This is a genomic window from Pseudomonas moraviensis (genome assembly GCF_900105805.1).
Classification (GTDB): domain Bacteria; phylum Pseudomonadota; class Gammaproteobacteria; order Pseudomonadales; family Pseudomonadaceae; genus Aquipseudomonas; species Aquipseudomonas moraviensis_A.
The window spans coordinates 2,623,022-2,853,707 of the sequence record NZ_LT629788.1 but is presented as its reverse complement, the minus strand read 5'-3'; the positions used below and the strand labels follow the sequence as shown (position 1 = coordinate 2,853,707).

Genomic DNA, 230,686 nt, shown 5'->3' with positions numbered 1-230,686 from the left:
GAAGGATGGCCAGGGCGTGACCGTGTCCTGCGCCGAAGGCGATACCGGTTACATCTTCGAAGGCGAACTCGGTTTCGACATCAAGAAGAACTCCGTCGATGCCATGCCGGAGCTGCCGTTCAAGATCATGATGAACGTCGGCAACCCGGATCGCGCTTTCGACTTCGCGCAGCTGCCGAACGCCGGCGTCGGTCTGGCGCGTCTGGAATTCATCATCAACCGCATGATCGGCGTGCACCCGAAAGCGCTGTTGAACTACGACGGCCTGCCGCAGGACATCAAGGACAGCGTCGACAAGCGCATCGCCGGTTACAGCGACCCGGTCGACTTCTACGTCGACAAACTGGTGGAAGGCATCAGCACTCTGGCTGCTGCGTTCACGCCGAAAAAAGTCATCGTGCGCTTGTCGGACTTCAAGTCCAATGAGTACGCCAACCTGATCGGCGGCAAGCTCTACGAGCCGGAAGAAGAAAACCCGATGCTCGGCTTCCGTGGCGCTTCGCGTTACATCAGCGAATCGTTCCGCGACTGCTTCGAACTCGAATGCCGCGCGCTGAAGCGGGTGCGCAACGAGATGGGCCTGACCAACGTGGAAATCATGGTGCCGTTCGTCCGGACTCTCGGCGAAGCCAGCCAGGTGGTCGATCTGCTCGCCGAAAACGGCTTGAAGCGCGGCGAGAATGGTCTGCGCGTGATCATGATGTGCGAACTGCCATCCAACGCGATTCTGGCCGAGGAATTCCTCGAATTCTTCGACGGTTTCTCGATCGGCTCCAACGACCTGACCCAACTGACGCTGGGTCTGGACCGCGACTCGGGGATCATCGCTCACTTGTTCGACGAGCGTAATCCGGCGGTGAAGAAGCTGTTGGCCAACGCCATTCAGGCGTGCAACAAGGCCGGCAAGTACATCGGCATCTGCGGTCAGGGTCCTTCCGACCATCCGGATCTGGCCAAGTGGCTGATGGAACAGGGCATCGAAAGCGTGTCGCTGAACCCGGACACCGTGCTGGAAACCTGGTTCTTCCTCGCCGAAGGTCAGGCGCAGGCTTGATCAACATGTGAACGGGCCGCGTCCCTGTAGGAGTGAGCCTGCTCGCGATAGCGTCATGACAGTCAGCAGTGATTCGAATGACACACCGCCATCGCGAGCAGGCTCACTCCTACAAGGGGCCGGGCCTTGAGATTGAAGTAGGGCGGGCTCCATTGGATGCCGCCCTTTTTTGTGCAAGAGCATTATGCAAAGCAGCAGCAACCTGTTTCCTGTCGCGCTGATCAGCGCCGAGCGGCGCGGCGATCTGAGCGAAGACGTCTATCGATTGAAACCCGGCAATAGTCCGGACTGGTCCGTGGAGATCGCTGTCACCCGCCTGGGCATGGCCGATGACTCGGCGCCACGCGGCGTGCCGGTGATTCTCTTGCATGGCAGCTTTTCCAATCGGCGCTTCTGGTTTTCCCCCAAAGGCCTCGGGCTCGGCGCGTATCTGACGCGGCTGGGCTTCGACGTGTGGATCCCGGAAATGCGCGGTCACGGCCTGTCTCAGCGTAACGAAGACTACCGACGCAACCGCGTGGCCGATTATGCCCGCTACGACCTGCCGGCAATTGCCGCGTTTGTTCGCGAGCAGAGCGGTCAGATCCCGCACTGGATCGGCCATTCTCTGGGTGGCATCACTCTGGCGGCCGCACTCGGTGGGGAATACCTGGGCGAACCGGCAGTGGCCTCGGCGGCGTTTTTCGGCACGCAGGTCAGCCGTACCTATTGGCCACTGAAGATTCCACCGGTGGAGTGGGGCGGGCGCTTTATTCTCAAGCGCTTCGCGCAATTGTCCGGTTCACGTCTCAAACGTGGCCCGGAAGATGAGCCGATCGGTCTGGCCATCGAAAGCATGCGCTGGTACGGCTTGTTCGGCCGCTTTGGCGACAAGGACAAGGATTGGTGGGCCGGGCTCGCCGAGGTTCAGGTGCCGGTGCTGGCCGTGACGGCAGCGGGGGATCATCAGGATCCGGCCTGGGCCTGCCGCAAGCTGTTCGAGCAGATCGGCTCCGAGCACAAGCAGTTCATCAACCTGGGCCGTGAGCAAGGCTTCTCGGATAATTTCGGCCACGTCGAAATGCTGGTAAGCAAAGCAGCGCAGGCTGAGGTGTGGCCGCTGGTGGCGCGCTGGCTGAGCGATCAGCAGACACCGTTGCCGGGGCAGGCAGCGAATCTGGCCGCTGCCGTCTGAGGGGCGTTCCGTTCGGCCTGGCTTGCGGCTAAGATATGACGCATTGTGCGGTTCCGGTCATATTTCGTGACTGTTTAGCGATTACGTTTCAGGGTTTGTTCAGGTTGCGTCAGCGACCATGGCATGGACTAAGGTAAACAGCGACCGCCGGAACTCGTCTCATCAGCATGCGGCATCCTTGATCGTCTTCCTTTTTACAGGAGTTTTTCGATGGAACATTACCTTACGCCTGATCTGTGCGACGCCTACCCGGAGCTGGTGCAGGTGCTGGAACCGATGTTCAGCAATTTCGGCGGCCGTGATTCCTTCGGCGGCGAAATCGTGACCATCAAGTGCTTCGAAGACAACTCGCTGGTCAAGGCGCAGGCAGAACTGAGCGGTAAAGGCAAAGTGCTGGTGGTCGATGGCGGCGGTTCGCTGCGCCGCGCCCTGTTGGGCGACATGATTGCTGCCAAGGCCGCGCAGAACGGTTGGGAAGGGCTGGTCATCTACGGTTGCATCCGTGATGTCGACGTCATTGCGCAGACCGATCTCGGCGTGCAGGCGCTGGCCAGCCACCCGATGAAAACCGACAAGCGCGGCATTGGCGACCTCAACGTCCCGGTGACATTCGCCGGCGTGACGTTTCACCCGGGCCAGTACATTTATGCGGACAACAACGGCGTGATCGTTTCGCCGAGCCCGCTGAAAATGCCTGAATAAGATTTTCGACAAGGGATGCGGATGTTCGAGGAAGAAAACGCGCAGTGGGGGCTGGTGCATGCCCTGGTGCTGGATGGCAAGGGCGGTGCGCGTTCGATAGCCCGGACTGAACTCGACGATTTGCAACTGCAGGCCCATGAAAGCCTGTGGCTGCACTGGGATCGCAGCCATCCGCAGACCCGGACCTGGCTGCGCAAATCCAGCGGGCTCAATGAATTCACCTGTGATCTGCTGCTGGAAGAGAACACCCGGCCGCGGCTTTTGCCATTGCCGGACTCCGAGCTGCTGCTGTTTCTGCGCGGGGTCAATCTCAACCCGGGCGCCGAGCCGGAAGACATGGTCTCGGTGCGGATTTTTGCCTCCGCTCAGCGCGTGATTTCCCTGCGCTTGCGTCCGTTGCGCGCTACAGATGAGTTGCTGGCGCTGCTGGGGGAGGGCAAAGGGCCGAAAACCTCTTCTGAATTGATGCTGTATCTGGCGCAGTTCCTCACCAATAAAGTGCAGGATCTGGTCACGTGCCTGTCGGAAGTGGTCGATGAAGAGGAAGAAAAACTCGACGCCGACGAACGGTACACTCCCGAGCATGGCGCCATTTTGCACATCCGTCGCAGAGCGGCCGGGCTGAAGCGTTTTCTCGCGCCGCAGCGGGATATTTTCGGACAGCTGACGCGGATAAAACTGCCGTGGTTCGTCGAAGACGATGCCGACTACTGGAACGAATTGAACAACAGTCTGACCCGCTATCTCGAGGAGCTCGAACTGACCCGAGAGCGCGTGGGGCTTGTGCTGGAGGCCGAAGACCGGCGTTTGAGCGTGCACATGAATCGCACCATGTACCGCTTCGGCATCATTACCTGCATCTTTTTGCCGATGAGTTTCATCACCGGTCTGCTGGGTATCAATGTCGGCGGTATTCCGTTCGCCGAAAGCCCTTATGGTTTCCTGATTGCCTGCCTGACGGTGCTCGCCCTGGCGTTCGGCCAGTGGTGGTTGTTCCGCCGTTTGCGCTGGGTGTGAACATGGCGCATGTGACCCGAGCAAATCTGCCCGCGTCTTTCACAGACATCACGAGAGGTGCGTATGCACGATCCGTTTGAACAGTCTCTACGCGACATGCTCAACGCTTCGCCGTCCAGCCGCGACGACGATGCGTGCCTGGGCCGCGTACTCAAAACCGCCAACCGCCAGGTCGGCGCCGGTGATCTGTTCAGCCTGCTGGGCCGCTGGCTGCCCGCGCTGATGATCGCCCTGAACAATGGCTCGGCGCATGTCTCGCCGGTTTCCCGTCTTCGTAAAACCACTGCCCGCACTGCTGATAAGGCTGATTGAATATGGAACTTGATCTCTGGACTCAGAGCCTCGTCACTGCAATGACTGCGTTGTGGACCAAAGTCGCTAATTTCATTCCGAACCTGTTCGGCGCACTGGTCGTGCTGCTGCTGGGTTTCGTCGTGGCCAAACTGCTCGACACCTTGCTCTCGAAATTGCTCGCCAAACTGGGCCTCGATCGCCTGATGGGCGGCACCGGGTTGACCAAATTGATGTCGCGCGCCGGGCTGCAGGTGCCAATCTCGACATTGATCGGTAAAATCGTCTACTGGTTCGTTCTGCTGATTTTTCTGGTTTCCGCGGCAGAATCCCTTGGCCTTGAGCGAGTTTCAGCTACGCTGGACATGCTGGCGTTGTATCTGCCGAAGGTTTTCGGCGCCGCGCTGGTGCTGCTGGTCGGTGTCCTGCTGGCGCAATTGGCCAACGGACTGGTGCGCGGGGCGGCAGAAGGCGTAGGCCTGGACTACGCTTCCGGGCTGGGACGCATTGCGCAGGGGCTGGTGATCATCATCAGTATCTCGGTTGCGATCAGTCAGCTTGAGGTCAAGACTGACCTGCTGAACCATGTCATTGTCATCGTATTGATTACCGTTGGTCTGGCAGTTGCGCTGGCCATGGGATTGGGAAGCCGGGAAATCGCCGGTCAGATTCTTGCGGGAATCTATGTGCGTGAGCTGTACGAGGTTGGGCAACAAGTGCGTGTTGGCGAGGTCGAAGGCCAGATCGAAGAGATCGGCACGGTTAAAACCACATTGCTGACCGATGAGGGTGAGCTAGTCTCTCTCTCCAATCGGATCCTGCTGGAACAGCATGTGAGTAGCCGCTAAACCGGCAAACCCTGCTAATGTATGCCGCCGCAAAATGCCAGCCGAGGCTGGTTGTGGCGGACATTGACCTGACTGTCGGCACGACTTGTTTTGAATAAAGCCCAACCGCTATCCACGCGCTACGACCCCCGCGAGCTCTCTGATGAGGAGTTGGTCGCGCGCTCGCATACCGAGCTGTTTCACGTAACGCGCGCCTACGAAGAGTTGATGCGGCGTTACCAGCGAACATTATTTAACGTCTGCGCGAGATATCTTGGGAACGATCGCGACGCAGACGATGTCTGTCAGGAAGTGATGCTGAAGGTGCTGTACGGCCTGAAGAACTTCGAGGGGAAATCGAAGTTCAAAACCTGGCTTTACAGCATCACTTACAACGAATGCATCACGCAGTATCGGAAGGAACGGCGTAAGCGTCGCTTGATGGACGCTCTCAGTCTGGACCCTCTTGAAGAAGCGTCTGAAGAAAAGGCGCCGAAGCCGGAGGAGAAGGGTGGGCTTGATCGCTGGCTGGTGTATGTGAATCCGATTGACCGCGAAATTCTGGTGCTACGATTTGTCGCAGAGCTGGAGTTTCAGGAGATCGCAGACATCATGCACATGGGTTTGAGTGCGACAAAAATGCGTTACAAACGCGCTCTAGATAAATTGCGTGAGAAATTTGCAGGCATTGCTGAAACTTAGTTCAGCGCAAATATCTCTTACGTGTAGGCAAGTTCTGATAGACTTGCCGCCGAGTTGTCCCCCGGTTTGCGGGACTGCTTCACAATCACCAGATGGGGATTTAACGGATGAAACTGAAAAACACCTTGGGCTTGGCCATTGGTTCTCTGATTGCCGCCACTTCGTTCGGCGCTCTGGCACAAGGCCAAGGCGCAGTTGAAATCGAAGGCTTCGCTAAGAAAGAACAATTCGACAGCGCTCGTAACTTCAAGAACAACGGCAACCTGTTCGGCGGTTCGATCGGTTACTTCCTGACCGACGACGTTGAACTGCGTCTGGGCTACGACGAAGTGCACAACGTACGTGCCGACGATGGCAAGAACGTCAAAGGCGCTAACACCGCTCTGGACGCTCTGTACCACTTCAACAACCCAGGCGACATGATTCGTCCATACGTTTCGGCCGGTTTCTCTGACCAGAGCATCGACCAGAACGGTTCGAACGGTCGTAACCGTTCCACCTTCGCCAACGTTGGCGGCGGTGCCAAGCTGTACTTCACCGAGAACTTCTACGCCCGTGCCGGCGTTGAAGCTCAGTACAACATCGACCAGGGCGACACCGAGTGGGCTCCTAGCGTCGGTATCGGTGTGAACTTCGGTGGCGGCTCCAAACCAGCTGCTGCTCCAGTTCCAGCACCTGCTGAAGTCTGCTCCGACAGCGACAACGATGGCGTTTGCGACAACGTTGACAAGTGCCCGGACACCCCAGCCAACGTAACCGTTGACGCTGATGGCTGCCCAGCAGTTGCTGAAGTTGTTCGTGTTGAGCTGGACGTGAAATTCGACTTCGACAAGTCGGTAGTCAAGCCTAACAGCTACGGCGACATCAAAAACCTGGCTGACTTCATGAAGCAGTACCCATCCACCACCACTACTGTTGAAGGTCACACTGACTCCGTCGGTCCTGACGCTTACAACCAGAAACTGTCCGAGCGTCGTGCAAACGCCGTTAAGCAGGTTCTGACCAACCAGTACGGTGTTGAATCGTCCCGCGTTCAGTCTGTTGGCTACGGCGAATCCCGCCCAGTTGCTGACAACAAAACTGACGCTGGCCGCGCTGTAAACCGTCGCGTAGAAGCGCAGGTTGAAGCTCAAGCTAAGTAATTAGCTGCCGCTCATGGAAAAGCCCGGCTCAGGCCGGGCTTTTCTTTGTCCGCGATTTGGCTTGGACGATTGCGCCGTACGCCGTGTAGGAGCTGCCGCAGGCTGCGATCTTTTGCTCTTCAACAACTGCCGCAACAGCCGCCACCGCACCAATCACCAGAATCGCCGGGCTCTTCAACTCGAACGCTGAAGCATCCTCAGCCATCGCGCTCAGATCACTGCGACACTCCCGCTGATGCGCCAACGAGGCATTTTCGATCATCGCCACCGGCGTATCCGCCGCCATCCCTCCCGCCAACAGCTGGTCGCGAATCTCGCCCAGTTTGGCCACCCCCATATAGATCACCAGCGTCGTCGCGCCTTGCGCCAACGCCTGCCAGTTCAACTGGCTGTCATCCTGGGTGTGCGCGGTCACCAACGTCACCCCGCGCGCCACGCCCCGCAACGTCAGCGGAATATCGCACTGTGTCGCCCCGGCCAGCCCGGCGGTGATGCCGTTGACCAGTTCCACTTCAACACCGCGCTCGCGCAACCACTGCGCTTCTTCACCACCCCGCCCGAAAATGCACGGGTCGCCGCCCTTGAGCCGCACCACGCATTTACCCTGATGGGCATAACGCAGCATCAACCGATGGATAAATGCCTGCGGTGTCGAGCGGCAGCCGCCGCGTTTGCCGACGGCAATGACCCGTGCATCGGGGCAGTGCTCCAGTACCGCGTCATTGACCAGATCATCGATCATCACCACATCGGCTTCGCGCAGCGCGCGCACTGCCTTGAGCGTCAGCAATTCCGGATCGCCAGGGCCAGCGCCCACCAGCCAGACTTTCGCATTCATGGTGTTGTCCTCATTGAATGACCGCGACCGGCCGCGCTTCGGCAGCCAGCAGACGCTTGATTTCCGGCACGCAGGAACCGCATTGCGTACCGCATCGGAGAGTTTTTTTCAGGCCTTGCAGATCCAGGCCCTGGCGGATGCCGGCGCAGACTGCGTTGAGGCTGACGTTTTCGCAATTGCACAGCGTCTTGTCAGTCGCGATGGCGCCGACAGCGCCCGGCGGTGCGCTCATTGGCGCGAGGAGCCAGCGCCGCAGTTGCTGGTCGGCGCGGCCCTCCAGCCAAAGGCTCTGCAGCCAGTGCTGCGCAAGGGTTTCGCCGGCCAGGCGAATGGCGGTGATACGGCCATTTTCGATGCGCACCCGCTTGCCTATAGCGCGACGCGGATCGTCGTAAGCCAGAACCGGGCCATCCAGCAGCGACAGGCACCGGTCGATCTCGCCCAGCAACAGTGGATCGGGCGCCTCGGCGTGTGCCGCGCGTATCAGCAACGCCGGCCGCTCCCGACCGACAAGGCTGAGGCTGACGTAGGAAAACGCCTCGCACAGCGGTCGTAGCGTCTCGAAATGCCGTTGAACATCACCCTCGATCAGAGCGAACAGTTGCCATGGCAGGTTGACTGCCTCCAGACGCACGCCGCTGTGCTTGAGCTCGGGTTGCTTGGACAGCGGATCGAATGCCGGCTGGGTCAGGTTGTTAACGCCGCCCTTGAGATAACGGTCACCCCAATGCATCGGCAAAAATGCCTGGCCCGGACGCACGCTGTCATCGCTGCCGACCGCGACAACCACGGCACCACGACGGCTTTTCAGATTGATCAGATCGCCGGGCTGCAAACGATGCCGGCGCATCTCGTCCGGGTGCAGGCTCAGCACGGCTTCGCTGACGTGACCGAACAACTGCGCCGCGGTGCCAGTGCGGCTCATGCCGTGCCACTGGTCGCGCAGGCGCCCGGTGATCAGGGTCAGCGGGAAGCGCGCATCGCGTTGTTCCCTGGCGGCGCGATACGGCTCGGCAATGAACTGCGCGCGGCCATTGGCAGTGGGAAAAATGCCGTCGCCGTACAAGCGTGGCGTGCCTTGGCGGGCGCCGGCGGGGAAGGGCCATTGCTGCGGGCCGATCTCGTCGATCAACGCATGACTGATGCCGGAAAGGTCCAGGTCGCGGCCCTGGGTCAGCCATTTGAATTCATCGAACAACTGCGAAGGCTGGTCGAAGGCGAACAGGCTCGGCTGCTGAGGACGCAGACGTTTCTCCAGACGCCGTGCGAAATCCACGGTAATTGCCCAGTCCGGCCGCGCTTCGCCCGGTGCGACAACCGCTTTGCGTACGTGGGAAATGCGCCGCTCGGAGTTGGTCACCGAGCCTTCCTTCTCGCCCCAACTGGCGGCGGGCAATAAAAGGTCGGCGAACGCGGCGGTCTCGGTGGTGCGAAAGGCTTCCTGCAATACCACAAAGGGACAGGCCTCAAGCGCTGCGCGAACTGCGCTCTGATCCGGCATCGATTGCGCCGGGTTGGTACAGGCAATCCACAGCGCCTTGATCTTGCCGCTGCGCAGGTTTTCGAACAGTTCGATGGCGCTCAGCCCCGGCGCCTCAGGCAAGCTTTCCACGCCCCAATATGCCGCCACCTCGGCGCGATGTTCGGGGTTGGCGGCGTCGCGATGGCCCGGTAGCAGGTTGGACAGACTGCCGGTTTCCCGCCCACCCATGGCGTTTGGCTGACCGGTGAGGGAGAAAGGTCCTGCACCGGGACGGCCGATTTGCCCGGTGGCCAGGTGCAGGTTGATCAGCGCGCTGTTTTTCGCGCTGCCGGCGCTGGACTGGTTCAGGCCCATGCACCACAGCGACAGGAAGCTCGGCGCGGTGCCGACCCATTCCGCGCATTGCTGCAACTGCTCGATGCTGATGCCGCACAGCTGCGAAACCATCTGCGGGGTGTAGTCGCGCACCAGCGTTTTAAGTTCGCCGAGGCCTTCGGTGTGCGCCTTGATGAAATCGCGATCGACCCAGTCTTCCCACAGCAGCAGATGCAAAATCCCATGAAACAAAGCGACATCGGTGCCCGGAAGAATCGCCAGATGCAGGTCAGCCAAATCGCATGTGTCGGTGCGACGCGGGTCAATGACGATGACTTTCATCTGCGGACGACGGGATTTGGCTTCTTCCAGTCGACGGAAAAGTACCGGATGGGCGTAGGCCATGTTACTGCCGACGATCATCACGCAGTCGCTCAGTTCCAGATCTTCGTAACTGCATGGCGGTGCGTCAGCGCCGAGGCTGCGTTTGTAGCCGACCACCGCCGAGGACATGCACAGCCGCGAATTGCTGTCGATATTGTTGGTGCCGACCAGCGCCCGCGCGAGTTTGTTGAAGGCGTAGTAGTCCTCGGTGAGCAACTGCCCGGAAATGTAGAACGCTACGCTGTCCGGGCCGTGTGCGGTGATGGTTTCGGCAAACACGTTGGCGGCGTGTTCCAGTGCGCTGTCCCAGTCAGTACGGCTGCGCGCCAGGCCTTTGCCCAGACGCAGTTCCGGGTACAAGGCGCGGGCGGCGAGGTCGCCGGTCAGGTGCAGCGTCGAGCCTTTGCTGCACAGTTTGCCGAAGTTGGCCGGGTGCGCCGGATCGCCGCTGACGCCGAGGATGCGCTCGCCGTCATGCTCGATCAGCACGCCGCAGCCGACCCCGCAGTAACAGCAGGTCGAGGCGGTCGTCTGGCGGTTCATCAGATGGCGTCCCGCAGGGCCAGTTGCACCCGACCGTTCTCGACTCGCGCCGGATGGTGGTGGGCACAGCCGATATCCGGTGCCTGGGCTTCGCCGGTTTCGAGGTCGATCTGCCAGTTGTGCAGCGGGCACGCCACACGTTTGCCGTAGATCAGGCCTTGCGACAGCGGCCCGCCCTTGTGCGGGCAACGGTCATCAAGGGCGAAAACCTCATCGTCGCTTGTACGAAAAATCGCGATGTCACCTTTCGGCCCGGCAATGATCCGCGATCCGAGGGCGTTGATCTCTTCTAGCGCGCAGATATCGAGCCAGTTCATGCCGGCACCTCCAGGTTTTTCACAGGGATCACGTCGAATTCTTTCTTCAGTTGCGGCTGCGCCAGGCGTTCTTTCCATGGGTCCTGTTCGAACGACAGGGAGAATTGCAGGCGCTCGTTCAAGGCCTTGCGCCGCTCGGCGTCTTCGAGCACGTTGTTCTTGATGTGCTCCATGCCGACCCGTTGCAGGTAGTGCACGGTGCGCTCGAGGTAGAAGGCTTCTTCGCGGTAGAGCTGCAGGAACGCGCCGTTGTATTCGCGGACTTCTTCGGCGGTTTTCAGTTTGACGAAGAACTCGGCGACTTCGGTCTTGATCCCGCCGTTGCCACCGATGTACATCTCCCAGCCGGAGTCGACGCCGATAATTCCTACGTCCTTGATGCCCGCTTCCGAGCAGTTGCGAGGGCAACCGGACACAGCCAGCTTCACTTTGTGCGGCGACCACATGTTGAACAGGTCGTGCTCGAGCTCGATGCCCAGTTGCGTCGAGTTCTGTGTACCGAAGCGGCAGAATTCGCTGCCGACGCAGGTTTTCACCGTGCGGATGGATTTGCCGTAGGCGTGGCCGGACGGCATGTCGAGGTCTTTCCAGACGCCGGGCAGGTCCTGCTTCTTGATCCCCAGCAAGTCAATGCGCTGACCGCCGGTGACCTTGACCATCGGCACGTTGTACTTATCGGCCACATCAGCGATGCGCCGCAGTTCCGACGGGTTGGTCACGCCGCCCCACATCCGTGGCACCACCGAATAGGTGCCGTCCTTCTGGATGTTGGCGTGGGCGCGTTCGTTGATCAGGCGCGATTGCGGATCGTCCTTGGCTTCGCCGGGCCAGGTGGAAATCAGGTAATAGTTGAGCGCCGGGCGGCAGGTCGCGCAGCCGTTCGGCGTGCGCCAGTTGAGGTAGCTCATGGTCTCGGCGATGGTCACCAGATGTTCCTGGCGGATCGCCTGGCGAATCTGCCCGTGGTTGAGATCGCTGCAACCGCAGATGGCTTTTTCGCTTTTCGGTTTGACGTCCGCCGCGCCACCCACGGTATTGATCAGGATCTGCTCGACCAGCCCGGCGCAGGAACCGCAGGAGCTGGCGGCCTTGGTGTGTTTTTTCACTTCATCGACGCTGAACAGACCGTGTTCCTGAATGGCCTTGACGATGGTGCCCTTGCACACACCATTGCAGCCGCAGACTTCGGCGCTGTCCGCCATGACCATGGCTTTGTCCTGGCCCTGATGTCCTACGTCGCCTAAAGCGTTTTCGCCGAACATCAAGTGATCGCGGATCTCACCGATGGCGTGATTCTCACGAATCTGCCGGAAATACCAACCGCCATCTGCCGTATCGCCGTACAGACAAGCGCCGACCAGCACGTCATCCTTGATCACCAGTTTTTTGTACACGCCGCCGATCGGGTCCGAGAGGGTGATGGTCTCGGTGCCTTCGCCGCCCATGAAGTCGCCGGCGGAAAACAGGTCGATACCGGTGACTTTCAATTTGGTCGAAGTCACCGAACCTTGATAGCGAGCGAAGCCGAGTTGAGCGAGGTGGTTGGCGCAGACCTTGGCCTGTTCGAACAACGGCGCAACCAGGCCGTAGGCGATGCCGCGATGGCTGGCGCATTCGCCGATCGCGTAGATGCGCGGGTCGTAGGTTTGCAGGGTGTCGTTGACCAGAATCCCGCGATTGCACGGGATGCCGGCCTTTTCCGCCAGTTCCGTGTTGGGGCGGATGCCAGCGGCCATCACCACCAGATCCGCAGGGATGATGTCGCCGTTCTTGAACTGCACCGAGCCGACCCGGCCATTGCCGGCGTCGTGCAGGGCCTGGGTCTGTTCGCACAGGCGGAAATGCAGGCCACGGGATTCCAGCGCTGATTGCAGCAACTGGCCGCTGGTCTTGTCCAGTTGCCGCTCCAGCAGCCATTCCCCGAGGTGCACCACGGTGACGTGCATGCCGCGCAGCATCAGGCCGTTGGCCGCTTCGAGGCCGAGCAGACCGCCGCCGATGACCACGGCGTGTTTGTGGGTCCTGGCGGTGTCGATCATGGCCTGGGTGTCGGCAATGTCGCGGTAGCCGATCACGCCCTGCAAAGTGTTGCCGGGGATTGGCAGAATGAACGGGGTCGAGCCGGTGGCGATCAGCAGGCGATCGTATTCGGCCTCGGTGCCGTCCTCGGCGATTACCCGGCGTTTGACCCGGTCGATCTCCACGACTTTGCGGTTGAGCAGCAACTTGATGTTGTTTTCCAGGTACCAGTCGAGGTCGTTGAGGACGATCTCTTCGAATGTCTGCTCACCGGCCAGCACCGGCGACAGCAGGATGCGGTTGTAGTTGGTGTGCGGTTCGGCGCCGAAGACGGTGATGTCGTAGAGTTCGTCGCTCAGCTTGAGCAGTTCTTCCAGGGTACGCACCCCGGCCATGCCGTTGCCGATCATCACCAGTTTGAGTTTTTTCATCAGGTTCTCCGGGAGCTGCGGCTGGCCTCTGGGGGCCGTCGGGCCTTGCTCGACAAATTTCGCGCAAACAAAAAAAGGCGTCCCGCTAGTTGCCTAGCGAGGACGCCTTTGTCCTGGTCCCGTTCTCTCGGGAAGCGCAGCCTTCGTCGTTGAAGGTTGGGCTTTATGTGTGGTGATTGGGGTAATGCAGTGGTTGTGCCAACTTGGGGATGCGCGGATTTATTGGGCTTTTCCTACAGCTCACGTACGTTTTCTGCACCGAATCGAGGCGTGTTGCTCGTTCGTGGCGCTTTATCTACGGAGGGTTTGCGCTGCCAGGTCTGGCGCCATCGCGAGCAGGCTCACTCCTACAGGGGAACGCATTCCAAATTGTAGGAGTGAGCCTGCTCGCGATCGCCGCAACACGGTCTCAGCCATGAAACAACAAAACCAGCAGCACGATATTCCCCAGCAACGCCACCAAGGCCATGCTCCGCCAGACCTTCAATGGCTCCCGCTCCAGTAAAGGCCGGGGTCGCACGCTCAGGCTGCGGCGCTCACCCTGTTCCAGCACCAGCAACCACTCTTCAGCGGTTTCAAAGCGTTGCTGCGGATCGGCTGCGACGCCGCGTTCCAGGCTCTGCGCCAGCCATTCCGGCAAGTCCGGTCGATAGCGACTGGCACTGACCGGCACGCCAAACCGGGGCCGCTGGAAAGCTTCGATCTCGCCGTAGGGAAAATGCCCGGTGAGCAGGTAATAAAGGGTGACGCCAACTGAATACAAATCCTGCTGTGAATTCGGTGGTTCGCCGCGAAACGCTTCCGGAGCAATGAAGCTTGGCGTTCCCGGCAATGTCGCCGGCGCGTCTTCCGACAAGCCCGGGCAATAAGCCAGCCCGAAATCCAGCAAGCGCAGCTCGCCATCATCACCCAGCAGGAGATTTTCCGGTTTGATATCGCGGTGCAGAATTTGCCGCCGATGCAACAGCCCCACCGCGCGCAGCAGGCGCTCGGCGATGTCCTGCCATTGCGCCAATGGCAGCGGGCCGCCGTGTTGAAACGCTACGGCCAACGTCGTCCCGGCATATTCGCGCATCACGTAGTACAAATGCTGACGCTGGGTGCAGGCATGGATTTGCGGAAAATGCCGGCCTGCCACGCGCTTGAGGAACCATTCCTCGGACAGCAGCGCTTGCCCGGCCTGTGGATCGTCGGCCAGGCGCGTCGGCAAGGTCTTCAACAGCCACGGCTGGCCATGACCATCGAGCACGCGATACAGCAGCGATTGCTGGCTCTGGCCGACGATGCTCTGCACCTGCCAGCCTTCGAAAGCTTGTCCGGGTTTCAGCGCTGGCGGCAGCGGCCATTGCTGCAGTTGCACCAGCGCATCGCCGATGTTCGATTCGCCCAGCGCATCGACGCGCACCAGCAGGGCACTGGCGTTGTCCTGACTGCCGGCCAGATGCGCGGCGTTGACCAGAGTGTGCGCCGCGCTGTGCAGATCCGGCTGATCACGCAGAACCGCCGCGATTGCGGTATCGCCCAAGGTCGACCAGACGCCGTCGCTGAGCAGCACGAAGCTTTCGCCCTCACGCAGTTCGCCGTCGAGGAAGTCCAGCACCAGATGCTGATCGAGCCCGAGCGCACGTTTGAGCACATGCTGCATGCCCGGTTGCTCCCAGACGTGATCCTCGCTGATGCGCTGCAACCGCTCGGCATGCCAGCGATAGACCCGGCAATCGCCGACATGCGCGAGGGTGAAGCGCCGACCGCGCATCACCAGCGCGCTGACCGTGGTCAGCAGCGGTTGCCCGCCGCCATTGGCCTGCAGCCAGCGGTTTTGCGCGAGCAGCAATCGATCCAGCGCCTGGGCCACGCTCCAGGTTTCCGGCGTGGCGTAGTAGTCCAGTGCCAGCGCCTGCAAGGTCGAACGCGCGGCGAGGCCGCCGTCGGCGCATTGACTGACGCCGTCGGCGATGGCGAACAGAAAGCCCTTGCTCAGCGCCAAGGCCGGCGCCGGTGTCACCGAACGCAGGGCGTCCTGATTCTCCGCGCGCGGGCCGGTGGCGCTGGCTTCGGCGAAACTCAGTTGCAGGGCCATTGAAGCCTCAGACTCGCGCCGCCGTTACTGCCGCCGAACCCCAAGTGGTTCTCCAGCGACGTTTGACGCCGTGCAGGCCAAACCACGCCAACACACCGAGGCTGGCGAACAACCACAGCGCCAGTTGATAGCTGCCGGTGCTTTGCTTGATCGCGCCCATGCCCGCCGCCAGGGCGAAGCCGCCGATACCGCCGGCCATGCCGATCAGCCCGGTCATCACGCCGATCTCCAGACGAAAACGCTGCGGCACCAGTTGGAAAACCGCACCGTTGCCCGCGCCTAATCCGAGCATGGTGCAGACGAAAAGCGCCAGCGCCGCGTAGGAACTTGGCAGGTTGAAGCCGACGGCGGCGATGCAGATGGCGGCAACGGTGTACATCGCCAGCAAGGTGCGGATGCCACCGAATCGATCGGCCAGCGCACCACCCAACGGCCGCATCAGGCTGCCGCCGAACACGCAGGCCGCGGTGTAGTAGCCGGCGGTCACCGGGCTCAGACCGTATTGATCGTTGAAGTAACCGGGCAGGGCGCTGGCCAGGCCGATGAAGCCGCCGAAGGTGACGCTGTAGAAAAACATGAACCACCAGCTGTCGCGATCACCGAGGGCCTTGAAGTAGTCGGCCATGGCTTTCGCTTTCGGCCGTTGCGGTGCGTTTTTCGCCAGCCAGGCAAACAGCACCAGAGTCAGGACCAGCGGGATCAGGGCAAATCCGAAAACGTTGCTCCAGCCGAACGCTGCAGCAATTACCGGCGCGAGCAGTGCGGCGAACACAGTGCCGGAGTTGCCCGCGCCGGCGATGCCCATGGCTTTGCCCTGATGTTCTGGCGGGTACCATTGCGACGCCAGAGGCAGGGCCACGGCAAACGACGCACCGGCCATGCCGAGGAACAGACCGAGGATCAGCGCCTGTTCATAACTGTGGATACCCAGTTTCCATGCGCCGAACAGTGCGCAGATGACGATGACCTGGCCGATCAGCCCTGCGGTCTTCGGCGACAGGCGATCGGCGAGCATGCCCATGGCAAAGCGCAACACCGCCCCCGCCAGAATCGGCGTGGCGACGACGAGGCCGCGTTGCTGGGTGGTCAGGTGCAGGTCGGCGGCAATTTGCACGGCCAGCGGGCCGAGCAGGTACCAGACCATGAAGCTCAGGTCGAAATACAGGAAGGCCGCGAACAGGGTCGGGGTATGGCCGGATTTCCAGAAGCTTGAATTCATCGCGCACCTCGGCTGAAAAGAGTCTCGAAAGGAGTCATGCACAGCAGGTGGAGCGCCTCACGGCCGCACCACCGGCCCCGTTCTCTGGGGCCAAAACGCAAAAACGCCGCTACCTGATTCGCCGGGGGCGAACGGGGTGAGCGACGTCTTTGTCGTAGGTGGGGCAACCGCCGTTGGTTACCTGTGCGGATTACATAGCGAGATTTGTGCCAAAAGCTGAAAAGCGAAAGCCCCTCACCCTAGCCCTCTCCCAGAGGGAGAGGGGACTGACCATGTTGTTCCAACGAATACAGCGACCTGAACGACCGAGTCGATTATGGATTCACAAAAGAAATTGCAGGTCGGCGTATTTCCCGAGCATCCCCCAATCGGTTCCCTCTCCCTCCGGGAGAGGGCTAGGGTGAGGGGCTCTTCAGCGGTGAGAACGCCTCAGCCCAGCAACTCACTCATCGCAATAATCTGCTCCGCCACTTGAATCAGTTTCTGCTGGCGGCTCATGGCCTGGCGGCGCATCAGGGTGTAGGCCTCTTCTTCGTTGCAGTCCTTCATTTTCATCAGCAGACCCTTGGCAAGTTCGATGCGCTTGCGTTCGGCCAGTTGCTGGTCACGGGCCTGCAATTGCGCGCGCAAGGCCTGGTCACTCTCGAAGCGTGCCATCGCCACATCGAGAATCGGCTGCAGACGTTGGGCGTGGATGCCTTCGACGATGTAGGCGCTGACCCCGGACTTGATCGCCTGACGCATCACGCCCGGGTCATGTTCATCGGTAAACATCACGATCGGCCGTGGCTGGTCGCGGCTGACCAGCACCACTTGCTCCATGACATCACGGCTCGGTGACTCGGTATCGATCAGGATCACGTCCGGGCGCACCGTTTCGACGCGCGCCGGCAGATCGATGGTCAGCCCTGACTCGTCGATCACCTCGAAGCCGGCCTCGGTCAGCGCCGCTTTCAGGCGGCCGACTTTTTTCGCGGTGTCGTTGATCAGCAGAATGCGCAACATGTTGGCGTCTCCTGTCAGCGCTGGGCGAGAAGGGGGGCGGCGTCGTTCAGGGCATGCAGTTTGAAACTGCGTGCATAGCCCGCCGGATCGCTGCCGTCCCAGACCTTGCCGTCGAGCAACTGGCTGCTGCGCAGGTCTGCATGGGCAGCTGCCACACCGACAGCGCTGGCGGCCTCGCGGTACAGATCCAGACGCTGAACCTTCCGGGCGACGGCCAGATAATCCGGATCCTCGCGCAGCAGACCCCAGCGGCGGAACTGGGTCATGAACCACATGCCGTCGGAGAGATAGGGCAGATTGACCTCGCCTGCGCCATGAAAGCGCAGCGCGTGCGGGTCCTGCCAGCGATTGCCGAGGCCGTCGGCGTAGTCACCCATGAAGCGCGGCTCGATGCACGCGGCCGGGGTGTCGAGGTATTCGGCGGCACTGAGCAATTGCGCGGTGCTGCGGCGATTCTCCGGGCTTTGTTCGATAAAGCGGCTGGCCTCAAGAATGGCCATGACCAGCGCCCGCGCGGTGTTCGGATATTGCTCGACGAATTCACGGGTGCAGCCGAGGACTTTTTCCGGGTGGTCGGGCCAGATGCTCTGGCTGGTGGCTAAAGTGAAACCCAGATCCTGCTGCACCGCGCTGGCTGCCCACGGTTCGCCGACGCAAAAACCGTCGATGCGCCCGGCTTGCAGGTGCGCGACCATTTGCGGTGGCGGCACCACCACGCTGTCGACATCCTGCAACGGGTGAATGCCCTGGCTCGCCAGCCAGTAATAAAGCCACATCGCGTGGGTGCCGGTGGGGAAGGTCTGGGCGAAGGTCAGTTTTGCGCGGCTTTGGTGCACATGCCGATCCAGCGCTTCAGGACTGTTCACGCCAGCCTGCTGTAGACCATGCGAGAGGTTGAGGCTCTGGCCATTCTGGTTCAGGCCCATCAGCACTGCCATGTCGGTCGGGGCGATCCCACCGATGCCCAGGTGCACCGCATAAATCAGCCCGTACAGGCTGTGGGCGGCATCCAGTTCGCCGCTGACCAGTTGGTCGCGCAGGTTGGCCCACGACGCCTGCCGCTTGAGGTTCAGCGTCAGCCCGTAGGGCTGGGCGAAGCCCTGGGTGGCGGCGACCACCACCGAGGCGCAGTCGCTCAGTGCCATGAAGCCGAGATTGATCGCGCTCTTTTCCGGCGCATCGCTGCCATTGACCCAGGCCAGAGGCCCCATGGACGTTTCGTTCATACGCTACCTCAAAAAAAACGTCGTCCCGGATTCTGCGCAGGCAAAACCCGAGGACGACGCCATTGTCCTGGTCTGCGCGCCGTCATTGGTCGGCAGACTGATGAACAGGGCGGTGCAAGGCATATGCCAGTCACCTGATTCGTGCAGGCGCCTCGCGCCGGGGGACGATGCCCGGCTATAATCGCCGCCTCTTTTCGCCGCCCGAGTCATTGCCGCCCATGTACACCCTGGCCCGTCAGCTGTTGTTCAAACTTTCCCCGGAAACCTCCCACGATCTGTCGCTGGATCTGATCGGCGCGGGCGGACGTTTGGGTCTCAACGGCTTGCTGAGCAAGGCACCGGCGAAGATGCCGGTGACCGTCATGGGGCTCGAGTTCCCGAACCCGGTGGGGTTGGCGGCAGGTCTGGACAAGAATGGCGCGGCCATCGATGGCTTTGCGCAACTGGGTTTCGGTTTCGTCGAAATCGGCACCGTGACCCCGCGTCCGCAGCCGGGTAATCCGAAACCGCGGATCTTCCGCCTGCCGGAAGCCCAGGCGATCATCAACCGCATGGGTTTCAACAACCTCGGTGTGGACAACCTGCTGGCGCGGGTCGCTGCGGCGAAATACCAGGGCGTGCTGGGGATCAACATCGGCAAGAACTTCGACACCCCGGTCGAGCGTGCGGTCGACGACTACCTGATCTGCCTGGACAAGGTCTACGCCCACGCCAGCTACGTCACCGTCAACGTCAGCTCGCCGAACACTCCGGGCCTGCGCAGCCTGCAGTTCGGTGACTCGCTCAAGCAATTACTTGCGGATCTGGCCACGCGCCGTGCCGAACTGGCGTTGCGTCACGGCAAGCATGTGCCGCTGGCGATCAAGATTGCGCCTGACATGACCGACGAAGAAACCGCGCAGGTGGCCCAGGCGCTGCTCGAAACCGGGATGGACGCGGTGATTGCCACCAACACCACCCTGAGCCGTGTCGGCGTCGAAGGCATGGAACATGGCGACGAGGCGGGCGGTCTGTCGGGGGCGCCGGTGCGTGAGAAGAGCACCCACACCGTGAAAGTGCTGGCGGGCGAGTTGGCCGGGCGTTTGCCGATCATTGCCGCGGGCGGGATTACCGAAGGCAAGCACGCGGCGGAGAAAATCACTGCCGGCGCGAGCCTGGTGCAGATCTATTCGGGCTTCATCTATAAAGGTCCGGCGCTGATTCGTGAATCGGTGGATGCGATCGCCGCATTGCGCAGATAACACCGGTCCCCGTAGGAGCTGCCGAAGGCTGCGATCTTTTGATCTTGATCTTGATCTTGATCTTGATTTGAAAAGACAAGATCAAAAGATCGCAGCCTTCGGCAGCTCCTACAGGTTCTGTGTGCGGCACAAAATCTTCAGGCAATAAAAAGGGCTCCTCGAAGGAGCCCCTGGGCCGTAGCCCGCCGTCCGGGAGGGACGTGCGTGGTTAATTCAGTGCAGATTCAGATTGTCGTGTCGGAATAAATGCCCTGTGTCAGCCGACGGCGTGAAGTTCGTTGAGTCTGTGGATTCCCGCAGTGCCGGTCATACCGTCCCAGTTGTCGCCGCGTCCTTCTCGCCAGCCGTTGATCCAGGCTTGGCGTACCGACGGTAGAGTAAATGGGCAAAGCTCACGGGATTTGCCACCAACGCCATATTGATATCCGCGCAAAAATGCTCTTTCCAACGGATCACGCTTAAGTCTTCTCATAGGGTGTTTCCCTCACTTGTTGACTGTAGTGTCGCGTTGACCTCAATTGAGGTCTGGCAGAAAAAACCTGCCATCGTTCGGCTCGCTGCCGGCGTGGCGAGCCAAGGTGTTGACGCCGTTGCGACGTCAACCTGTGCTCAGTTCTAACCAATGAGTCACATCGAGGGAATGATCGTTTTGTCATAAGCACGTAACGGAAAGGATGCTATGGCGATAAGTAACCGCGTATTTATTCAACGATCATTGCGCAAACCCCGGTATGATCGGCGCCCCGCTGACCCAGCGGGTTAATCTTCAAGTGAGAATGACCCACGTTTGCGCTTGGGTACTATTCGACGAAGGGTCGCTTTCAGTCTTTTTGTTTCACCAACTTTTTTATCTGTCCCGGCATCTAAGCTCTTTTAACCCGAGCAGCGGGGATGGAACGGCACACCTTCGTGCCACGCGGGCGCTCTTTCAGAAAAGCGCCTGATTGAAAACCGGGTCGGCAATGCGTTGCCGGCCCACTAGCCAAAGGCTCTGGAATTACCATGTCCGATCGTTTCGAACTCTTCCTCACTTGCCCCAAAGGCCTCGAAGGCCTGCTCATCGAGGAAGCCGTCGGGCTTGGCCTTGAAGAAGCGCGCGAGCACACCTCCGCCGTGCGTGGCATGGCAACCATGGAAACCGCCTACCGCCTGTGCCTCTGGTCGCGCTTGGCCAACCGTGTGTTGCTGGTGCTCAAGCGTTTCCCGATGAAGGACGCCGAAGACCTCTACCACGGCGTGCTCGACATCGACTGGCAGGATCACATGCTCAGCGACGGCACCCTGGCCGTCGAATTCAGCGGCCACGGCTCGGGCATCGACAACACCCACTTCGGCGCGCTGAAAGTCAAAGACGCCATCGTCGACAAACTGCGCACCCCGCAGGGCGACCGTCCGTCGATCGACAAACTCAACCCGGACTTGCGCATCCACCTGCGCCTGGATCGCGGCGAAGCGATTCTCTCCCTCGACCTCTCCGGCCACAGCCTGCACCAGCGCGGCTACCGCTTGCAGCAGGGCGCGGCGCCGCTGAAGGAAAACCTCGCCGCCGCTATTCTGATTCGTTCCGGCTGGCCGCGTATTGCCGCCGAGGGTGGCGCGCTGGCTGACCCGATGTGCGGTGTCGGTACGTTTCTCGTTGAAGCCGGGATGATCGCCGCCGACATGGCGCCGAACCTGCGCCGCGAGCAGTGGGGCTTTACCGCGTGGCTCGGCCACGTGCCGGCGCTGTGGAAAAAACTTCACGAAGAAGCCGTCGAGCGCGCCGCTGCCGGTCTGGCCAAGCCACCGTTGTGGATTCGGGGTTATGAAGCCGATCCGCGACTGATTCAGCCGGGCCGCAACAACGTCGAGCGCGCAGGCTTGAGCGAGTGGATCAAGATCTATCAGGGAGAAGTGGCGACGTTCGAGCCGCGCCCGGACCAGAACCAGAAAGGTCTGGTGATCTGCAACCCGCCATACGGCGAGCGTCTCGGTGACGAAGCCAGCCTGCTGTATCTCTACCAGAACCTCGGCGAGCGTCTGCGTCAGGCCTGCCTTAACTGGGAAGCGGCGGTGTTCACCGGCGCGCCGGATCTGGGCAAGCGCATGGGCATTCGCAGCCACAAACAGTATTCGTTCTGGAACGGCGCGCTGCCGTGCAAGCTGTTGCTGATCAAGGTCCTGCCGGATCAGTTCGTCACTGGCGAGCGGCGCACCCCGGAACAGCGTCAGGCCGAGCGCGAGCAAGCGGCCTACGACCAGACCCCGGACGAGCCGCAGGAACGCAAGTTCAACAAGAACGGCAACCCGATCAAGCCGACGCCAGCCCCGGCGCCGGTGATCGAGCAACCGCGCCTGAGCGAAGGCGGGCAGATGTTTGCCAACCGTCTGCAAAAGAATCTCAAGGCGATGGGCAAGTGGGTCAAGCGCGAAGGCATCGATTGCTACCGCGTTTACGATGCCGATATGCCGGAGTACGCGATGGCCATCGACCTGTACCACGACTGGGTGCACGTTCAGGAATACGCCGCGCCGAAATCCATCGACCCGGAAAAAGCCTCGGCGCGTATGTTCGATGCGCTGGCGGCCATTCCGCAGGCGTTGAACGTCGACAAGAATCGCGTAGTGGTCAAGCGCCGCGAGCGGCAGAGCGGCACCAAGCAGTACGAGCGTCAGGCCGCCCAGGGCAAGTTCGTCGAGGTCAATGAAGGCGGCGTGAAGTTGCTGGTCAATCTCACCGACTACCTCGACACCGGCCTGTTCCTCGATCACCGTCCGATGCGCATGCGCATTCAGAAAGAGGCCGCCGGCAAGCGCTTTCTCAATCTGTTCTGCTACACCGCGACCGCCAGCGTGCACGCGGCCAAGGGCGGTGCGCGCAGCACCACCAGCGTCGATCTGTCGAAAACCTATCTGGACTGGGCGCGTCGCAACCTGTCGCTGAACGGTTTTTCGGACAAGAACCGCCTGGAGCAGGGCGATGTAATGGCCTGGCTGGAAAGCAGCCGCGACGAATACGACCTGATCTTCATCGACCCGCCAACGTTCTCCAACTCCAAGCGCATGGAGGGCATCTTCGACGTCCAGCGCGATCAGGTGCAGCTGATCGACCTGGCGATGGCGCGTCTGGCGCCGGGTGGCGTGCTGTATTTCTCCAACAACTTCCGCAAGTTCCAGCTGGAAGAGAACCTCGCCGAGCGCTATGCGGTGGAGGAAATCAGCGCGCAGACCATTGATCCGGATTTCGCCCGCAATACCAAGATCCATCGCGCCTGGAAAATCACGGCTCGTTGACGTTTTGTCCCATTGGATCCACAGAGCCTTGATTTTTAAAGGCTCCGTGGATCCTGCGGTGCTGGCTAAATTAGTGGCTAATAGCTATAACTCACACACCGCCAATGGGGTTTTTCCCGGGAATCTGGCGTAGTGAGTTGTGCTTATGCCGTTGCACCCCGTGCGCCCGAAAATTCTCGGTTTTATCAGCGAAGACGTCTCAGCCTGGCTGGTCGCTTTGCTGGTATTGCTTGCCGGCGGGATTCTCACCGGGTTGCTTGCCTGGGGCACCCACAATCAGTTCCAGCAACAATCGCGTCAGCGCTTTCAACTGCTGGCCAACGAACGCTACAGCCGCATCGCCGAACGCTTTCAGGACCAGGAGCAACGTCTCGACGGCCTGCGCCGGTTCTTCACCAACTCCGAATCGGTGTCCCGCGCCGAATTCGACGGTTACTCCCGACCTTTATTACTGCGCACCCAAGCCTATACCTACGCACCGAAAATCAGCGGCGCTGAGCGGGAGGCGTTCGAACAGCGTGTGCGTGACGAAGGCCTGAGCAATTTCACCATCCGCGAGCTGGACGCCAAGGGTGATCTGCAGCTGGCAGCACCACGCGACGCATACGTGCCGGTGCTGTACACACAGACTCAGAGTCGACTGGCGCCGCCGCTGGGCTACGACTTGCTCGCCCAACCCTTGCGCCGTGAAACCCTTGAACGCGCCGACCGTCTCGGCAACCTGGTCGTGTCGCAACCGATGCACCTGGTCGGGATCGAGCCGGCCTATGCGCGTGGGGTGTTGTTGCTGGCGCCGGTCAATCGATCAGGCGAGTCACAGCCATTCGGCTATGTGATGGCGGTGATCAGCATGCGCCAGTTGCTTGCCGACGGTCTGCCCGATGCCCTGCACGATTACCTGTCGGTGCGCATTCTGGATCTGTCGACCCCTGATCAACATGAGGAACTGTTCGAATCGACCAACGAGGCGGTGCCCGGCGATCTGGCGGCGACGCGTTTGCTGCGCATGGCCGATCACGACTATCAGGTCGATATCCTGCCAAGCTACGCGTTCATGCAGGCCAACCATTCTTCGGTGGGCAGTGTGATCATTCTGGGCGGCTTGCTCAGCGCGCTGCTCAGTGCCTTGCTATACGTGCTGGTCAGCCAGCGTCAGCGCGCGGTGCGTCTGGTCGAGGTGCGCACCCAGGAATTGCATGAGCGCGAGCAGGAACTGCGCGGCACCCATGGGCAGTTGCGCGGCGTGCTGAATGCCGCCACCCAGGTCGCGATCATCGCCACCGATCTGCGCGGAGTGATCAACACCTTCAACCCCGGCGCTGAACAGATGCTCGGCTACAGCAGCGCCGAAGTGGTCGGGCGCATGACCCTGGAGAACCTGCATTTGCCCCGAGAGCTGGCGGCGCGTTCGGCGGAGCTGAGCGCGCGCTACGGCAAAAGCATTCCGACCTGCCACGCGATGCTGGTCGAGGGCGGCGAAGTCGGCGGTCATGAAGCACGCGAATGGACGCTGGTGCGCAGCGATGGCAGTCATCTGCCGGTCAACATGCTCGCCACCCCGGTGCTCGACGAGCAGGGCTTGTGGGTCGGCCATCTGGCAATCTGTATCGACATCACCGAGCGCAAGCGCGTGCACGAAGTGCTGGCAGCACGCGACACGTTGCTGAAGAAGCTCAGCGCCCATGTTCCCGGTGGCATCTACCAATTCAAGATGGAATTCGATGGGCGCTTCAGTGTGATCTACGCCAGCGATGGCATCCGCGAGATCTATGAACTGGAGCCGGATGTCCTGCTGCTCGACTCCGAGGCGATCTTTAGCCGCATCCACCCGCAGGACGCGATTCGCGTGCGCTCATCGATCCGCGAATCGGCGGAGAATCTCAGCCCGTGGCGCGAGGAATACCGCGTGCAACTGCCTGAGCGCGGCCTGCGCTGGGTGCGCGGCGAGGCGACACCGGAGGAGCTACCGGGTGGCGGGGTGCTGTGGCACGGCTACATCTCGGACATTTCCGACCTCAAGCGCGTGGAAGAAGAACTGCGTGCGTTGTCGATCACCGATTCGCTGACCGGCATTCACAACCGCCGCTATTTCCAGGAGCGCCTGACCACGGAAATGGCCCGGGTCGAGCGAGGCGGCGGCGAGTTGTCGGTGATCATGCTCGACATCGACCACTTCAAACGCATCAACGATCATTACGGCCACGCCGTCGGCGATCGGGTGCTGCAAGCGGTGTGCGAGCGCATTGGCCATCGCCTGCGCCGCACCGATGTGTTCTGCCGCTTGGGCGGCGAAGAGTTCATGGTGCTGTGCCCGGACATCGACGGCGAGCACGCGTACATGCTGGCAATGGAATTGTGGGAAGGCCTGCGCAGTACGCCGGTGGACGTGGTTGGCGTGGTCACCGCCAGTTTCGGCATCGCCAGCTGGCGCCCGGGGGAGGGCGCGGATGCGTTGCTGCTGCGTGCGGACTCAGGGGTTTATGCGGCCAAGCAGAATGGCCGGGATCGGGTTGAGCGGGAAATGACCTGAGCCGTCACATCGATCCCTTGTAGGAGTGAGCCTGCTCGCGATAGCGTCCGTCCAGACACATGTCAGCGTCTGATACACCGCTATCGCGAGCAGGCTCAATCCTACAGGGGTTTCAGCGTCGGTCAGAGGACCGAAGCGGTCTGCGGCAGTTTCGGCTGTTTGTACAGATCCAGCAGCACCTGATCGAGCACCGACGAGGCGCCAAACGGGGCCTTGTCGTTGAGGATCGCAACCACTGCCCAAGTGTTGCCGTTGACGTCACGGCTGAAACCGGCGATTGCGCGCACGGTGTTCAGAGTACCGGTCTTGACGTGGGCTTCGCCGCGCATCGCCGTGGTTTTCAGACGTTTGCGCATGGTGCCGTCGGTACCGGCAATCGGCAGCGAGCTGATGTATTCGGCGGCGTACGGGCTGTGCCAGGCGGCCTGCAGCATATTGGCCATCTCCCGCGCGCTGACTCGCTCGGCCCGCGACAGACCAGAGCCGTTCTCCATCACCAGATGCGGCGCGGTGATGCCTTTCTTCGCCAGCCATTGACGGACCACGCGCTGCGCCGCCCGGGCGTCATCACCGTCGGCGTCGTTGCGGAAACGCTGGCCAAGGCTGAGGAACAGCTGCTGAGCCATGGTGTTGTTACTGTATTTGTTGATGTCGCGGATGATCTCGGCCAGATCCGGCGAGTAAGCGCGGGCGAGCAACTTGGCGCTGCTCGGCGTCGGCGCCAGACGATCCTTGCCCTGGATGCTGCCACCCAGCTCCTTCCAGATCGCGCGCACGGCGCCGGCGGTGTAGGTGGCGTGGTCGAGCAGCGACAGGTAGGTCTGCGAACTGCAGCCTTCGCCCAACTGGCCGCCGACTGTCACGGTCACGCTGCCATCGGCCTGCGGCACCGGGTTGTAGCGCACGCCGCCGGTGCATTGCTTGGAGGGCAGCGCCTTGACGGTGTTTTCGATACGAATGCTGGCAATCGGCGGTTCCACCGAAATCAACACGCGGCCACCGTCATTGCGTGCAACGAAGCGCAGGGCTTTCAGGTTGACCAGCAACGAGTCGGGCTTGACCAGGAACGGCTTGTTGTCGTCGTTGCCGTCATCGTTGAATTCCGGCAATTGCGGCTGCACGAAGAAGTTGCGGTCGAGGATCAGGTCGCCGGTGATCTGTGTGACGCCGTTGGCGCGCAGGTCGCGCATCAGCAGCCAGAGTTTCTCCATGTTCAGCTTCGGGTCACCGCCACCCTTGAGGTAGAGATTGCCGTTGAGAATGCCGCCGCTGAGGTCGCCATCGGTGTAGAACTCGGTTTTCCACTGGTGGTTGGGGCCGAGCATTTCCAGCGCCGCATAGGTGGTGACCAGTTTCATCGTCGAGGCCGGGTTGACCGACACATCGGCGTTGAACACGGTCGGCGTGCCCGGACCGTCGAGCGGCACCATCACCAGCGACAGCGCGGTAGGCTGCAGCTTGCTGGCCTTGAGGGCTTTTTCGACGTTCGGGGTGAGGGAAGTGTTGATGGTGGCAGCGGAAACGGGCAGGGCCAAAGGCAGAAAAAGGCCAGCGAGAAACAGTGGACGCAACGATTTGATCATATGCAATAAAACCCTGCTGAAGAGGGGGAAAAAGACGAGGACATGGATGAAAAGGCCCTCAGTGGTCATGAAAGTGTCGGCATTATGCCCCAAGCTGTAACAGCTTGTGCCGTGTCAGGGCCGGCCAAGGGGTTATTTTTTTACAGGCGGTCGGCCGCAGCGGCCAGAGAGTCGGGCAATCGCCGGCTTAAACTGGTAAAGTGCCGGCCGTTATTACTTAAGAGGATTGTTCCAATGGCGACTAACCGTTCCCAGCGTCTGCGCAAAAAACTGTGCGTTGATGAATTTCAAGAGCTGGGTTTCGAACTCAACCTGGACTTCAAAGAAGACTTGTCCGAAGAAGCCATTGACGCTTTCCTCGAAGCATTCATCAAAGAAGCCATGGAAGCCAACGGTCTGGGTTATGTTGGCGGCGACGACTTCGGTCTGGTATGCCTGCAGAAGCGTGGCTCGGTCAACGAAGAGCAGCGCGCTGCCGTTGAAGCCTGGCTGAAAAACCGCTCCGAGCTGACCAAGTACGAAGTCAGCCCGCTGCTGGACGTGTGGTATCCGGAAAAGCCGATCAACGCGGCGAAGTGATACTGAAAAAACGGCGACCTTCGGGTCGCCGTTTTTTTTCGTCTGGGGTTTGGGTGTTCGACTTGGATTTGGTGGTGGATTTGCCCCTCACCCCAGCCCTCTCCCGAGGGAGAGGGAGCCGATTTGTGGGCTTTTCAAGATGTGAGTTCGACTCGGTACCTCATGTGGCGCACCTCTTCCAAACACCAAGGTCAGTTCCCTCTCCCTCCGGGAGAGGGCAGCCTTAAGCTTTGCGCCAGTTCAGGATAAGCAAGGTCACCACCCCCGCCACAATCCCCCAAAACGCCGAGCCAATGGAAAACAGCGTCAGCCCCGACGAGGTGACCATAAAGGTGATCAGTGCAGCTTCCCGTTCCTTCGCCTCGCTCATGGCGATGCTCAAACCATTGATGATCGAGCCGAACAGCGCCAGTGCGGCAATCGACAGCACCAGTTCTTTCGGCAATGCGGCAAACAGGGCCGCCAATGTGGCGCCGAACACCCCGGCGATCCCGTAGAACACCCCGCACCACACCGCGGCGGTGTAGCGCTTGTTGCGGTCTTCGTGGGCATGCGGGCCAGTGCAGATCGCCGCGCTGATCGCCGCGAGGTTGATGCCGTGGGAGCCGAACGGCGCCAGTAACAACGAGGCGATGCCGGTGGTGGTGATCAATGGCGAGGCCGGGACGTTATAGCCATCGGCACGCAGCACCGCGATGCCGGGCATGTTCTGCGAGGTCATCGCCACCACGAACAGCGGAATGCCGATGCTGATGGTCGCCGCCAGAGAGAGATGCGGCGTGGTCCACACCGGCGTCGCCACTTCCAGATGAAAGCCGCTGAAATCCAGCAGCCCCATGAAGCCCGACAGCGCGGTGCCGATCAGCAGCGCAGCGAGCACGGCATAACGCGGCGACAGGCGTTTGACCAGCAGATAGGTGAAGAACATCCCCAGCACCAGCCCGGTGCGGTGTTGCGCGGCGACAAAGATTTCGCTGCCGATCTTGAACAGAATCCCGGCGAGCAATGCCGCCGCCAGGGAAGCCGGGATCTTTTTCACCAGCCGTTCGAAGCTGCCGGTCAGGCCGCAAATCGTCACCAGTACCGCGCAGGTAATGTAGGCGCCGATCGCCTCGCCGTAGCTGACACCGCCCAGGCTGGTAATCAGCAACGCCGCGCCGGGGGTCGACCAGGCGATGGTGATCGGTGTGCGATAGCGCAGCGACAGGCCGATCGAGCACACCGCCATGCCGATCGAGATCGCCCAGATCCAGGAGGAAATCTGCCCGCTGCTCAGCCCGGCCGCTTGCCCGGCCTGGAACATCAGCACCAGCGAACTGGTGTAGCCGGTCATCATTGCGATGAAACCGGCGACGATGGCGGAAGGCGAAGTATCGGCCAGCGGGCGCAGGCGGGCGTGGGTGGCGTCGGTCATGACGGCGGTGTTCCTTATAACAATGGAGATGTCCCCTTCGACGCAATCCCCCTGTAGGAGTGAGCCTGCTCGCGATGGCGGTGTGTCAGTCGAATTATCGCTGAATGACACACCGCCATCGCGAGCAGGCTCACTCCTACAGGGGATAGTGCGTAGAAGGCGGATTCTGCGATCAAGCCTAAACTCAAACGTAACCTGCCGTTGCAATACAGCCGAAGTCGCAAACAGCCGTACAGTCGTGTTGCCACCATTCATTGTGTACAATCGCGCTGTTTTTTACGCGATACTTGCCAGCGACCTACTGTGCCGTATTACAGTCACGGTCTATTCGCCGCAGTTTTCCCGACTCGAGTGCCCATGAACGAACAGTTGCAACCCCTCAAGAAACAACCGCGAGCAGGCAAAGCCGGCCGCAGCGGGACCCAGGACGATATTGTCTACGCGCATATCTTCGAGGCCATCCTCGAACAGCGTCTGGCGCCCGGCACGAAATTGAGCGAAGAAGCGCTGGGGGAAATCTTCGGGGTCAGCCGCACCATCATTCGCCGCGCGCTGTCGCGTCTGGCCCATGAAGGCGTGGTGCTGTTGCGGCCGAACCGTGGCGCGGTGGTCGCCAGCCCGAGCGTTGAAGAGGCGCGTCAGGTTTTCCTCGCCCGGCGTCTGGTCGAACGCGCCATTACCGAATTGGCCGTGCAACACGCCACCGCCGAGCAGATCGCCGAACTGCGGCAGATGGTCAATGACGAACGCGACAGTTTCTCCCGTGGCGATCGCGGCGCCGGTATTCGTCTGTCCGGCGAATTCCACCTGAAACTGGCGGAAGCGGCGATGAACGCACCGTTGATCAGTTTCCAGCGCAGCCTGGTTTCGCAGACTTCGCTGATCATTGCCCAGTATGAAAGCGGCAACCGTTCGCACTGCTCGTACGACGAACACACTCAACTGATCGACGCGATCGAGAAGCGCGACGGCGAGTTGGCGGTGAACCTGATGATGCATCACATGGATCACATCGACAGCAAGCTCAATCTCGACGAGGAAGGTGCGTCGGATGACCTGCATGCGGTGTTCTCGCATTTGTTGCAGACCAAGAAGCCGGGGCGCTCGAGCGCCAAGCTCTGATCTGAAACCGAGTCGCGGCTTTCGCGAGCAGGCTCGCTCCCACAGGGGAATGCATTTCAAAGGTAGGAGCGAGCCCGCTCGCGAAGACAATCTGACCGCCAACAAAAATCCCCCGGGGCGTCCACCACTGGGGGATTTTTTATGCTTTGAAAAAACTCAGCGCTGATGCACCAACGCCCCCGCCGCATACGTCTGCGCAACCGTGCGGTCATCCCCCAGCGTCATCAACACGAACAACGTCTCGGCAATGTTCTTGGACTGCTTCAAGCGATAGCTGAGCAGCGGCGTGGCGTTGTAATCCAGCACCAGGAAGTCGGCATCCGAGCCCGGCCGCAGATTGCCAATCCTGTCTTCCAGACGCAGCGCCCGCGCGCCACCCAGGGTCGCCAGATACAGCGACTTGAACGGACTCAACCGTGCGCCCTGCAGTTGCATCACCTTGTAGGCTTCGTTGAGGGTTTGCAACAGCGAGAAACTGGTGCCGCCGCCGACGTCGGTGCCTAAGCCGACATTGAGCTTGTGCTTTTCGGCCATCGGCAGGTTGAACAGGCCGCTGCCGAGGAACAGGTTCGAGGTCGGGCAGAACGAGATCGCCGAGCCGGTTTCCGCCAGTCGCGCGCATTCGTCGTCACACAGGTGCACGCCATGAGCGAACACCGAGCGCTCGCCGAGCAGTTGGTAGTGATCGTAGACGTCGAGGTAGCCCTTGCGCTCCGGGAACAGCTCCTTGACCCATTCGATTTCCTTGAGGTTTTCGCTGATGTGGGTCTGCATGTACAGATCCGGATACTCCGTCAGCAGTTGCCCGGCGAGGGCCAGTTGTTCCGGGGTGCTGGTGGGGGCGAAGCGCGGCGTCACTGCGTAATGCAAACGACCCTTGCCATGCCAGCGCTCGATCAGCGCCTTGCTCTCGACGTAGCTGGATTCGGCGGTGTCGACCAGATAGTCCGGGGCATTGCGGTCCATCATGACCTTGCCGGCGATCATGCGCAGGTCAAGCTTCTCGGCGGCCTCGAAAAACGAATTCACCGATTGCGGATGCACGCTGCCGAACACCAGCGCCGTGGTGGTTCCGTTGCGCAGCAGTTCCTTGATGAAGATGTCGGCGACTTCGTCGGCGTGGGCCTTGTCGCCAAACTGGCTTTCGCAGGGAAAGGTGTAGGTATTCAGCCAATCGAGCAATTGCTCGCCGTAGGCGCCGACCATGCCGGTTTGCGGCAGATGGATGTGCGTATCGATGAAGCCCGGTGTAATCAGCGCATCCTGATAATGGTTGATCTCGATATCCGCCGGCAGGGTTGGCAGCAGTTCGCTGGCGTGGCCGACGGCGCTGATCTTGCCGTCATCGACCACCAGCAGGCCATCCTCGAAATATTCATAGGAGGCTTCGATGCCGACCTCGGCAGGGTCGGCAATGCTGTGCAGGATGGCGGCGCGGTAGGCTTTGCGAGTCAGAGGCATGAGGGTTCTCTAATCAGTTTGAGGCTTTGAGTTTGGCCGCCTGACTGCGGCGCGAGGCGGGCAGCAGTCGGGCAATCGGTTCGGCGCGGGCACTGTGCTGGCCGAAACTGGCGTTGTAGGTGGCGATGATTTCGCCGGCGATGGAGATGGCGATTTCCACAGGCAGTTTGCCTTTGACTTCGCCGATGCCCATCGGGCAACGCATGCGCTGCACGACGCTCGGGTCGAAACCACGATCACGCAGGCGGTGTTCGAATTTGGCGCGCTTGGTTTTCGAACCGATCAGGCCGAACCAGGTGAAATCGTTGCGCTTGAGAATCGCCGCGGTCAGCTCCAGATCGAGCTGATGGTTGTGGGTCATGACGATGCAATAGCTGCCGGCAGGCAGGTCATCGATTTCATCCACCGGCTCTTCGCTGACGATTTTACGCACGCCGTGGGGGATGTGTTCGGGGAACTCGGCCTTGCGCGAGTCAATCCAGCGCACCCGGCAGGGCAGGCTGGCGAGCAGCGGCACGAGGGCGCGGCCGACGTGGCCGGCGCCGAACACGGCAATCTGCGCCTGCACCTGGCCCATCGGTTCGAACAGCAACACGGTGGCGCCGCCGCAGCACTGGCCGAGGCTGGCGCCAAGGCTGAAGCGCTCCAGATGCGTGTCCTGCTTGCCGCTGGCGAGCATCTCGCGGGCGATCTGCAGGGCTTTGAATTCCAGATGCCCGCCACCGATGGTGTCGAACAGGCGGTCGGCGCTGACGACCATTTTCGAGCCGGCGTTGCGTGGCGTCGAGCCGAGTTCTTCGATGATCGTCACCAGCACACAGGGCTCGCCCTGGTTCTGCAGGTCGGCGAGGGCGTCGATCCAGTTGTACATGTTCACCTCGACATCTTCGTTGTCTATGCCGGCCTCTTCGCGAGCAGGCTCGCTCCCACAATGGCAATGCATATCCCTGTGGGAGCGCGCCTGCTCGCGAATGGCCGCGCCTCGGTCCTAGAGCGGAGCCAGCTCGGTCTCGGCTTCTACAGCCTTTACCGCCTTCAACTGACGCATCTGCTCACACCCCCACAACACCCGCTCCGGCGTGGCCGGTGCGTCGATTTTCGGCTGATGCTGATAATCACCGAGGCTCGCCACCGCATCCTTGATCGCGCACCACGCGGCGATGCCGAGCATGAACGGCGGTTCACCGACAGCCTTGGAATGGAACACCGTGTCTTCCGGGTTCTTGCGGTTTTCCACCAGTTTCACCCGCAGATCGAGCGGCATGTCCGCCACGGCCGGGATCTTGTAGCTGGCCGGGCCGTTGGTCATCAGCTTGCCCTTGTTGTTCCAGACCAGCTCTTCCATGGTCAGCCAGCCCATGCCTTGAATGAAGCCACCCTCGACCTGACCGATATCGATCGACGGGTTCAGCGAGGCGCCGACGTCATGCAGGATGTCGGTGCGCAGCATCTTGTATTCGCCGGTCAGGGTGTCGACGATCACTTCGCAGCAGGCTGCGCCGAAAGCGAAGTAGTAGAAGGGACGGCCACGGGCCTGACTGCGGTCGTAATAGATTTTCGGGGTCTTGTAGAACCCGGTGCTCGACAGCGAGACCTGATTGAAATACGCCTGCTGGATCAGCGCTTCGAACGTCAGGATCTGCTCGCGCACACGCACGTGGCCGTTGCGGAATTCGACGTCTTCTTCGCTGACCTTGTAGTGCCGCGCGGCGAACTCGATCAAGCGTTGCTTGATGGTCTGCGCTGCGTTCTGCGCAGCTTTGCCGTTCAGGTCGGCGCCGCTGGAGGCAGCGGTCGGCGAAGTGTTCGGCACCTTGTCGGTGTTGGTCGCGGTGATCTGCACACGGTCGATTTCCACCTGGAACACTTCCGCCACGACCTGGGCGACTTTGGTGTTCAGGCCCTGGCCCATTTCCGTGCCGCCATGATTCAGGTGGATGCTGCCGTCGGTGTAAATGTGGATCAGCGCACCGGCCTGATTGAGGAAACTCGCCGTGAAGGAAATCCCGAATTTCACCGGGGTCAGCGCCAGGCCTTTCTTCAGGATCGGGCTGTTGGCGTTGTAGCGACGGATCGCCTCACGCCGCTCGGCGTACTGGCTGCTTTCTTCCAGTTCGGCGGTCATCTCTTCGAGCATGTTGTGCTCGACGGTCTGGTAGTAGTGGGTGACGTTGCGCTCGGTCTTGCCGTAGTAGTTGGCCTTGCGCACCGCCAGCGGGTCCAGCTTCAAGTGCCGGGCAATCGCGTCCATCACTTCCTCGATGGCGACCATGCCCTGCGGGCCACCGAAGCCGCGATAAGCAGTGTTCGACGCGGTGTTGGTCTTGCAACGGTGACCGTTGATGGTGGCATCGCCGAGGTAGTACGAGTTGTCCGAGTGGAACATCGCCCGGTCAACGATCGACGCGGACAGATCCGGCGAGCAGCCGCAGTTGCCGGCCAGCTCCATATTGATCCCGTGCAGACGCCCGCTGCTGTCGAAACCAACGTCGTACTCGACGTAGAACGGGTGACGTTTGCCGGTCATCAGCATGTCTTCGACACGCGGCAGGCGCATCTTGGTCGGCTGGCCGGTGAGGTGCGCCACCACTGCGCACAGGCAGGCCGGGCTCGCGGCCTGGGTTTCCTTGCCGCCGAAACCACCGCCCATGCGGCGCATGTCGACGACAATTTTGTTCATCGACACGTCGAGCACTTCGGCGACCAGTTTCTGTACTTCGGTCGGGTTCTGCGTCGAGCAATAGACGATCATGCCGCCGTCTTCGGTGGGCATGACTGAGGAGATTTGCGTCTCCAGGTAGAAATGTTCCTGGCCGCCGATGTGCAACGTGCCTTGAATGCGATGCTCTGCGGTGGCCAGCGCCGAGGCCGAATCGCCGCGCTGGTGGGTGTGGCTGTCGAGCACGAAGTGACGTTTGCGCAGGGCTTCGACGACATCCAGCACCGGTTCGAGATCTTCGTATTCGATGATCGCCGCCATCGCTGCTTTGCGGGCGGTTTCCAAGTCTTTCGCCGCGACCGCCAGCACCGGCTGGCCGACGAACTGCACATCATCGATCGCCAGCAACGGATCGCCCGGCATCAGCGGGCCGATGTCTTTCAGCCCCGGCACGTCTTCGTGGGTAATGACAATGCGCACGCCTTCGAAGGCGTAGCACGGCTGCGTGTCGATGCTGAGGATTTTCGCGTGGGCGCGGTCCGACAGGCGTGCATACAGGTGCAACTGGTTGGGGAATTCCAGGCGATCATCGATGTACTGCGCTTCACCGGACACATGCTTGGCGGCGCTGTCGTGCTTGACGCTGCGGCCGACACCGGTGGTCAGGTTCTGGGCGAACAGTTCGGCCAGCTCAGCCTGGGTCTTCTCTACGGCGTGATGGTTAGACATAAGCGGTCACCCGAGTCTCGATGTGCGGTGTTTGCAGTTCGATGAAGTATTTGCGCAGCAGATTCTGCGCGCTGAGCAGGCGATATTCCTTGCTGGCGCGGAAGTCCGAGAGCGGTGTGAAATCTTCGGCCAGCGCGGCGCAGGCACGCTCGATCACCGCGTTGGTGAAGGGCGCGCCTTGCAGCACGGCTTCGCAATGCGCGGCCCGTTTGGGGATCGCCGCCATGCCGCCGAAGGCCACGCGGGCGTCGGCGATCACCCCGTTTTCCACGCGCAGGTTGAACGCGGCGCAGACGGCGGAGATATCGTCGTCCAGACGCTTCGACACTTTATAGGCGCGGAACAACTGCTCGGCGCTGGCGCGCGGGACGATGATTTTTTCGATGAATTCGCTTTCCTGGCGCGCGGTGACGCGGTAGTCGATGAAGTAATCTTCCAGGTTCAGGGTGCGGCGGGTTTCGCCTTTGCACAGCACGATCTGCGCGCCGAGGGCAATCAGCAGCGGTGGCGAGTCACCAATCGGCGAGGCGTTGCCGATGTTGCCGCCGAGGGTGCCCTGGTTACGGATCTGCAACGAGGCGAAGCGGTGCAGCAGTTCGCCGAAGTCCGGGTACTCGGCGTTCAACGCTTCGTAGCAGTCGGAGAGGGCAGTGGCGGCGCCGATTTCGATGCGGTCGGCGAAGGTCTCGATGCGCTTCATTTCGGCGACGTTGCCGACGTAGATCATCACCGGCAGGGTGCGGTGGAACTGGGTGACTTCCAGCGCCAGATCGGTGCCGCCAGCGAGCAGCCGGGCTTGTGGGTAAGCATCATAGAGATCGGCCAGATCAGCGACGGTCAGCGGCACCAGGCAACGCTTGTCGCCGCTGTTGAGTTCTCCGATATCGGTCGGCGCGATGGACTTGAGGCGGGCGATGGTTTCGGCTTCACGGGCGTCGAACTGATCCGCTGGTTTGGCGCAGCAGGATTGTTCGGCGGCGGCGAGGATTGGCCGGTAGCCGGTGCAGCGGCAGAGGTTGCCGGCCAGCGCTTCGTGGGCCTTGGCCTGATCCGGGGCATCGTTGTTCTTTTGCAGGGCGAAAAGCGACATGACGAAACCGGGGGTGCAGAAGCCGCACTGTGAACCGTGGCACTCGACCATGGCTTTCTGCACGCTGTGCAGTTCGCCTTTGTGCTTGAGGTCTTCGACGCTGATCAGTTGCTTGCCGTGCAAGGACGAGACGAAAGTCAGGCACGAATTGAGGCTGCGATAGCGGATGTGTTCACGCCCCGTGTCATCGGTCTGCAACTCGCCAACCACCACGGTGCAGGCGCCGCAGTCGCCGCTGGCGCAACCTTCTTTGGTGCCGGGCTTGCCCACGTGTTCGCGCAGGTAGTTGAGCACAGTCAGATTCGGGTCCAGGGCGTGCTCGCTACGGAGTTCCTGGTTAAGTAAAAACTGGATCACGGAAGGCCTCGCAGACTCATTATTGTTGTTAACCGACGTGGACCGAATTTAGCAGGTCTGACTTTTCGGTCAATGGTTTTCTGACTTAAAGGTCAGGAAAATCCGTTTCGTCGATCAACAGCGTGTCTATTCAGTATTGACCTTCATCGGTCACCGCGCTTTTTTGCGGGATTCGTGCCAAAAACCGCTGAGTGGGCACTCCGCCATGACCGTGCATTTGCGCTACACTGCGCCGCTTGTGCAGATCGATAGAGTTTGAAGGACAACCATGACGTTCAAGGCGCCGGACAGCCTCGCCGAGCAAATCGCTCACCACCTCGCCGAACGCATCATTCGTGGCGAAATGAAGCCGGGAGAGCGCATCCAGGAACAGAAGGTCACACTGGCGCTCAACGTCAGCCGCGGTTCGGTCCGCGAAGCCTTGCTGATCCTTGAGCGCCGTCACCTGATCGCGATCCTGCCACGTCGTGGCGCCCACGTTACCGAGCTGACGCCGCACAAGGTGCAGAGCCTGTGCACGCTGATGAGCGAGCTGTACATCCTGCTCGGCAATTCCGTGGCCAACGGCTGGCAAGTGCAGTCGGACATGGCGCCGTTCGTGCAGATCCAGCAGCGCCTTACCGCCAATTACGAGCGCGGCGATATCCGCAGCTTCGTCGACGACAGCTTCGCGGTGATGCGCGCCGCCTATCCGTTTGCCAACAATCCGTATCTGCAGGAAACCGTCGAGAACCTCCAGCCGGCGATGAGCCGCGCCTACTTTCTCGCCCTCGAACAGCGCAAAGCGGAGATGAGCGAGTTCCTTGAGCTGTTCGAACGCTTGCTCGCTGCCGTGCTCGCCCGTGATTTGCCGCAGATCCGCATCGTGCTCACGGCGTACGCCCAGCGCAGCTGCGATCTGGTGGTGTCTGCGCTGACGGTTGCCTGAGCGTGCGGCTAAAGTGCATCAAACTGGCGGGGTTCAAGTCCTTCGTCGACCCGACCACGGTGAACTTCCCCAGTAACATGGCGGCGGTCGTCGGGCCGAACGGTTGCGGCAAGTCGAACATCATCGACGCCGTGCGCTGGGTGATGGGCGAAAGTTCGGCGAAGAACCTGCGTGGCGAGTCGATGACCGACGTCATCTTCAACGGCTCGACCAGCCGTAAACCGGTGAGTCAGGCGAGCATCGAGCTGGTGTTCGATAACTCCGACGGCACGCTGCTCGGCGAATACGCCGCCTACGCGGAAATTTCCATCCGCCGCAAAGTCACCCGCGACAGCCAGACCACTTATTACCTCAACGGCACCAAATGCCGTCGGCGCGACATCACCGATATCTTCCTCGGCACCGGCCTCGGCCCGCGCAGCTACTCGATCATCGAACAGGGGATGATCTCCAAGCTGATCGAGTCCAAGCCTGAAGACCTGCGTAACTTCATCGAAGAAGCCGCCGGCATCTCGAAATATAAAGAGCGCCGCCGCGAAACCGAAAACCGCATCCGCCGCACCCACGAGAACCTCGCACGCCTGACCGACCTGCGCGAAGAGCTGGAGCGCCAGCTCGAACGTCTGCACCGTCAGGCCGAGGCGGCGAAGAAGTACCAGGAACTCAAGGCCGAAGAGCGTCAGCTCAAGGCGCAACTGTCGGCCCTGCGCTGGCAGGATCTCAACGAGCAGGTCGGCCAGCGCGAGTCGATCATTGGCAACCAGGAAGTCAGCTTCGAAGCGTTGGTCGCCGAGCAGCGTAACGCCGACGCGGCCATTGAACGCCTGCGCGACGGTCACCACGATTTGTCCGAGCGCTTCAATCTGGTGCAGGGACGTTTCTATTCGGTCGGCGGTGACATCGCCCGGGTCGAGCAGAGCATTCAGCACGGCCAGCAGCGTCTGCGCCAGTTGCAGGACGATCTGAAAGAAGCCGAACGCGCGCGTCTGGAAACCGAATCGCACCTGGGCCACGACCGCACCTTGCTGCTGACTCTCGGTGAAGAGCTGGACATGCTCACCCCCGAGCAGGAAGTCACCAGCGCCGCCGCCGAAGAAGCCGCCGCTGCGCTTGAAGAAGCCGAAACCACCATGCACGGCTGGCAGGAGCAGTGGGACGCCTTCAACCTGACGGCTGCCGAACCGCGCCGTCAGGCCGAAGTGCAACAGTCGCGGATCCAGCAGCTGGAAAGCAGCATGGAGCGCTTGGCCGACCGGCAGAAACGCCTCGGCGAAGAACGTGCGTTGCTATCAGCCGATCCGGAAGATGCGGCGATCATGGCGCTCAACGAGCAGCTCGCCGAGTCCGAAGCGACCCTGGAAGATTTGCAGACCAGCGAAGAAGCGCAGGTCGAAAAGCTCGAACAACTGCGTCAGGAATTGCAGCAGGCGTTGACCGCCCAGCAGCAGGCGCAGGGCGATCTGCAGCGGCTCAACGGGCGTTTGGCATCGCTGGAAGCCTTGCAGCAGGCCGCGCTCGACCCGGGCACCGGCACCGCCGAATGGTTGAAGGAACACAACCTCGCCGAGCGTCCGCGTCTGGCCGAAGGCCTGAAGGTCGAGGCGGGTTGGGAGCTGGCGGTGGAAACCGTGCTTGGCGCCGATCTGCAAGCGGTGCTGGTCGACGACTTCAGCGGTTTTGATTTGTCCGGTTTCACCCAAGGCGATTTGCGTCTGCTCAGCCCGGCCAGCGATGGCGTGCGAGTGGCGGGCAGCCTGTTGGATAAAGTCGAGGCGCAGATCGATCTGTCGCCGTGGCTTGGTCAGGTCAAACCGGTCGACAGCCTTGAGCAAGCGCTGGCGTTGCGCGGTCAGTTGAGTGCCGGGCAAAGCCTGATCAGTCGCGATGGCTATTGGGTCGGTCGGCACTTCTTGCGTGTACGTCGCGCCAGCGAAGCGGAAAGCGGCATGCTCGCCCGTGGCCAGGAAATCGAAGACCTGCAACTGGAGCGCGAAGAACGCGAAGCCACGGTCGAGGCCATGGAAACCCGTCTGCAAACCTTGCGTGCGCAACAGCGCCAGCAGGAAAACGGCCGCGAACATTTGCGTCGTTTGCTGCAAGACGAAGCGCGCCAGCAAGGCGAATTGAAAGCGCAGCTGTCCGCCGGCAAAGCCAAGGCCGAACAGCTGACATTGCGTCGCACCCGTCTTGATGAAGAACTGGTCGAACTCGCCGAACAGCGCGAGCTTGAGCACGAACAGGTCGGCGAAGCGCGCATGAATTTGCAGGAAGCGCTGGACGCCATGGCGCTGGACACCGAACAGCGCGAGTTACTGCTGGCCCAGCGCGACAGCCTGCGCGAGCGCCTTGATCGCGTGCGTCAGGAAGCGCGGCAGCACAAGGATCACGCCCATCAACTGGCCGTGCGTCTCGGCTCGTTGCGCGCCCAGCATGACTCCACGCGTCAGGCGCTGGAGCGTCTGGAAATGCAGGCCGAGCGCCTGACTGAGAAGCGCGAACAGTTGAGTCTGAATCTGGAGGAGGGCGAGGCGCCGCTGGAAGAGCTGCGCCTCAAACTCGAAGAGTTGCTCGACAAGCGCATGACCGTCGACGAAGAACTCAAGACTGCGCAGATCGCCCTGGAAGACGCCGATCGCGAATTGCGCGATGCGGAAAAACGCCGGACCCAGGCCGAACAGCAATCGCAGCTGATTCGCGGCCAGCTCGAACAGCAGCGCATGGAGTGGCAAGCCCTGACCGTGCGCCGCAAGGCCTTGCAGGACCAATTGCTTGAAGATGGCTACGATCTCAACGGCGTGCTCGCGACATTGACGGCGCAAGCCAGTGAACGCGAAGCCGAAGAAGAACTCGAACGCATCAACGCGCGGATTCAGCGCCTGGGCGCGATCAACCTCGCGGCCATCGATGAATACACGCAACAATCGGAGCGTAAACGTTATCTGGATGCGCAGGACGCCGATCTGGTCGAGGCGTTGGAGACCCTGGAAAACGTCATTCGCAAGATCGACAAGGAAACCCGCAATCGTTTCAAAGATACCTTTGATCAGATCAACGGTGGATTACAGGCACTTTTTCCAAAAGTTTTCGGTGGTGGACGGGCGTATTTGGAACTGACGGGCGAAGATCTACTCGATACAGGGGTGACGATCATGGCGCAGCCGCCCGGGAAGAAGAACAGCACCATCCATTTGCTCTCCGGTGGCGAAAAAGCCCTGACGGCACTGGCCCTGGTTTTTGCCATCTTCAAGTTGAATCCGGCGCCGTTCTGCATGCTCGACGAGGTTGACGCGCCACTGGATGACGCTAACGTTGGACGCTACGCACGGCTGGTCAAAGAGATGTCGCAGACCGTGCAGTTCATCTACATCACCCACAACAAGATCGCCATGGAAATGGCCGAGCAGTTGATGGGCGTGACCATGCATGAACCGGGTTGTTCGCGGCTGGTGGCGGTGGATGTCGAGGAGGCGATGGCGATGGTGGACGCCTAGCGGCGGTGCTGCAAGTGACAAGCTCCAGGCTGCAGGTGGACGGCTTGTGGCTTGGAGCTTAAAGCTTGTAGCTGCGAAGCCTTTGATCGTGCTAGTTTAATGTCAATTTTTCGTATACGTGGGCAAAACGCCTGTCAGAACATAGAGTTGGCGCCACGTTTTAAAGCGGTTTACGCAGTGTAAACCCCTTATTTTTCAGCATTTTTTATAGAGGCACGGGATTACATGGAAATCGGTCTGCGCGAGTGGCTGATCGTCATCGGCATCATTGTGATAGCCGGTATTCTTTTCGATGGCTGGCGCCGTATGCGCGGCGGCAAGGGAAAGCTGAAATTCCGTCTCGACCGGAGCCTGTCCAATCTGCCGGACGAGGACACCAGCGCCGAGCTGTTGGGCCCGGCCCGCGTGCTGGACACGCACAAGGAGCCGCAACTGGACGAGCACGATCTGCCGTCGGTGAGCATGCCCAACCGTGAAGCCCGCGAGCCGCGTGAATCCGGTTCGAAACGTGGCAAGCGCGGCAGCAATGGCCCGGCGCAGGGCGACCTGAACCTCGACCTCGATCTGGACGGCGGTCCGAGCTTCAGCAGTCGTGATGACGATTTCGCCGAAGACAGCAAGCCTGCACCGGCTGTGGCGGAAAAAGATCAGCCGCAAGCCGAAGAGGTCCTGGTGATCAGCGTGATCTGCCGCGACCCGGCTGGCTTCAAGGGCCCGGCGCTGCTGCAGAACATTCTCGAAAGCGGTCTGCGTTTTGGCGAGATGGATATTTTCCACCGCCACGAAAGCATGGCTGGCAACGGTGAAGTGCTGTTCTCCATGGCCAACGCGGTCAAGCCGGGCATTTTCGATCTGGACGACATCGACCATTTCAGCACTCCGGCGGTGAGCTTCTTCCTCGGTCTGCCAGGCCCGCGTCATCCGAAACAGGCTTTCGACGTTATGGTCGCGGCAGCACGCAAGCTGTCCCAGGAGCTGAACGGCGAACTGAAAGATGACCAGCGCAGCGTGCTGACCGCGCAGACGATCGAGCACTACCGTCAGCGCATCGTCGAGTTCGAACGCCGCGCATTGACCCAGAAGCGCTAAGGCCAGAGCGCAGTTGTGGCGAGGGAGCTTGCTCCCGCTGGGTTGCGAAGCGACCCCAAATTTACGGCGGCTTCGCCACCGAGCGGGAGCAAGCTCCCTCGCCACAAGGTCTACCACCTTGAGCGACTATGATTAGACACTGGAGCAGCCTCGGCTGCTCTTTTGCTTTGTGAGAGAACACCCATGACCGCCGCCAAAACCCGCATTCTAGAGCTGCGCGCTGAGCTGGATCAGCACAACTATCGCTACCATGTTCTCGACGAACCGAGCATTCCGGACGCCGAGTACGACCGCTTGTTCCACGAGCTCAAGGCACTGGAAGCAGCCAACCCGGAACTGATCACCAGCGACTCGCCGACCCAGCGCGTCGGCAGCATGGCGCTGACTGCGTTCACTCAGGTGCGTCACGAAATTCCGATGCTCAGCCTCGGCAACGCCTTCGAAGAATCCGACATGCGCGAGTTCGATCGCCGGGTCAACGAAGGCCTCGACGTGCCGGCTGGCGATCTGTTTGGTGGCGGCGCGGCGGTGGAATACAGCTGCGAGCCGAAGCTCGATGGCCTGGCGGTCAGCCTGCTGTATCAGGACGGTCTGCTGGTGCGGGGTGCCACCCGAGGCGATGGCACCACTGGCGAAGACATCAGTGTCAACGTGCGCACGGTGCGCAACATTCCTCTGAAGCTGCATGGCGACGGCTGGCCGGCGACGCTGGAAGTGCGCGGTGAAGTGTTCATGTCCAAGGCCGGTTTCGAGCGACTCAACGCCTCGCAACTGGAGATCGGCGGCAAGACCTTCGCCAACCCGCGCAACGCTGCTGCGGGCAGTCTGCGCCAGCTCGATTCGAAGATCACCGCCAACCGGCCGCTGGAATTCTGCTGCTACGGCATCGGTCAGGTGTCCCACGACATTTCCGACACCCACATCGGCAACCTCAAGCAGTTGCAGAAGTGGGGCATGCCGATCAGTCACGAACTGAAGCTGGCCAAGGGCATCGACGAGTGCCTGGAGTACTACCACGACATCGGCGCACGGCGTAATGCACTCGCTTATGAAATCGACGGCGTGGTGTTCAAGGTCAACAGCATTGCCGACCAGCGTGAACTGGGCTTCCGCGCCCGCGAACCGCGCTGGGCGATCGCGCATAAATTCCCGGCGATGGAAGAACTCACCGAGCTGCTCGACGTTGAATTCCAGGTCGGCCGCACCGGTGCGGTGACTCCGGTGGCGCGTCTGAAACCGGTGAAAGTCGCCGGCGTCACCGTGGCCAACGCCACATTGCACAACATGGACGAAGTGGCACGTCTGGGCCTGATGATCGGCGACACGGTGATCATTCGCCGCGCCGGCGATGTGATTCCGCAAGTGGTGCAGGTGGTCACCGAGCGTCGTCCTGATAACGCGCGCCCGGTCGCCATCCCTGAAAGCTGCCCGGTGTGCGGCTCGCATGTCGAACGCACGCAACTGGTCAAGCGCAGCAAGGGCAAGGAAACCTTCAGCGAAGGCGCGGTGTATCGCTGCGTCGGCCGATTGGCCTGTGGCGCGCAACTCAAGCAGGCGATCATTCACTTCGTTTCGCGCCGGGCCATGGACATCGAAGGTCTGGGCGACAAAAGCGTCGAGCAACTGGTCGACGAAGGTCTGGTCAGTTCGCCAGCCGATCTGTATGCGCTGAAGTTCGATGACATCGTCGATCTGGAAGGCTTTGCCGAAGTCTCGAGCAACAAGCTGCTGAAAGCCATCGAAGACAGCAAGCAACCGAGCCTGGCACGTTTCATCTACGCCCTCGGCATTCCCGATGTCGGCGAAGAAACAGCCAAGGTGCTGGCACGTTCTCTGGGTTCGCTGGAGCGCGTGCAACAGGCCTTGCCGCACGTGCTGACCTACCTGCCGGATGTCGGTCTGGAAGTGGCGCACGAGATTCACAGCTTCTTCGAGGATGCGCACAACCAGCAGGTCATCAGCGAATTGCTCGGCCATGGTTTGCAGATTCAGGACCAAGGGGAGTTGGGCGCGGAGTTCGCCGCCAGTACCACGCTGGGCGGCTTGCTCGACAAGCTGCACATTCCTTTCGTCGGCCCCGGTGGTGCACAGAAACTGGCGGACCGCTTTGGTTCGCTGGAAGCGGTGATGAACGCTGACTGGCTGGACATGCGTCAGGCGCTGCCGGAGAAGCAGGCCAACTCGGTGCGCGAGTTCTTCGCCTCGCCCGAGAATCGCCAACTCGCCGAGCAGTCTGAGCAACAACTGCGCAATTTCGGCATGCATTGGCAGAGCGAGAAGAAAGTCGTTGAAGGTTTGCCATTGTCCGGCGAAACCTGGGTGCTGACCGGCAAGGTCGAACTGATGAGCCGGGATGTGGCCAAGGATCATCTGGAAAGCCTTGGTGCCAAGGTTGCCGGTTCCGTGTCGGCGAAAACCCATTGCGTGGTCGCAGGCCCCGGTGCCGGCTCGAAACTGACCAAGGCCAATGAACTCGGGGTCAAGGTCATGGACGAAGAAGCGTTTATCGCCTTCCTCAAAACCCACGGCGTCACTGTGTAAGGGATGCGCCGCTCTTGTGGCGAGGGAGCTTGCTCCCGCTGGGCTGCGGAGCAGCCCCAAACCCTTGCAGGCAAACCGCGGATGATGGATTTGCGACCGAGCGGGAGCAAGCTCCCTCGCCCCAACGGCGGTGTCATCGGGTAGCGCGCGGTATTCGGGAACGATGTTGTCTTGAGGATGATCTAGTCTTGGCCAGTCCCAGGGAGAGATCGCCATGCACCGCTTTTTCGAGCAGCTCAGTTCCCGCATCATCGCGCCGTTCGTGGCCGGATCCTCACGCAACAGCAAAGTCTGGCCGTGCCGTTGTGGCCAGTCGCTGTTCTTTCGCAACAGTCAGTGCCTGGCCTGTAACGCCTTGCTCGGTTATCAACCTGAACAAAGTCGCCTGACCTCGCTGCAGCCTGGGCCGGAAGAGGGCACCTGGACACTCGACGTCGATCCCGACGCCGGCCTGTTCCGCCGCTGCGCCAACCTCGACATGCCCGCCGCCTGCAACTGGCTGCTGCCGGCCAACGATCACGACACCTTGTGCATCGCTTGCAGCCTCAACCGCACCATCCCCGACCTGTCCGTCCCGGAAAACCCCGAGCGCTGGCGCAAGGTCGAGATCGCCAAGCGTCGACTGGTCGCGCAATTGATCACCCTCGGCCTGCCGGTGATCGCGAAAACCGTGGATGAAGAAACCGGGCTGGCGTTCGACTTCATCGGAGTCGACCTGCAAGGCAACGCACCAATGACCGGTCATGCCAACGGTCTGATCACTCTCGACATCCAGGAAGCCGACGATGCCCATCGCGAGCAGGTCAGGGCGCAGATGCACGAGCCCTATCGCACGCTGCTCGGGCATTTTCGCCATGAGGTCGGGCACTATTACTGGGATCGCCTGATCGCCAACGGCCCCTGGCTCGGCGCATTCCGCAACCTGTTCGGCGACGAGCGCGCCAGTTACGCCGAGGCGCTGGACCGGCATTATCAGCAAGGCGCACCGCTGGACTGGCCGCAGCATTACGTCAGTGCCTACGCGACCATGCACCCGTGGGAAGACTGGGCGGAAACCTGGGCGCATTACCTGCACATGATGGACGCCGTAGACACTGCGCTGGGTTTCGGCATGAGCGCGCGGGAAATGGACTTCGATTACCAGCCGTTTCCGACCAGCACCCTGTACGACCCGGAGCACCCCGGCGGGAGCGCGTTCCTGTCATTCGTCAACGCATGGATCGAACTGGCCGGCATGCTCAACGAACTGTCGCGCAGCATGGGCCAGCCGGATTTCTATCCGTTCGTACTGCCGGCCGCGGCGATCGCCAAGCTGCACTTCATTCATCTGGTGATCCAGCAGGCGGGCGGTCGTGCAGACGAAGTTCTGGCCCTGTAGGAGCCGCCGAAGGCTGCGATCTTTATGTCCTTGAACCCGTTCATATTTTTAATCTGCAACCAACGGTTGTAACTTCATCTCAGACAGGTACAATGGCGCGGCTCGCCGACAGGCAAGCGTCGTTATGGTGACCCCATCGGTCCCCCCGCAACGATTACCCGTGAACCTGGTCAGATCCGGAAGGAAGCAGCCACAGCGGGAACATTGTGTGCCGGGGTGTGGCTGGTGGGGGCACCACCTTAACGAACCATCGAAGGCTTCAGACAGAACTGCATGGGTTTCGCCCACTGCGGTTTTTTTATGCCTGTGATTTGGCTTTTGGCGTTGATCCGCTATCAGAAACGCTCAGATCAGCAGCGCAGCGTCCCGTTGGCCGTGCGGCTGTCGAAGCTGAACAGTGGCATACTCCCTCGCCTGGCATCGAGAGGTAAGGCAAGTGGGTGAAATTGACGATCTGACTCGGGAAAAACTGCGCGAATGGCAGTTGCGTCGTCTGGAAGTCAAGGAACAGATGCGGGAACAGCCCGAGCGAACCCTGGAGCTGTCGCGCTTGCTCGACCTGATGGATGAAGAGCACGCCGCGATTCTGGCGGCTTCGACCGTGTTCAACGCGGTCGAAGAAACGGCGCAGCCGGTCGCGGTGCAGGACCAGCCCGCCGCTGAACCGAGGGCCGGCCAGTACGACCTGCAATTGCACGCCAGCGCTCAAAGCCCTGAACACTTGCGCAAACTGCTGGAAATGGCGCTCTACGAAGTGCAGGCACAGATCGATGCGGGCTCGATGACTGACTGCGCAGCTCGACGCGGCATGTCCGGCACGCTGGGCGACTACTCCTTCGAGCTGCGGATCCACCCCGAGGCCGGCAGTGAGGGATGCTTGCCTCCCACCCATGAACTGCGCGACGAGAATGACCAGGACTGATCTGGTGTTGTGTCAAAGCCCAGGCGGCGAGGTTGTATGCACCCGGAACATTTTGATTTGGCCACCCCGGTACTTCTACCGATTACCCATGATGCATGTACGGCGTTGTTGCAGCCCGAGGGTGAAGCGGCACTGGCCGACCTGACTGACCCGGAACTGGCGGCGGTGCTGGTTATCCAGAACCTCGCCCAGGCCACGGAACCGGATTTGAGCGCCAGCGCGGCAGAGAAAATTCTCGCCAGACTCATTGACTGGTCCGTCACCTCCCGGCGCTCTGGATCGACGGGACTGATTTCAGAGGCGCGGCGATTGTTCGATTCGCGCAAACTGTATTTCGGCCTCAATGCGCTCAAAGGCCTGAACCTGCGGTTTCTCATGGCCGACGAAGTCACTGCGCAGGAATACCTGTTGCCCGACGGGCAATGGGATGTCGACTACAAGATTCGCCATCAGAAACAGAACAACCCGTTCAGTCAGCAAATGGTCACGCCTCGTGAGCGTGAGCACTGGTTAAGCGCCGCGCAGGACAAGCTGCTGCGGACCTTTCGCGCCAATCTCGACGAAGACCTGCACGTGCAGGGCTATGCGGGCATCGGCAAGAGTTACATGCTCAGTGCGCTGATCGAATGCCTGCGCTCGAAACGCACCCTGGTGCTGGCGCGCACCCCGGCGAAACTGAAGACGTTGCGCAAACACATCACGCAAGTGCACAACACCGAGATCGGTCAGACGTTTTTCGACTTTGCCCAGGCCCAGTTGCTTGGCCCACGGATGCACAGGGCCGGGACGCCAGCACGGATCCCGAGCAAGCAGGCGCTGGCGCAGGAACTGAATATTTTTGGTTTCCGCCACCATGATGGCCCGGGCACGCTCGAGGTCTGTCTGCGCGTGCTGGAGCTGTATTGCGCGTCAAGAGACCACACGCTGTCCGCCAGGCATCTGCCCCATTTCCAGCAGCCCTTGACCGCCGCAGACTCGCAGGCGCTGCTGGAGTATTCCAGTCGCCTGTGGGTGTATCTGGAGGCCAACCCGGCCTGGGCCAGCCAGAGCGGTTTTCAGACGTTGTTGATGATCAAGCGCGCCAGTCTGGCCGGTTGCCGCGTCCCGCCGCGCTACACCCATGTGATCATCGACGAAAGCCAGGATGTGCCGGCGTCGCTGCTGCAGATCATCGAACGCGGGCAGCAGGTGCTGATCACCCTCGGCGATGAATATCAGCAGGCCAAGGGCGAGCCGCTCAAGCGCAAGCGTGAGGTCCGCCAGAGTGATATCTGCTATTCGGTGCGCTCGGGACGCAACGTCGAGCGCCTGGTCAACCCGCTGATTTCGCGCCACACGCAGAAGAGCAAAGTGCCGTTTGAAGGTGCTCGCCATGCGGACGTCGATATCGAGTACTACCCGCAGGCCTTCGTGCCGCCGGAGGGTTGCGTGGTGCTGACTGCGTCACCGTGGGACACGATGATGTGGGCCATTCACCTGCACGATTGCAATTGCGCCTTCAGTTTCCCTGACAGGGAAGCTCAAGAGGACATCAAGCATTTCATGACCACCGCCATCGAGCTGTTCCGCCGCGATTTCTACAGCGCCGGGTCCAGCGAGAAAGGGCCGCACCCGTTTTTCAGCGACATCGCCGACTGGCAGCAGGTGCGTGAGACCCATCGTTTCGACGAGGCGTTTTTGTGGATCGAAGCGCAACTGCAAGAAGGCTTCATGATTGCCGACCTGACTCGACTGAGCCAGAAGATCATCGACCCAGGCAAGGCCTGCCTGTTGATGATGGCCGAACGGGCCGGTGGCATGGAGTTCAAGCGGGTGCTGTTGACGCGGGCCTTGCTCAGCAATGAGAAATTCAAGGACGCCTATGAGTTCGATCAGCGCATCTGTGCCGTCTACATCGCCATCTCCCGCGCCCGACAACAGCTGTACCTGCCTTACGACGTGGTCGAGTGGATCGACTTTCACGATTACCAGAAATTCCGCGAATCGCACGGCTATTGATATCCCCCTGTAGGAGTGAGCCTGCTCGCGATAGCGTCCGGCCAGCCAATCATCATTTGACTGATACACCGCTATCGCGAGCAGGCTCACTCCTACAGGGTTATGGGGTGTGTTGGGAGGTGCCGGTGTAGAGCCGGATGATCTCATCTATCTCGCCGGACATTTTCATCCGCAGCAACGTGCGCAGAATCCGCTGCACCGGTACCTTCGGGTCGTTCCTCACATAGCAGCCGATATGCTGTTCCTGCAGCACCGCGACCCCTCGCAACTGCTGCTCCGGCAGCAGGCGCTGATTGATCCAGTCCAGCGTCCACTGATTGCTCACCGCGTAGCGATAACGGCCGGCGAGGAGCTTTTCCAGCACCTGTTCCTGATTGCGCGCGTCTTCGCGTTGCAACCGGTCGGTGTCGAACAGTGATTGCAGCGTCGGGTAGCTGTAACCGAGGACGGTGCCGATGGCCTGTCGCGGCAGATCGGCGGGATTGATCTGCGCCGATTTATCTTCGCGGCTCACCAGCAGGTCGCGCTGAAACCACAGCGGCACGCTCCAGATGTAATCGCCGGACTGATTCGGCAGCCACGACTGTGCGGCATAGCAGCGCACGTCGATGTCGCCGTGTTCCATGGCGCTCTGGACCCGTGCGCGCGGCAGGACGATGAACTGCGCCGGCGCGCCGACCTGGGTCGCCAGGCTGAGGAGGATGTCGTGCAGGATGCCCTGGGTCGGCCTGCCGCTTTCCAGTTGCACCATCGGCATCGCCCAGCTGTCCGGCACGGCGAAGCGCAACGGCGCTTGCGCTGCCATCGCGTTGAGGCTGATTCCCAGCAATGCCCCCAGGGCCCACCGCATAAACGCTCCGGTCATTCGCCGTCCCGAGCCGATAAAAGCCTCTGCTGATGCAGCTTAGCCATATTAGACGAGGACACCGGATGCAATTTTGCCCTTGCTCCGCTAGCATTAGCCGCTTCTGCTTCCTTCGCTGCGACGGTTTTCGATGAGTTATCAGGTTCTTGCACGTAAATGGCGTCCGCGCTCGTTCCGCGAAATGGTCGGCCAGACCCATGTGCTCAAGGCTCTGATCAATGCCTTGGACAGCCAGCGGCTGCACCACGCCTACCTGTTCACCGGGACGCGCGGGGTCGGCAAGACCACCATCGCGCGGATCATTGCCAAGTGCCTGAACTGCGAGACCGGTATCACCTCCAGCCCCTGCGGCGAATGTTCGGTGTGCCGCGAGATCGACGAAGGCCGTTTCGTCGACCTGATCGAGATCGACGCCGCCAGCCGCACCAAGGTCGAAGACACCCGCGAACTGCTCGACAACGTGCAGTACGCGCCAAGCCGTGGGCGCTTCAAGGTCTACCTGATCGACGAAGTGCACATGCTTTCCAGCCATTCCTTCAATGCGCTGCTGAAAACCCTTGAAGAGCCGCCGCCCTACGTCAAGTTCATCCTGGCGACCACCGATCCGCAGAAACTTCCGGCAACGATTCTTTCGCGCTGCCTGCAGTTCTCCCTGAAGAACATGACGCCCGAGCGTGTGGTCGAGCATTTGACCCACGTGCTCACGGCGGAAAACGTACCGTTTGAAGACGATGCACTGTGGCTGCTTGGCCGCGCTGCTGACGGCTCGATGCGCGACGCCATGAGCCTGACCGATCAGGCCATTGCCTTCGGCGAAGGCAAGGTGCTGGCTACTGACGTACGGGCGATGCTCGGCACCCTGGATCACGGTCAGGTCTACGACGTTCTGCATTCATTGATCGAGGGTGACGCCAAGGCGCTGCTCGAAGCCGTGCGGCATCTGGCCGAGCAAGGTCCGGACTGGAACGGCGTGCTCTCGGAAATTCTCAACGTGCTGCACCGTGTGGCCATCGCTCAGGCGCTGCCGGAAGGCGTCGACAACGGCCACGGCGACCGTGATCGGGTGTTGGCTTTGGCCCAGGCGTTGCCGGCCGAGGACGTGCAGTTCTATTACCAGATGGGCCTGATTGGCCGCCGCGACTTGCCGCTGGCGCCGGACCCGCGTGGCGGCTTCGAGATGGTCCTGCTGCGAATGCTGGCGTTCCGACCGGCGGATACGGCGGACGCGCCGAGGCAACCGCTAAAGCCAGTGGGGATCAGCCAGGCCACAGTTGGTTCCGCAAACTCCGTGGCTGCCGCGCCGAAGCCTGCGCCGGTGGTCGCTGCGGCTGTTGCGCCAGCGCCAGCGCCCGTGGCTGAGCCAGCGCCGGTAACCGCGCCGACTGCCGAGCCGGAACCTGTTGCGCCGGTTGTCGAAGCGCAACCGGAGCCTGAGCCGGTCGCCGTCGAAGCCGTGGTCGATCTGCCGTGGAACGACCCGGTTGAAGCCGAGCCCGAGCCCGAGCCGGCGCCGGCACAGCAACCTGCCGTCGAGCCGGTGCTGGAAACCGCTGGCGAGCAGCCGGAATTGCCGCCAATGCCGTTGCCAACCCCGGACAGCGTGGTGCCGGACGCGCCGGAGTGGGCCGCCGCGCCGATTCCCGAGCCGTCCGTCGCTGACGTCGATGCCGCCACGCCAGGCATGGACATGGACGACGAACCGCCGCTGGACGAGGACTACATCGAGCCGGACATGGATTCGGCCTACAGCTATCTCGACGAACTGGCCAGCGAACACGCCGCCGATCCCGAACCTGAGCCCGAGCCGGAACCTGCCGCCGCGCCGGCAACCGGTCTGGCCCTTCAGTGGCTGGAGCTGTTCCCGAAACTGCCGATTTCCGGCATGACCGGCAGCATCGCCGCCAACTGCACCTTGATTGCGGTCGACGGCGATCATTGGCTGATGCACCTTGATCCGGCCCACAGCGCACTGTTCAACACTACGCAACAGCGTCGTCTCAACGACGCGTTGAACCAGTTCCACGGGCGCACGCTGACGCTGACCATCGAGCTGATCAAACCCGAACAGGAAACCCCGGCCCAGGCCGCCTCCCGTCGCCGCGCCAATCGGCAGCGCGAGGCGGAGGAATCGATCCATGGTGATCCGTTCATCCAGCAGATGGTTCAGCAGTTCGGTGCGGTGGTGCGAAGCGATACTATTGAACCTGTCGACGCCTTGGTCACCCAAGGCTAATAACTGAAGGCGCTCGGCCGCGATGGCCGGGCGCTGTTTTATCCAAGTACGTTTGAGGTGATTCCCATGATGAAAGGTGGCATGGCCGGCCTGATGAAGCAGGCGCAGCAGATGCAGGAAAAAATGGCCAAGATGCAGGAAGAACTGGCCAACGCCGAAGTCACCGGCAAGGCCGGCGGCGACATGGTCACCGTGGTGATGACCGGTCGTCACGACGTCAAGAGCGTGAGCATCGACCCGAGCCTGGTCGAAGGCCTGAGCGAAGACGACAAAGAGATGCTGGAAGCCGTGGTCGCCGCCGCCGTCAACGACGCCGTGCGCAAGATCGAAGCCAACAGCCAGGAAAAAATGGGCAGCATGACCGCCGGCATGAACCTGCCAGCGGGTATGAAACTGCCGTTCTGATTCGCCACTGCGCGGCAGATGAGCTACACAAAATGCCAGGCATCGCGCCTGGCATTTTTGTTTCTGCATGATGGGCATGTGCCGGCAGGACTGGCGCTTTCGCGAGCAGGCTCGCTCCCACACTTGGAAATGCAATCCCTGTGGGAGCGAGCCTGCTCGCGAAGGGCGCGCCTGGGTCAAAACTGAAGAAACATCGAACACACCACCGCCACCAAGGTCTGCTCCCTATACACCGAATTCCCCATTCACAGGAGACGCTGACATGTCCGACCCTCTCACCCTCAACCAACGCTTCGTCCTTGCCTCGCGCCCGACCGGTGCGCCGACTCCGGAAAACTTCCGTCTCGAGCGCGAGGCTTTGCCGGATCTGCAGGACGGTCAGGTCTTGCTGAAAACCCTGTACCTGTCGCTCGATCCGTACATGCGCGGACGCATGAGCGATGCACCGTCCTACGCCGCACCCGTGCAGATCGGCGAAGTCATGACCGGTGGCGCGGTCAGCCGGGTCGAGCAATCCAATCATCCAAAATTCCACACCGGCGATCTGGTAGTGGGTGCGACTGGCTGGCAGAGCCACAGCATCAGCGACGGCCGCAACATCATGCCGATTCCTGCCGGTCTGCCGAGTCCGTCGATGGCTCTCGGGGTGCTGGGCATGCCGGGCATGACCGCGTACATGGGCCTGATGGACATCGGTCAGCCGAAAGAAGGCGAAACCCTCGTGGTGGCCGCTGCGTCCGGCGCCGTCGGCTCGGTGGTCGGGCAAGTGGCGAAGATCAAAGGCCTGCGTGCAGTTGGCGTGGCTGGTGGTGCCGAGAAGTGCAAATACGTGGTCGAGGAGTTGGGTTTTGATGCCTGCATCGACCACAAGGCCGACGACTTCGCCGAGCAACTGGCCAAGGCCTGTCCCAACGGCATCGACATCTACTACGAGAATGTCGGCGGCCATGTATTCGACGCGGTCGTGCCATTGCTCAACCCCAAAGCGCGCATCCCGTTGTGCGGTCTGATCGCCGGCTACAACGCCGCCGAGGCACCCACCGGCCCGGATCGCCTGCCCATGCTGCAACGCACGCTATTGACCAAGCGTGTGCGCATTCAGGGCTTTATCGTCTTCGATGACTACGGTGATCGTCAGCCGGAATTCATCAGCCACATGGTGCCGTGGGTACGCGACGGCAAGGTGAAATTCCGCGAGGACGTGGTCGAAGGTCTGGAGCAGGCGCCCGAGGCGTTCATCGGTCTACTGGAAGGGCGCAACTTCGGCAAACTGGTGGTCCGGGTCGCCCAGGACTGAGGATTTGACGCTGGCCAGAGGCGCGGGTATAAACCGCGTCTCGTTGTTTAGTCGGACTGTTTACCCATGAGCTTCAGCCCTTTGATTCGCCAACTGATCGACGCCCTGCGCACCTTGCCGGGCGTGGGTCAGAAAACCGCTCAGCGCATGGCGTTGCAGTTGCTCGAACGTGATCGCAGCGGTGGCACTCGTCTGGCGCAGGCCTTGAGCCAGGCCATGGAAGGCGTTGGCCACTGCCGTCAGTGCCGCACGCTGACCGAAGACGATCTGTGCCCGCAATGCGCCGACCCGCGCCGGGATGACACGCTGCTCTGCGTGGTCGAAGGGCCGATGGATGTCTATGCGGTGGAGCAGACCGGATTCCGTGGCCGCTATTTTGTTCTCAAGGGGCATTTGTCGCCGCTTGATGGTCTGGGACCGGAAGCGATCGGTATTCCGCAATTGATGGCGCGTATTGAAGAGGCCGGGACGTTTACCGAAGTCATTCTCGCCACCAACCCGACGGTCGAAGGCGAGGCCACCGCCCATTACATCGCGCAGTTGTTGCAGAACAAAGGCCTGATCGCCTCGCGGATTGCCCACGGCGTACCGCTGGGCGGTGAGCTGGAGCTGGTTGATGGCGGCACGCTGGCGCATTCGTTTGCCGGGCGCAAACCGATTTCCCTCTGATTATGCGGTGTCTGTTTTGACGCCTTCGCGAGCAGGCTCGCTCCCACACTGGTTTTGTGTCGTTTACAAATCCCCTGTGGGAGCGAGCCTGCTCGCGAATGGCGCGCCGCGGTCTATCTGATTCACACAATTTCATTGAAAACCAAGCAAGCGCTCGGTTAACGTCGGCGAACCCTTCCATGGAGCTCGCCCATGCCTGCCTTTCAGGAATACTTCGACTCCAGCCACCAATTGGTCCGTGACAGCGTCAGACGTTTCGTCGAACGCGAAATCCTGCCGGACATCGATCAGTGGGAAGAAGCCGAAAGCTTTCCTCGCGAGCTTTACCTCAAGGCCGGAGCGGCGGGCATTCTCGGTATTGGTTATCCCGAAGCGCTCGGCGGTAGCCATGAAGGCGATCTGTTCGCCAAGGTCGCCGCCAGTGAGGAGTTGATGCGCTGTGGCTCTGGCGGCCTGGTAGCGGGCCTTGGCTCGCTGGATATCGGTCTGCCGCCGATCGTCAAATGGGCACGCCCGCAAGTCCGTGAGCGAGTCGTGCCGCAAGTGCTCAGTGGTGCGAAGATCAGCGCCTTGGCCGTGACCGAGCCCGGTGGCGGCTCCGACGTCGCCAACCTGCAAACACGCGCCGTGCGCGACGGCGATTGCTACCGGGTCACTGGCAGCAAAACCTTTATCACCAGCGGCGTGCGCGCGGATTTCTACACCGTCGCGGTGCGTACCGGTGCGCCGGGGTTTGGCGGCATCAGTTTGTTGCTGATCGAGAAGGGCACGCCAGGTTTCAGCGTCGGTCGGCAACTGAAGAAAATGGGTTGGTGGGCGTCGGATACCGCTGAATTGTTCTTCGACGATTGCCGCGTGCCTGTAGGCAATCTGATTGGCGCAGAGAACATGGGCTTCGCCTGCATCATGGGCAATTTTCAGAGCGAAAGGCTGGCGCTGGCGCTGATGGCCAACATGACCGCGCAATTGGCGCTGGAGGAGAGCCTGAAGTGGGCGCGCGAGCGTGAAGCGTTCGGCAAACCCATCGGCAAGTTTCAGGTGATCAAGCATCGCCTCGCCGAAATGGCCACGGCGCTGGAAGTGTCGCGGGAGTTCACTTACCGGCAAGCGGCGAAGATGGCGGCAGGGCAGAGTGTGATCAAGGAAATTTCCATGGCGAAAAACTTCGCCACCGACACCTCGGACCGGATTACGACGGAGGCGGTGCAGATTCTTGGCGGCCTCGGTTATATGCGCGAAAGCCTGGTGGAGCGGCTGTATCGGGATAACCGCATCTTGTCGATTGGCGGCGGGACGCGGGAGGTGATGAATGAAATCATCAGCAAGCAGATGGGGCTTTAGGTTTTGCGTTGAGGCTGCTGGCCTCATCGCGAGCAGGCTCACTCCTACAGGTGAACGCATTCCAAACTGTAGGAGTGAGCCTGCTCGCGATGGCGGCCTGAAGGGCGCTGCTTATTTATCAGTCAACGCAAACTGCGTCAGGCAAAAGGTAGGAATGCCCATATCCTCAAGACGCTGCGAACCTTGCAGCTCCGGCAAATCAATGATCGCCGCGGCCTCATGCACCCGTGCGCCCATGCGGCGAATCAGGTTGGCCGCCGCGATCAGCGTGCCGCCAGTGGCGATCAGGTCATCGAACATCACCACCGAATCGCCTTCGCACAGGCTGTCGGCGTGCACTTCCAGAAACGCTTCGCCGTACTCGGTGGCGTAACCTTCGGCGAGCACGTCCGCCGGCAGTTTGCCTTGCTTGCGGAACAGCACCAGCGGTTTGTTCAACTGATAGGCCAATACCGAACCGATCAGGAAACCACGGGCGTCCATTGCGCCGATGTGGGTGAAGTCGGCTTCGACGTAGCGATGGGCGAAGCTGTCCATCACCAGGCGCAGGGCCGTAGGCGACTGGAACAACGGGGTGATGTCGCGAAAGATCACGCCCGGCTTGGGAAAGTCGATCACGGGGCGGATCAGGGATTTGATGTCGAAGGAGTCGAAGACCATCGGGGTGTCCTGGCAGGGCTGCAAACGGCGCAGTATACCCGCGGCTGAAACGATTCGCTCAACCGCGGGTCGTGATCAGCCTTCGATCGAACCGCCGGCCAGCGCGCACAGCTGGATCGGATCGAGAATGTGGATCTCCTTGCCCTCGGCGGCAATCAGCTCGTTCTGCTGGAAGCGCGTGAATACCCGCGACACGGTTTCCACCGCCAGACCCAGGTAATTGCCGATTTCATTGCGCGACATGCTCAGGCGGAACTGGTTGGCCGAGAAGCCGCGAGCGCGGAAGCGTGCCGACAGGTTGACCAGGAAGGTGGCGATGCGCTCGTCAGCGGTCTTCTTCGACAGCAGCAGCATCATTTGCTGGTCGTCGCGGATCTCGCGGCTCATCACCCGCATCAACTGGCGGCGCAGTTGCGGCAATTGCAGGGCCAGTTCGTCGAGGCGTTCGAAGGGGATTTCGCAGACCGAAGTGGTTTCCAGCGCCTGGGCTGACACCGGGTGTTTCTCGGTGTCCATGCCCGACAGTCCAACCAGTTCGCTCGGCAGATGGAAACCAGTCAGTTGCTCTTCGCCGGCATCGCTCAGGCTGAAGGTTTTCAGGGCGCCGGAGCGAACTGCATAAACCGAATCGAAGGTGTCGCCCTGGCGAAACAGAAACTCGCCTTTCTTCAACGGGCGGCCGCGTTTAACGATTTCGTCGAGCGCATCCATGTCTTCCAGATTCAGAGAAAGTGGCAGGCAGAGCGGGGCCAGGCTGCAATCCTTGCAGTGGGCCTGGTTGTGAGCGCGCAGTTTGACTGGCTCGGACATTTCTTCAATCCTTGTGGGAAAACACACATAAGACGTAAGGGTAACCCACCCAAGGACATTCAGGCCAGCACGCGGCGATGTTGTCCCACAGACATAAAGCCGCAGCACCGGCGGCCGATAAACAGCTATCAGCATTCATCCACGGAAGGTTCCGATGACCGCCATTGGCACGCTAGGCCCCGGTAGCAGCGGCGTTGCTGCCGCGCCGGAGTTAAACAATACCGACGCTGCGAGCGACCGCGACGACGACCTGTCGATAACGGCAAGCCCGACCTTGGTCGAGGGCGTCAAAGTGTCGCTGTCCGGCGCGGCCATCGCCAAATCCGCCGCTGTCGGCGGCGAAAACAGCGACATCGACAACAGCGGCCTACCGGAGAACATCCAGCAATTGCTGAAGATGATCCGCAAAATCCAGAAAGAAATTATCGAAAAGAAAGCGCGGATGGCGGCGGTCATGTCCGACAAAACCCTCTCCAATGAAGAAAAGATCAACAAGCTCGCCGCATTGCGTGGAGCCATCGCCGCCCTCAACAGCGGCCTGATCACCGCCAACCTGGCTTTGTCGAAAGTGATGAACCAGTCGGCGCTGAGCCCTGATCAGAACCTCAAGGTCGGCTCGTTGCTGACCAAGCCTTAGATCACCCGCGAGAAACGCTGGCGGTTCTGCTGCTCAAGGTACGCATCGAAGACCATGCACACCGAGCGCACCAGCAATCGGCCCGCCGGCAACACCTCGATCCCGTCGCGATCAATCCTGATCAGGCCATCCTCGGCCATCCCCTGCAATTGCGGCCACAGCGCGCCGAAATAGCCCTGGAAGTCGACATTGAACTGCTGCTCGATTTCAGCGAATTCGAGTTTGAAATTACAGATCAGCTGCTGAATCACCGCGCGGCGCAAGCGATCGTCGGCGTTGCACACCAGGCCGCGACTGGTCGCCAGTTGCGCGCTGGCGAGGCTGTTCTGATAAGCAGCGAGGTCGCTGCTGTTCTGGCAGTACAAATCGCCAATCTGGCTGATCGCCGACACGCCCAGACCAATCAGATCGCAATGGCCGTGGGTGGTGTAACCCTGGAAATTGCGTTGCAGGGTCTGTTCCTCCTGGGCAATTGCCAGATCGTCATCGGGCAGGGCGAAGTGGTCCATGCCGATGTAGCGGTAACCGGCAGCGATCAGTTGTTCGATGGTGCGCTGCAGCATCTCCAGCTTGTGCGCGGGGCTGGGCAATTCGCTGCTGTTGATTCGCCGTTGCGGCATGAAGCGCTCCGGCAAGTGCGCGTAGTTGAACACCGAGAGGCGATCCGGTTGCAGGCTGATCACTTCGTCGACGGTGCGGGCGAAATTGTCCGGGGTCTGCTTCGGCAGGCCGTAGATCAGATCGATGTTGATCGAGCGAAATTGCAGGGTCCGCGCCGCGTCGATCACCGCGCGGGTTTCCTCCAGACTTTGCAGGCGATTGACCGCGCGCTGCACCGCCGGATCAAGATCCTGCAGACCGATGCTGACCCGGTTGAAACCCAATTCGCGCAGCAGGCCCATGGTCGACCAGTCGGCCTCGCGCGGGTCGATTTCGATGCCGTAATCACCGGAGTCGTCATCGAGCAGATTGAAATGCTTGCGCAGGTGCGCCATCAGCTGGCGCAGTTCGTCGTGGCTGAGAAAGGTCGGCGTGCCGCCACCGAAATGCAGTTGCTCGACTTTTTGCGCCGGGTCGAGGTGGCAGGCGATCAACTGGATTTCCTGCTCGAGCCGTTGCAGATATGGCTGCGCGCGACCGCGATCCTTGGTGATGACCTTGTTGCAGGCGCAGTAGTAGCAAATGTTCGCGCAGAACGGCACATGCACGTACAGCGACAACGGCCGCTGGGCCTTGCGGCTGTCGCGCAGGGCGTGGAACAGGTCGAACGTGCCGACCTGCCCGTGAAATTGCACGGCAGTCGGGTACGAGGTGTAGCGTGGCCCCGCCAGATCGTAGCGGCGGATCAGATCAGAGTCCCAACGAATGGCGTCGAGCATGCGGGCATTCCCCCGGATAGGCTGGCAGTGTGGCGAGTCTATCGGGGTGCGGCGATGGGGCTGTTGATTTGCATCAACAGCACAAGGTCAAAAGATCGCAGCCTTCGGCAGCTCCTACCTTGGAATGCGACCTCCTGTAGGAGCTGCCGAAGGCTGCGATCTTTTGCTTTTAATGGCCCATGAGCCAATGCTGATGCGGGCCGGGCAATGTCCACAAACCAAACAGAATCACCAGCAAACCGCCGGCCATACGCACGCTGCGTTTGCGCAGGATCGCGGTGACCCGTTCAGCCGCCAGCCCGGTGGCGAGCAGCACCGGCCAGGTGCCGAGGCCAAACGCAAGCATCAACAGCGCACTGTCCAGCGCATTGCCCTGACTCGCGCTCCACAACAGCGTGCTGTAAACCAGTCCGCACGGCAGCCAGCCCCACAGTGCACCGAGCAGCAAGGCGCGCGGCAGGCTTGAAACCGGCAGCAAGCGGTTCGCCACCGGTTGAATGAAGCGCCACAAGCCACGCCCGAGCGCTTCGATACGGGTCAGCCCGCTCCACCAACCGGCCAGGTACAAACCCATGGCGATCAGCAGCAGCCCGGCCAGCACGCGCATAAACAGCGCCGCCGGGCTGTTGGCGACGGCCCAGCCGGCCAGGCCGATGAGCAATCCCGCCGTGGCGTAACTGAGAACCCGCCCGAGGTTGTAAGCCAGCAACAGGCGAAAGCGCCGGCTGCGCTGTTCCTTGGGGATCGCCAGGGTCAGCGCGCCCATCAGACCGCCGCACATGCCCAGGCAATGGCCGCCACCGAGCAGGCCGAGGATCAGTGCCGAAACCAGCAGGGGCGCCAGTTCAAGCATGGGGTGGCGCCTTGTCGTCCGGTTTGCCGGCGTTGGCTTCATCCACCGCGGCGGTGTGGTTGGGGTCCTGATCGTCAAAGAGGATGCTGTGCGCGGGGCCGTCGAGGTCATCGTACTGACCGCTGTCCACCGCCCAGAAGAAGATGTACACGGCGATGGCGACGATCAGCAAGGCAGCGGGAATCATCACGTAGAGAGCTGGCATCGGTAACTCCAGGCCCGCGCGGCTCAGGCCGGCAGCGGGCGGGTGTGGGTCGGGCTGCTGGCGGCCGGCGCGCTCGGCAGGCGAGTCAGACGCAGGGCGTTGAGCACCACGGTCAGCGAACTGATCGACATGCCGACCGCCGCCCACACCGGAGTGATCCAGCCGAGGGCGGCGAACGGCAACATGAGGCCATTGTACAGCGCCGCCCACAGCAGGTTTTCGATGATTACCCGGCGCGTACGTCGCGCCAGCGTGAAAGCTTGCACCAGGGCGCCGAGACGGTTGGACAGCAACACCGCATCGGCGCTGGTTTTCGCCAGATCGGTGGCCGAGCCCATCGCCACGCTGATGTCGGCCGCTGCCAGCACCGGCACGTCGTTGACGCCGTCGCCGAGCATCAGCACCTTGCGACCTTCCTTGTGCAGTTGCTGCAGCACTTGCAGTTTGTCATCGGGGCGCAAACCGCCGCGGGCCTCGTCGATACCCAGTTCGGCGGCGACACTGGCGACCATCGGCGAACTGTCGCCGGACAACAGCAAGGTGCGCCAGCCCCGCGCTTTGCAGGCCGCGAGCAGGGCGGGGGCGTCGTCACGCAGGCGATCATCGAGGACCAGCCACGCCAGCGGGCCGTGGGTGTCGGCGAGCAGCAGCCATTGCCCGGCCTCGTCGGGCATCGACGGCAGTGCCGCGCCGCTCAGGGCACAGGCGAACTGCGCCTGACCGATACGCAAGCGTCGTTCACCGACCATTCCTTCAAGGCCCAGTCCCGGGCTGCTGTGCACCTCTTCAGCGGCCAATGGTGCGCGGCCGAAAGCGCGGGCAATCGGGTGTTCCGAACGGTTTTCCAGCGCGGCGGCGAGGCTCAGGCATTGCTCGCTGTCGAGCGCGCCGAGCGGGCGAATCGAACGCAGTACCAAGCGCCCTTCGGTGAGCGTGCCGGTCTTGTCGAAGATTACCGTGTCGATCTGGTTCAGCCCTTCCAGCACGTGGCCGCGGGTCAGCAGCAGCCCGAGTTTGTGCAGCGTGCCGGTGGCGGCGGTGAGTGCAGTCGGTGTAGCCAGCGACAGCGCACACGGACAGGTCGCCACCAGCATGGCGAGAACAATCCAGAACGCCCGCGATGAATCCAGCTGCCACCACAGCAGGCCGATCGCTGCCGCGGCAATCAGCGACAGCAGCAAAAACCACTGCGCGGCGCGGTCGGCGATTTCTGCCAGACGCGGCTTTTCCGCCTGAGCGCGATCGAGCAGGCGCACGATCGCGGAGAGCCGCGTGTCCTGCCCCAGCGCCTGCACTTCCACGGTCAATGCGCCTTCAACGTTGAGGGTACCGGCGGTGACCGCATCACCCAGCGCACGCGGTTGCGGCAGGTATTCGCCGGTCAGCAGCGATTCGTCGATGCTCGACTGGCCGTCGATGATCTTGCCGTCAGCCGGCAGGATCGAGCCCGGCTGCACCAGAATCCGTTCGCCGAGACGCAGCTCGCTGAGCAGGATGCGTTCGCTCTGACCGTTGCTATCCAGGCGCAGGCACGAGGCCGGCAACAGGTTCACCAGTTGCGCAGTGGCAGCGGCGGTGCGCTCGCGGGCGCGGCGTTCCAGATAACGCCCGGCGAGCAGAAACAGCGCGAACATGCCGACCGCATCGAAGTACAGCTCGCCGACCCCGGTGATCGACGTCCAGATCCCGGCGATGTAGGCGCTGCCGATCGCCAGCGACACCGAGACGTCCATGGTCAGGTGGCGGGTACGCAAATCGCGCATCGCCCCTTTGAAGAACGGCGCGCAGCTGTAGAACACGATCGGCGTGGTCAGAAACAGCGCGACCCAGCGCAGGATCGTGTGCAGCTCGGGGCTGAGGTCAATATTGAATTCCGGCCACGTGGCCATGGTCGCCATCATCGCCTGAAACCACAGCAGCCCGGCGACGCCGAGTTGGCGTAGGGCCAGGCGATTCTCGCTGGCCAGTTGTTCACTGGCGCGATCGGCGTGATAGGGATGGGCGGCGTAACCGATGTGGCGCAGTTCGGCGAGGATCTGGCTCAGCGGCAGTTGAGCGTCGGCCCAGCGCACGTGCAAGCGATGGTTGGACAGGTTCAGCCGCGCTTCGGCGACGCCGGGCAGGGTGCGCAGGTGTTTCTCGATCAGCCAGCCGCAGGCGGCGCAACTGATGCCTTCCATCAACAAGGTGGTTTCGGCCAGATCGCCTTCGTGGCGGACGAAGGGTTGTTGCACGTCGGCGCGGTCGTACAGTGCAAGTTCATCGGTCAGTTGCACCGGCAGCGCTTCGGGATTGGCCGAGGCCTCGCTGCGATGCTGGTAATAACTTTCCAGCCCCCCGGCGACGATGGCTTGGGCCACCGCCTGACAGCCCGGGCAGCAGAACTCGCGGGCCTGCCCGAGGACGACGGCGGTGAAGCGGCTGCCGGACGGGACGGGCAGGGCGCAGTGGTAGCAGGCAAGTGGGGTGGTCATGGCATCGTTGAGGGTGTGAGCCCTTGCATTGGGTGTATCCGCTTGTCCTCACCCCAGCCCTCTCCCGGAGGGAGAGGGAGCCGATCGGTGTGAGCCGGAAAAGCGGCTTCAGTCGCCGACATTGTCACTGTCATACGCCACGCTTCCAATCAGCCGAGATCAGTCCCCTCTCCCTCAGGGAGAGGGCTAGGGTGAGGGGCTCTAGACCTTGATTCACTTCTTCAGGTCTTCCGCGCCCTGCAACGGCTCATCACCCAGCAGCAGTTCCTTGTCATGGCTGACCAGTTCTTCTTCAAACATGCGCCACACGTGTTCATCCTGACTGCCAAGCAACTCGACAAACCGCCGCCCTTCGACCTTGTCGCTCAACTGGCCAATGTAGCGCCCGGTATCGCTGTCACTGCGGGTCAGCACGATCTTGCGATCCTTCTCCGGCTGGGTCGGCGAGATCAGGTTCAGTTCCAGGGTTTGCGGCTGGCTGTCACCGCTCAAACGCAGGTCAACTTCGCCGGTCACCTCATCCAGATGCACCGCCGCGCGCAGTTTCAGGGTTTGCGCCAGCAGTTCACGGTCCAGCGAACGGTTGATGCCTTTGCCCGCTTCGTAATAGTTGTCGTTGACCAGATTATCCGGGTTGTTCACCGCGATGGTCACCATGGACAGGGTCAAGGCCACCGAGCAGGCGAGAATCGCGATGATGATCCACGGCCAGAGGTGCTTGTACCAGGGACTTGCGGCGTTTGCAGCGGGCATGTTCAAAATTCTCTCAACGGATTTGTGGGCCGATGAATCGGCTCTTGGCTTCAACGTGGACGCTGTCGTCATCGGCGTCCTTGAGGATGAATTTCACCTCGTTGGTGCTCGATGGCAGTTGTTCCGGTGCGCTCGACAATTCGACCGGCATGCTGACGATATCCCCGGCAGCCACCTTGATCTCGCGCTTGCCTTGCAGGCGCAGGTCCGGCAGACCCTCGGCTTGCAGAAGGTAAGTGTGGTCGCGCTGATCCTTGTTCATGATCTTCAGGCTGTAGACGTTCTCGATCCGGCCTTCGGCGTTTTCGCGGTACAGCACGCGGTCCTTGCTGACGTCGAAACCGACCAGCGAGCGCATGAAGAACGCGGCGACCAACAGGCTGATCATCGCCAGCAGCACCACGGCGTAGCCGATCAGGCGCGGGCGCAGTTTATGGGTTTTCTGCCCGGAGAGGTTGTGTTCGGTGGTGTAGCTGATCAGCCCGCGCGGGTAATCCATCTTGTCCATGATGCTGTCGCAGGCGTCGATGCACGCGGCGCAGCCGATGCACTCGATCTGCAGGCCATCGCGGATGTCGATGCCGGTGGGGCAGACCTGCACGCACATCGTGCAGTCGATGCAATCGCCCAGCCCCAGGGCCTTGTAGTCGATGCCTTTCTTGCGCGGCCCACGGCTCTCGCCACGGCGCGGGTCGTACGACACGATCAGCGTGTCCTTGTCGAACATCACGCTCTGGAAACGCGCATACGGGCACATGTAGATGCACACCTGCTCACGCAACCAACCGGCATTGCCGTACGTGGCGAGGGTGAAAAAACCGACCCAGAAATACGACCAGCCATCGGCCTGGCCGGTGAAGAATTCGATGACCAGTTCGCGGATCGGCGAAAAGTAGCCCACAAAGGTCATGCCGGTGACAAAACCGATCAGCAGCCACAGCGAGTGCTTGGCCAGTTTGCGCAGGAATTTGTTGGCGCTCATCGGCGCCTTGTCGAGTTTGATGCGCTGGTTGCGGTCGCCTTCGGTGACCTTTTCGCACCACATGAAAATCCACGTCCACACGCTCTGCGGGCAGGTGTAACCGCACCAGACGCGTCCGGCGTAGACCGTGATGAAGAACAGGCCGAACGCGGCAATGATCAACAGGCCCGAGAGCAGAATGAAATCCTGTGGCCAGAAGGTGGCGCCGAAGATGAAGAACTTGCGCTCCGGCAGGTTCCACCACACCGCCTGGTGCCCGCCCCAGTTCAGCCACACCGTACCGAAGTACAGCAGAAACAGCGCTGCACCGCCGAGCATCCGCAAATTGCGGAACAGGCCGGTGAAGGCACGGGTGTAGATTTTTTCTCTTGAGGCATAAAGATCGACGCTGTTGTTCGCGTTCTTGTTCGGCGGCGTGACGTCGTGTACCGGAATCTGATTGCTCATCATTGCATCCCACGGCAGTGGAAAAATGCCCCGGTCGATACGTGCCAACCAAGGTCAAAAAGGGCTGTTGCAGTAGCGCGATGATACGCCTGCCGCTCTGGCTCAAGGGTGCGGCCTTTGGTCGCGTTGGGTAAAAAATCCGAATGGTGTAGCGATTGCAGAAAAGCCTGACGCAGATCAATTGACTTGTTGAGTATGGACGGTTTTGCCGAAGCGGCTAGTTCATCTTTTTTCAATCGCTTGTTCACACCACCGCCGTTGATTCCGCAAGTTTGATTACAAGTAATCGGTGGGATTCTTTGACGGTGCCTGGCCCGGCACTAAGCGACAGGTTTCAGTTGATATGTATGTTGTAAGTTGTTTGGTCTGAAATATATTCACTTGATTGTTGTTTGCGAGAGCTTTGAAGTTTTCGTCGTGTTCGAATAAGTTGGCTCCTCGCGAATCATGTTTCGCGTTTTAATAATCAATCTAAATGGAATTTAACGTATGGTTTTTAATAATCTTGTGCGCATTTTTATAAGTGCTTGCTTGCTGGCTTCGGCTATTACCGCTCACGCGGCTACTGGCCTGCCCAAACACATGGTCTTTGCTTCGGATACCCAATATCCGTGGACAGACAAGACCGATAGCCGCGAACCGGAATCGGATTCGGAATTCAAGGAGCGCTCGAAATGGCTGGTTGAAAGCCAACTTGCGAGCATTGCCGAATTCAGAAACCAGCACGGCTCTCAAGCGCAGGTACCTCTGATGATCAATGGCGATATCACCGCTTTTGGTCATGGCTGGCAGCGATCTTATATGAAGGCGGCATTGAACAAGTATTTCGGTGGTGACTACTTGTACGGGCTGGGCAATCACGACTATGAAAATAATGTCGATGACTGTTTCAGTAACAGCTGTGCAGCAGGCAGCATCGTCGAGTTCAAAGAACATCATGAAGGTAAAGTCGATAACTTCGACCTGGAGATTACTAGCGGCTTTCTGAGCAAAACGTATTCCGGCAGTCTCGCCTATTCGAAAAATGTTGGCGAAGTGCATTTGGTCCAGCTCAATAACGAGCCGACCTACACCACACGGATTGCCCATGCGCTGAACCCGACGACATTCGAAATCAACGACGCACTGGACTGGCTTGAGACAGATCTCAGGGTAGCGCGAGCTCAGGGCTATGCAATCATCATCAATATGCATAAGCCGCTGAGGCACAAGGGCAGCCCCGAGCAACTGAAGCGTTTCCGTGACATGGTCAACAAATACCAGGTGACGGCGATCTTTGCCGGCCATTTGCACACAGATGGCGGTGACGCCTACTGGCAGGGCAGTGTGCCGATGTACCTGAGCGGCAGTACGTCCCAGCAGACCTATCTGACTGCGAGCTTTACCGAGGATCGCAAGCAGTTGCAGATCTATCTGGTAGAGAACAACCAATGGCGTGAGCGGACTCTGATCGACACCACGCCAGTGCATTCGGTTTTTGCCCAACGCCCATGAAAAAGCCCCGCCGGTGATAGGGCGAATTCGATTTCAGCCGCATTCGGCATCGCCAGTAGCTCAACGATGCTCGTCTGGCAGCCGGTCAGTTTCTGGTACTCCTCAATGCTGAGCAATACGTGGGCAGGCCTGCCTCGCTCAGTAATGATTACTGGACCTTGATGTGTGGCTTTTTTGGCTGCACTGGTGTCCTGATTAAACTCGCGGCTGGAAATGTTCATCGAGCAAACGTTTCGAATCATGAATGCCACCATGAAAAAAGGCCCCGCCAATCTGATTGGCGGGGCCTTTTATGCTTCAAGCGCTGGACTTATTCAGCCTTTGCTTCCGGTGCTTTTTCACCGTGGGACAAGCTGTATACATACGCCGCCAGCAGGTGAACCTTGTCATTGCCCTGCAGTTGTTCCTGCGCCGGCATCTGGCCCTGACGGCCGTAACGGATGGTCTGTTGCAGTTGCGCGAAGCTCGAGCCGTAGATGAATGCGCCCGGGTGAGTCAGGTCTGGCGCGCCCATGGCCGGGGTGCCTTTGCCGGCAGGGCCGTGGCAGGCCACGCAGTTGGCGGCGAAGAGTTTGCCGCCATTGGCCGGGTCGGCCTTGGTGCCTTCCGGCAGTTTGCGCCCGTCGAGGTTGGTCACCACGAAGGCCGCTACGTCGGCCACGCCTTGCTCGCCGATCACTTCCGCCCAGGCCGGCATCACCGCGTGGCGGCCGCCCATGATGGTGGTCTTGATGGTTTCCGGCTCGCCGCCCCAGCGCCAGTCGGCGTCGGTCAGGTTGGGGAAACCGTAGGCGCCCTTGGCGTCGGAACCGTGGCACACCGAGCAGTTGGAGGCGAACAGACGGCCACCCATCTTCAGTGCTTGCGGATCCTTGGCAACTTCTTCGATCGGCATCGCCGCGAACTTGGCGAAGATCGGACCGAAGCGAGCGTCGGAACGGGCCATTTCCTTTTCCCATTCGTGGACGCCGGTCCAGCCGGTCTGGCCATTGGCGAACGCGGTCTGCTTCTCGGTATCGAGATAGTTGTAGCCCGGCAGCAGACCTTTCCAGTTGCCCAGGCCGGGGTACAGCACCAGGTAACCCAGGGCGAACACGATGGTGCCGACGAACAGCATGAACCACCATTTCGGCAGCGGGTTGTCGTACTCCTCGATCCCGTCGAAGGAGTGGCCGACCGTCTCGTCCGTCTGTTCGCTGCGCTGGCCCTTGCGGGTCGACAGCAGCAGCCAGGTCAGTGCGAAGATCGTACCGAGACTGAGGACTGTGACGTACAGACTCCAGAATGTAGTCATTCTTTGTTACTCCTAGAAGCTTGCTCGACGTGCTTGATGGCTTCGGGATCATCTGCAAAAGGCAACATGGTCGCGTCGTCAAACTCCGACTTGCGCTTGGGGCTGAACACCCACAAGGCCAGACCGATGAAGGCCACCATCACGACAACGGTGCCCAGGCCTCGAATCATCCCGATATCCATCAGATTCACCGTTTGCTTTTGATGATGGTGCCCAGGCCTTGCAGGTAGGCCACCAGCGCGTCCATTTCGGTCTTGCCCTTCACGGCCTCCTGAGCACCGGCGATGTCTTCGTCGGTATAAGGCACGCCGAGGGTGCGCAACACTTCCATTTTCTTCGCGGTTTCCTTGCCGTCTAGCTTGTTTTCCACGAGGAACGGGTAAGCCGGCATTTTCGACTCGGGGACCACGTTGCGCGGGTTGTACAAGTGCGCACGTTGCCAGTCATCGGAGTAACGACCGCCCACACGGGCCAGGTCCGGACCGGTACGTTTGGAACCCCACAGGAACGGGTGGTCCCAGACGCTTTCACCGGCAACCGAATAGTGGCCATAGCGTTCGGTTTCAGCGCGGAACGGGCGGATCATCTGCGAGTGGCAGCCGACACAACCGTTGGCGATGTACACGTCGCGGCCTTCCAGCTCCAGCGCCGAGCGTGGCTTCATGCCCTCGACCGGCTTGTTGGTGACGTCCTGGAAGAACAGCGGAACAATTTGGGTCAGGCCACCGACGCTGACGGCGATGACCATGAAGAAGGCCAGCAGGCCAATATTCTTCTCGACAGCTTCATGCTTCATCAGTGAGCTCCAACGACGGCAATCTTGGCGGCGGCTTCGGCTTCAACCGGATCCGACGCACGAACGGTGCGGTACACGTTGTAAGCCATCAGCAGCATGCCGCTGGCAAAGAAAGCACCGCCCAGCGCGCGGACGATGAAGCCCGGGTGGCTGGCCTGCAGCGCTTCGACGAACGAGTAGGTGAGGGTGCCGTCATCGTTGATTGCACGCCACATCAGGCCCTGGGTGATGCCGTTGACCCACATCGAGGCGATGTAGAGCACGGTGCCGATGGTCGCGAGCCAGAAGTGCGCGTTGATCAGCCCGATGCTGTGCATCTGCGCCCGGCCGAACAGTTTGGGGATCATGTGATAGATCGCGCCGATGGAAATCATCGCCACCCAGCCGAGTGCGCCGGCGTGTACGTGGCCGATGGTCCAGTCGGTGTAGTGCGAAAGCGAGTTGACGGTCTTGATCGCCATCATCGGCCCTTCGAAGGTCGACATGCCGTAGAACGCCAGCGATACCACCAGGAAGCGCAGGATCGGGTCGGTGCGCAATTTATGCCAGGCGCCCGACAGGGTCATCATGCCGTTGATCATGCCGCCCCAGCTCGGCGCCAGGAGAATGATCGACATCGCCATGCCCAGCGATTGTGCCCAGTCCGGCAGGGCGGTGTAGTGCAGGTGGTGCGGGCCGGCCCAGATGTACAGGGTGATCAGGGCCCAGAAGTGCACGATCGACAGGCGATAGGAATAGATCGGACGTTCGGCCTGTTTCGGCACGAAGTAGTACATCATCCCGAGGAAACCGGTGGTCAGGAAGAAACCCACCGCGTTGTGGCCGTACCACCACTGGATCATCGCGTCAGTGGCGCCGGAGTAGGCCGAATACGATTTGAACAGGCTGACCGGCAACGACATGTGGTTGACGATGTGCAGCATCGCGGTGACGACGATGAACGCGCCGTAGAACCAGTTGCCGACATAGATGTGCTTGGTCTTGCGTTTGGTGATGGTGCCGAAGAACACCAGACCGTAGGTGACCCAGACAATGGCCAGCAAAATGGCGATCGGCCATTCCAGTTCAGCGTATTCCTTGGTGGTGGTGTAACCCAGCGGCAAGGTGATGATGGCGCCGACGATGACCGCTTGCCAGCCCCAGAAGGTGAAGGCTGCGAGGCTGTCGGAAATCAGTCGCGTCTGGCAGGTTCGCTGCACGACATAGTAGGAGGTGGCAAACAGTGCACAACCGCCGAAGGCGAAAATCACCAGGTTTGTGTGCAACGGGCGCAGGCGTCCAAAGCTCGTCCACGGCAGACCGAAGTTCAATTCCGGCCAGACCAGTTGCGAGGCAATGAAGACACCGAGCCCCATGCCAAGGATCCCCCAGACCACCGTCATGATGGCGAACTGGCGGACTACCTTATAGTTATAAGCAGTCGGACTGATTGCTGTGCTCATTCTAAGGTTCCACGGTTTGGGTGTTTTATTAGGATTGGAATCGGCCGCAAGTATGCAGAGAGCAGGGGGTCATTGCAACGCGCCATGACCTGGGTCAATGCTTTCCAGCGCTGATTCTGCGGCCTTTCCATGCGCCGTGTAGGGTCAAAACGGCCCCTGTCAAAATGTCGCTGTGAGTGAAAAAAACGCGGAGTTCGGATGGCCATCGACGGCGTCTTTTTCGACGTCATGATCGGGGGACGAAAGGCATTCGGCGCAACAGCCGTTATCTACCAGCCCTTGCGGCGAATCCGTCAGCCGGTTCAGCGGCCGCATCGCCCGGGAGTGATCTGAAACTGTCACGCACCAATCCGCTTTCGAACAAGCGTAGACCTGAATCAGGCGAACCGAAAGGTGAGGTGGGAAGGGGTGCGACAATGCGTCGCAATGGGGCGGGAAACTGCCGCAACGAAAAAGTCGCGGCAGCTGTGTGCGCAGGATTTATTTCTTTATGTCTTCACTTGCCATTCGTTCTGTATTCAATCCGTGGCTAAGGCTGTACACATAGGCGGCAAGCAATTGCACTTTATCGTTGCCCAACAACTCGTTCTGCGCCGGCATGTGTCCTTGGCGACCATGGCGAATGGTTTGCTCCAGTTGGGTCAGACTGGTGCCATAGATGAAGCCGGCCGGATGGGTAAGATTCGGTGCGCCCATCGCGGGGGTGCCTTGGCCAGTTGCGCCGTGGCACGCCACGCAAGTGGTGCTGAACGCTTGCTGCCCGGCTTGCAGATCCGCCTTGCTGTCGGCGGGTAGCGGCAGGCCGGCCAACTCGTGGCGCACGTAGGCTGCGACGTTTTTCACCCCGGCTTCACCGAGTACTTCGCCCCAGGCCGGCATCGCCGCCATCCGTCCGCCCAGGATGGTGGTCTTGATCGTCTCGGCCTCGCCGCCCCAGCGCCAGTCGCTGTCGGCGAGGTTAGGGAAGCCGAATGCGCCCTTGGCGTCGGAGCCGTGGCACACCGAGCAGTTGGAGGCGAACAAGCGACCGCCCATTTTCAGCGCCTGCGGATCTTTGGCCACTTCTTCCACGGGCATGGCAGCGAATTTGGCGAAGATCGGCCCGAACCGGGCGTCCGCCTTGTTCATCTCCTTTTCCCACTCGTGCACGCCGGTCCAGCCATCCTCGTAACCGGGCAGGATGCCTTTCCAGTTGCCCAGGCCCGGATACAGAATCAGATAGCCCACCGAGAACACCAGCGTGCCGGCGAACAGCATGAACCACCACTGCGGCAGCGGATTGTCGTATTCCTCGATGCCGTCAAAGCTGTGGCCCATTGTCTGGTCGACGCTGCCCTTGGTCTCGCCCCGGCGGGTGCCGATCAGCAGCCACGTCAGGCCGATCAGGCTGCCAATGGTCAGTACGCAGATCCACGTACTCCAGAAGGTGGTCATGGCCGGGTACTCCTTGTTTCAGGTGCTTGGGTAGTGTCAGGTTGCGGTTCATCGGCGAACGGCAGCAGACGTGCTTCGGCAAACTCCGGGGTGCGCTTGCGGTTGAACACCCAAAGCGTCAAACCAACGAAGGCGACGAACACCACGACCGTGCCGAGGCCGCGGATCAGGCCTGCACTCATCTCAAAGATCATCGTGCTCACCTCTTGCTCTTGATCGCAGTGCCGAGCACTTGCAGATAGGAAACGAGGGCGTCCATTTCGGTCTTGCCCTTGAGGCTGGCGACCGCGCCGCTGATGTCGTCGTCGGTGTACGGCACGCCGAGGGTGCGCATGGTTTTCAGCTTGGTTTCGGTGTGGCTGCTGTCGACGGCCTGGGTGACCAGCCATGGATAAGCCGGCATCTTCGATTCCGGCACGACGTTGCGCGGGTTGTACAAGTGCGCGCGGTGCCAGTCATCCGAGTAGCGCGCGCCAACCCGGGCGAGGTCCGGCCCGGTACGTTTCGAACCCCACAGGAACGGGTGATCCCAGACGCTTTCGCCGGCCACCGAATAGTGCCCGTAGCGTTCGGTTTCGGCGCGGAACGGGCGGATCATCTGCGAGTGGCAACCGACGCAGCCTTCGCGGATATAGATGTCGCGGCCTTCCAGTTGCAGCGCGGTGTAGGGCTTCATGCCCTCCACCGGTTTGTTGGTGACGTCCTGGAAGAACAGCGGGACGATCTGGGTCAGGCCGCCGATGCTCACGGCGAACACCATCAGCAGCATCAGCAGGCCGACGTTCTTTTCAATGGTTTCGTGTTTCATGGCGGACTCCTCAGGCCATCTGCGCGGCAGCGACGACTTCAGCAGGCTGCGAGGCCCGCACGGTGCGCCAGGTGTTGTAAGCCATCAGCAACATGCCGCTGAGGAAAATCGCCCCACCGATCAGGCGCACGACAAAGCCCGGATGGCTGGCCACCAGGGTTTCGACGAAGGAATACGTCAGCGTGCCGTCCTCGTTGACCGCGCGCCACATTAGGCCCTGGGCGATGCCGTTGACCCACATCGAGGCGATGTAGAGCACGGTGCCGATGGTCGCGAGCCAGAAATGCGCGTTGATCAGGCCGACGCTGTGCATCTGCGTCTTGCCGAAGATTTTCGGGATCATGTGGTACAGCGCGCCGATGGAGATCATCGCCACCCAGCCGAGCGCGCCGGCGTGAACGTGGCCGATGGTCCAGTCGGTGTAGTGGGAGAGGGCGTTGACGGTCTTGATCGCCATCATCGGCCCTTCGAAGGTCGACATGCCGTAGAACGCCAGCGACACCACGAGGAAGCGCAGGATCGGATCGCTGCGCAACTTATGCCAGGCGCCCGAGAGGGTCATCATGCCGTTGATCATGCCGCCCCAGCTCGGTGCCAGCAGAATCAGTGACATCACCATGCCCAGCGACTGTGCCCAGTCCGGCAGCGCGGTGTAGTGCAAGTGGTGCGGGCCGGCCCAGATGTACAGGGTGATCAAGGCCCAGAAGTGCACGATCGACAGGCGATACGAGTACACCGGACGCTCGGCCTGTTTCGGCACGAAGTAATACATCATGCCGAGGAAGCCGGCGGTGAGGAAAAAGCCCACAGCGTTGTGGCCGTACCACCATTGCACCATCGCGTCGGTGGCACCGGCGTAAACCGAATAGGACTTGGTGAAACTCACCGGCAACTCAAGATTGTTGACGATGTGCAGAATCGCCACGGTAATGATGAACGCGCCGAAGAACCAATTGCCGACATAGATGTGTTTGGTCTTGCGCTGCATGATCGTGCCGAAGAACACAATGGCGTAGGCGACCCAGACGATGGTGATGAGGATGTCGATCGGCCATTCCAGCTCGGCGTATTCCTTGGAACTGGTGTAACCCAGCGGCAGGCTGATCGCCGCCAGCAGGATCACCAGTTGCCAGCCCCAGAAGCAGAACGCGGCGATTTGCGGCGCGAACAATTGCGTTTGGCAGGTGCGTTGCACCGAGTAGAAAGAGCTGGCGAACAGCGCGCAGCCACCGAAGGCGAAGATCACAGCGTTGGTGTGCAGCGGGCGCAGACGGCCGAAACTGGTCCAGGGCAGATTGAAGTTGAGTTCCGGCCAGACCAATTGCGCCGCGAGAAAAACCCCGAGGCCCATGCCGACGATGCCCCACACCACCGTCATAATGGCGAATTGGCGGACCACCTTGTAGTTGTAGGCGGTACTGATAGAAGTGTTCATGGTTCCCCATCCACGGTTCAGCCGAAGTGAGCGCGCGTAAACGGCGCGAATCCTTCGCCTGGAGTTATAGGCAGACTAAAAGCGAGGCAAGCATGGACAAACAGCACAAGGCCAGTATTGACGGGGATCAATGGGCGCAGTGTGTGCGTGATCATGGGTGGCTGTGGGATGCCGCTGTTGGTGAGGCTTTTGCGACTCTGATCCTTGCGCATGGAGCGGGGGCGCCGATGGATAGTGACTGGATGAATGACATGGCTGGGCGCCTTGCCGGGCTTGGGGTGAATGTGTTGCGGTTTGAGTTTCCTTATATGGCGCAGCGGCGGGTGGATGGGGTAAAGCGGCCGCCGAATCCTGCTGGGAAATTGCAGGAGTGTTGGCGTGAGGTGTTTGCGGTGGTGCGGCGTCATGTCGCTGGGCGGTTGGCGATTGGCGGCAAGTCGATGGGCGGGCGGATGGCGAGTCTGGTGGCGGATGAGTTGGGGGCTGATGGGTTGGTGTGTCTGGGCTATCCGTTTTATGCGGCTGGGAAGCGGGAGAAACCGCGGGTGGAGCATTTGGCTTTGTTGCGCACGCGGACGTTGATTGTGCAGGGGGAGCGGGATGCTCTGGGTAATCGTGAAGCTGTCGAGGCTTACACCTTGTCACCGAGTATTGAGGTGATGTGGCTGGCGGCGGGGGATCATGATTTGAAGCCGCTCAAGGCTTCTGGCTTTACGCATTCCGATCATTTGGCGGGTGCTGCGCAGAAGGTGGCTGAATTTCTCCGTGACTGATTTTGAGCCGGGCCGGGATTTTGCGTTGCATGAAGATCTGCTCCCTTTCCCCCTCGCCCCCTTGGGGGAGAGGGTCGGGGTAGCTGTTGATCATGCTTTTGGGGGCATATCCGTTGCTGCGGTAACGGCTCCTTAGGGTTCCGCCCTGACGGCGGGTCACTTTTTCCAAACGCCGAAAAAGTAACCAAAAAGGCTTGCTCCTACGTTCGGCCCGCTCGCTTAGGCTCGGGGTTCCTTCGCTGCGGGATCGATCCGGGCGCAGCGGCTCCGGTTTGCTTCGCTGCACCTCCTTCCGCTGTGTCTGGCTGCGCCAGACGGTCGCTGCGCTCCCACCCCCGGATCAATCCCTCCACTCAGCCTTCCGACGTCGCCGGTGGATCCAGATCAAGAGCAGGCGAGCTGACACTCGGCCTATTGAGTGGTGAAAAGCGTGGATGTTCGGCTTTTGATTTGTGTTGTTGCTGCCCCTCACCCCAGCCCTCTCCCGAGGGAGAGGGGGCCGATATGTGTGGTTTTCAAAGCCTGAGTTCAACGCGGTATTGCACGTCGGCGTAGCTCTCCCAAACACCTCGGTTCAGTCCCCTCTCCCTCCGGGAGAGGGTTAGGGTGAGGGGCGATTTCGCTGACACGATAAAGAGCCGGAAGCGTGCTCGGTCCGGCATTTCCTGTGTGTAAACATGATTTTGTTCGCGCGTTTAAACTACACGATCCGTTACGCCATCCCGGCTACAACTCCTTGCGCCGTTGCCTACGCGTACGCCAGAATCCGCCGGCTTACACGGCTATGAGGTTGGCTATATCGTTTCTCGGTCACTGAAAAAAAGCAGTGATCGGGTTTGGTAGCCCGTCTGTAATGGCCGTATGTCTACGCCTTCAGACCGTCCTTTTTTGGGGCTTGGTTTATATGGTGGTCATGCGTGGGGCTCGTTCGCGGGCGCCGGGTTCCTATTGCAGCCGGTCTACCAACCCGCGTATGGCCGCCACCCTCGTTTGTTAGCGAAGGTGATGGCTCCTTCAGTCTGCGATAGGAGTTTCATCATGTTCAAAGTAACCCCCAACCCGCCAATCCCCCACGACCCCGCACTCGATCCGCAAAAAGTCCAGGAAGCCACCGACCGCGCCCTCGACTACTACCTCAAACCCGAAGACCTGGCTGCTCCACCAAGTTCACCAAAATATCGCCCGATCTACGTTGTAGACCCCACGCTGGGTGACGAAACCCTGCTGGTCGAGGCTTGCGAGTCGCTTTCCTACGCCCATGCCATGGCCGGTAACATCGCCAACTCAATCGGCGGCCCGGAACGCAAACCACTGCTGGCGCTGCAACAGGTGATCATGCTGAATGAACTGTTGGTCAATCGGCTGCTGGACAAGCTGAAGTTGCCTCAATAATTACGCTGGTTGTCATGGCTTTTTCGCGAGCAGGCTCGCTCCCACATTGGATTAGCGGTAGCCACCTTCTTTGTGCTCGAAAATGATCCCGGTGGGAGCGAGCCTGCTCGCGAAAGCGATCTGCCAAGCGACATCAAATTAAGACAGGTAATAAATAGCCCGGAAGCTTGCGCTTCCGGGCTTCCAAGATCAAAAGATCGCAGCCTTCGGCAGCTCCTGCAGTAACCGTGCAGGAGCTGCGGAAGGCTGCGATCTTTTTGATTCATCTGGTGATGGGTAGCCTGCCAGTGATCACAAATTTATCGAACACGTTCTGCCCATCACGTGCGGCCTGCCGAACATCAAGGAATGTCAGCTCATTTCGAATTTTTTGTTTAGCGGGTTTTCGGGCGGGGGTTGTATTCATGCTGGCCGGTCTGCGTGATTGAGTAGCGAACGGCAAACGATAGAACCTGGCCTCAACCCGCACCAGTCGGCGTATTCTGGCGCAGTTGTAGGCAGTTTCTGCAGTGCTTAAGTGAGATCGTTGTCGGCAAAGAAGGCCTCATCGCGAGCAGGCTCACTCCTACAGGGGCTCGGTGTCGGGAGCATAATTTGTGATTGGCGCAGATCCAGTGTAGGAGCGAGCCTGCTCGCGAAAGCTCCCTTCCAGACGACATCAAACCACCTGCCTGTCAGAGGCAATCCCAGCAATTAAACATCTTCAAATTCCCACGTTTAAACTACACGATCCGTTACGCCATCCCGGCTACAACTCCTTGCGCCGTTGCCTACGCGTACGCCAGAATCCGCCGGCTTACGCGGCTATGAGGTTGGCTATATCGTTTCTTGGTCACTGGAAAACAGTGATGGGGTTTGGTAGCCCGCGTCGAAACCGTTGTATAGCGTCACCGTATGCAGTCCCGATTCGGGGCTCGGCTTTTATGGTGGGCATGCGTGGGGCTCCTTTGTGAGCGCCGGGTTTCCTGTTTCGACCGGTCTACCAACCTGCGTATGACCACCACCTTTCGTTTGGTAGCGAGGGTGTTGGCTCCCAATATTCGAAACCGGAGTACGCCCATGTTCAAAGTAACCCCCAACCCGCCAACCCCCCACGGCCCCGATCTCGACTCGCAAAAAGTCAAAGAGGCCACCGACCGCGCTCTCGACTACTACCTCAAACCTGAAGATCTAGGCGCTCCACCAAGCTCGCCAAAATATCGCCCCGTCTATGTTGTAGACCCCACGCTGGATGACGAAACCCTGCTGGTCGAGGCTTGCGAGTCGCTTTCCTACGCCCATGCCATGGCCGGTAACATCGCCAACTCAATCGGCGGCCCGGAACGCAAACCACTGCTGGCGCTGCAACAGGTGATCATGCTGAACGAACTGTTGGTCAATCGGCTGCTGGACAAGCTGAAGTTGCCTTAGTAGTTATTGGGCCAGCCCTCACCCTAACCCTCTCCCAGAGGTAGAGGGGACTGACCGAGGTGTATGTGCGAGGTACGCCGACTTGAGATACCGAGTCGAACTCAAATTCTGAAATGCACAGAGATCGGCTCCCTTTCCCCCTCGCCCCCCTTGGGGTGAGGGGGGAGATATTCAATGACACAACAAAAAACCCGGAAGCTCTCGCTCTCCGGGTTTTTTGTTATCGCCAGTTCAATCAGCGGTTAAACCGCTCTACCAACGAGTACTGCGTGTTGGCCGTCTTGGTCAGCTCTTCACTCAGCAACGCCGAGTTATGCGCCTGTTCCGACGTCTGATCCGCCAGTTCCGAGATATTGCTGATGTTGCGGCTGATTTCTTCAGCCACGGCACTTTGCTCTTCGGTCGCGGCAGCAATCTGTGTGGTCATGTCGGTGATGTTGGCCACCGCTTCACTGATCCCGACCAGGGCCTGATCCGCTTCCAGTACCCGCGCCACGCCTTCTTCGGCCTGACGATGTCCGGCTTCCATGGTTTGCACAGCGCTGGACGCGGTCTGTTGCAACTTGGCAATCAGCGCGTGAATCTGCCCGGTGGATTCGCTGGTGCGTTGCGCCAGTTGACGAACTTCGTCAGCCACCACGGCAAAACCACGGCCCATCTCGCCGGCACGTGCAGCCTCGATGGCGGCGTTAAGGGCAAGCAGGTTGGTCTGGTCGGCGATGCCTTTGATCACGTCGACCACGCCGCCGATTTCGTCGCTGTCCTTGGCCAGTTGCGTCACGGTCAGGCCGGTTTCCCCAACAACCACGGACAAACGCTGAATGGCTTCGCGGGTTTCCCCGGCGATGTCACGGCCGCGCCCGGTCAGGCGGTTGGCTTCCTGGGTGGCGTCAGCGGTGCGTTGTACGTGGCTGGCGACTTCCTGGGTGGTGGCGGCCATTTGGTTGACGGCGGTGGCGACCTGTTCGGTTTCCACGCGCTGGCGTTCCAGGCCGGTCGAGCTGTTGTGCGCCAGGGCGTCGGACTGCTTGGCCTGATCGGTCAGGTGTTCGGCGGTGTCCTGCAGACGGGTCAGGCAGGTTTTCAGGCGCGCTTCCTGGCTGAGGATCGACATCTCCAGACGCGCCTGGGCGCCACGGCTGTCGGTGTACATCTGCGCGATCAGCGGGTCGGAGGTGGTCTGCTCGGCGAGGCGCAGCAGGCGCTTGAGCCCGCGTTGCTGCCATTGCAGGCCCATCAGGCCCAGCGGCACCGACAGACCGGCGGCAAGGGCGAAGCCCCACTGCGAGTTCAGCGTCGCGCCGATCATGAAGCTCAACTGGCTGACCAGAATGAACGGCAACCAGTCCTGCAGGATCGGCAGCCATTTGTCCGTCGAAGGAATCGCCGACTTGCCCTGATTGATGCGTTGATAGAGCGCTTCGGCGCGGCGGATCTGTTCGGCGGTGGGTTTGACGCGCACCGACTCGTAACCGATTACCTGGCTGCCATCAAACACCGGCGTGACGTAGGCGTTAACCCAATAGTGGTCACCGGATTTGCAGCGATTCTTGACAATGCCCATCCATGGCAAGCCTTGTTTCAATGTGCCCCACATGTGCGAGAACACCGCCGACGGCACGTCAGGGTGACGGACCAGATTGTGCGGCGCCCGGATCAGTTCCTCCCGCGAAAACCCGCTGATTTCAACGAACGCGTCGTTGCAGTAGGTGATCACGCCCTTGGCATCGGTGGTGGAAATCAACCGTTGCTGAGCTGGAAAGGTCCGCTCGCGTTGTGTAATGGGCTGGTTGTTACGCATGGTTTTTCAATCCGCAAGGCTTTGAAAGGTTGTCGGCGCTGACAGGTTTTTATTGAAGTTTTTTTTCAGAATTACGTACGGCGTCGCAAAACGGCGCTTGCGTCAACTGGCCAGCATCGGATAGGTGAACAGGCCGAAGTGCAACAGGTTCAGGCCGAAATGCGTGGCGATCGCCGCGCCCAGTCCGCCGAAACGGTAGGCCAGACCATAGCCGACCCCGGCCAGTCCCGCCAGCAACACCCAGGTCCAGCCGGCGCCGGCATGCACCAGACCGAAGAGCAGCGAGGCCGACAGCAGCGCGAGGTTGTCGCCATACGGCAAGTGCTTGAGACGACGGCTGAGTCCGCCCTGTATATAGCCGCGAAACAGCGCTTCCTCGACCAGCGTCACCAGCAGCAGATTGTTCAGCACCCAGAGCCAGGCCTGATCCGGCCACTTTGGCGCCCAGGCAATCACGCCGAGCAGCAGCGCACCGCCGAGGGCGAGAATCGCGCACAGCGTCAGGGCGAGGGCGGTGGCGTAGACCGTCAGTCGCAACGACCGCCGCGCAACGATCCACGGGCACACCAGCAGCAGCCAGAAACCCACCAGCGGTTTGTCGAGGTTGAGGTACATCGCGAACGGCACGGCGTTTTCAGTGAAACGTTGTGGATTGATCGCGCGGCCGTTGGCGAAACCCGGCAGCCAGTGCAGCGCCAATGCCAGGGCCAGGACGACAAACAGGCCGTGGCCGAGCCAGCGCGCGACCGGCACCTGTTGCTGGCGCACGGCGAACGCGGCGAACAGCAAAAGCCCCACGGAGATCAATGCCAGCCAACCGGGTTGGCCGTAGCTCAGGGCCAGTCCGTAACCGAGGCCGAGCAGCGCAAGATAGAGCCAGGGCAGCGCCTTCATCGAAAGTCCTTGTGCGAAATTCTGGAAGGGGCTTTCTACACGGGCGAGGGGGTGGGGACAAGTGAAGGGCAGCGAGAAAACCGCCGCTGATAATTTCACACCGACCTGTAGGAGCTGCCGAAGGCTGCGATCTTGAGGCTGTGGGACGCGGAGCGTCCCCGGCTGCATTCCCACGCAGAGCATGGGAACGATCAGACATCACGGCAAACCCCGGATCCCCTGTAGGAGTGAGCCTGCTCGCGATAGCGGTGTGTCATTCCGCGCAGATGTTGGCTGATCGACCGCTATCGCGAGCAGGCTCACTCCTACAAGGGTTTTGCATTCGGCTGCAGATCAGCGCAGATTCAGGTTGGCCGCCGCGCGCTCGGTAATCTCGGTACGCAGCTTGAACGAAGGCGCCGCGCGCAACCGTGCTTCGTCGACAACTGCACTCGGTGCCACGTCCGGGCTGCCGGCATTGAACGGCGGCGCCGGGGCGTATTCCAGCTGCAACTGCACCAGCTGCGCGGTATCCGCATCAACCAATTCAGCGGCCAATACCAAGGCAAAATCGATCCCGGCGGTGATCCCGCCACCGGTAAACAGATTGCCGTCGCGCACCACCCGATCCTTCACCGCAATCGCCCCCAGCTTCGGCAGCAACTCGTGATACGCCCAATGGGTGGTCGCGCGTTTGCCTTGCAGCAGACCCGCCGCGCCAAGTACCAGCGAGCCGGTGCACACCGAGGTCACATAACCTGCCTGGGCGGCCTGGCGCTTGATGAAATCCAGCGTCTGCTGGTCTTCCATCAACGGCCCGACGCCGCCACCGCCGGGCACGCAGATCACATCGAGATCCGGGCAGTCGTCGAAGGTCGTGGTCGGTTTCAGCAGCAGGCCGGTGCTGGACGTCACCGGCATCAGGTCCTTCCAGACCAGATGCACCTGCACGTCGGGCAGCGAGGCGAGCACGTCGTAAGGGCCGGTCAGGTCGAGTTGCTGAACCTGCGGGAATAACAGAAAACCGATCTGCAGCGTCATCGTTCTTGCTCCGTTGAAAGAAGTGGACGACTTCACTGTAGGCGCGTAGGTTCTGGCGCATACGCCAATCACCCCACGAATCACGCCAAATGTCCAAAGCCATTCACGTCCTCGCGTTTGCCAACATGCAGATTCTTGATGTCACCGGGCCGTTGCAGGTGTTTGCCTCGGCCAATGATCTCGCCCGCCAGCGCGGGTTGCCGACGCCCTACGCGCCGAGCGTGATCGCCAGCGGTGGCGGGGCGGTGCTGTCGTCGGCGGGGTTGGCGGTGCTCGCCGAACCGTTGCCGCAAACGCCCAGCGACACATTGATCATCGCCGGTGGCTGGGGCATTTATGCGGCATCGGAAGATCGGCAACTGGTCGACTGGGTGCGCGAACATGCGCACGGCTGCCGGCGCGTTGCTTCGGTGTGCACCGGGGCCTTTCTGCTCGCGGCCAGCGGCTGGCTCGACGGCCGCCGCGTGGTCACGCACTGGACCCGCTGCGAACAATTGGCCGAGCAACATCCGAATCTGCGTGTGGAAGCCAACCCGATTTTCATCAACGACGGCCCGGTGTGGACTTCCGCCGGGGTCACGGCGGGTATCGATCTGGCGCTGGCGATGGTCGAAGAAGACCTCGGTCGCGACATTGCCCTCGACGTGGCCCGGCATTTAGTGGTGTTCCTCAAACGCCCGGGCGGGCAGTCGCAATTCAGTGTGACGCTGTCGCTGCAACAACAGGGCAACCGCTTCGATGAACTGCACGCCTGGATCGCCGAGAACCTGACCTGTGATCTCGGCATCCCGACCCTCGCCGAACAGGCCGGCATGAGCGAACGCAGCTTCATCCGCCACTACCGCGCCGACACCGGCCAGACCCCGGCGCGGGCGATCGAATTGATCCGCGTCGAAACCGCCCGGCGACTGCTCAGCGATACCGGCCTGCCGGTCAAACGCATCGCGGCCAATTGCGGGTTTGGCAGCGAAGAGACACTGCGGCGCAGTTTTCTGCGGGCTATTGGCGTGACGCCGCAGGCTTATCGGGAGCGGTTTTCGGTCAGCGTTGCAGCAGATCCAGTATTGCCGTGATTGCTGAGTGGAGCGGATGGAGCTTTAGAGTGCGACCTGTGCGTTTTTTGAATAGCGGTATTTGAACCGATCGCCATAAATAGACTTGACGATCAATTCATAATCGATGCGTTCGCTAGCGTACGCCTGCAGAAGCAACTTATTCAATGCACAGACCTCTGGGGCTTTTGGATTGGCTTCGATGAGGCGCTCTTCGCTATTGACTGTAAAGGCATCGTTTGGGCGTGGGCCACCAACAAGAAAACACAGCGGGTTGAGTCCCAGCGCAGTCACGGCAGAAAAGAACTGTCCATACTGATGATCAGGGACCGGTTGTCCGTCTACGTAAACCTTGACGCTTTCTACAAAAGCGTTGCCCATGCCGTTATTGAACGCGTAAATACCCCACTGATCTTTATTTCCGTTGTTGGAGAAATACGAAGTTATACGAGGCTCTACCGAGACATGGTTATGTTTGATTTGCGCTTGCGCTTGCCAAAACGTTGCACCCAGCGCCAGCAAAGCAACCGCAAGTGCGAGTTTATCTACAGATGTTGAAGTCATATAAAAGCCTGAAAAGGTGGATTGCTAACCTCAGATATTCGTGACCGTTCAAACCTCAACTTCCGCCACCTGATTGAAATACTTGGTCCGATCCGGCGTAAACGTCACCTTCATCTTCGTCCGTGAGCATGTCAGCGCACGCTCCTGCGCCAGATCAATATCCAGATCCTCACCGCGCACACCCTGCCACTGCGCCAGGTATTTCAGGGAGCCATATTTCTCGTTTTTCTTCAGGCTGCGACTGACGCCACCCTTCCAGCCAAGTACCGGCAATTCACCGGCCAGACAGCGCTGGGCGAGTTCGGGAAAGCGTTCGGCGCGCTGGCGGCCGATTTCCCAGCATTTGATCAGGCCTTTGTCGGCGGCTTCCCAGAGCTGGGTGCGGCTCAGTCCGGTGCGAAGAGGGGAGTCGATGCTGCGCTGGACATGGTGAGGCATTCCGGTTCCTTGAATTCGGGGGTGGTTGGACAGCTCCGCTGTGCCCGTTGCGTTGGATGGTAGGTGTGGATGTAACGGCTGGCAACAAGGTATTTCGGCGTGTAAGCGTACGTTGCCGGGTAGGTCTGCGTAGCCTCTGTTTAACCAACACGGCAGCGGCCCACGCTTGAAACTGTGGCGAGGGAGCTTGCACCCGCTCGGCTGCGCAGCAGGCGCAAAGCCAGTGGCTGCGGGGGCTTTCAGTCAGTGGGCAGTCAAGTGACGGGTGCGCTTCGCGACCCGGCGGGAGCAAGCTCCCTCGCCACAGAGGCTGGGAGCAGCTGCCTGTTTGCGTGGCGTCAATTCCAAAAATCGGCGTTGATCAGGGCTGTTTCCTACAGCCCCTGGTGTCAATTACGGCTGCCAGGAACTCTTCTCGCCACTCAACTTGCGATCAAGAAAACTCGCTGCACTGATCAGCGCCAGATGCGTCAGCGCTTGCGGCGTGTTACCCAGATGGCGGCCATGGCTGTCGAACTCTTCGGCGTACAGCCCCAGCGGGTTGGCGTAACGCAGCAACTGCTCGAACTCCAGATGGGCTTTTTCCACCTGCCCGGCGCGCGCGAGGCATTCGACGTACCAGAACGAGCACGCAGCGAATGCGCCTTCGGTGCCGTTGAGGCCATCGATGTTGGCGTCTTCGTTGCGATAGCGATAGACCATGCCGTCGCGCACCAGGGTTTTTTCGATCGCTTCCAGAGTCGAGAGCCAGCGCGGGTCCTTGGCGCTGACGAAACGCACCAGCGGCATCAGCAGCATCGAGCCGTCCAGCGCGGTGCCGCCCTTGTACTGAACGAAATGCCCGCGTTCTTCATCCCAGAAGTTGTCCCAGATGTCGGTGTAGATCGCTTGCCGGGTCTGATCCCAACGGGCGAACGGCGCCGGCAGCGAACGCTTGGAAGCCAGACGGATTGCGCGGTCCAGGGCCACCCAGCACATCAGCCGCGAGTGCAGGAAATGATGGGTCTCACCGCGCATCTCCCAGATGCCGACATCCTCGGTCTGCCAGTTCTCACAGACCTGATCGACCACTTCGCCGACGTGCCGCCAGCCTTCATGGGAAATCGCGTCACCGTATTTGTTGACCAGATACACGGCGTCCATCAGTTCGCCGAAGATGTCCAGCTGGACCTGCTCGTAGGCACCGTTGCCGATGCGCACCGGTCGCGCGCCGCCGTGGCCGGCCAGGTGCGTGAGTTCGGTTTCCGGCAACTCCTGCTGGCCGTCGATGGCATAGAGGATGTTGAGCTTCATCGGTTTGCCGCAGCAATCGCTGACCCGTCCGCGCAACCATTGCATGTAGTGGTTGGCCTCGTCGACGAAGCCCAGGCGCATGAACGCATAAACCGTGAACGACGCATCGCGAATCCACGTGTAGCGATAATCCCAGTTGCGCTCGCCCCCGGGGGTTTCCGGCAGGCCAAAGGTGGCGGCGGCGAGGATCGCACCTTGGCGGCGCGAGGTCAGCAGTTTCAGGGCAAGGGCGGAGCGATTGACCATTTCCCGCCACCGGCCGCGATAGTTGGATTGGCCGATCCAGCCGCGCCAGTATTTCAATGTGCGCTCCATGCACAGCTCGGCAGCGCCCTCGGTGAAACGCGGATCATCAATGCCGCCGAGCATGAACGCGGCGGTTTCATTGTGCTTGAGGGTGAATTGCGCGACGGCTGCCTGTGCGCCGACCTGCAGGGTTTGATCTGAAGCCAGGCGTAGCGACGGCTGACCAGTGGCGTGGAACGTCACGTCTTTTTCGTCCATCTCCGCCCGGGTTTCGGCGCGGCCGTAGTCGTGACGTACCGCGCAACGCAGGTTGAACGTCGCCGAGCCGCTGACCACTCGCACCCGGCGCATCAGCAGCGGCAGGGAATCGACATCGTCACCGATGGGCAGCAGATCGGTAATCTCCACCACGGCGTGTTCGCTCAGCCAACGGGTCTGCAAGACGTTGGTGTCGGGCAGATAAATCTGTTCCCGGCGTGCGTCCGGCAAGTCCGGCGCGAGCTGGAAAATGCCTGCCTCTGGGGTGTCGAGCAGCGAGCAGAAAATCGTCGGGCTGTCGAACTCCGGCCAGCAGAAAAAATCCACGCTGCCCTTGTCATTGACCAGCGCGGCGCTGCGCATGTCGCCGATGATGCCGTGAGCACCGATGGCGCTCTGTTGTTCCATTTCAGGCTCAGCCATTGCCACGAAACTCCGGATAGAGGCTCATCCCGCCATCGATGAACAGGGTGGTGCCGACGATGTAATCGGACAGGTCGGAAGCGAGGAAGACCACTGCATTGGCAACGTCCTCGACGTCACCAATGCGTCCGTAGGGAATCAGTTCGAGAAGCTTTTTGCCGGCTTCGCCTGCGGTGGCGTCAGCGTTGATCGCAGTGCTGATCGCACCGGGCGCGATGCTGTTGATGCGGATGCGCTGGTGGCTGACTTCCTGGGCGAGGCTCTGCATCAATTGATCGACGCCGCCCTTGGACGCCGCATAATTGACATGCCCGGCCCATGGAATGCGCTGGTGCACCGAGCTCATGTGAATGATCTTGCCCGCCGCGCGCGACACGCCTTCGCGCACGCCCTGACGCTGGAAAATCCGCAACGCTGCACGCGCGCAAAGGAACTGCCCGGTGAGGTTGACGCCGATCACCGTATTCCAGTCGTCGAGCGTCATGTCCACGGCGGCAGCGTCTTTTTGCAGGCCGGAATTGGCCACCAGAATGTCCAGCGAACCGAACGCGTCGACGGTCTCTTTGAACAGCCGTTCGACCTCGTCCTCTTTCGAGACGTCGGCACCGATGGCCAGTGCTTTACCGCCCTTGGCGTTGATTTGCGCGGCCAGTTCTTCAGCGGGGCCGGCGCTGCTGTTGTAGTTGATCACGACCGCAGCGCCGGCCGCGGCGAGTGCTTTCGCGGCGCCATGGCCGATGCCGGAGCTGGCGCCGGTGACCAGTGCCACCTGATGAGCGAGGGAGATCTGCATGACGATTCACGCCTTGGTTCCAGAGACTTAAGTAGCTGACTGATGGCCGGCGGCGAGAGTTCATCTGCAACCATGAAAAGTTCGCCAGCGTCAGACCTGATAGCGGCCACTGCTGCGATGCCATTCGACGTTGCCGGCCAACCAGCTCTTGATTCCGCGCAGGTAGCGTTTGAGTCGCGGCGAGGCGTGCGGCAACAATGCTCGTTCTGCCGACTCATACAGATGCATGATTTCATCGTGAACGGCAGCACTTTGTGCCATCGCCTGCGCGGGCGAGCAGCCCTGTTCGCGGATCAGCAACAAGGGCAGGTTGAAATCGCCGATACCCGCCTGCTGTTCCTTCAGCGCGGAAAACAGGTCATTGACAATCATCGTGGCGCTGGCGGCCAGCGTCGTGACGCGCCTCACCGCGGATGAACTGTAGACGTTGGCGGGCAATTCATACCCGCCAATGATGTCGATCAGCGCCAGGCACGGCAGGAAACTGTTGACCTGCCGTTGAGCCAGATATTCCCAGAGCGCGGGCGTGATTCCTTCGATACGCCAAGCCGCTTCGGCGGTCATGGTGACGAACATGGCAATGATTTCATGGCGCACGCGGGCAACCTGCGCCGCTGTCGCGAATGCCTCGACCCGCGCCAGCCAGGCACGCAGGGCGACCAACACCTGATCACTGTTCAATGCCTGCTCAAGCTCCGGGCGAAATCGTTCGCTCAAGTGAACCGGCTCCAGGGCTGCCAGCGCCAGAGAGAGGCGCGGCCCGACCATTCTCGGCTCAGACCCGGTTCGCTCGTCGTCGCAATAGTAATCGTCCACGGCAAACAGCGCGGCGAAACATTGCGCCGCCAGCAACAGCCGATCGGGCTCATCGGTGTCGGTATGACACAGCATGGCGAAGCGCCCGAAAGCCATGGCGCGGACCTTGTCGTGCCGCCCCGGAAAAATCCCCACCTGCTCGATCCACGGCATCAGCCGATCATCCACCGCAGCCGCCAGCGCGGCGTCGTTGCGAAAGGGTGCCAGTCCATACAGGGCGGGCACGGCCCACGGCGCCTTTTCCGCTTCGGGTAAGACGAGCATTGACGATTCGTCCATGGCGAGGCTCCTGAGTGTGGTTGCAGGGTTCCAAGGTGATACGTGAAGATCAACGGCCTCATCAGAGCGCAAACCACAAGGGAGCGCACCTGTCAGGTCTGACAGGTCAACGCGCATTTTCGACAAATGGTCATCGTCGTCAGCGCTGGAAAGATCAGCTGGCTTTCACACTCCACCAACAATTGCGCGCTTCCACGGCATTCAAGCCTATGGCAACTTGGCCGCCCCTGATGAGGCTGCGATCGATGGCAAACCCCTACCGCGAATTGTTCACCGCCCCAGGCGCCCGTGCTTTTGTAATGGCCGGGATGCTGGCGCGCATGCCGATTTCGATGACCGGCATCGGCCTGATCACCATGCTCGCGCAGTTGAACGGCGGCTATGCGCTGGCGGGCGCGGTGGCGGCGACGTTCGCCCTGGCCACGGCGTTTTGCGCGCCGCAGGTGTCACGGCTGGTTGACCGTTATGGGCAGGGGCGGGTGCTGCCAATCGCAGCGCTGACAGGTGGCGGCGGGTTGTTGATGTTGCTGCTGTGCACGCGTCTGCAGGCGCCGAACTGGACGTTGTTCGTGTTCGCCGCGCTGGCCGGTTGCATGCCGAGCATGTCGGCGATGGTGCGGGCGCGCTGGACCGAAATCTACCGGGGCCAGCCGCAGTTGCAGACGGCCTATGCGCTGGAGTCGGTGCTCGACGAAGTGTGTTTTATCGTCGGGCCGCCGCTATCGGTGGGCCTGTCCGTTGCAGTGTTTCCCGAGGCCGGGCCGTTGGCGGCGTTGTTGGCGCTGGCTATCGGCGTGACGACGTTTGTCGCCCAGCGCAGCACCGAGCCGCCAGTGCACGCGCAGGAGTCGCAGCATCAGGGCTCGATCATTCGCTCGACCGATGTGCAATGGCTGCTGGCCTTGATGCTGGCGATGGGCGTGATCGTCGGAGTCATCGATGTGGTCAGCGTCGCCTTCGCCCAGCATCAGGGCCAGCCGGCAGCGGCGAGTATTGTCTTGTCGGTATACGCGATCGGCTCATGCCTGGCCGGCATCGCCTTTGGTGCGATGCGCTCGAAATTGCCGCTGCCGCGCCTGTTTCTCTACGGCGGCGTGGCGACGGCGGTGACCACGCTGCCGCTGCTTTTGGCGAGCAATATTCTCGGTTTGTCGGTGGCGGTGTTCATCGCCGGCCTGTTCTTTTCGCCGACGCTGATCGTGGCGATGGCGCTGATCGAACGCATCGTGCCGCCGGCCAAACTCACCGAAGGCCTGACCTGGCTGGTGACCGGACTGAGCATCGGCGTAGCAATCGGCGCCGCCGGCTCCGGCGCGCTGGTGGATGCGTTTGGCGCGCGCAGCGGGTTTTGGCTGGCGATCGCGGCGGGGGCGGTGGTGCTGGTTTCCGCGTTCCAGAGCTACCGCCACCTCCTACGCTCCTATAGGAAATCGGGTTACCAGCCTCGTCCTGAGTTGATCCAGAAGTTGACGGATAGCGACGTCGACACCGATTCAACCTGATGAAACCACCCCTCGGGCAAAAAAAGCAGATCCCCAGCCTCCAGCGTCACGCGCAAAAATGTCACCTCCCGCGCCGCCGGGAAACGCTCATAGTCCGGCGCGTCCGGGTTGAAATCGCAGCCATCCAGACCACCCTTGGGCGCGGTCGACCAGGTGCCCAGCGCCTCGCGATGATGCGGTGCGGCGAGGGTGAATTTTTTCTGCCCCCAGACCTGGGCGAACAGGTTGTCGGTGTCATCGCGATGCAGCGGCGTCAGCGTGCCCTTGGGGCCGATCCAGATGCGCGGCGGGATGAACAGCGAGGTGTCGAAGTAGGGCGGGTACTGGATCTGTTGCAGCAATTGCGCGGGCAGAATGTTGTTGCCCATGTACGCCGGCGGCTCGCCGTCCGCGACCTTGACCGCCGGGCTGTCCAGCGAGGCGATGAACTCGGCCATCGAGGTCGAGCGGAAATCACGCTCGGTGGAGAAGGTCTTCTTCACGTAATCGCCATGGCGGGTGATGCCCTGCAATTCGGCGAAATGCACCAGCGACTCTTCGCGGCTCAGGCTGAACAACGGCCAGTCGTGCAGGGCGTTGCTGATCACCAACGGAATGCCATTGGGCAGATAACGGGTTTCGAATTCATGTCGGCTCAATTCGGCGCGCGTGCGACGTTCGACGCTGGTCTGCCGAGGCAGTGCGGCAGTGAGCTTTTCACTGAAGCGCGGCGGGGTCGGGTAGCGCTTGTTCATGTCGACCTTTTCCACCGTGCCGCCTCCCTGGCGGGCGTGGTCGATGATCTGCGGCAGCATTGTCGCCAGGCCCATGTTGCCGCCGATCTTAAGCCGACCGCTGGCGAACAGTTCCTCGACATTGACCACCCCGGCCATGATCCCCAAAAAGTCCTTTTCTGCCACTTCGATGGTCACGTCCGGGCTTGGGTGGCGCCCGAGCTCCGTGCGCTGGCTGGTCTTGATGTCGTACCAGTACGCCTGTTGTGCACTGAAGATGAACTGGAAAACGCCCTCGATGCCGACCGCGCCGGCGTTGGCGAACAACTTGCCCAGAATGCTCTGCAGGTCCACGGTGATTCCCTCGCGATTGTTGTTTTTTTCCTGAACAGGCAACGAGCGGCCGGCGGGGGAATTTAGCGATCGGTGACTAATTTGTCCGGCCATTGATCCGTCTTTCTTGCAGACACATTTTTCAAGGAAAGCGCGGTGACCAAGCTGACATTGCTGTGCCTGCCCTATTCGGGTGCCAGCGCCATGGTTTACAGCCGCTGGCGGCGTCAACTGCCGACGTGGCTGCAATTGCAACCGGTGGAACTGCCGGGGCGTGGCGCGCGGTTCGACGAACCTCTGCAAACCGATATGCGCGCGTTGGCGCGGCAACTGGCGCGCGAACACAAACCGGGTCTGCAAGGCCCGTATGCGTTGTTCGGGCATAGCCTCGGCGCGTTGCTCGCTTGCGAACTGGCCCATGCCTTTCGCGAGCTCGGCGCGCCGGAGCCGCTGGCGCTGTTCGCCTCCGGCACCGCTGCGCCGACCATGCGTAGCGACTACGACCGCGGCTTTGCCGAGCCGCGCAGCGATGAGGAGCTCATCGAACAGCTGCGCACCTTTCAAGGTACCAGCGAAGAAATTCTCGCCAATCAGGAATTGATGAGCCTGACCCTGCCGGTGCTGCGCGCCGATTTCATGATGTGCGGGCGCTTCACGCCTGCCGAGCGGCCCTTGCTCAATTGCCCGGTGCACGTGCTCGGCGGCAAGGAAGACCGCGCCACCACTGAACAACTGATCGGCTGGAGCAAAGAGACCCTGGGCAGTTTCTCGGTGGACATGATGACCGGCGGGCATTTCTTCATTCATGAACATGAAGCGCGGGTCATTCGCACGATCAAGAGCCATCTGGAAGTGCATCACCGGCGCCTTGCGCAGGCCGCGCAACCGGCGTTCTGAAAAGCGACTCATCCATCACGCATAGTCAGGAGGCCAGTCATGGCTGTTGCTTTGGGATTTTCCGTTCGGCCATTGCTGCCGCAGCGCGGACGCTTGCCGCTGTTGATCGAGGCGAGCGATGCCGACACTTATCTGTTGGCGGTATTCGATGAATTGAAGGAGCTGGTCGACGAGCATCTGCTGCGCGACGGTGGTGTGTTGTTTCGCGGTTTCCGCCTCGATGGCGCCGAGCAGTTCCGCCAGTTCGCCGCGAGCTTCGGTCATCCGCTGCTGAACTACGAGTTCGGCTCGACCCCGCGTACCAACGTCACCCAAGGCGTGTACACGTCCACGGAATACCCGGCGCACCAGAGTATTCCGTTGCACAACGAACAGGCGTATTCCCGCGACTGGCCGATGAAAATCTGGTTCTACAGCATGATCGCGGCGAAGTCCGGCGGTGAGACGCCGATTGCCGACAGCCGTGAAGTCTACCGGCGCATTCCGGTGGCGATCCGTGAGCGCTTCGTCAGCAAAGGCCTGATGTACGTGCGCAACTTCGGCAACGGCCTCGACGTCGCCTGGGAAGACGTGTTCAACACCGAAGACCGCGAGGTCGTCGAGGCCTACTGCAAGGCCCACGGCATTGTCTGTGAATGGAAGGACGATGGTGAACTGCGCACGCGGCAGACCTGTCAGGCGGTGGCGGTGCATCCGGTAACGGGCGATCACGTCTGGTTCAATCAGGCGCACCTGTTTCACATCTCCAACCTGCAAGCGGAAGTGCGCGAAAGCCTGCTCGACATCGTCGACGAAGAAGACCTGCCTCGTAACGTCTACTACGGCGACGGTTCGCCGATCGAAGACGAAGTGCTGGCGCAGATTCGCGCGGTGCTTGATGACTGTGCGATCAGTTTTCCGTGGCAGGAGGGCGATGTGCTGATGCTCGATAACATGTTGTCAGCGCATGCTCGCTCACCGTTCGAAGGGCCGCGCAAAGTGATTGTGGCAATGGCCGAGGGGCATTCGCAGGACGCGCGCTGAGCAGATCGCAACGCTTCAATTTGAATGCCGAAGTCGGGCCTGTACCGGGCTTCGGCATTTGTCTGTCTGGCGTTCGTACCGTCGGGCTGCGATTGCCGCTGGTGCGCTAAATCGTTGCGCGGGCCATTCGTTCTTGTTGATACGACCGGGTCTCCAGGTCACGCCGCCGATCAGCAAGGACTCCACGCATGAATGCCGCAGACGCACAGAAACTAGCCCGCCGCTTTATCGAATTGCCCCAGGACAAACGTCGTTTGTTCCTCGCCGGCATGGCCCGCGAAGGCATCGATTTTGCGCAGCTTCCCATGACTGCCTGCGACGGCATCGCTGAGCGCGACGGCCTGTCTTACGCGCAGCAGCGCATGTGGTTTCTCTGGCAACTGGAGCCGACCAGCGCAGCCTACAACCTGCCGATGGCGGTGCGTCTGGATGGCGATCTGCAAGTCGAGGCACTTGAGCAGGCCTTCAGCCGCCTGGCGGCACGCCACGAATGTTTGCGCACCACCTTCGGCCAGGACGGCGAGCGTGCCTTCCAGCGTGTGGCCGAGCCGCAGCCACTGAAGTTGGCCGTTACTGACCTGGGCGGTTTGCCCGAAGCACAGCGCTGGCCGCTCGCGGAGCAGCACATGATGGCCGAGGCGACCCAGGCCTTCGACCTGCAGAACGGCCCGCTGCTGAGTCTGCGTCTGTTGCGCCTGGCCGAGCGGGAACATGTGCTGCTGCTGACCCTGCATCACATCATCGCCGACGGCTGGTCGATGAACATTCTGATCGATGAGTTCATGCGCACCTACGATGCGCTGGTGGCCGGGCGCGAACCGACGCTGGCGCCGCTGACCGTGCACTATCGCGACTACGCGCTGTGGCAGCGCAGCTGGCTGGAGGCTGGCGAGCGTGAGCGGCAACTGGACTACTGGCGCACGCAACTGGGCGACGAGCATCCGGTGCTGGAATTGCCCACCGACCGCGCCTATCCGGCGCAATCCAGCCATCAGGGCGCACGCCTGGAAACGGTGATCGATGCAGCCCTGCGTGAAGAGCTGAAAAGCCTTTCCCAGCGCCAGGGCGTGACGTTGTTCGTGGTGCTTTTGGCGGCGTTCAAAACCCTGCTGCATCGCTACAGCGGCCAGACCGATATTCGTGTCGGCGGACTGATCGCCAACCGCACCCGCAGTGAAACCGAAGGCCTGATCGGCTTCTTCGTCAACACGCAAATCCTGCGCAGCGCGCTCACTGCGCAGACGCCGTTCACTGAGCTGCTGCAGAGCCTGCGCCAGGCGGCACTGGGTGCGCAGGCCCATCAGGATCTGCCGTTCGACGCCCTGATCGAAGCCCTGCAACCGGCACGCAGCCAGAGCCACAATCCGCTGTTTCAGGTGATGTTCAACCATCAACCGCTGGTCACCGATTTGCATCAGGCGCAACTCGCTTCAGGCTTGCGCGTGGGCTATCTGAGCGAAGAACAACTGGCCGGCAGCGCTCGGCAACACGCGGCCACCAGTGACCTGATGCTCGACACCCGTGAGGAGGGCGAGCAACTGTTTGCCGCCTTCACTTACGCCACGGATATTTTTGACGCCGCGACCATCGCCGCGCTGGCCGGGCATTGGCGCAACATTCTCCAGTCGGTGTGCCGCGACCCGCAACAGTTGATCGGTGACGTGGCGATGCTCGCCGATAGCGAACGGCAAGCGCTGATTCAGTCCACTGCGCCTGCGCCTCGTTTCACCAGCGTGCAAACCCTGTTCGAAGCGCAGGTCGCGCGCACTGGGCAAGCGCCGGCGGTGCGGTTGGCCTCTGCGCCTGCGCCGGCATTCAGCTACGCCGAACTCAACACTCGCAGCAATCGTCTGGCCCATCAGGTGCGCGCATGGGGTGTCGGTCCGGACGTGCTGGTCGGCGTCGCGCTGGGGCGCTCGCTGGAACTGGCGGTGGCGCTGCTGGCGGTGCTCAAGGCCGGTGGTGCCTACGTGCCGCTGGACCCGCAGACCCCGGCCGAACGCTTGCGCCATGTGCTCGATGACAGCGGTCTGAAACTGTTGCTCAGCGACCGGCAAAGCCTCGCCAGCCTGCCGCCGCTCGATGGTGTCGAGTGCCTGTGTCTGGAGCAGTTGCCCGACAGTGAGCAGGCCGACAATCTGCCGGTCACGGTCGAAGCCGACAACCTCGCCTACGTGATCTACACCTCTGGCTCCACCGGGCGGCCGAAAGGCGTGGCTGTCAGTCACGGTGCGCTGAGCGAGTTCATCGCCCGCGCCATCGATTACAGCGATCTGCACGAAGGCGACCGGGTTCTGCAATTCGCCACCAGCAGTTTCGACGGTTTCGTCGAGCAGTTTTTCCCGCCGTTGTGCCATGGCGCCAGCGTGGTCATGCGCGACGCGCCGTTGTGGGACAGCGCGACGCTGCATCAGGTCATCATCGATCAGGGCGTCACTCTTGCCGACTTGCCGGCGGCCTACTGGTATTGGCTGGTGCAGGAATACGCGGCGAAACCGCCGGCAAGTTTCGCCGCGCTGCGTCAGGTTCACGTTGGCGGCGAAGCCATGGCGGTGGACGGCTTGCGCCTGTGGCAGCAGGCCGGGCTCGGCCATGTGCGCCTGCTCAACACCTACGGGCCGACCGAGGCCACGGTGGTCTCGACGATTCATGACTGCACCGGGCTGACCGCGCAGGATGTGTCGTGGCGCGGCATGCCGATCGGCAAGGGGCTGGCGGCGCGGCGCCTGTACGTGCTCGACGATGACCTGAACCTGCTGCCGCAAGGCGCGGTGGGCGAGTTGTACATCGGTGGGCCGGGACTGGCACGGGGTTATCACCGTCAGCCGAGCCTCAGCGCCGAGCGTTTCATTGCCGACCCGTTCGCCGACGGTCAGCGCCTGTACCGCACCGGCGATCGTGCGCGGCTGCGCGGCGATGGCGCGCTGGAGTACGTCGGTCGGGTCGATCATCAGGTGAAGATTCGCGGTTTCCGCATCGAACTGGGCGAGATCGAATCGCGCCTGCAGCAATGTCCCGGGGTTCGCGAAGCGGTGGTGCTGGCGGTGCCGTTCGCGGGCGGTACGCAACTGGTCGCCTACGTGGTGACGGAACCGGCAGCGCTCGCCAGTGCGGCGACGCAAGCGCTGTTCCGTCAGCAGACCCGCGCCGCGCTGCAAGCCAGCCTGCCGGATTACATGGTGCCGGGGCATCTGCTGTTGCTGGCGAACCTGCCGCTGACGCCGAGTGGCAAGCTCGACCGCAAGGCCTTGCCAGCGCCGGATCCGGCGCAGTTGCAGGGCGATTACCGTGCCCCGCAATCGGCGGCCGAGCAGTGCCTGGCGCAGGTCTGGGCCGAGGTGCTGCAGGTGCCGCGTGTGGGTCTGGACGATCACTTTTTTGAACTGGGCGGCCATTCGTTGTTGGCCGCGCAGGTGATCGCGCGAATCAAGGAGCAGATGGGTGTGGTGCTGCCGCTGCGCAGTCTGTTCGAAAAACCGCTGCTGGCGGATCTCGCCGAGGTGCTCGGGCAACTGGCCGAGGCGAGCGGCGACGACGACTGGTCCGACATGGATCAGTTCATGAATGCTTTGCAAGGAGAAGAAGTATGAACGGCACGATGGCGGAACGTATTGCGCAAAGATTCGTCGGCCTGCCGCTGGAACAGCGTCGGCTGTTTCTCGCCAGGCTGCGTGAGGAGGGCAAGGATTTCAGCCTGCTGCCGCTGCCGGTCAGCCGCCATGACTGCGCGTCGATTCCCCTGTCGTTCGCCCAGCAGCGCCTGTTGTTTCTCTGGCAACTGGAACCGCACAGTGCCGCGTACAACATGGCCGCCGGCTTGCGTCTGAAGGGGCTGCTGGACGAGTCGGCGCTGAACCGTTCGTTCGATCATCTGCTGGCGCGCCATGAAGTGTTGCGCACGGTGTTCCACACTGACGGCGATCAGCCCCAACAGGTGATTCTCGAGCAGCAGAGTATTGCCCTGGAACGCTTCGACCTGACGGGCATCGCGGCGCAAGAGCGCGAGCAAGTACTCGCGCAACACGTGCAGGACGTCACCGCGCAACCGTTCGATCTGCGCCATGGCCCGCTGTTGCGCGCCAGTCTGTTTGCCTTGGCCGACGAAGAGTTCGTGCTGGTGGTGAGCATGCATCACATCGTCTCCGACGGCTGGTCGATGGACGTCATGGTCAAGGAATTCGTCCAGTGCTATCAGGCCTTCAGCCTGCAGCGCGAGCCGCAGTTGCCGGCGTTGCCATTGCAGTACGCCGACTATGCGATCTGGCAGCGACGCTGGCTGGAAGCAGGCGAGGGCGAGCGCCAGCTCGACTACTGGCGTCAGCAACTGGGTGACGAGCATCCGCTGCTGGAAGTGGCGCCGGACTTTGCCCGACCGCTGACCCAGAGTTTTGCGGGGCAGACCCTGAGCTTCGATTTCGGTGCCGACCTGTCGCGCCAGCTCAATGCTTTTGCCCGCAGCCAGGGCATCAGCCTGTTCATGCTGGTGCTGGCCGGGTTCTCGCTGTTCCTCTCGCGTCTGGCCGGCGAGCGCGACATACGTGTTGGCGTGCCGAATGCCAACCGTGGCCGCGCCGAAGTCGAAGGGTTGATCGGTTTCTTCGTCAACACCCAAGTGCTGCGTTGCCAGGTCGATGAGCGCGGCAGTTTCGCGGATCTGCTGGCGCAGGTGCGGGAAGCGGCGTTCGGCGCGCAGGCGCATCAGGAATTGCCGTTCGAGCAACTGGTCGACGAATTGGTCGCCGAGCGCACCCTCGGTCACAACCCGTTGTTCCAGGCCAAGTTCAACCAGAACGTCGGCATGCAGAAACAACGCTCGATGGCCTTACCCGGTCTGACCGTCAGCGAATACCCGCTGGCCAAGGACGGCACGCATTTCGATCTGGCCCTGGACATCACCGACGACGGCGCGCTGATCCACGGTCAGATGACCTACGCCAGCGATCTCTATCGGGCGGAAACGGTCGCCGCTTTCGTGCCGATGTTGCTCGACCTGTTCAGCCAATTGCTCAATGCGCCGCAGGCGCCGCTGCACACGGTCGCCACGCAACGGCCTGCGGCGCTTGCCATTCAACGCGAACCGGCGTTGACGGTGTTGCAGCACTGGACCCGTGAAGTGGCCCGCCAGCCGCAGGCGCTGGCCGCCCGTGATCTTCAGCAGACCATGACTTTCCAGGCACTGGATGAGCAAGCCAACCGTCTCGCCCATTATTTGCGTGCGCAGGGCATCAATGTTGGCGAACCGGTGGCGGTGCTGCTGGAGCGTTCGCTGGACTGGCTGACTTGCGTGTTGGCGATTCTCAAGGCTGGCGCGGTGTACATGCCGCTGGACGTCAAGGCACCGAGCGCACGCCTGCACCAGATGCTCGGGGCTGCGCAGGCACGGGCGTTGATCGCTGCCGAAAGCGGTGCGCGGGTCAGCGAACTGGCGGTCGAGGGCTGTCAGGGTCTTGAATTTGCCCCGGAGCAATGGCAGTCGCTGCCGGCGTCCGCGCCTGAGCTGACGCTACATGCACAATCGCCGGCCTATGTGATTCACACCTCCGGTTCCACCGGGCAACCCAAGGGCGTGCTGGTCAGCCACGCTGCGCTGGGCGGTTATGTGCGCGGCGTCCTCGAGCGTCTGGCGCCTGCGCCCGAGGCGAGCATGGCGCTGGTTTCGACCATCGCCGCCGACCTTGGCTTCACCGTGCTGTTCGGCGCGTTGTGCTCGGGCCGCCTGCTGCATGTGCTGCCGGAAGAGCTCGGTTTCGACCCGGACCGCTTTGCCGATTACATGGCCCGCCATCGCGTCGGCGTGCTGAAAATCGTTCCCGGCCATCTCGCCGCGCTGTTGCAGGCGGCCAAGCCAGCCGACGTGCTGCCGGAACACGCATTGATCGTCGGCGGCGAAGCCTGTTCGCCGGCGCTGGTCGAGCGCGTGCAGCAACTGAAACCGGGCTGTCGCCTGATCAATCACTATGGCCCGAGCGAAACCACCGTAGGCGTGCTGACCCATGAGGTCGAAGCACTTGCCGCGCAAACGCGCAGCGTTCCGGTCGGCACGGCGTTGGCCGGTGCCCATGTCTATGTGCTCGACGATGTGCTCAACCCGGTGGCCGATCAGGTTGCCGGTGAGCTGTACATCGGCGGCGACAGCGTTGCCCTGGGTTACCTGAATCAGCCGGGGCTGACCGCCGAACGTTTCCTGCCCGACCCGTTCGGCGCAGCCGGCGCGCGGGTGTACCGCAGCGGCGACCGGGTCCGGCGCAACCGCGAGCAGGCGCTGGAATTCATCGGTCGTGCCGACGATCAAGTGAAAGTGCGCGGCTACCGCGTCGAGCCCGCGGAAGTCGCGCGGCTGTTGCTCAGCCTCGACGGCGTCAGCGAAGCCGCCGTGCTCGCGCTGCCACTGGATGACGATCCGGCGCGCCTGCAACTGCTTGCCTGGTGCGTGCCGCTAGCGGGAGCGAAAGTGCAGGCGCAGGATCTGCGCGAGCAATTGCAGGCGCGGCTGCCGGACTACATGGTGCCGGCGCAGTTGCTGTTGCTCGATAAGCTGCCGCTGACGGCCAACGGCAAACTCGACAAACGCGCCTTGCCCGTGCCCGGCGTGGTCAGCCAGCAGTTCGTCGCGCCGGTCGGTGAGATCGAAGAGAAACTGGCTGCCATCTGGGCCGAGGTGCTCAAGCTCGAGCGGGTCGGCAGCAGCGATAACTTCTTCGAACTGGGTGGCGACTCGATTCTCAGTCTGCAGATCATCGCCCGGGCCAAGCGCCAGGGGATCAAGCTCAGCCCCAAGCAGTTGTTCGAAAAACAGACCATCGGCCAACTCGCCGCTGTGGCCAAACTGATCGAGGCCAAACCGGCTGCCGCTGCCGCTGCCGCAACTGTGGCACGCGGGCCATTGCCGTTGCTGCCGATTCAAGAGCGTTTCTTCGAGACGCCGATTGTCCAGCGCCAGCACTGGAATCAGTCGGTGATGTTGCAACCGACCCTGGCGCTGGACGCCGTGCATCTGCGCAAGGCGCTGGCGACGTTGCTCGAACAGCACGAAGCACTGGCCTTGAGCTTTGTGCAGTCGGGCGATCGCTGGCAGGCACTGCCGCAGCCGCAGGGTGATGCCGAACTGCTCTGGGTCCACGAGCTGGACAACCTCGACGCCTTGCCAGCGCTGGTCGACGCGGCGCAGCGCAGCCTGGATCTGCAACGCGGGCATTTGCTGCGCGCGGTGCTGGTCAATCTGCCGAATGCCGAGCAACGTCTGCTGCTGGTGATCCATCACCTGGTGGTCGATGGCGTGTCGTGGCGCATTCTGCTGGAGGACTTGCAGCAGGCCTACCACGCCCTGGCGGCGGGAACGGCGCTCGCGTTGCCGGGCAAAAGCAGTTCGCTGCACGACTGGGCCGGGCAGTTGCATCGTTATGCACAGAGCGAAACGTTGGCGGCTGAAAGCGCTTATTGGCGTCAGACCCTTGAGGCCGACGACGCGGCCCTGCCACGGGATTTTGCCGAGGACAGCCAGACCCGCGCCGAGGCCGCCCGCGCCAGTACGCGCCTGAGCCAGACACTGACCGACAAGCTGCTGAAAGTCGCCCCGGCGGCGTATCGCACGCAGATCAATGATCTGTTGCTGACTGCATTGGCGCGGGTGCTGTGTGACTGGAGCGAGCAGCCTTCGGTGTTGATCCAGCTCGAAGGTCATGGTCGTGAAGACCTGTTCGACGACATCGACCTGAGCCGTACGGTCGGCTGGTTCAGCAGCCTGTTCCCGGTGCGCCTGACCCCGCAGGAAAATCCCGTTGCGTCGCTGTGTGCGATCAAGGAGCAACTGCGTGCGGTGCCGGGCAAAGGCATCGGTTATGGCGTGCTGCGTTACCTCACGCGTTCTGCCGAGTTGCAGGCGCTGGCGCAACCCCGGGTGACCTTCAATTATCTCGGCCAGTTCGACGGCGCGTTCAGCGCTGAGCAAGGCGCGTTGTTCGTGCCAAGCGCTGACAGCACCGGTGCCAATCAGGATGAGCAGGCGCCGCTGGGCAATTGGCTGAGTGTCGACGGTCAGGTCTTCGGCGGTGAGCTGGAACTGACCTGGACTTTCGGCACCGGCATGTACCGCGCCGAGACCATCGAGGCGTTGGCCGAGGCCTATCGCGTCGAGCTGGAGCGCCTGATCGAACATTGCTGCGAGAGCGGCGCCGGTGGCGTGACACCCTCGGACTTCAACCTCGCCAACCTCACGCAAGAGCAGCTGTCGGCGCTGCCGATCGCGCCGCGTGACATCGTTGATCTGTACCCGCTGTCGCCGATGCAGCAAGGCATTCTGTTCCACAGCCGCAACGAGCCGGATAGCCCGGCCTATACCAATCAACTGCGGGTCGATGTGGAACAACTCGATGCCGAGCGCTTCCGCCAGGCCTGGCAGCAGACCCTCGACGCCCACGATATCCTGCGTACCGCGTTCGTCTGGCCGCAGGATGCCGCAGCGCCGGTGCAGGTGGTGCGCAGCTGTGTGCGGATGCCGTGGCAGGTGCAGGACTGGCGCGGTCGCGATGGCCTCGATTCAGCGCTTGATCATCTGGCCACTGAAGACCTGCACAACGGTGTCGATCTGCTCGACGCGCCGCTGTTGCGCGTGACGCTGGTGCGCACCGATGAGAACACTCATCACCTGATCTACACCTGTCATCACATCCTCATGGACGGCTGGAGCACTTCGCAGTTGTTCGGCGAAGTGCTGCAACGCTACGCCGGCATCACGCCGAGCGCAGGGCAGGGGCGCTATCGCGATTACATCGAATGGCTTGGCCAGCGCGATCAGCAGGCCAGTCGGCAATTCTGGAGCGCGGCGCTGGCGGAACTCGCAGAGCCGACGCGACTGGCCAGCGCCATGCCGGTCCGGCAGCGCGACGCAAGCGGTTATGCCGATCATGAGCATGTGTTCAGCGAACAGCTGACGGCCGAACTGAACCGCTTCGCCCGCGAACAGAAAGTCACCCTCAACACGCTGGTGCAAGCGGCGTGGCTGCTGCTGTTGCAGCGCTACACCGGGCAGGATCACGTGGCGTTTGGTGCAACCGTGGCTGGGCGGCCGACGGATTTACCGGGCGTCGAGCAGCAGATCGGCCTGTTCATCAATACCTTGCCGGTGGTGGCGGCGCCATCGCCGGAGATCGGCGTCAGCCAATGGCTGCAACTGGTGCAGGACCTCAATCTGGCGTTGCGCGAGCACGAACACACGCCGCTGTACGACATTCAGCGCTGGGCCGGCACGGGTGCCGGGGCATTGTTCGACAGTATTCTGGTGTTCGAAAACTATCCGATGGCGGAAGCGCTGGCGCAGGGCCCTGAGACGGGCCTGAAGTTCTCGGCAATCCGCCGGCAGGAGCAGACCAACTATCCGCTGACGCTGGTCGCGGTCACCGGCCGCGAGCTGAGTCTGGGCGTGAGTTACGATCAGGCCAGTTTCGACGCTCCAGCGATCAGTGCGTTGAGTGCGCAGTTGCAAGGCCTGCTCGAGCAGTTCCTCGCCGACGCCACCCAGCCGCTGGGTGCGCTGCAACTGCTCGCCGAGCCACAACGGCAACAAGCGATCGCGTGGGGCAAGGCGCCGGTGACCGCGCCGGATCAACGCACGGTGCTGGCGCACATCGCCGCGCAGGTGCAGCGGCAGCCACAAGCGAGCGCGGTGCGGTTCGCTGAGCAGTCCATCGATTACCAAAGCCTCGATACCCGGGCCAATCGTCTGGCGCACAAGCTGCAAGGCATGGGCGTCGGGCCGGAGGTGCGCGTCGGCGTGTGCATGCGCCGCACGCCGGACATGCTGGTCGCACTGTTGGCGATCCTCAAGGCCGGTGGCGCCTACGTGCCGCTGGACCCGGATTATCCGCAGGAACGGTTGCTGCACATGCTGGACGACAGTCGCGCCGCCGTGCTGCTCACCGAACCGGCGGCGTTGGCGATGCTGCCCGACACCTTGAGTGCGCAGGTGCTGCTGGTGGACGCGAGCGTCGCCAGCGAATGCCCGGTCACTGCGCCGCTGGTTAACCTCGCTGCAGACAATCTGGCGTACGTCATCTACACCTCCGGCTCCACCGGCAAACCGAAAGGCGTAGCGATCAGCCACGGCAATCTGTCGGCACTGATTCAATGGTCGGCGGGGGTCTATCGCGAAGAGCAATTGCGCGGCGTGCTGGCCTCTACCTCAATCTGCTTCGATCTGTCGGTGTGGGAAATCTTCGTCACGCTGGCCTGCGGTGGCTGTCTGGTGCTGGCCGACAACGCCCTGGCGCTGGCCGATCTGCCGGCGCGCGAGCAGGTCACCCTGATCAACAGCGTGCCGTCGGCGATTGCCGCGTTGCAACGGGCCGGGCAGATTCTGGCTTCGGTCGGCACCATCAATCTCGCCGGCGAACCGCTCAAGCAGAGTCTGGTCGACAGCCTCTATGCCAGCACCCGGGTGCAGCAGGTCTACGACCTTTACGGGCCGTCGGAAGACACCACCTATTCGACCTTCACCCTGCGCACGCCGCAGGGCCGGGCGAACATTGGCCGGCCGCTGGATAACACCGTGGCGTATCTGCTCGACAGTCAGTTGCAGGCGCTGCCCGCGGGTGTGCCGGCTGAGCTGTACCTGGCGGGTGCCGGGGTGACGCGCGGCTATCTGCACCGCGCCGCGCTGACCGCCGAACGCTTTGTGCCGAATCCTTACGCGAGCAATGGCGAGCGTCTGTACCGCACCGGCGATCTGGTGCGCGAGGGCGACGACGGCAACATCGAGTACATCGGTCGCGCCGACCATCAGGTGAAAATTCGCGGTTTCCGCATCGAACTCAGCGAGATCGAAGCGCGCCTGCTGGAGCTCGACGACATCGGCGAAGCGGTGGTGCTGGCGCAGGACGGTGCCGCTGGCAAACACCTGCATGCCTATCTCGTCGCCGCGCCGGACAGCGAGCGGTCGACCCTGACCGAGCGGGTGCGCAGTGCGCTGGTCAGCCGCTTGCCGGCGCACATGGTCCCGGGGCATTTGCACCTGATCGACGCGATCCCGCTGACGCCCAACGGCAAGCTCGATCGCAAGGCGCTGATGGCGTTGGCCGAGAGCCCGATGCAGGAGCAATACCAGGCGCCGCAAAGCGACCTGCAGTGGGAGATCGCAACGATCTGGCAGGAGGTGCTGGAGGTCGAGCGTGTAGGGCTGGCGGACAACTTCTTCCAGCTTGGCGGGCATTCGCTGCTGGCGACGCTGGTGGTGACCCGGGTGCAGGAGCGCCTCGGCGACAAGGTGCCGCTCAAGGCGCTGTTCGAAACCGACACGCTCAAGGAGTTCTGCGCGCGGATCGAAGCGCTGCGTGTCGAAATGTCGCCCGTTCAGGATGAATTGGCTAAATCACTGGAGGCCCTCAAACGTCTATCCCTCGATGATCTGGAAAAACTGATTTCTTGAGAGGGAAAAACGCGTGCAAGAGTTAATCGAGTCGGTAGGACAACTTTCGGCTAAGCAAAGAAAGGCTCTGGCGGTTCTGCTCAAGCAGAAAGGCGTCAACCTCTTTGACATTGCCCCGGTTTTCAAGCGCACGGCTGAAGAGCCGTTGCTGCTGTCCTACGCTCAGCAGCGCCAGTGGTTCCTCTGGCAGTGGGCACCGCACAGCGCGGCCTACAACATTCCGACGGCCCTGCGCTTGCAGGGGCCGCTGGATGTGCCGGCACTGGAACGCAGCATCGCGGCGCTGATCGAACGCCACGAAACCTTGCGCACGGTATTCACTCAAGACAGTGCACAACCCTTGCAAGTGGTCCTGCCCGCAGGACCTTTTGCGTTGGAGATTCATCACCTGAGCGCTGATCTGGCGAACGACCCGGACAGCTCGATCCAGGCCTTCGTCCAGACCCAGAGCCAGAAGACTTTCGACCTGCAGCACGGCCCGTTGCTGCGTGCCGCGCTGCTCCAGGTCAGCCCCGCTGAGCATGTGCTGGTGCTGACCCTGCACCACATCGTTTCCGATGGCTGGTCGCTGCAAGTGATGATCGAGGAACTGGTGCAGCTCTACGCCGGTTTCAACCTCGGTCACGACGCCGGTCTGCCCGCGCTGCCGATCCAGTACGCTGATTACGCCTTGTGGCAGCGCCAGTGGATGGAAGCCGGGGAGCAGGAGCGCCAACTGGCCTACTGGCAGGAAAAACTCGGCGGTGAACAGCCGGTGCTGGAGCTGCCGCTGGATCGCCCGCGCGCGGTCGAGCAGAGCTTCGCCGGCGCCAGCCATAACCTGATTCTTGACCCGGTGCTGAGCAATGCCCTCAAGGCCTTCGCCCGGCAGGAAAACGTCACGCTGTTCGTGTTGCTGCTGGCTTCGTTTCACGCCTTGTTGCATCGCTACAGCGGGCAAAGCGATATCCGTGTCGGCGTGCCGGTGGCCAACCGTGGCCGGGTGGAAATCGAGCGCCTGATCGGCTTCTTCGTCAACACCCAGGTGCTCAAGGCGGATGTCGACGCAGAGCTGCCATTTGTTGAGCTGCTGCGTCAGGTCAAACAGACCGCGCAGGAGGCGCAGGCGCATCAGGACTTGCCCTTCGAGCAACTGGTCGAAGCGCTGGAGCCGGGCCGCAGCCTCAGTCACAATCCGCTGTTCCAGGTCATGTTCAACCACCAGGCCGAGCGCCGTGCGAGCGTTGCGACGCGCCTGAACGGTCTGAACATCGCGCCGCTGGAATGGCAGAGCCAGACCGCGCAATTCGACCTGACCCTCAACACCACCGAACAGGCCCACGGCATCGAAGCGGTACTCAAGTACGCCACCGACCTGTTCGACGCGGCGACTATCGAGCGCCTTGCGCAACACTGGACTGCGCTGTTGCAGGCGATCGTCGCCGAGCCGACCCAGCGCATCGGCCAATTGCCGATACTCGACGCCGGCCAGCAGCAACAGCTATTGGCGCAATGGAATCCGCCGCGGGTCGAACAACCGCTGACCCAGTGCATCCAGCAAGCCATCGAAGCCCAGGCCGCGCGGCATGCCGACGCGGTGGCCGTGACCTGTGCCGGGCAATGCCTGACCTACGCTGAACTCAATCGCCGCGCCAACCAATGGGCGCATACGCTGATCGAGCGGGGTGTCGGCCCGGACGTGCGCGTCGGCGTTGCGGTGGAGCGTTCGCTGGACATGATCGTCGCCATTCTCGCGGTGCTGAAGGCCGGCGGTGCCTATGTGCCGCTGGACCCGAGCTACCCGGATGATCGCTTGAGCTACATGATCGACGACAGCGGCATTCAATTGCTGTTGACCCAGGGTCATTTGCTCGGGCAGTTGCCGATTCCGCCGGGGCTGGTCTGCCTCGATCTGGATCAGGCGCCGGAACACAGCATTGAAAGCAACCCGCCATGCCTGATCACGCCGGACAATCTGGCCTACGTCATTTACACATCCGGTTCCACCGGCAAACCCAAAGGCGCGTTGCTGCCGCACGGCAACGTCATGCGCCTGTTCAGCGCCACCGAGCAGTGGTTCGAATTCGGCCCGCAGGACAGCTGGACGCTGTTCCATTCCTACGCGTTCGACTTTTCGGTGTGGGAGATTTTCGGCGCGCTGTTGTACGGCGGCAAACTGGTGGTCGTGCCCCACGATGTCAGTCGTTCGCCGGAGGATTTCTACACGCTGCTGTGCGATGAAAATGTCACGGTGTTGAACCAGACACCGTCGGCATTCAAGCCGTTGATGCAGGTCGCCTGTGACTCTGCGCGCAGTAATGCCCTGCGTTACGTGGTGTTCGGTGGCGAGGCGCTGGAAGTGCAGAACCTGCGCCCGTGGTTCGAACGTTTTGGCGACCGCGCGCCGACGCTGGTCAACATGTACGGCATCACCGAAACGACCGTGCACGTGACTTACCGGCCGTTGTCGCTGGCGGATCTGCACAGCAACCACAGCAGCCCGATTGGCGCGCCGATTGTCGACCTGTCGTGGTACTTGCTCGATGGCTCGCTCAACCTGGTGCCACAAGGCTGCATCGGCGAGTTGTACATCGCCGGTGCCGGTCTGGCCCGTGGTTATCTGAATCAGTCCGGCATGAGCGCCACCCGCTTCGTGCCCGACCCGTTCAATCGCAAGGCAGGCGAGCGCCTGTACCGTACCGGCGACCTTGCACGGCTGCGCGGCGACGGGGTGATCGAGTACATCGGCCGTATCGACCACCAAGTGAAGATCCGTGGCTTCCGCATCGAACTGGGCGAAATCGAAGCGCAACTGCTCAAGCATCCGCAGGTGCGCGAAGCGGTGGTGCTGGCGGTGGACGGCCTCAGCGGCCAGCAACTGGCAACCTGGGTCGTGCCCGTCGAGGCAGTGAACGCGGACGAGCAGGGCGCCCTGCGCGATTCGATCAAGGCGCACCTGCGCGAAACCCTGCCGGATTACATGGTCCCGGTCAGTTGGGCGTTCCTTGAGCTGCTGCCACTGACCGCCAACGGCAAACTCGATCGCAAGCAGCTGCCGCAGCCGGACGTCGCCCAGGTGCAGGAGGCGTACGCCGCACCGCGCAGTGAACTGGAACAGCGTCTGGCCGAGATCTGGCAAGACGTGCTCAAGGTCGAACGGGTAGGGCTGCACGACAACTTCTTCGAGCTGGGCGGCGATTCGATCATCTCGATTCAGTTAGTCAGTCGCGCGCGGCAGGCCGGCATTCGCTTCACGCCCAAGGACATTTTCCAGCACCAGACCGTGCAGCGTCTGGCCACCGTCGCGCAACAGAGCGACGCCGTGCAAACGGAGCAGGGCGAGGTGCTCGGCGATGCGCCGCTGACGCCGATCCAGCATTACTTCTTCCACTGCGACATCCCGGCGCGCCATCACTGGAACCAGTCGATCCTGCTGACCCCGGCGAAAACCCTGCAAGCCGCTGCGCTGCAACAGGCCTTGGCACAAGTGCAAAAACAGCACGACGCCTTGCGTCTGCGTTATCGCCAAACCGAACAGGGCTGGCAGCAAAGCCATGGCGCGGCGGATCAGCCACAAGCGTTGTTGCGCACTTTCACGCTGGACGACAGCGCGGCCTTGCCAGCGCTGTGCCTGGACCTGCAGCGCAGCCTCGACCTGCAAAACGGCCCGCTGATCCGCGCGGCGCTGGTCGACTTGCCGGACGCCAGTCAGCGTCTGCTGTTGGTCATCCATCACCTGGTGGTCGACGGCGTGTCGTGGCGAATCCTGCTGGAAGACCTGCAAAGCGCCTATCAGCAGATCAGCAGCGGACAGAGCGTGCACCTGCCGGCGAAGACCAGCGCGTTCAAAGACTGGGGCTTGCGCCTGCAAGAGCATGCGCGCAGCGCGGCGCTGGACAATGAACTGGCCTACTGGCGCGAGCAGTTGCGCGACGTGCCGCTCGGTTTGCCGCTGGACAATCCGCAGGGCCAGTTGAACAACCGCTTCGAGCGCAGCGTCGACACCCGGCTGGACGCCGAACGGACTCGCCAGTTGCTGCAACAGGCCCCGGCGGTCTACCGCACCCAGGTCAACGACCTGCTACTGACCGCACTGGCGCGAGTGTTGTGTGAGTGGACCGCCAGCGACAGTGCGCTGGTGCAGCTCGAAGGACACGGCCGCGAAGACCTCTTCGATGACATCGACCTGAGCCGCACCGTGGGCTGGTTCACCAGCATGTTCCCGGTGCGCCTGACGCCAAACGCCAGTCTGCAAACCTCGATCAAAGGCATCAAGGAGCAACTGCGCGCGATCCCCAACAAGGGCATCGGCTACGGTTTGCTGCGTTATCTCGGCACGCCCGACGCACAAGCGGCGTTGCATGAACTGGCGCAACCGCAGGTGACGTTCAACTACCTCGGCCAGTTCGATAACAACTTCGACGAAGACGCTTTGTGGCGGCCGGCCACCGAAGACAAGGGCGCCGGTCAGGACGAAAACGCGCCGATGGCCAATTGGCTGACCATCGATGGCCGGGTTTATCAGGGCCAGTTGAGCCTGACCTGGACCTACAGCAGCGACGTCTTCGAAGAGGCGACCATTGCCGCTCTGGCCCGCGCTTACGAAGTGGCGCTGAGCGAGTTGATCGACCACTGTCTCAGCCACTCGGGCGGCCTCACGCCGTCCGACGTGCCGCTGGCCGGTTTGTCCCAGGCGCATCTGGACAGCCTGCCGATCGCCGCCCAGCGCATCGAGGACATCTATCCGCTGGCGCCGATGCAGCAAGGCATTCTGTTCCACAGCCTGTACGACGCGGACGCCAGCGCCTACGTCTATCAGATGCTGCTGGACATCGACGGCCTCGACGTCGTGCGGTTCCAGCAAGCCTGGCAGCGCGTGGTCGATCGCCATGAAGTGCTGCGCGCCGGTTTCATCTGGGGCCGCGATGGCCTCGACGCGCCGTTGCAGGTGATCAACCGCCAACTGACCCTGGAAATGCCGGAAATCGATGTGCGCGATGTCGCCGATCTGCCGGCGGTGCTTGAAGCACGGGCGCAGGCTGACCGTGAACGCGGCTTCGATCTGCAGAATCCACCGCTGTTGCGCCTGTGCCTGCTGCGCACCGCCGACGATCGCCATCGGCTGATTTTCACTTGCCACCACATCCTCATGGATGGCTGGAGCAACTCGCGGATGTTCGGTGAAGTGCTGCAGGATTACGCCGGCCAGCCAGTGCCGAGCGCACAGGGCCGCTATCGGGATTTTCTGGTATGGCTGCAGGGCCAGGACAAGGCGGCTGCGCAGGATTTCTGGCGCGGGCAACTGGCCGAACTCGACGAGCCGACCCGCCTGGCGTCGGCCTGCCACGGACGCACCGTGCCGGGGCCGGGCAAGCAGATGCATCGTCTGCATTTCGACGAAGCATTCACCCAGCGTCTGAACAACTTCTCCCGCCAGCAACAGGTAACGCTCAACAGTCTGGTGCAGGCGGCATGGCTGCTGGTGTTGCAACGCTACACCGGTCAGGCCACCGTGGCGTTTGGCGCCACCGTGTCCGGGCGTCCGGTGGAGCTGCGGGGCATCGAGGAACAATTGGGGCTGTTCATCAACACCTTGCCGGTGATCGCCAGCCCGCAGGCCACCCTCAGTGTGGGTGACTGGGTGCGCAGCGTGCAGGACAAGAACCTGCTGCTACGCGATTACGAACAGACGCCGCTGCAGGACATTCAGCGTCTGGCCGCGTTGAGCGGCGAGGCGTTGTTCGACACCTTGCTGGTGTTCGAGAACTACCCGGTCTCCGAAGCGCTGGAGGCCAATCCGGGCGGGCTGCGTTTCTCCGGCCTGGAACATCGCGAGCAGACCAACTACGGTCTGACCCTGATCGCCGGCGCCAGCGAAGTGCTCAACCTCGATTTCAACTACCTCACCGAGCACTTTGCCGAACGCAGCGTGCTCGGTCTGGCCGGGCATTTGCGCGAAGTGCTCGAGCAATTTATCCAGGCCCCGCAGCGGGCACTCGGCGAGATCGGTCTGCTGCCGCTGGCCGAGCGTCAGACGCTGGCGCAGTGGAACGACAATCACGCGGCTTATCCGGCCGAGCGCCTGATCTCGCAGAGCTTTGAAGCGCGGGTGGCGGCACATCCGCAGGCACTGGCGTTGAGTCATGCCGGCGTGGCCTTGAGCTACGGCGAACTGAATCGGCGTGCAAACCAGTTGGCCCGACATCTGTTGACGCTCGGCGTGACGGCCGAGGTGCGCGTCGGCGTGGCACTGCCGCGTTCGGCGGAACTGGTGATCGCCCTGATGGCAGTGCTCAAGGCCGGGGGCACCTATGTGCCGCTGGACCCTGACTACCCGGCCGACCGCGTGGCCTACATGCTCGACGACAGCCAGGCGAAAGTCCTGTTGACCCAGCAAGCGTTGCTGGCGCAATTGCCGTCCACCGAAGCGCAGGTGGTGCTGGTCGAGGCCGGCGGCGAGGCGTTTGCCGCGCAGGCACCGGACAACCTGCCGGCGCGCGCTGACTCGGCCAATCTTGCCTATGTGATCTACACCTCCGGTTCCACCGGCAAACCGAAAGGCGTGGCCATCGCCCATCGCAACGTGCAGGCACTGATTCACTGGTCCGCCGAGGTCTACAGCGAAGACGACCTGCAAGGCGTGCTGGCCTCGACGTCAGTGTGCTTCGACCTGTCAGTGTGGGAGATTTTCGTCACCCTGGCACGTGGCGGATCCGTCGTCATGGCACGCAATGCCCTGGAACTGCCGGACTTGCCCGAGCGTGATCAGGTGCGCCTGATCAACACCGTGCCGTCGGCGATTGCCGCGCTGCAACGCATTGGCCAGATCCCGCCGGGCGTACGCATCATCAATCTGGCGGGCGAGCCGCTGAAGCAGGCGCTGGTCGACACGCTGTACCGCGAGACCTCGGTCGCCCACGTCTACGATCTGTACGGGCCTTCCGAAGACACCACGTATTCGACCTGGACGCGCCGCGAACTCGGCGGTCAGGCCAACATCGGCCGGCCATTGCGCAACACCACTGCGTACCTGCTCGACGAGCAATTGCAGGCAGCCCCAATCGGCATCGCCGCGGAGCTGTATCTGGCCGGCGACGGCATCACCCGTGGCTATCTGTTGCGCCCGGGCCTGACCGCCGAGCGCTTCGTGCCCAATCCGTTGGCGCGCAACGGCGAGCGCATGTACCGCACTGGCGACCTGACGCGCTGGCTGGATGACGGCCGAATCGAATACGTCGGCCGCATCGACCATCAGGTCAAGGTGCGCGGCTTCCGTATCGAACTGGGGGAAATCGAAGCGCGTCTGCTGGCCCAGGCCAGCGTGCACGAAGGCGTGGTGCTGGCGGTGGACGGCGTTGGCGGCCAGCAACTGGTGGCTTATGTGGTGCCGGCCGAAGCCGATCAAAGCCTCGCGCAACTGGACGCGCTGAGCGCCGAACTGCAAGCCGCGCTAAAGGCGCATCTGCCGGACTACATGGTGCCGGCGCAGTGGCTGTTCCTCGAGCAATTGCCGCTGACACCCAACGGCAAACTCGATCGCAAGGCCTTGCCGGCACCGGACGCCAGCCAGTCGCAACGCGATTACGTGGCACCGTCGACGCCGCTGGAACAGCAACTGACTGAGGTCTGGCAGGACATTCTGAAGATCGAGCGGGTCGGCGTGACCGACAATTTCTTCGCCCTCGGCGGTGATTCGATCATCTCGATTCAACTGGTCAGCCGCGCGCGGCAGCAGGGCATTTGCTTCACCCCCAAAGACCTGTTCCAGCAGCAGACGGTGCAGAAACTCGCCGCGGTGGTTTCGCTTGAAGACGCGCAATCCGCCAGCGCTGCCGACTACCCGTTGGCGCAACTGGATCAGGCCCAGCTCGATGCCTTGCCGGTGCCGGCGGAGCTGATCGAAGACGTCTACCCGCTGTCGCCGATGCAGGAAGGCATGCTGTTCCATACGCTGTCGGATAACGGCAGCAGCCTTTACGTGCAACAGGTCAGCCTGCCGATCAAGGGTCTCGACGTGGAGCGCTTCCGCCGGGCCTGGGAATTCGTCATCGTCCGGCAGGCGATCCTGCGCACCAGTTTCCATTGGCAGGACGGGCTGGCCAAGCCGTTGCAGGTCGTGCATCGCCATGCGCCGCTGCAGATGCAGGTGCTCGATTGGCGTGACAAGGATTGCAGCGAGGCGGCGATTGCCGAATTCGCAAGCGCCGACCGCGCATTGGGTTTTGATTTGTCCGAAGCGCGTTTGCAGCGCGTGACCTTGCTGCATCTGGGCGACGAGCAGTACCAGATGATCTGGACCAGCCACCATATTCTGATGGACGGGTGGAGCAGTTCGCGGCTGTTCGGCGAGGTTTTGCAGTATTACTCCACGGGCCAGGTGACTGGCGAAAATGGCCGCTATCGCGACTTCATTGCCTGGTTGCAGGCACAGGATCAGGACGCCCAGGAGCTGTTCTGGAAAGCACGTCTGGCGGTGGTCAACGAACCGACCGCGCTGAGTCAGGCGATGCACCCGCGCCACAGCGCCGACGTTACCGGCCACGATGCGCTCTATTCGAATTGGGACAAGGCGCAAACCGCGCGTCTGCTGGAGTTCTGCCGTGATCTGCGCATCACCCCCAACACGCTGATCCAGGGTGCGTGGCTGCTGCTGTTGCAGCGCTACACCGGCCAGCAAACGGTGACCTTCGGTGCCACCGTGTCGGGGCGTCCGGAAAGTCTGCCGAATGTCGGCAACATGCTCGGCCTGTTCATCAACACCTTGCCGATCATTCAGACCCCACAGGCCGATCAGCGTCTGGCCGACTGGCTGGGCGAAGTGCAGGCCTACAACCTCGACATTCGCGACTATTCGCAGGCACCGCTGGCGGATGTGCAGCGCTGGTCGAACCTCGGTGGTCAGGCGCTGTTCGACAGCATTGTCGTGTTCGAGAACTTCCCGATCGACGAGCGCTTGCAGGAAGAAACCGACACCGAGCTGACCTTCGGCAAATCCATCGGCCATGGCGTGACCAACGTGCCGATGGACCTTGCGGTGATGCTCGGCGACGAGTTGTCGATCGAATACCTGTACCTGCGCAGCCACTTCAGCGCCGAGGCGGTGCAAGGCATTCGCCTGACCCTGGAAAACACCCTCGCGGCGATGATGGCGGCGCCGTATGAGCGATTGGGTAATCTGCAGCGTCTGTCCGCCGAACAATGGCACGCGGCGCAGGCCTGGAGTGCCGAGCCTTCTCACCGCCACGCGCCGCAGTTGCTGCCGGAGCTGATCAGTCGTCATGCGCAACAGCAACCTGACGCGATCGCCGTGCAATGCGCCGGCGAAAGCCTGAGCTACGCCGAACTCGAGCGTCAGGCCAACCGACTGGCGCAGTGCCTGATCGCCCACGGTGCCGGGCCTGAAGTGGTGATCGGCGTGGCGTTGCCGCGTTCGCTGGAAATGCTGGTGAGCTTCCTTGCCGTGCTCAAGAGCGGCGCCGCGTACGTGCCGCTGGATATCGACTATCCGCCGGAGCGCCTGGCCTACATGATCGAAGATTCGCGCATGGCTTTGCTGCTGACGCAAACCAGCCTGCGCGCGACGATGCCGACGCCGCAGGGCGTGCTGCGTCTGGAAATCGATCAGCTCGATCGTAGTCTCTACAGCGACGCTGCTCCGGTTTGCGATGTTCATGAGCAGAGCCTGGCCTATCTGGTCTACACCTCCGGTTCCACCGGGCGGCCGAAAGGCGTGGCCGTCACACAAGGCCCGCTGAGCATGCACTGCCAGGCCATCGCCGAGTTGTACGAAATGGACGCCAGCAGTTGCGAGCTGCACTTCATGTCGTTCGCTTTCGACGGCGCCCATGAACGCTGGCTGAGTACGTTGTACAGCGGCGGTCGTCTGGTGATCCGCGACGGTTGCCTGTGGACCCCGGAGCAGACCTATCAGGCCCTGCACGATTACGGCGTGACCATCGCCTGCTTCCCGCCGGCCTACCTCAAACAACTGGCCGAGTACGCGGCAGCCAGCGGCATCGCGCCGCCAGCGGTACGCATCTACTGCTTCGGTGGCGATGCGGTGCCAGAGCAGACCTTCGAACAGGTCAAAGCCGCTTTGCGTCCGCAGTACTTCACCAACGGCTACGGCCCGACCGAAACCGTGGTCACGCCGATGCTCTGGAAAGTCGCCATCAGCCAGCATTGCGAAGCGGCGTACGCGCCGATCGGTCGCGCCGTCGGTGCGCGTTCGCTGTACGTGCTCGACGACGATCTGAATCCGCTGCCGCCAGGTTTTGCCGGTGAGTTGTACATCGGCGGTTACGGTATTGCTCGCGGTTATTACGGGCGCCCCGATCTGAGCGCCGAGCGCTTCGTGCCCAACCCGTTTGCCCCGGGCGAACGCCTGTACCGCAGCGGCGATCTGGTGCGCCGTCGCCCGGACGGTGTGGTCGATTACGTCGGGCGCATCGACCATCAGGTCAAGGTGCGCGGCTTCCGTATCGAGCTGGGTGAAGTCGAGGCCAGCCTGCGTCAATCACCAACGGTCAGTGATGCTTTGGTCATCGCTCGGGACAATGCGTCCGGCAAGCAACTGATCGGTTACGTGGTCACCGCCAGCGGTGAAGACATCGGCGATGAACTCAAGGCCGGGCTGCGCGCCTCGCTGCCGGAATACATGGTGCCGGCGCAGATCGTCTGCCTCAGCGCATTCCCGGTCACGCCCAACGGCAAACTCGATCGCAAGGCACTGCCTGAACCGCAATTCAAAAGCGACGAATACCTTGCCCCCCGCACTGAGCAGGAAAGCCTGCTGGCGCAAATCTGGGCGCAGGTGCTGCAGGTCGAGCAGGTCGGTATCAGCGATAACTTCTTTGAACTGGGCGGCGACTCGATCCTCAGCCTGCAAGTGATCTCGCGGGTGAGAAACCATCCGACCCTGCAGATGGAGCTGAAGCTGCGCGATCTGATGCGCTATCAGACCATCGCCGGCATCGTCGAGCAGCAAGTGGCGAAGGAGGGCGCTGGGCAAGCACTGCCGGACCTGACCCAGGTGGCCGCAGAAGGCGCGTTCAATCTCCTGCCGATCCAGGAATGGTTCTTCGCCGAAGGCATGGCCGAGGCGCATCACTACAACCAGTCGTTGCTGCTCAGCGCACGTCAGCCACTGGATCTCGATGCCCTGGAACAGGCACTGGGCTTGATCGAACAACATCACGATTCGCTGCGTTTGCGCTTTTCCAAGGACGGCGGGCGCTGGTTGCAGCGCTACAGCACCAGCGCATCCGACGAGGCTGTGCTGTGGCGCCGTGAAGCGCAGAACAGCGACGAGGTCGAAGCCTTGGCCAACCTTGCGCAGCGCAGCCTCAAACTTGATGACGGACCGGTCTGGCGGGTCATGCATGTGGCCTTGCCGGACGGTCAGGCGCGGTTGCTGGTGGTGATTCATCACCTGGTGGTCGACACCGTGTCGTGGCGGATTCTGCTCGACGATCTGAAAGTCGCTTATGAGGCTTGCGTGCAGGGGCTGCCAGCGCAGTTGCCGATTCGCACCAGCAGTTATCGTTCGTTCGCCGAAGCGTTGCAGGCGCAGGCGCCTGTGATTGCCGAGCAGGAATTGGCCTATTGGCTCGAGCAACTGGATCAACCGGGCGTCGATCTGCCGTGCGACAACCCGCGCGGCAAGAACCTTGTGCGGCAACAGGCGCAGGCACGGCTGAAGCTGTCCCGCGAGCACACCGAACAACTGCTCAAACAGGCCCCGGCGGTGTACGGCACGCAGATCAACGACCTGCTGCTGTCAGCGCTCAGCCGCGCCCTGTGCCGCTGGAGCCAGCAACCGTCGGCGCTGATTCTGCTTGAAGGGCACGGTCGCGAAGACCTCTTCGAATCGATCGACCTGAGCCGCAGCCTCGGCTGGTTCACCAGCATGTTCCCGGTGCGTTTGCGCCCGGACAGTGAGGACATCGGCCGGTCGATCATCGATGTGCAGGCGCAACTGGCAGGTGTACCGCAGAAGGGCATCGGCTACGGCGTGCTGCGTCATCTGGCCGGCCCGGACATCTGCGCGCAACTCGCCGGTTTGCCGCAGGCGCGGGTGACGTTCAACTACCTCGGGCAGTTCGACCAGAGCTTCGATGAACAGGCGTTGCTGGTGCCGGCACTGGAAGAAACCGGCGACAACTACAGCCTCAAGGCGAACCTGGGCAACTGGCTGGAAATCGTCGGCCAGGTCTATGACGGGCAACTGGCCTTGCGCTGCATCTACAGCAACCAGCGTTACCGCGCCGGCACCATGGATGCGCTGATGAGCGATTACCAGCGTGAGCTTGAAGCGTTGATCGAGCACTGCATGGCACGGGCGGGTTGATCGCTCTTTTTGTGCGGGCGCTGCCGAGGCGCGCCCGGTTTTTTTGCGGATAAAGGATCTTATCGATGTCGTTGCACCCTGATCTGGAAGCGTTTCTCGACTTGGCTCAAGACAGCCAGGACGCCGGCCTGCCGGCCATGCACCAACTGACCCCGAGCGAGGCCCGCGGCACATTCGAACAGACCACCGCGCAGTTGCGCTGGCCGGCGCCCCAAGACCTTGAAGTCACCGAGATTACAACACTGACCCGGGACGGCGCGGCACTGGCCTTGCGTTTGTATCGGCCCAACGGTGTTACTTCACCGCTGCCGGTGCTGGTGTATTTCCACGGTGGCGGGTTTGTGGTCGGCAGTCTGGATTCCCACGACGGTGTCTGCCGTGAGTTTTGCCAGCGCACGCCGTGTGCGGTGCTCTCGGTCGGTTATCGGCTGGCACCGGAGCATCGCTTTCCGACGGCGCTGGAGGATGGCGAGGACGCGTTGGCGTGGCTGGCCGAACAGGCTGTGAGCCTGGGCCTGGATTGTTCGCGGGTAGCCTTTGGCGGTGATAGCGCGGGCGCCACGCTGGCGACGGTGCTGGCGATTCAGGCGGTGCGGCAGCCGCACACGGTGGCCATCGCACCCAAGGCGCAGTTGTTGTGTTATCCGGTGACCGACGCTTCGCGAGTGCATGATTCGCGGCTGTTGTTTGGCGAGGGGTATTTGCTGGAGAACGACACGCTGGACTGGTTTTATCAGCACTACGCGCGTGGGCCGGAGGATTATCTGGATTGGCGTTTTTCGCCGTTGCTGGCGGAGGATTTGCGTGGGGTGGCGCCGGCCATTGTGGTATTGGCCGGGTTTGATCCGTTGCTGGATGAGGGGCAGGCTTATGTTGATAAGCTGCGTGGGCAGGGGGTTGAGGTCGAGGTCGAGGTTTGTGGTGGGTTGACTCATGATTTGTTGCGGTTGGGGTCGGTGGTGCCTGGGGTTTTGGAGGTTTATGCGCGGGTTGGTGGGGCGCTTGCGCGGGTTCTGGTTTAGTGTGCATATCCGTTGCTGCGGGGGTTGCTGATTACGGTTCCGCCCTTACGGCGGGTCACTTTTTCCAAACGCCGAAAAAGTAACCAAAAAGGCTTGCTCCTGCGTTCGGCCCTCGCAGGCTCGGGTCCCTTCGCTGCGGGATCGATCCGGGCGCAGCGGCTCCGGTTTGCTCCGCTGCACCTACACTCGCTGTGTTTGGCTGCGCCAAACGGTCGCTGCGCTCCCACCCCCGGATCAATCCCTCCACTCAGCCTTCCGACGTCGCCCGGGGATCAAGATCAAAAGCAGGCGAGCTGACACTCGGCCTATTGAGTGGTGAAAAGCGTGCGCTTGGCTTGAGTCTTGTATTGGATTCGCCCCTCACCCCAGCCCTCTCCCGAGGGAGAGGGAGCCGATCTGCGGGCTTTTCAGAATCTGCATTCGACTCGGTATCGCAAGTCGGCGTACCTTGCCCAAACACCTCGGTCAGTCCCCTCTCCCTTTGGGAGAGGGTTAGGGTGAGGGGCTTTTGATCTGATTCAGGATCTGAGTTCGCCTCGGTATTTCAGGTCGGCATAGCCCAGCCAAACAACCCGTTTTAGTCCCCTCTCCCTCTGGGAGAGGGTTAGGGTGAGGGGCTTTTGATCTGATTCAGGATCTGAGTTCGCTTCGGTATTTCAGGTCGGCATAGCCCAGCCAAACAACCCGTTTTAGTCCCCTCTCCCTCTGGGAGAGGGCTAGGGTGAGGGGCTTTTGATCTGGCTTTTGCTTCTGCTTCTGCTTTTGCTCTGGCTTTTGATCTTTTGCCCCTTCGGCAGGCTTCGTTACGGGATCGATCCGGGCGTGGGAGCGCAGCGACCGTACGACGCAGTCGTACACAGCGAGTGTAGGTGCAGCGAAGCCAACCGGAGCCGCTGCGCCCGGATCGGTCCCGTAACGAAGGTACCCCGAGCCCCAGCGAGCGGGCCGTACGCCGGGGCAAAGCCTTTTTGGTTACTTTTTCGGCGTTTGGAAAAAGTGACCCGCCGTAAGGGCGGAACCCTAAGTAGCCTTCACCGCAGCAACGGATATGCCCCCAATCCCAAAAAACAAAAAGCCCCGCCAAAGCGGGGCTTCCACACAACTAAGACCAATCAGAAATCAGCCTTCACCGACATCACAAAATTCCGCGGTTCGCCGTAGAAGTTACCGAACCCCTCGGTCCCGATGGTCGCGTAATAACGCTTGTCAAACAGGTTGTTGCCGTTCAACGCCACCGACCAGGTGTCATCAATCCGATAACCAATGCGACCGTTCCAGACCGCATAACCCGCGCCATCGACATTGTCCCCGCCCAGAGGCGAAACCCGGTAGGTGCCCGTCTGCGCATTGACACCCGCACCAATCGTCACCCGATCCAGCGGCCCGCTCAGGGCGTAATCACCCCATACGCGCAACAGGTGACGCGGCACGTAAGAGTTGTAGACCGCGCCATCCTGAGTGGCATCGGCATCTTCCAGCACCTTGGTCTGGGTGTAGGTATAACCGGCCAGCAATTGCAGGCGCTCGATCACTTCACCGCTGACTTCAGCTTCAAAGCCCTGGGCGCGGACCTTGCCCGAGTTGATCTGGCACGAACTGTCTTCGCAACGCAGGTCATCCTGGGCCGCATCTTTCTGAATAGTGCGGAACAGGTTGAACGTGGTGTTCAGACGACCGTCGAACCACTCACCCTTGATCCCCAGTTCGTAGCTCTGGCCAATCAGCGGCTTGAGCGTGCTGCCATCGATGGTCTTGTACGAGCCTTGCGGGGTGAAGATGTCGGTGTAGCTGGCGTAGGCGGTCAGGTTGTCGTTGAGGTCGTAGAGCAGGCCGGCGAACGGCGTGACCTGGCCGGTTTCGGTGGACTTGGTGTTGACGTCGGTGCCTTCGCCGCGGAAGTACTGCACCGAGTCAGTGTCGGATTTGTACCAGCTAACCCGGCTGCCGAGCACCAGTGTCATCGGGTCGGCGAGTTTCAGGCGGGCGATCGAGTAAGCGCCATATTGCTTGATGTGCATGTCCACCGGGCCGCCACGGGAGGCGTTGGCCAGGTAGTAGCTTTCATCCGGCTGCGGGATGTTGTGGTTCGGGTTGAACACGTTCTGACGCTGTGGCAATGCCGCCACCGCGTAGAAGTCGTCCTTGTGCGAACGGCTGGCGTTGGCGCCGACGATCAGTTCGTGCTGCTGGCCGAAAGCGTCGAATTTGCCGTCGACGTAGGCATCGAAACCGTAATCGCGCTGGTCGTAGTCATAGGTACTGCCGAGCATCAGCGTATTGGTGGCGGTGGCGCCCAATGGCACGGTGCCGCTCGGGAAGGAATATTCCATGTCCTGGGTGTTGCGCGAGTAGACACCGGCGACTTTCAGCGACCAGTCGTCGTTGAACTGGTGTTTGACGTCGGCGAAGTAGGTGGCGCGTTTGCTGCGCTGGTTGTTCCACGAGGTGTTCAGGCAAGTGGAGCGTTTCAGGTGCAGGTCGGAGCCGTCGGCGTAGCGCGGCAGGCCACCCCAGCACGGGGTGGCGTCGACGTCTTCATAGGCCATGCCCAGACCGAGGGTGGTGTCGGGGCTGAGATCGAAGTCCAGCGCGCCGTAGTAGATCTGGTCGCGGCGTTCAGCCACATCATAGAAATACTGCCGGGTCTGCTGGGTGACGACGGCGCGACCACGCACGGTGCCGGCGTCGTTCAGCGGGCCGCCGGTGTCGACCTGGCCGCGGTAGTTGTCCCAGGTGCCCGCCGACAGCGACAGCTGCGTGTGCGGGGTGTCCTGGCCGCGCTTGCGCACGAAGTTGACGCCGCCGGCAGTGCCGCCCGCGCCCTTCATCATGCCGGCCGCGCCGCGAAGGATTTCCACGCGGTCATAGATGGCCATGTCGCTGTTGAAGCTGTCCGCCTGCACGTAGCTGCTGCCGATGTCCAGCGGCACGCCGTCGTACTGGTACTGGCCGGTCATGCGGAAACCGCGCGAGTAGAAATACTTGCCGCCCATGGGCGAGTCGTAAACGGTGATGCCCGGGGTCTTCTCCATCACCTGTTCGATGGTGTTGAGGTTCTGGTCGTCGAGCATCTTGCGGGTCATCACCGTGACCGACTGCGGAGTTTCCTTGAGCGAATGCACGCCCTTGCCGATGGTCACGCCGCCGGTGGTGTAGGAGTTGCTGCCCTCGGTGGTGGCGCCAAGGCGGTTGGCGTTGACGTTGGTCGGGGCCAGTTCCATCGCACTGCCGCTGGTGGCCGGGCCGAGCACGGTGACGGTGTTGCCGTCACGCTGATAACGGATGCCGGTGCCGCTCAGCATCGCCTTGAGCGACTCGTCGTCCTGATAGCGGCCGTTGAGGGCGCTGGAACGCAGGCCTTGCAGGCTCTCCGGGCTGTAGACGATTTGCAGGCTGGTTTGCTGACCGAGGGTCTGCAGGGCCTGGGCCAGCGGTTGGGCAGGGATGTTCAGGGTCCATTCCTGGGCCTGGACATAGGGCGCCGCCGCGAGGGTCAGTGCCAGACCCAGGCCGCTACCGGCCAGGCGAGTGCGGGTCGCGCCGTGCATCAGCAGGGCTCGAGTCAGAGGGCGAAGCATGAAACGGGATGCGGACATGAGGTTAAGACCTTGGCAGGTATAGTTGTTAATGGTTCTTATTCATCTCATTAAGACGAGGAAGCCGCGGCAAACCGGAAAAGTTTTTTCTCCGGCTCGTTCGCGGCTGCCTCGATCAGGCGGGTTGCAGTTCGCTTTTGACCTTGCCGGCCTCCATGCGCACGAGCTGATCGGCGACGTCGAAGTAACGGTCGTCGTGGGAAATCACAATGATGGTTTTGCCCAGACGTTTGAGGTCGGGCAGCAGCTCGGTATAGAAGATCCGCCGGAACGTCGGATCCTGATCCGCGGCCCATTCGTCGAACACCAGCACCGGGCGCTCTTCGAGCCAGGCATTGACCAGTGCCAGGCGTTTGCGTTGGCCGGTGGACAGGTCGGTAGTGCTGAAGGCGCCATCGCGCACGCTGACTTTGTGCGCGATCTCCAGGCGCTCGAGGTAGCGGGTGGCATCCTGCGGCACTTCACGATCGCCCTGAATCAGGTCATCGAACAGGTAGTAGTCGGCGAAAATCGTCGTGAAGTTCTGGCGGTAATCATCGCGGTTGACCGCGGTGATCGGCTTGTCGTTGACGCGGATTTCGCCCTCGGTCGGCGCATACAGGCCCAGCAGCAATTTGATCAGTGTGGTTTTGCCGCAGCCGTTCTCACCGACGATGAACACGATGTCGCCCTGTTCGATGCGCAGGTTTACCGGGCCGAGGCGAAACGGTTCGCTGCCTTCCACGGCCGGGAAGGCGTAGCGCACGTTGCGCAGTTCCAGGCTCTCGACGGCGGCAGGCTTGTTGCCCTGATCCTGCAGCAGCAGGTGCGGCTCCGGCGAGGAGAACCGTTCGCTGAGTTCGGCGATGCGGCGGAAGGCAATCTGCGCGCGGCTGATGATCGGGAGAGTGCTGATCAGGTGTTCCAGCGGCCCCTTCATGTACAGCAGGACCAGAACAAAGCCGCTCATCACCGCTTTGTCGGCGCTCGGCCACAGCGATTGCAGGGCCAGAGCCATGCCGATGACCACGAAGAACAGCATCGAGCCAAACGACTTGGCGATGACAAAAGTGTTGATCGATTTGATCTGGGTGTCGCAGATCTTTTCTGCGGTTTTCTGAATGCCGGCGACGAACATGCGCTGGCGGCGCGGGCGGTGGATGCGCAGTTCCTTGGCGCCTTCGGCGATCGCGTTGTAGTGCTTCTGCAGTTCGTCTTCGGAGTCGCGGGCGGCATAGAAACCGCGCATGCCCTTGGCCCGCGCAATCGCCTGAATGGTGGTGCCGATGGCGATAGCGACCAGCATCATCAGGAACATCGGCCACGACAGCATGGCCAGATAGCCGAGGCAGCCAAGGGTTACGGTCATCGAGATCGCCAGCGGCGCGAAGGCGAAGGCGAAGTCGCTGATGGTGTCGACGTCGTGGGTCAGCACCGGAATCAGGCGATGGCTGCGGTAACGTTCGATCTGGTCGATCGGCGCCGAGAGGACTTTCTCCCCGAGCTCTTTGCGCAGTTTGGCGATGATGTGCTGGCCGACGTAGTTGGTGCCGATGTCCGAGAGGATCGTCGTCAGCAGGGCGAGGGCACAGAGTCCGGCGAAGATCATCACCACCGTGGGGGTCAGGCCGTCATCGGAGTGCAGGGCGTTGTTGATGGTCGCCAGCAGCACGGTGACGCTCAGGCCGCCGAGCATGCCGAGCACGATGGACGCCGAAACGATCAGGCGGAAGGGCTTGAGCAGGGCGAACAATTCGTTGATCGCCCCACGCGTAGGCTTGGTCATGGAGGATTCCTGCTTCGATGCGGAGGGAGTGCCGGTACTTAAGGAAAACGAATGGTCGCGGAGTTTCTTTAAACGAGCGCAGACGGGCTGCGCTCGTCGAGGGCAGTGTCAGAGGTCGCGCACTACGCGAAAGCCCAGCCAGTCGCCCTTGCTGGTCGGCCAGCTGCTGTTGCGGTTGCCGGAGCGGGAGAAGATCGGCGCCTCGCCCCAGTCGTTGCCGCGCATGACCTGGCGCTCGCAGTTTTCCTGGGTCCACGGGCGACCGTCGGCGGGCACGCCGGAGTAGTCCGGGTGGTAGCAGTCGGCGGTCCATTCGTAGACGTTGCCGTGGGCGTCGAACACACCAAACGCGTTGGCCGGGAAGGTGCCGGCCGGCGAGGTGAAGTTGTAGCCGTCGGCCGCGCCGTAGGTGTTGGCGTGTTTGGCGATCTGGTAATCCTTGCCCTCGTCGAACGAGAACGGGAAGGGCCCGGTGCTGCCGCCCCGGGCGGCATATTCGCGGATCGATTCGCTTTGCAGGCGATAGGCTTGGCCGGTCTTTTTCGACAGCCAGTCGATGTAGCCCTGAGCCTCGGCGACGTTCATGCACACCGCCGGGTCGCGGGGCGTCTGTTTGAACTCGGGCTTGCCGGCGGTGCAGCGGCGGCCGGGGCGATCATCGAAGTCGTAGGGCTTGTTGCCGGTCTCGCGGACATAGGCGTCCCATTCGCCCACCAGCACCTGCGAGCGGCTGATGGCGAACGGTTTGCTGAAGGTCACCGTGTGCAACGGGCCTTCATCGGGCTGACGGCCGACTTCATCGTCCGGCGTGCCCATGGTGTAGCTGCCGGTCGGCAGCACGACCATTTCCGGACAGTCCTTGCAGTCCTTGAACACTTTGCCCGGCGCGGGCGCGGGCGCGGTCGCCGCCAGCGCAGTGCCGGGCATCAGTGCGCCGCAAAGCGCGCTCAGCGCCAGTGCGGGCAGGGCTTTGGAGAGGAGTGACGCGTGAGGCTTTTTCATGGGTCGTCTCTTTGAAAGGAAAACGGCAGTCGAGGATCAGGCGCGCAGCTTGTTGCCGAGGATGTTCATGAAGCGATCCACCTCGGCCTCACTGTTGAGCAAGCCCGGCGCGGTACGAATCACCGGCCCGACGTCGCGGCTGACCGCGTCGCAGATCACCCGGTTCTGCATCAGCCAGGCAGCCACTGCATCGCTGTCCTGGTCCTTGATCCGGAAGAAGGTGAAACCGGCGGAAAACTGCGGATCGAGCGGGGTCACCAGTTCGATGTTGCGGTGCTCCTGCAGGCGTTGCTTGAGGTAGCTGTTGAGCTGATGAATGCGCGTCTGTACCTCGGCCTTGCCCAGTTGCAGGTGCAACTTGAAGGCTTCGTCCAGCGCCCAGCGATGCTCGAAGGCGTGATAGCCGCCCGGGGTCATGATGGTCGAGAAGGCTGTGGCCTCGGAGAAGGTCGGCACGCTGGGGCTGACGTATTTCAGTTCTTCGGTGCGGCTGCAGACGATGCCGGTGCCGCGCGGGCCGAACATCCACTTGTGGGTGCCGGCGATGAAAAAGTCGCAGTTCATCTGCGGGAAACTCAGGTCGTCGACGCCGAAACCGTGCACGCCATCGACCACATAGATAAGCCTGTCCTTGTCGTCGCGCTGACGGTTGTGCTCGTCGACCAGATGTGAGATCTCGCTGATCGGCAGCTTCACACCGCTGCCTGAATGCACCCAGGTCATGCCCAGCACGCGGGTCTCGGGGCGGATATTGCGGTTGATCGTGGCGAGCACCTGATCCAGAGAAATGCTCTGCGGGGTGTCGAACAGCTTGAGTTTGCGCACCTGGGTGCCGTCACGACGGCTGCGGAAGTCGAGGATGTTGCGCGTCGAGTAATGCTCGTGAACCGTGGTGAGAATTTCCTGATCCGCGCGCACCTGCACGCTGCCGTAGATCATCGCCAGGCCCTCGGTGGTGCTGCCGGTCAGGGCGATCTGCCCCGGTTTGGCTTGCAGGTACTGGCCGGCCCAGTGGCGCACGTTTTCTTCGCGTTTCTCGGTGACGCCCAGATCCCAATCCATCGCCAGACCCGGATTCAGATCCAGCGCCGCGCGATGGCGTTCGATGGCTTCGCGCACCGGTTTGGGGTGCGAGGTGACGAGGAAATTGGCGAAGTGAATCGCCTGGGGATCCTGATCGAACAACTGACGCAACTGCGCCCATTTATCCCGCGGCGCGGCGGGCGGCGCAGCGATTGCCGCCGGCGCAGTCAGGCTGGCGCCCAGGGGCAGGGCGGCGGCGAGCAGGCCGGCCTGTTTCAGAAAAGTGCGGCGATCAGTCATGGCCGGGCCACCTCCTGGCGCGACGCCAGTGCCGGTTTCGCGGCTTTCTGCACCTGATCCCAGACGCGCATGAAGTTGCCGCCCCAGAGCTTGGCAATGTCCGCTTCGGAGTAGCCGCGCTGCAGCAGTTCGGCGGTGACGTTGCGAATTTCACCGACGTTTTCCCAGCCTTTGATCCCGCCACCATCGTTGAAGTCCGAAGCGATGCCGACGTGGTCGATACCGATCTTGCGCACCGTGTAATCGATGGCGTCGCCGAAATCCTTGAGGGTGGCTTTCGGTTCTTCTTCGAGGATCGCGTAGAGGCCGCTGGCGTACTGGCCGAGCTTCTGTTCCGACCAGGCAGTGATGATCGGATCGCCGGGCATCAGCGCCATGGCCAGATTGGGCAGCGGCGGCAGATCGAAGCGCGCACGCAGCGCATTGAGTTTGTCCTGGGTGCCTTGGGTCAGCGGTTTCAGGTACTGCGAGAAGGCGACGACCTGCACCACGCCGCCACTGTTCTTGATCAGTTGCAGCTCTTTGTCGCTGAGGTTGCGCGGAATGTCTACGGCCGCCCGGGGCGCCGAGTGCGAGGCCACCAGCGGAGTGCGGCTGAGTCCGGCGACTTGCTCAAGGGCTTTGGTCGACATCTGCGAAACGTCGATGATCACGCCCAGATCGTTCAAACGTTGCACCGCTTGTTTGCCGATCTCAGAGAGCCCGTCGAGGGCGTCGGGCGAGTCATTGAAAAACGGCAGCGGTCGCGACGAGTCGGCCCAGCTGTTGTTGCCGATGTAACTGAAACCGAACATGCGCATGCCGCGCCCGGCCCACAGGTCGAGCTTGCTCAGGTCGTTGCCCAGCGGGTAGGCGTTGAGCATGCTGATGAAAATCGCAAACTTGCCTTCGCCGTGCAGCCGGCGGAAATCATCCGGCGTGTAGGCGATGCCGGCCTGATTGGGGAAGTCGCGAACGATCCCGGAGATGATCTTGTAGCGCACTTCCTGCTGGTTGCGCGCCTCTTCGACAAAACCCTCGGTCGGGCGGTGCGGGGCGTTCGGGCCATTCCACATTTCCGGCCAGCCGAACACCGTCAGCGCCGCACCGGACAGGCGCCCGCGATTGGCCTTGACCAGGTCGAACTGGCCCGAGCCATCCTTGTCGGCTTCGTGGTCGTGGCTGCCGAAACTCAGCGGCACGGTGATGTGGCTGTCGAACGACAGCAGGCGATCCTGCAATTCGGTCGCCTGTTTCATCACCTTCACCGGGTAGCCGGGGTTGTTCCAGTAATCCCAGGCCAGAAATCCTGCGCCGGCGCTGATCGCCAGGGCCAATGGCAGGCCGATGAATAGAGCCTTTTTCCAACGCGGTTTTGTCATTGCCATCTCATTCAGGTTCGCCGTCGAGGTACAGGCGCAGGGGCCTTTGCTATCTGGGAAGAACGAGTGGCCGGGTGGCTAATTTAGGCGGCGTTACAAATGCCCGGCGCCGCCGTCGCGATGTTTTGCCGGCAGCGTAAATTTCCCCGTCGAGCAAACGTTCTAGCTTGGATAAAGCCTGCTTCATGGCTGACACAGGTAGGGCAATGACGATCTCTCGACGCTGGTTCATGGCGGGCATGGCACTCACGGGCGCCGCGCTGCCTGCCGCTTTTTATGCACATCGTGAACTGACTCGCGAGGAGTTTCCGATCACCCCGGGCGAGGCCACGGTCGATCTGGCGGACACCGCCGGGCAACAACTGGCGGACACTCTGCGCGGGGTCTGGGACATTCGCTTTACCGGTGCGGCGGCCGGGCTCGATGGCTTGCCGGCGCAAGGCCTGGAGCTGTTTCTCGACATCGCTCACCGTGGCCGTGGGCTGCGCGGTTATCTCGACACCGGTACCAATCTGCGTGCCGAGGGCCCTGCGCGTTATCAAGTGATCGGTGATCTGGCGCCGGGCAACGGCGCCGAGATGTATTGGCGCCTGCTGCGCACCGATGCGCCGTTAGCGCCACCGGTGTATGAGTTCAAAGTCAAACTGGATGAAGTCTGGGCGGCATTCGGCAATGCCGGCAGCGCCACGTTCACCGGGCAGGTACTGCGTCTGGATCGGCCGCTGGCGTTGCCCGAGCTGGACAATCAGTTCATCGCCATCAAGCGACGCTTTCCCGAAGCCCGCGAACGCACCGGGCTCAGTCCGCAACTGTTGGCCTGGCTGGTGGCGCCCGAACATCGGTTGTTCCATCAGCTCTGGCACGCCACCCGCGACAAGTGGCACAAGCTCTCGGAGAAAAAACGCGAAGCGCTGCGCGGTATCGGCTGGCAGCCCGGGCCGCGTGACAAGGAGCGCGATGCCCGTGGCCCACGCAAGGATCGCAATGGCTCCGGCGTGGACTTTTTCTTCATGCATCGGCACATGCTCGGCATCGCCCGGTCGATGCAGGATTTGCCGTCGTGGCCAGCGTTCCCGCAGCCGCAGCCAGAGCTGGAGCGCGACCGACAGGGCTTCGCCCGCTATTTCGACAATCACGACGGCAACTCACTGCCGCCGACCTGGCTGGCCGAGGGCGATGACGATTACACCAAATGGGTCAGCGACATCAAAGCGGCGGAGACTTTCCAGAGCAATTTTCTGGTCTGGGAATCGCAGTACCGTGATCCGCGCTACTTGTCGAAGTTGACCCTTGGCCAGTTCGGTTCCGAAGTTGAACTGGGCCTGCACGACTGGCTGCACATGCGCTGGGCTTCGGTGGCGCGTGATCCGTCCAACGACATTCCGGTGCCGATGGCACGCGATCAGGCGGATTTCGCCGCGCGCTGGTATGCACCGGAAAACGACTTTCTCGGCGACCCGTTTTCCTCTCATGTGAACCCGGTGTTCTGGCGTTTCCACGGCTGGATCGATGATCGCCTGGAAGACTGGTTCCGCGCCCACGAGCGCTTTCATCCGGGTGAGGTGACCCGTCTGCAGGTCAATGGCGTGCCGTGGTTTGCACCGGGGCGCTGGGTGGAAGTCGCCGATCCCTGGCTCGGCCCCGACACCCACGGTTGCAGCACCGTGCCCGGCCTGCAAGTCGGGCGCTCGGTGGAGATGGACCCGGAAACCATGAAACTGGCGCTGCGCATCACCTTCGGCGACGAAGACAACATGACCGAACTGTTCCGCAAAGTCCCCCGGCGACCGTGGTATGCACGGCATCTGAAGGTCAAGGGCCGACAGCTCTAGATCGGTTCAACACATACTCTGAATTGATCGCAATCCCTTGTAGGAGTGAGCCTGCTCGCGATGACGTCGTGTCAGTCACCCGTTATGCCGGATGACCCACCGCCATCGCGAGCAGGCTCACTCCTACAGGGGGTATTTATCGTGGCGAAGATTTTGGCCTGACCGAATGACCCCTGGGGAGCCTGCCCGCGAAGTTTTTTCAGGCGGTGGGGGTCTTTTTGAGTGAGTACATATCCATTGCTGCGGTAACGGCTGCTTAGGGTTCCGCCCTTACGGCGGGTCACCTTTTTCAAACGCCAAAAAGGTAACCGAAAAGGCTTGCTCCTGCGTTCGGCCCCTCGCGGGCTCGGGGTTCCTTCGCTGCGGGATCGATCCGGGCGCAGCGGCTCCGGTTTGCTTCGCTGCACCTCCTTCCGCTGTGTCTGGCTGCGCCAGACGGTCGCTGCGCTCCCACGCCCGGATCAATCCCTCCGCTCAGCCTTCCGACGTCGCTGGAGGATCAAGATCAAAAGCCGCAGGCGAGCTGACACTCGACCTAGAGGTGGACGCGGAGACTGTAGGAGCTGCCGAAGGCTGCGATCTTTTGATCTTGCTCTTGCTCTTGCTCTTGCTTTTGTAGGAGTGAGCCTGCTCGCGATAGGTATCTCAAAGTGCCCAATACCCACTTTGAGAGCCTGCCCGCAAATGCGGTGTGTCATCCAATGCATCATTGCCTGACACGACCTCTTCGCGAGCAGGCTCACTCCTACAGGAGGTATTTGGCGGGGCGAGTATTTTGGCCGGACTGACAGATCCCTGTGGGAGCGAGCCTGCTCGCGAAGGCGTCAGTCCAGTCGCCGCGTCGCTCTCAGATCTCTTCCCAGCCCCCCCCCAGCGCGTTGTACAGCGCAAGCACCGCATTCAGCGTGCCCTGGATTTGCACACGGTGGACACGATATCCGTGTAGGAGCTGCCGAAGGCTGCGATCTTTTGCTCTTGCATTTAAGGATCAAGATCAAAAGATCGCAGCCTCGTTGCACTCGTCAGCTCCTACCAGCCACCCCCCAACGCTTTGTACAGCGCAATGCTCGCCTGCAGCCGCGACTGGCGCAGTTGCACGTTCAGATCCTGCGCGGCATACAGCGTGCGCTGGGTTTGCAGGACGGTGAGCAGGTCTTCGGCGCCGGCCTGGTAGCGGCTCTGGGCGATGTCAAAGGCGGTTTGTGCCTGAGTCAGTTCTTCGCTTTGCCATTGCCGCTGTTCGTCGAGGCCACGGATGCTGCTGAGGGCTTTTTCGACGTCGGCGAAACCGTTGATGATCGCCCCGCGATAGGACTCCAGCAGTTCGTCCTGGCGGGCCTTGGCCTTGTCGCGTTCGGCGCTGAGGCGGCCGTTGTTGAAGATTGGCGCGGTGAGTCCTGACGACAGGTTGTAGAACGTCGTGCGCAGCAGGTCGGCGGCCAGATCGGCGCCGCTGCCGAGGCTCGCCGTGAGGGTGATTTTCGGCAGCATCGCGGCGCGGGCAACAGTGACATCAGCCTGCGCCGCTGCCAGTCTGGCTTCAGCGCTGGCAATGTCCGGGCGGCGGCTCAGCAAGTCGCTCGGCACGCCACTGGCGATGTCCGGCCAGTGCAATTGGGCGAAGGATTGCTCGGGCAACCGCAACGCCTGCACCGGCTGGCCGAGCAGGGCGGCGAGGCTGATCAATGCTTCGCGGGCCTGTTGTTGCACCAGCGGCAGGCGGCGCTGTTGTTCGGCCACCAGACTTTTCTGCTGGGCCAGTTCCAGCGCGGTGGCGCTGCCGGCGTCGAAACGGGTCTGCACCAGATGCAGCACGTTCTGCGCATTTTTCAGATTGAGTTCGGCAATGCGCGCCTGCTCACGCAAGGCGAGGGCCTGGGTGTAGCTGTTGGCGACGCCGCTGAGCAAGGTCAGTTCGACGGTGGCGCGGTCGAACTCGCTGGCCTGCACAGCGAACACGGCACTGTCGCGCGCGGCACGATTGCCGCCCCAGAAATCGATCTCGTAACTGGCGCTGAGCTCGGCATCGTAATAATCCAGCGAACGATTTTCCGGGCTGACATCCAGTTGGCTGTAGCCCTTGCCGTGGATCAGTTTCTGCCGGTTGGCATTCAATCCGGCCTTGAGTTCCGGCAGCAGCGGCGCGCCGGCGATGGTTGCGCTGGCCTGGGCCTGTCGGACCCGCGCCATCGCGGCGGCGAGGTCGTAGCTGCCCAGCCGCGCCTGGTCCACCAGCCGCTCCAGTTCAGGGCTGCCGAACTGCGTCCACCATTGCCGATTGCTTTGCAACGCGCCGTGGCTGTCGGCGGACTGCCACGCGCGTGGTGGCTGCACGCCGCTGTCGAGGCGCGGCGCCGGGCTGCTGCAGGCCGCCAGCAACAAGCTGGCGGCGAGAAACGTCAGTCGCACTTTCATAGGTCGATCATTCACTGGTAAGGGCCGTGACCGGGTCGAGCCGGGCAGCTTTGCGGGCCGGCATGAAGCCGAAAATGACACCGGTGACCAGCGCACAGGCAAACGCGCCGATCACCGCCAGCGCTTGAAAGGCAATCGACACACCGCTGAGCAACAACACGCCGCCGACCAGCAGCGCCAGGCCGATCCCGGCAATACCGCCGACCACCGACAGCATCACCGCTTCAGTGAGGAACTGGCGCAGGATGTCGCGCTGGCGTGCGCCAGTGGCCATGCGAATACCGATCTCCCGCGTACGTTCGCGCACGGTCATGAGCATGATGTTCATCACGCCGATGCCGCCGACCAGCAGGGAAATCGCCGCAATCGCACCCAGCATCAGCGACAGCGTGCCTTGCGTGCGCGCCTCGGCCTGGATCATGGCGGCATTGTTGGTCAGCTCGAAATCCTTCTTGCCGTGGTGCCGCCGCAGCATCGCCTGTTCGATGGCCTGTTCGGCGTCCTTGACCTTGCGCGCATCCTTGGCGGCGATCACCACGTATTGCGGATTGCGACTGCCGAACAGGCGCATGCTCGCCGCCGAATAGGGCACGGCGATGCGGTTGTCACTATCCGAGTCGCCAGAGCTGGCGCCTTTTTCCGCGAGCACGCCGAGGATCTGGAACGGCACGTTTTCGATGAGGATGTATTGACCGATCGGGTTGGCGACATCCTTGAGCAGCTTGTCGCGGACCTTGGTGCCGATCACCGCGACAGCGGCGGCGCTGTCTTCATCGGCCTGGGTGAAATAGCTGCCCTGGATCACCGGCCAATTGAAAATCACCGGGAAATTGGTGTCATTGCCGCCGACGTAACTGCTGTGGTCGGCATTGCCAAACCGCACGCCGGCGGTCGAGCCGTTGACCGGCATGATCCGCTCCACCTGGGGCAGGGCGGACAGTTCGGCGACGTCGTCGAGGGTGATGATGCCCTCGGGCGTGCGCGGGTTCGGTGCCGAGCCGCTGAGGTAAATGATGTTGGAGCCGAACGCACCCATTTGCGCCATGACCTGGCGCTTGCTGCCCTCGCCAACGGCGAGCATCACTACCACTGAGGCCACACCGATAACGATGCCCAGCAGTGTCAGCGCCGTGCGAAAACGGTTGATCCACATCACTCGCCACGCGGCTTGCACGGCGTCGACCAGTTCACCTTTCCAGGCGCCGGTCTGGCTGCTGCCACTGCTCAGGCGCTGGCGCAGGTCGACCGCTTGCAGCGCGCCGGGATTGGCCGAAGAGGGCGTGGACGCATGCCCGGCGCTGTCACTGATGATCAGGCCGTCGCGAATTTCGATGATGCGCTTGGCCCGTTGCGCCACTTCGCGGTCGTGGGTGATGAGGATGACGACGTGGCCCTGATCGGCGAGCTCGTCGAGCAGGGTCATGACCTCGGCGCCGCTGTGGCTGTCGAGAGCGCCGGTCGGCTCGTCGGCGAGGATGATGTGGCCGCCGTTCATCAGCGCGCGGGCAATCGACACCCGCTGTTGCTGACCGCCGGAAAGCTGATGCGGACGGTTGCCGGTGCGACTGCCGAGGCCAAGACGTTCCAGTAGCGCAAAGGCGCGGGCATGCCGCTCGACGGCCGGGGTGCCGGCGTAGATGGCCGGCATCTCGACGTTTTCCTGCGCCGAGCCGGAGGGGATCAGGTGATAGCCCTGAAAGACAAATCCGAATGCTTCGCGGCGCAGCCAGGCCAGTTCATCGCTGTCCAGCTGAGCGACATTTTCCCCGGCGAAGCGATATTCGCCGCTGGTAGGCCGGTCAAGGCAACCGAGGATGTTCATCAGCGTCGACTTGCCCGAACCGGAGGCGCCGACAATGGCGACGAACTCGCCGGCGTGGATCGACAGATCGATCCCGCGCAGCACTTCCACCAGCGGGCTGTCATCGCCGCCGTAGGCTTTGCGGATCTGTCGCAGTTCGATCAGAGGCGTGTGCATTCAGCCCCCATGACCGCTGGCCGGCGCGCTGAGAATATGTTCGCCCTCGGCCAGACCTTCCAGGACTTGGGTGCGCAGGCGATCGCTGATGCCGGTGCGCACTTCCCGCGCCTGAATATCACCGTTGGCGGCGACGATCTGTGCCCGTTGCCACTGTGGACGCGAACCCGGTTGCAGGGCGGCGCTCGGCACGGTCAGGGTGTCCTGCGCCTGTTGCGCGACGAAGAACACCTGGGCGGTCATGTCGGTCATCAGACTGTGATCGGCATTATCGACGTCGAGCAGCACGGTATACAGAACCACGCGTTCGCTGCCGCTGCGGCCACTGGTGGGACTGCCGCCCTGATTCTGTTCGAGCGGGCGCGGCGGCACCGGCAGGATCTGCCGCACGGTGCTGCTCCAGCGCCGGTTGCCGCCGCTGAGAGTAGTGAAATAGGCGGTCATGCCCGGTTTGACATGGCCGATGTCGGCCTCCGAAACCTCGGCCCATACCGTCATCGGTGAAAGCCTGGCGATGCGCAGGATCAGCGGGGTCTGTTGCTGGGCGTTGAGGGTCTGGCCTTCGCGCGCACCAATGGCCACAACGGTTCCGCTCATCGGTGCGTAGATGCGCGTGTAGCCGAGCTCCGCCTCGTCGCTGCGCAGGCTGGCCTGGGCCTGACGGATTTGTGCCTGGAACATGTCGATGCGCGCCTGGGTCGCTCGGACCTCGGCGCGGGCGGTCTGCACATCTTCCTCGCGGGTGGCGCCACCGGCGGCCAGTTTCTGCTGACGCTGGTATTTCTGCTGCGCCAGATCGTGCTGGGCACGTTGCTCCTGCAACTGCGCCTTGAGATTTTCGATGGAGAAGCGTCCGGCATCGAGCTTGGCTTTCTGCGTCGACGGGTCGATTTCCACCAGCAACTGACCTTCCTTGACCGCGTCACCGGCCTCGACGTGAATCTTCTGAATCTGCCCGGAGGCCTGCGCGCCGACATCCACGTAGCGGCGCGGCTGCAGGGTGCCCAACGCCGTCACGCTGTTTTCGATATCGCCCCGGCTGACCTGCACGGTGGCAATGGCGTCGCGACCGGGCGGCAAAACCTGCCAGGCAGCAACGGCGATCACGGGAATCAGACAGAGGGCGGCGAACAGCGCGCGACGCGCGGGGCGGGGACGATTCATGCAGGGTTCCGGCCAGTGGTTGCGGCCCGTCGCAAGGCACGACAGACACAGGGGCTGTCCTGTAAACGAGGCATGGGCCATGGAATTTAGCCGCGGACACATCGCGTTGCCGCGCGCCGGACTACCACTATTTGTCCGGTATATGGAATCAGCTCTTTAAATCTATATGAGAATTACTATAAATTACGCACTTCAAGTTGCCACTATCTTGCTACTGCGTTATCCGCAGGCCGGATCAGTGCGCTCAAGGACAGAAACGGCATCGATGCGGTCGGGAGCCATGTTGGAAAACTACTATCGTGAGCTGGTGTGTTTCCTCAACGCCAGACTGGGCAACCGTCAGGTCGCCGAGGATGTGGTGCATGACGCCTATGTACGCGTGCTGGAGCGCTCCAGCGAAGTGCCGATCGAACAACCGCGGGCCTTCCTTTATCGCACCGCGCTGAACCTGGTTATCGACGATCACCGCCGCAACGCGCTGCGCCAGGTTGAATCGCTGGACGTGCTGGATAACGAAGAGCGCTATTTCACTCCCTCGCCTCATGGCACCCTCGATCATGGTCAGCGTCTGGAAATGCTCCAGCGTGCGCTGGCCGAATTGCCGCCGCTGTGTCGCGACAGTTTTCTGCTGCGCAAGATCGAAGGCCTGTCCCACCCGGAAATCGCCCAGACCCTCGGCATCTCCCGGGCGCTGGTGGAAAAACACATCGTCAACGCCATGAAGCATTGCCGCTTGCGCATCCAGCAATGGGATGGCCAGTGATCCGCGCCGGTTAAATTTCCTCTCATCGTCCTCGTTCCTACTCAACAGACGACCTGCTGACCTGATTCAGGCCGGTCAGGCCACCCAGGCTTTTTTCCCCGCGTTGAGGGGTTCATCCAGAGGACACTGGAAATGACACAGGCAAATGCATCGCCCATCGTTCACGACCTGATCGGCGTCGGTTTCGGCCCTTCGAACCTGGCACTGGCCATCGCCTTGCAGGAACGCGGTACGACCCAGGGCGAACTGGATGTGCTGTTCCTCGACAAGCAGGCCAATTACAGCTGGCACGGCAATACATTGTCGACGCAGAGCGAATTGCAGATTTCCTTCCTCAAGGACCTGGTGACCCTGCGCAATCCCACCAGCCCGTATTCCTTCGTCAATTACCTCAAGCACCACGGACGGCTGGTCGATTTCATCAACCTCGGCACCTTCTATCCATGCCGCATGGAGTACAACGACTACCTGCGCTGGGTCGCCGGGCAGTTCACCGAGCAGAGCCGTTACGGTGAAGAAGTGCAGTTCATCGAACCGGTCCTGCATAACCAGCAGGTGGAAGCCTTGCGCGTGATTTCCCGCGGTAGCGACGGCCAGCAGTTCGTGCGCACCACGCGTTCGGTGGTGGTGAGCGCCGGCGGCACACCGCGTATTCCGGAGGCATTCAAGGCGCTCAAGGGCGATCACCGGGTGTTCCACCATTCGCAATACCTGTCGCAAATGGCCCGCCAGCCCTGTGTGAGCAATCAACCGATGAGCATCGCGATCATCGGTGGCGGGCAGAGCGCGGCGGAAGCCTTCATTGACCTCAATGATTCGTTCCCTTCGGTGCAGGTCGACATGATCCTGCGCGGCTCGGCCTTGAAGCCTGCGGACGACAGCCCGTTCGTCAACGAAGTGTTTTCGCCGGAGTTCACCGACCTGGTGTTCCAGCAGAACAGCGTCGAGCGCGAACGGCTGGTCAACGAGTACCACAACACCAACTATTCGGTGGTCGACATCGACCTGATCGAACGCATCTACGGCATCTTCTACCGGCAGAAGGTTTCCGGGATTGCCCGCCATGCCTTCCGCACCCTGACCACCGTCGAAAGCGCCACTGCCACGGCAAACGGCATCGAGCTGGCGGTGCGCAACAACGCCACAGGCGAGCTCACGGTGCGCATTTATGACGCCGTGGTGCTCGCCACCGGTTACGAGCGGCAGATGCACCGCAAATTGCTCGCGCCGCTGGAGGAGTACCTCGGCGAATTCGAAGTCGATCGCAATTACAAACTGATCACCGACGAGCGCTGCAAGGCTGGCATTTATATGCAGGGCTTCTGCCAGGCCAGCCATGGCCTGAGCGATACGCTGCTGTCGGTGCTGCCGATTCGCGCCGACGAAATCGCCGGCTCGCTGTATGAGCATGGCAAACAGCGCGGGCATAGTCGCTCGGTGGCGGAGTTGCTGTTGGCGACTGCCAGCTGAGTTCTGCGTCGCCTGTCACACCGCTATCGCGAGCAGGCTCACTCCTACAAGGATCTGTGTACGCAGGACAAATGTAGGAGTGAGCCTGCTCGCGAAGGGGCCTTTGCCAGCACCGCAAAGCTGAATCCTGAACCCTTCCTGAACACCCGCCACATTCCCCGCCAACACCTCTTCCAGCCATTTCGCTGCGGGCGTAAGCTGCGCGCGTTTTCATCAATTGCGGAGACCCACAGTGGGTACTTGTTCGAGTGACAGTTGTCGGCCGGTCTCGATCACCGGCAGATTCTCGGCAAGATAACGCGCAGTCCTTCCCTGCCGTTGTCTCGCCGTAACAGCGAGCAGCGGCATCCCGTGCATGGCCAGTCCTGGGCCATGTCTCGACGTCCCTCTCATCGACACTGAACCAAGCGTGCTGACGACCTCAGTCGTCATCGCCGCCTATCGACGCGCCTGTCATTGCCGACCGGCGCGCCACGCCTTGCCGTGCCGGTTTTTCCCGGTGTCGGGGCGTGGCGGTACCTGCTCGACGGTTTCCCGGCTGACCACAGGGGACACAGCCATGAAACTGAAGCTCAAGGAATTTTTCGCAGGCTTTCTGCGCAGCCGCCATATCGGCCGACACTTTCGTCGTCTGGCGCTGCTGGACTCGATCAACGACACCACGGTCAGCCGTGAAGTGCCGCCGACGCTCGCCAGTAAGCTGGTTGCCGCCGCCCATGAGGACAGCGTTGCGTTGCTGTCGTCACTGGGCACCCACGGCGAGGGCCTCACCGATGTCGAGGCCGAGGCACTGCGCGCGCGACATGGCCTCAACGAGGTCGAACACGAGCAACCGCTGCCGTGGTGGACCCATCTGTGGCACTGCTACAAAAACCCGTTCAACCTGCTGCTGACCTTGCTCGCGGTGATCTCCTGGCTGACCGAAGACCTCAAGGCTGCCGTGGTGATTTTCTCCATGGTGGTGCTGTCGACGCTGCTGCGCTTCTGGCAGGAGAGCAAATCCAATCAGGCCGCCGATGCGCTCAAAGCCATGGTCAGCAACACCGCCACGGTGCTGCGCCGGGATGGCCCACGCCGGGAAGTGCCGATCAGGCAACTGGCGCCCGGCGATCTCATCGTACTGTCGGCCGGTGACATGATTCCCGCCGATTGCCGCGTGCTCAGCGCCAAGGACCTGTTCGTCAGTCAGGCTGCGATGACCGGCGAATCGATGCCGGTGGAGAAATTCATTCATCAGGGGAATCGCGACACGCGCAATCCACTGGAGCTGGACAACCTTCTGTTCATGGGCACCAACGTCGTCTCCGGCAGTGCTGTTGCGCTGATTCTCACCACCGGCAACAGCACCTATTTCGGCGCGCTGGCACAACGGGTCGGCGCGACGGACCGGGCGGTGACCTCGTTCCAGCAGGGCGTCAACAAGGTCAGCTGGCTGCTGATCCGCTTCATGTTCGTCATGGCGCCGCTGGTGCTGTTCATCAACGGTTTCACCAAGGGCGACTGGACCGAAGCGCTGCTGTTCGCGCTGTCGATTGCCGTCGGCCTGACCCCGGAAATGCTGCCGATGATCGTCACCTCGACCCTGGCCAAAGGCGCCGTGTTTCTGTCGCGCAAAAAGGTCATCGTCAAACGCCTTGATGCGATCCAGAACTTCGGCGCCATGGACGTGCTGTGTACCGACAAGACCGGCACGCTGACTCAGGACAAGATCTTTCTCGCGCGCAACGTCGACGTCTGGGGCGAAGACAGCGACGAAGTGCTGGAACTGGCCTACCTCAACAGCTACTACCAGACCGGCCTGAAAAACCTGCTGGATGTGGCGGTGCTGGAACACGTGGAAATCCACCGTGAACTGGAAGTCGGCACGGCGTTTCGCAAGGTCGACGAGATCCCGTTCGATTTCAATCGCCGGCGTATGTCGGTCGTCGTGGAGGGCCGCGATCAGCCACATCAGCTGATCTGCAAAGGCGCGGTCGAGGAAGTGCTGGCGGTGTGCAGCCGCGTGCGTCATGGCGAAGTCGATGAAGCCTTGAGCGATGAATTGCTGACCCGGATTCGTCAGGTCACCGCAGCATTCAACGCTGAAGGCTTGCGCGTGGTGGCCGTGGCCGCCCGCTCGATGTCCGAAGGTCGCGACACTTACAGCCTGGCTGATGAAAATGAACTGACCCTGATCGGTTACGTGGCGTTCCTCGATCCACCGAAGGACAGCACCGCACCGGCGCTCAAGGCCTTGGCCGAGCATGGCGTAGCGGTGAAGGTGCTGACCGGCGACAACGAACTGGTCACGGCGAAGATCTGCCGCGAGGTCGGCCTCGCCCAACAGGGGTTGCTGCTGGGCAACGACCTCGAGCGCATGAGCGATGCCGAACTGGCCGTGGCGGTCGAGAGCACCAACGTCTTCGCCAGACTGACGCCGTCGCACAAGGAGCGCATCGTCCGTGTGCTCAAGGGCAATGGCCATGTGGTCGGGTTCATGGGCGATGGCATCAACGACGCGCCGGCGCTGCGCACCGCCGATATCGGCATTTCCGTCGACAGCGCGGTGGACATCGCCAAGGAAGCGGCGGACATCATTCTGTTGGAAAAAAGCCTGATGGTGCTGGAGGAGGGCGTGCTTGAAGGGCGGCGCACCTTCGCCAACATGCTCAAGTACATCAAGATGACCGCCAGTTCCAACTTCGGCAATGTGTTCTCGGTGCTGGTCGCCAGTGCGTTCATCCCGTTCCTGCCGATGCTGCCGATGCACCTGCTGGTACAGAATCTGCTTTACGACATTTCGCAGATCGCCATTCCGTTCGACAACGTCGATGAGGAGATGCTGAAACAACCGCAACGCTGGCAACCGGGGGATGTCGGGCGCTTCATGCTGTTCTTCGGCCCGATCAGTTCGATTTTCGACATCACCACGTTCGCCTTGATGTGGTACGTGTTCGATGCCAACACCGCGGATCACCAGACGCTGTTCCAGTCCGGCTGGTTCGTGGTCGGGTTGCTGACCCAGACGCTGATCGTGCACATGATCCGCACGCCGAAGATTGCGTTCCTGCAAAGCCGTGCTGCCATGCCGTTGATGGTCATGACCGCGATCATCATGGCGGTGGGAGTTTTCCTGCCGATGGGACCGCTGGCGCACTACTTCAAATTGCAGGCGCTGCCGCCGCTGTATTTCCTGTTTCTGCCGCTGATCCTGCTGGCGTACATGGCGCTGACCCAGGCGGTGAAAGGCTTCTACATCCGTCGGTTCGGCTGGCAGTAATGCTGCCCCCTGTAGGAGTGAGCCTGCTCGCGATAGCGGTATTGCAGTGACATTGAAGTTGACTGACACACCGCCATCGCGAGCAGGCTCACTCCTACAGGAGTACCGGTGCGTCCGTCAGTGCGGGGATGCCCGGATGAATGGCCGGATTTTTAGGAAAAGTCCTACAGAGCTAGCCTCGGCGCTTGCGTAGTCTTGCCCTCCCCAAACCTCACCGGGAGAATGACCATGAGCAACAAAGCGTTGCGCATCCTGATCGCCGACCCGCAGCATTTTCATCGAATGAAAATCGAGCGCCTGTTCAATGAGCTCGGCTACTACCGCGTGGCCCCGGTGCAGAATCTCGGCGAATTGTTGACCCTGGTCGACTACGGCTGCGAGCCGTTCGATGTACTGGTGATCAATGCAGAACTGGCGGCAGGCTCCCTGGACCTGCTGGGCTTTCTGCTCGATAACCCACAGGTTCGCCACGCTCTGATCTACAACGAACAGTCAGCACCGTTGCAGGCACTGGCAGGCTTCGCTCAGGAAAACGTGCAGATCAGCCCGGCGCCACTGCCCAATTCACAGCTCGTCGGGCAGGTGATGGCAAGGGTCGAAGCCGCCGGCGAACGCCGGCAAGCATCTGACTCACACTGGTTGTTGCGCCATGCCAATGCATAAAAATCCAGACTGCACAACTGTCAGACCTGACAGGTGATTCCCTTGTCCATCCATGTAACAGTGCCGGCGCAGCCACCGACTCCGAAACGGGCTGGTGCGGTGTCTTTTACGATTGTGCAGGAGTGCCAATGAAGTCAGCGCTGATCGTTGATGATCACCCCGTAGTGCGCGCGGCTATCCGAATCGTCCTGCAGGCTCAAGGTTTCACCCAGATTCATGAAGCGTCCAACGGCAATGAAGTCGTGCCGTTGATCCGCGAGCATGATCCGCAACTGGTGGTGCTTGATCTGGGGCTGGGCTCCATGGACGGGCTGGAAGTGCTGACGCGCATCCAGATCAAGGCGCCGACGGCGCGCTGCCGGGTCCTGGTGTTCAGCATGCATGAGCCCACGCATTATCAAGAGCGCTGTTTGCGTGCCGGCGCGATGGGCTACGTGACCAAGAGCAATCAGTTGACCCTGCTGCACGAAGCCATCAAGGCACTGATGTCCGGCCACACCTATTTCTCCGCGTTGCCTAATACCAGCGGTCTGTACAACGCTGTTCAACGCACTGAAAAGGAGATGATCGATCAACTGTCCGATCGAGAGTTATGTATTTTCGTGCAATTGGCGCTGGGCAAGCCGAACAAGGCCATTGCCCAGGAAATGCACTTGAGCCACAAGACCGTCAGCACCTATAAAACCCGCATGATGGCGAAACTCTGTCTGGGGTCACTGGTGCTCCTGCGCGAATTTGCCAAGCGCAATCACTTGATCTGAGTGTCCGACATGACGCAGGGACTGCGGATTCTATGGCTGTGGCTGGGACTTGTAACATCGGTCTGCGCCGGTGCACCGCCGCAGATACTGGAGGTGCTCGCCCGCCCCGAACCGGGCAACGTCCAGGTTCGCCTCGACGAGCGGGAACGCCAGTGGCTGCGTGAGCATCCGCTGTTGCGCATGGGCATTTCGGGGCGGGACTATCCGCCGTTCGAGATCACCCGCAATCGGCACGAGCTTGAAGGGCTCACCGCCGATTACGCCGATCTCGTGGCGCAACTGCTCGGCGTCGAACTCCAGGTGCAGCGCTTCTCCGATCGTCCTGCGGTCATGGCCGCACTCAAGCGCGGCGAGATCGATCTGCTGGGCACATCGAACAGTTTTGAAGTGGCTGACCCGGCTTTTATCCTTTCGCGCCCCTACGCTGAAGATCAGCCGATGCTGGTCACCCGCCACGACGAAAAACTGCCTGCCGATCTGGCGGCCAAACGCATCGCCCTGGTCGAAGATTACCTGCCACTGGCCGCTGTTCAGGCGTTCTACCCCGACGCGCAGGTGCAACTTTATGCCTCGGCAATGGATGCACTCGGCGCGGTCGCTTTCGGTGCCGACGATGCCTATCTGGGCGACTTCATCAGTGCCAACTACCTGATCAACAACAATTACCGCAACGACCTGCAATTGGCCGGGCCGTCGGGGCTTGACGCCAACCCCTTCGCTTTTGCGTTGTTGCGCAGCGACGTGGTGCTCAAGCGCCTCGTCGACAAGGCATTGCAGGCCGTGCCCATGGAGCGCCGGCATCTGATCGAACAGCGCTGGAGTGTCGGCCTCGCCGAAATGGCCGAACAGTCCCGGGTGCAGCTCAGCGCCGCCGAGCGGCAGTGGCTGGAACAGCATCCGACGGTGCGGGTGGGCGCTGTCGAGGACTTTGCGCCCCTGGCGTTTTTCGGTGCCGACGGGCGTTTCAGCGGATTGTCGGCGCAGTTATTGAGCCTGATTGCGCAGCGCAGCGGGCTGAATTTCGAGATCGTGCGCGGCGCTTCACTGAACGATCAGTTCGAACAACTCCAGGCCGGTGAGCTCGATGTATTGCCAGTGGTGACGCCCAGCACCGAGCGTGAAGCGCAGCTGCAATTCACCCGCGCCTATCTGAACAATCCGTTCGTGCTGGTCAGCGCTGTGCATGGGCCGCATCCACTGCCGCTGGAGGCGCTGGCGGGCAAACGCCTGGCCATCTATCGCGGCCACCCATTGCGCGATTACCTGCTGCAACGCGTGCCCGGTCTGCGTCTGGTCGAGGTCAAGAGCCCCGCCGAAGGCATGGCGCTGATTGCCAGAGGACAGGTCGATGTGACGGTGAGCTCATTACTGGTGGCGCGTTTTCTGATCGCCCGGCAGTACCGCGACCGCCTGCGGATCACCGGAACCGTTGGCGACCAGCCGGCGCGCATCGCTTTGGCCACGGCGCCGCAATCGGCGTTGCTGCATTCGATTCTGAACAAGGCGTTGCTGAGCATCGCGCCGCAGCAGATGGATGAACTGGTCGAGCGCTGGAGCCACGATGTGGTGGTCGAGGACAGCTACTGGCTGCGCCACCGTCAGGAGATTCTGCTGGGTTTCGCCGGCGCAGCGGCCTTGCTCCTGCTGGCAATGCTCTGGATCGGCTGGCAGCGTCGGCAGATTCACCAGCGTCAACAGTGGTTGCTGCAGCTGCAACAGGCCAAGGATGTCGCAGACGAGGCCAATCGGGCCAAGAGCACCTTTCTGGCGACCATGAGCCATGAGATCCGCACACCAATGAACGCGTTGATCGGCATGCTCGAACTGGCCCTCAAGCGTGCGGAGGAGGGCGTTACTGACCGCTTGGCGATTCAAGTTGCCTCGAATGCCGGCCAGCAACTGTTGGCGTTGATCGGCGATATTCTCGACATCGCCCGCATCGAGTCGGGGCATTTGTCCCTCGCCCCCGAGCGGGGCAATCTGCGCGAGACCGTTTCATCGGTGTGCCGGGTGTTCGAGGGGCTGGCGCGGCAGAAGCGTCTGTTGTGGCGCATCGAACTCGATCCGCGCGCCGACACGGACGTGCTCATCGATCCGACACGTTTCAAGCAGGTGCTGTCGAATCTGCTGAGCAATGCGATCAAGTTCACCGAGGCCGGCGAGGTCAGCCTTCAACTGCAGATCGGTGCGATATTGGACGAGCAGGTGAATGTGCGAGTGCTTATCGAAGACAGCGGCATCGGTATCAGTGCCGCCGATCAAAAGCGCCTGTTCAATCCCTTCGTTCAAGCAGGCAATAGTCCACAAGCGGCGCGCAGCGGGTCCGGTCTGGGGCTGGTGATCAGTCGCAACCTTTGCGAAATGATGGGCGGCACGTTGCGTCTGGACAGCGATCCCGGGCAAGGCACACGCGTGGAAATCAACCTGCAGTTGCCACTGCTGACCGCGATGGCGACCACCGCGGCAACCCCCGACGCGGCGGCCGCCACCTGTGTATTGAACGTGCTGGTGGTGGACGATCACCCGGTCAACCGCTTGCTGATGTGCTGGCAACTGAGCGAACTCGGGCATCGCACGGTAGACGTCGGCGATGGTGAACAGGGGCTGGATCGCTGGCGAACCCAGGCCTTCGATGTGCTAATCACCGACTGCAACATGCCGCGACGCAATGGCTATGAACTGGCGCAGGCGATTCGCGACGAAGAAGCCGCCACCGGACGCAGGCGCTGCCTGATTCTCGGTTTTACCGCCAACGCGCAGATCGAAGAGCGCCTGCGGTGTCTGGATGCCGGCATGGACGGCTGCCTGTTCAAACCGATTCGCTTGCATGATCTGGCGCAAGCCCTGAGCGGCGCCCACTCTTGCGAGCCGCACAAAGATCACCCGCCCGCCGCCGAGCCTGTCGAGATTGATCTGAGTGCCCTGGAACAGATGGCCGGTGCCGACCACTCGTTGATCGAACGCTTGCGCAAGGAAGTCGGTAACAGCCTGCGCGATGATCTCCAGGCTCTGGATCAATTGCAGGCGAGCGACCGCGAAGACTTGCGCGAGTTGGCCCATCGCATCAGGGGCGGGGCGCAGATGGTCGGGGCTGCGCGGGTTGTTGCGGCGTGTGTCGAGCTGGAAACGGCTTGCCGAGACAGGGATAACGGGGTCATCGACCGCACCATCGACAGGTTGCGCGAAGCCATGCACAGCCTCGCGCGCTGCCTCTGAGCCCCATGCTGTCTCGTGTGGGAGCAAGCCTGCTCGCGAAAGGCGCCACCGGGTCACTGTTCTGCACATGGAACACTCAGGCCGATTTGCACCCTCTAGTCGAATATTCGATATGCCTTTAGGCTGAATCCAATGCAATGACACATTGGAGACCCCATGAAAAACATCATCGGCATCTACACCAGCCCGCGCGGCCATTGGGTCGGCGATGGTTTCCCGGTGCGCACGCTGTTTTCCTACGACAACCTGGGTAAGCACATCAGCCCGTTTCTGTTGCTCGATCACGCCGGACCCGCCGAATTCACCCCGACCACAGAACAGCGTGGCGTCGGCCAGCACCCGCACCGTGGTTTCGAAACCGTGACCATCGTTTATGACGGTGAAGTGCAGCACCGCGACTCCACTGGCAGTGGCGGCACCATCGGCCCGGGTGACGTACAGTGGATGACCGCAGCGTCCGGCATCCTCCATGAAGAGTTTCATTCGGAGAACTTCGCCAGAACCGGCGGCAAGCTGGAAATGGTCCAGCTGTGGGTCAACCTGCCGGCCAAGGACAAAATGGCCGCGCCGGGTTACCAGACCATTCTCGACCGGGATATTCCGAACATCGCGCTCAAGGACGACGCCGGCAGCCTGCGTCTGATCGCCGGTGAATTCGCCGGGCACACCGGCCCGTCGCGGACGTTCACGCCCATCGACGTCTGGGATCTGCGCCTCAATGCTGGCAAGTTGCTGACGCTTGATTTGCACGAAGGACGCAACACCGCGCTGGTGGTGTTGAAGGGCTCGGTGCAAGTCAACGGCGCGGAATCGGTGGCAGTGGGGCAGTTGGCGCTGTTCGAACGCGACGGTGATCGACTGACCCTGCAAGCCAGCGAAGACGCTGTGGTATTGCTGCTCAGCGGCGAGCCGATCGACGAACCGATCGTCGGCCATGGCCCGTTCGTGATGAACACCGAGCAGGAAATCCACCAGGCCTTTGCCGACTTCCAGTCCGGGCGCTTTGGCCAGATGCACGCCTGACGCTGAGCTTTACTGGCAACTGAAACGCCCTTGTGGGAGCGAGCCTGCTCGCGAATGCTCTGACTCAGTCTAAGAGGTAGTGACTGACAGGACGCCTTCGCGAGCAGGCTCGCTCCCACAGGTTTTTCAGCGTTTTCGAGACGCTGGTCATTCGCCGAAATCAATTGCTCCTACACTGAGCCAATCTGTGCGATCTTCTCGCGATTGGCCTTTGTCGGAGTTGTTTGATGCTGTCTCTGCTGACCGAACATCCGTTGTTTTGCGCATTGATCCTGATCCTGCTCGATCTGGGCTTGTGGCGGCTGATCAGCTCTCGCGGCAGCGAATGGAAACTGCTGGTGCGGGTGCTGATTTTCGCCCTGTTCAGCATTGTTCTGTTCAACGAAGGGCTCAACCCGATGGAGCCGGCGCCGTGGGCCGACAATGTGCCGTTGCATCTGGCGGCGACCGGGTTGCAGATCGGTTGGTGGCTGTTCGGTGCGCGCACCCTGACGGTATTGATCGGTGCGGTGATGATGCAACGGGTCGGCCACACCGGCCGATTGTTGCAGGACTTGCTCGGCGCGGTGATTTTCCTCATCGCGATCATTGCGGCGCTGGCTTACGTGCTCGATCTGCCGGTCAAAGGCGTGCTGGCGACGTCCGGGGCGTTGGCGATCATCGTCGGTCTGGCCTTGCAGAGCACCTTGAGCGACGTGTTCTCCGGGATTGTCCTCAACACCACCAAGCCCTATCAACTCGATGACTGGATCTCGATCGACGGCACCGAGGGCCGCGTCACCGACATCGACTGGCGCGCAACACGTTTACAGACCAGCCAGGGCAGCATGGCAGTGATTCCCAACTCGCTGGCGGCCAAAGCCAAGATCATCAACTTCAGTCGCCCAAGCAACATGTTCGGTGTTTCGGTCAGCGTGCCCGTCAGCCCCCATGCCCGGCCCAGCTCGGTGATCGAGGCGCTGGAGCGGGCGATGCAGGGCTGCCGGCAGTTGCTCGACACACCCGCGCCCAGCGTGGCGCTGAAAAGCTCTGCCAGCGGCGGCGCCGAATATGAGATCAGTGGGTTTGTCGCTTCGATGGGCGAGAAGCGCGTGGTGCGCAATCAGCTGTTCGATCTCGCTTACCGACACTTGCAGGCGTCCGGGGTCAATCTGCTGTCGAGCAACGAAACCAGCGCCGCGCCGCAACTGTCGCGGCCACGGGCGTTGCTGGAAAGCTCGCCAATCTTCTCGACCCTGCGCGAGGAAGAGAAAGACACCTTCAGCCAGAACATGACCCTGCAAACCTTCCGCGCCGGCGAAACGATTCTGGCGGGCGGGGAGGTCAGCGATCATTTGTTCATCATTGAATCCGGCGTGGTTTCCGTGACGCTCAAGCGCCACGGCGCGCCACTGGAGTCCGGGCGCATGGGGCCGGGTGAGGTGATCGGCGAGGCCGGGATCCTCTCGGACACCGCGCTGCCGGCGGATTTTTCCGCGAAGACTTTCTGCGCCCTGTATCGCATCGAGAAGTCCTACCTGAAACCCTGCCTGGACGCGCGCCACGACATCCACGATGCGATGCAGGCATTGCTCGATTTCCGCCTGCACAAGGCGCAATCGCTGACCGAGGAAGCGCCCGTAGTCGCGCCAAAAAGAGGCTTTCTGCAGTGGTTGCGTAATCGCGTCTGAGCTATCTCGGCGTCATTCGATGCAACCTGAGCGGCGCTCGCGGGGTCACAATTTTCAATCCCACCGGGCAGGAGTTGCGGACGATGAAAAACCTGCGAATCGCCACCTTCAACGTCAACGGCATGCGTGCGCGGCTGCCGAATCTGCTGGAATGGCTCGAGCGCGAGCAGCCGGACATCGCCTGTCTGCAAGAACTGAAATCGGTGGACAGCGCGTTTCCCGCCGCAGAACTGGAAGCGGCCGGTTACGGTGCGATCTGGCAGGGCCAGGCATCATGGAATGGCGTGGCGATTCTGGCGCGGGATGCGCAGCCGCTGGAAAGTCGGCGTGGTTTGCCCGGCGATCCCGATGACACCCACAGCCGCTATATCGAAGCAGCGGTGCATGGTGTGTTGGTCGGTTGCCTGTATCTGCCCAATGGCAACCCGCAGCCGGGGCCGAAATTCGATTACAAACTGGCCTGGTTCGAACGCCTGATCAGTTACGCCAAAGACTTGCAGAGCAGCGATCATCCGGTGGTGCTGGCCGGTGACTTCAATGTCGTGCCCACCGACATGGACATCTACAACACCCGCTCGTGGCTCAAGGATGCCTTGTTGCAACCGGAAAGCCGCGAGTGCTACCAGCGGCTGCTGGATCAGGGATGGACCGATTCCCTGCGCCACGTGTATCCCGAAGAACGCATCTACACCTTCTGGGATTACTTCCGCAATCATTGGCAAACCAACTCCGGCCTGCGCATCGATCACTTGCTGCTCAACCCGGCATTGGCTCCGTATCTGCATGACGCCGGCGTCGACGCCTGGGTGCGCAATGAGCCGCACGCCAGTGACCATGCACCGACCTGGATTCGTATTGGCTCGCGGAAAAAGCGCTGAGCGGGCGATTGGCGAAATCAATTGTCGCAAGCCGTGCTTGATCCCGTATACAGGGCAACATTCACGCAGTGTTCTGCGGCCCCATGCATAAGGACTGAGCAATGAGTGCGCCACGGCTGACCGATACCAATCTGTACTTGCAACGCCTGGGATTCGACACAGCGCCGCCGCCGACGCTGGACACGTTGCGTCAATTGCAGCTGCGCCATACCGCTGAGTTTGTTTTCGAAAATCTGGCAACCATCAGCGGAGTGCCGGTGTTGATCGACCTGGTCTCTATCGAAGACAAGGTGCTACGGCGAGGACGGGGCGGCTACTGTTATGAGCTCAACCATTTGTTCTATGCGCTGCTGCTTGAACTGGGTTTTGAAGCGCGCGGCATCAGCGGTCGCGTGGTGATGAATCAACCGGAAGGCAGTTGGACGCCGCGCACGCATCGCTTGAGCCTGGTCACCATCGACGACACTCGCTATATCGCCGACGTCGGCTTCGGCGGCATGGTGCCAACGGCACCGCTGCTGCTCGACAGCGAAGATGAGCAATCCACTGCGCACGAACCCTACCGCATCGACAAGCAGACCGATGGCTACTTGCTGCGCGCCAAGGTGGCGGGAGAATGGCGGGCGATGTACCTGTTTGATCTGCAACGCCAGGAAGACATCGATTACACCGTCGGCAACTGGTACGTCTCGACCCATCCAGAATCACCTTTCGCCCAGCGCCTGATGGTCGCGCGTACCGGCGATGGCTGGCGCAAGACCCTGAACAACGGCAGTTTTGCCATTCACCCGATGGGGGCAGAAAGCCAGCGGCGCGAAGTGGCGGACGTCGACGAGTTGATGGGGGTGTTGCGGCATGAGTTTGATCTTCAGTTGCCTGAATCACCCGGCGTGCGACAAGCGCTGGCTCGGGTAATCGCGCCAGTACCGGTCTAGGGCTTCACGTCAGGCTCCAGCACGCGACGGATTTCGCCGATGGCTGCCGAGAGCTTTCGCTCGAGACTCTTGAGATCGGTAGCGGTGATGCCTTTCTTGAATTGCCCCGTTAAACCTGAATCGTCAGCGCGCTCCGGCTGGCGTGCGCCATCAAGCAGAGCATGGCGAAGGGTATTGTTGATCACAGTCTGGTAGCCAAAGCCTTCGGTTTCTGCGGCGGTGCGCGCCGCTTCGATCACCGCGTCATCAAGCATGATGGTGATGCGCGTCTTGCCCTTGCTCGGCGCTACTGCGCCGCGTTTGCCTGCAGAAAAGTCATATTCGTCTTTCATCGGTCAAGCCTCCTTAACTCCCGTCGTTAATAAATCCCACTGATTTCACTATGCATACATTATATGCATAAAAAAGAGCGCGACTTTACCGTCGGTCGCCGTGAACACTTCAGCCTGGTGGGCACTGGCGCGAACGCAGCGTGGATGAGTTGCCGGGTTTGTGGGCGCGAAAGCCGCGGGCCAGAAGCTTGGGTGGCTACCTAACCATTATGTGACCAATAAGTTGTATACAACTCTATGGACATTTGTCCTGATGATTGAATACAGTGTGCGCATAACAAAAACCAGGGAACCCCCCACCATGAAAACGCCCCATGTTTCACACCAACGGCCCGAGGACGAAAACCTCGGGGTCGGCGCGAATATGGCTTACGGCCTGCAACATGTTCTGACCATGTACGGCGGTATCGTTGCGGTGCCACTGATCATTGGCCAGGCGGCCGGTCTGTCGCCGGCGGACATTGGTCTGTTGATTGCTGCTTCATTGTTTGCGGGGGGGCTGGCGACATTGCTGCAAACCCTGGGTCTGCCGTTTTTTGGCTGTCAGCTGCCGCTGGTTCAGGGCGTGTCGTTCTCCGGCGTGGCGACCATGGTCGCGATTGTCAGCAGCGGCGGGGAGGGCGGTTTCCAATCGGTGCTGGGCGCGGTGATTGCCGCCTCGTTGATCGGCTTGCTGATCACGCCCGTGTTCTCGCGTATCACCAAGTTCTTCCCGCCGCTGGTCACCGGCATCGTGATCACCACCATCGGCCTGACGCTGATGCCCGTTGCCGCACGCTGGGCAATGGGCGGCAACAGCCACGCGCCGGATTTCGGCAGCATGCAGAACATCGGCCTGGCGGCGGTGACGCTGGTGCTGGTGTTGCTGCTGAGCAAAGTCGGCAGCTCGACCATCTCGCGGTTGTCGATCCTCCTGGCCATGGTCATCGGCACGGTGCTGGCGGTGTTCCTCGGCATGGCGGATTTCTCCAGTGTCACCACCGGCCCGATGTTCGGCTTCCCGACGCCGTTCCACTTCGGCATGCCAACCTTCCATTTCGCCGCGATTCTGTCGATGTGCATTGTGGTCATGGTGACCCTGGTGGAGACCTCGGCGGACATCCTCGCCGTGGGTGAAATCATCGGCACCAAGGTCGACTCGAAACGCTTGGGCAACGGCCTGCGTGCCGACATGCTGTCGAGCATGTTTGCGCCGATCTTCGGTTCGTTCACGCAAAGTGCTTTCGCGCAGAACGTCGGGCTGGTGGCGGTGACCGGGATCAAGAGCCGTTTCGTGGTCGCCACCGGCGGCGTGTTCCTGGTGGTCCTCGGCCTGCTGCCGTTCATGGGCCGGGTGATTGCCGCTGTGCCGACGTCGGTACTCGGCGGCGCGGGAATCGTGCTGTTCGGCACCGTGGCCGCGAGCGGCATCCGCACGTTGTCGAAGGTGGATTACCGCAACAACGTAAACCTGATCATCGTTGCCACCTCGATCGGTTTCGGCATGATCCCGATCGCCGCGCCGAACTTCTACGATCATTTCCCGAGCTGGTTCGCGACGATTTTCCATTCGGGCATCAGCTCGTCGGCAATCATGGCGATCCTGCTCAACCTGGCGTTCAACCACTTTACGGCTGGCAACTCGGATCAGCAGTCGGTGTTTGCCGCAGCGGAAGAGCGCACCCTGCGTTATCGCGATCTGGCCGCGCTGCGCGAAGGCGACTACTTCAGCGACGGCAAGCTGCATGATTGCGATGGCAAGGAGATACCGGTGATCGAGCCGGATGACCACGACCATGGGCATGGCGCGCCGAAGGTGCAGGTGAAAAGCAGCGAACATGTCTGACTGCTGCTGAATATAGAAGGGCCGATCTGGTTGTACAGATCGGCCTTTTCGTTTGCAGATTAAAAGATCGCGGCCTTCGGCAGCTCCTACATCGGGATCAGCGTTTCTTTGCAGGAGCCGCCGAAGGCTGCGATCTTTTGATCTTTTCAGGCGCCCACAAAAAAGCCCCTGAACCTTGCGATTCAGGGGCTTTGCTATTTGGCTCCACAACCTGGACTCGAACCAGGGACCCAGTGATTAACAGTCACTTGCTCTACCAACTGAGCTATTGCGGAATTGGTGCGTATGTTACTGATTCAAAAAGAGAAGTCAAGCGTCGCCTGGCGTTTTTTGCGTTTCGCCTGGACAGACGGTGTTTTGTCAGCGATTGGCGGTTACCAGAATGGCCTCAGAGGTCTACCATGGCAGCCCGGAAGTGGTCACACGCGCTGCCGGCCATTCGCCGCATAGGTACGCGCCAATGATTCAAATCACTCGCAACACCGAGGTGCTCGCATGAGTACCGCACAGATCAGCCTGCCCAAAGGCATCGGCCCGCACGCCGAGAAACTTTTCGATGCCATCACCGGCGCCAGCACCGCCGAAGAATTGAATCGCGCCGGCGGCAAGGCCGAGGGTTTCGTGCTCGGCCTCGAAAGCAGCAAGGCCATCAAGAGCCAGATCGCCGAATCCCTGTATGTGATTTACGACGACGCCGCCGCTCAGCGCTCGGCCGAACTGGCTTAACTGCCGAAGGTGATCGTGCCGAGCATCAGCTTGGCATAGGCTGCCGTCGCCGCCAGTTGCACCAGCCACAGGGCCAGGCCGCCGAGGAATACCCCGGTGGCCACTTGCAGCACCAGGCTCTTTTCACGCTTGGCCGGGGCGCGCGGGATGAAATCATCCAGATCGTCACGGTCGGCGCGCAGGTTGTCGTTTTTCATGTGGGTTCTCTTCGAAAAGCTCGGGTGTACACAAAACCTGTAGGAGTGAGCCTGCTCGCGATAGCGTCGTGTCAGCCGAAGCTTCATACCTGACACACCGCAATCGCGAGCAGGCTCACTCTTACAGTCTGATTTGTGTGCAGTCTAGAGGGTGTGGACATCATTCCGGGACAAATAAAAACGGGAAGCCGTTCAAGGCTTCCCGTTTTTTGATCACGCGGCGAAATCAGATGACCTGCACGATCGCGTCCGTCACAGCCTTGATATTGCTCTGGTTCAGTGCGGCCACGCAGATGCGGCCAGTGTCCAGGGCGTAGATGCCGAACTCGTTACGCAGGCGATGCACCTGTTCGGTGGTCAGGCCGGAGTAGGAGAACATGCCGCGTTGACGACCGACGAAGCTGAAATCGCGGCCCGGGGCTTTCTCTGCCAGCAGGGCAACCATCTGCTCGCGCATGCCGCGAATGCGCAGACGCATCTCCGCGAGTTCAGCTTCCCACTGTGCACGCAGTTCCGGACTGTTCAGTACAGCCGCAACGATGCTGGCGCCGTGGGTCGGCGGGTTGGAGTAGTTGGTGCGGATCACGCGTTTGACCTGCGACAGCACGCGCGCGCTTTCTTCTTTCGATTCGCTGATGATTGACAGTGCGCCAACACGTTCGCCGTACAGCGAGAACGACTTGGAGAACGAGCTCGAGACGAAGAAGGTCAGACCGGATTCGGCGAACAGGCGCACAGCGCCGGCGTCTTCATCGATGCCGTCGCCGAAACCTTGGTAAGCCATATCGAGGAACGGTACGTGTCCCTTGGCCTTGACCACGTCCAGCACGTTTTTCCAGTCCGTTGGGGTCAGGTCGACGCCGGTCGGGTTGTGGCAGCAAGCGTGCAGGACGACGATCGAGCCGTTGGGCAGGGCGTTGAGGTCGTCGAGCATGCCGGCGCGGTTCACGTCGTGGGTGGCAGCGTCGTAATAACGGTAGTTCTGCACCGGGAAACCAGCGGTTTCGAACAGCGCGCGGTGGTTTTCCCAGCTTGGATCGCTGATCGCCACGACAGCGTTTGGCAGCAGTTGCTTGAGGAAGTCGGCACCGATTTTCAGTGCGCCAGTCCCGCCGACCGCCTGGGTCGTGATGACGCGACCGGAGCTGATCAGCGGCGAGTCGTTGCCGAACAGCAGTTTTTGCACGGCCTGGTCGTAGGCAGCGATGCCATCGATCGGCAGGTAACCGCGCGAAGCGTGTTGAGCGACGCGAATCGTCTCGGCTTCGATCACCGCGCGCAGCAGTGGAATTCGCCCCTCTTCGTTGCAGTACACGCCCACGCCCAGGTTGACCTTGGTGGTCCGGGTATCGGCGTTGAATGCTTCGTTGAGGCCCAGGATTGGATCGCGGGGTGCCATTTCGACAGCGGAGAACAGGCTCATTATTACGGCGGCTCTGAATGGAGAGTGGAGGGACGTGTCGCGCTCCAGCCGAATGCACTAGAGCGGTGCACAAACGGGGAGCTAGTATAGAGGCCATCACCGCGCGATGGCGACAGGCGAATCGGCTTTTGCGGTAAGTTTTTCCGATTATTTCTTGACCGTTAGTCGATTGACTTTGTCAGAGTCTTTACCGGATGTAGGACGTTTGCCTTGAAAGGTCAGGCAATCGCCACCACATTAAGCACAATCCAGGTTTTTTCTTGCGCGACATCGGTCGTTTGCGGTCGTCCTCGTGGTGCTCCGTCTGACGCGGAACGCCACGATTCCAGAGGTGTGTATGTCGGAATTCCAGCTAGTCACCCGCTTCGAGCCTGCCGGCGATCAGCCGGAAGCCATTCGCCAGTTGGTTGAGGGCATTGATGCCGGGCTGGCGCACCAGACACTGCTCGGTGTGACCGGCTCGGGCAAGACCTTCAGCATCGCCAACGTCATCTCGCAGGTACAGCGTCCGACGCTGGTGCTGGCGCCGAACAAGACCCTGGCCGCGCAGCTGTACGGGGAGTTCAAGGCGTTCTTCCCGAACAACGCGGTGGAATATTTCGTTTCCTACTACGACTACTATCAGCCCGAAGCGTATGTGCCGTCGTCCGACACCTTCATCGAGAAGGATGCGTCGATCAACGACCACATCGAGCAGATGCGGCTGTCCGCGACCAAAGCGTTGCTGGAGCGCAAGGACGCGATCATCGTCACCACGGTGTCGTGCATCTATGGTCTGGGCAGCCCGGAAACCTATCTGAAAATGGTCTTGCACGTTGATCGTGGCGACAAGCTCGATCAGCGTGCGCTGCTGCGGCGCCTGGCGGATCTGCAATACACCCGCAACGACATGGATTTCGCCCGGGCGACGTTCCGCGTGCGTGGCGACGTCATCGATATCTTCCCGGCGGAATCCGATCTGGAAGCGATCCGCATCGAGCTGTTCGATGACGAGGTCGAGAGCATTTCCGCGTTCGATCCGCTGACCGGCGAAGTCATTCGCAAGATGCCGCGCTTCACCTTTTATCCGAAGAGTCACTACGTGACACCTCGTGAAACCCTGCTCGACGCCATCGAAGGCATCAAGGTCGAACTGCAGGAGCGTCTCGAATACTTGCGCAGCAACAACAAATTGGTAGAGGCCCAGCGCCTGGAGCAGCGTACCCGTTTCGACCTCGAGATGATTCTCGAACTGGGTTACTGCAACGGCATCGAGAACTACTCGCGCTACCTGTCCGGGCGGCCATCCGGCGCGGCGCCACCCACGCTTTACGACTACTTGCCCGCCGATGCGCTGTTGGTAATCGACGAATCTCACGTCAGCGTGCCGCAGGTTGGCGCGATGTATAAGGGCGACCGTTCGCGCAAGGAAACCCTGGTCGAGTACGGTTTCCGCCTGCCATCGGCGCTGGACAACCGGCCAATGCGTTTCGACGAGTGGGAAGGGGTCAGCCCGCAAACCATTTTCGTATCCGCAACCCCCGGCAACTACGAAGCCGAGCACGCCGGGCGCGTGGTCGAGCAGGTGGTACGGCCGACCGGTCTGGTCGACCCGCAGGTTGAAGTGCGGCCGGCGCTGACCCAGGTCGACGACTTGCTCTCGGAAATCACCAAGCGTGTGGCGATCGAAGAGCGCGTGCTGGTCACCACGCTGACCAAGCGCATGGCCGAAGACTTGACTGATTACCTCGCCGACCACGGCGTGCGCGTGCGTTACCTGCACTCGGACATCGACACTGTCGAACGCGTCGAGATCATCCGCGATTTGCGCCTTGGCGTGTTCGATGTGCTGGTCGGCATCAACCTGCTACGTGAAGGCCTCGACATGCCGGAAGTGTCGCTGGTAGCGATTCTCGATGCCGACAAGGAAGGCTTCCTGCGTTCCGAGCGCTCACTGATCCAGACCATCGGCCGCGCGGCGCGTAACCTCAATGGCCGGGCGATTCTCTACGCTGATCGCATGACCGGGTCGATGGAACGGGCGATTGGCGAGACCGAGCGCCGTCGTGAGAGGCAGATCGCCTTCAACCTGGAAAACGGCATTACTCCGAAAGGCGTGTTCAAGGACGTCGCCGACATCATGGAAGGCGCCACGGTACCGGGCTCGCGCAGCAAGAAGCGCAAAGGCATGGCCAAGGCCGCCGAAGAGAACGCCAAGTACGAAGCCGAACTGCGCTCGCCCAGCGAAATCACCAAACGCATCCGCGCACTGGAAGAGAAGATGTATCAGTTGGCACGGGATCTGGAGTTCGAAGCGGCGGCGCAGATGCGCGACGAGATTGCCAAACTGCGCGAACGATTGCTCACCGTTTGATTGTCATCGCCTGACCGGCCTCTTCCCGAGCAGGCTCGCTCCCACAGAGCAATTGCCTGTCCCTGTGGGAGCGAGCCTGCTCGCGAATGGCCTTCACACAATCGCAAGGCCTTGGGGCATCTGGCTTAAATACCCTGCCCGCTGGAGCGGGGCCGGTGTCGCCTGTTACCATTCGCCGCTTGATTGTTCTGCTCTTCATTTTTTCGAGACATGCCATGACCACCGTCCGCACTCGCATCGCGCCATCGCCTACCGGGGACCCCCACGTAGGTACCGCTTACATCGCATTGTTCAACTACTGCTTTGCCAAGCAGCACGGCGGTGAATTCATCCTGCGCATCGAAGACACCGATCAGTTGCGCTCGACCCGCGAGTCCGAACAGCAGATCTTCGACGCCCTGCGCTGGCTTGGCATCGACTGGAGCGAAGGCCCGGATGTCGGCGGCCCGCACGGCCCATACCGGCAGAGCGAGCGCGGCGATATCTATCAGAAGTACTGCCAGCAACTGGTCGACATGGGCCATGCGTTCCCGTGCTTCTGCACCGCTGAAGAACTCGATCAGATGCGCGCCGAGCAAATGGCTCGCGGCGAAACCCCGCGCTACGACGGCCGCGCACTGCTGCTGTCGAAAGAAGAAGTCGCCGCGCGCCTGGCCGCTGGCGAACCGCACGTGATCCGCATGAAAGTGCCGAGCGAAGGCGTCTGCGTGGTGCCGGACATGCTCCGTGGCGACGTCGAGATCCCGTGGGATCGCATGGACATGCAAGTGCTGATGAAGACCGATGGCCTGCCGACGTACTTCCTCGCCAACGTCGTCGATGACCATCTGATGGGCATCACCCACGTCCTGCGTGGCGAAGAATGGCTGCCATCGGCGCCAAAACTGATCCTGCTTTATGAATACTTCGGTTGGGAACAACCAGAGCTGTGCTACATGCCGCTGCTGCGTAACCCGGACAAGAGCAAGCTGTCCAAGCGCAAGAACCCGACCTCGGTCACGTTCTACGAGCGCATGGGCTTCATGCCCGAAGCCATGCTCAACTACCTCGGCCGCATGGGCTGGTCGATGCCGGACGAGCGCGAGAAGTTCTCGCTGCAGGAAATGGTCGACAATTTCGATCTCAAGCGCGTTTCCCTCGGCGGGCCGATCTTCGATATCGAGAAATTGTCGTGGCTCAACGGTCAGTGGCTGCGCGATCTGCCGGTGGAAGAGTTTGCCGCCCGCGTGCAGAAGTGGGCGTTCAATTCCGAATACATGATGAAAATCGCGCCCCACGTCCAGGGTCGCGTCGAAACCTTCAGCCAGGTCGCACCGCTGGCGGGATTCTTCTTTGCCGGCGGCGTTAACCCGGATGCCAAGCTGTTTGAATCGAAAAAGCTCTCCGGCGATCAGGTTCGCCAGTTGATGCAGCTGATCCTGTGGAAGCTGGAAAGCCTGCGTCAGTGGGAGAAGGACAGCATCACCGCGACGATCCAGGCGGTGGTGGAATCCCTCGAATTGAAACTGCGCGACGCGATGCCGCTGATGTTTGCCGCGATCACCGGCCAGGCCAGTTCGGTGTCGGTGCTTGATGCGATGGAAATCCTTGGCCCGGACCTGACCCGTTTCCGCTTGCGCCAGGCGATTGACCTGCTGGGTGGCGTGTCGAAGAAAGAAAACAAAGAGTGGGAAAAGCTTCTGGGCGCCATCGCTTGATTGCTTTTGCTTCTCTGTAGGAGCTGCCGAAGGCTGCGATCTTTTGATCCTGCCTTCGGCGTTTCTCCCGAATTTACGGGGGAGGGCGGTAAGTGATTGTTATCCCGACAAAAAATTTTGAAATTTTTCAAAAATAAGTTTGACAGGCTTTCGATACGCCCTTAAGATTCGCCCCGTCCTCAGCGATGAGGGGCTATAGCTCAGCTGGGAGAGCGCTTGCATGGCATGCAAGAGGTCGACGGTTCGATCCCGTCTAGCTCCACCAATTTACACTTCGAGGTCTGGCCACACCGGCCTTGAAGCGATCAACACTCAGCGTTGATCAGTTGTATAGAAGGGTTTGCGTCCCCTTCGTCTAGTGGCCTAGGACACCGCCCTTTCACGGCGGTAACAGGGGTTCGAGTCCCCTAGGGGACGCCAGTTTTACAGAAGTGATGTTGCAAGAGATCACTCCGCCGCGAGGCGAAAAATCCGGGGCTATAGCTCAGCTGGGAGAGCGCCTGCATGGCATGCAGGAGGTCAGCGGTTCGATCCCGCTTAGCTCCACCAATTTTACAGTTCAAGGTCTGGCCACACCGGCCTTGAATCGATCAGCTCTCAGCACTGATCAGTTGTATAGAAGGGTTTGTGTCCCCTTCGTCTAGTGGCCTAGGACACCGCCCTTTCACGGCGGTAACAGGGGTTCGAGTCCCCTAGGGGACGCCACGATTACCCGCTCTGCGGGATTTTATAAGGGTCATTCAATTATTGAATGGCCCTTTTGTTTGTCTGGCGTTTGGCCAACTCTCCATTTTCCTTACACTGTGCTTCAGACCAGCGGTCATATTCATGACTTGCGGAATATTATTATGCGAATAATATTCTAGTCGTAATATTCGGAGGCAACGATGAACGATAAAAAAGCTCAAACCCGCGAACGCATCCTCAAGGCTGCCAGCGCCGCACTGATCCAGCGTGGCCCGGCCGACCCGAGCGTGGGCGAAGTGATGGGCGCAGCCGGCCTGACCGTCGGTGGCTTCTATGCGCACTTCGAAAGCAAGGACGCAATGATGCTCGAAGCGTTCAAGCAGCTGCTGGGCCGGCGTCGCGATCTGATCGCCGACATGGATGCCGACCTGACCGGCGAAGAACGTCGCGCCTTGGTGGCTGCGTTCTACCTGTCGCGCAAACACCGGGATTCCAGCGATGCGGCGTGCCCGATTCCGGCCTCGATTGGCGAACTGGGGCGTTTGCCGGAATCGTTCCGCATTGCGCTGAACGAGCATCTGGAGCTGATGGTGGCGCAACTGGCTGCCAGTCCTGAAGACACCGACAAGGCCCTGGCCGATGTCGCGCTGATGGTAGGTGGTCTGGCTCTGGCAAGAGCGCTGGGTCCGGGAGAGTTATCCGATCGATTGCTGCGCGCTGCCAAGTCGGCGGTGCGTTGACCTGAAGGCAACAAGCCTGAGGAGAGTGCGATGAACGCGTTGAAGTGGGTTCGTGGCGTTAACGGTACCTTGGGCTGGTTTGCACCGAAACTGGTGGCGAGCAAAATGCGCCTGGCGTTCATGACGCCCCGCGCGCTTCCGCTGCGGGACTGGGAGCTGCCGCTGCTGGCGAGTTCCGAGCGCATCACTTTGCGCTTCGGCCTGTCGGCGCTGCGTTGGGGGCAAGGCCCTACGGTGTTGCTCATGCATGGTTGGGAAGGGCGGCCCACGCAGTTCGCTTCGCTGATCAAAGCGCTGGTCGACGCCGGTTATACCGTCGTCGCACTCGACGGCCCGGCCCATGGTCGTTCGCCCGGGCGCGAAGCCAACGTGGTGCTGTTCGCCCGCGCCATGCTTGAAGCCGCTGCCGAGTTGCCGCCGCTGCAAGCGGTGATCGGTCACTCCATGGGTGGCGCCAGCGCGATGCTCGCTGTGCAATTGGGGTTGCGCACCGAAACCCTGGTCAGCATCGCCGCACCGTCGCGCATTCTCGGCGTACTGCGCGGATTCGCGCGCATGGTCGGCATGCCGCCGCGTGCGCGCTCGGCGTTCATTCGTCAGGTCGAGCAGGACGTCGGCATGCGCGCCGCAACGCTTGACGTTGCCCACTATCAACTGGATATGCCCGGCCTGATCGTGCACGCCGAGGACGATAACTTCGTCTCGGTCAAGGAATCGCAACTGATTCACGAGGCCTGGTTCGACAGCCGTCTGCTGCGCCTGGAGAGTGGTGGTCATCAACGGGTGCTGGCCGACCCTCGAGTGATTGATGGCGTGTTATCACTGCTCGCCGGTCGCAGCCTTCAGGCGCGCCAATCGGCCTGAGCTCCGTTACACTGCCCCGGTTGAAAACTTTGACCGGGAGTGGGGCATGGGCTGGGATCGGGCAACGCCGTTTACCATTGATCTGCAAGTAGGCGCCGAGGACATTGACGGGCTCGGGCACGCCAATAACGCCGTGTACGTGACCTGGCTTGAACGCTGCGCCTGGCGCCACTCGCAGCGCCTCGGCCTGGACCTGGTCGAATACCGGCGACTGGATCGGGCGATGGCTGTCGTCCGCCACGAAATCGATTACCTGGCCGCGGCCTATGAGGGTGATGAACTGCAACTGGCGACCTGGATCGTCGATTGGGATCAGCGCCTGAAAATGACCCGGCATTTCCAGCTCAAACGCCCCAGCGACAACGCCACCCTGTTGCGCGCGCAGACCACGTTCGTCTGCATCGAGCTGTCGACCGGCAAGCCCAAGCGGATGCCGGCCGAGTTCATCGAAGGTTACGGCCCGGCGATCCATATCCCGGAATCTGCTCAAATCTAACCTGTAGGAGTGAGCCTGCTCGCGATGGCGGTGTATCCGCCACGTATGCATCGCCTGGCACACCGCTATCGCGAGCAGGCTCACTCCTACAAGGGATCTGCGGTTTTGCGCGTAATCCAGTAAACTGCCGCACGTTTTTTCCTCAAGTAGTGTTTCCCCATGCAAATTGCTCTGGCGCCCATGGAGGGGTTGGTCGACGACATCCTGCGCGACGTGCTGACCCGCGTTGGCGGCATCGATTGGTGCGTGACCGAATTCATTCGGGTCAACGACCAGTTGCTCACCCCGGCGTACTTCCACAAGTTCGGCCCCGAGCTGCTCAACGGCGCCCGCACCGCGTCTGGCGTGCCGCTGCGCGTGCAGTTGCTTGGTTCCGATCCGGTGTGCCTGGCGGAAAACGCCGCGCTGGCCTGCGAACTCGGTTCTGAAGTGATCGACCTCAACTTCGGCTGCCCGGCCAAGACCGTCAACAAATCCCGCGGCGGTGCCGTGCTGCTGAAAGAGCCGGAGCTGCTCAATCAGATCGTCGAGCACGTGCGTCGTGCCGTACCGGCGCACATCCCGGTCACGGCAAAAATGCGCCTGGGTTTCGACAGTCCTGACGGTTCGCTGGTCTGCGCCACGGCGCTGGCCGAAGGCGGGGCGGAGCACATCGTCGTACATGCGCGGACGAAAATGGACGGCTACAAACCGCCGGCACATTGGGAGTGGATCCCGCGCGTACAAGACGTGGTCAAAGTGCCGGTGTTCGCCAACGGTGATATCTGGAGCGTCGAAGACTGGCGCCGTTGCCGCGAAATCAGTGGCGTCGAAGACATCATGCTCGGTCGTGGTCTGGTCTCCCGCCCGGATCTGGCCCGGCAGATCGCTGCCGCCCGCGCCGGCGAAGAAGTCGTCGAGATGACCTGGGCCGAGCTGATGCCGCTGATTCAGGACTTCTGGCTGCAGGCCAAAGCGCAGATGACCGCGCGCCAATCGCCCGGTCGCCTCAAGCAATGGCTGGCCATGCTGACGCGCAACTACCCGGAAGCCGCCGAGCTTTTCACCGTTCTGCGCCGCGAAACCGAGCCTGATCACGTCTCGCATTTGCTCGGATTGCCGCTCGTCGAGGCCGCGTAAAAAATCTGAAAATAATCTCTTGAAATCAAAACAGCGGTCCCTATCTAAGGGGTACGCGATGCCGAATTCGGGTCGCGGAGACACAAAACCTTGCTGATTGTTTTCAGGAGATTTGAATCATGAGTACTGCATTTTCCCTCGCGCCACTGTTCCGTTCCTCGGTAGGTTTCGACCGTTTCAACGACCTGTTCGAAACCGCGCTGCGTAACGAGCCAGGCAGCAGCTACCCACCCTACAACGTCGAAAAACACGGTGATGACCAATACCGCATCGTCGTTGCGGCCGCCGGTTTCCAGGAAGAAGACCTGGACCTGCAAGTCGAGAAGGGTGTGCTGACTATCAGTGGCGGCAAGCGCGACACCGACGAGAACGTCACGTTCTTGCACCAGGGCATCGCTCAGCGGGCCTTCAAGCTGTCGTTCCGTCTGGCCGATCACATCGAGATCAAGGACGCTGCCCTGCGCAACGGCCTGTTGAGCATCGACCTGCTCCGTGTGATCCCGGAAGAAGCGAAAGCCAAGCGCATCCCGATCAATGGAGCGCAACAGCCTGTCCTGCAATAACGTCGGGCAACAAAAAGGGCGCTAGTGATGGCGCCCTTTTTTGTGTCCGCTATTCGAGCAGTTTTTTCAGATCCTCCAACCCCACCGGCCGGCTGTGCAGATAGCCCTGATACAAATGGCAGTCCAGCCCCTGCAAAAACGCCAGTTGGGCCGACGTCTCCACGCCTTCGGCAATGACTTCCAGCTCGAGGCTGCGGGCCATCGCGACAATTGCGCGAATGATCTCCGCGACATTGGAGTCGGTGGTCGCATCGCGGATGAACGACTGATCGATTTTCAGCGTGTCGACCGGCAGGCGTTTCAGGTACGTCAGCGATGAATAACCGGTGCCGAAATCGTCCATGGCGAAGCTCACGCCAAGTTTTTTCAAGCGGCGCATTTTGCTGATGGTGTCGTCCAGATTCTGGATGACGATGCCTTCGGTGATTTCCAGTTTCAGCAGCGAACACGGCAGGCCGTGGCTGGTCATGCTGTGTTCGATGCGTTCGACGAAATCGTTCTGGCGGAACTGCCGCGGGCTGATGTTCACGCACAGGCTGAAGTTGAACGGGTCGACGAGTTTCAGCGCGATCAGTTGTTTGAAGGCGTTGCAGGCTTCATCGAGAATCCAGGTGCCGACTTCAAGGATCAGGCCGCTGTCTTCCAGCACCTTGATGAACTCGGTGGGCGATTGCGCGCCGAGTTCGGGATGGTTCCAGCGCACCAGGGCTTCGGCGCCGATGATGCGGTTGTCGCGGGCATCGACTTGCGGCTGGAAGTGCACGTTGAACTCGCCGCGGGACAGCGCCAGACGCAGGTCGGTCTCCATGCGCAGGCGTTCGCTGGCCGCTTTCTGCATGGTGTTGTGGTACATCTGCGTGGTGTTACGCCCGGAATCCTTGGCTCGGTACAGGGCAATGTCGGCGCGTTTGAGCAGGTCGGTCGGGGTCGAGCCGTGATCGGGAATCAATGCCACGCCGATGCTCGGCGTCACTTGCAGGCGTTGGCCGTCGAGGAACATCGGCTCCGAGAGCAGTTCGCGAATGGTGTCGGCCAGCGCGCGCACTTGCTCGCTGACTTCACTGCGCGAACCTTCGAGGCCGCTGAGCAACACCACGAATTCGTCGCCACCGAGGCGCGCCACGGTGTCTTCCATGCGCACGCTGGCTTCGAGCCGTGCGGTGATGATTTTCAGCACGGTGTCGCCGACCGGGTGGCCGAGGGAATCGTTGATGTGCTTGAAATGATCGAGATCGAGAAACAGCAAGGCGCCACGCAGATTGTGGCGCTTGAGCAGGGCGATCTGCTGACTCAGGCGATCCATCAGCAGCGCGCGGTTGGGCAGGTTGGTCAGCGGGTCGTGATAGGCCAAATGACGGATCTGCGCTTCGGCGTTCTTCAGCAGGCTGACGTCGCGCGCCGTAAGCAGCAGGCACGCGGTTTCGTTAAGGGTGATCGGTTCGACCGAAACCTCTACCGTGAGCAATTCGCCGCGCTTGTTGCGCCCGAGCATTTCCTGATGATGCACGCGACCCTTGATCTGCAGTTCGGCAAGTAAGGTCGAGCGCTGCTTCTCTTCGGCCCAGATCCCCACTTGATAAACGGTTTTGCCCACCACTTCGTCGGCGCGATAGCCGGTGAGGCGACAGAAGCCGTCGTTGACCTCCAGATAACGCCCGGTGTCGCGCTCGGTGATGGTGATGGCGTCGGGGCTGGAGTGAAATGCCTTGGCGAACTTTTCTTCACTGGCCTTCAGCGCCGCTTCCGAGCGCTGTTGTTGGGTGATGTCACGCAGGGTGGTGACGATGCACGGCTGATCGCCGACGCTGATCTGCCGGCTGGAAATCACGCAGGTCAGCGACTGGCCGTCCTTGTGCTGAACCAGAATCGCCACGTTGCTCAGGCCTTGTTCGCGAATCACCCGTTCGATGCGTTGCAGGCTTTTGGCCGAGGCGTCCCACAGGCCGATTTCTTCGGCAGTGTGGCCGATGACGTCGGCGGCGCTCCAGCCAAAGGTCTGGCTGAAGCTGGAGTTGATCTCGATGAACTCCCCGGTTTCCTGGCGTGTGACGCAGATCGGATCAGGGCTGACCTGAAACAGTGTGGCGAATTTCTCTTCCGAAGCCACCAGGCGCTGTTCGCGCTCGACCTGATCGGTGATGTCCAGCAGCGTGCCGGCCATGCGCAGCGGCGCGCCGTTGTCGTCGCGGTAGAGGCGGGCGCGGCTTTCCAGATAGCGCGAGCTGCCGTCGGGCAATTGCACGCGATAGGTCAGTTGATAATTGCCGGCGGGGCCTTCGCGCAGACTGCGGTAGGCGTCGCGCATGGTGTCGCGTTCCTCACCGGGTACCCCTTCGAAAAACTCCTCGAATGATTCATGGAATGGAATCGGCTCCAGCCCGTGCAATTGCGCGGCGCGCGCCGAGCCGTAGAGCATGCCGCTGGGGATGTGCCAGTCCCAGGTGCCGAGTTGCGCCGAGTCCAGCGCCAGGTCGAGGCGTTCCTGGCTGTCCTTCAAGGCCAGTTCGGCGGCTTTGCGTTCAGTGGTGTCGAGGAACGTGCTGAGCAGATAGGGCTGGCCTTCGAGCTCGACCTTCTGCGCGCTGAGGATGCCGTCGTGGACCTGGCCGTTGCTGGCGCGGAACTGCACTTCCATGCTGATCAGTTCGCCCTTGGCCTTGGTTTTTTTCACCAGTTCGGCACGTTGCTCGGGATGCACCCACAAGCCCAGTTCCAGCGTGGTGCGGCCGATGGCGCTTTGCACCGGCCAGCCGAACAGACTTTCGAAATACTGATTGGCCTCACTGATCAGACCGTCCTCCTGACGGGTCAGCAGAACCATGTTCGGGCACAGATGGAAAAGTGTAGCGAAACGTTTCTCGGAGCTGCTCAGGGCCTGCTCGCGTTGGCGTTGGTGGGTGATTTCGCGAATCACCCCGATCATTCGGGGCCGGCCGTTCTTGTCCGGCAACAGGCTGCCGCTGATTTCCAGCCAATGCAGACTGCCGTCGGGCCAGCGAATGCGGTGATGCATCGCCTGTTCCAGCGGGGCGCCGGCGATCACCGCGTGGAAGGCGCGCACGGTTTTCGCGCGGTCTTCCGGCGGCAACAGGTCGAGGTATTCCAGATCGGCGGGTAATGGCTGCCGTGGATCAAACCCGAACAATGCCTGAGTGCCCCGCGACCAGCTGATCTGCCCACGCTCGATGTCCCAATACCAGGCACCGAGCCGCGCGCCGTTGAGCGCGGCGAGCAATTGCGGCGCGCTTTCCCAGCTCTGCTCGGAATGGCGCGGATCAACAGCCTGGATTCGCGGCATCGGCGGAATTCGGTCAACAGATTTCGGCATTGTCAGCGGGCCTTGAGCTGAGTGGCGTTAGGCACAGGGGGCGGCTCTATAGGATTAGCACAAGTCAGGCCGGAGTCCCTGGCCGATCGATTTGTGCATCCAGCAGGGCCATGAAGGCTCTTGCTGCATTCGATAGCGTCCGTTCGGTGTGCAAGATATAGCCTAGCTGGCGAGTGAGCTGTATGCCCGGCAATGCGATGCTTGCCACTTGCTCGTCGAGCATGGTGCGCGGCAGCACGCTCCAGGCCAGGCCGATGGAGACCATCATCTTGATGGTTTCCAGGTAGTTGGTGCTCATGGCGATGTTCGGCGTCAGGCCCTGGGCTTCGAACAAACGCTGGACGATGTGATGGGTAAACGTATTGCCGCCGGGGAAAACCGCCGGATGGCCGGCAATGTCCGCCAGGCTGACGGCGCCGTTGTTGATCAGCGAGTGCTCCGGGGCCACGACGAAATCCAGCGGGTCGTCCCACACCGGCGTGGCTTTGACCAGGGTGTGCGGCTCCGGCGCCAGGGTGATGACCGCCAGTTCCGCGCGGCCGTGGAGAATTTCCTCGTAGGCCACTTCCGAATCCAGGAACTGAATATCCAGCGCAACCTGTGGGTAGCGGCGAGTGAACTCCCTTAATAGAGGAGGCAAGCGGTGCAGGCCGATGTGGTGACTGGTGGCCAGGGTCAGGCGACCGCTGACTTCCCCGGTCAGGTTGGTCAGGGCGCGGCGGGTGTCGTCGAGCACATTGAGAATCTGATAGGCCCGTGGCAGCAGGGCGCGGCCAGCCTCGGTCAGGCCGACTTCACGTCCCAGGCGATCGAACAGGCGCACCTTTAATTGCTGCTCAAGCCCGGCGATGCGCTTGCTGATCGCCGGTTGGGTCAGGTGCAGGCGTTCGCCCGCGCCGGAGAAGCTGCCGGTCTCGGCGATGGCAATAAATGCATTGAGGTTAGCCAAGTCCATGTCGCATTCCAGTTGGTTATCCAAAGCATAAAAAATATGAATTTGAGTTATTTAATCTAACCCCATAGGATCGGCCTCACAAGCCAAAGGGTTATTGATAAGCCCAGGGCATAGAAACAAGCTGATGAGGAACCGTCTGATGGCCGGCAAAACGCTCTACGACAAGCTCTGGGATTCGCATTTGGTCAAGCAGCGCGACGATGGCTCGGCGCTGATCTATATCGATCGTCACATCATTCACGAAGTGACTTCGCCGCAAGCCTTCGAGGGCCTGCGTCTGGCCGGGCGCAAGCCTTGGCGCATCGATGCCAACATCGCCACCCCGGACCACAACGTACCGACCACCCCGGAGCGCAAGGGCGGCATCGAAGCCATTGCCGACCAGGTCTCGCGTTTGCAGGTGCAGACCCTCGACGACAACTGCGATGAATACGGCATTGTCGAGTTCAAGATGAACGACGTGCGCCAGGGCATCGTCCACGTCATCAGCCCGGAGCAGGGCGCGACCTTGCCGGGCATGACCGTGGTCTGCGGCGACTCGCACACCTCGACCCATGGCGCATTCGGTGCATTGGCCCACGGCATCGGCACTTCCGAGGTCGAGCACGTGCTCGCCACGCAATGCCTGGTGGCGAAGAAAATGAAAAACATGCTGGTGCGCGTCGAAGGCCAACTGCCGTTCGGCGTGACCGCCAAGGACATCGTCCTCGCCGTGATCGGCAAGATCGGCACCGCCGGCGGTAACGGCCATGCCATCGAATTTGCCGGCAGCGCGATCCGTGATCTGTCCGTCGAAGGCCGCATGACCATCTGTAACATGTCCATCGAAGCCGGCGCCCGTGTCGGCCTGGTGGCGGCGGATCAGAAGACCATCGATTACGTCAAAGGTCGTCCATTCGCGCCGAAGGGCGAGCAGTGGGACATGGCCGTCGAAGCCTGGAAAGATCTGGTCTCGGACGCCGATGCCAAATTCGACACCGTGGTCGAGCTGGACGCCGCGCAGATCAAGCCGCAAGTCAGCTGGGGCACTTCCCCGGAAATGGTTTTGGCTGTTGATCAGAACGTGCCGGACCCGGCGAAGGAAATGGATCTGGTCAAGCGCGACTCAATCGTCCGCGCCCTGAAATACATGGGTTTGACCGCCAATCAGGCGATCACCGACATTCAGCTTGATCGCGTGTTCATCGGTTCCTGCACCAACTCGCGCATCGAAGACTTGCGCGCCGCTGCGGTGATCGCCAAGGGCCGCAAGGTCGCCTCGACCATCAAGCAGGCGATCGTCGTGCCGGGCTCGGGTCTGGTCAAGGCGCAGGCCGAAGCCGAAGGCCTCGACCGGATTTTCCTCGAAGCCGGTTTCGAATGGCGCGAGCCGGGTTGCTCGATGTGCCTGGCGATGAACCCGGACCGTTTGGAATCCGGCGAGCATTGCGCCTCGACTTCCAACCGCAACTTCGAAGGCCGTCAGGGCGCCGGTGGCCGTACCCACCTCGTCAGCCCGGCCATGGCGGCGGCAGCAGCGGTGAACGGCCGTTTCATCGACGTTCGTGAATTGATCCAAGGAGCACAGTAAAGATGAAGGCATTTACTCAGCACACTGGTCTTGTCGCGCCTCTGGATCGTGCCAACGTCGATACCGATCAGATCATTCCCAAGCAGTTCTTGAAGTCGATCAAGCGCACCGGTTTTGGTCCGAACCTGTTCGACGAGTGGCGTTATCTGGATGTTGGCCAGCCGTATCAGGACAACTCCAAGCGCCCGTTGAACAAGGATTTCGTCCTCAACGCCGAGCGTTATCAGGGGGCCAGCGTGCTGCTCGCCCGCGAGAACTTCGGCTGCGGTTCGAGTCGTGAACACGCGCCCTGGGCGCTGGAAGAGTATGGTTTTCGCAGCATCATCGCGCCCAGTTATGCCGACATCTTCTTCAACAACAGTTTCAAGAACGGCCTGCTGCCGATCATCCTCAGCGATGCAGAAGTTGATGAACTGTTTAAGCAGGTTGAAGCCGAGCCGGGTTATCAATTGCAAATCGATCTGCAAGCGCAGACCGTGACCCGCCCGGATGGCAAAATCTACAGCTTCGAGATCGACGCGTTTCGCAAGCACTGCCTGCTCAATGGTCTGGACGATATCGGCCTGACCCTGCAGGACGGCGATGCGATTGCGACGTTCGAGGCGAAGCATCGGGTTAGCCAGCCGTGGTTGTTTCGCGACGCCTGATTTGCGTATGGCGAATGGCGCTATCGCGAGCAGGCTCACTCCTACATTTGAAATGCGTTCCCCTGTAGGAGTGAGCCTGCTCGCGATGGGGCCCTCCAAAGCAACACAAAATTGAACAGGATGTCCCCATGACCAGCACCACCCAGCACTCCGAGGTCGTCCAGACACAATTCGGCGAACAGGCCGCCGCTTACCTGAGCAGCGCCGTTCACGCCCAAGGCAGTGAATTCGCACTGCTGCAGGCCGAGCTGGCCGGGCAGGGCGCGGCACGGGTGCTGGATCTGGGTTGTGGCGCCGGGCATGTCAGTTTTCATGTCGCACCGCTGGTCAAGGAGGTTGTGGCTTACGACCTGTCGCAGCAAATGCTTGATGTGGTTGCCGGCGCTGCCGTCGATCGCGGCTTGAGCAATATCGTCACGGTCAATGGCGCTGCCGAGCGCTTGCCGTTCGCCGAGGGCGAGTTCGATTTTGTGTTCAGCCGCTATTCGGCGCATCACTGGAGCGACCTCGGTCTGGCCCTGCGCGAGGTGCGCCGGGTGCTCAAGCCGGGCGGGGTGGCGGCGTTCGTCGATGTGTTGTCACCGGGCAGTCCCTTGTTCGACACTTACCTGCAAAGCGTTGAAGTACTGCGCGATACCAGTCATGTCCGCGACTACTCCGCTGCCGAGTGGCTGCGCCAGGTCAGCGAGGCCGGTCTGCATGTGCGCAGCACCTCGCGCCAGCGCCTGCGTCTGGAGTACAACAGCTGGGTCGAGCGCATGCGCACGCCTGAAGTGCTGCGCGCGGCGATTCGCCAGTTGCAGCAGTCGATGGGCAGCGAAGTGCGTGAATATTTTGAAATTGATGCCGACGGCTCGTTCAGTACCGATGTGATCGTACTGATGGCTGAGCGATAAGCATTTTTCCGGGCGCGCCGTTCAGTGGCGCACCGCTTGAAGACACGAGGAAAGCATGAGCAAGCAGATTCTGATTCTCCCGGGTGACGGTATTGGTCCGGAAATCATGGCCGAAGCGGTCAAGGTGCTGGAACTGGCCAATGACAAGTACAGCCTGGGCTTCGAGCTGAGCCACGACGTCATCGGTGGCGCGGCCATCGACAAGCACGGCGTGCCGCTGGCCGACGAAACCCTCGATCGCGCCCGTGCTGCCGATGCGGTGCTGCTGGGCGCGGTCGGTGGCCCGAAATGGGACACCATCGAGCGTGACATCCGCCCCGAGCGCGGTCTGCTGAAAATCCGTGCGCAACTGGGTCTGTTCGGCAACCTGCGCCCGGCGATCCTGTATCCGCAACTGGCCGACGCGTCGAGCCTGAAGCCGGAAATCGTCGCCGGCCTGGACATTCTCATCGTCCGTGAGCTGACCGGCGGCATCTACTTCGGCGCGCCGCGTGGCACCCGTACGCTGGACAACGGTGAGCGTCAGTCCTACGACACGCTGCCGTACAGCGAAAGCGAAATCCGCCGCATCGCCCGTGTCGGTTTCGATATGGCCATGGTCCGCGGCAAGAAGCTCTGCTCGGTGGACAAGGCCAACGTCCTGGCGTCCAGCCAGTTGTGGCGTGAAGTGGTAGAGCAGGTTGCAAAGGATTACCCGGAAGTCGAACTGAGCCACATGTACGTCGACAACGCCGCCATGCAACTGGTGCGTGCGCCGAAGCAGTTCGACGTGATCGTCACCGACAACCTGTTCGGCGACATCCTCTCCGACGAAGCGTCGATGCTCACCGGCTCGATCGGCATGCTGCCGTCGGCTTCGCTGGATTCCAACAACAAGGGCATGTACGAGCCGTGCCACGGTTCGGCCCCGGACATTGCCGGTAAGGGCATTGCCAACCCGCTGGCGACGATCCTGTCGGTGTCGATGATGCTGCGTTACAGCTTCAATCTGCACGATGCTGCCGATGCCATCGAAAAAGCCGTCAGCGTCGTGCTCGATCAGGGCTTGCGCACCGGCGACATTCATTCCGCCGGTTGTACCAAAGTCGGTACGCAGGAAATGGGCGACGCAGTAGTCGCCGCGCTGCGGAATCTGTAATCTCTCGGGCCCGCTGCGAAATTCAATACAAAGCAGCGGCCCACTTTTCAAGAAGGTGTAGTTGCGATGAAACGTGTAGGTCTGATCGGTTGGCGCGGGATGGTCGGTTCCGTGCTCATGCAGCGGATGCTGGAAGAGCAGGATTTCGATCTTATCGAGCCGGTGTTTTTCACCACGTCCAATGTCGGTGGCCAAGGCCCGTCCGTGGGCAAGGACATTGCTCCGCTCAAGGACGCTTACAGCATTGACGAGCTGAAGACCCTCGACGTGATCCTGACCTGCCAGGGCGGCGACTACACCAGCGAAGTATTCCCCAAGCTGCGCGAAGCCGGCTGGCAGGGCTACTGGATCGACGCGGCGTCGAGCCTGCGCATGAACGATGACGCGGTGATCATTCTTGACCCGGTCAACCGCAAGGTCATTGACCAGCAGCTGGACGCGGGTACCAAGAACTACATCGGCGGCAACTGCACCGTCAGCCTGATGCTGATGGGCCTGGGCGGTCTGTTCGAAGCCGGTCTGGTCGAGTGGATGAGCGCCATGACCTATCAGGCGGCCTCCGGTGCCGGCGCGCAGAACATGCGTGAACTGATCAAGCAGATGGGCGCGACCCATGCCGCTGTTGCCGATCAACTGGCCGACCCGGCCAGCGCGATTCTCGACATCGACCGTCGCGTGGCCGAAGCCATGCGCAGTGATGCGTACCCGACGGAAAACTTCGGCGTACCGCTGGCCGGCAGCCTGATCCCGTGGATCGACAAGGAACTGCCGAACGGCCAGAGCCGCGAAGAATGGAAGGCCCAGGCCGAGACCAACAAGATCCTCGGTCGCTTCAAGAGCCCGATCCCGGTCGACGGCATCTGCGTGCGCATCGGTGCCATGCGCTGCCATAGCCAGGCATTGACCATCAAGCTGAACAAAGACGTGCCGATCGCCGACATCGAAGGGCTGATCAGCCAGCACAACCCTTGGGTCAAACTGGTGCCGAACCAGCGCGAGATCAGCATGCAGGAGCTGAGCCCGACCAAGGTCACCGGCACCCTGAACGTCCCGGTCGGCCGTCTGCGCAAGCTGAACATGGGTTCGCAATTCGTTGGTGCCTTCACCGTCGGCGACCAGCTGCTGTGGGGCGCGGCTGAACCGCTGCGCCGCATGCTGCGGATTCTGCTGGAGCGTTGATCGCTTGAGGCGATGAAAGAGCCCGCGCCTTGCAAGAAGTGCGGGTTTTTTTATGCCTGAAGATGCGGTGCCTTGCCTGGCATCTTCGCGAGCAGGCTCGCTCCCACCTTTGAAATGCATTCTCCCTGTGGGAGCGAGCCTGCTCGCGAAGAAGGCGTTACAGGCACCCCCGAATTGCCTGCATGGCAGTCAGCCGGTAAAGTGCCGCTCCCCCCGTTTTGCCAGAGGTAGCTCCATGACCCAGACTTTCGATATCGCCGTTATCGGCGCCACCGGTACTGTCGGCGAAACCCTCGTACAGATTCTCGAAGAGCGCGACTTTCCGGTCGGCAACCTGCACCTGTTGGCCAGCAGTGAATCGGCTGGCAGTTCGGTGCTGTTCCGCAACAAGAACGTGCGCGTGCGTGAGGTCGACGAGTTCGATTTCAGCAAGGTCAGACTGGTGTTCTTCGCCGCCGGCGCTGCGGTGTCCCTGAGCTACGCGGCGCGCGCCCATGCCGCCGGTTGCTCGTTGATCGACCTGTCCGGCGCCTTGCCGGCGGATCAGGCGCCGCAGGTGGTGCCGGAGGCGAATGCCGAAGTCCTCGCCAGTCTGAAAAGCCCGTTCCAGGTCAGCAGCCCAAGTCCGTCGGCCACGACCCTTGCGGTGGTGTTGGCGCCGCTGCTCGATCTGATCGACCTGCAGTACGTCAACGTCACCGCCAATCTGGCGGTTTCTGCGCAAGGTCGTGAGGCGGTCACCGAACTCGCGCGGCAGACCGCCGAACTGCTGAACATGCGTCCGCTGGAGCCGACGTTCTTTGATCGGCAGATGGCGTTCAACCTGCTGGCCCAGGTCGGCACGCCGGATGCGCAGGGCCATACGCTGCTGGAAAAACGCCTGGTACGTGAGCTGCGGCAGGTACTGGCGAAACCTTTATTGAAGATTTCTGCCACTTGCGTTCAAGCCCCGGTGTTTTTTGGCGATAGCTTTAGCGTGACCTTGCAGTCAGCAAGTGCTGTTGACCTGGAAAAGGTCAACGCAGCGCTCGAAGCTGCGCCGGGCATCGAGCTGGTTGATGCCGGCGATTATCCGACCGCTGTCGGCGATGCAGTGGGGCAGGACGTGGTCTATGTCGGGCGCGTGCGCAGCGGCGTCGACGACCCGGCGGAACTAAATCTTTGGCTGACGTCAGATAACGTACGCAAAGGCGCGGCGCTCAATGCCGTGCAACTGGCTGAGTTGTTGATAAAAGACCTGCTGTAAAAGATACTTGGCAACAATTTGTCGACTGATTCTAGGTGCGCGCTATGCTTGCCCGAAGCGATCGATGACGAGTCACTCTCCGGGACTTTCCGGGGCAGCACAGAAATGATCGCGCGCGGCGACTTCCGTCGTCGCGCGCAATGCCTTACGGCAGCGGTATTCAAAAGCTTCTCGCTGGCCGAGGAACGTTCAAACAAAGGATGAGGCTATGGTTCAAGTTCGCAAACTGGTGTTAGCAATAGCGGCCGCCTCGGCGCTGTCCTCCGGTATGGCGCATGCCCTCGGGCTCGGGGAGCTGACCCTGAAGTCGACCCTGAACCAGCCGTTGGTGGCTGAAATCGAGCTGCTCGACGTCAAGGATCTCACCGCCGCCGAGGTGGTGCCGAGCCTGGCTTCACCCGAAGATTTCGCCAAGGCCGGCGTCGACCGCCAGGCGTTTCTCAATGATCTGACCTTCACCCCGGTGCTCAACGCCAACGGCAAAAGCGTGTTGCGCGTCACCTCGAGCCAACCGTTGTCGGAACCGATGGTGAAGTTCCTCGTGCAAGTGATGTGGCCCAATGGCCGCTTGCTGCGTGATTACAGCGTGCTGCTGGATCCGTCGAAGTTCTCGCCGCAGACCGCTGACGCTGCCGCGCAACCGGCGCCGTCGCAGACCATCACCGCACCAACCACTGGCGCCACCCATCGCAATCAATACACCACCACACCGCGCGACACCCTGTGGGAAATCGCCGCGAAGGCGCGCAATGGCGGCTCGGTGCAGCAGACCATGCTGGCGATTCAGGCACTCAATCCGAATGCCTTTATCGACGGCAACATCAACCGTCTGAAAACCGGTCAGGTGCTGCGTCTGCCGGACTCGGTACAAAGCACGGCGCTGCCACAGTCTGCGGCCATCGCTGAAGTGGCGGCGCAGAACGAAGCCTGGCGTCAGGGCCGTCGTTACGTGGCCAAGCCAGGCACCGGTCAGCAGCAACTCGACGCAACCAATCGCGGCCGTGGCAACACGGGGGCTGCGCCCAATACCCAGGACAACCTGAGCCTGGTCTCGGCGGAAAACGCCAAGCCCGGCGCGAAAGGCCCGGCAGGTGATGCCAAGGCGCTGAGCAACAAACTGGCGATCACTCAGGAAAACCTCGACACGACCCGTCGTGACAACGAGGAACTGAAAAGCCGCATGGCTGATCTGCAAAGTCAGCTGGACAAGCTGCAGAAGCTGATTGAGCTGAAGAACAATCAATTGGCGAAGATGCAGGCTGATGGCACCGGTGTCGCGCCGGGCGCAGCGGCTGGCGCCAACGGTGCTGTGCCGCCGGTGCCGGCGATTACCGCCGAACTGGCCGCGACTCCGCCGGCGACCCCGGCGGACGCCGCAGCGACTTCGCCCACCCCGGAGTCGGCGATTGCGCCGCCAGCGGAAACGCCAGTGGAGCCGGTTGTAGAACCGGTGGTCGAAACCACACCGGCTGCTGCTGACGATGACAAGGCCTTCAACGACCTGCTGACCAATCCGATCCTGCTCGGCCTGATCGGCGGCGGTGCGGTGGTTCTGCTGCTTCTGTTGTTGCTGCTGGCGCGCCGTCGCAAAGCCCAGCAGGAAGCTGAAAAGCATCTGCGCATGGCCCGCGCCCTGGCTGAAGAACAAGAGTTTTCCGCCGAGCATGATTTGCCGGAAAGCAGCTTCTCTGGCCTGGAAACTCCCGCGGCGAGCGTCAAGCTCAACACGCCTGCTCCGGCACCTGCGCCAACGCCCGCACCGGTTGTCACTCCGGTGGTGATGGCTGCGCCGATCGCCGCGCCTCTGGTGGCCCCGGCCGGCGAGCGCTCGGATGACGTGCTCGACAAGGCGCAATCGCACATCAATGCCGGTCGCCTGAATCAGGCCGCCGCGCTGCTGGAAGAGGGTGTCAGCCTCGAGCCGGAACGCAGCGATCTGCGCCTGAAACTGATGGAAGTCTACGGTCAGCAGGGCGACCGCGATGCGTTCGTCGCGCAAGAGCGTCAACTGGTGGCCAATGGCGATAACTTCGCCAAGGTCGAAGCACTGAAAAGCCGCTTCCCGGCCATGGCCGTGGTAGCTGCCGGTGGGCTGGCGGCGGCCGCCGTTGCTGCCGAACTGGACGCGCAATACGTCAAGGATCTGTTGCAGGACGAGCCGCAAGCGCCTGAGCCTGCGACTGACGATCTTGACACGGCGTTCGATTTGAGCCTGGATGATCTCGACAACATCACTCCGGTCGACCCTGCACCAGTGGTTGAGCCAGAAGCGCCGGTCGAGCTGGATGAGTTCCCGGCTGAAGACGATCTGAGCTTCGCCTCGGTGCTGCAAGAGCAGACCGAGATGAAAGACAATCTCGACGATCTGTCGGACTTCGATCTGGACATGGATCTAGGCGCCGAACCATCGCCGGCCACTTTGGCTGAAGATGACTTCCTGCTGGATCTGGACGAGGGCGTGAAAGATTTGCCTGCGGTCGAGACGCCGGCAGTGGCTGAGGTGCCGCAGGATGATCTGGAGTTGCCAGCCGATTTCGACCTCTCACTGGCCGACGAAATGGACACCAATCCAGCAGCCGAGCCGGATGCGTTCGCGGCCGAACTGGACGACGTCAATGCCGAGCTCGATCGCCTGTCGCAAAGCATGGCCGAACCGACCTTTACCGAAGCGGACGCAGCGCTGGGTGATGACCTGGGCGAAGATGATTTCGACTTCCTCGCCGGTACCGACGAAGCGGCGACCAAACTCGATCTGGCCCAGGCTTACATCGACATGGGCGATGCCGACGGTGCGCGCGACATCCTCAACGAAGTGTTGACCGAGGGTGACGAGAAGCAGCGGGGCGAGGCCAAGGAAATGCTTTCCAACCTGGTCTGAGTTCAGCAACAAACAAAAACGGCAGCCCGGTGAGGCTGCCGTTTTTGTTTGTGCCCGTTTCTGCGGTGTTCAGAAAATCGCTATCGCGAGCAGGCTCACTCCTACAGTTGAAATGCGTACCCCTTGTAGGAGTGAGCCTGCTCGCGATTGGGGCCGAACTGGCGACAGAGAACTCTGGCATCCCCGGCCCGCCGCCTTATAATGCCCGCCTTTGCAAATCAGCAGGCTGTCCCACCTTGGCAAACATAGATAACCCGGTCGCCGAAATGGCGCCCGACGGCTTTTACCGCGTCGCGCTGGGCGTTGAGTACAAAGGCTCGCGCTACAGCGGCTGGCAGCGGCAGTTGACCGGCGTGGCGACGGTGCAGGAAGAGCTTGAAAAAGCCTTGTCGAAAGTCGCCGATTCGCCGGTGTCACTGCAATGCGCCGGGCGTACCGACGCTGGCGTGCATGCCTGCGGCCAGGTAGTGCACTTCGACACTCAGGTTGATCGCTCGCTGAAAGCCTGGGTCATGGGCGCCAACATCAATCTGCCCCACGATATCAGCGTCAGTTGGGCGAGGGTCATGCCCGCGCATTTTCACGCCCGCTTCAAAGCCATCGCCCGGCGTTATCGCTATGTGATCTACAACGATCAGATTCGCCCGGCGCACCTCAACGAAGAAATCACCTGGAACCACCGTCCGCTCGACGTAGAACGCATGGCCGAGGCCGCGCAGTACCTGATTGGTACCCACGATTTCAGCGCGTTCCGGGCTGGTCAGTGCCAGGCCAAGTCGCCGATCAAGAAGATGCATCACCTGCGCGTAACCCGTCACGGCAAGATGATCGTGCTCGATATTCGTGCCAACGCGTTCCTGCACCACATGGTGCGCAATATTGCCGGTGTGCTGATGACCATCGGTGCCGGTGAGCGTCCGGTGGAGTGGATGAAGGAAGTGCTGGAAAGTCGCGAGCGTCGCTCCGGCGGGGTCACGGCGCATCCCTACGGGTTGTATCTGGTGCAGGTCGAGTATCACGACGAATTTCCGTTGCCCGAGCGCTTTATCGGTCCACATTTCCTTACGGGTTTCTCCGAACTTGACGGCTGACGCCCTCGAACGCTTTTGTTACCATCCGGGACGTTTTCGGATTTTGCCTTGAGGTTTTCCTGACATGTCAGCCGTTCGCAGCAAGATCTGCGGCATTACCCGCATCGAAGATGCGCTGGCCGCCGTCGAAGCCGGTGCCGACGCGATCGGCCTGGTGTTTTACGCCAAGAGTCCGCGGGCGGTGAACGTGCAACAGGCGCGGGCGATCATCCAGGCACTGCCGCCGTTCGTTACCACCGTGGGGCTGTTCGTCAATGCCAGCCGTTGCGAGCTCGGAGAAATCCTCGATGCGGTGCCGCTGGATCTGCTGCAGTTCCATGGCGACGAAAGCGCGCAGGAGTGCGAAGGCTGGCATCGTCCGTACATCAAAGCGCTGCGGGTCAAGGCGGGTGATGACATTGCTGCTGCCTGCGATGCCTTTCCCGGCGCCAGTGGCGTGCTGCTCGACACCTATGTCGAAGGGGTGCCCGGTGGAACCGGCGAGGCGTTTGACTGGTCACTGATTCCGCCACGCCTGAGCAAACCGCTGATTCTGGCCGGTGGCCTGACACCGGAGAACGTTGCCGACGCGGTGGCACGGGTCAAGCCCTACGCGGTGGATGTCAGCGGCGGGGTAGAGGCGAGCAAAGGCATCAAGGATCACCACAAGATTCGCGCATTCATAAACGCGGTGCGCGGCAATACATCGTCGATGTGACGGCTGGCAGTCTGCCGCCGTCCATCAATGCACTTGCACAAAGCAGGCGCGGCTGAGGGTTGCTGAATCGTATGCGAGTCATGTTTCGCGCTGACCGCGACCGTTCCCCAATCATCGCCACACACATGAATTTAGCTCAAGGGCATACGCGGGGCTGCGAACCAGAGCGTTCGGGCCGCCGGTACTGGAGAAAGAAAGCATGAGCAACTGGTTAGTAGACAAACTGATCCCTTCGATCATGCGCTCGGAGGTCAAGAAGAGCTCGGTGCCTGAAGGTCTGTGGCACAAATGCCCGTCCTGCGAGGCGGTGTTGTACCGTCCAGAGCTGGAAAAGACCCTGGACGTTTGCCCCAAGTGCAACCATCACATGCGCATCGGCGCACGTGCGCGTATCGACATTTTTCTCGATCCGGAAGGCCGCAACGAACTGGGCGCCGATCTGGAGCCGGTTGACCGCCTGAAATTCCGCGACGGCAAGAAGTACAAGGATCGCCTGGTTGCCGCGCAAAAGCAGACCGGCGAAAAAGACGCGCTGATCTCGGTCAGCGGTACCTTGCTGGGCATGCCGGTGGTGGTTTCGGCATTCGAATTCAACTTCATGGGCGGTTCCATGGGTGCCATCGTCGGTGAGCGCTTCGTCCGCGCTGCCAACTACGCCCTGGAAAACCGCTGCCCGATGATCTGCTTCGCCGCTTCCGGTGGCGCGCGCATGCAGGAAGCGCTGATCTCGCTGATGCAGATGGCCAAGACTTCGGCCGTGCTGGCGCGTCTGCGTGAAGAAGGCATTCCGTTCATCTCCGTATTGACCGACCCGGTCTACGGCGGTGTTTCTGCCAGTCTGGCGATGCTCGGCGATGTCATCGTTGGCGAGCCGAAGGCCCTGATCGGCTTCGCCGGCCCGCGTGTGATCGAGCAGACCGTGCGCGAGAAACTGCCGGAAGGCTTCCAGCGCAGCGAATTCCTGCTGGAGCACGGCGCGATCGACATGATCATTCACCGTCAGGAGCTGCGCCCGCGTCTGGGTAACCTGCTGGCGCAGATGACCGGCAAGCCGACGCCGAAGTTCGTTGCCGCGCCGATCGAGCCGATCGTGGTGCCGCCGGTGCCTGCCAACGTATGACCCAGCGCACCCTTGGTGAATGGCTCGCCTACCTCGAGCAGTTGCATCCGTCGGCCATCGACATGGGCCTGGAGCGTTCGCAACAGGTCGCGTCCCGCATGGGGCTGGGCCAGCCTGCACCTCGGGTGATTACGGTCACCGGCACCAACGGCAAAGGTTCGACCTGTGCGTTCGTGGCTTCGTTGCTGCGCGCGCAGGGCCTGAGTGTTGGGGTCTACAATTCTCCGCACCTGCTGCGTTACAACGAGCGGGTGCAGCTCAACGGCGTCGAAGCCACTGACGCCCAGCTGTGCGAAGCCTTTGCTGCAGTCGAGGCGGGCCGCGGCGAGACTTCCCTGACTTACTTTGAAATGGGTACCCTGGCGGCGTTCTGGCTGTTCCAGCAGTCCGCGCTTGACGCTGTGGTGCTTGAGGTGGGGCTGGGCGGACGTCTGGATACCGTCAATGTAGTCGATGCCGATATCGCACTGGTCACCAGCATTGGCGTCGATCACGCCGATTATCTGGGCGATACCCGCGAATCCGTGGCTTTCGAAAAGGCCGGCATCTTCCGGCAAGGGAAACCGGCCCTGTGTGGCGATCTGAATCCCCCGCAACCACTTCTGGATAAAGCCCGCGAGCTGGCTTGCCCGTTTTTCCTGCGTGGACGCGATTTCGATCTCGGCATCACCGAGCAGCATTGGCAGTGGCGCGGTACCGATGCACAGGGCCAAGCGGTCGAACTGCGCGACTTGCCACTGCTCGATCTGCCGATGGAAAACGCCGCGCTGGCGCTGCAAGCCTATCTGCTGACGGGGTTGCCATGGAATGCCGAACAGATTGTCGCTGCATTGCAGGCGACGCGCGTGGTCGGACGCCTTGATCGTCGTTCATTCGAGTGGAATGGCAAGCGTCTGAATCTGTTGCTGGACGTCGGTCACAACCCGCATGCCGCCGAATACCTTGCGCGGCGTCTGGCCGCACGGCCGCCGGTTGGCAAGCGCCTGGCGGTGTTCGGCCTGCTGGGTGACAAGGATCTCGATGGTGTTGTTGGCGAATTGAATGCTAGTGTCGCGCATTGGGCTGTCGCGCCGCTGGATTCGCCACGCGCGCGCCCGGTCGCAGAGTTGCAGGCAGCGCTGCAGAACCTTGGCGCTGCGGTCGCGTCCTACGACAGCGTCGCCGCTGCTCTGGAAGGCCAGTGCGCGGTAGCGACCAGTGATGACGAGATTCTGTTGTTCGGATCATTTTATTGTGTCGCCGAGGCCCTTGAATGGCTGGCCCGGCGCTCCACGGAGGAAGCGGCAAATGGCTTTGCTGGATAAAGCGTACAAGCAGCGCATGGTTGGCGCGCTGGTGCTGGTGGCGCTGGCGGTGATCTTCCTGCCGATGCTGTTTTCCCGCCAGGACGAGCAGCATCAGGTGACGGTCGAGGCCCCGGCGGCGCCGCAAGCTCCGACGATGCCGCAAGTGCAAATGGATCCGGTCGCCGTGCCTGAACCGCAAGCCCTGCCGCAAGAGCCGGTGCCGACGGACGAAGAAGTCGCTGAAGAAGCCGCCCCGGCTGCTCCGGCAGCCCCGGCTGCGCCAGCACCGACCATCCCTGCGCAGATTGCCCGCCCGGCAACGCCGCCACCGGTGGCCAAGCCGATCCCGGCGCCGGCCCAGCCGATCACCTCGGCAACGAGCAAGCCCGATACCACGCAGAGCCGCGTCGATGCCAACGGTCTGTCGGTGAGCTGGTCGGTGCAGCTGGCCAGTCTGTCGAGCCGCGCCAGCGCCGAAAGCCTGCAGAAAAACCTGCGCAGCCAGGGCTACAACGCCTATATCCGTTCGGCTGATGGCAAGAACCGGGTGTTCGTCGGTCCGCTGATCGAGCGTGCCGAAGCCGATCGCTTGCGCGATCTGCTGAGTCGCCAGCAGAACCTCAAAGGCTTCGTTGTCCGTTTTCAGCCTGAACGTGGCTGAAATCTATCACCTCGATTGAAAACCACTGACAATCGCAGCTTACCGACAGCCATGCGCTCTGCTAAAATGCGCCGCCTTATCCGTCTGTAGGCTGCACTGTGCCATTTACCTGGGTTGACTGGGCGATCGTTGCAATCATCGCCATCTCCGCTTTGATCAGTCTGAGCCGCGGCTTCGTAAAAGAAGCTTTATCGCTGCTGACCTGGATCATCGCAGGAGCGGTTGCCTGGATGTTTGGTGGCTCACTGTCCGAGTACCTCGCCGGATACATCGAAACCCCATCGGCTCGCGTGATCGCGGGCTGTGCCATCATGTTTGTCGCCACACTGATCGTGGGCGCAATGATCAATTATCTTATCGGCGAGTTGGTTCGCGTCACCGGGTTGTCCGGAACCGATCGATTCCTCGGCATGGCCTTCGGTGCAGCGCGTGGCGTGTTGCTGGTGGTCGTGGCGGTCGGGCTGTTGAGCCTGGGGCCGGTACAGCAGGACGGGTGGTGGAAAGAATCACAGCTCGTGCCCAAGTTTCTATTGGTCGCCGACTGGTCCAAGAACCTGATATTGGGGTGGAGCAGTCAGTGGCTTGCCAGCGGAATCAGCGTACCCGCTGAGATTCCGTTCAAGGAGCAGCTCTTGCCGACGGCGAAAACGCCTCAGTGAGTGTTGTTCAGTTCAGATCCATTAAGTAGGGGTTGCGTCGCATGTGTGGCATCGTCGGTATCGTCGGTAAGTCGAACGTCAATCAGGCGCTGTATGACGCGCTAACCGTGCTCCAGCACCGCGGCCAGGACGCTGCCGGTATCGTGACCAGCCATGATGGCCGGTTGTTCCTGCGCAAGGATAATGGCCTGGTGCGTGACGTGTTCCAGCAGCGTCACATGCAGCGTCTGGTCGGCCACATGGGTATCGGCCACGTCCGTTACCCGACTGCCGGCAGCTCGACGTCGGCCGAAGCCCAGCCGTTCTACGTCAACTCGCCGTACGGCATCACCCTGGCGCACAACGGTAACCTGACCAACGTTGAACAGTTGGCCAAAGAGATCTACGAATCCGATCTGCGTCACGTCAACACCAGTTCCGACTCGGAAGTGCTGCTCAACGTGTTCGCCCACGAGCTGGCCCAGCGCGGCAAGCTGCAGCCGACCGAAGAAGACGTGTTCGCCGCCGTGACCGACGTGCACAATCGTTGCGTTGGCGGTTACGCCGTTGTGGCGATGATCACCGGTTACGGCATCGTCGGTTTCCGCGACCCGCACGGCATTCGTCCAATCGTGTTCGGCCAGCGTCACACTGACGAAGGCGTGGAGTACATGATTGCCTCGGAAAGCGTTTCGCTGGACGTGCTCGGTTTTACCCTGATCCGCGACCTCGCACCGGGCGAAGCGGTGTACATCACCGAAGACGGCAAACTGCACACCCGTCAGTGCGCGACCAATCCGTCGCTGACCCCGTGCATTTTCGAACACGTCTACCTGGCGCGTCCGGACTCGATCATCGACGGCGTATCGGTGTACAAGGCGCGTCTGCGCATGGGCGAGAAACTCGCCGAAAAGATCCTGCGCGAGCGTCCTGAGCACGACATCGACGTGGTGATCCCGATTCCCGATACCAGCCGTACCGCGGCGCTGGAACTGGCCAATCACCTGGGCGTGAAGTTCCGCGAAGGCTTCGTCAAGAACCGTTACATCGGTCGTACCTTCATCATGCCCGGCCAGGCTGCGCGCAAGAAATCGGTACGCCAGAAGCTCAATGCCATCGAGCTGGAGTTCCGCGGCAAGAACGTGATGCTGGTCGACGACTCGATCGTACGCGGCACCACCTGCAAGCAGATCATCCAGATGGCTCGCGAAGCCGGTGCGAAGAACGTCTATTTCTGCTCGGCGGCACCCGCGGTGCGCTTCCCGAACGTCTACGGTATCGATATGCCGAGCGCTCACGAACTGATCGCGCACAACCGTTCGACCCAGGACGTGGCTGATCTCATCGGCGCCGACTGGCTGATCTATCAGGACTTGCCTGACTTGATCGAAGCGGTCGGCGGCGGCAAGATCAAGATCGAAAACTTCGATTGCGCGGTATTCGATGGCAAGTACGTGACCGGTGATGTCGACGAGGCTTACCTGGACAAGATCGAACAGGCGCGCAACGATGCCTCGAAGGTCAAGACCCAGGCAGTCAGTGCGATCATCGATCTGTACAACAACTGAGTTTCCACCGGCCCTGAGGGGCCGGTTTTGTATCTGACATTTTTTCGAGAACACAGCAAGGAGAGACAGCATGAGTCAGGAATGGGATGCCGGTCGGCTGGACAGCGACCTCGAAGGCGTAGCGTTCGATACCCTGGCCGTCCGTGCCGGTCAGCACCGCACGCCGGAAGGCGAGCACGGTGATCCGATGTTCTTCACCTCCAGCTACGTGTTCCGCACCGCTGCCGATGCGGCGGCGCGGTTTGCCGGCGAAGTGCCGGGCAACGTTTATTCGCGTTACACCAACCCGACCGTGCGCGCGTTCGAAGAGCGCATCGCCGCGCTGGAAGGCGCCGAGCAAGCCGTCGCCACGGCAACCGGCATGGCCGCGATCATGGCGGTGGTGATGAGTCTGTGCAGTGCTGGCGATCATGTGCTGGTGTCGCGCAGTGTGTTCGGCTCGACCATCAGTCTGTTCGAAAAGTATTTCAAGCGCTTCGGCGTCGAAGTTGATTACGTGCCGCTGGCCGATCTGTCGGCTTGGGATGCGGCGATCAAGCTGAACACCAGACTGCTTTTCGTCGAGTCGCCGTCCAACCCGTTGGCCGAGCTGGTGGATATCGCCGCGCTGGCAGAAATCGCCCATGCCAAGGGCGCGCAACTGGTGGTCGACAATTGCTTCTGCACCCCGGCGCTGCAACAGCCGCTGAAGCTCGGCGCGGACATTGTCGTGCACTCGGCGACCAAGTTCATCGACGGTCAGGGCCGTTGCATGGGCGGCGTTGTCGCCGGTCGCGGCGAACAGATGAAGGAAGTGGTCGGTTTCCTGCGGACCGCCGGGCCGACCCTCAGCCCGTTCAACGCGTGGATCTTCCTCAAGGGGCTCGAGACGCTGAACCTGCGCATGAAAGCTCACTGCGCCAACGCCCAGGCGCTGGCCGAATGGCTGGAGCAGCAGGACGGCATCGAGAAAGTCCATTACGCCGGTCTCAAGAGCCATCCACAGCACGAGTTGGCTCAGCGCCAGCAGAAGGGCTTCGGTGCCGTGGTCAGCTTCGAGGTCAAGGGCGGGAAAGAGGGCGCCTGGCGCTTTATCGATGCCACGCGGTTGATTTCGATCACTGCCAACCTCGGCGACAGCAAAACCACTATCACCCATCCGAGCACCACCTCCCACGGCCGTCTGGCGCCCCAGGAGCGTGAAGCAGCAGGCATTCGCGACAGCCTTATCCGCGTCGCGGTCGGTCTGGAGGATGTGGCTGACCTGCAAGCTGATCTGGCGCGCGGTCTGGCGGCATTGTGATCGAGTTGTCCACACCGGCGGCCAGTACCCATGGCCGCGTGGCGCTGGTCACCGGCGCTGCACGCGGGATCGGTCTGGGCATCGCCGCCTGGCTGATCAGCGAAGGCTGGCAGGTGGTGCTGACCGATCTCGATCGGGCGCGTGGTTCGAAAGTGGCGAAGGTGCTCGGCGAGAACGCCTGGTTCATCGCCATGGACGTCGCAGACGAAAATCAGGTCGCACTGGGCGTGGCCGAGGTGCTGGGGCAATTCGGTCGCCTGGATGCGCTGGTCTGCAACGCAGCGGTGGCCGATCCGCACAACATCACCCTGGAAAGCCTTGATCTTGCCTATTGGAATCGGGTGCTGGCGGTGAACCTGAGCGGGCCGATGTTGCTCGCCAAGCACTGTGCGCCCTATCTGCGTGCGCACAACGGTTCGATCGTCAATCTGGCCTCGACCCGCGCCGCGCAGTCGGAACCGGATACCGAGGCTTACGCTGCAAGCAAGGGCGGGTTGCTGGCGCTGACCCATGCGCTGGCAATCAGCCTCGGGCCGGAAATTCGTGTGAATGCTGTCAGCCCGGGCTGGATCGATGCGCGTGATCCCTCGGTGCGTCGCGCCGAACCATTGGCCGACGCCGATCATGCTCAGCATCCGGCGGGCAGGGTGGGAACCGTCGAGGACGTGGCGGCGATGGTCGCTTGGCTGCTGTCGCGCAATGCCGGCTTCGTTACCGGGCAGGAATTCGTCGTCGATGGCGGTATGACGAAAAAGATGATCTACAGCGAATAACAAGCGAAGCCGCGTCCTGTGGGAGCGAGCCTGCTCGCGAATGCGGTCTATGGGTCGATGGCTTCTTCAGGAATGAAGCAATTTTGTCTTTTTCAGAAAAACTCCAATCCTGCTATTGACTTAGCTTCGCCACCTGCGTAAATTTCGCGGCCTCGGAGATGCAAACGGGTGATTAGCTCAGCTGGGAGAGCGTCTGCCTTACAAGCAGAATGTCGGCGGTTCGATCCCGTCATCACCCACCACTCCCGAGAAGCTTGCGCAAGCAAGAGAGTAGGCTGAAAGTGCCTGCACCGACGCGCAGCGGTAGTTCAGTCGGTTAGAATACCGGCCTGTCACGCCGGGGGTCGCGGGTTCGAGTCCCGTCCGCTGCGCCATATTTTACGAGTCAGATTTATCTGATTCGCGATTGCCAGGCACCGAAGCCTGCGATCAACACGAGTTACTTGAGCGCAAGCTCAAAGCGATACGCAGCGGTAGTTCAGTCGGTTAGAATACCGGCCTGTCACGCCGGGGGTCGCGGGTTCGAGTCCCGTCCGCTGCGCCATATCTGCCTCAAGGACCACTGAACGCCTTGAAGCGCCGAAACCAGCCACAGGCTGAATCGGATCGATAGCAAAGACCCTGGTCGAAAGACCGGGGTTTTTTGTGTCTGAAATTTGGCTATTCCCCTCTCGAACTCCTGCACAAATCCTTCTGTAGGAGTGAGCCTGCTCGCGATAGCTATATTCCAGTCGCCGGTATCCGCAACTGACACACCGCCATCGCGAGCAGGCTCACTCCTACAAGGATTTGATTCCAAACCAAATTGCTGCGATCCCACGTCGCATTGATTTTTTTGATTATTTAGTCAGGTTTTTGTAACTGGTTGTTTGCTGCGGGCGCGGAAACCTTTAAAGTTAACCTTTCGGTCAGCTTTGCACTGTCAACACAGCTCTTTGCTTCGCCAGAAAGAGCTTCTGCACGACTCGAGATCCCCAGTAGATAACCACAAGGGCGGACCTATAACCGCCCAGAGGATGATCCATGTCCAACCGTGAAATATCCCGGCGCTCGTTCCTCCAGGGCGGGCTGGTGGCGGGTGTGAGCGTTACGCTTACGCCGCTCAGCAGTCAGGCGCTGGCTGCCTTGATGGAAAACAGCGTCACCGTGCCGTCCGAGAAATGGCTCGGCAACAATGGCAAGGCGCGGCAACGCAACGACGCCCTGTCCAAGGTCTGCGGCAGCAAAGTCTTCGCCCGTGACATCCGTGCCAAGGACATGCCCGGCTGGCCTGAGCAACAGGGCCACGCGATGCTGCTGAAAACCATCAAGGCCGACCGCATCTATGCAGGCTACGACCTGTCGTGGCTCGGCGCCGAGCTGCAGCCGGATCGCATCGTCACCGCTGCCGATCTGGACAAGGACGGCATCGTCTTCCCCGAAGAGCACGCTCCCGATCCATTGCTTCCCGAAGGCAAAGTGCCGATGTTCATCGGTCACCCGGTGGCCATCCTGATCTGGAACGATTTCGAGCGTTTTCGTCAGGCCAAGAACCAACTGAAATTCAATGACAAAGCGATTCGTTACGGCGCCAAAGTGCCGTTCTACGAAGGCGATCCCTACGGCAGCTTCCGCTACGTGCGCGTCGGCGGTGCGACCTCGGCGGACGAAGACGAATTCGCCAGCCTGAAGGATTCGATCCTGTTCCCGATGCTGAAGAACCGCCGTCCGGTGTGGAATGCCTCGCCGAACCTGCACGGCAACCTCACCGAGCGCGGGCTGTTCTACGCCGACCGCATGAAGCAGGAGATCGACACGCCGCCAGACAACTGGCTGGTGTTCGATGAGCGCTACAAAACGCCGTCGATCGAACCGGCCGCACTCGAGCCGGATAACGGCAACGGCTGGTACGACCCGAAAACCAAAACCCTGCATTTCGTCGTGGCGACGCAGTGCCCTCTGGAAGTTGCGACCGAGACCGCGAAGATGATCGGGCCGTCGCGGTTTGGCCTTGCCAATCTGAACATGCACCCAGGCTATACCGTTGGCTATGGCTCCAAAGACCACAACATTTTTGTCTACTACGCAGCCTTGGCCGCGCTTTACGGCGGCGGTGTGCCGGTGCGTCTGGCCAACGACCGCTACGAGCAGTTCCAGAGCGGCATCAAGCGTCACCCGTTCGACATCCGCTACCAGTTGGCCGTGGACAAGAACGACTACACCTTCAAGATTTTCCGCGCCGAGATGAGCGTCGACGGCGGTGGCCGGGTCAACTACAGCCCATCTGTGGCAGCAGTGGGCGCCACCGCAGCGCAGTCGATCTACTACATGCCGCAGAACGATCTGCAAGTCACCGCGTATCACTCGCGGGCAGTAGAGGCAGGTTCGATGCGTGGTTACGGCACCCTGCAAAGCATGGCGGCGACCGAAATGATGGTCGACGAGATTGCCAATCGTCTGGGTGTCGATGCGATCGATTTGCGCCGCAAAAATGCGTTGCGTTCCGGCATGAAAAACACTCAGGGCGCGATTCCGGCCGGTGCGTTGCGCCTGCACGAAATTCTCGACAAGGCCTCGGTGCACGAGGTCTGGAAAAACCGCGACACGATCAAGCAGCAACGTGAAGCGGCAGACCCGGATAACTGGTACGGCGTCGGTTTCGCCATCTGCCAGAAAGACTTCGGCACCGGCTCCGAAGCGCCGATGGCCAGCATCGAATTCACCGCGGACGGGCGCATCACCCTGCGCCACATCGGTATCGAAATCGGCACCGGCATGTCCACTTCGCAAGCCTTGGTCGTCGCCGATTTCCTCGGCAGCCCGGCGCACGATGTGAAGACCGGCGAAACCGAATGGCAGGAAATGCAGCTGATCACCAGCGGCAACCCGTACATCATGAGCCAGGCCGAGCAGGACAATTTGCTGCGCAACCCGCGCTGGGTCGGCAAGCTGGCCTCAGCGTCGTCGGCGACCAACTCCGCCTATTACTTCAGCCATGCAACCCGGGAAGCGGCGCGCGTGCTGTTCAACCACGGTTTATGGCCGGCGGCACTGGAGATCTGGCGCCAGGGTCCGTACGGCGGCCAGGCCAACCCTTACGTAGTGCGCCGGGAAGATGCGCATTGGGTCGACGGCAAGCTGACCGCCAACGGCATGCAGCCGCTGAGCTTCGAGGAACTGGCCAAACGCGCCCACGAACGCGGTCTGGTGACGGGCGCCACGGTGCATGGTTTCAACCGCTGGAGCTGGGCCGAGGCCGAGTACAGCATCGACGGCGTGCGCGAGCGCCTGCCGCTCGACGGTCTGGCGGTGAAGTATGGTGATGGCGCGCCGCAAGCGAAGAAGGCGCAAATGAACAGCGCTGGCTTCCACCTGCTCGATCGGCAGAACGTCAATTACCCGGTGGTGCAGTTGAACAACGCCGCCGTGACCTATTACAGCCCGGTCGCCACTCTGGTCGAGCTGAAGGTCAACAAAGGCTCGGCGGAAGTCGAAGTGCTCAATCACCATTCGTGGATCGAGTGCGGCCGCGTGCTGGTGGAAGAATTGGTCAAGGGCCAGCTCGAAGGTGGCATCGCCATGGGTATTGGTCATGCGCTGATGGAAGAGATGCCGTTGTATGAAGGCGGTCCGGGGGAGGGTGACTGGAACTTCAACCGTTACCGTCTGCCGATGGCACGTCACGTTGCGGTGTGGAAGCAGACCGCGGAGATCCTGCCGCCGCTGTCGCCGAGCGATCCGTCCAAAGGCATCGCCGAAGTGGTGATGATCCCGATCGTCGGTGCCATCGGTAACGCCGTGGCGCATGCCATCGGTAAACGTGTTCGTGACCTGCCTATCACCGCTGCGCGCATCAAGGAGGCCCTCAATGGCTAACCGTCCGCTTCAACTGACCCTCAATGGTCAATCCGTCGGTCCGGTGGACATCCCTGATGACCTGCCGATGATCGACTACCTGCACGAATACAAAAACCTCACCGGCTCGCGTCTGGGCTGCGGCCAGGGCATCTGCCACGCCTGCGTGGTGATCGTCGATAACCCCGACGGCACCAGCGAAGAAGTGCGCACCTGCATCACCGGTGCGCATTACTTCGAGGGCAAAAAAGTCCGTACGATCGAAGGCCACGCCAAACGCGACGAGCAGGGCCAGGTCACTGAGCTGAACCCGATCCAGCAGCGCTTCGTCGACGAGTTCGCCTTCCAGTGCAGCTACTGCGCGCCGGGCTTCGTCAATGCCGCGACCGTGCTGGTCGAGAAGCTGCAACGTCAGCCGATCGTCAAAAGTCAGCTTGAACAGGTGATCGAGGACAGTCTTGGCCACCACGTCTGCCGCTGCACCGGGTACGTGCGTTATTACAATGCCACGCGCAACGTGCTGAGCGATCTCGGCCTGGTCAAGGAGGGTTGAGCATGAAGCGTTTACTGACCCGCTTGGCCCTAGCGGTTGGCGTCGCTGCACCAGCGTTTTTTGCCCACGCCGACGATCAGGTCAAGCGCGGCGAATACCTCGCTCGCGCCGCCGATTGCATGGCGTGCCACACCGCACCGGGTGGCGCGCCCTATGCCGGCGGCCTGCCGATCGTTTCGCCATTCGGCACGATCTACGGCACCAACATCACCCCGAGCAAAGATCACGGCATCGGCCTGTACAGCGATGACGAGTTCTTCGCTGCCTTGACCGAAGGCAAGCGTCGCGACGGCGCCAATCTCTATCCAGCGATGCCGTACACCTCGTACCACCTGATGCCGCGCGCCGATTCCGATGCGATTCACGCGTATCTGAAAACCATCGCGCCGATCGAACGCGCAGCACCGGTAACCAGCCTGAGCTTTCCGTTCAACGTGCGTCTGGGCCTGACCGGCTGGAACATGCTCTATGGCAAAGACGTCAAGCTTGAGCCCGCCGTAGGCAAGAATGAGGCGTGGAAGCGCGGCCAATATATGGTCGACGTCCTCGGACATTGCGGTGAATGTCACACGCCACGCGGCCTGCCCGGCGCGATGCAAATGGACAAGCGCATTACCGGAGGCATCCTCAATGGTTATCTGGCGCCGAGCCTGTTGGCCACTGACCTGGCCGCGCGCGGTTGGAATCAGCAGGATCTGAGCACGTTTCTCAAGCACGGCATGAGCGCGCAAGGAACGATGTTCAACGAAATGTTCCCGGTGTTTCACAACAGCACTCAGGGTTTGAGCGATGCTGATCTGGCGGCAATGGCGACGTTCCTGCTTGGCGAACAACCGCCGGCAGCCAAAGAGCTCGTCGAAGTACCGCTGGACAAGCTCAGCCTGAGTGCCCAGCGCGGCCGTCAGGAATACCTCAACGTCTGCGCCGGTTGTCACGCCGCTGGCGGTGAAGGCAAGCCGCACATCGCAGTGGCCATGCGCGGTAACACCACGTTGCGTCTGGACGATCCGCGTAACCTGTTGCGAGTGATCGAAGATGGCATTGGCGAACAGAAGTTCTCCGGGTTCGAGCACATGCAGCCGATGCCGGGTTTTGCTGAAAAGCTCAGTCCTGAGCAATTGACCGATCTGCTCAACTACCTGCGTCAAGGCTGGGGCGGCCAGAGCGCTGAGCTGGCAGTAAGTGAAGTGCAGAAGCTGCAAGCCGACGCGCCGAGCGTCGAGCACAAGGCCCACTGATATGCAGCATCTCGATCTGCAAGTGGTGCGCCGGGCGCTGGAATGGTCGGTGGCCGGGCAGCGGATCTGGCTGTGCACGGTGCTGAGCACTTACGGCTCGGCACCGCGCGCGCCGGGTTCGCTGCTGGCGGTGAACGACGGCGGGCAGTGGATCGGCTCGCTGTCGGGCGGTTGCGTCGAGGAGGATTTCCTTGACCGCGTCGCCGAAGGTGCGTTTCTCGAGGCGGTCAGCGTCGTGCGCTACGGCGAAGGCAACGATCCACGATCGCGGGTCAGCCTGCCTTGTGGTGGCATTCTCGATGTGTTGGTAGAGAAACTTGACGCCGACTGCGAGGTGCAGGCGCATCTGCGTGAACTGGAATCGGCGCTGCTGGGGCAGCGTCGTCTGCTTCGCGAAGTCGATCTGACCAGCGGTGCGCGTACTCTGTTTGCTGACCGTGAGCAGGGCGCGCGGATCGAGCGTGAGATCGACCGGGTGCGCATTCGTATCGGCGCAGCACAGCGCTTGTTGCTCGCTGGCTATTCCAGTGTGGCGCAGGCCTGTGCCGAGTTCGCGGTAGGGCTCGGCTTCGAAGTGATTCTCTGCGATCCGCGCGATGAAGTGCTTGAAGGTGTGGTGCTCAATGGCGTGGAGATCCGTCGGCAGTTGCCTTCGGTGTTCATTGCCGACGGTGGCTGTCATCGCGACACCGCGGTGGTGGCGCTCACCCACGATCCGCGTATCGACGATCTGGCGATGATGGAAGCGGTGCGCACCGAGGCGTTCTACATCGGTGTAATGGGGTCTCTGCAAACATCGCAGAAACGCTTCGAGCGCTTACGCCGCATTGGCGGTCTGGGGGAGGTGGAGCTGGCGCGGATTCACGCGCCGATCGGCCTGAACCTCGGCAGCAAGACGCCGGCGGAAATCGCTTTGGCGGTGCTCGCGGATATCCTGAGGATTCGCAGCGGAATTGCTCGGGATCAGCTCTGAGTTCCGTGTGTAAATGAAAAGGGCCGCACTACGCGGCCCTTTTTTACATCCCGAATTTATCGCGCAGCCCGTAGTACCACGCGCCCAGCGCGGCAAACGGTGTGCGCAGCAGTTGCCCGCCGGGGAAAGGGTAGTGCGGCAGGTCGGCAAAGGCATCGAAACGCTCGGCCTGACCGCGCAACGCTTCGGCGAGGACCTTGCCCGCTAAGTGCGTGTAGGTGACACCGTGACCGCTGCAACCCTGCGAGTAATAGATGTTGTTGCCCAAGCGTCCGACCTGCGGCAGGCGGGACAGGGTCAGCAGGAAGTTGCCGGTCCAGGCGTAATCGATCTTGACGTTCTTGAGTTGAGGGAAAGCCTTGAGCATCTTCGGGCGAATGATCGCCTCGATGTTCGCCGGATCGCGAGCGCCATAAACCACGCCGCCGCCGAAGATCAAGCGCTTGTCGGCGGTCAGGCGATAGTAGTCGAGGAGATAGTTGCAGTCCTCCACGCAGTAATCCTGCGGCAAAAGCGCCTTCGCCAGCTCATCGCCCAAAGGCTCGGTGGTGATCACCTGAGTGCCACATGGCATTGATTTGGCCGCCAGTTCCGGCACCAGATTACCGAGGTAGGCATTGCCGGCAACGATGATGAACCTGGCCCTGACCTTGCCTTGCGGCGTATGCACAACCGGATTGGCGCCGCGCTCGATGCGCACGGCGGGAGATTGCTCGTAGATGGTGCCGCCGAGAGACTCGACCGCCGCCGCTTCACCGAGCGCCAGATTCAGCGGATGGATGTGGCCGCCACTCATATCGAGCATGCCACCAACGTATTGATCGCAACCGACGACTTCGCGGATGCGGCGTTGGTCCATCAGCTCCAGCTGCGTGTGTCCGAAGCGTTCCCACAGGCGTTTCTGCGATTCAAGGTGACCCATCTGTTTGGCGGAGAGGGCAGCGAACACACCGCCGTCCTTCAGGTCGCACTGGATGTTGTATTTCGCCACGCGCTCGCGAATGATCCGGCCGCCTTCAAAGGCCATTTCACCGAGCAGTTGCGCTTGCCTGGGACCGACGGTGCGCTCGATGACATCAATGTCGCGGCTGTAGCTGTTGACGATCTGCCCACCATTGCGCCCCGAGGCACCGAAACCGACCTTGGCGGCTTCCAGTACAGTTACGCGAAAACCGTTCTCCAGCAGGAACAAGGCGGAAGACAGCCCGGTATACCCGGCACCGATCACACAGACGTCCGTCTCCACATCATCCTGCAGCACAGGACGTGGCGGTACGGCATTGGCCGACGCGGCGTAATAAGACTCTGGGTATTGGGTGTTCGCCATCCTGCCGCCTCTGTTTAATATATTTTACGAGTGCGTCGATCCTACCCGAGTTGAAAAACCTCCGCCAGCCACCGGAAAGTCTTCGTTGCTAAGCTGAAATTAAATATTTTGCATATTCATAGGGTTAGGTGAAAAAAAGGTGTTGACACCCCTCCGAAATTCCGTAGAATGCCGCCTCACAGCAGGCACGTAGCTCAGTTGGTTAGAGCACCACCTTGACATGGTGGGGGTCGTTGGTTCGAGTCCAATCGCGCCTACCAAACAAAATCCGCTCTGCTGGGCGGTCTGGAAGGGCTCACCGAAAGGTGGGCCCTTTTTTGTTGTCTGGGATTTGCGTAACGCTTCTTCCTGGTAATTTTCGCCCCGCTTTGTTCAGTTCTGCACTCATTAGTGTTTCCGCAAAACGATCAAGCGCCATTCTGGTGCGCTCCGCTTCCGATCCGTCGTGGAAAAACGCCTGCATATTTAAAGGCTTACAGCTTTTTTCCTGCAACCGGCTATCGAAAAAACCTTGTTGGTGATTGTGAATTTAAGTAACATCCATCCCGCGTTCACCACCACGGTTTATGCATTTTTAAATCCCAAGCTTCCATCAGCTGCTTGGGATTTTTTTTGCCTGCGATTTGGCATTTGGCTCCTGTCCCTCCCTGACCTCCAGGCGAGGCCCCGCTTTTTCGTCTACTACTGACTGGCCGATATTCAACTCTTTGTAAGGGAGTGCGTCGATGCTGAGTCAGTGGGTTCTTGCGGCTGTTCATCTATTCGCGTTTGCCCTGGCTGTCTGGGCGGTGCTGACGCGCGGCAGAGCCTTCAGCCAGCTCGCGGCGGGTAATGAACACGTCAAGCGGGTTCTGCTCGCGGATAACCTGTGGGGACTTGCGGCTTTGACACTGCTGGTCACGGGCGGGATGCGTGCGTTTGGCGGTTACGAGAAGGGCTCTGACTATTACCTGCATCAGCCGCTGTTTCATCTGAAGATGACGCTGTTTGTGCTGATCCTTCTCATGGAGCTTGCACCGATGATCACCCTGATCAAATGGCGCATCGCATCCTCGCGCGGTGCAGCGCTTGATACCGGACGGGCGAGGTTGTACGCGCGAATCAGTCACGTTGAAGCGCTGCTTCTGGTTTTGATGATGGTCGCGGCCACAGGCATGGCTCGTGGGGTGATATTCGCTTAGAGGGCGAAATTCTCCGCTCTGTATCGGAAACGTCCGACAGCCAGCTCCAGGGGTGAAAGGTAATATCGGCGCAAGGGAGTTAGAGGGGGCAAATCAAGACAGTCAGCATGCTTCAGGCGCCGTGCCCAGCGGGGGTAAATGCGGATGGCTAAACGGCGCGTGAATCTTTAGCCAGTCTTGCGCGGCGGCAAAGGGACTGGCTACGTGATGCAGTGTGGCTCAGGGTGTTTGCGGCTTGTCCGGAGCGGTCAGGCCAGCCTGGATGCGTTGGTAAATTTCTTCACGGTGCACTGCCACGTTTTTCGGAGCGTTGATGCCGATGCGAACCTGTTGGCCGCTGACTCCGAGGATGGTGATCGTGATGTCATCACCAATGTTTATGCTTTCACCGACTTTGCGGGTGAGTATCAGCATGGTCTTCTCCTTGATTGCTTTGTAGGGCACCTGATTCAGACAGTGCAGAGGTCGGTGGTATCTATAGATTAGTGCGAAGTCTCACGGTTTGGGTGCCTCTTTCTGACGCGCAGATGCGGCATTAATTCCCAGGGCGTAACTATACAGAGGCTGCAATCATCATTCTCGTTGTTTTGTGCCCATTTTGCGGGGCTCGCGAAGTATTTATGAATGATAAGATCGCCGCTTTACGAATTCCGAGGACAGCGTTGTGCGCAAATTGGTTTGGCTGGTAGCGGCACTGGCATTGGCAGGCTGCGGTGAAGGCAAAAATGTAGATGCGCCGAAGCCCGAGACGAAGGTTGCAACTGCGCCGGCGGCTGCCGCGCCACAGTGGGATCTTGAAGTGCGTGGCGAAACGCCTCAGGCCGTCAGTGACCTGAGCGGCTGGTTGATCGAGCACGCTTTCGTTCCGACGGTCGTCAAGGATGGCAGCGGTAAAACACGAATCCTGATCGGTCCGTTCAACTCTCAGGCCGAGGCCGAGGCGCGCAAGGTGCAGGTGGATGCAGCGTTGGTAAAAGCCAAGAAACAAAATATTGAATCGGTGGTGATTGAGCATCCGCTCACGCCATAAGCGAAGCGCTTTCAACCCAGGTAAAACGCCGGACATGAAAAAGGCCTCGAGCATAACGCTCGAGGCCTTTTTTGTTCGCGCTACGATCAGCCGCAGGCTTTCAGATTTACCGAGCCGACGAATTCATTGCCGCGCCCCATCACGCACGCCACGCTCTGGTTGCGCTGACGCTCCCAGTCCTGCACCGGGTAAGTCTTGTCCCACGCCTCGTACAACTGCCGATCCTGCTTCGACAATCGCAGTCCGTATTGTTTGCTCATATAAAAATAGGTGCGGGCGATCATGCCGCGAATCGAAGGGCGGGGCATGACCTTCTTCGCCTTGAAATCGACCTGGGTCAGGCAGGATCCGTACTGGCCGGACTGTACCGGCAACCAGCCATAGCTGAAGTTGCTGCGGTCACCGTTTACCTCTCCAATGCTCGGCACCAGATTGTGTAAATCAGCTTCGGCCTTTTGATAAACCAGGTCGTAGCGTGTGCAATTCTTGCGTCCGCCTTGCTGCCAGCATTGTCGCTGGTGACCGATCTGCCAGGCCGGCACGATGTGCTCCCATTCGATTCTCGATGCACGCTTGGCGTTCTTGCGCGGCACGTAACCGCAAGCTTTCAGATCGACCTTGTTGCCGGTGTACTTGCAGCCGCAGTAAAACTCCGTGGACTGCGGTGCGTATAGTTTCCACGCCGCTTTCTTGGCTTCCGAAAAGGTGCGTGGGGCGCCAGCCTGGGCGCCCACGGCAAAAAATAACAACAGCAAAGCAACACAGCGGACACTCATTGAATCAATCTTCCTTCGGCACAACCCAAAAAATCTGCACGCCACCGTCATCGCGATAGGCGAGGGTAACGTTGTCGTTCTCGTCGATTTCCTCGAGCAAACGCTCCCAGTCATCCATCGGCTCATCCGGCAAACGGAAAATCAGTGCGGCTTTGGCTTTTTGTGCGGTAGGGGAATTGATGATTTTCTGAACGCGCATACCCATGCGTTCGTAGGCGTCAGGAGCAGCAGGAGAGGTGGCCACGAGGTTATCCTTATTAAGCTGTACGTGCATACAGTATTTAACTGTAAGCGATTTCGCAACTGCTTAAAATTCAAGAAAATCCTCTGACAGCAGGTTTCCGGGTTTGGTGTAAGGCTCGTCGAGTTTTTTGTGGGAAGAATGCTTGAAGCGTGTGAGGGAGCCACCACCCGCCAAGTCCGGCAGGTGGTGAGCAATTGCCTGATCGAGAGCTGATCAGGCGAAGGTCAATCAATATTCCCAGAACATCCGCTGCAGTTCTTTGCTGTCGTTGGTCTTGGTCAGTGCGACCATCGCCAGGATGCGGGCTTTTTGCGGGTTCAGGTCGTGAGCGACAACCCAGTCATATTTGTCGTCAGGCTGTTCGGCGTTTCGCAGGACAAAACCGCCGGCATTGACATGGGACGAACGAATGATCTGCACGCCATCCTTGCGCAAGGCTTGCAGGGAAGGGACCACGCGAGAGGATACCGAACCGTTGCCCGTGCCGGCGTGGATGATCGCTTTGGCACCGGATTGGGCGAGTGCCTTGTAGGCGGTATCGCTGACGTTGCCGTAGGAGTAGGCGATTTCGACGTCAGGCAGGCTCTTGATGTTCTTGATATCGAATTCCGAATCCATGGTGTGACGCTTGGCCGGCAGGCGGAACCAGTAGGATTTTCCTTCGACGACCATGCCCAGCGGGCCCCAGGCACTTTTGAATGCTTCGGTCTTGATGTTGATCATCTTGCTGACGTCGCGACCGGACTGGATCTCGTCGTTCATGGTGACCAGCACGCCTTTGCCGTGCGCTTCCTTGCTGCTCGCCACGGCTACAGCGTTGTACAGGTTGAGCATGCCGTCTGCCGACATCGCGGTGCCCGGACGCATCGAGCCGACGACGATGATTGGCTTGTCGGTCTTCTCGACGAGGTTCAGGAAGTACGCGGTTTCTTCCAGAGTGTCGGTGCCGTGGGTAATGACGATGCCGTCGACGTCCTTGCTGTCCGCCAGTTCGGAAACGCGACGGCCCAATTGCAGCAGGTTGTCGTTGGTGATGCTTTCCGATGCGATCTGCATGACTTGTTCGCCACGCACGTTAGCCAGTTTGCTCAACTCGGGAATGCCGGCGATCAGTTGTTCGATACCGACTTTCGCTGCCTGATAGGTGGCGCTGTTTGCGGCGCTCGCACCGGCGCCGGCGATCGTGCCGCCCGTAGCGAGGACAACGACGTTGGCCAGTTTGGTCTGGGTTTCGACTTCTTTTGCCTGAAGGGCAGTGGGCAGGAGCAGTAGTAGGGCCAATGCGCCCGGAACCAAGGTATTGAAAGCAGATTTCATTATTTTTCTCTCTAGTCGTGAGACGGTGCTGATGCAGGTTCATCTAGATGCGCCCCAAGCCGATCTGAATGCTCGAGGTGCAGGGAAGGGAGCAGGATTCATACCATGGGTAATGTGCCCGCGGAAAATGTTTAACCCGATGATTTAAATCAATATTTGTCGAGAGACGGAATGTTCTTGCGGACTGTTCCATCCGGGATTCCGAACGACGGACGGATTCGTGTTCGGCTCACCGATAGGCAATCGCTTAACGCCTGCTGAATAGCAAATACCCGCTAAAGAAATGTGCTCTCAGGCCGATGCGTCCTCAAGGAAACCAAATCTTAGGAGTTCACATGTCACTGACGGTCGGTTTTGCCAATCCCGCTGCAGTCACCATCGGCGGTAAAACTGCAGCGACGATCAACACCCTGAACGACGCGACCAATGAGGCAGCGGCGCAGGCGCTAGGTACCGAGAAGACCGAAACAAATCAGGTCAGAACCGGTGGCGGTCCTGTACAGCAAGAGAGCAAAACCGAGAGCGGCGGCAACCAGAGCGTCACCGTCAAGACGTTGCTCAAGCGCATGCAGGAGTTGCAGAAGCAGCTTCAGGAACAGCAGCAGCAATTGGCCGCAGCGCAGGCTGCGAGTTATCCAACGCCCGAAGCCAAGTCCCAGGCCATCATGTCCATTCAGGGGCAGATCGCGCAGACCAGCGCGGCAATGACGGAAGTCGCCGGTGCACTGGTCAAGGAAATGTCCAAGGGCGCCAGTGGTGGCCTGGTCAACACCACCGCGTAATGTGTCGTAGGGGCGAGTCAGCGATTCGCCCTACAACAAATGACGATTTCTGATTGTTGACAAAAGTCGGCGGGATTCTCATAGTTCGGTCTACGCAAACGTTTGCGCGGCTTCAACAGGGCTGATGTACACGGCCGTGACGTAGCTTACGTCAGCGCAAACGTTGCTCACAATAATCATAAGATCGGAGTGAACCCATGAAGCTGCCCTTCGCCGCACGTCTTCTTGCTGTCGCTATGCTGGCTACTACCGCCGCTGCACTACCTGTCTCTTCGGCGTTCGCCGAATCTGCGGAAAAACCCAAGGTCGCGTTGGTCATGAAATCCCTGGCCAATGAATTCTTCCTGACCATGGAAGACGGCGCCAAGGCCTATCAGAAAGAACACTCCGCCGATTTCGATCTGATTTCCAACGGAATCAAGGACGAAACCGACACTGCCGGGCAGACCCGCATCGTCGAACAAATGATCCTGGCCAAGGTGAACGCACTGGTGATCGCGCCTTCTGACTCCAAAGCCATGGTGCCGGTGATCAAGAAGGCTGTAGACGCCGGTATCACCGTAATCAACATCGACAATCAGCTCGATCCCGCCGTGGTAAAAAGCAAAAACATCACCGTGCCGTTCGTAGGGCCGGACAATCGCAAGGGTGCGCGTCTGGTTGGCGAATACCTGGCCAAACAACTGAAGGCGGGCGACCAGGTCGGTATCATCGAAGGCGTGTCCACCACCACCAACGCGCAGGCGCGCACGGCCGGTTTCAAGGACGCGATGGAAGCCGCGCAGATCAAAGTGGTCTCGCTGCAATCCGGTGATTGGGAGATCGACAAGGGCAACAAGGTTGCGGCTTCGATCCTCAGCGAATACCCGGACGTCAAAGCGCTGCTGGCCGGTAACGACAGCATGGCGGTCGGCGCCGTTTCCGCGGTCCGTGCCGCCGGCAAGGCGGGCCAGGTTCAGGTCGTCGGTTACGACAACATCAACGCGATCAAGCCAATGCTCAAGGACGGTCGCGTGCTGGCTACGGCTGACCAGTTTGCTGCCAAGCAAGCCGTGTTCGGCATCGAAACCGCGCTGAAGATCATCAAGGGCGAAAAAGTCGACAGCGGTGCCAACGGCGTGATCGAAACACCGGTCGAGCTGGTCACCAAGTAAGTCATCTGGCGATACAACGGCGCTCGTCCGTCCGGGCGAGCGCGTGGAGATTCCTATGTCAGTTTCCGCTCCGAACGCTGTCCTCTCGGTCAGCGGTATCGGCAAGACCTATGCGCAACCGGTGCTCACCGGCATCGATCTGACGCTGATGCGCGGTGAAGTACTGGCGCTGACCGGCGAAAATGGTGCCGGCAAAAGTACCCTGTCGAAAATCATTGGTGGTCTGGTCACGCCCACCACTGGCCAGATGCAATTCCAGGGCAAGGACTACCGTCCGGGCAGCCGTACCCAGGCTGAAGAGCTTGGCGTGCGCATGGTCATGCAAGAACTCAATCTGTTGCCGACGCTGTCGGTTGCGGAAAACCTCTTTCTGGATAATCTGCCGAGCAGCGCTGGCTGGATCAGCCGCAAGCAATTGCGCAAGGCGGCGATCGAAGCCATGGCGCAGGTCGGCCTTGATGCGATCGATCCGGACACGCTGGTCGGCGAACTCGGTATCGGTCACCAGCAGATGGTCGAAATCGCGCGCAACCTGATCGGCGACTGCCACGTGCTGATCCTCGATGAGCCGACCGCGATGCTCACGGCGCGCGAAGTCGAAATGCTCTTCGAGCAGATCACCCGATTGCAGGCCCGTGGCGTTTCCATCATTTATATTTCCCACCGCCTCGAAGAACTGGCGCGCGTTGCACAGCGCATTGCTGTGCTGCGTGACGGCAATCTGGTCTGCGTCGAGCCGATGGCCAACTACAACAGCGAGCAACTGGTCACCTTGATGGTCGGTCGCGAACTGGGCGAACACATCGACATGGGGCCGCGCAAGATCGGTGCTCCGGCGTTGACGGTCACCGGCCTGACGCGTTCGGACAAAGTCCTCGACGTCTCCTTCGAAGTGCGTGCCGGGGAGATTTACGGCATTTCCGGGTTGATCGGGGCAGGGCGCACGGAATTGCTGCGGCTGATCTTCGGTGCCGACACGGCTGACAGCGGAACCATCGCGCTCGGCTCCCCGGCCAAAGTTGTGAGTGTTCGCTCGCCAGTGGATGCCGTGCGCAATGGCATTGCCCTGATCACCGAGGATCGCAAGGGCGAAGGGCTGCTGCTCAGTCAATCGATCAGCGCCAACATTGCCTTGGGCAACATGCCGGAAATATCCAGTGGCGGGTTCATCAATGACGGCGACGAAATCTCTCTGGCGCAGCGTCAGATCGAGGCCATGCGCATCCGCAGTTCGAGCCCGACGCAATTGGTCTCGGAACTGTCGGGCGGCAATCAGCAGAAGGTCGTGATCGGCCGCTGGCTGGAACGCGACTGCTCAGTGCTGCTGTTCGACGAGCCGACTCGCGGTATCGACGTCGGCGCCAAGTTCGACATTTACGGTTTGCTCGGCGAACTGACCCGTCAGGGCAAAGCGCTGGTCGTGGTATCCAGTGACTTGCGCGAGTTGATGTTGATCTGCGACCGGATCGGCGTGCTCTCGGCGGGGCGCCTGATCGACACCTTCGAGCGCGACAGCTGGACCCAGGATGATTTGCTTGCCGCCGCATTCGCCGGCTACCAAAAACGTGATGCGTTGCTCAACGAAGCAGCGCCTAGGGATCTCCCATGAAAACTGCATCCTCTACCAGTAAACGTAGTGGCAATTTTTTCGGCCTGGGTACTTACCTGGGCCTGGCCGGTGCCTTGCTGGCGATGATTGCGCTGTTCTCGGTCCTGAGCAGCCATTTCCTCTCGTACAACACGTTCAGCACCCTGGCCAACCAGATTCCCGACCTGATGGTGCTGGCAGTGGGCATGACCTTCGTGCTGATCATCGGCGGCATCGACCTGTCGGTTGGCTCGGTGCTGGCGCTGGCTGCATCTACGGTCAGCGTTGCGATTCTCGGTTGGGGCTGGAGCGTTTTACCGGCAGCCCTGCTCGGCATGGCGGTAGCGGCTCTGGCCGGGACCATCACGGGCTCGATCACCGTGGCCTGGCGGATTCCGTCGTTCATCGTCTCCCTCGGCGTGCTGGAGATGGCCCGCGGTGTGGCCTATCAGATGACCGGCTCGCGTACCGCTTACATTGGTGATGCGTTTGCCTGGCTGTCGAATCCGATCGCGTTCGGTATTTCCCCCTCGTTCATCATCGCTTTGCTGGTGATTTTCATCGCGCAGGCGGTTTTGACCCGCACCGTTTTCGGTCGCTACCTGATCGGCATCGGCACCAACGAAGAAGCGGTGCGTCTGGCCGGGATCAATCCCAAGCCCTACAAGATTCTGGTGTTCAGCCTGATGGGTTTGCTGGCGGGCATCGCTGCGCTGTTTCAGATTTCGCGTCTGGAAGCGGCTGACCCGAACGCAGGTTCGGGCCTGGAGCTGCAAGTGATCGCGGCCGTGGTCATCGGCGGCACCAGCCTGATGGGTGGTCGCGGTTCGGTGGTCAGCACTTTCTTTGGCGTGTTGATCATTTCCGTCCTCGCTGCCGGACTCGCACAGATTGGTGCGACGGAGCCGACCAAGCGCATTATTACCGGTGCGGTGATCGTCATCGCCGTGGTGCTCGACACCTATCGCAGTCAACGCGCCAGTCGCCGGGGCTGAACCATGGCAACGATCAAGGATGTAGCGGCACTCGCGGGCATTTCCTACACGACCGTGTCGCACGTGGTAAACAACACCCGCCCGGTGAGTCAGGAAGTGCGGCGCAAAGTGGAGGCGGCGATCAAGAGCCTCGACTACGTACCCAGTGCCGTGGCGCGCTCGCTGAAAGCCAAAACCACGGCGACCATCGGCCTGCTGGTGCCCAACAGCCTCAACCCGTACTTCGCCGAATTGGCGCGGGGAATCGAGGATTATTGCGAGCGTAATGGCTACTGCGTGATCCTCTGCAACTCCGACGACAACCCGGAAAAGCAGCGCAGTTATTTGCGCGTGTTGCTGGAAAAGCGCATCGACGGCTTGATCGTTGCCTCCGCCGGCGGTGACAGCGGTCTGGCAGAAGGGCTGGCGGGCGTGAAGACGCCGATGGTGATCGTCGACCGTGGCCTGGAGGGTGTGAATGCCGATCTGGTGCGCATCGATCACGAATACGGCGCTTATCTGGCGACGCGCCACCTGCTTGAGTTGGGGCATCGCGACATCGCCACCATCGGCGGTCCGGCGAGCACCAGCGTGGCGCAAATGCGTCAGGCCGGTTATTGCCGGGCGCTGCAAGAGGCGGGAATCGAGGTGCGCGAAGAGCGCATGCTCGAAAGCGATTTCACCAGCACCGGTGGTTACAACGCCGCCGCACGGCTGCTTGAAAGCAATCCGCCGAGTGCGATTTTTGCCGGTAACGACATGATTGGCATCGGTGTGCTGCGTGCAGCGGCCGAACGTAACGTGCGGGTGCCGGCCGAGTTATCGGTGATCGGCTTCGATGACATTCAAATGAGTCGTTATGTCTATCCGGCGCTGACCACGGTCGGCCAGTCGATCCTGCAACTCGGCGAAATGGCTGCCGAAGTGCTCTTGCGAAGAATTGCTGCGCCTGATTCAGGTACCGAGCAACGCATCGTGACTCCCAGCATTGTCCTGCGCGAATCGACCGCGCCGCTGTCCGGCGTGTTCACCGAATATCGCTGAAACCGAATTGATGAGTAGTGATGTATGCCAGCAAATGTAGTGGTAATAGGCAGTCTGAACATGGACCTGGTGACCCGGGCGCCACGGCTGCCTCGCGGCGGTGAAACGCTGATCGGTCATACCTTCGCCACGGTTTCCGGCGGCAAGGGCGCCAATCAGGCAGTTGCCGCAGCGCGCCTGGGCGCGCAGGTGGCGATGATCGGTTGCGTCGGAAATGACGACTATGGTGTGCGGTTGCGCGATGCGTTGCTGGCCGAGCACATCGATTGCCAGGCTGTCAGCGTCGTGGAGGATTCCAGTGGCGTAGCGCTGATTGTGGTCGATGACAACAGCCAGAACGCCATCGTGATTGTCGCCGGTGCCAACGGCGCGATGACCCCGGCAGTGATCGACCGTTTTGATGCGGTGTTGCAGGCCGCCGATGTGGTGATCTGCCAGCTCGAGATTCCCGATGCGACGGTCGGACATGCGCTCAAGCGTGCGCGTGAACTGGGCAAAACCGTAATCCTCAACCCGGCGCCGGCCAGTCGCCCGTTGCCGGCAGACTGGTTCGCCGCCATCGACTATCTGATTCCCAATGAGAGCGAAGCAGCCGCATTGAGCGGTCTCTCTGTCGACTCGCTGCAGTCGGCAGAAACGGCCGCCACTCAATTGATTGCCATGGGCGCGGGCAAAGTCATCGTCACGTTAGGCGCGCAGGGTTCGTTGTTCGCCGATGGCAAAGGCTTCGAACATTTTCCCGCACCGACCGTGAAGGCGGTGGACACCACGGCGGCGGGCGACACCTTTGTCGGTGGTTTCGCTGCAGCGCTGGCCAATGGCAAGTCTGAGGCGGAGGCGATTCGCTATGGCCAGATTGCTGCTGCACTGTCGGTCACCCGTGCCGGTGCGCAACCCTCCATTCCAACCATGTCCGAAGTACAGGCGTTCAGACCCGCATGAAAAAGACTCCTTTGCTCAACGTCGCGCTGTCGCGACTGATCGCATCTCTTGGCCACGGTGACATGGTCGTGATTGGCGACGCCGGTTTGCCGGTGCCGCCGGGTGTCGAATTGATCGATCTGGCGCTGACCCATGGCATCCCTGATTTCGTCAGCACACTGAAAGTCGTGCTCAGCGAAATGCAGGTGGAAAGCCATGTGCTGGCCAAGGAGATCTTCGACAAGCAACCGACGGCACTGGCGGATCTGGACGCCTTGAACGAAGAGGGTGCGCTGGGCCGTAGGGATCTGCTCACCCACGAACAGTTCAAGGTGCTGAGCCGACAGGCCAGGGCGATCATTCGTACAGGAGAATGTCAGCCGTACTGCAACATCGTTCTGGTCGCCGGGGTTACATTCTGATTTCCGATTCACCTGCACAAGGAATGCGCCATGCAACGCTATGCTGAAAAACTTCACCAACTGATCCGGAGCCTGCTGCTTGTGTCCGTGCTAACTGCGACCGGCGCTCAGGCGGCGGAAAAAATCGACCTGATCATCGACACCGATCCTGGCGCTGACGACGTGGTCGCCTTGCTGTTCGCTCTGGCGTCGCCGGATGAACTGAATATTCGCGCGCTGACGACGGTGGCCGGGAATGTGCGCCTGGACAAGACTTCGCGTAACGCGCGATTGGCTCGCGAATGGGCAGGGCGCGAAGACGTACCGGTTTACGCCGGCGCGCCGAAACCGCTGATGCGCACGCCGATCTACGCCGAGAACATTCATGGCAAGGAAGGCTTGTCGGGCGTTACGGTTCACGAACCGAAAAAAGGCCTGGCGAAAGGCAATGCGGTCAATTATCTGATCGACACCCTTAAATCGGCCAAGCCACACAGCATCACCATCGCCATGCTCGGTCCGCAGACCAATCTGGCGCTGGCGCTGATCCAGGAGCCCGAGATCGTTCAGGGCATCAAGGAAGTGGTGATCATGGGCGGGGCGCATTTCAACGGTGGCAACATCACCCCCGTCGCAGAATTCAACCTGTTCGCTGATCCACAGGCTGCCGAGGTGGTGCTCAAGAGCGGGGTGAAGCTGACGTATCTGCCGCTGGACGTGACGCACAAGATCCTCACCAGTGATGCACGCCTGAAGCAGATTGCCGCGCTGAACAACAATGCGAGCAAGATCGTTGGCGACATTCTCAACGAATACATCAAGGGCGATATGGAGCACTACGGCATTCCCGGCGGGCCGGTGCATGACGCGACTGTTGTGGCGTACCTGCTCAAGCCTGAGCTGTTTACCGGTCGGGCGGTCAATGTCGTGGTGGATAGTCGGGAAGGTCCGACATTCGGCCAGACCATTGTCGACTGGTACGACGGTCTGAAAGCACCGAAGAATGCGTTCTGGGTCGAAAATGGCGATGCCCAGGGATTCTTTGATCTGCTGACCGAGCGCCTGAAGCGCCTCAAATAAGTCCGCTGACCCGCAGGCCCCTGCCTGCGGGTTTCACTGGGCGTGTTCGGCCGATACGGTCGGGTATCGTTCGAATACCTGATTGATGAATTGCTGCGCCGCCTCGATTCCCAGCTCCTTGACCAACAGGTCGATGCCGATCAGCGCCAGCTCTTCCGTCGTACCAGGACTGTAAGAGCTGTGTCCGTCTGCCCATTTGGCTTTGATGTCGGCGTCGATGCTGAGGCTGGTCATGAGAAGGCTCGAAGGTCAGGGTGTCTGTTTTTCGAGTTAACCATTTTGCGCGGCGTTTGGCACTGCGACTTAGGCATGAGCGGAGTGCTATGCGACACTTGGTCTTTTACGGCCTACCAAGGACCCTGTTGTGCAGATCGATCTGAATACCCCTGACGGCCTCACGCTCGACGCTGTGCGCCAATTGCTCGCCGCGGGCAGCGACGACGAACATACTCAATTGCGCGTGACCAAGGGCGGCATCGCCTATTTGTCCAGCGTGACTGGCGGGCAGGACATTGACGGTCTGCTGTTTCGTCTTGAAACCTGGGCGAAAGGCTCGGGCTATGTCGGCAAGGTCGCGGCCAGCGATGAAGTCTGGGTCATGCAGATTTTCAACGCGCTCAGGGACAACTGGCCGAATCCGCCCTTTGACTACATCGACGTTTATTAAGCGTCGTTAATATTCAGTCACGATTGTTTGATGAGCCGGGCAGGGCAGCTCAGGCACACTCGGCATTTTTCCGCTCGTGGGGCAGGGCATGGCTCTGGCCGTGAAACCAAACGCCGAGATGGCGGTCGCACGATCTCTGCTTAAACATTTGAAAACAAGGAGGCTTCATGCCTTTGAAGTTCGCGACACTGGGTGCACTTATGGCCGCTGCTCTATTGGCCGGTTGCAGCACAACCTCCAGCGAGTCGGCAAAGGAGCCCGTGGCGGCTGAATCCGGAAATAGCCGCTGCGAAGCATCGGCAGCACAATTTGCCGTTGGCAAGAAAGCATCCCCTGAGCTGCTGGATCAGGCGCGTGCCAAGGCTGGAGCGCAAAATGCGCGTTTCCTCAAGCCGAACGACATGATCACGCTGGAATATCGCTCCGACCGCCTGAACCTGAACACTGACAACAGCCTGGTGGTTACCCGCGTCAACTGCGGCTGAGCGCTTTTGTGTCAGGCATAAAAAACCCCGTCACCTGGACGGGGTTTTTTTAGTGCGCCGAGAAATTACTCTGGGCGAACCTGTGCAGCTTGCATACCCTTTTGGCCTTTCTCAGCCACGAAAGAGACGGTCTGGCCTTCTTTCAGGCTTTTGAAACCGTCGGATTCGATAGCTTTGAAGTGTACGAACAGGTCGTCACCGCCACCTTGAGGAGTGATGAAGCCGAAGCCTTTTTCATCGTTGAACCATTTAACGGTGCCGGTTTGGCGATTAGACATGGTGTATCTCCAAGAAACATATATTTTCAGTAGTACTGTGCTGCTCAGGCCAACTGGGCACACCCGGGTATCATAGTCGAAATGTTCGCTTTGGTAGCCCCCCGGACGTGCTGTTTGCCAATCAGTCGTGTTTTCTTTACCGCCTGTTTCTGCTGAAAGCCCCGGTTTGAAAGGCTTGCAGCGAAACGTAAAGACGATAAAAAAACCTGTAAAACCTGCATAAATCGTTCAAAAAGGCTCATTTCCAACACTTTTTTCGGCCTTTCAAGCGATCAGGATGCTCGGTTTTGTTATTTTTTCGCCGGGGTATTTGCCTTGCATTTGGCGATCTGACCAAGGGCTTTCTGCTGCAGTTCCGGAGCCGCCTTGTTGTCCATCAATGCCTGAATATCGCTGGCCGGATAGGACTTGATGGCGTCAGCACCGCAAGCGCAGTGCGATTTCGCTGCAGCAGCACCGATTTGTGGGGTGGCAGCCTGGGTGCACTGGGCCATGTACTTCTCGCGCTCGCCCTTCGGCCAGTCGGCATGGGCGCTCAGTGGCAGCAGCAGAACGACGGGGGCGACGGCGGCGAATAAGCTTTTCAGACGCATCGAGGATGCTCCTTGTGGGTCAATGTCTTGTTATCTGAGGGCGCAAAGGCCGATCAAGTTCAGCACTCTGGCATAAAAACGGACATTTGGCCTTCTGCCAAATCAGGGCGTGAGCGACCGCTCATCTGTGCTAGCATGCCGGGCTCAAGCGTTCTCAGGCTTCGGATGACCTTCAGTCCCGAAGCGGTCGGCGTGCGAATTTTTCCGATTTGAATCCCAGTCACTCTGGTTCGGTTTTCCGGTTGGCCGCAAGGCTCCTGCCGCTGTAAGGCAGGCGTTCGTCATTGAATGGCCTGGATCGGATCTTGTACTGGCTCATCCCAACCCACGTGACCTTTGGTAGGGGTCACCACTAGGAGAGGAGGCGCCATGCCAACTATTACTCTTCCCGACGGCAGTCAACGTTCATTCGATCACCCGGTTTCCGTAGCCGAGGTCGCCGCATCCATTGGTGCAGGCCTGGCCAAAGCCACGCTCGCCGGCAAGGTCAATGGCCAACTGGTCGACGCCAGCGACATCATCAGCAGCGACGCGACCCTGCAAATCATTACGCCAAAGGATGAAGAGGGGCTGGAGATCATTCGCCACTCTTGCGCGCACCTGGTCGGCCACGCGGTCAAGCAGCTGTACCCGACCGCGAAAATGGTCATCGGCCCGGTCATCGACGAAGGCTTCTATTACGACATCGCCTACGAGCGTCCTTTCACGCCGGAAGACATGGCGGCCATCGAACAGCGCATGCAGCAGCTGATCGAGAAGGATTACGACGTCATCAAGAAAGTCACTCCGCGCGCCGAAGTGATCGAAGTGTTCAAGGCTCGCGGCGAAGACTACAAGCTGCGCCTGGTCGAAGACATGCCGAACGAACAGACCATGGGTCTGTACTATCACGAAGAATACGTCGACATGTGCCGCGGTCCGCACGTGCCGAACACGCGCTTCCTGAAATCCTTCAAGCTGACCAAGCTGTCGGGTGCCTACTGGCGCGGCGACGCCAAGAACGAGCAATTGCAGCGCGTTTACGGCACCGCCTGGGCTGACAAGAAGCAGCTGGCAGCTTACATCCAGCGCATCGAAGAAGCCGAGAAGCGCGATCACCGCAAGATCGGCAAGCGCCTGGGCCTGTTCCACACCCAGGAAGAATCCCCGGGCATGGTGTTCTGGCACCCGAACGGCTGGACTTTGTACCAAGTGCTCGAGCAGTACATGCGCAAGATCCAGCGTGACAACGGCTACCTTGAGATCAAGACCCCTCAAGTCGTTGACCGCAGCCTGTGGGAGAAATCCGGGCACTGGGCCAACTACGCCGACAACATGTTCACCACTCAGTCGGAAAACCGCGACTACGCGATCAAGCCGATGAACTGCCCGTGCCACGTGCAGGTGTTCAATCAGGGCCTGAAGAGCTACCGCGAGTTGCCGATGCGCCTGGCCGAGTTCGGTGCCTGCCACCGTAACGAGCCGTCGGGTGCGTTGCACGGCATCATGCGCGTGCGAGCGTTCACTCAGGACGATGCGCACATCTTCTGCACCGAAGAGCAGATGCAGGCCGAGTCCGCTGCGTTCATCAAGCTGACCATGGACGTCTATCGCGATTTCGGCTTTACCGAAGTCGAGATGAAACTGTCCACTCGTCCGGAAAAACGCGTTGGTTCCGACGAACTGTGGGATCGCGCTGAGGCCGCATTGGCTGCAGCCCTTGATTCCGCTGGCTTGCCGTACGATCTGCAGCCGGGCGAGGGTGCTTTCTACGGTCCGAAGATCGAATTTTCGCTGAAAGATTGTCTCGGTCGCGTGTGGCAGTGTGGTACCTTGCAGCTCGATTTTAACCTGCCTGTCCGTTTGGGCGCTGAATACGTCTCCGAAGACAACAGCCGCAAACACCCTGTGATGCTGCACCGGGCGATCCTCGGCTCGTTCGAGCGTTTCGTCGGGATTCTGATCGAGCACTACGAAGGTGCTTTCCCTGCGTGGCTCGCGCCAACCCAGGCGGTGATCATGAATATCACTGATAAACAGGCAGATTTTGTTGCAGAGGTTGAAAAAACTCTCAACGAAAGCGGATTTCGTGCCAAGTCCGACTTGAGAAATGAAAAGATCGGCTTTAAAATCCGCGAGCATACTTTGCTCAAGGTTCCCTATCTTTTGGTTATCGGAGATAAGGAAGTCGAGATGCAGACTGTCGCTGTGCGTACTCGTGAAGGTGCTGACCTGGGCTCGATGCCCGTCGCCCGGTTCGCTGAGTTTCTCGCGCAAGCGGTTTCCCGGCGTGGTCGCCCAGATTCGGAGTAATTATTATTAAGCGTGAAATGAGACAAGATAAACGAGCTGCACCGAAAGCCCCGATCAACGAGAATATCTCGGCACGCGAGGTTCGGTTAATTGGCGCTGATGGCGAGCAGATTGGCATCGTCTCGATTGATGAAGCGCTTCGTATCGCTGAAGAAGCAAAGCTTGATCTGGTGGAAATTTCCGCAGACGCAGTCCCGCCTGTTTGCCGGGTGATGGACTACGGCAAGTCGATCTTCGAGAAGAAGAAGCAGATTGCCGCGGCGAAGAAAAACCAGAAGCAGATTCAGGTTAAAGAAATCAAGTTTCGTCCAGGGACGGAGGAAGGGGATTACCAGGTAAAACTGCGCAACCTGGTACGTTTCCTGAGTGACGGGGACAGGGCCAAGGTATCCTTGCGATTCCGCGGCCGTGAGATGGCCCACCAGGAGCTGGGGATGGAACTCCTCAAGCGGGTTGAACAAGACCTGCTCGAGTACGGTTCGGTCGAACAGCATCCTAAGATGGAAGGACGCCAGCTGATCATGGTCATCGCCCCGAAAAAGAAGAAGTAATCAACAGGGCACGGCAGGCCTTCTGATTATGTTTATCAACTGAATGCGGAGTATCCGAACATGCCAAAAATGAAAACCAAAAGTGGTGCTGCCAAGCGGTTTCTGAAAACTGCTAACGGCATCAAGCACAAGCACGCTTTCAAGAGCCACATCCTGACTAAAATGTCGACCAAGCGTAAGCGTCAACTGCGCGGTAGCAGCTTGCTGCATCCGTCTGACGTGGCAAAAGTCGAGCGCATGCTGCGCCTTCGTTAATTTAGTCAAGAATAGAGGAAGTAACTCATGGCTCGTGTAAAGCGTGGCGTCATTGCCCGTAAGCGTCACAAAAAAATTCTGAAACTTGCTAAAGGCTACTACGGCGCACGCTCCCGCGTATTCCGTGTTGCCAAGCAAGCGGTAATCAAGGCAGGCCAATACGCCTACCGTGACCGTCGTCAGAAAAAACGTCAGTTCCGCGCTCTGTGGATCGCTCGTATCAACGCTGGTGCTCGTGTTAACGGTCTGTCCTACAGCCGTTTCATCGCTGGCCTGAAAAAAGCGTCCATCGAGATCGACCGCAAGGTTCTGGCTGATCTGGCAGTGAACGAAAAAGCGGCGTTTGCTGCGATTGTCGAGAAAGCTAAAGCCACCTTGGCTTAAGTACCCCCGACAGTCACCCGGCCTCACCTCTGTGGGGCCAGGTGTTAAACGTCATAAATAGGGGAAGAGCCTACAAGCTCTTCCCCTATTTTGTATCTGGAGTCTGTACATGGAAAACCTGGATGCGCTGGTCTCTCAAGCACTAGAGGCTGTGCAAAGCGCTGAAGATATCAATGCCCTGGAGCAAATCCGGGTTCAATACCTTGGCAAGAAGGGCGAATTGACTCAGGTGATGAAGACCCTGGGGAATCTGCCGGCCGAAGAGCGTCCGCAAGTCGGTGCGCTGATCAACGTTGCCAAGGAACGTGTTACAGGCGTTCTCAATGCGCGCATGGCCCTGTTTGAAGAAGCCGAACTGGCTGCCAAACTGTCCGCCGAATCCATCGACGTGACATTGCCGGGCCGTGGCCAGACCTCTGGTGGTCTGCATCCGGTCACCCGGACTCTGGAGCGTGTCGAGCAGTTCTTCACCCGCATCGGCTACGGCATCGCCGAAGGCCCAGAGGTTGAAGACGACTATCACAACTTCGAAGCGCTCAACATCCCAGGCCATCACCCGGCCCGGTCGATGCATGACACCTTCTATTTCAATGCCAACATGTTGCTGCGCACCCATACCTCGCCGGTACAGGTCCGCACCATGGAATCGAAGCAGCCGCCGATCCGCATCGTCTGCCCTGGCCGCGTATATCGCAGCGACTCCGATATCACCCATTCGCCGATGTTCCACCAGGTCGAAGGCCTGCTGGTTGATCGCGATATCAATTTTGCCGATCTCAAAGGCACCATCGAAGAATTCCTGCGGGTGTTCTTCGAGAAAGAACTGGCCGTACGTTTCCGTCCTTCGTACTTCCCGTTCACCGAGCCATCCGCCGAAGTCGATATGGAATGCGTGATGTGCAGCGGTAAAGGCTGCCGCGTCTGCAAGCAGACCGGCTGGCTGGAAGTGATGGGCTGCGGCATGGTTCACCCGAACGTGCTGCGCATGTCCGGCATCGACCCGGAAGAATTCTCCGGCTTTGCCTTCGGCATGGGCGTCGAGCGTCTGGCCATGCTCCGTTACGGCGTGAACGACTTGCGTCTGTTCTTCGACAACGACTTGCGGTTCCTCGCGCAATTTCGCTAGTCGTAACGAATTCTTAGGAGAGCAGGATGAAATTCAGTGAACAATGGCTGCGTGGCTGGGTTAGCCCGCAGGTAGATCGCGACGAGCTGGTTGCCCGTCTGTCGATGGCCGGTCTTGAGGTCGATAGTGTTACTCCGGCCGCCGGTGTATTCAGTGGTGTCGTGGTGGGCGAGGTGCTGAGCACTGAGCAGCACCCGGACGCCGACAAGTTGCGTGTGTGCCAGGTCAGCAATGGCGCGGAAACCTTTCAGGTCGTGTGCGGAGCGCCAAATGTGCGCCCGGGCCTGAAGATTCCGTTCGCCATGATCGGCGCAGAACTGCCGGGCGACTTCAAGATCAAGAAAGCCAAGCTGCGCGGCGTCGAGTCCAACGGCATGCTGTGCTCGCAAGCCGAGTTGCAGGTCGGTGAAGGCAACGACGGTCTGATGGAGCTGCCGGCCGACGCGCCAGTAGGCGAAGACTTCCGTGTGTACCTGGATCTGGAAGACGCCAGCATCGAGGTCGACCTGACCCCGAACCGCGGCGATTGCCTGTCCCTGGCCGGTCTGGCCCGTGAAGTCGGCGCGCTGTACGCCGTGCCGGTAAGCCGCCCTGCGGTGGCTGCGGTTGCAGCGGTGCACGACGAAGTGCGTTCGGTTGAGGTGCTGGCGCCAGCCGCCTGTCCACGTTACTTGGGGCGGGTCATCCGCAACGTCGATCTGTCGAAGCCAACCCCGCTGTGGATGGTTGAGCGTCTGCGTCGCGCTGACGTACGCAGCATCGACGCTGCGGTCGACATCACCAACTACGTGATGCTCGAACTGGGTCAGCCGCTACACGCCTTCGATCTCGCCGAAATCAATGGCGGCATTCGTGTGCGCATGGCGGAAGAGGGCGAGAGGCTGGTGCTGCTCGACGGTCAGGAAGTCAGCCTGCGTAGCGATACGCTGGTGATCGCCGACCACACTCGTGCACTGGCGATCGCTGGTGTCATGGGTGGCGAGCACAGCGGCGTTTCCGCAACCACGCGTGATGTGTTCCTCGAATCTGCGTTCTTCGATCAGATTGCAGTGGCTGGCAAGGCACGTTCCTACGGCCTGCACACCGACGCGTCGCATCGTTACGAGCGCGGGGTTGACTGGCAGCTGGCCCGTGAGGCCATGGAGCGCGCCACTGGCCTGCTGCTGGAGATCACCGGCGGCGAAGCTGGCCCAATCATCGAGGCCGTCAGCGAGCAACATCTGCCGTCGATCGCGCCGATTACTCTGCGTGCCCAGCGCATCACTCAGATGCTCGGCATGGAAATGGATTCGGCACAGGTCGAGCGTCTGCTCAGCGCCCTGGGCCTGAACATTACCGCTGACGGAGAAGGGCAGTGGCGCGTCGAAGTGCCAAGCCATCGCTTCGATATCAGTCTCGAAGTCGACCTGATCGAAGAGCTGGCTCGTCTGTACGGCTACAATCGTCTGCCGGTTCGCTACCCGCAAGCGCGTCTTGCGCCACAAGCCAAGGCCGAAGCGCGTAGCGATCTGCCTGAGCTGCGCCGGTTGCTGGTCGCCCGTGGTTATCAGGAAGCGATCACCTACAGCTTCATCGATCCGAAGCAGTTCGAGCTGTTCAATCCAGGCGTCGAGCCGCTTTTGCTGGCCAATCCGATCTCCAACGACATGGCTGCCATGCGTTCGTCGCTGTGGCCAGGTCTGGTCAAGGCTCTGCAGCACAACCTCAACCGCCAGCAGGACCGTGTGCGTCTGTTCGAGAGCGGCCTGCGCTTCGTCGGTCAGCTTGAAGGCTTGAAGCAGGAGCCGATGCTATCCGGGGTTGTCTGCGGTAGCCGCTTGCCGGAAGGCTGGGCGCAGGGTCGCGACACCGTCGACTTCTTCGATGTGAAGGCCGATGTTGAAGCGGTACTGGGTTTCGCCGGTGCTCTGGACTCGTTCACCTTCGCACCGGGCAAACACCCGGCGCTGCATCCGGGTCAGACTGCGCGCATCGAGCGTGACGGTCGTGAAGTAGGCTTTATCGGTGCTATTCACCCTGAGCTGTCGAAAACACTGGGTCTGGATCGTCCGGTATTTGTCTTCGAGCTGGTTCTGGCGGAAGTGGCGCTCGGTAAAATGCCGAAATTCCATGAGTTGTCGCGCTTTCCTGAAGTGCGTCGTGACCTTGCACTGATCGCGCACAAAGACGTCGCGGCCTCGGCTGTGCTGGACGTAATCCGTGAAAATGCAGGCGAATGGCTCACAGAGCTCAGGCTGTTTGACGTGTATCAGGGTAAAGGTATTGATCCTGATAGAAAAAGCCTTGCAGTCGGCTTGACCTGGCAGCATCCATCGCGCACTCTTAATGACGATGAGGTGAATTCGACGACGCAAAATATCCTCACCTCGCTCGAACAAAGGTTGAACGCCACGTTAAGGAAGTGACGTATGGGGGCTTTGACGAAAGCTGAGATGGCGGAACGTCTGTATGAAGAGCTGGGCCTGAACAAGCGGGAAGCCAAGGAATTGGTTGAACTGTTTTTCGAGGAAATCAGGCACGCTCTTGAAGACAACGAGCAGGTCAAATTGTCCGGTTTCGGCAATTTCGACCTTCGGGACAAGCGCCAGCGGCCTGGCCGCAACCCGAAAACGGGGGAAGAAATCCCGATCACGGCTCGCCGTGTGGTCACCTTTCGTCCAGGGCAGAAGTTGAAGGCCCGAGTTGAGGCTTATGCTGGAACCAAGTCATAACGACGAACTACCCGTCATCCCGGGCAAACGCTACTTCACCATCGGTGAAGTCAGCGAGCTGTGTGCCGTAAAGCCACACGTGCTGCGCTATTGGGAGCAGGAGTTTCCTCAGCTCAACCCCGTCAAACGCCGCGGAAACCGCCGGTATTATCAGCGCCAGGACGTGCTGATGATCCGGCAGATCCGCGCGCTCCTTTACGATCAGGGTTTCACCATCGGCGGCGCGCGTCTGCGCCTCTCCGGCGACGAAGCCAAAGACGACACCACCCAGTACAAACAGATGATTCGGCAGATGATTGCCGAACTGGAAGATGTGCTTGTGGTGCTCAAGAAATAAAAAGCTGCGTTTGAATACTTCCAGTTTTCAAAAGCTTGCGATATATTCTTGAGCGTTCTTCGAGATGAAGAACGAAATGCAACATCAGTCGGGGCGTAGCGCAGTCCGGTAGCGCACTAGCATGGGGTGCTAGGGGTCGAGTGTTCGAATCACTCCGTCCCGACCATATTTTTCAATGACTTAGGCCAATGTTCAAAGCATTGGCCTTTTTCATGTGCGTGGGATTGCGAATGGAGTCGAGTCATGAATAAGGCGTTCAAACAGCCAATGTTTGTTGTTGGGCTGCCACTTGCAATTTGCGGCTTTGTTTTCGGCCTTAATGGTCTTCTCGTCAGCGGAACCTTTGCGTACGTCGCGCCGGGGCTATTGATACCTGGCGTGGCTTTCATGTTGATAGGTTGGCTGCAACGGAATAAATGATTTATCGGGCAGTCGGCCTCGTCGTTGCACGGGGCTTTTCATGTCCGCTCGTCGAGCAGATTGCACTCCGAATCCACGCGTCTTCTCTCAACAATAAGCGCAGCCCCTGCGCCACTGACGGGAGAGAATGATGATCGATGACAACAACGGTCCGGAAGCGCCATATCCGGGACCAGGCGAGCAAACACCTGACTCTGGCGAGGGTCATGACTCCGGTCTGGAGCAAGCTGACTCTGAGCCAAAGCAGGGTACCGACGAACGACCAGAGGACTGGAATCCGCCACCCGGAAATCCTGGCTCTGATCAAGATGCCCAGACAGGCCGAAATAACGGCGGCGCGAAATAGCCGCCATCGATCGATATCGACCCGGCCATCGCGCCGGGTTTTTATTGCCATCGAACATGCTACCAACGTAGCCGGGATGGATAGGGAGAAGGTCATCTAGGCGTCAGGGGCGAATGCGAGCGGCGCCGGCGGCTGGATGCTTCGATCCAGGCGCCGGCAACAAGCATGTTCACTCTACGATGCAAATCCAGCGGTGGTTGTATCGGTAAGGTGCGCGGGTGAAATGGACGTCTGAGACCATCTTCATGCCGCGCTCTTGAAGCGCTTCGGTCAGTTGCACGAGTGTCTCTGCCTGGATAGTCATTGCTGTCACCTCGTCAGATTTACTACGTTCATAATTCTTGACCGAGAGATCAGCCGGCTAATTCATTTTTTCTACGGAGATCATTGAGCGTGTGTGATCAGGGGTGCTGCACTTCACTTCGTGCCTGCGATCTCAGCCCACTCAAGCCCGAAGCGCCCCAAATACTTCCTCAGCCGATCAGCATCATTGGGCTGAGCCTTGGCCTGCCGGGAAACACCGAACAGCTGTCGACCGGCATCCGACAGACTATTTGCCTGTCGGCACACCTCAAGAACTGCCTTCAGTTGCAAACGGTCGAACAAGTCCATCTTCTCGCCATCTCCCGGCAACTCGTCTGACACCGCAGTGGGTTGCGCCAGGCCCCACGCATACCGTAATCGATCAATCTCATCGTCTACCTGCTCTTCATCGATGCGCCCGCTGTCGGCCAAAGTCGCCATCCGCGTGATCGATGCGGACAGTTCGCGAAAGTTGCCCAGCCAGGCTGCTTCGCGTGAGCTGGCGAAGTCCAGGTAGCGTCGGCGCGCTTCGAGATTGAAACGCACCCGTTGTCCATGTTCGCGAGCGTGGCGTTCCAGTTCGAAGTCGATGTTCGGCTCGATATCTTCGCGGCGGCCGGCGAGGCCGGGCAGGTCGAACGTCCACAGGTTGATCCGAGCGTACAGGTCTTCGCGAAACATTCCCTCGGCGACTCGGCTGCGCAAGTCGCGATGGGTGCCGGCGATGATCAGGAAATCACTCTCCACTTCCTTGTCCGAACCCAGCGGGAAGAAGCGTTTCTCTTCGATGGCCTTCAACAGCATTGCTTGTTCGTCTGCGCCAAGCTCGCCGATCTCGTCGAGAAACAACATTCCACCATTGGCAGCGCGCAGCAGGCCTTCGCGAGCGTTCTGTGCCCCGGTGAAGGCACCTTTGACGTGACCAAACAAGGCAGACATTGCGCCGTCGCCCCGCAGGGTGGCGCAATTGACTTCGACAAAGCGTCCTTGCATCTGATGGCGATTGCGTTTGAGTTCGTAGATGCGTCGGGCCAGGAAGGATTTGCCGGCGCCGGTCGGGCCAATCAGCAACATCGGTGCTCTGGAGCGCACCGCTACGCGCTCGATCTGCTCAATGGAGCGGTTAAATGCAGCGTTGCGCGTGGCGATACCGGACTTTAAAAACTCCAGGCCTTCGAGGCGCTTGCTGGCGAAGCGTGAGGCGATGCGATCATAGCGCGACAGGTCGAGATCGATCAGCGCATGGGTGCCGCAGGCGGGCTCGTTATCGCTGTTGCGCTTGGCGGGGGAGGTCTGGATCAGTCTGGCCGGCAGATAGCGCGCTTCGGTGAGCAGGAACCAGCAGATCTGCGCGACGTGGGTGCCGGTGGTGATGTGTACAAGGTAATCCTCGGTCTCAGTGTCGAAGCTGTAAGCAGTGGTGAAATCGTGCAGGGCGCCGTAGACCTCCTCGAAATCCCAGGGATCGCGCAGCGACATTGGATGCAGGCGCACTTCGGTGCCTGGAGATGTCTGCTGAATATCAACAGTAATGCGCTCCGCGAGGCTCACGTCGCGGGCATCGAGGCCGTGGATCAGTTCAAGTCGATGAATCGGCAGATCTGTTTGCTGGCACAGGCCTACTGTGGGGCGCCAGTGACGCCAGCGGTTGCCAGCTTTGTTGACGCGATCGAGGGTGGCTCCGATAAATCCGATGGCGACCGTGCGTTTGCTGGACATGCTTATCTCATAAGATAAATGACGATATTCAATGATAATTTTCCAAGGCGTGTTTGTCTCTGATGGGTTTCAAGTCGCCAGTTACAATTCAGATAAACCGTTCAAAAACATAGAGTTAGAAAATATGTAGAGAGAAAGTCATGAGCTGGCACAGCGGCTGCAATGCTGATGGAAACGAACAGGACAACAAAACATGAAAGATCAGAGCTACCAGCTTCTAGAAGTCGCCAACGGCAAACCAATCAAACTGTGGACCGAAGGCGTCCCGGTTGAAAACGAAGCCCGCGCACAGTTGATGAACACGGCGAAAATGCCATTCATCTTCAAGCATCTGGCGGTGATGCCCGATGTGCACCTGGGCAAGGGATCAACCATCGGCAGCGTAATTCCAACGGTTGGCGCGATCATTCCGGCTGCCGTGGGCGTCGACATTGGTTGCGGCATGATCGCTGCGCGCACGTCGCTGACCGCAGCCGATTTGCCTGACAACCTGCACGGGTTGCGCAGTGCCATTGAACAGGCGGTTCCCCATGGCCGCAGTTTGAGTCGTTCGCGGCGAGACAAAGGCGCTTGGGACGAGATTCCGCAGCAAGCCGATCAGGCTTGGGCGGGCTTGCAGCCGCGCTTCAAATTGATCACCGACAAGTATCCGAAACTGGCCCACACCAACAACCGTGGGCACTTGGGAACTCTCGGCAGCGGCAACCACTTCATCGAAGTGTGCCTGGATGAAGCCAACCGGGTGTGGTTCATGTTGCACAGTGGTTCGCGTGGTGTCGGCAACGCCATCGGCAACCTGTTCATCCAGATGGCCCAAGCAGATATGCGTCAGCACATCGCCAACCTGCCGGACCGTGACCTGGCCTATTTCGAAGAAGGCAGCCGACATTTTGATGACTATGTGGAGGCGGTGGGCTGGGCGCAGGATTTCGCCAGACAGAACCGCGAACTGATGATGTGCGCGGTGATCCAGGCCACGCGGCAGATTATCCGCAAGCCGTTTGAAGTCGCGCTGGAGGCGGTCAACTGTCATCACAACTACGTGCAGAAGGAGCGGCATTTTGGTCATGACGTACTGATCACGCGCAAGGGCGCGGTGTCGGCGAAGAAAGGTGAACTGGGGATTATTCCGGGCTCGATGGGCGCGAAGAGCTTCATTGTGCGCGGTCTCGGCAATCAAGAATCGTTCAGTTCCTGCAGCCACGGCGCCGGACGCACCATGAGTCGCACCAAGGCCAAGAGCACATTCACTGTCGCCGATCAGATTCGTGCCACCGCCCACGTGGAGTGCCGCAAGGACGAAGCGGTCATCGACGAGATTCCGATGGCCTACAAGGACATCGACAAAGTCATGCACGCCCAGCGCGAGCTGGTGGAAGTGCTGCACACCTTGCGTCAAGTGGTGTGCGTCAAAGGATAAGGGACTGCAGTGCTGGTGAGAGCGCTTACCGATGGCATCGTGCGGCACTGCACTGGTTTATCGCGGGTCAACCGAGCCGCGAAGTACCAACATTACTCAGAACTCAGGAAGACTCGCGGCGGCTGGATCGGTACCTCAGGGACACTGTCGTGCTGTACGCGTAAGGAAGTGCAATGACACAGGATGTAATTGAACTGGACGGCGCGATCGGCGGCGGCCAAGTGTTGCGCAGTGCGCTGAGCCTGTCGATGGTGACAGGCCGGGCGTTTCGCATTGGACAGATACGCGCCAGACGCAGCCGTCCGGGACTGTTGCGGCAGCATCTGACAGCCGTAATGGCGGCGGCGGAGGTTTGTGGTGCACGGATCTGCGGGGCGCATTTGGATTCGCAGGCCTTGAGCTTCGAACCGGGCGTAATCCGCGCAGGCGATTCCAAGTTCGCCATCGGCACGGCGGGCAGTTGCACGCTGGTTCTGCAGACGTTGCTGCCAGCCCTGATGCGGGCACCGCAGGCCAGTCGAGTGACGATCTCCGGTGGTACGCACAATCCGCTGGCGCCCCCGACTGATTTCCTCTCGCGCAGTTGGCTACCGCTGCTGCGGCGCATGGGCGGCGATGTCGAGCTGGACTTGCTGCGTCATGGATTTGTCCCGGCCGGCGGTGGTGAGATTGCAGTTCGAGTGCAGCCTTCGAGCCTGATGCGACTGGATCTGTGTGAGCGCGGCGAGGCGATTTCACGACAGGCTTTGGCGCTGACTGCCGGACTTGCGCCTACCGTTGCTCAGCGCGAACTCAGTCATGTGGCCAAGCGTTTGAACTGGCCATCGGATGCGCTGCAACACGTGACAATTGATCCGGCACGCGGTCCGGGAAATGTGTTGTTGTTGGAATATGCTTTTGAGCACGTGACTGAAGTGTTCAGCGCGTTTGGCCGGGTGTCGTTGCGTGCCGAGAAGGTAGCCGATGCCGCGATCAATCAGGCAGCCGATTGGTTGCGCAGTGATGCCGCGGTCGCTGAACATCTCGCCGATCAGTTGTTGTTGCCAATGGCGCTGGCCGGAGGCGGATCGTTCACCACGCCGCGTATGACGGATCATCTGCGCAGCAACATTGAAGTCATCCAGCTGTTTTTGCCGGTGCGTATCGATTGCCAGGAGGAGGGCAGTGATCGCTTGCGCCTGGAGATTTTACCAACCGCTTAGCAGCGCCCAGCAATCCTGAAGGCATTTGCAAACGTTGACCGAGAGCGCCGCTAGCCTTCAGCCATTAGCACATCCGACCTAATTGCCCCAGTTCCGGCTCGACTTTAAAGTCGTTTCGCTTGGCAGCTTATTGCCAGAATTTCTCCGGTATGAAAATCAAAAAGGTCGATCTGCAATGAACTCATCAAGGACTATCCCGGTTCTCGCTTTATTCGCAACATTGGCGCTCGCGGTCACTGGATGCCAGACCGTCAAGCCGGGAGAGAGCGATCTCAAGAATCGAGCACAGACCACCATCGGCAAACCCGTTATCAAGGTTTCCAACATTCGCAGCGACTTCAATACGACCTTCTACACCGCTCAAACCGAAGGTGGTGAATACACGTGCGAGCTGCCAAGCGGCCCGATGGTTGCTCTGGGCTCCATGGGCATGGGGTTGGGTGCTCAATGCACCAAGCAATGACGAAGCAGTTCTCTCAGAACTGAAAAAAAAAGGCCAGTGTCGATGACATTGGCCTTTTCGTTTATCGAAACTCTACTGAGCGGGTTTTTTCTCTAGATCTTCGGAGTCGCTCGACGTCGCCGCATCCTTTTCCGTCTCATGCGGCTCTGAGCCCGCGTTGGCGCCTGACGACTCTTCGCCTTTCTTGTTTGCCTTCTCATCATGATCGCGAGAGCTTTCTGCGTGATTGACGCCGGGCAGGGCGGTGGCAGGGGTGGCGGCGCCCGCTGTCGTTTCGGCTGCCCAGCCATGGAGCGGACCGATCAAGCACAGGCTGAAGAACGACAGGGCGAGAATTTTCTTGTTCATCTCGTGGGCCTTCTACTCGGGGATGTACTGCTTTGGATAGGCCCGCCTGCCAAAGGTGCGCGGTAGTGGACGAGCGGCGATGCCTGTTTTGTGCTCTCCCTGATAAAAAATCTCTCGACAGCAGGCAAATTGCTGGCCCCCAGAGGTAATTCGCCCCGGCAAAATCGCCTTTTTTCAAAAGGTTAGGTTGGCTATATGCGGACGATTGTCATCACCGTTGCGACGCTTTCCCTGGCTTTGATCGCTTCGGGAGTGCAGGCGAGAGAGTTGAGCAAGGGCCATCGCTTTGCCTGCACCTGGGGCTCGGACATTGCTGCCGGTGCGCAGCAATCCAAGCTGTCCGGCGTTTCGCTGTACGGCGCTCGCAAGCAATTGCAGGTTCGCCGATTTCAGCAGCCCTGGATGCGCATGACGGCAATGGGGATTACCGAGCAGACCTATAACAGCAGTTCGAAGCTCAAACCGGCAGCGGTCAAGCAGACCTATTATGAACAATGCGTGCGCCACGAATTGGCCCGGCGCTGATGCTTTTTCACCGAAGCTGTTTACATGATTCAGGAGTCGCGAGAACCCTTGCCCAGCGCCGGCCCCGCAATCCGCGGCAACGGTTTGGTCTGCATCAACGCATCCAGAGCCTTGCGATAACCCTGGCCACCCAGGGCCATGCTGTTGTTGTGCGTCGCCCCGGGCACCAGGAGCAGGCGTTTGGGCTGCTCAGCGGCATTGAACAATTGTTCGCTGAAGCGCGGCGGCACAAAGGCATCAGCCATGCCATGCACCACCAGCAGCGGCATGTGAATATCGGCAATCTTGTCGATGGAGTCGAATTTCTGCGACAGCAACCAGCGCACCGGTAGCGAGGTCTTCGCCACGGCGGCGGCCACATCGGCCAGCGAGGTGAAGGTCGATTCAATGACCAGCCCGCGCACCGGCAGAGGCGTGTGGTTGCGCGCGGCATTCTTCCCAAGCTCAGCGGCCAGATCGATCGCCACTGCGCCACCGAGGGAATGGCCGTAGATCAGGCGCTTGTTCGGATCGGGTTGCAGCAGCTGGAAGCGCTCCCAAGCTACGCGGGCATCTTCATAAACACTGCTTTCGGATGGTAAATCGCCCTTGCTCTGGCCGAACCCGCGATAGTCGATAGCCAACACCGAATAACCCGCCGCGCGCAGCTGTTCGATGCGGAACAATTGCCCGGTCAGGTTCCAGCGCACGCCATGCAAATAAAGGATTGCCGGGGCATTGGCACGTTCCGCCGGCCACCACCAGGCATGGATGTTCTGCCCGGCCTTGAAGCTTTTCGGTTGCAGATCGAGTTCCTGAACGCTGCCGGGCAGACCGCGATACCAGCCCGCGGTGCCGGGTTCGATGCGGAACAGCAGTTTGCGCTCAGTGTGTTCCAGCACGGCACAACTCGTCGGCACGCCAACGATCAGCGCAGCCATCAAGGCAAACACCAGACGGCGGCGTCGCAGACGAGTCAGGAAGGACAGGGACATTAATCGTTTCACCACGGCGCAGACAAAGAACGCTTTTTACCAGATGCCTCGGTCTGCGCGTGACTGTTTTTCGACCACCGTGCATGCGCAACGATTACAAGATGCTGCAATCGCTCACGCCACCTGCAGCACGATCTTGCCGATATGGTCGCCGCCCTCCATGCGGGCATGGGCCTTGGCCGCTTCAGCGAGCGGGTAAACCTTGTCGATGATCGGCAGGCAGCGCCCGGCGGCGAGGGCAGGCCACACCTGGTCGCGCAATTGATCGGCGATTGCGGCTTTCTCCGCAGCGGTACGCGCGCGCAGCAGCGATCCGGTGACCACCGCGCGTTTGCCGAGGATCGCCAACAAATCAACGTCATTGGCGCGGGCGCCGCCGAGGAAGCCGAGCATTACCAGACGCCCGTCCATGGCCAGTGCGCTGATGTTGCCGTTCAGATAGGAGCCACCCATGATGTCGAGAATCACGTTCACGCCCTGATCTGCCGTCTTCTCGGCAATGACCTTGGCGAAATCTTCTTCCCGATAGTTGATCGGTTGTCCGCCCAGCTGACTGATTGCCGCGCATTTTTCAGCGCTGCCAGCGGTAGCGAACGCCTCAATGCCGAATTCACGACAGAGCATCAGCGCGGTGGTGCCGATGCCGCTGGTTCCGCCGTGAATCAGCACGCGCTGGCCGGCCTTGGCACCGCCGAGGCCGAACAGGTTGGCCCATACGGTGAAAAAGGTTTCCGGAATCGCGGCGGCCTGGACCCAATCGATTCCGTCCGGCACGGGAAGCGTTTGCCCGGCTGGAACCGCGCAATATTCGGCGTAGCCGCCGCCATTGGTCAGCGCGCAGACGCGATCGCCGACTGCGAACCGCGTTACTCCGGCCCCCAGTGCAACCACTTCGCCAGCCACTTCCAGGCCGGGAATCGGGTCCATGCCGGGTTTCATCGGATACTTGCCGGCACGCTGCAGGGCGTCCGGGCGATTGATACCGGCGGCGTGAACGCGGATCAGCACTTGGCCTTCGGCAACGGTTGGCAGAGGCACGCGCCTGGCTTGCAATACGTCAGGGCCGCCTGGTTCAGTGATTTCGATACGGGTCATTTCATTGGGCAGTGACATGTCGATTCCTGTGAAAAAGGTCGTGTAGATGGGAGCGCCGGCAGTGGGCAATGATTCCCTTCAGTTCGCCGCGCAACGGGTTTCAGTCGCAGCGGGCAGCCAGCGCATGGCTTGCTCCAGCAGCAGAGCCACTGCTATTGCGCCTGCTGCGATCACAAACAGCAGCGTGTGCTGCCCACCCGAAGCGTTGAACAGTGCGGAGTAGGCAAACCCGGCCAGCGCCTGAAAGGTGGCGAACGACACGGTGGCGCGGCTCCAGGCAATCTGCTGGCGGTGATGGGATGGCACCAGTTCATGCACCCGGGCCAAGGCCAGCGGCACAATGCCCGGCGGGAACGAGCCGAGAATCACCGCCAGTAAAGCCAGTGCCAGAAACGAATGAAAGACGGCCAGCAAACCGAGGGCAATGGCTTGCACTACCAGCACCACGCGAATGCCAGTGCGTGCGCCAAGCTGGTCGGCCAGAAAACCGTAAGTCACTGGCCCGACAATCGCCCCCAGCCCATACATGACCCAGACCATTGCGCCGGTATGTGCCCCCGCGCCCAGTCCGCGAGCCACATAATCCACCAGAAACACCATGGCGGGCACGAGGCCGGCCGCCATGAACGCGTATTGAGCGAACAACAGGTACACGCCCGGCGGTGTCGGCTCATCAGCCGACGTTGCGTGCGCAGCCACAGGATGCGCGGTATCCGCAGGCCAGCCGAACCAGCTCAACGCGGTCAGCAACAGCGCCAGCGCGCCCAGTCCCAGCCAGGTGGCCTGCAAGCCGAGGCTCAGCAGCGGCGGCACGAGGGTTCCCGAGCCGGCAATCCCGAGGCCGATGCCAAGGAAGATCGCGCCACTGGCCAAACCTCTGCGCGCCGCCGGAACGTGGGGCAGCACGGTTGCCGCCACCAGCACCATGATCGCGCCACCGGCAATGCCGGACAGCAAACGCCAGCCGAAGAACCAGCTCACCGACAGCGGATAAGCACAGGCAAAAAATGCTCCCGTGACCGCCAGCATCATCAAGCGCAAGGCATTGCGATTACCCAAACGATGAGCCATGGGCCGCCCGAGCAGGGCGCCGATCAAGTAGCCGACCAGATTGGCCGCGCCGAGGTAGACGACATCGTTGGCCGAAAACCACTGCGCCTGAATCAGCGAAGGGATCAGTGGCGTGTAAGCGAAACGCGCCAGGCCAATGCTGACCAGACTGGCGCAAAGTCCGGCGAAGATCGGCAGCCAGATGCCGGAAGAGTTTGCAGTACGCATGATAGCGATCTCATCAGAGGTGTATGGCGCTCAGCTTATCGGCTATCGTTGCTGCGTATACGCAGCGATTAAGCGGCAGAGTGATGCAAAAATGCTTCTAGGAGAGCCGGCATGAATTGGGATGATGCGCGAGTATTTCTGGCGGTCTGCAGGGAGTCGACTTTGCGCGGTGCGGCGCGTGTTCTGGGCGTTGACCAAGCCACTGTTGGACGGCGCATCACCGCGCTGGAAAAGTCTTTGAGCGCGACGCTGTTCCTGCGCACGTCTGACGGCTATGCGTTGACGGCCGTAGGTGAAGCTGCACTCAAAAGCGTGGAAAAAATGGAGCATTCGGCGCTGGAACTGGAGCGGCACATCCACGGGCTGGATGACCGGCTGACCGGTAATGTACGGATCAGCACCACTGACTCGCTGGCCATCGACTTCATCATCCCGGCGATGGCACGCCTGCATGGTCAGCATCCGGATGTGCAGATCCAGCTGGATGCGTCGACGCAGATTCTCAGTCTGGCCAAGCGCGAGGCGGATATCGCGGTGCGCAATACCCGGCCGGATAACCCGGATCTCATCGCCCGGCGAATCGCCCGTTGGCCTGTAGGACTTTTCGCTGCGCAGGCCTATGTTGATCGCAACGGCGAACCGCAGCCGGGCAGTGCTTTCGAAGGCCATGATCTGGTGGTCTATCAGCCTTATTTGCAGAGCAAAAAAGACCTCACGCTGGTTTCCGAGCCGTTAGGCCGAGGGCGCATTGTTGCCACGCTCAGTTCCAGCCTTTTGGTGCGTCGCTCCCTTGCTGCCGGCCTCGGCGTAGGGGAGATCCCGGTGTACATGGGCGAGTGCGACGGCCTGGTCAGACTCTGGCCGGAGCGGACCCGGCCGTTGCCGTATGAAGTGTGGCTGGTCACCCACGCCGACCTCCGTCACACCGCGCGGGTACGTGCGGTCATCGAGCAAATCGTTGAGGCTTTTGCGCTGGAAAACCAATAGTGGATTCAGGGTTTTGCCGAGGCCACAACGTCTGACGAAACAGCCTACGTCCGAGGCAGAATGGGCCGGCTTGTCGTCGCCAGTGACGAATTCTATTGTGACTGCAGTTCGATGCAGACCTCAGGCCTGCATCGAAACGAAGCGCCAGGGAAGGCCTCGGTAGCCACACAAAGGTGTCGAATTGAAAATCAGGGAAGTGAATCAATATGCAGGGGACAAATCGGACGCAGGTCGGGATAGGCAAATCATGAGCACCTTAAGCCGCGAAGAATTCGATGCCAGGATAGAAACCATCGAGACGAGAATGGACGGTCGCGTAGCAGAAATGCGCGCCGACATTCGCGGGTTCCTCGCTGCTCAGGCAGAGCAGAACAAGGTCTATCTTGAACGGGACAGGGCCCTACAGGAACGGGACAAGCGTTATGACCTGATGTGGATGGGCGTGCAGAAAATTGCCGACGAATCGCGGGAAGCGATCAGGCAGGCATCAACGGTAAAGGCCAACTATTGGGCTGCCACCACCGTGCATTTCCTCGGCGTGGCTTCGTTGCTGGTAGGCGCGCATTTCGCCAATCAGGCGGCGGTGTTGACCACAATACAAACCACGCTGGCGGCGATTCAGATTGGCAAGGAGGTGTCCGTCCCCCAACCAGTCGCACGACCCACAACGGTGCCGCCGCAATGAAAAACGGCCTTCATTGGAAGGCCGTTCTGCATCGCGCCAAATCATGGCATTTCAGGCAACTCCTGTGGGCGCAGGTCGAACACCAGCACTTCGGCATCGACACCGTTGCTCAACGTAAGCAGCTGTTCTTCACGAACCCGCACACCGTCGCCTTCCTGCAGGGACTGGCCGTTGAGTTCGACGCTGCCGCGCGCAACGTGCACGTAGGCGTAACGATTGGCGGGCAATTTCAGCGTGGCACTTTCCTTGCCGTCGAATAACCCGGCATAGACCCGCGCATCCTGGCGGACCTTCAGAGAGCCGTTGTTACCGTCCGGCGAGATGATCAGTTGCAGGCGACCGCGTTTTTTCTCCGCGCTGAAGTGCTCCTGCTGATAGCGCGGTTTGGCGCCACTGACATCCGGCACGATCCATATTTGCAAAAAGTGTACGGGCTTGGCGGCTGAGTGGTTGAACTCACTGTGCGCCACGCCACTGCCAGCACTCATCAATTGCACATCGCCGGGGCGGATCACCGAGCCAGTACCGAGGGTGTCCTTGTGTTCCAGCGCGCCTTCGAGCACATAGGAAAAGATTTCCATGTCGCGGTGCGGATGCTGGCCAAAACCTTTGCCGGCGGCGACCCGGTCATCGTTGATCACCAGCAGGTCGGAAAACCCTTGTTCACGCGGGTTGCGGTAACTGGCGAAAGAGAAGGTGTGAAACGACTTCAACCAGCCGTGATTGGCGAGGCCGCGATCGGAGGCTTTGCGAAGAGTCAGCATGATGAAATCTCCTGGCGGGACGTGAATTCGTCCGAGTGAGGAGAAGGTTACTGGTTACCGGACAAGGCAATAAGTAGATGGAAATTGAAAGACTGTCCGGCTCAGGTTGACAGTTTTGCGTTATGGTTCACCCATTCGTGTGCGCTGATTACGCCTGAGTTGGCCATAATGCCCGGGTTGCAGCGTGCGTATTTACCCCTGAAATGTGTGATGCCTCCCATGAAAACCGTGGCAATGGTGCTGTTTCCTGACTTTCTGATGCTCGACATGGCCGGGCCGCTGGAAGTGTTTTCCGTCGCCAACCGTTATTTGAAACCGGATTTGCATTATCAACTGACGACGTTAGGCACGGAGCGCGGGTTGCTGAGGGCGTCCAATGGCGTGCAGGTTCAGGCTGATTTGCACATCGACCAAGCCGCCGAGCGCTATGACCTGCTATTGGTGCCCGGCGGACCCGGCGCTTACAACCAGAGATTTCCGGAGCTGTTCACCTGGTTGAAAAACGCCGTGCCGCGCGCCGAACGCTATGGTTCGATTTGCACTGGCGCATTCATCCTCGGTCATGCCTGTCTGCTGGACGGTTATCGCGTCACCACGCACTGGAATTACACCGAGCGGCTGATCAAGGCCTTTCCGAAAACCACGGTGACCACCGATCAGATCTACGTCGAGGATCGTAACCTCATCACTTCGGGAGGCGTTACCGCCGGCATCGACCTGGCACTGGCGGTGGTTGCCCGGGATCACGGCAAGAAAATCGCCCAGGACGTGGCCAAGGTCTTGTTGGTGGTCATGAAGCGCCAAGGCGGACAAGCGCAGTTCAGCCCTTTGATGGCGGCAGTCTCTCCGCAAGAGACGCCCATCACCCGCGCGCAGAATTACGTGCTTGAACACCTGGAAGAAGCTTTCACCGTCGAGCGCATGGCCGGTTTGGCGAACATGAGCGCACGCCACTTCGCGCGTCTGTTTACTCGTGACGTCAACATGACGCCGATGGAATTCCTGCAGAACGCCCGCATTGACTGCGCGCGAAACCTGTTGGAGACCAGCGATCTGCCCCTCAAAACCATTGCCTATAAAAGTGGCTTCGGCAGTGTCCGGCACATGCGCTCGCTGTTCGCCGAAAAGCTCGGTCTTACACCGTCACAATACCGGGAACAGTTCAGCTAGAGCGGTTCTGTCCGTCTGGCGCAGCCGGATGTCCGTACTGTGTCGGCTGTGGCGGTTGTATCGTCACGCAAGGGTGCCAAGATGTCTGGCATGAATAATCACAACGACACAAACCACGGTTCGGTGCTGCGTTTTGGCCCCTACGCCTTTCATGTGCGCCAGCGTCTGGTCCTTGAAGGAGAGCAGCCGCTGCGCATGGGCGGGCGCGCCATGGACATTCTGCAGGTGCTGCTCGATAACGCGGGCGAGGTGGTCAGCAAAGAGCAATTGATTGCTCAAGTGTGGCCGACGTCGATCGTCGAAGAGATCAATCTTCGGGTGCACATCGCGGCGTTGCGGCGCGCACTGCGCGACGGCACCAACGGGCAGCGTTACATCATTCACGTGGCGCAATGCGGCTACAGTTTTGTCGCCCCGGTGCAGCGGCACACAGGTGATGCGCTGCCCACGCCCGTCGCCGCGCTCACGCCTGTGCACAATCTTCCGGCACGACTGACGCCAGTCAGCGGGCGCGATGCCTTGGTCGGTAGTCTGGTTCGACAAATGCCGGTGTGCCGATTGATGACAATTACCGGTGCGCCGGGAGTGGGCAAAACCACTGTGGCATTGCGCGTGGCGGAATTGCTGCTGCAATACTTTCGCGACGGCGCCTGGTGGGTCGACCTTGCCAGCGTCGAAGATGACATTCCATTGCTCGAGCACCTGTTGCGCACCCTGAACACGGACTTTTTCACCCTGACCGGCCGGCACGCCTTGTTGATACTGGATAACTGCGACCACCAGCGCGACAGCTGCGCGGCTCTGGTAGAAACCCTGTTGCATGCTGCGCCCCGCCTGTCGATTCTGGTCAGCGCCCGCGAAGCCTTGCACGTCGCTCAGGAGACCGTGCATTACGTCCCGCTGTTGGCGATTCCCAAGCGCTCGGCATTGAACACCGTCGAAGAAGCCATGGGCTATCCGGCGGTGCAGTTGTTCGTCAATCGCGCGCGGGCGCGGCAGCATGGCTTCAGTCTGCGTGTACAGGATTTGCCAGGCGTGCGCGAGATCTGCCGTCAACTGGACGGTCTGCCGCTGGCGATCGAACTTGCGGCGGCGCAGATCGATGCGTTGGGCTTGATCGGCTTACAGGCCCAGGTTGAAAACGGTCTGCAGTTGCTTGGCCAAGGCCGGCGCACCGCGGAACCGCGCCATCAGTCGATGGCTGCTGCTATCGATTGGAGCTATCAATGCCTGACAGAAATGGAGCAGCAAGTGCTGCTGCGTCTGTCGGTGTTCAGCACGGGCTTTACTCTGGAGGCCGCACTGAGCGTGATCAGCAGCGTGGATCTGGCCGGTTCCAGGCTGAGCGCGATAATCGAAGGGTTGGCACGCAAATCGTTGCTGATCCAGCAACCGATCCATGCAACGGTCCGCTATTGGATGCTCAACACCGTGCGTCGCTATGCTCGTGATCAATTCGAGCGCAGCGACGACAAGCTCGAACTGGACCATCGCCATGCGCGCTATCTCAGCCGAACGCGCAATGCGTCAGGCCGGGCACTGGTCGCGCAGGCGGTCGAGTAGCCGGCGTACTTTGCACAAGTCCGGAGTGGCGTAGCCTTCGGTGAAGCGCTGGTAGATCGGGTTAAGCAGATCCAGGGCATCGCGGTAGCGCGACTGGCGGTGCCATAACTCTGCGAGGTCCGTGGCGCTGCGCAGTTCCCAGGCCAGCGCGCCTTGGCTTCTGGCGATGGTCAAGGCATGTTGCAGGGTTTGTTCGGCTTCTTGGGTTTCAGCGGTGAGAGAGAGGGCCGATTCGCGAGCCCGCTCGCGAAGGGGCTTCTCTGAGCCCATCAACAATGCCGCCGCGCGCGCGCGCAATATCTCTGCCGCACTCCAACCCGCATCGCCATTGCGCGCTCGCTCAACCAATGCGTCATCCACGAAACGTTCATCCAGCGTAACCATCACCTCCCGGATCAGCCCGCTGCTTTGCGCTGACACGGGCGCGGCATTGTCAGGATCAATGACCTGCGCGTAATGCCGGCCCCAATTATTGAACAGCAACACCGAATGTTTCTGCGACTGCTCCAGCAGCAGCTGCAGCAGCGCGCGGGCGCTTTCGCGGTCGCCGTTGTAATGAGCGATCAGGCAACTGGCCAGTGCCAGGGTGTAGCAGATCGAGGTGCCGTGGTTGATCTGCACGGCGATGTCCAGCGCCTGCCTTGCGGCGCGCCATGCCTGTTCGGGCAGACCTTGCAGCCACAGCACCCGTGCCAGCACCGTCAACGAGGCTACGCTCTGGTCGTATTGCACGCCAAAACCATGAGTGAAACGATTGAGATGGCCGCTGTGGGCCATGCGTTGCAGCACTTGCTCGGCATGCGCGCGCGCCTGCGGTTGGTCGCCGGCATAATGCAGGGCCAGCACGCGCAAGCGATGTGTGCTCAGCGAGAGCAGTGGCTCGCCGTGCACGCCGATGCGGTCGAATTGCTCACTCTGGGCCAACGCCATGCGGTAATGCCCGCAACTCAGATTGACCGCCATGTGCCCCGATATCGCACGCAACTGACCAGCCAGATCGCCCTGTTCTTCGGCCAATTGGCAGGCATCGATGAAGGCCTGGATGGTTTGTGGCGTACCGCCCCAGGTGTGATAGCTGGCACTGCCGAGCGCCAGTTTCAAGGCGATTTGCAGGCGAGGGCAGGGCGCGGTCGTTTCCTCAAGCAGGCTCAGTGCGCGGCGCACATAGCGGCTGTAATCGCGCAGCAGCGACAGTTCCTGCCACAACGGCGCCGAAGCGGCTGCCAGTTGAACGCCCAGCTCATCCGGTCCCGGCCCATTGAGGCTCCAGTCCAGCGCCGCACGCAAATCTTCCAGACCCCGGGCATAGCGCTCCAGCCACAGCACGGTCGGGGTGTTGTCCCAATCCGCTTGTGCCTGCTGCATCAAGGTCAGGCAACGCTCGGCGTGGCGTCGGCGGGTTGCACTGAGCTCATCGGCCTGTTCGAGTTTTTCCAGTGCATAGTGGCGGGTGGTGTCGAGCAAGCGGTAGAAAACATCTTCGTCGCCCACTTCGACGCTAAGCAGGGATTTGGCCACCAATTGCGTGATTGCGTTGAATACTGCGCCGGGATCGATCTGTTGGCCGATGACCACTGCCGCCGCCGAGGCGAGAGTGAAGCTGCCGCGGAAAATGCCCAGACGGCGCAGACAGGTTTGCTCACAGACGTTGAGCAGGTTGAAACTCCAGTCCATTGTTGCGCGCAGGGTCAGGTGGCGCTCGGCGCTGCTGTGGTGGCTGGCT

At 60.9% G+C, this 230,686-nt stretch carries 178 protein-coding genes, 10 tRNA genes, 1 other RNA gene and 1 pseudogene (2 of these 190 cut by a window edge); 118 read left to right on the top strand and 72 right to left on the bottom strand.

What is annotated here, in order from left to right:
• From ppsA to BLU71_RS12590, 8 genes are all read left to right on the top strand, one after another.
• Positions 1-1,054 carry the 3' portion of a phosphoenolpyruvate synthase gene (gene ppsA, locus BLU71_RS12625; protein ID WP_042608450.1) on the top strand. 1,322 nt of this gene lie to the left of the window's left edge, so 1,054 of the gene's 2,376 nt are visible here — the last part of the coding sequence; its start codon lies off the left edge, out of view; the stop codon is at positions 1,052-1,054.
• 184 nt (positions 1,055-1,238) lie between these two features.
• On the top strand, positions 1,239-2,228 hold the full coding sequence (locus BLU71_RS12620; protein ID WP_065614907.1) for an alpha/beta fold hydrolase: 990 nt from the start codon (positions 1,239-1,241) through the stop codon (positions 2,226-2,228).
• Between the two features lie 210 nt (positions 2,229-2,438).
• Positions 2,439-2,930 carry a ribonuclease E activity regulator RraA gene (gene rraA / locus BLU71_RS12615; RefSeq protein WP_064362859.1) on the top strand — a complete coding sequence of 164 codons (492 nt, stop codon included), beginning with the start codon at positions 2,439-2,441 and terminating at the stop codon, positions 2,928-2,930.
• A gap of 21 nt (positions 2,931-2,951) precedes the next feature.
• A complete protein-coding gene (locus tag BLU71_RS12610; protein WP_065614908.1) occupies positions 2,952-3,947 on the top strand; it encodes a zinc transporter ZntB in 996 nt (331 codons plus the stop codon).
• A 63-nt stretch (positions 3,948-4,010) separates the two neighbouring features.
• On the top strand, positions 4,011-4,259 hold the full coding sequence (locus BLU71_RS12605) for a hypothetical protein (RefSeq protein WP_003223293.1): 249 nt from the start codon (positions 4,011-4,013) through the stop codon (positions 4,257-4,259).
• A 2-nt stretch (positions 4,260-4,261) separates the two neighbouring features.
• Positions 4,262-5,086, top strand: a complete 825-nt coding sequence (locus BLU71_RS12600) for a mechanosensitive ion channel family protein (RefSeq protein ID WP_016773831.1) — start codon at positions 4,262-4,264, stop codon at positions 5,084-5,086.
• Between the two features lie 90 nt (positions 5,087-5,176).
• Positions 5,177-5,767 (top strand): RNA polymerase sigma factor SigX, encoded by a 591-nt coding sequence (gene sigX / locus BLU71_RS12595; RefSeq protein ID WP_016773832.1) that lies wholly within the window; start codon positions 5,177-5,179, stop codon positions 5,765-5,767.
• Between the two features lie 107 nt (positions 5,768-5,874).
• On the top strand, positions 5,875-6,909 hold the full coding sequence (locus BLU71_RS12590) for an OmpA family protein (RefSeq protein ID WP_016773833.1): 1,035 nt from the start codon (positions 5,875-5,877) through the stop codon (positions 6,907-6,909).
• Between the two features lie 28 nt (positions 6,910-6,937).
• Here BLU71_RS12590 and cobA read toward each other — a convergent pair whose 3' ends face one another.
• The 8 genes from cobA to BLU71_RS12550 all read right to left on the bottom strand — a co-directional run bounded on the left by cobA (position 6,938) and on the right by BLU71_RS12550 (position 18,769).
• Positions 6,938-7,747 carry a uroporphyrinogen-III C-methyltransferase gene (cobA, locus tag BLU71_RS12585; RefSeq protein ID WP_083353227.1) on the bottom strand — a complete coding sequence of 270 codons (810 nt, stop codon included), beginning with the start codon at positions 7,745-7,747 and terminating at the stop codon, positions 6,938-6,940.
• 10 nt (positions 7,748-7,757) lie between these two features.
• Positions 7,758-10,472, bottom strand: a complete 2,715-nt coding sequence (locus BLU71_RS12580; protein WP_083353226.1) for a nitrate reductase — start codon at positions 10,470-10,472, stop codon at positions 7,758-7,760.
• The gene (gene nirD / locus BLU71_RS12575; protein ID WP_016773836.1) at positions 10,472-10,789 is read right to left on the bottom strand and encodes a nitrite reductase small subunit NirD; all 318 of its coding nucleotides are present in this window, start codon (positions 10,787-10,789) and stop codon (positions 10,472-10,474) included. Before nirD ends, BLU71_RS12580 begins: the two co-directional genes overlap by 1 nt.
• A complete protein-coding gene (gene nirB, locus BLU71_RS12570; protein WP_083353225.1) occupies positions 10,786-13,239 on the bottom strand; it encodes a nitrite reductase large subunit NirB in 2,454 nt (817 codons plus the stop codon). The genes nirD and nirB overlap by 4 nt, the downstream gene beginning before the upstream one ends.
• 409 nt (positions 13,240-13,648) lie before the next feature.
• Positions 13,649-15,319: a bifunctional protein-serine/threonine kinase/phosphatase gene (locus BLU71_RS12565; protein WP_083353224.1), complete on the bottom strand. Its 1,671-nt coding sequence runs from the start codon at positions 15,317-15,319 to the stop codon at positions 13,649-13,651.
• A gap of 7 nt (positions 15,320-15,326) precedes the next feature.
• Positions 15,327-16,538 (bottom strand): nitrate/nitrite transporter, encoded by a 1,212-nt coding sequence (locus BLU71_RS12560; protein WP_065614911.1) that lies wholly within the window; start codon positions 16,536-16,538, stop codon positions 15,327-15,329.
• A gap of 429 nt (positions 16,539-16,967) precedes the next feature.
• Positions 16,968-17,543 carry an ANTAR domain-containing response regulator gene (locus BLU71_RS12555; RefSeq protein ID WP_007916390.1) on the bottom strand — a complete coding sequence of 192 codons (576 nt, stop codon included), beginning with the start codon at positions 17,541-17,543 and terminating at the stop codon, positions 16,968-16,970.
• Between the two features lie 14 nt (positions 17,544-17,557).
• Positions 17,558-18,769: a CmpA/NrtA family ABC transporter substrate-binding protein gene (locus tag BLU71_RS12550; protein ID WP_083353223.1), complete on the bottom strand. Its 1,212-nt coding sequence runs from the start codon at positions 18,767-18,769 to the stop codon at positions 17,558-17,560.
• Positions 18,770-18,987: 218 nt separating this feature from the next.
• On the opposite strand from BLU71_RS12550, the gene BLU71_RS12540 reads away from it, so the two are divergent.
• Positions 18,988-20,010: a quinone-dependent dihydroorotate dehydrogenase gene (locus BLU71_RS12540; RefSeq protein WP_083353221.1), complete on the top strand. Its 1,023-nt coding sequence runs from the start codon at positions 18,988-18,990 to the stop codon at positions 20,008-20,010.
• Positions 20,011-20,266: 256 nt separating this feature from the next.
• On the opposite strand, the gene rmf is transcribed toward BLU71_RS12540, so the two are convergent.
• Positions 20,267-20,482 carry a ribosome modulation factor gene (gene rmf, locus BLU71_RS12535; protein ID WP_003223300.1) on the bottom strand — a complete coding sequence of 72 codons (216 nt, stop codon included), beginning with the start codon at positions 20,480-20,482 and terminating at the stop codon, positions 20,267-20,269.
• Positions 20,483-21,012: 530 nt separating this feature from the next.
• Here rmf and rlmKL point away from each other — a divergent pair.
• Together rlmKL and BLU71_RS12520 are read left to right on the top strand one after the other, a co-directional pair.
• On the top strand, positions 21,013-23,283 hold the full coding sequence (gene rlmKL, locus BLU71_RS12525; RefSeq protein ID WP_024012311.1) for a bifunctional 23S rRNA (guanine(2069)-N(7))-methyltransferase RlmK/23S rRNA (guanine(2445)-N(2))-methyltransferase RlmL: 2,271 nt from the start codon (positions 21,013-21,015) through the stop codon (positions 23,281-23,283).
• A 145-nt stretch (positions 23,284-23,428) separates the two neighbouring features.
• Positions 23,429-25,813 carry a diguanylate cyclase gene (locus BLU71_RS12520; RefSeq protein WP_083353220.1) on the top strand — a complete coding sequence of 795 codons (2,385 nt, stop codon included), beginning with the start codon at positions 23,429-23,431 and terminating at the stop codon, positions 25,811-25,813.
• A gap of 122 nt (positions 25,814-25,935) precedes the next feature.
• Here BLU71_RS12520 and dacB read toward each other — a convergent pair whose 3' ends face one another.
• Positions 25,936-27,396 carry a D-alanyl-D-alanine carboxypeptidase/D-alanyl-D-alanine-endopeptidase gene (gene dacB, locus BLU71_RS12515; protein ID WP_083353219.1) on the bottom strand — a complete coding sequence of 487 codons (1,461 nt, stop codon included), beginning with the start codon at positions 27,394-27,396 and terminating at the stop codon, positions 25,936-25,938.
• 234 nt (positions 27,397-27,630) lie between these two features.
• On the opposite strand from dacB, the gene BLU71_RS12510 reads away from it, so the two are divergent.
• Entirely contained in the window at positions 27,631-27,975 is a 345-nt protein-coding gene (locus BLU71_RS12510; RefSeq protein ID WP_016773843.1) for a YggL family protein, read from the top strand.
• A 223-nt stretch (positions 27,976-28,198) separates the two neighbouring features.
• On the opposite strand, the gene BLU71_RS12505 is transcribed toward BLU71_RS12510, so the two are convergent.
• Positions 28,199-29,389, bottom strand: coding sequence for a benzoate/H(+) symporter BenE family transporter (locus BLU71_RS12505; protein ID WP_083353218.1), 1,191 nt, complete (start codon positions 29,387-29,389; stop codon positions 28,199-28,201).
• Positions 29,390-29,746: 357 nt separating this feature from the next.
• Between BLU71_RS12505 and BLU71_RS12500 the strand changes: the two genes are divergently transcribed.
• Positions 29,747-30,511, top strand: coding sequence for a GntR family transcriptional regulator (locus BLU71_RS12500; protein ID WP_039763010.1), 765 nt, complete (start codon positions 29,747-29,749; stop codon positions 30,509-30,511).
• A gap of 156 nt (positions 30,512-30,667) precedes the next feature.
• On the opposite strand, the gene guaD is transcribed toward BLU71_RS12500, so the two are convergent.
• From guaD to xdhA, 4 genes are all read right to left on the bottom strand, one after another.
• Positions 30,668-31,972, bottom strand: a complete 1,305-nt coding sequence (gene guaD / locus BLU71_RS12495) for a guanine deaminase (RefSeq protein ID WP_083353217.1) — start codon at positions 31,970-31,972, stop codon at positions 30,668-30,670.
• Between the two features lie 13 nt (positions 31,973-31,985).
• Positions 31,986-32,843: a xanthine dehydrogenase accessory protein XdhC gene (gene xdhC / locus BLU71_RS12490; protein ID WP_083353216.1), complete on the bottom strand. Its 858-nt coding sequence runs from the start codon at positions 32,841-32,843 to the stop codon at positions 31,986-31,988.
• Between the two features lie 117 nt (positions 32,844-32,960).
• Entirely contained in the window at positions 32,961-35,360 is a 2,400-nt protein-coding gene (gene xdhB, locus BLU71_RS12485) for a xanthine dehydrogenase molybdopterin binding subunit (RefSeq protein ID WP_083353215.1), read from the bottom strand.
• Positions 35,353-36,807 carry a xanthine dehydrogenase small subunit gene (gene xdhA, locus BLU71_RS12480; RefSeq protein WP_083353214.1) on the bottom strand — a complete coding sequence of 485 codons (1,455 nt, stop codon included), beginning with the start codon at positions 36,805-36,807 and terminating at the stop codon, positions 35,353-35,355. Before xdhA ends, xdhB begins: the two co-directional genes overlap by 8 nt.
• A 268-nt stretch (positions 36,808-37,075) precedes the next feature.
• On the opposite strand from xdhA, the gene BLU71_RS12475 reads away from it, so the two are divergent.
• From BLU71_RS12475 to BLU71_RS12440, 8 genes are all read left to right on the top strand, one after another.
• Positions 37,076-37,735 carry a GntR family transcriptional regulator gene (locus BLU71_RS12475; RefSeq protein WP_039763015.1) on the top strand — a complete coding sequence of 220 codons (660 nt, stop codon included), beginning with the start codon at positions 37,076-37,078 and terminating at the stop codon, positions 37,733-37,735.
• Between the two features lie 2 nt (positions 37,736-37,737).
• On the top strand, positions 37,738-41,226 hold the full coding sequence (smc, locus tag BLU71_RS12470) for a chromosome segregation protein SMC (RefSeq protein WP_083353213.1): 3,489 nt from the start codon (positions 37,738-37,740) through the stop codon (positions 41,224-41,226).
• Positions 41,227-41,451: 225 nt separating this feature from the next.
• On the top strand, positions 41,452-42,315 hold the full coding sequence (zipA, locus tag BLU71_RS12465; RefSeq protein ID WP_041479106.1) for a cell division protein ZipA: 864 nt from the start codon (positions 41,452-41,454) through the stop codon (positions 42,313-42,315).
• A 183-nt stretch (positions 42,316-42,498) separates the two neighbouring features.
• Entirely contained in the window at positions 42,499-44,856 is a 2,358-nt protein-coding gene (gene ligA / locus BLU71_RS12460) for an NAD-dependent DNA ligase LigA (RefSeq protein WP_083353212.1), read from the top strand.
• 214 nt (positions 44,857-45,070) lie between these two features.
• Positions 45,071-46,234: a zinc-binding metallopeptidase family protein gene (locus tag BLU71_RS12455; protein ID WP_042608430.1), complete on the top strand. Its 1,164-nt coding sequence runs from the start codon at positions 45,071-45,073 to the stop codon at positions 46,232-46,234.
• A gap of 134 nt (positions 46,235-46,368) precedes the next feature.
• An RNA gene (ffs, locus tag BLU71_RS12450) (signal recognition particle sRNA small type) lies at positions 46,369-46,465 on the top strand.
• A 205-nt stretch (positions 46,466-46,670) separates the two neighbouring features.
• On the top strand, positions 46,671-47,156 hold the full coding sequence (locus BLU71_RS12445; RefSeq protein ID WP_197680940.1) for a hypothetical protein: 486 nt from the start codon (positions 46,671-46,673) through the stop codon (positions 47,154-47,156).
• A gap of 36 nt (positions 47,157-47,192) precedes the next feature.
• The gene (locus tag BLU71_RS12440; RefSeq protein ID WP_083353211.1) at positions 47,193-49,154 is read left to right on the top strand and encodes a hypothetical protein; all 1,962 of its coding nucleotides are present in this window, start codon (positions 47,193-47,195) and stop codon (positions 49,152-49,154) included.
• Between the two features lie 100 nt (positions 49,155-49,254).
• On the opposite strand, the gene BLU71_RS12435 is transcribed toward BLU71_RS12440, so the two are convergent.
• Complete coding sequence (locus BLU71_RS12435; RefSeq protein WP_083353210.1) at positions 49,255-50,004, bottom strand: substrate-binding periplasmic protein; 750 nt, start codon at positions 50,002-50,004, stop codon at positions 49,255-49,257.
• 145 nt (positions 50,005-50,149) lie between these two features.
• Between BLU71_RS12435 and dnaX the strand changes: the two genes are divergently transcribed.
• From dnaX to BLU71_RS12410, 5 genes are all read left to right on the top strand, one after another.
• Positions 50,150-52,252 carry a DNA polymerase III subunit gamma/tau gene (gene dnaX / locus BLU71_RS12430; protein WP_083353209.1) on the top strand — a complete coding sequence of 701 codons (2,103 nt, stop codon included), beginning with the start codon at positions 50,150-50,152 and terminating at the stop codon, positions 52,250-52,252.
• Positions 52,253-52,318: 66 nt separating this feature from the next.
• Positions 52,319-52,657 (top strand): YbaB/EbfC family nucleoid-associated protein, encoded by a 339-nt coding sequence (locus tag BLU71_RS12425; RefSeq protein WP_003223337.1) that lies wholly within the window; start codon positions 52,319-52,321, stop codon positions 52,655-52,657.
• Positions 52,658-52,919: 262 nt separating this feature from the next.
• On the top strand, positions 52,920-53,954 hold the full coding sequence (locus tag BLU71_RS12420; RefSeq protein ID WP_016773860.1) for an NADP-dependent oxidoreductase: 1,035 nt from the start codon (positions 52,920-52,922) through the stop codon (positions 53,952-53,954).
• A 66-nt stretch (positions 53,955-54,020) separates the two neighbouring features.
• Complete coding sequence (gene recR, locus BLU71_RS12415) at positions 54,021-54,623, top strand: recombination mediator RecR (RefSeq protein WP_064363871.1); 603 nt, start codon at positions 54,021-54,023, stop codon at positions 54,621-54,623.
• 192 nt (positions 54,624-54,815) lie between these two features.
• Positions 54,816-55,964, top strand: coding sequence for an acyl-CoA dehydrogenase family protein (locus BLU71_RS12410; RefSeq protein ID WP_083353208.1), 1,149 nt, complete (start codon positions 54,816-54,818; stop codon positions 55,962-55,964).
• A 111-nt stretch (positions 55,965-56,075) separates the two neighbouring features.
• Here the strand turns inward: BLU71_RS12410 and BLU71_RS12405 are convergent, their stop codons facing one another.
• Both BLU71_RS12405 and fnr read right to left on the bottom strand, forming a co-directional pair.
• Positions 56,076-56,624, bottom strand: a complete 549-nt coding sequence (locus BLU71_RS12405) for an adenine phosphoribosyltransferase (protein WP_007918333.1) — start codon at positions 56,622-56,624, stop codon at positions 56,076-56,078.
• Positions 56,625-56,699: 75 nt separating this feature from the next.
• On the bottom strand, positions 56,700-57,434 hold the full coding sequence (fnr, locus tag BLU71_RS12400; RefSeq protein WP_016773865.1) for a fumarate/nitrate reduction transcriptional regulator Fnr: 735 nt from the start codon (positions 57,432-57,434) through the stop codon (positions 56,700-56,702).
• Between the two features lie 154 nt (positions 57,435-57,588).
• On the opposite strand from fnr, the gene BLU71_RS12395 reads away from it, so the two are divergent.
• Positions 57,589-58,071, top strand: a complete 483-nt coding sequence (locus tag BLU71_RS12395; RefSeq protein ID WP_064363872.1) for a hypothetical protein — start codon at positions 57,589-57,591, stop codon at positions 58,069-58,071.
• On the opposite strand, the gene hemN is transcribed toward BLU71_RS12395, so the two are convergent.
• The 7 genes from hemN to BLU71_RS27330 all read right to left on the bottom strand — a co-directional run bounded on the left by hemN (position 58,068) and on the right by BLU71_RS27330 (position 65,412).
• Positions 58,068-59,450 (bottom strand): oxygen-independent coproporphyrinogen III oxidase, encoded by a 1,383-nt coding sequence (gene hemN, locus BLU71_RS12390; protein WP_065614975.1) that lies wholly within the window; start codon positions 59,448-59,450, stop codon positions 58,068-58,070. The two genes, BLU71_RS12395 and hemN, sit on opposite strands and share 4 nt — an antisense overlap.
• A gap of 169 nt (positions 59,451-59,619) precedes the next feature.
• Complete coding sequence (locus tag BLU71_RS12385) at positions 59,620-60,303, bottom strand: sulfite exporter TauE/SafE family protein (protein ID WP_083353207.1); 684 nt, start codon at positions 60,301-60,303, stop codon at positions 59,620-59,622.
• A complete protein-coding gene (gene ccoS / locus BLU71_RS12380) occupies positions 60,296-60,508 on the bottom strand; it encodes a cbb3-type cytochrome oxidase assembly protein CcoS (RefSeq protein WP_039763029.1) in 213 nt (70 codons plus the stop codon). Before ccoS ends, BLU71_RS12385 begins: the two co-directional genes overlap by 8 nt.
• 23 nt (positions 60,509-60,531) lie before the next feature.
• Positions 60,532-62,982: a heavy metal translocating P-type ATPase gene (locus BLU71_RS12375; protein WP_083353206.1), complete on the bottom strand. Its 2,451-nt coding sequence runs from the start codon at positions 62,980-62,982 to the stop codon at positions 60,532-60,534.
• 213 nt (positions 62,983-63,195) lie between these two features.
• On the bottom strand, positions 63,196-63,735 hold the full coding sequence (locus BLU71_RS12370; RefSeq protein ID WP_042608417.1) for a FixH family protein: 540 nt from the start codon (positions 63,733-63,735) through the stop codon (positions 63,196-63,198).
• Positions 63,736-63,748: 13 nt separating this feature from the next.
• Complete coding sequence (ccoG, locus tag BLU71_RS12365; RefSeq protein ID WP_042608416.1) at positions 63,749-65,164, bottom strand: cytochrome c oxidase accessory protein CcoG; 1,416 nt, start codon at positions 65,162-65,164, stop codon at positions 63,749-63,751.
• Positions 65,164-65,412: a hypothetical protein gene (locus BLU71_RS27330; RefSeq protein WP_152972376.1), complete on the bottom strand. Its 249-nt coding sequence runs from the start codon at positions 65,410-65,412 to the stop codon at positions 65,164-65,166. The genes ccoG and BLU71_RS27330 overlap by 1 nt, the downstream gene beginning before the upstream one ends.
• Positions 65,413-65,653: 241 nt before the next feature.
• On the opposite strand from BLU71_RS27330, the gene BLU71_RS12360 reads away from it, so the two are divergent.
• Positions 65,654-66,658, top strand: coding sequence for a metallophosphoesterase family protein (locus BLU71_RS12360; protein ID WP_064363878.1), 1,005 nt, complete (start codon positions 65,654-65,656; stop codon positions 66,656-66,658).
• A 23-nt stretch (positions 66,659-66,681) separates the two neighbouring features.
• Here BLU71_RS12360 and BLU71_RS27740 read toward each other — a convergent pair.
• From BLU71_RS27740 to ccoN (BLU71_RS12335), 5 genes and pseudogenes are all read right to left on the bottom strand, one after another.
• Positions 66,682-66,879 (bottom strand): annotated as a pseudogene (locus tag BLU71_RS27740) (type II toxin-antitoxin system Phd/YefM family antitoxin); the annotation flags it as partial.
• Positions 66,880-66,968: 89 nt separating this feature from the next.
• The gene (ccoP, locus tag BLU71_RS12350; RefSeq protein ID WP_042608414.1) at positions 66,969-67,952 is read right to left on the bottom strand and encodes a cytochrome-c oxidase, cbb3-type subunit III; all 984 of its coding nucleotides are present in this window, start codon (positions 67,950-67,952) and stop codon (positions 66,969-66,971) included.
• Entirely contained in the window at positions 67,949-68,134 is a 186-nt protein-coding gene (locus BLU71_RS12345) for a CcoQ/FixQ family Cbb3-type cytochrome c oxidase assembly chaperone (protein ID WP_016775513.1), read from the bottom strand. Before BLU71_RS12345 ends, ccoP (BLU71_RS12350) begins: the two co-directional genes overlap by 4 nt.
• A gap of 5 nt (positions 68,135-68,139) precedes the next feature.
• Positions 68,140-68,748, bottom strand: a complete 609-nt coding sequence (gene ccoO, locus BLU71_RS12340; protein WP_042608413.1) for a cytochrome-c oxidase, cbb3-type subunit II — start codon at positions 68,746-68,748, stop codon at positions 68,140-68,142.
• Positions 68,748-70,190, bottom strand: coding sequence for a cytochrome-c oxidase, cbb3-type subunit I (gene ccoN / locus BLU71_RS12335; RefSeq protein ID WP_042608412.1), 1,443 nt, complete (start codon positions 70,188-70,190; stop codon positions 68,748-68,750). Before ccoN (BLU71_RS12335) ends, ccoO (BLU71_RS12340) begins: the two co-directional genes overlap by 1 nt.
• A gap of 198 nt (positions 70,191-70,388) precedes the next feature.
• Here ccoN (BLU71_RS12335) and BLU71_RS27910 point away from each other — a divergent pair, with 198 nt between their 5' ends.
• Positions 70,389-70,523: a hypothetical protein gene (locus tag BLU71_RS27910; RefSeq protein WP_268893363.1), complete on the top strand. Its 135-nt coding sequence runs from the start codon at positions 70,389-70,391 to the stop codon at positions 70,521-70,523.
• 147 nt (positions 70,524-70,670) lie between these two features.
• On the opposite strand, the gene ccoP (BLU71_RS12330) is transcribed toward BLU71_RS27910, so the two are convergent.
• The 4 genes from ccoP (BLU71_RS12330) to ccoN (BLU71_RS12315) are packed head-to-tail and all read right to left on the bottom strand — an operon-like array spanning position 70,671 to position 73,867.
• Entirely contained in the window at positions 70,671-71,624 is a 954-nt protein-coding gene (gene ccoP / locus BLU71_RS12330) for a cytochrome-c oxidase, cbb3-type subunit III (protein ID WP_083353205.1), read from the bottom strand.
• Positions 71,621-71,818, bottom strand: a complete 198-nt coding sequence (locus tag BLU71_RS12325) for a cbb3-type cytochrome oxidase subunit 3 (protein ID WP_083354334.1) — start codon at positions 71,816-71,818, stop codon at positions 71,621-71,623. The genes ccoP (BLU71_RS12330) and BLU71_RS12325 overlap by 4 nt, the downstream gene beginning before the upstream one ends.
• 5 nt (positions 71,819-71,823) lie before the next feature.
• A complete protein-coding gene (gene ccoO / locus BLU71_RS12320; RefSeq protein ID WP_003223389.1) occupies positions 71,824-72,432 on the bottom strand; it encodes a cytochrome-c oxidase, cbb3-type subunit II in 609 nt (202 codons plus the stop codon).
• A 10-nt stretch (positions 72,433-72,442) separates the two neighbouring features.
• Positions 72,443-73,867, bottom strand: a complete 1,425-nt coding sequence (gene ccoN, locus BLU71_RS12315; protein ID WP_083353204.1) for a cytochrome-c oxidase, cbb3-type subunit I — start codon at positions 73,865-73,867, stop codon at positions 72,443-72,445.
• Between the two features lie 92 nt (positions 73,868-73,959).
• Here ccoN (BLU71_RS12315) and BLU71_RS12310 point away from each other — a divergent pair, with 92 nt between their 5' ends.
• The 3 genes from BLU71_RS12310 to BLU71_RS12300 all read left to right on the top strand — a co-directional run bounded on the left by BLU71_RS12310 (position 73,960) and on the right by BLU71_RS12300 (position 77,442).
• Entirely contained in the window at positions 73,960-74,640 is a 681-nt protein-coding gene (locus tag BLU71_RS12310) for an alpha/beta family hydrolase (RefSeq protein WP_083353203.1), read from the top strand.
• A 1,038-nt stretch (positions 74,641-75,678) separates the two neighbouring features.
• Complete coding sequence (locus BLU71_RS12305; protein WP_083353202.1) at positions 75,679-76,032, top strand: DUF6124 family protein; 354 nt, start codon at positions 75,679-75,681, stop codon at positions 76,030-76,032.
• Positions 76,033-77,091: 1,059 nt separating this feature from the next.
• A complete protein-coding gene (locus tag BLU71_RS12300) occupies positions 77,092-77,442 on the top strand; it encodes a DUF6124 family protein (protein ID WP_083353201.1) in 351 nt (116 codons plus the stop codon).
• A 235-nt stretch (positions 77,443-77,677) separates the two neighbouring features.
• On the opposite strand, the gene BLU71_RS12295 is transcribed toward BLU71_RS12300, so the two are convergent.
• The 3 genes from BLU71_RS12295 to inhA all read right to left on the bottom strand — a co-directional run bounded on the left by BLU71_RS12295 (position 77,678) and on the right by inhA (position 81,157).
• Positions 77,678-79,243, bottom strand: a complete 1,566-nt coding sequence (locus BLU71_RS12295) for a methyl-accepting chemotaxis protein (RefSeq protein ID WP_042608406.1) — start codon at positions 79,241-79,243, stop codon at positions 77,678-77,680.
• A 102-nt stretch (positions 79,244-79,345) separates the two neighbouring features.
• Entirely contained in the window at positions 79,346-80,137 is a 792-nt protein-coding gene (locus BLU71_RS12290; protein ID WP_083353200.1) for a CPBP family intramembrane glutamic endopeptidase, read from the bottom strand.
• A 333-nt stretch (positions 80,138-80,470) separates the two neighbouring features.
• A complete protein-coding gene (gene inhA / locus BLU71_RS12285; RefSeq protein ID WP_083353199.1) occupies positions 80,471-81,157 on the bottom strand; it encodes an isonitrile hydratase in 687 nt (228 codons plus the stop codon).
• Between the two features lie 89 nt (positions 81,158-81,246).
• Between inhA and BLU71_RS12280 the strand changes: the two genes are divergently transcribed.
• Positions 81,247-82,230 carry a GlxA family transcriptional regulator gene (locus BLU71_RS12280; protein ID WP_083353198.1) on the top strand — a complete coding sequence of 328 codons (984 nt, stop codon included), beginning with the start codon at positions 81,247-81,249 and terminating at the stop codon, positions 82,228-82,230.
• Between the two features lie 24 nt (positions 82,231-82,254).
• On the opposite strand, the gene BLU71_RS12275 is transcribed toward BLU71_RS12280, so the two are convergent.
• The 5 genes from BLU71_RS12275 to BLU71_RS12255 form a co-directional block, all read right to left on the bottom strand.
• Positions 82,255-82,773, bottom strand: a complete 519-nt coding sequence (locus BLU71_RS12275; RefSeq protein ID WP_083353197.1) for a hypothetical protein — start codon at positions 82,771-82,773, stop codon at positions 82,255-82,257.
• Positions 82,774-82,821: 48 nt separating this feature from the next.
• Positions 82,822-83,211 (bottom strand): hypothetical protein, encoded by a 390-nt coding sequence (locus BLU71_RS12270; RefSeq protein WP_083353196.1) that lies wholly within the window; start codon positions 83,209-83,211, stop codon positions 82,822-82,824.
• A gap of 393 nt (positions 83,212-83,604) precedes the next feature.
• Positions 83,605-85,431, bottom strand: a complete 1,827-nt coding sequence (locus BLU71_RS12265) for a glycoside hydrolase family 15 protein (protein ID WP_065614985.1) — start codon at positions 85,429-85,431, stop codon at positions 83,605-83,607.
• Positions 85,424-86,224, bottom strand: a complete 801-nt coding sequence (locus BLU71_RS12260; protein WP_083353195.1) for a glucose 1-dehydrogenase — start codon at positions 86,222-86,224, stop codon at positions 85,424-85,426. Before BLU71_RS12260 ends, BLU71_RS12265 begins: the two co-directional genes overlap by 8 nt.
• A gap of 90 nt (positions 86,225-86,314) precedes the next feature.
• Complete coding sequence (locus BLU71_RS12255; RefSeq protein ID WP_231982528.1) at positions 86,315-87,436, bottom strand: family 2 encapsulin nanocompartment cargo protein terpene cyclase; 1,122 nt, start codon at positions 87,434-87,436, stop codon at positions 86,315-86,317.
• Positions 87,437-87,564: 128 nt separating this feature from the next.
• Between BLU71_RS12255 and BLU71_RS12250 the strand changes: the two genes are divergently transcribed.
• A complete protein-coding gene (locus tag BLU71_RS12250; protein WP_083353193.1) occupies positions 87,565-88,821 on the top strand; it encodes an MFS transporter in 1,257 nt (418 codons plus the stop codon).
• Here the strand turns inward: BLU71_RS12250 and BLU71_RS12245 are convergent.
• Entirely contained in the window at positions 88,755-89,888 is a 1,134-nt protein-coding gene (locus tag BLU71_RS12245) for a cupin-like domain-containing protein (RefSeq protein WP_083353192.1), read from the bottom strand. The two genes, BLU71_RS12250 and BLU71_RS12245, sit on opposite strands and share 67 nt — an antisense overlap.
• 135 nt (positions 89,889-90,023) lie before the next feature.
• Between BLU71_RS12245 and BLU71_RS12240 the strand changes: the two genes are divergently transcribed.
• The 6 genes from BLU71_RS12240 (at position 90,024) to BLU71_RS12215 (ending at position 116,556) form a co-directional block, all read left to right on the top strand.
• Positions 90,024-90,764 (top strand): thioesterase II family protein, encoded by a 741-nt coding sequence (locus BLU71_RS12240; protein ID WP_042608396.1) that lies wholly within the window; start codon positions 90,024-90,026, stop codon positions 90,762-90,764.
• A 39-nt stretch (positions 90,765-90,803) separates the two neighbouring features.
• The gene (locus BLU71_RS12235; RefSeq protein ID WP_083353191.1) at positions 90,804-91,787 is read left to right on the top strand and encodes a TauD/TfdA family dioxygenase; all 984 of its coding nucleotides are present in this window, start codon (positions 90,804-90,806) and stop codon (positions 91,785-91,787) included.
• A 188-nt stretch (positions 91,788-91,975) separates the two neighbouring features.
• On the top strand, positions 91,976-95,377 hold the full coding sequence (locus tag BLU71_RS12230; protein ID WP_083353190.1) for a non-ribosomal peptide synthetase: 3,402 nt from the start codon (positions 91,976-91,978) through the stop codon (positions 95,375-95,377).
• On the top strand, positions 95,374-103,206 hold the full coding sequence (locus BLU71_RS12225; protein WP_083353189.1) for a non-ribosomal peptide synthetase: 7,833 nt from the start codon (positions 95,374-95,376) through the stop codon (positions 103,204-103,206). The genes BLU71_RS12230 and BLU71_RS12225 overlap by 4 nt, the downstream gene beginning before the upstream one ends.
• A gap of 13 nt (positions 103,207-103,219) precedes the next feature.
• Positions 103,220-115,534, top strand: a complete 12,315-nt coding sequence (locus tag BLU71_RS12220) for a non-ribosomal peptide synthetase (RefSeq protein WP_083353188.1) — start codon at positions 103,220-103,222, stop codon at positions 115,532-115,534.
• A 65-nt stretch (positions 115,535-115,599) separates the two neighbouring features.
• On the top strand, positions 115,600-116,556 hold the full coding sequence (locus tag BLU71_RS12215; protein ID WP_083353187.1) for an alpha/beta hydrolase: 957 nt from the start codon (positions 115,600-115,602) through the stop codon (positions 116,554-116,556).
• 1,112 nt (positions 116,557-117,668) lie between these two features.
• Here BLU71_RS12215 and BLU71_RS12210 read toward each other — a convergent pair.
• From BLU71_RS12210 to pvdM, 5 genes are all read right to left on the bottom strand, one after another.
• On the bottom strand, positions 117,669-120,152 hold the full coding sequence (locus BLU71_RS12210; protein WP_173867339.1) for a TonB-dependent siderophore receptor: 2,484 nt from the start codon (positions 120,150-120,152) through the stop codon (positions 117,669-117,671).
• A 115-nt stretch (positions 120,153-120,267) separates the two neighbouring features.
• A complete protein-coding gene (locus BLU71_RS12205; protein WP_083353186.1) occupies positions 120,268-121,917 on the bottom strand; it encodes a cyclic peptide export ABC transporter in 1,650 nt (549 codons plus the stop codon).
• Between the two features lie 108 nt (positions 121,918-122,025).
• Positions 122,026-122,919, bottom strand: a complete 894-nt coding sequence (locus BLU71_RS12200; RefSeq protein ID WP_083353185.1) for a formylglycine-generating enzyme family protein — start codon at positions 122,917-122,919, stop codon at positions 122,026-122,028.
• A gap of 36 nt (positions 122,920-122,955) precedes the next feature.
• Complete coding sequence (locus BLU71_RS12195) at positions 122,956-124,242, bottom strand: aminotransferase class V-fold PLP-dependent enzyme (RefSeq protein WP_083353184.1); 1,287 nt, start codon at positions 124,240-124,242, stop codon at positions 122,956-122,958.
• The gene (gene pvdM, locus BLU71_RS12190) at positions 124,239-125,603 is read right to left on the bottom strand and encodes a pyoverdine-tailoring dipeptidase-like protein PvdM (RefSeq protein WP_083353183.1); all 1,365 of its coding nucleotides are present in this window, start codon (positions 125,601-125,603) and stop codon (positions 124,239-124,241) included. The genes BLU71_RS12195 and pvdM overlap by 4 nt, the downstream gene beginning before the upstream one ends.
• 206 nt (positions 125,604-125,809) lie before the next feature.
• Here pvdM and BLU71_RS12185 point away from each other — a divergent pair, with 206 nt between their 5' ends.
• Complete coding sequence (locus BLU71_RS12185; protein WP_083353182.1) at positions 125,810-127,435, top strand: PvdJ/PvdD/PvdP-like protein; 1,626 nt, start codon at positions 125,810-125,812, stop codon at positions 127,433-127,435.
• 1,029 nt (positions 127,436-128,464) lie between these two features.
• On the opposite strand, the gene BLU71_RS12180 is transcribed toward BLU71_RS12185, so the two are convergent.
• Genes BLU71_RS12180 through BLU71_RS12170 form a run of 3 tightly spaced genes read right to left on the bottom strand, consistent with a single transcriptional unit; the run spans position 128,465 to position 132,992 of the window.
• A complete protein-coding gene (locus tag BLU71_RS12180) occupies positions 128,465-129,850 on the bottom strand; it encodes an efflux transporter outer membrane subunit (protein WP_083353181.1) in 1,386 nt (461 codons plus the stop codon).
• A gap of 7 nt (positions 129,851-129,857) precedes the next feature.
• Complete coding sequence (locus BLU71_RS12175) at positions 129,858-131,828, bottom strand: MacB family efflux pump subunit (protein WP_083353180.1); 1,971 nt, start codon at positions 131,826-131,828, stop codon at positions 129,858-129,860.
• Entirely contained in the window at positions 131,829-132,992 is a 1,164-nt protein-coding gene (locus BLU71_RS12170) for an efflux RND transporter periplasmic adaptor subunit (protein ID WP_083353179.1), read from the bottom strand.
• A gap of 280 nt (positions 132,993-133,272) precedes the next feature.
• Here BLU71_RS12170 and BLU71_RS12165 point away from each other — a divergent pair, with 280 nt between their 5' ends.
• From BLU71_RS12165 to BLU71_RS12120, 10 genes are all read left to right on the top strand, one after another.
• Positions 133,273-133,755 (top strand): sigma-70 family RNA polymerase sigma factor, encoded by a 483-nt coding sequence (locus tag BLU71_RS12165; protein ID WP_041478511.1) that lies wholly within the window; start codon positions 133,273-133,275, stop codon positions 133,753-133,755.
• A 132-nt stretch (positions 133,756-133,887) separates the two neighbouring features.
• Complete coding sequence (locus tag BLU71_RS12160) at positions 133,888-135,225, top strand: lysine N(6)-hydroxylase/L-ornithine N(5)-oxygenase family protein (protein ID WP_083353178.1); 1,338 nt, start codon at positions 133,888-133,890, stop codon at positions 135,223-135,225.
• 559 nt (positions 135,226-135,784) lie between these two features.
• On the top strand, positions 135,785-138,484 hold the full coding sequence (gene mgtA, locus BLU71_RS12155; RefSeq protein ID WP_083353177.1) for a magnesium-translocating P-type ATPase: 2,700 nt from the start codon (positions 135,785-135,787) through the stop codon (positions 138,482-138,484).
• A 228-nt stretch (positions 138,485-138,712) separates the two neighbouring features.
• Positions 138,713-139,147, top strand: coding sequence for a chemotaxis protein CheY (locus BLU71_RS12150; protein ID WP_083353176.1), 435 nt, complete (start codon positions 138,713-138,715; stop codon positions 139,145-139,147).
• A 128-nt stretch (positions 139,148-139,275) separates the two neighbouring features.
• Positions 139,276-139,908: a response regulator transcription factor gene (locus tag BLU71_RS12145; protein ID WP_042609408.1), complete on the top strand. Its 633-nt coding sequence runs from the start codon at positions 139,276-139,278 to the stop codon at positions 139,906-139,908.
• Between the two features lie 9 nt (positions 139,909-139,917).
• The gene (locus BLU71_RS12140; protein WP_083353175.1) at positions 139,918-143,124 is read left to right on the top strand and encodes a transporter substrate-binding domain-containing protein; all 3,207 of its coding nucleotides are present in this window, start codon (positions 139,918-139,920) and stop codon (positions 143,122-143,124) included.
• A 156-nt stretch (positions 143,125-143,280) separates the two neighbouring features.
• Positions 143,281-144,147, top strand: a complete 867-nt coding sequence (locus tag BLU71_RS12135; RefSeq protein WP_065615002.1) for a pirin family protein — start codon at positions 143,281-143,283, stop codon at positions 144,145-144,147.
• 227 nt (positions 144,148-144,374) lie between these two features.
• Positions 144,375-145,817, top strand: coding sequence for a mechanosensitive ion channel family protein (locus BLU71_RS12130; RefSeq protein WP_083353174.1), 1,443 nt, complete (start codon positions 144,375-144,377; stop codon positions 145,815-145,817).
• Between the two features lie 83 nt (positions 145,818-145,900).
• Complete coding sequence (xth, locus tag BLU71_RS12125) at positions 145,901-146,695, top strand: exodeoxyribonuclease III (protein ID WP_083353173.1); 795 nt, start codon at positions 145,901-145,903, stop codon at positions 146,693-146,695.
• Between the two features lie 101 nt (positions 146,696-146,796).
• Positions 146,797-147,630 carry an arylamine N-acetyltransferase family protein gene (locus BLU71_RS12120; RefSeq protein ID WP_083353172.1) on the top strand — a complete coding sequence of 278 codons (834 nt, stop codon included), beginning with the start codon at positions 146,797-146,799 and terminating at the stop codon, positions 147,628-147,630.
• On the opposite strand, the gene BLU71_RS12115 is transcribed toward BLU71_RS12120, so the two are convergent.
• Positions 147,627-147,962 carry a BrnA antitoxin family protein gene (locus tag BLU71_RS12115; protein WP_042609414.1) on the bottom strand — a complete coding sequence of 112 codons (336 nt, stop codon included), beginning with the start codon at positions 147,960-147,962 and terminating at the stop codon, positions 147,627-147,629. The genes BLU71_RS12120 and BLU71_RS12115 overlap by 4 nt on opposite strands.
• A gap of 301 nt (positions 147,963-148,263) precedes the next feature.
• Here BLU71_RS12115 and BLU71_RS12110 point away from each other — a divergent pair, with 301 nt between their 5' ends.
• Complete coding sequence (locus BLU71_RS12110; protein WP_083353171.1) at positions 148,264-149,787, top strand: nucleobase:cation symporter-2 family protein; 1,524 nt, start codon at positions 148,264-148,266, stop codon at positions 149,785-149,787.
• A 199-nt stretch (positions 149,788-149,986) separates the two neighbouring features.
• Here BLU71_RS12110 and BLU71_RS12105 read toward each other — a convergent pair.
• Positions 149,987-150,062: transfer RNA gene (locus BLU71_RS12105), tRNA-Asn, on the bottom strand.
• A gap of 220 nt (positions 150,063-150,282) precedes the next feature.
• On the opposite strand from BLU71_RS12105, the gene BLU71_RS12100 reads away from it, so the two are divergent.
• Positions 150,283-150,513 carry a hypothetical protein gene (locus tag BLU71_RS12100; protein WP_042609416.1) on the top strand — a complete coding sequence of 77 codons (231 nt, stop codon included), beginning with the start codon at positions 150,283-150,285 and terminating at the stop codon, positions 150,511-150,513.
• Here the strand turns inward: BLU71_RS12100 and BLU71_RS12095 are convergent.
• Positions 150,510-150,710: a hypothetical protein gene (locus BLU71_RS12095; RefSeq protein WP_016773917.1), complete on the bottom strand. Its 201-nt coding sequence runs from the start codon at positions 150,708-150,710 to the stop codon at positions 150,510-150,512. The two genes, BLU71_RS12100 and BLU71_RS12095, sit on opposite strands and share 4 nt — an antisense overlap.
• Positions 150,711-150,936: 226 nt before the next feature.
• Positions 150,937-152,133, bottom strand: a complete 1,197-nt coding sequence (locus BLU71_RS12090) for an amino acid aminotransferase (protein ID WP_083353170.1) — start codon at positions 152,131-152,133, stop codon at positions 150,937-150,939.
• A 337-nt stretch (positions 152,134-152,470) separates the two neighbouring features.
• Between BLU71_RS12090 and uvrB the strand changes: the two genes are divergently transcribed.
• The 11 genes from uvrB (at position 152,471) to BLU71_RS12035 (ending at position 160,652) form a co-directional block, all read left to right on the top strand.
• Entirely contained in the window at positions 152,471-154,486 is a 2,016-nt protein-coding gene (gene uvrB / locus BLU71_RS12085) for an excinuclease ABC subunit UvrB (RefSeq protein WP_083353169.1), read from the top strand.
• A 215-nt stretch (positions 154,487-154,701) separates the two neighbouring features.
• Positions 154,702-156,183 carry a glutamate--tRNA ligase gene (gene gltX, locus BLU71_RS12080; protein ID WP_016773920.1) on the top strand — a complete coding sequence of 494 codons (1,482 nt, stop codon included), beginning with the start codon at positions 154,702-154,704 and terminating at the stop codon, positions 156,181-156,183.
• A 189-nt stretch (positions 156,184-156,372) separates the two neighbouring features.
• A tRNA-Ala gene (locus BLU71_RS12075) sits at positions 156,373-156,448 on the top strand.
• Between the two features lie 79 nt (positions 156,449-156,527).
• Positions 156,528-156,603, top strand: a tRNA-Glu gene (locus tag BLU71_RS12070).
• 53 nt (positions 156,604-156,656) lie between these two features.
• Positions 156,657-156,732: transfer RNA gene (locus tag BLU71_RS12065), tRNA-Ala, on the top strand.
• Between the two features lie 80 nt (positions 156,733-156,812).
• Positions 156,813-156,888: transfer RNA gene (locus BLU71_RS12060), tRNA-Glu, on the top strand.
• Positions 156,889-157,070: 182 nt separating this feature from the next.
• Entirely contained in the window at positions 157,071-157,610 is a 540-nt protein-coding gene (locus tag BLU71_RS12055; protein ID WP_039762033.1) for a TetR/AcrR family transcriptional regulator, read from the top strand.
• A 30-nt stretch (positions 157,611-157,640) separates the two neighbouring features.
• Positions 157,641-158,474: an alpha/beta fold hydrolase gene (locus BLU71_RS12050; protein ID WP_064363914.1), complete on the top strand. Its 834-nt coding sequence runs from the start codon at positions 157,641-157,643 to the stop codon at positions 158,472-158,474.
• A gap of 46 nt (positions 158,475-158,520) precedes the next feature.
• A complete protein-coding gene (locus tag BLU71_RS12045) occupies positions 158,521-158,970 on the top strand; it encodes an acyl-CoA thioesterase (RefSeq protein WP_042609420.1) in 450 nt (149 codons plus the stop codon).
• Positions 158,971-159,129: 159 nt separating this feature from the next.
• A complete protein-coding gene (locus BLU71_RS12040) occupies positions 159,130-160,089 on the top strand; it encodes a tRNA dihydrouridine synthase (RefSeq protein ID WP_064363915.1) in 960 nt (319 codons plus the stop codon).
• A 119-nt stretch (positions 160,090-160,208) separates the two neighbouring features.
• Complete coding sequence (locus BLU71_RS12035) at positions 160,209-160,652, top strand: Hsp20 family protein (RefSeq protein ID WP_042609422.1); 444 nt, start codon at positions 160,209-160,211, stop codon at positions 160,650-160,652.
• A 49-nt stretch (positions 160,653-160,701) separates the two neighbouring features.
• Here the strand turns inward: BLU71_RS12035 and BLU71_RS12030 are convergent, their stop codons facing one another.
• Both BLU71_RS12030 and BLU71_RS12025 read right to left on the bottom strand, forming a co-directional pair.
• A complete protein-coding gene (locus BLU71_RS12030; RefSeq protein ID WP_064363916.1) occupies positions 160,702-163,980 on the bottom strand; it encodes a PAS domain S-box protein in 3,279 nt (1,092 codons plus the stop codon).
• Positions 163,981-164,044: 64 nt separating this feature from the next.
• Positions 164,045-164,935, bottom strand: a complete 891-nt coding sequence (locus BLU71_RS12025; protein WP_042609424.1) for a LysR family transcriptional regulator — start codon at positions 164,933-164,935, stop codon at positions 164,045-164,047.
• A gap of 139 nt (positions 164,936-165,074) precedes the next feature.
• Between BLU71_RS12025 and leuC the strand changes: the two genes are divergently transcribed.
• The 23 genes from leuC (at position 165,075) to BLU71_RS11910 (ending at position 190,203) form a co-directional block, all read left to right on the top strand.
• On the top strand, positions 165,075-166,505 hold the full coding sequence (gene leuC, locus BLU71_RS12020; RefSeq protein WP_042609425.1) for a 3-isopropylmalate dehydratase large subunit: 1,431 nt from the start codon (positions 165,075-165,077) through the stop codon (positions 166,503-166,505).
• A 2-nt stretch (positions 166,506-166,507) separates the two neighbouring features.
• On the top strand, positions 166,508-167,152 hold the full coding sequence (leuD, locus tag BLU71_RS12015) for a 3-isopropylmalate dehydratase small subunit (RefSeq protein ID WP_064363918.1): 645 nt from the start codon (positions 166,508-166,510) through the stop codon (positions 167,150-167,152).
• Between the two features lie 128 nt (positions 167,153-167,280).
• Entirely contained in the window at positions 167,281-168,048 is a 768-nt protein-coding gene (locus tag BLU71_RS12010) for a class I SAM-dependent methyltransferase (RefSeq protein WP_083353168.1), read from the top strand.
• A gap of 55 nt (positions 168,049-168,103) precedes the next feature.
• A complete protein-coding gene (gene leuB / locus BLU71_RS12005; RefSeq protein ID WP_042609427.1) occupies positions 168,104-169,186 on the top strand; it encodes a 3-isopropylmalate dehydrogenase in 1,083 nt (360 codons plus the stop codon).
• A 66-nt stretch (positions 169,187-169,252) separates the two neighbouring features.
• Positions 169,253-170,365, top strand: coding sequence for an aspartate-semialdehyde dehydrogenase (gene asd / locus BLU71_RS12000; protein WP_064363920.1), 1,113 nt, complete (start codon positions 169,253-169,255; stop codon positions 170,363-170,365).
• Positions 170,366-170,600: 235 nt separating this feature from the next.
• Positions 170,601-171,611: an aspartate-semialdehyde dehydrogenase gene (locus BLU71_RS11995; protein WP_083353167.1), complete on the top strand. Its 1,011-nt coding sequence runs from the start codon at positions 170,601-170,603 to the stop codon at positions 171,609-171,611.
• A gap of 208 nt (positions 171,612-171,819) precedes the next feature.
• Positions 171,820-174,489 carry a FimV/HubP family polar landmark protein gene (locus tag BLU71_RS11990; RefSeq protein WP_083353166.1) on the top strand — a complete coding sequence of 890 codons (2,670 nt, stop codon included), beginning with the start codon at positions 171,820-171,822 and terminating at the stop codon, positions 174,487-174,489.
• Positions 174,490-174,755: 266 nt separating this feature from the next.
• On the top strand, positions 174,756-175,580 hold the full coding sequence (gene truA, locus BLU71_RS11985) for a tRNA pseudouridine(38-40) synthase TruA (RefSeq protein WP_042609431.1): 825 nt from the start codon (positions 174,756-174,758) through the stop codon (positions 175,578-175,580).
• Positions 175,581-175,644: 64 nt separating this feature from the next.
• The gene (locus BLU71_RS11980; RefSeq protein ID WP_083353165.1) at positions 175,645-176,277 is read left to right on the top strand and encodes a phosphoribosylanthranilate isomerase; all 633 of its coding nucleotides are present in this window, start codon (positions 175,645-175,647) and stop codon (positions 176,275-176,277) included.
• A 199-nt stretch (positions 176,278-176,476) separates the two neighbouring features.
• On the top strand, positions 176,477-177,397 hold the full coding sequence (gene accD / locus BLU71_RS11975; protein WP_016773939.1) for an acetyl-CoA carboxylase, carboxyltransferase subunit beta: 921 nt from the start codon (positions 176,477-176,479) through the stop codon (positions 177,395-177,397).
• Positions 177,394-178,701: a bifunctional tetrahydrofolate synthase/dihydrofolate synthase gene (gene folC / locus BLU71_RS11970; RefSeq protein WP_083353164.1), complete on the top strand. Its 1,308-nt coding sequence runs from the start codon at positions 177,394-177,396 to the stop codon at positions 178,699-178,701. The genes accD and folC overlap by 4 nt, the downstream gene beginning before the upstream one ends.
• The gene (locus BLU71_RS11965; RefSeq protein ID WP_083353163.1) at positions 178,685-179,344 is read left to right on the top strand and encodes an SPOR domain-containing protein; all 660 of its coding nucleotides are present in this window, start codon (positions 178,685-178,687) and stop codon (positions 179,342-179,344) included. The genes folC and BLU71_RS11965 overlap by 17 nt, the downstream gene beginning before the upstream one ends.
• Before the next feature lie 98 nt (positions 179,345-179,442).
• Positions 179,443-180,003 carry a CvpA family protein gene (locus BLU71_RS11960; RefSeq protein ID WP_016773942.1) on the top strand — a complete coding sequence of 187 codons (561 nt, stop codon included), beginning with the start codon at positions 179,443-179,445 and terminating at the stop codon, positions 180,001-180,003.
• Between the two features lie 41 nt (positions 180,004-180,044).
• The gene (purF, locus tag BLU71_RS11955) at positions 180,045-181,550 is read left to right on the top strand and encodes an amidophosphoribosyltransferase (RefSeq protein ID WP_003226416.1); all 1,506 of its coding nucleotides are present in this window, start codon (positions 180,045-180,047) and stop codon (positions 181,548-181,550) included.
• A gap of 70 nt (positions 181,551-181,620) precedes the next feature.
• Positions 181,621-182,832, top strand: coding sequence for an O-succinylhomoserine sulfhydrylase (locus BLU71_RS11950; RefSeq protein ID WP_083353162.1), 1,212 nt, complete (start codon positions 181,621-181,623; stop codon positions 182,830-182,832).
• Entirely contained in the window at positions 182,829-183,605 is a 777-nt protein-coding gene (locus BLU71_RS11945) for an SDR family oxidoreductase (protein WP_042609436.1), read from the top strand. The genes BLU71_RS11950 and BLU71_RS11945 overlap by 4 nt, the downstream gene beginning before the upstream one ends.
• Positions 183,606-183,771: 166 nt before the next feature.
• Positions 183,772-183,847: transfer RNA gene (locus BLU71_RS11940), tRNA-Val, on the top strand.
• A gap of 55 nt (positions 183,848-183,902) precedes the next feature.
• Positions 183,903-183,979, top strand: a tRNA-Asp gene (locus tag BLU71_RS11935).
• Between the two features lie 93 nt (positions 183,980-184,072).
• A tRNA-Asp gene (locus tag BLU71_RS11930) sits at positions 184,073-184,149 on the top strand.
• Positions 184,150-184,628: 479 nt separating this feature from the next.
• On the top strand, positions 184,629-187,460 hold the full coding sequence (locus tag BLU71_RS11925; RefSeq protein ID WP_064363927.1) for a xanthine dehydrogenase family protein molybdopterin-binding subunit: 2,832 nt from the start codon (positions 184,629-184,631) through the stop codon (positions 187,458-187,460).
• Positions 187,453-187,992: a (2Fe-2S)-binding protein gene (locus tag BLU71_RS11920; protein ID WP_065615018.1), complete on the top strand. Its 540-nt coding sequence runs from the start codon at positions 187,453-187,455 to the stop codon at positions 187,990-187,992. The genes BLU71_RS11925 and BLU71_RS11920 overlap by 8 nt, the downstream gene beginning before the upstream one ends.
• Positions 187,993-187,994: 2 nt before the next feature.
• Positions 187,995-189,230, top strand: a complete 1,236-nt coding sequence (locus tag BLU71_RS11915) for a c-type cytochrome (protein WP_083353161.1) — start codon at positions 187,995-187,997, stop codon at positions 189,228-189,230.
• A gap of 1 nt (position 189,231) precedes the next feature.
• Positions 189,232-190,203: an XdhC family protein gene (locus BLU71_RS11910; RefSeq protein ID WP_083353160.1), complete on the top strand. Its 972-nt coding sequence runs from the start codon at positions 189,232-189,234 to the stop codon at positions 190,201-190,203.
• Positions 190,204-190,246: 43 nt separating this feature from the next.
• Here BLU71_RS11910 and BLU71_RS11905 read toward each other — a convergent pair whose 3' ends face one another.
• A complete protein-coding gene (locus tag BLU71_RS11905; RefSeq protein WP_083353159.1) occupies positions 190,247-191,530 on the bottom strand; it encodes an NAD(P)/FAD-dependent oxidoreductase in 1,284 nt (427 codons plus the stop codon).
• A 183-nt stretch (positions 191,531-191,713) separates the two neighbouring features.
• Between BLU71_RS11905 and BLU71_RS11900 the strand changes: the two genes are divergently transcribed.
• Together BLU71_RS11900 and BLU71_RS11895 are read left to right on the top strand one after the other, a co-directional pair.
• Positions 191,714-191,790: transfer RNA gene (locus BLU71_RS11900), tRNA-Val, on the top strand.
• 465 nt (positions 191,791-192,255) lie between these two features.
• The gene (locus tag BLU71_RS11895; RefSeq protein ID WP_065615022.1) at positions 192,256-192,711 is read left to right on the top strand and encodes a DUF2214 family protein; all 456 of its coding nucleotides are present in this window, start codon (positions 192,256-192,258) and stop codon (positions 192,709-192,711) included.
• Positions 192,712-192,930: 219 nt separating this feature from the next.
• Here the strand turns inward: BLU71_RS11895 and csrA are convergent, their stop codons facing one another.
• Entirely contained in the window at positions 192,931-193,125 is a 195-nt protein-coding gene (gene csrA, locus BLU71_RS11890; RefSeq protein ID WP_003179932.1) for a carbon storage regulator CsrA, read from the bottom strand.
• A gap of 250 nt (positions 193,126-193,375) precedes the next feature.
• Between csrA and BLU71_RS11885 the strand changes: the two genes are divergently transcribed.
• Complete coding sequence (locus tag BLU71_RS11885; protein ID WP_083353158.1) at positions 193,376-193,741, top strand: SPOR domain-containing protein; 366 nt, start codon at positions 193,376-193,378, stop codon at positions 193,739-193,741.
• Positions 193,742-193,827: 86 nt separating this feature from the next.
• Here the strand turns inward: BLU71_RS11885 and BLU71_RS11880 are convergent, their stop codons facing one another.
• From BLU71_RS11880 to BLU71_RS11870, 3 genes are all read right to left on the bottom strand, one after another.
• Positions 193,828-194,517, bottom strand: coding sequence for an endonuclease (locus tag BLU71_RS11880; RefSeq protein WP_083353157.1), 690 nt, complete (start codon positions 194,515-194,517; stop codon positions 193,828-193,830).
• A 4-nt stretch (positions 194,518-194,521) separates the two neighbouring features.
• Positions 194,522-194,791, bottom strand: coding sequence for a DUF1654 domain-containing protein (locus BLU71_RS11875; protein WP_016774035.1), 270 nt, complete (start codon positions 194,789-194,791; stop codon positions 194,522-194,524).
• Positions 194,792-194,989: 198 nt separating this feature from the next.
• Entirely contained in the window at positions 194,990-196,078 is a 1,089-nt protein-coding gene (locus tag BLU71_RS11870) for an asparaginase (protein ID WP_039762072.1), read from the bottom strand.
• Between the two features lie 335 nt (positions 196,079-196,413).
• Here BLU71_RS11870 and BLU71_RS11865 point away from each other — a divergent pair, with 335 nt between their 5' ends.
• The 8 genes from BLU71_RS11865 to BLU71_RS11830 all read left to right on the top strand — a co-directional run bounded on the left by BLU71_RS11865 (position 196,414) and on the right by BLU71_RS11830 (position 204,022).
• The gene (locus BLU71_RS11865; RefSeq protein ID WP_042609445.1) at positions 196,414-196,860 is read left to right on the top strand and encodes a hypothetical protein; all 447 of its coding nucleotides are present in this window, start codon (positions 196,414-196,416) and stop codon (positions 196,858-196,860) included.
• 197 nt (positions 196,861-197,057) lie between these two features.
• Complete coding sequence (locus tag BLU71_RS11860) at positions 197,058-198,014, top strand: sugar ABC transporter substrate-binding protein (protein ID WP_064363934.1); 957 nt, start codon at positions 197,058-197,060, stop codon at positions 198,012-198,014.
• A gap of 55 nt (positions 198,015-198,069) precedes the next feature.
• Positions 198,070-199,623 carry a sugar ABC transporter ATP-binding protein gene (locus tag BLU71_RS11855; RefSeq protein WP_083353156.1) on the top strand — a complete coding sequence of 518 codons (1,554 nt, stop codon included), beginning with the start codon at positions 198,070-198,072 and terminating at the stop codon, positions 199,621-199,623.
• On the top strand, positions 199,620-200,597 hold the full coding sequence (locus BLU71_RS11850; RefSeq protein WP_083353155.1) for an ABC transporter permease: 978 nt from the start codon (positions 199,620-199,622) through the stop codon (positions 200,595-200,597). Before BLU71_RS11855 ends, BLU71_RS11850 begins: the two co-directional genes overlap by 4 nt.
• 3 nt (positions 200,598-200,600) lie before the next feature.
• The gene (locus tag BLU71_RS11845) at positions 200,601-201,620 is read left to right on the top strand and encodes a LacI family DNA-binding transcriptional regulator (protein ID WP_083353154.1); all 1,020 of its coding nucleotides are present in this window, start codon (positions 200,601-200,603) and stop codon (positions 201,618-201,620) included.
• 24 nt (positions 201,621-201,644) lie between these two features.
• Positions 201,645-202,562, top strand: a complete 918-nt coding sequence (rbsK, locus tag BLU71_RS11840; protein WP_042609449.1) for a ribokinase — start codon at positions 201,645-201,647, stop codon at positions 202,560-202,562.
• Complete coding sequence (gene rbsD, locus BLU71_RS11835; protein ID WP_041478553.1) at positions 202,559-202,963, top strand: D-ribose pyranase; 405 nt, start codon at positions 202,559-202,561, stop codon at positions 202,961-202,963. The genes rbsK and rbsD overlap by 4 nt, the downstream gene beginning before the upstream one ends.
• A 30-nt stretch (positions 202,964-202,993) precedes the next feature.
• Positions 202,994-204,022 carry a nucleoside hydrolase gene (locus BLU71_RS11830; protein ID WP_064363937.1) on the top strand — a complete coding sequence of 343 codons (1,029 nt, stop codon included), beginning with the start codon at positions 202,994-202,996 and terminating at the stop codon, positions 204,020-204,022.
• Between the two features lie 33 nt (positions 204,023-204,055).
• On the opposite strand, the gene BLU71_RS11825 is transcribed toward BLU71_RS11830, so the two are convergent.
• Complete coding sequence (locus BLU71_RS11825; RefSeq protein WP_042609451.1) at positions 204,056-204,256, bottom strand: hypothetical protein; 201 nt, start codon at positions 204,254-204,256, stop codon at positions 204,056-204,058.
• A 130-nt stretch (positions 204,257-204,386) separates the two neighbouring features.
• On the opposite strand from BLU71_RS11825, the gene BLU71_RS11820 reads away from it, so the two are divergent.
• Both BLU71_RS11820 and BLU71_RS11815 read left to right on the top strand, forming a co-directional pair.
• Positions 204,387-204,689 (top strand): hypothetical protein, encoded by a 303-nt coding sequence (locus BLU71_RS11820; RefSeq protein WP_042609452.1) that lies wholly within the window; start codon positions 204,387-204,389, stop codon positions 204,687-204,689.
• A 167-nt stretch (positions 204,690-204,856) separates the two neighbouring features.
• Positions 204,857-205,174: an I78 family peptidase inhibitor gene (locus BLU71_RS11815; protein WP_042609453.1), complete on the top strand. Its 318-nt coding sequence runs from the start codon at positions 204,857-204,859 to the stop codon at positions 205,172-205,174.
• Between the two features lie 65 nt (positions 205,175-205,239).
• Here the strand turns inward: BLU71_RS11815 and BLU71_RS11810 are convergent, their stop codons facing one another.
• Positions 205,240-205,452 (bottom strand): cold-shock protein, encoded by a 213-nt coding sequence (locus tag BLU71_RS11810; protein WP_003179963.1) that lies wholly within the window; start codon positions 205,450-205,452, stop codon positions 205,240-205,242.
• A 290-nt stretch (positions 205,453-205,742) separates the two neighbouring features.
• The gene (locus BLU71_RS11805; RefSeq protein ID WP_042609454.1) at positions 205,743-206,045 is read right to left on the bottom strand and encodes a hypothetical protein; all 303 of its coding nucleotides are present in this window, start codon (positions 206,043-206,045) and stop codon (positions 205,743-205,745) included.
• Between the two features lie 369 nt (positions 206,046-206,414).
• Here BLU71_RS11805 and thrS point away from each other — a divergent pair, with 369 nt between their 5' ends.
• The 10 genes from thrS to BLU71_RS27490 all read left to right on the top strand — a co-directional run bounded on the left by thrS (position 206,415) and on the right by BLU71_RS27490 (position 214,121).
• Complete coding sequence (gene thrS / locus BLU71_RS11800; RefSeq protein ID WP_042609455.1) at positions 206,415-208,337, top strand: threonine--tRNA ligase; 1,923 nt, start codon at positions 206,415-206,417, stop codon at positions 208,335-208,337.
• Positions 208,337-208,888, top strand: coding sequence for a translation initiation factor IF-3 (infC, locus tag BLU71_RS11795; protein ID WP_169432615.1), 552 nt, complete (start codon positions 208,337-208,339; stop codon positions 208,886-208,888). The genes thrS and infC overlap by 1 nt, the downstream gene beginning before the upstream one ends.
• A gap of 60 nt (positions 208,889-208,948) precedes the next feature.
• On the top strand, positions 208,949-209,143 hold the full coding sequence (gene rpmI, locus BLU71_RS11790; RefSeq protein ID WP_002553160.1) for a 50S ribosomal protein L35: 195 nt from the start codon (positions 208,949-208,951) through the stop codon (positions 209,141-209,143).
• Positions 209,144-209,170: 27 nt separating this feature from the next.
• On the top strand, positions 209,171-209,527 hold the full coding sequence (gene rplT, locus BLU71_RS11785; protein WP_002553161.1) for a 50S ribosomal protein L20: 357 nt from the start codon (positions 209,171-209,173) through the stop codon (positions 209,525-209,527).
• A 109-nt stretch (positions 209,528-209,636) separates the two neighbouring features.
• Complete coding sequence (gene pheS / locus BLU71_RS11780) at positions 209,637-210,653, top strand: phenylalanine--tRNA ligase subunit alpha (protein WP_003226365.1); 1,017 nt, start codon at positions 209,637-209,639, stop codon at positions 210,651-210,653.
• 26 nt (positions 210,654-210,679) lie between these two features.
• On the top strand, positions 210,680-213,058 hold the full coding sequence (pheT, locus tag BLU71_RS11775) for a phenylalanine--tRNA ligase subunit beta (protein WP_083353153.1): 2,379 nt from the start codon (positions 210,680-210,682) through the stop codon (positions 213,056-213,058).
• Positions 213,059-213,061: 3 nt separating this feature from the next.
• On the top strand, positions 213,062-213,364 hold the full coding sequence (gene ihfA, locus BLU71_RS11770) for an integration host factor subunit alpha (protein ID WP_002553164.1): 303 nt from the start codon (positions 213,062-213,064) through the stop codon (positions 213,362-213,364).
• Complete coding sequence (locus BLU71_RS11765) at positions 213,345-213,701, top strand: MerR family transcriptional regulator (RefSeq protein ID WP_003179985.1); 357 nt, start codon at positions 213,345-213,347, stop codon at positions 213,699-213,701. The genes ihfA and BLU71_RS11765 overlap by 20 nt, the downstream gene beginning before the upstream one ends.
• 89 nt (positions 213,702-213,790) lie before the next feature.
• Positions 213,791-213,867: transfer RNA gene (locus BLU71_RS11760), tRNA-Pro, on the top strand.
• 77 nt (positions 213,868-213,944) lie between these two features.
• Positions 213,945-214,121 carry a hypothetical protein gene (locus BLU71_RS27490; protein WP_173867337.1) on the top strand — a complete coding sequence of 59 codons (177 nt, stop codon included), beginning with the start codon at positions 213,945-213,947 and terminating at the stop codon, positions 214,119-214,121.
• A gap of 763 nt (positions 214,122-214,884) precedes the next feature.
• Here the strand turns inward: BLU71_RS27490 and rtcR are convergent.
• On the bottom strand, positions 214,885-216,489 hold the full coding sequence (gene rtcR, locus BLU71_RS11750) for an RNA repair transcriptional activator RtcR (RefSeq protein ID WP_083353152.1): 1,605 nt from the start codon (positions 216,487-216,489) through the stop codon (positions 214,885-214,887).
• A gap of 193 nt (positions 216,490-216,682) precedes the next feature.
• On the opposite strand from rtcR, the gene BLU71_RS11745 reads away from it, so the two are divergent.
• From BLU71_RS11745 to BLU71_RS11730, 3 genes are all read left to right on the top strand, one after another.
• Positions 216,683-217,909 (top strand): RtcB family protein, encoded by a 1,227-nt coding sequence (locus tag BLU71_RS11745; RefSeq protein ID WP_065615030.1) that lies wholly within the window; start codon positions 216,683-216,685, stop codon positions 217,907-217,909.
• A 173-nt stretch (positions 217,910-218,082) separates the two neighbouring features.
• Positions 218,083-219,111, top strand: coding sequence for an RNA 3'-terminal phosphate cyclase (gene rtcA / locus BLU71_RS11735; protein ID WP_083353151.1), 1,029 nt, complete (start codon positions 218,083-218,085; stop codon positions 219,109-219,111).
• Positions 219,112-219,286: 175 nt separating this feature from the next.
• Positions 219,287-219,574, top strand: a complete 288-nt coding sequence (locus BLU71_RS11730) for a hypothetical protein (protein ID WP_042609462.1) — start codon at positions 219,287-219,289, stop codon at positions 219,572-219,574.
• 72 nt (positions 219,575-219,646) lie between these two features.
• On the opposite strand, the gene BLU71_RS11725 is transcribed toward BLU71_RS11730, so the two are convergent.
• Complete coding sequence (locus BLU71_RS11725) at positions 219,647-219,922, bottom strand: hypothetical protein (protein ID WP_083353150.1); 276 nt, start codon at positions 219,920-219,922, stop codon at positions 219,647-219,649.
• A gap of 195 nt (positions 219,923-220,117) precedes the next feature.
• Between BLU71_RS11725 and BLU71_RS11720 the strand changes: the two genes are divergently transcribed.
• The gene (locus BLU71_RS11720; protein ID WP_065615033.1) at positions 220,118-220,447 is read left to right on the top strand and encodes a hypothetical protein; all 330 of its coding nucleotides are present in this window, start codon (positions 220,118-220,120) and stop codon (positions 220,445-220,447) included.
• Between the two features lie 29 nt (positions 220,448-220,476).
• Here the strand turns inward: BLU71_RS11720 and BLU71_RS11715 are convergent, their stop codons facing one another.
• The 3 genes from BLU71_RS11715 to BLU71_RS11705 form a co-directional block, all read right to left on the bottom strand.
• Positions 220,477-221,421, bottom strand: a complete 945-nt coding sequence (locus BLU71_RS11715) for an alpha/beta hydrolase (RefSeq protein ID WP_064363945.1) — start codon at positions 221,419-221,421, stop codon at positions 220,477-220,479.
• A 114-nt stretch (positions 221,422-221,535) separates the two neighbouring features.
• Entirely contained in the window at positions 221,536-222,534 is a 999-nt protein-coding gene (locus tag BLU71_RS11710; protein WP_042609466.1) for an NAD(P)H-quinone oxidoreductase, read from the bottom strand.
• 60 nt (positions 222,535-222,594) lie between these two features.
• Complete coding sequence (locus tag BLU71_RS11705; RefSeq protein ID WP_083353149.1) at positions 222,595-223,794, bottom strand: YbfB/YjiJ family MFS transporter; 1,200 nt, start codon at positions 223,792-223,794, stop codon at positions 222,595-222,597.
• A gap of 111 nt (positions 223,795-223,905) precedes the next feature.
• Between BLU71_RS11705 and BLU71_RS11700 the strand changes: the two genes are divergently transcribed.
• Complete coding sequence (locus BLU71_RS11700) at positions 223,906-224,781, top strand: LysR family transcriptional regulator (protein ID WP_083353148.1); 876 nt, start codon at positions 223,906-223,908, stop codon at positions 224,779-224,781.
• 247 nt (positions 224,782-225,028) lie between these two features.
• Positions 225,029-225,466, top strand: coding sequence for a hypothetical protein (locus tag BLU71_RS11695; RefSeq protein WP_042609665.1), 438 nt, complete (start codon positions 225,029-225,031; stop codon positions 225,464-225,466).
• A gap of 41 nt (positions 225,467-225,507) precedes the next feature.
• On the opposite strand, the gene BLU71_RS11690 is transcribed toward BLU71_RS11695, so the two are convergent.
• Positions 225,508-226,230 (bottom strand): pirin family protein, encoded by a 723-nt coding sequence (locus tag BLU71_RS11690; protein WP_042609469.1) that lies wholly within the window; start codon positions 226,228-226,230, stop codon positions 225,508-225,510.
• A 219-nt stretch (positions 226,231-226,449) separates the two neighbouring features.
• Here BLU71_RS11690 and BLU71_RS11685 point away from each other — a divergent pair, with 219 nt between their 5' ends.
• Together BLU71_RS11685 and BLU71_RS11680 are read left to right on the top strand one after the other, a co-directional pair.
• Entirely contained in the window at positions 226,450-227,400 is a 951-nt protein-coding gene (locus BLU71_RS11685) for a GlxA family transcriptional regulator (protein ID WP_083353147.1), read from the top strand.
• 90 nt (positions 227,401-227,490) lie between these two features.
• On the top strand, positions 227,491-228,963 hold the full coding sequence (locus tag BLU71_RS11680; protein WP_083353146.1) for an ATP-binding protein: 1,473 nt from the start codon (positions 227,491-227,493) through the stop codon (positions 228,961-228,963).
• Here BLU71_RS11680 and BLU71_RS11675 read toward each other — a convergent pair.
• Positions 228,928-230,686: the 3' portion of an ATP-binding protein gene (locus BLU71_RS11675; protein ID WP_083353145.1), read on the bottom strand. It continues 1,079 nt past the right edge of the window; the window shows 1,759 of its 2,838 coding nt (coding positions 1,080-2,838); its start codon lies off the right edge, out of view; it ends in the stop codon at positions 228,928-228,930. The two genes, BLU71_RS11680 and BLU71_RS11675, sit on opposite strands and share 36 nt — an antisense overlap.

What these genes read in the sequence shown, in the direction of transcription:
- BLU71_RS12345 (WP_016775513.1), bottom strand. Translation starts at nt 68,134, where the DNA reads ATGGATATCGGGATGATTCGAGGCCTGGGCACCGTTGTCGTGATGGTG.
- nirB (WP_083353225.1), bottom strand. Translation starts at nt 13,239, where the DNA reads ATGAAAAAACTCAAACTGGTGATGATCGGCAACGGCATGGCCGGGGTG.
- BLU71_RS12175 (WP_083353180.1), bottom strand. Translation starts at nt 131,828, where the DNA reads ATGCACACGCCTCTGATCGAACTGCGACAGATCCGCAAAGCCTACGGC.
- BLU71_RS11725 (WP_083353150.1), bottom strand. Translation starts at nt 219,922, where the DNA reads ATGAACAAGAAAATTCTCGCCCTGTCGTTCTTCAGCCTGTGCTTGATC.
- BLU71_RS27910 (WP_268893363.1), top strand. Translation starts at nt 70,389, where the DNA reads ATGGCCATCGACGGCGTCTTTTTCGACGTCATGATCGGGGGACGAAAG.
- BLU71_RS12455 (WP_042608430.1), top strand. Translation starts at nt 45,071, where the DNA reads ATGCACCGCTTTTTCGAGCAGCTCAGTTCCCGCATCATCGCGCCGTTC.
- BLU71_RS12230 (WP_083353190.1), top strand. Translation starts at nt 91,976, where the DNA reads ATGAATGCCGCAGACGCACAGAAACTAGCCCGCCGCTTTATCGAATTG.
- purF (WP_003226416.1), top strand. Translation starts at nt 180,045, where the DNA reads ATGTGTGGCATCGTCGGTATCGTCGGTAAGTCGAACGTCAATCAGGCG.
- BLU71_RS27490 (WP_173867337.1), top strand. Translation starts at nt 213,945, where the DNA reads ATGAATAAGGCGTTCAAACAGCCAATGTTTGTTGTTGGGCTGCCACTT.
- BLU71_RS11865 (WP_042609445.1), top strand. Translation starts at nt 196,414, where the DNA reads ATGTCACTGACGGTCGGTTTTGCCAATCCCGCTGCAGTCACCATCGGC.
- BLU71_RS12160 (WP_083353178.1), top strand. Translation starts at nt 133,888, where the DNA reads ATGACACAGGCAAATGCATCGCCCATCGTTCACGACCTGATCGGCGTC.
- thrS (WP_042609455.1), top strand. Translation starts at nt 206,415, where the DNA reads ATGCCAACTATTACTCTTCCCGACGGCAGTCAACGTTCATTCGATCAC.
- BLU71_RS11880 (WP_083353157.1), bottom strand. Translation starts at nt 194,517, where the DNA reads ATGAGTGTCCGCTGTGTTGCTTTGCTGTTGTTATTTTTTGCCGTGGGC.
- ccoS (WP_039763029.1), bottom strand. Translation starts at nt 60,508, where the DNA reads ATGCCAGCTCTCTACGTGATGATTCCCGCTGCCTTGCTGATCGTCGCC.
- BLU71_RS11925 (WP_064363927.1), top strand. Translation starts at nt 184,629, where the DNA reads ATGTCCAACCGTGAAATATCCCGGCGCTCGTTCCTCCAGGGCGGGCTG.
- BLU71_RS12375 (WP_083353206.1), bottom strand. Translation starts at nt 62,982, where the DNA reads ATGACCACCCCACTTGCCTGCTACCACTGCGCCCTGCCCGTCCCGTCC.
- BLU71_RS12050 (WP_064363914.1), top strand. Translation starts at nt 157,641, where the DNA reads ATGAACGCGTTGAAGTGGGTTCGTGGCGTTAACGGTACCTTGGGCTGG.
- BLU71_RS11875 (WP_016774035.1), bottom strand. Translation starts at nt 194,791, where the DNA reads ATGCACGTACAGCTTAATAAGGATAACCTCGTGGCCACCTCTCCTGCT.
- BLU71_RS12170 (WP_083353179.1), bottom strand. Translation starts at nt 132,992, where the DNA reads ATGAATCGTCCCCGCCCCGCGCGTCGCGCGCTGTTCGCCGCCCTCTGT.
- BLU71_RS11690 (WP_042609469.1), bottom strand. Translation starts at nt 226,230, where the DNA reads ATGCTGACTCTTCGCAAAGCCTCCGATCGCGGCCTCGCCAATCACGGC.
- BLU71_RS11695 (WP_042609665.1), top strand. Translation starts at nt 225,029, where the DNA reads ATGAGCACCTTAAGCCGCGAAGAATTCGATGCCAGGATAGAAACCATC.
- BLU71_RS11915 (WP_083353161.1), top strand. Translation starts at nt 187,995, where the DNA reads ATGAAGCGTTTACTGACCCGCTTGGCCCTAGCGGTTGGCGTCGCTGCA.
- BLU71_RS12180 (WP_083353181.1), bottom strand. Translation starts at nt 129,850, where the DNA reads ATGAAAGTGCGACTGACGTTTCTCGCCGCCAGCTTGTTGCTGGCGGCC.
- BLU71_RS12090 (WP_083353170.1), bottom strand. Translation starts at nt 152,133, where the DNA reads ATGAGCCTGTTCTCCGCTGTCGAAATGGCACCCCGCGATCCAATCCTG.
- BLU71_RS11995 (WP_083353167.1), top strand. Translation starts at nt 170,601, where the DNA reads ATGACCCAGACTTTCGATATCGCCGTTATCGGCGCCACCGGTACTGTC.
- BLU71_RS12200 (WP_083353185.1), bottom strand. Translation starts at nt 122,919, where the DNA reads ATGAAAAAGCCTCACGCGTCACTCCTCTCCAAAGCCCTGCCCGCACTG.
- BLU71_RS12360 (WP_064363878.1), top strand. Translation starts at nt 65,654, where the DNA reads ATGGTTTTTAATAATCTTGTGCGCATTTTTATAAGTGCTTGCTTGCTG.
- dnaX (WP_083353209.1), top strand. Translation starts at nt 50,150, where the DNA reads ATGAGTTATCAGGTTCTTGCACGTAAATGGCGTCCGCGCTCGTTCCGC.
- rpmI (WP_002553160.1), top strand. Translation starts at nt 208,949, where the DNA reads ATGCCAAAAATGAAAACCAAAAGTGGTGCTGCCAAGCGGTTTCTGAAA.
- BLU71_RS12280 (WP_083353198.1), top strand. Translation starts at nt 81,247, where the DNA reads ATGTCCAAAGCCATTCACGTCCTCGCGTTTGCCAACATGCAGATTCTT.
- BLU71_RS12115 (WP_042609414.1), bottom strand. Translation starts at nt 147,962, where the DNA reads ATGAAAGACGAATATGACTTTTCTGCAGGCAAACGCGGCGCAGTAGCG.
- gltX (WP_016773920.1), top strand. Translation starts at nt 154,702, where the DNA reads ATGACCACCGTCCGCACTCGCATCGCGCCATCGCCTACCGGGGACCCC.
- truA (WP_042609431.1), top strand. Translation starts at nt 174,756, where the DNA reads ATGGCGCCCGACGGCTTTTACCGCGTCGCGCTGGGCGTTGAGTACAAA.
- BLU71_RS12440 (WP_083353211.1), top strand. Translation starts at nt 47,193, where the DNA reads ATGCACCCGGAACATTTTGATTTGGCCACCCCGGTACTTCTACCGATT.
- BLU71_RS11730 (WP_042609462.1), top strand. Translation starts at nt 219,287, where the DNA reads ATGAACTCATCAAGGACTATCCCGGTTCTCGCTTTATTCGCAACATTG.
- BLU71_RS12270 (WP_083353196.1), bottom strand. Translation starts at nt 83,211, where the DNA reads ATGCCTCACCATGTCCAGCGCAGCATCGACTCCCCTCTTCGCACCGGA.
- nirD (WP_016773836.1), bottom strand. Translation starts at nt 10,789, where the DNA reads ATGAACTGGCTCGATATCTGCGCGCTAGAAGAGATCAACGCCCTCGGA.
- inhA (WP_083353199.1), bottom strand. Translation starts at nt 81,157, where the DNA reads ATGACGCTGCAGATCGGTTTTCTGTTATTCCCGCAGGTTCAGCAACTC.
- accD (WP_016773939.1), top strand. Translation starts at nt 176,477, where the DNA reads ATGAGCAACTGGTTAGTAGACAAACTGATCCCTTCGATCATGCGCTCG.
- asd (WP_064363920.1), top strand. Translation starts at nt 169,253, where the DNA reads ATGAAACGTGTAGGTCTGATCGGTTGGCGCGGGATGGTCGGTTCCGTG.
- rraA (WP_064362859.1), top strand. Translation starts at nt 2,439, where the DNA reads ATGGAACATTACCTTACGCCTGATCTGTGCGACGCCTACCCGGAGCTG.
- BLU71_RS12210 (WP_173867339.1), bottom strand. Translation starts at nt 120,152, where the DNA reads ATGTCCGCATCCCGTTTCATGCTTCGCCCTCTGACTCGAGCCCTGCTG.
- BLU71_RS12420 (WP_016773860.1), top strand. Translation starts at nt 52,920, where the DNA reads ATGTCCGACCCTCTCACCCTCAACCAACGCTTCGTCCTTGCCTCGCGC.
- mgtA (WP_083353177.1), top strand. Translation starts at nt 135,785, where the DNA reads ATGAAACTGAAGCTCAAGGAATTTTTCGCAGGCTTTCTGCGCAGCCGC.
- BLU71_RS11870 (WP_039762072.1), bottom strand. Translation starts at nt 196,078, where the DNA reads ATGAAATCTGCTTTCAATACCTTGGTTCCGGGCGCATTGGCCCTACTA.
- BLU71_RS12025 (WP_042609424.1), bottom strand. Translation starts at nt 164,935, where the DNA reads ATGGACTTGGCTAACCTCAATGCATTTATTGCCATCGCCGAGACCGGC.
- BLU71_RS12565 (WP_083353224.1), bottom strand. Translation starts at nt 15,319, where the DNA reads ATGGCCCTGCAACTGAGTTTCGCCGAAGCCAGCGCCACCGGCCCGCGC.
- BLU71_RS11830 (WP_064363937.1), top strand. Translation starts at nt 202,994, where the DNA reads ATGCAACGCTATGCTGAAAAACTTCACCAACTGATCCGGAGCCTGCTG.
- BLU71_RS12235 (WP_083353191.1), top strand. Translation starts at nt 90,804, where the DNA reads ATGGCTGTTGCTTTGGGATTTTCCGTTCGGCCATTGCTGCCGCAGCGC.
- leuC (WP_042609425.1), top strand. Translation starts at nt 165,075, where the DNA reads ATGGCCGGCAAAACGCTCTACGACAAGCTCTGGGATTCGCATTTGGTC.
- pvdM (WP_083353183.1), bottom strand. Translation starts at nt 125,603, where the DNA reads ATGACAAAACCGCGTTGGAAAAAGGCTCTATTCATCGGCCTGCCATTG.
- BLU71_RS12555 (WP_007916390.1), bottom strand. Translation starts at nt 17,543, where the DNA reads ATGTTGCGCATTCTGCTGATCAACGACACCGCGAAAAAAGTCGGCCGC.
- ihfA (WP_002553164.1), top strand. Translation starts at nt 213,062, where the DNA reads ATGGGGGCTTTGACGAAAGCTGAGATGGCGGAACGTCTGTATGAAGAG.
- BLU71_RS11905 (WP_083353159.1), bottom strand. Translation starts at nt 191,530, where the DNA reads ATGGCGAACACCCAATACCCAGAGTCTTATTACGCCGCGTCGGCCAAT.
- pheT (WP_083353153.1), top strand. Translation starts at nt 210,680, where the DNA reads ATGAAATTCAGTGAACAATGGCTGCGTGGCTGGGTTAGCCCGCAGGTA.
- BLU71_RS12215 (WP_083353187.1), top strand. Translation starts at nt 115,600, where the DNA reads ATGTCGTTGCACCCTGATCTGGAAGCGTTTCTCGACTTGGCTCAAGAC.
- pheS (WP_003226365.1), top strand. Translation starts at nt 209,637, where the DNA reads ATGGAAAACCTGGATGCGCTGGTCTCTCAAGCACTAGAGGCTGTGCAA.
- BLU71_RS12205 (WP_083353186.1), bottom strand. Translation starts at nt 121,917, where the DNA reads ATGACCAAGCCTACGCGTGGGGCGATCAACGAATTGTTCGCCCTGCTC.
- csrA (WP_003179932.1), bottom strand. Translation starts at nt 193,125, where the DNA reads ATGCTGATACTCACCCGCAAAGTCGGTGAAAGCATAAACATTGGTGAT.
- BLU71_RS12120 (WP_083353172.1), top strand. Translation starts at nt 146,797, where the DNA reads ATGAGTGCGCCACGGCTGACCGATACCAATCTGTACTTGCAACGCCTG.
- BLU71_RS12290 (WP_083353200.1), bottom strand. Translation starts at nt 80,137, where the DNA reads ATGAAGGCGCTGCCCTGGCTCTATCTTGCGCTGCTCGGCCTCGGTTAC.
- BLU71_RS12540 (WP_083353221.1), top strand. Translation starts at nt 18,988, where the DNA reads ATGTACACCCTGGCCCGTCAGCTGTTGTTCAAACTTTCCCCGGAAACC.
- fnr (WP_016773865.1), bottom strand. Translation starts at nt 57,434, where the DNA reads ATGTCCGAGCCAGTCAAACTGCGCGCTCACAACCAGGCCCACTGCAAG.
- hemN (WP_065614975.1), bottom strand. Translation starts at nt 59,450, where the DNA reads ATGCTCGACGCCATTCGTTGGGACTCTGATCTGATCCGCCGCTACGAT.
- ccoO (WP_042608413.1), bottom strand. Translation starts at nt 68,748, where the DNA reads ATGAAGCATGAAGCTGTCGAGAAGAATATTGGCCTGCTGGCCTTCTTC.
- BLU71_RS12325 (WP_083354334.1), bottom strand. Translation starts at nt 71,818, where the DNA reads ATGATCTTTGAGATGAGTGCAGGCCTGATCCGCGGCCTCGGCACGGTC.
- BLU71_RS12045 (WP_042609420.1), top strand. Translation starts at nt 158,521, where the DNA reads ATGGGCTGGGATCGGGCAACGCCGTTTACCATTGATCTGCAAGTAGGC.
- ccoP (WP_083353205.1), bottom strand. Translation starts at nt 71,624, where the DNA reads ATGACCACCTTCTGGAGTACGTGGATCTGCGTACTGACCATTGGCAGC.
- BLU71_RS11950 (WP_083353162.1), top strand. Translation starts at nt 181,621, where the DNA reads ATGAGTCAGGAATGGGATGCCGGTCGGCTGGACAGCGACCTCGAAGGC.
- BLU71_RS12030 (WP_064363916.1), bottom strand. Translation starts at nt 163,980, where the DNA reads ATGCCGAAATCTGTTGACCGAATTCCGCCGATGCCGCGAATCCAGGCT.
- BLU71_RS11805 (WP_042609454.1), bottom strand. Translation starts at nt 206,045, where the DNA reads ATGCGTCTGAAAAGCTTATTCGCCGCCGTCGCCCCCGTCGTTCTGCTG.
- leuB (WP_042609427.1), top strand. Translation starts at nt 168,104, where the DNA reads ATGAGCAAGCAGATTCTGATTCTCCCGGGTGACGGTATTGGTCCGGAA.
- BLU71_RS11685 (WP_083353147.1), top strand. Translation starts at nt 226,450, where the DNA reads ATGAAAACCGTGGCAATGGTGCTGTTTCCTGACTTTCTGATGCTCGAC.
- BLU71_RS12035 (WP_042609422.1), top strand. Translation starts at nt 160,209, where the DNA reads ATGAGTACTGCATTTTCCCTCGCGCCACTGTTCCGTTCCTCGGTAGGT.
- BLU71_RS11990 (WP_083353166.1), top strand. Translation starts at nt 171,820, where the DNA reads ATGGTTCAAGTTCGCAAACTGGTGTTAGCAATAGCGGCCGCCTCGGCG.
- rtcA (WP_083353151.1), top strand. Translation starts at nt 218,083, where the DNA reads ATGACACAGGATGTAATTGAACTGGACGGCGCGATCGGCGGCGGCCAA.
- BLU71_RS12095 (WP_016773917.1), bottom strand. Translation starts at nt 150,710, where the DNA reads ATGAAAAACGACAACCTGCGCGCCGACCGTGACGATCTGGATGATTTC.
- ccoO (WP_003223389.1), bottom strand. Translation starts at nt 72,432, where the DNA reads ATGAAACACGAAACCATTGAAAAGAACGTCGGCCTGCTGATGCTGCTG.
- BLU71_RS12410 (WP_083353208.1), top strand. Translation starts at nt 54,816, where the DNA reads ATGCCTGCCTTTCAGGAATACTTCGACTCCAGCCACCAATTGGTCCGT.
- BLU71_RS12590 (WP_016773833.1), top strand. Translation starts at nt 5,875, where the DNA reads ATGAAACTGAAAAACACCTTGGGCTTGGCCATTGGTTCTCTGATTGCC.
- rmf (WP_003223300.1), bottom strand. Translation starts at nt 20,482, where the DNA reads ATGAGAAGACTTAAGCGTGATCCGTTGGAAAGAGCATTTTTGCGCGGA.
- BLU71_RS12010 (WP_083353168.1), top strand. Translation starts at nt 167,281, where the DNA reads ATGACCAGCACCACCCAGCACTCCGAGGTCGTCCAGACACAATTCGGC.
- BLU71_RS12580 (WP_083353226.1), bottom strand. Translation starts at nt 10,472, where the DNA reads ATGAACCGCCAGACGACCGCCTCGACCTGCTGTTACTGCGGGGTCGGC.
- BLU71_RS12040 (WP_064363915.1), top strand. Translation starts at nt 159,130, where the DNA reads ATGCAAATTGCTCTGGCGCCCATGGAGGGGTTGGTCGACGACATCCTG.
- leuD (WP_064363918.1), top strand. Translation starts at nt 166,508, where the DNA reads ATGAAGGCATTTACTCAGCACACTGGTCTTGTCGCGCCTCTGGATCGT.
- BLU71_RS12265 (WP_065614985.1), bottom strand. Translation starts at nt 85,431, where the DNA reads ATGGCTGAGCCTGAAATGGAACAACAGAGCGCCATCGGTGCTCACGGC.
- ccoG (WP_042608416.1), bottom strand. Translation starts at nt 65,164, where the DNA reads ATGAGCAATCAGATTCCGGTACACGACGTCACGCCGCCGAACAAGAAC.
- BLU71_RS11855 (WP_083353156.1), top strand. Translation starts at nt 198,070, where the DNA reads ATGTCAGTTTCCGCTCCGAACGCTGTCCTCTCGGTCAGCGGTATCGGC.
- BLU71_RS11810 (WP_003179963.1), bottom strand. Translation starts at nt 205,452, where the DNA reads ATGTCTAATCGCCAAACCGGCACCGTTAAATGGTTCAACGATGAAAAA.
- BLU71_RS12310 (WP_083353203.1), top strand. Translation starts at nt 73,960, where the DNA reads ATGGACAAACAGCACAAGGCCAGTATTGACGGGGATCAATGGGCGCAG.
- BLU71_RS12500 (WP_039763010.1), top strand. Translation starts at nt 29,747, where the DNA reads ATGAACGAACAGTTGCAACCCCTCAAGAAACAACCGCGAGCAGGCAAA.
- uvrB (WP_083353169.1), top strand. Translation starts at nt 152,471, where the DNA reads ATGTCGGAATTCCAGCTAGTCACCCGCTTCGAGCCTGCCGGCGATCAG.
- BLU71_RS11680 (WP_083353146.1), top strand. Translation starts at nt 227,491, where the DNA reads ATGAATAATCACAACGACACAAACCACGGTTCGGTGCTGCGTTTTGGC.
- BLU71_RS12295 (WP_042608406.1), bottom strand. Translation starts at nt 79,243, where the DNA reads ATGCGTAACAACCAGCCCATTACACAACGCGAGCGGACCTTTCCAGCT.
- cobA (WP_083353227.1), bottom strand. Translation starts at nt 7,747, where the DNA reads ATGAATGCGAAAGTCTGGCTGGTGGGCGCTGGCCCTGGCGATCCGGAA.
- BLU71_RS11715 (WP_064363945.1), bottom strand. Translation starts at nt 221,421, where the DNA reads ATGTCCCTGTCCTTCCTGACTCGTCTGCGACGCCGCCGTCTGGTGTTT.
- xdhC (WP_083353216.1), bottom strand. Translation starts at nt 32,843, where the DNA reads ATGTACAACTGGATCGACGCCCTCGCCGACCTGCAGAACCAGGGCGAG.
- BLU71_RS12605 (WP_003223293.1), top strand. Translation starts at nt 4,011, where the DNA reads ATGCACGATCCGTTTGAACAGTCTCTACGCGACATGCTCAACGCTTCG.
- BLU71_RS12145 (WP_042609408.1), top strand. Translation starts at nt 139,276, where the DNA reads ATGAAGTCAGCGCTGATCGTTGATGATCACCCCGTAGTGCGCGCGGCT.
- BLU71_RS11845 (WP_083353154.1), top strand. Translation starts at nt 200,601, where the DNA reads ATGGCAACGATCAAGGATGTAGCGGCACTCGCGGGCATTTCCTACACG.
- BLU71_RS11980 (WP_083353165.1), top strand. Translation starts at nt 175,645, where the DNA reads ATGTCAGCCGTTCGCAGCAAGATCTGCGGCATTACCCGCATCGAAGAT.
- BLU71_RS12255 (WP_231982528.1), bottom strand. Translation starts at nt 87,436, where the DNA reads ATGCGCGTTGACCTGTCAGACCTGACAGGTGCGCTCCCTTGTGGTTTG.
- BLU71_RS12385 (WP_083353207.1), bottom strand. Translation starts at nt 60,303, where the DNA reads ATGCTTGAACTGGCGCCCCTGCTGGTTTCGGCACTGATCCTCGGCCTG.
- BLU71_RS12550 (WP_083353223.1), bottom strand. Translation starts at nt 18,769, where the DNA reads ATGAACGAAACGTCCATGGGGCCTCTGGCCTGGGTCAATGGCAGCGAT.
- BLU71_RS12600 (WP_016773831.1), top strand. Translation starts at nt 4,262, where the DNA reads ATGGAACTTGATCTCTGGACTCAGAGCCTCGTCACTGCAATGACTGCG.
- BLU71_RS11825 (WP_042609451.1), bottom strand. Translation starts at nt 204,256, where the DNA reads ATGACCAGCCTCAGCATCGACGCCGACATCAAAGCCAAATGGGCAGAC.
- BLU71_RS11910 (WP_083353160.1), top strand. Translation starts at nt 189,232, where the DNA reads ATGCAGCATCTCGATCTGCAAGTGGTGCGCCGGGCGCTGGAATGGTCG.
- BLU71_RS12305 (WP_083353202.1), top strand. Translation starts at nt 75,679, where the DNA reads ATGTTCAAAGTAACCCCCAACCCGCCAATCCCCCACGACCCCGCACTC.
- BLU71_RS11720 (WP_065615033.1), top strand. Translation starts at nt 220,118, where the DNA reads ATGCGGACGATTGTCATCACCGTTGCGACGCTTTCCCTGGCTTTGATC.
- BLU71_RS11815 (WP_042609453.1), top strand. Translation starts at nt 204,857, where the DNA reads ATGCCTTTGAAGTTCGCGACACTGGGTGCACTTATGGCCGCTGCTCTA.
- dacB (WP_083353219.1), bottom strand. Translation starts at nt 27,396, where the DNA reads ATGATCAAATCGTTGCGTCCACTGTTTCTCGCTGGCCTTTTTCTGCCT.
- ccoN (WP_042608412.1), bottom strand. Translation starts at nt 70,190, where the DNA reads ATGAGCACAGCAATCAGTCCGACTGCTTATAACTATAAGGTAGTCCGC.
- BLU71_RS12225 (WP_083353189.1), top strand. Translation starts at nt 95,374, where the DNA reads ATGAACGGCACGATGGCGGAACGTATTGCGCAAAGATTCGTCGGCCTG.
- rbsD (WP_041478553.1), top strand. Translation starts at nt 202,559, where the DNA reads ATGAAAAAGACTCCTTTGCTCAACGTCGCGCTGTCGCGACTGATCGCA.
- BLU71_RS12405 (WP_007918333.1), bottom strand. Translation starts at nt 56,624, where the DNA reads ATGGTCTTCGACTCCTTCGACATCAAATCCCTGATCCGCCCCGTGATC.
- ligA (WP_083353212.1), top strand. Translation starts at nt 42,499, where the DNA reads ATGACCGCCGCCAAAACCCGCATTCTAGAGCTGCGCGCTGAGCTGGAT.
- BLU71_RS12250 (WP_083353193.1), top strand. Translation starts at nt 87,565, where the DNA reads ATGGCAAACCCCTACCGCGAATTGTTCACCGCCCCAGGCGCCCGTGCT.
- BLU71_RS12140 (WP_083353175.1), top strand. Translation starts at nt 139,918, where the DNA reads ATGACGCAGGGACTGCGGATTCTATGGCTGTGGCTGGGACTTGTAACA.
- BLU71_RS12370 (WP_042608417.1), bottom strand. Translation starts at nt 63,735, where the DNA reads ATGCCCGCTGCAAACGCCGCAAGTCCCTGGTACAAGCACCTCTGGCCG.
- BLU71_RS11895 (WP_065615022.1), top strand. Translation starts at nt 192,256, where the DNA reads ATGCTGAGTCAGTGGGTTCTTGCGGCTGTTCATCTATTCGCGTTTGCC.
- BLU71_RS12510 (WP_016773843.1), top strand. Translation starts at nt 27,631, where the DNA reads ATGGCGACTAACCGTTCCCAGCGTCTGCGCAAAAAACTGTGCGTTGAT.
- BLU71_RS12100 (WP_042609416.1), top strand. Translation starts at nt 150,283, where the DNA reads ATGAGTACCGCACAGATCAGCCTGCCCAAAGGCATCGGCCCGCACGCC.
- BLU71_RS12260 (WP_083353195.1), bottom strand. Translation starts at nt 86,224, where the DNA reads ATGCAGATCTCCCTCGCTCATCAGGTGGCACTGGTCACCGGCGCCAGC.
- BLU71_RS11710 (WP_042609466.1), bottom strand. Translation starts at nt 222,534, where the DNA reads ATGTCACTGCCCAATGAAATGACCCGTATCGAAATCACTGAACCAGGC.
- ccoN (WP_083353204.1), bottom strand. Translation starts at nt 73,867, where the DNA reads ATGAACACTTCTATCAGTACCGCCTACAACTACAAGGTGGTCCGCCAA.
- guaD (WP_083353217.1), bottom strand. Translation starts at nt 31,972, where the DNA reads ATGCCTCTGACTCGCAAAGCCTACCGCGCCGCCATCCTGCACAGCATT.
- BLU71_RS12185 (WP_083353182.1), top strand. Translation starts at nt 125,810, where the DNA reads ATGACGATCTCTCGACGCTGGTTCATGGCGGGCATGGCACTCACGGGC.
- rplT (WP_002553161.1), top strand. Translation starts at nt 209,171, where the DNA reads ATGGCTCGTGTAAAGCGTGGCGTCATTGCCCGTAAGCGTCACAAAAAA.
- xth (WP_083353173.1), top strand. Translation starts at nt 145,901, where the DNA reads ATGAAAAACCTGCGAATCGCCACCTTCAACGTCAACGGCATGCGTGCG.
- BLU71_RS12195 (WP_083353184.1), bottom strand. Translation starts at nt 124,242, where the DNA reads ATGACTGATCGCCGCACTTTTCTGAAACAGGCCGGCCTGCTCGCCGCC.
- BLU71_RS12505 (WP_083353218.1), bottom strand. Translation starts at nt 29,389, where the DNA reads ATGACCGACGCCACCCACGCCCGCCTGCGCCCGCTGGCCGATACTTCG.
- BLU71_RS12435 (WP_083353210.1), bottom strand. Translation starts at nt 50,004, where the DNA reads ATGCGGTGGGCCCTGGGGGCATTGCTGGGAATCAGCCTCAACGCGATG.
- BLU71_RS12055 (WP_039762033.1), top strand. Translation starts at nt 157,071, where the DNA reads ATGAACGATAAAAAAGCTCAAACCCGCGAACGCATCCTCAAGGCTGCC.
- BLU71_RS11965 (WP_083353163.1), top strand. Translation starts at nt 178,685, where the DNA reads ATGGCTTTGCTGGATAAAGCGTACAAGCAGCGCATGGTTGGCGCGCTG.
- BLU71_RS12395 (WP_064363872.1), top strand. Translation starts at nt 57,589, where the DNA reads ATGACCGCCATTGGCACGCTAGGCCCCGGTAGCAGCGGCGTTGCTGCC.
- BLU71_RS12475 (WP_039763015.1), top strand. Translation starts at nt 37,076, where the DNA reads ATGACGTTCAAGGCGCCGGACAGCCTCGCCGAGCAAATCGCTCACCAC.
- BLU71_RS11700 (WP_083353148.1), top strand. Translation starts at nt 223,906, where the DNA reads ATGAATTGGGATGATGCGCGAGTATTTCTGGCGGTCTGCAGGGAGTCG.
- rlmKL (WP_024012311.1), top strand. Translation starts at nt 21,013, where the DNA reads ATGTCCGATCGTTTCGAACTCTTCCTCACTTGCCCCAAAGGCCTCGAA.
- xdhB (WP_083353215.1), bottom strand. Translation starts at nt 35,360, where the DNA reads ATGTCTAACCATCACGCCGTAGAGAAGACCCAGGCTGAGCTGGCCGAA.
- BLU71_RS12110 (WP_083353171.1), top strand. Translation starts at nt 148,264, where the DNA reads ATGAAAACGCCCCATGTTTCACACCAACGGCCCGAGGACGAAAACCTC.
- zipA (WP_041479106.1), top strand. Translation starts at nt 41,452, where the DNA reads ATGGAAATCGGTCTGCGCGAGTGGCTGATCGTCATCGGCATCATTGTG.
- rtcR (WP_083353152.1), bottom strand. Translation starts at nt 216,489, where the DNA reads ATGTCCAGCAAACGCACGGTCGCCATCGGATTTATCGGAGCCACCCTC.
- BLU71_RS12300 (WP_083353201.1), top strand. Translation starts at nt 77,092, where the DNA reads ATGTTCAAAGTAACCCCCAACCCGCCAACCCCCCACGGCCCCGATCTC.
- BLU71_RS12150 (WP_083353176.1), top strand. Translation starts at nt 138,713, where the DNA reads ATGAGCAACAAAGCGTTGCGCATCCTGATCGCCGACCCGCAGCATTTT.
- BLU71_RS12425 (WP_003223337.1), top strand. Translation starts at nt 52,319, where the DNA reads ATGATGAAAGGTGGCATGGCCGGCCTGATGAAGCAGGCGCAGCAGATG.
- BLU71_RS11765 (WP_003179985.1), top strand. Translation starts at nt 213,345, where the DNA reads ATGCTGGAACCAAGTCATAACGACGAACTACCCGTCATCCCGGGCAAA.
- BLU71_RS11920 (WP_065615018.1), top strand. Translation starts at nt 187,453, where the DNA reads ATGGCTAACCGTCCGCTTCAACTGACCCTCAATGGTCAATCCGTCGGT.
- ccoP (WP_042608414.1), bottom strand. Translation starts at nt 67,952, where the DNA reads ATGACTACATTCTGGAGTCTGTACGTCACAGTCCTCAGTCTCGGTACG.
- BLU71_RS11745 (WP_065615030.1), top strand. Translation starts at nt 216,683, where the DNA reads ATGAAAGATCAGAGCTACCAGCTTCTAGAAGTCGCCAACGGCAAACCA.
- BLU71_RS12610 (WP_065614908.1), top strand. Translation starts at nt 2,952, where the DNA reads ATGTTCGAGGAAGAAAACGCGCAGTGGGGGCTGGTGCATGCCCTGGTG.
- BLU71_RS12165 (WP_041478511.1), top strand. Translation starts at nt 133,273, where the DNA reads ATGTTGGAAAACTACTATCGTGAGCTGGTGTGTTTCCTCAACGCCAGA.
- BLU71_RS11860 (WP_064363934.1), top strand. Translation starts at nt 197,058, where the DNA reads ATGAAGCTGCCCTTCGCCGCACGTCTTCTTGCTGTCGCTATGCTGGCT.
- BLU71_RS12520 (WP_083353220.1), top strand. Translation starts at nt 23,429, where the DNA reads ATGCCGTTGCACCCCGTGCGCCCGAAAATTCTCGGTTTTATCAGCGAA.
- BLU71_RS11705 (WP_083353149.1), bottom strand. Translation starts at nt 223,794, where the DNA reads ATGCGTACTGCAAACTCTTCCGGCATCTGGCTGCCGATCTTCGCCGGA.
- BLU71_RS12130 (WP_083353174.1), top strand. Translation starts at nt 144,375, where the DNA reads ATGCTGTCTCTGCTGACCGAACATCCGTTGTTTTGCGCATTGATCCTG.
- folC (WP_083353164.1), top strand. Translation starts at nt 177,394, where the DNA reads ATGACCCAGCGCACCCTTGGTGAATGGCTCGCCTACCTCGAGCAGTTG.
- rbsK (WP_042609449.1), top strand. Translation starts at nt 201,645, where the DNA reads ATGCCAGCAAATGTAGTGGTAATAGGCAGTCTGAACATGGACCTGGTG.
- BLU71_RS12620 (WP_065614907.1), top strand. Translation starts at nt 1,239, where the DNA reads ATGCAAAGCAGCAGCAACCTGTTTCCTGTCGCGCTGATCAGCGCCGAG.
- BLU71_RS12560 (WP_065614911.1), bottom strand. Translation starts at nt 16,538, where the DNA reads ATGAATTCAAGCTTCTGGAAATCCGGCCATACCCCGACCCTGTTCGCG.
- BLU71_RS12275 (WP_083353197.1), bottom strand. Translation starts at nt 82,773, where the DNA reads ATGACTTCAACATCTGTAGATAAACTCGCACTTGCGGTTGCTTTGCTG.
- BLU71_RS12135 (WP_065615002.1), top strand. Translation starts at nt 143,281, where the DNA reads ATGAAAAACATCATCGGCATCTACACCAGCCCGCGCGGCCATTGGGTC.
- recR (WP_064363871.1), top strand. Translation starts at nt 54,021, where the DNA reads ATGAGCTTCAGCCCTTTGATTCGCCAACTGATCGACGCCCTGCGCACC.
- BLU71_RS11850 (WP_083353155.1), top strand. Translation starts at nt 199,620, where the DNA reads ATGAAAACTGCATCCTCTACCAGTAAACGTAGTGGCAATTTTTTCGGC.